We start from the raw sequence: 226,473 nt of genomic DNA on the forward strand, positions 1-226,473 counted from the left end.
GCGCGGTGACAAAAGCATCGGTGAGCGGCGCGTCCTCACCGAACATCTGGTAGTAGAGCCACACCGCGTAATCCTGTACGAGCTCCTCTGCCTTGGTCCCGTCGGGCCGCGTGATCTTGCGCGTATAGGACGTGGCAAAGACCGGCTCGATCCCCGAGGAGACGTTGCCGCCGTACATCGAGGTGGTGCCCGTCGGTGCGATGGTGGTCAGCACGCCATTGCGCAGCCCGTGCTTCCTGATTGCGGCCTGAACTTCGACGTCGAGCGATTGAATGCCCTTGCGTTGCAGGTGTTGATCTGCGTCATAGAGCGGGAAGGCGCCCCGCGCAGCGGCAAGCTCTGCCGAGGCCAGATACGCCGCATTCTGAATGGTCTGCAGCCAGGACCCCACCATTCGCACCGCCGCAGGTGTGCCATAGCGAATGCCCAGCATGATCAGCGCGTCGGCAACGCCGGTCACGCCGACGCCAATCCGCCGCTTGGCCTGTGCTTCACGCCGCTGCGCCTCCACCGCGAAGCGTGACACATCGATCGTGTTGTCGAGCATGCGCACCGCCACGCCGACGAGCCGCCGCAGTTGCGTGTCATCCAGGTGCGCGTTGCGGCTGAACGGATCCGTGACCAACCGTGCGAGGTTGATGGAGGCCAGCGGACAGGTGCCATTTGGCGGCAACGGCTGCTCGGCGCAGGAGTTCGTCGCCGCAAGCGTTTCGAGATACCCCAACGGGTTGGCCTGATTGATCCGGTCGATGAAAAGCACGCCGGGTTCGGCCGCGCTGTAGGTTCGCCACATGATCTTCTCCCAGATCTCGCGCGCCTTGACCGTGCGCACCTTCGTCCCTTCCCAGACCAAATCCCAGTCAGCATTGGCTTCAACCGCAGCCATGAAGGCGTCCGTGATCATGACCGACGTGTTGAAATTCCGCAGGCGGAGCGGGTTCGCCTTGGCCTCGATAAAGGCTTCAATGTCCGGGTGATCGACACGCATCGTTGCCATCATCGCACCGCGGCCCATACCGGTCACGAGCATCCCGCAGACCGTGTTGCAGATATCCATCGCCGCCAACGGCCCTGCCGCGGGACAGTCGAGACCTCGAACAACCGTGCCCTTAGGTCGCAAGGTTGAGAAATCGAAGCCGATGCCGCCGCCCATCTGCATTGTCAGCGCTGCATCTTTCACTGTGTCCATGATGCCTTCCACCGAGTCCGGGATGGATTGCATCACGAAGGTATTGGCGAGGGTCACGTTTCGATGCGTACCGCTGCCGGCTAGAATGCGGCCGGCGGGCAGCAGCTTGAACCCTTCCATGGCTTCATAAAATGCCATCGACACGTTCTGACGATCCGTCGCTTTCTCGGGCTGCGCCAAACTCGAGGCCACCCGCGACCATGTATCGTTCACCGTGACATCGCGCGCGCGACCTTCGGCGACATATTGGTACTTTGAGCGCCAGATTTGTTCCGAGATAGGCTGGTCAAAAGATGCCGGTAACAGAATAGATTCAGAGTAACTTAACATCTCGTCTCGCTTTTGTTTCGTCGAATGAACTAGCTATCTGGCGATCATGTAGATCATTAACTATTTGTTAACCAAATGAAAATTATGTTTTAGGCCTTAAAATTCCGTTAATGGTTAGCGGCAATTTTTACTCAATTTCATTAACCTATTTATGAAGATTTTCGAAAACCTTGATTTTCAATGACTTCGATTGATCGACTGCGACCGGACACCGCACACAAGACGACATAAATCTCGAAGGAGCGCCTATTTTTGCATCGCCTTCGTCACCGAAGCCGTCGGCGCAAAAGAAGCTCGTAATTTGAAACACATTCGAAATTCGTTGGCGTTGGAAATTCAGACGCCATTAACGGCAATTCCCTACCGACGGGGGAAACAACGTCGGAAGGGAACGCTCATGACAAAACTTTACGCATGTCTGGGGTCGGGGAACTGTTTCAAGCCGTGGCTGGCTATGCATCAGCTTGGCCTTCCGTTCGAGTTGGTCTTGATCGACGTGCTGAAGGGTGAGCAGAAATCGCCGGAGTACCTTGCCATCAGCCCACTCGGCGTCGTTCCGCATCTTCTGACAGATACCGGCCATGGCATCGGAGAGAGCAATGCAATGCTGTGGTATCTCGCCGAAGGCAGTCACCTTATGCCATCGACCCGCGAAGGACGGGCAGAGGCACTGCAATGGATGTATTTCGAGCAGTCCAAACTGGAGCCGTTCATTTCGCCCGCGCGCTTTTTCACCACGATCCTGCCGGAGCAGCGCGAGGCCCGGGCAGACGACATCAAGGCGTGGCAGGCCAGCGCAGACACGGGGCTGTCCCGCCTCGATGCACATCTGGAGACCCGCGAGTTCATGTTGACGTCGGGCTATTCGGTCGCTGACATCGCAACCTTTGGATATGTACATGTGCTCGACGAGGCAGGCCTCAGCATGGCGGATTACCCGGCTGTCAGTCGCTGGGTCGATGCGGTGGCACAGACCGAAGGTTTCCGCCCCTTGAGCGAACTCGGACAGTCGCAGAGCAAAGCGGCCTAGGCGCGAAAATTGGGGCGATCAGTCCATGCGCAATGAAAAGATAGCAGACGGCTCCGCGGTGCCTGCGCACCCCGGCGTACCACAGCAGATCGCGCCGGAAGCGGAGGTCACGCTCCCGATCGCCCGGATGAAGACGGCCGTCTGGATCTACGACGTCGACAACTCCTGCATTGTGCATGCCAACGCCTCGGCTTGCGAACTGTGGCAAGCCGAAAACGAAGACGACCTTCGCAATCGAGATCTGGCGACAGACATGTCTCCGACCGTGGCCAAGCGTCTCAAGCAGTACCAAATCGATTTTATCGAGCGCGACGCAAGTTTCAGCGAAATGTGGACGCTCTACCCTAACGGTCGGCCCACAAGCGTGATGGTTGTCTATTGTGGCTATCGGTTGGCTGACGGGCGCATGGCCATGCAATGCGAGGTCGTCGGCGGCGCTGAGGATGAGCCCGACAACCTGCGCAGCGCAGAGGCGCTGCTGCATACCGACGTGATGATCGCCCTGCACGAAGCAAGCGGTCCGCCCGTCTATCTGAACCCCGCGGCGCGCAACACCGCCACACATGCGATGCAGACGATTGCGGAGAAATTTGTCGACCCGACCGACTATGACCGTCTTATTCACGAGTTGGAGACGTCAGGCGAGCATCGCATGGTGTCCAAGGTGAATACGGGCGCCGGCCCCCGCTGGCATGACCTTACCGTCAAGCAGTGCTCAGACGCGGTTACTGGCAACCCCGCGGTCCTTGTCACTGCAATCGACGTGAGCGAGTTGAAGATCGCGCGCGATAAAGCCCGGTATCTGGCTGATCGTGATCAACTGACCGGGTGCTACAACCGGTCCTACCTGCAACAGCATATGTCAACGCTGGGGCGCTACCAGACACAGCCCTGCGCCTTGCTCTGCTTTGACGTCGACCGGTTCAAACAGATCAATGACCGTCTGGGTCATGAGATGGGCGATGTCGTCCTGAAAGAAATCGCGGCGCGGGTCAGCATGTCGATCCGGCGCAGCGACACCTTCGTGCGTCTTGGCGGCGATGAATTTGTTGTCATCTTCGAGGACGTCCCGTCAGAGGCTGAACTCGAAGAAAAGCTGCAAAAGCTGCTCAAGGTCATCGCAGAGCCGATCACCCATGATGCCACACGCATCAGCACAACCGTGAGCATGGGCGTCGTGACCTTTGTGCCAGATGCGGCGCATTTCACCGCAATCATGCGCGAAGCTGACATAGCTCTCTATACATCCAAGCAGGCAGGTCGAAATCGCGTCACCTTCTTCAGCGCCGAAATGGGCGCGCTTGCCAAAGCCCGGGATCTTGTCGAGATCGAGTTGAAACGGGCCATTGAGAACCGCGAATTCACTCTGCATTTCCAGCCGCGGTTTTGTTTTCAGACCGGTTGCGTCGTCTCTGCAGAGGCGCTGGTTCGGTGGCAGCACCCCAAACGTGGGTTGATCATGCCCGCCGAGTTCATCCCGATCTGCGAAGAAACCGGCATGATCGAGGATTTGGGTCAGCTGATCCTCGAAATGGCCTGCATGAAGGCGATTTCCTGGCATCAAACGGGCGATAACATACAGATTTCGCTCAATATCTCGCCCCGGCAATTCGAAGACAATCGTCTGCTGAAGTCGCTTGAGCGTTTTTCACAGCACCCCGATTTCCCACGTGGAAAGATCGAGCTGGAGATTACCGAGAATGTCTTGATCGGCGATCATGACCTGATTGCCGAGCGGCTCCAAGCAATCTGCAGATTGGGCTATCGGATCGCCATTGACGATTTCGGGACGGGCTATTCCAACCTGTCCTACATCTCACGGTTTCCTCTCAACTGCCTCAAAATCGATCAGTCGTTCATCTCGCAACTGCCAAAGTCCGGGCCGATCATCAGCCTGATCCTGACCCTGGCAGAGCAGATCGATGCGACCATCGTGGCCGAGGGGGTCGAGACGAAAGAGCAGTTCGAGTGGTTGCGCAACCACCGCTGCGACCAAGCGCAAGGCTACTACTTGTCACATCCGGTGGACTCCGAGGCCATCGAGGATGTCATCGAAACCGTGAACGCCAAAGCCCAGACTGGCTCGTGCTGACGTCGGATGCGTCAATATCTGGCGGCTAAGGCGGTCATGTCCAGATGCAGATATCTCAGAGCGCCAGATCCGCAAGGAGCTGATCTTTGCTGTACGCCGCCTTATCTTCACGACGTTTAACCGCGCCGCGTTCGACCACCACGAAGCGGTCCGCCAGCCCATAAGCAAAGTCCGCGTTCTGCTCAACGAGGACGATCGCCATGTCCCCCCCGTCACGCAGTTGCCGGAGAGCATCGCCGATTTGCTGGATGACATTCGGCTGAATACCCTCTGTCGGCTCGTCCAGCAGCAACACCTTCGGACGTGTGATCAAGGCGCGCGCGATGGCCAACTGCTGTTGTTGGCCACCAGACAAATCCCCGCCACGGCGGCCCTGCATCTCGCGCAGCACCGGAAAGAGTGCAAAGAGGTGCTCGGGAATGTGATGCTCCGCTTTCGGCAGGCAGGCAAATCCCGTCTCGAGATTTTCCAGAACGCTCATCATGGGAAAGATTTCACGCCCTTGAGGCACGTATGAAATGCCTTGGCGCGCGGCGCGGACGGCCGACGACGGCGGCACCTCAACACCAGCAATGCGAACCGCGCCGCCGCTCGCGGGATGCCGTCCGGCTATCGCCTTGAGAAGGCTGGTCTTGCCCGCACCGTTGTTCCCCATAACCGCAGTGATCTGGCCGACCTCGGCGCTCAGCGAGATATCGAAAAGGATCTGGCTCTGTCCGTAGTGCAGATCGAGTTTTGAGACGTCAAGCATGGCCGCGCCCCAGATAGACGTCGACGACCGTCTGATTGGATGTCACGTGATCGAGGTTGCCCTCCGCGAGTACTGCCCCTTCATGCAGCACGGTTACCTTGCAATCGAGGCGCCGGACAAACTCCATATCGTGCTCGACCACGACCACAGCGCGGGTCTCGGCCGCCTTTCTGAGGATATCCGTCGTTTTCTCGCGCTCCTCGACCGTCATGCCAGCAGCAGGTTCATCAACGAGAAGCAAACGCGGCTCTTGAGCGAGCAACATACCGATCTCGAGCCACTGTTTTTGCCCGTGGCTCAGCTCTCCCGCGCGCCGGGTGAGGCTCTCGATCAGCCCAATCTCCTCCGCGATGGCCTCGATCCGCGCGGCATTTGCCGCCGTTTTCTTGTGCATCAGAACAGCAAACGGCCCACGCGGATTATGCAGTGCCATCGCGAGGTTCTGCCGCACCGTCTGGTCTTCGAAAACCGTGGGCTTCTGAAACTTCCGCCCGATGCCCTCCATCGCGATCTGGCTCTCGGACAGGCCTAACAGCGAGATGTTCTTCTCCCCCCAGATCACCTTGCCCTCATCCGGCTTGGTCTTGCCGGTTACGATGTCCATGAAGGTGGTTTTGCCAGCACCATTGGGCCCGATGATGGCTCGCAATTCCGCTTCGGCGAAATTGATCGACAGGTTGTTGATCGCCCGAAACCCATCGAAGGTGACTGAGACGCCCGAGACTTCCAACAGCATGCTCATGACGGCTTCCGCACAAGGTAGTCAAAAAGGCCGCCGATGCCCTTCGGAAAGAACAAGGTCACCGCTACGAAGGATACTCCGAGCAGTACCAGCCACCAGTCGGTCCATTGGATGGTGTAAAAGCCAAGGTTGATGTCCGGCGCACCACCGCCTGTGAACCAGCTTGACAGCAGCGATACGAAGGCCGCGCCGATCACGGCGCCATAGAGGCGCCCCCGGCCTCCTATAGCCACCCAGACTGCGAGGTAGATCGATGCAATCGGCGCGATCTCTCCAGGGTTGATAATGCCCGCCTGCGGATAATAGAGCGCGCCCGCGATGCCAGATATGATGGCGGTGATGGTAAAGACAAAAAGCTTGTAGGTTTCCACATGGTAGCCGAGGAACCGCACCCGCGCTTCGTTGTCGCGTATGCCGTTGATCACGCTGCCCATCTTGCCCGAGATGACCCAGGCAAAGAAGACGTAGCCTGCGCCAAGAGCAATCGCTGAAGCGAGGAAGAAGACGATGGAGATTGTCGCCTGCGATGTGCCCTCAAAGCCCGGTATGTTCTGCAGACCCGAGAGACCATTGTTCCCACGCAACCCGCTGTCGTTCTGAAAGAGGTAGAGCGACAGTGCCAGCGTCATCGCCTGCGTGAGGATCGACAGATAAACGCCCGTAACGCGCGACCGGAACGCCAGCCAGCCAAAGACCAGCGCCAGCAGACCGGGCACAAGGACCACCATCAGCAATTGCAGGAACAGACTGTCGGCAAAGGCCCAAATCAGCGGGAATTCGGACGAGCCGACGACGCCGAAGATCTGGTTGCCAATGGCATCCGAGACCTCCTGTGGTGTGGGCGGGATCACCTGGTTCTGCAAGCTCTCAAGGACAATCGTTTCGGTGCGTGCGTACATCAGCCACATGCCGATCGCATATCCGCCGATCCCGAAGAAGGCGAAATGCCCGAGTGAAAGAATGCCACAGTAGCCCCAGACCACGTCCATCGCAATCGCGATAAGGCAGAGGCATAGGGTCTTGCCCAGCGTCTTTACGAAGGAAGTAGAGATCATGGCGGTGCCAGTGGCCTCCGACAGCAGCACGACGGAAATCGTGAAGAGGCTGAGCGCCGCGAGGAACCACAGGACGGAGGGGTTCTGTGCGATGAAACTGTTCCGCATGATCTAGTCCGCCGCCGCCCGGCCCTTGAGCGCGACGATGCCCTTGGGTCGGAATTGAATAAAGAGGATGATGAAGAGGATCATATAGGTTTGTGCGGCCAGCGTGTTCGACGGGTTCAGCCACTCGATGCCCTTTTGCAGGATCCCGATGAGCGAGGCCCCTGCGAGCGTTCCCCAGACATTGCCGACCCCGCCGACGACGACGGTCATGAAGCTCTGCACAATGTAGTCCGCACCCATCTCCGACGTGACCTTGGCATAGAGCCCGATGGCCACGCCGGCGATGCCTGCGATGCCTGAGCCAAGCCCGAACGTCAGCATGTTGATGCGATCCGGGTTGATGCCCATGCTCGCCGCCATGCCGGGGTTCTGTGTCACCGCGCGCACCTCGAGCCCCAGACGCGTGCGCTTGAGCACGAACAGGATCAGGGCAAGAAACAACAAAGCGAGGACAAAAATCGCGATGCGGATGTAGCTGATCTGAACAACATCCGAGATCACCCAGGCCCCGTCGAGCCAGTCGGGCGAGGTTAGCGGGCGCGCCTGGGTGCCGAAGATGTTCTTGGCAAGCTGCTGGAGCGCGATGGAAATCCCGAAGGTGGCGAGCAGCGTCTCCAACGGCCGGTGATAGAGATGCCGGATCACCAACCGCTCCATCGTCACGCCCGCGCCAAAGGTCACCGCGAAGGCCAGCGGCAGGGCGATGATGATCGACAGCGTGTAGTCCGGCACGAAGAGCTGCACCACGTAACCGGTGTAGGCGCCCATCATGATGAACTCGCCGTGTGCCATGTTGATCACGCCCATCACGCCGAAGGTAATCGCGAGACCGATGGCTGCAAGGAAATAGATCGACGCCAGCGACAAACCGTCCAGGGCCAGATCGGCGGCCTGTGCAAAGGCGACCCGCTGCTCGACAGATGCGAGCGCCGCCTCCGCAGCCGCGGTGATCTCGGCGTCGGGCTCGTCATAAAGCTCGTAGAACACGTAGGTGTTCAGCGCATAATCGCGGGTTTCCTCGGTGACCAGCGGCGGAACCAGACCCTCCTTGGAGAGCGCCGCATAGGCCCGTTCACGCGCCGCGTCGCTGTCAAGCTGCGCAAGGGGGACACCACCGACGGTGCCCTCGTCAATGTGCGCCTCTAACGCGGCGCGGATCACGGCGGGCCCGGTTTGTGTTGGCGCGAACCCGGCTTCGACCAACTGGTCATAGTAAGCGTCGGGCGCCTCCATGGGGTCGAGAAGGCGCGCGATATTGCCCTCGGGCTCAGATGCTGCGACCCCGGATTCGGTCTGCAGGACTTGGTTCAAAACGCTGCGCGCCTCAACCGTGGTGTCCTGCGCAAGCGTGCTGATGGCTGCGATGCGTTCCTCGGCCGTCTCGGCAAACCGGGCCGACAGGAAATTCGCCAGTTGCATCTTGCGCGCGCGCAACGCTGCGTCGGGTTCACCCTCGATTGATGCGACAAGTGGGGCGAGTTGCGCCGCCTCAGGGCGCCGGGCAATGGCCGCAACAGCACTCTCACGACGGATGATATCCGGGTCCGCCAGTTGGAATTGCACAAGCGCCGTTCCGATGAGGCGCCGTACGCCTCCGTTTGGTTTGAGTTGAATGAAACCGTCGCGCGGTTCGGTCTTGACCTCGTCAGTGTCGAGGTCTGTCAATGAAATGTCATCGCCATCGGGCTGACCGAAAAAGAAGAGGCCGCCGGGGCTCTTCCAGACGTTTTTGTCCGCCCATTCTTCCAGGAAGCCGGGCACCTGCGGCAGGCCAGAGTCCACCAGATCATCAAGCAACACACCCACGCTGCGACGTGACGGTTTCGTCATCTCGTCCGCATGCACCTGGAGGATTTGCTGCAGGTCATCGGCTTGCGCCTGTGTCAGCGCGCCAAGACACAGCGCGATGGCAAGAAGAAAACGGCGCATGAACTCGTGCTTTCGGGGGATAGAAGGTCGCGCTGTGGAAAACGGGGCCATCGTAGGACGGCCCCGCTAGGCCGGATCAATAGTTTGATGTCAATTGAACACAGGTGTTTGTCTCGGTGTTGTACATCCCACAGCCAAGCTCTTTCCAATCGGAGGTCAAAACCTTGGAGGCTGGCAGGAAGTCCGTCCACGCATCCCCAGGCACTTCGTCCGTCTTGGAGATGATGTCGAACTGGCCATCCGCGGTGATCTCACCGATCAGCACCGGCTTGGCGAGGTGATGGTTCGGCAGCATCACAGCAGTCCCGCCCGTCAGGTTCGGGAACTCCTGCCCGTACATCGCCGAGCGAACGGCATCCACGTCCGTGCTGCCTGCTTCGGTGGCCGCGTTCACCCACATGTTGAAGCCTATGTAATGCGCCTCCATCGGGTCGTTGGTCACGCGCTCTTCGCCCGCGAAATCCTTCCAGGCAGAGATGAACTCGGCATTCGCATCGGTTTCAGCCGACTGGAAGTAGTTCCATGCCGCGAGGTGACCGACGAGGTTCGATGTGTCGAGACCGGACAGCTCCTCTTCACCCACCGAGAAGGCGACAACCGGAATGTCATCCGCCGACACGCCCGCAGCAGCCAGTTCTTTGTAGAAGCCGATGTTCGCATCACCATTGATCGTCGAGATCACGCCGACCTGCTTGCCATCCTCACCCAGGGCCACGACATCGGCCACGATTGTCGCCCAGTCAGAATGACCGAAGGGTGTGTAGTTCACGAAGATGTCGTCCGACGCGATGCCATTGTCTTGCAGGTATTGTTCAAGGATGTTGTTGGTCGTGCGCGGATAGACATAGTCGGTGCCGAGCAGCGCAAATTTTTCGACGCCAAGCTCCTCAAGAAAGTAATCCACCGCAGGGATCGCCTGCTGGTTGGGCGCGGCACCGGTGTAAAAAACGTTGCGCGAGCTTTCCTCGCCCTCGTACTGAACCGGATAGAAGAGCAAACCGTTCAGCTCCTCAATGACCGGCAGCACGGACTTGCGGCTCACGCTGGTCCAGTTGCCGAAGATTACATCAACCTCATGCACGGTGAGCAATTCGCGTGCTTTTTCAGCAAAGAGCGGCCAGTCGGAGGCCGGATCCACAACCACGGCTTCGATTTCGCAACCCAGCAGACCACCGGCGGCATTTTGCTGTTCGATCAGCATCAGCATGGTGTCTTTCAGCGTGGTCTCGGAAATCGCCATGGTGCCCGACAGCGAGTGAAGCACGCCCACTTTGATCGGGTCCGCGCATTCCGCGGCGGCCATTGCGGTCGATCCCAAAAGAGCGGCTGTCGCCATGGAATAGAGTTTCAGTTTCATATGTTAAACGTTCCCCGTTGTCGCTGCGGGTGGCCCTCCGACACGCAAAGCGTCTTCCGACGACGGCCCAACAGGTGTAGTCAGGTCCCGCAACAGTGATGTTGTCGTCGTGCAGGGGGAGCGATCTGCCAGGATGACCCTCTGCGCGGCGTTTCTTGCCTAGCAGGCACGCCGAGTTAGAGGCATGCAGCGGAAATTGGCCAACGAATGGTTCAGAGGCACCGCGCAGCGATGCTAAATGCTCAAAAAATTACCGGAAAATGCGATCAGTGCTCAAAATATGCTCATCCATAAGACGCCCAAGAATGAGGCGGGCCCGGGTGTAGTCAGCTATTCTGGGTCCGCAGCCACTCCATGACCGCCGGACGCACCGACATCTCACCACGGTGGCGTGCATCAGCGATGACTTTGCGGACCTCCTGGAGATTGGTGCGTCGCAGCAAGCTTTTCACCGGCCCGATGGATGCGGGGCGCATTGACAGGCTGCGTAACCCGATCGCCGCGAAGCACATCGCCTCGACCGGTCGACCGGCATCCTCACCACAGAATGACAGCGGCGTTCCGGTGACGCTGCAGCGCTCCACGATGCCTTCAATGAAGCTCAGGAACGACACGTTCAGCGTATCATAGCGGCGGCGCACGCGCTCGTTCTCGCGGTCAGCGGCGAAAAAGAACTGCTTGAGGTCATTGCCACCAATCGACAGGAAGTCGACCTCTTCAAAGAATTTCACAGGCGCGAAGGCGAGGCTCGGGGTTTCGAGCATCGCGCCCACCTTGACGCTCTCGGGCAAGGGATGGCCGAGCCGCTCCTCAGCGGCCAGTGTCTTGTCCATCAACCTGCGCGCGGTCCGGTACTCCTCGAACTGCGCCACGAAGGGGAACATTACGGTGAGCGGCCGCCCGTTGGCCGCCCGGATCAGTGCCTGGAGCTGCATCCGCATGATCCCGGGCTTGTCGAGCCCCACGCGGATTGCCCGCCAACCCAGCGCCGGGTTCGGCTCGTCGTTGGGCTTCATGTAAGGCAGCACCTTATCCGAGCCGATGTCGAGCGTGCGGAAGATCACCGGCTTGCCACCAGCCGCATCCAACACCCGGGCGTAAAGTGCCACAAGCTCCGAGCGGCGCGGCATCTGGTTGCGCACGAGGAACTGCAACTCGGTCCGAAAAAGGCCCACGCCCTCGGCGCCGGAGCTTGGCAGAGACGGCAGATCCGCCATGAGCCCTGCGTTCATATGCAGCGACAGCACCGCACCATCGGGCGTTTCCGCAGGCAAATCCCGGATCGAGGCATAGCGTTCCTGTGCGGCGGCCAGCATCGCGATCTTGTCTCGGAAGGCGGTGACCACGTTCTCGTCAGGCCGCAGGTGCACGATCCCTTGCTCGCCATCGACCATGATGTGATCGCCATTGAGCGCTTCGGTGGTGACCCGCTCCGCATGCACCACCAGCGGGATCGCAAGAGCGCGGGCGACAATCGCCGCGTGGCTGCCGACAGAGCCCTCTTCCAGCACGATCCCCTTGAGGCTGCGCCCGTACTCCAGCAACTCGGCCGGGCCAATATTTCGCGCGATGAGGATCGGGTCCGCTGGCATCTCCGCGCCAGTGTCCGCCCCCTGGCCAGTCAGAATACGTAGCAGCCGATTGCTCAGATCATCCAGGTCGCTGAGCCGCTCACGCAGGTAGTTGTCGGTAACCTGCCCCATGCGGGCGCGGGCCAGCGATTGTTCCTTCTCGACGGCGGCCTCGGCGGAAAGCCCGTTGGAAATGTCCTCCTCCATCCGCCGCATCCAGCCCTTGGAGTTGGCGAACATGCGGTAGGCTTCCAGTACCTGCTGCTGGTCCTTGTCCTGACTTCCTGCGATCTCGAGCATCTTGTCGACGCCCACGCGGAGCTGCTCCACCGCCTCTTGCAACCGCTCAAGCTCACGAACCGGATCATCGGCGATTGGGTTGGTGACCACGACGCGCGGCTCGTGCAGCCAGACGTGCCCCTCGGCGGCGCCTTCCTGCCCCACGGTGCCGCGAAACATCGCGGGCTGGGAATGGCGTGCCGACATCGCCGCGTTATCGCCCACGAATGCGCCCAACTCTGTCATCTCGGCCAGCACCATCGCGACGACCTCGAGCGCATAGACCTCATCGGCAGAGAACTTGCGGGCCGTTCGCGACTGAACCACCAGCACCCCGAGCGCCTCGCCCAGACGCTGCACAGGAACGCCGAGAAAACTGGAGAAAACCTCTTCGCCCGTCTCCGGCATATAGCGGAACCCTTTGGCCTGCGGCGCATCGGGCGTGTTCACCACCTGACGGCGACGCGCAACCATGCCGACGAGCCCCTCGCCCAGCTTCATCCGCGTCTTGTGCACCGCGTCCTGATTCAGACCTTCGGTCGCACAGAGTTCCAGCGTATCCGCATCGCGAAAGAGGTAGATTGAGCAGACCTCGCACCCCATGCTGTCAGCGATGAGATGGGTGATCCGGTTCAGCCGCGCCTGCCCTTCGACATCGCCGGCCATCGCATCCCGCAGCCGCCCCAGCAGCTTGCGCGATCCTGTCTCCAGACGGTCAGCCAAGCGCATGATCCTCCCACGTTCTGTGGTGACGACCCGCCATCACGTGAGATCAGGCGGCTTTCTCCAATTCGAACGCATCATGCAGCGCCTGCACGGCGAGTTCCATGTATTTCCTGTCGATGAGAACCGAAATCTTGATCTCTGATGTGGTGATGACCTTGATGTTGATCCCTTCGGCACTCATCACCTGGAACATCTTGGCGGCCACCCCCGTGTGAGACCGCATGCCGATCCCCACGACCGACACCTTGGCCACATCCGTGTCCGCGATCACCTCGTGAAAATTGATAACACCCTGTTCCTTGGCTTCGGCCACCGCCTTCTGTGCGCGAACAACTTGGTCAGTCGGGCAGGACCACGTCATATCGGTGCGGCCCTCTTCCGAGATGTTCTGAACGATCATATCGACATTCACGCCGCCCTCGCTGAGCGCGGTGAAGATGCTCGCCGCAATACCGGGCCGGTCGGCGACGCTTACAAGGGTCATCTTTGCTTCGTCGCGCGAAAAGGCCACGCCCGCCACCACATTGCTTTCCATGATATCCTCCTCGTCGCAGACCAGCGTGCCCGCGTTATCCGATTGTTCCTCAAAGCTGCTGAGCACCCGCAGCCGAACCTTGTAGCGCATGGCCAGTTCGACCGACCGGGTCTGCAGCACCTTTGCACCCAGAGACGCAAGCTCCAGCATTTCCTCAAAGGCGATCTTGTCGAGCTTGCGCGCCTTGGGGCTGACCCGCGGATCGGTGGTGTAAACACCATCCACATCCGTATAGATATCACAGCGCTCCGCGCCGAAAGCTGCAGCGAAAGCGACCGCCGTCGTGTCCGACCCGCCGCGACCCAGTGTGGTAATCCGCCCCTCGGGGCTCACGCCCTGAAACCCTGCGACAATCGCCACCCGCATACCCTCGCCGAACTTGGCCATGATGTTGTCGGTCGGGATCTCCTCGATCCGGGCCGCAGAATGGGCGGAAGTCGTCTTCACCGGTACCTGCCAGCCCTGCCAGCTGCGCGCGGGCACGTCCATCTCCTGCAGCGTCAGCGCCATCAAGCCCGCCGTCACGTTCTCACCAGAGGAGACCACCGCATCATATTCACGCGCATCATACAGCGGCGAGGTCTCGCCGACCCAGCCCACCAATTCATTGGTTTTTCCCGACATGGCCGAGACGATGACGATCACGTCGTAGCCTTTCGCCACCTCGACACCGACCCGTTTCGCGGCGCGTCGGATACGGTCGAGGGTGGCAACGGATGTGCCGCCGAATTTCATCACCAGAACTGGCATCATATGCCCCTTGCGTTGATCGCGGCGGGTTTACGCTGTGCCGCCGGGAACCACAAGCCACCCCGGCACGAGGTCTTGACATGTTGCGATGATCAGTAGGCGTGGGGTCTGCCATCCCATGTCTCGAACACGCCAGTGCGCGCCAACTCGAGCGCGTCGAACCGTTCGACCAACCCAGCCACCGACTCGGCGACCGTAATCTCGGCAGCTGCGCTGCCCATGTCGGTCTGCACCCAGCCGGGATGATAGATGCCAACGGCAATCCCCTCGGGCATCAAGTCGGTCGCCAAGTTCCGACCGAGGTTCAGCGCAGCGGCCTTCGATGCGCGATAGATATAGCTTCCGCCCGGTGCGCGTTCGGAAGACGCCATCTGCGACGAGATGATCGCAATCTTCGCGGCGCGCGCCGCTCGCAGATGCGGCAGCAGTGACTGCACGGTCAGGAACACGCCGGTCACATTGACCGCAAAGCTCTGTGCCCATTGCTCCGGCGGATAGCCGTCTTCGAGCAGTTGACCCTTGTCAAGATAGACCCCGGCGTTGCAAACCAGCAAGCCCACCGCTGTGCCGCTGAGATGCTCCGCAAAGGCGGCATGGCTGGCCGGATCGCTGACGTCAAGTTGGTGGGGGCCGTCGCGTGTCGTCCCAATCACCTGATCACCGCGTGCCGCATAGGCCGCCGCCAGACCGGCCCCAATGCCGCGGCTGGCGCCGGTGATCACGACTGTCATGAAATCAGTTCGCTTTTCGATTCGGCAGGAAGGGCAGCGGCGCCACTGGAATGCCGTCCTCGATCAGCTTCTTGGCTTCCGCGCCATTGGCTTCGCCGTAAATCGCCCGCTCGGGGATAGTCCCCAGATGCATGGATCGCGCCTCTTCGGCAAAGCGCGCGCCCACGTAATCGGAGTTTTCCTCGACATGGCGGCGCAGCTCGGCGATGGCCTTCTCGCTCTCTGTGTCCGCTTTCCGCAGCGAGGTCTTTGGCTCGGGTTTTGCAGGTACAGAAACCCGTGGCGACATGACCGCTTTTTCCACGGACCCGGATCCACAAATCGCGCAGGACATGTGACCCGCATCCTTCAGCGACTCGAACGCCGAGGCTGACTGAAACCAGCTGTCGAAATCATGGCCCTGATCACATCTGAGCGCATATTGAATCATAGCGCGCAAAATACTCCCGAAACGGTTACCGATTTCTTATGACATGGGGCAGTCGAGCAAGCACGTCAAGATTGGCCCCCAGGCGGTCGCGGGTCAAAATCGCGCAAGATTCGGGCTAATTCCGGCTCAGACACCAGCCGAGCGGCCTTTTTCCGCGACATCCATTTGCGTTTGCGCTGCCCGACTTCGGGATAGTCATCCGCAAGCTCGTCGACCTCGACCGCATAGACCATGGCCAGACACGGCAGGGCGCCAAGGTCATCCGCATCCTTGCTGAAGGAGAAAATACCCAGGCAGCGCCCGTCGGACTGCCCTCGGACGCCTGCTTCCTCCCACGCCTCCTGGACGGCGGATTCCGCAGGCGTGCGCTTGTCCATGGGCCAGCCCTTCGGCACGATCCACCTCTGCGTGCCGCGCGATGTGATCAGTAAGACCTGGATTTTCGTTTTCCGCACCCGATAACACAACGCCGCAAACTGGGTCCGCACATCGCGTTTGCCCGCGCCCGACAGAAAAATCGGCAGTTGCTTAATCATAGCCCGATCACAATGGCTTTTGAGGTCCCGACGCCGGGCCTCCTGTCCCTTTTGCCAACTATGCCTCAGTTGCGCCAGTTTGCCCAGAATTCAAAGGGGCTGAGCCCGGATTTCCTGAATTGCCGTCCTTGATCAGGCGACGGCGCGCGACGCAATCCGGCGTCGCAGCTGCGCAACCAGTTCTTCGACTGGCACATCAGCGTCGATGGCCAGTTTGCGAAGGCCGAAATGCACATGTGCCATTTCCTGGTAATAGTTCGTATAGGTATAGTTCGTCGCCGCGCCGGCCACCGCGCCGAGAACTGGCACCGTCTGTGCGGCAAGCTTCTGGCCCAGAACAGTTGCCAGCTTCGGGGCAACGCGCGCGATGATCGTCTGCAGTGCGGGCCCGGTGAGGGTCATCCGCGCGGATAGAAACCCGAGATCGGCACCATCATCATCGGCCAGCGGCCCGGCGGCCGCGAAGACCTCGATACAGTCGAATTGCACGCTCTCCGATGCCGGGTCGAACCCATAGTCTACCGCAACGCCCTGTATGATCCGAAGCAACAAAGTGGTTGTCACGGGCAGCTCCGCCAGAGCCGTTGGCAAACCGCCTGCGCCACCTGCAGCCCCCATCGCCGTCCCGATCGCCGTATTGAGCCAGCCTTTCTGGTCGGGCACGACGCCCCGGCTGCTATGTGCCACTTTCATCGCTTGTTCGAGCGCGCGCCGTGTAGCCTCCTGCAAGCCGGCCCGTGCCGGGGCGGGCAGACGTTCGAGCAGACCCTCCGCGCGTCCGCCGACCACATTCAGAAGATCGACCGCCCCGTTGCCCGCACGCCGATAACGCTGTGCCAGATGATCCAGCTCGGTCTCCACGTTCACTGTGGCAATCTGGGTGATGTCGTTCATCCGCGTCCTCCTTATGTCTAGATGGGGAGGGGTGGAACGATGTCAATTGGCGGGCAGAGCCTCGCCCTGCCATCGCATTACATCGCCCGACAGGCCGCTCCAGGCCTCTGGCTGAAGCGGCTGCCCCAAAACCCGGTCCGGATTGGTCGGGGGTGGCATGATGACATTGCTCAATTTCTGGAACCCGAACCGTTGATAGTATGGCGCGTCGCCCACCAGCAGAACACGCGCCCAACCATTGTGGGCAGCCTTCTCCAGTGACATCCGGATCAGATCAGCCGCCAGCCCCTCGCCCTGCCGCGTCGGATGCACCGCAATCGGCCCGAGCAGCAGTGCGACAGCACCGGCTACCGTGACGGGCCAGAACCGGATCGCACCGGAAAGAATGTCCTCACCGTCCCGCGCAACCAGACACAGCTCTCGCACAGGCGGCACATCATCCCGCAGCCGATAGGACGACAAGGCCTCACGTCCCGGCGCAAAACACAGATCAAACAGCGCCTCGACTTCGTAGAAATCCTCCGGAGTTTCTGCGGCAAACGTGTACATGAGACGGCAAATCGCCCCGCCTTGGGTTTCAGGTGGTTCGCCCGTAGCACATGCGCTACACCAGCTGCAAACACCGAGGAGTTTGCAATGTTCTACCGCCCCGCAGACGGTCACGGCCTGCCGCACAACCCGTTCAATGCCATCGTCAGCCCGCGCCCAATCGGGTGGATTTCCACCCGCGATGTTCAGGGCCGCAACAACCTCGCCCCCTACTCTTTTTTCAACGCGGTCGCTTACGTGCCGCCGCAAGTGATGTTTGCCTCAACGAGCAGCAAGCCCGACCAGACCGACACCAAGGATTCGGTTGCCAACATTCGCGAGACCGGAAGCTTCTGTGTGAACATCGTCGAATACGCCATGCGCGACGTGATGAACGCCTCCTCCGCACCGCTTGGCAAAGACGAAGACGAGTTCACAGTTGCCGGTGCGACGGCGGTCGAATGTGAGGAAATCGATTGCGCGCGCGTACAAGGCGCGCCCGCATCTCTGGAATGTCGCATGACCCAGATCGTGAAGCTCGAAGGCGAAACCAACTTCGTCGTTTTCGGTGAAGTGGTCGGCGTGCACATCCGCGACGATGCCATCATCGATGGCCGGTTTGACGTGCGGAGCTTCCAACCGCTCAGCCGTCTTGGATATCACGACTATGCCCGCGTGACCGAGCTCTTCGAACTGGTACGTCCGGGCTGAGCCGCCAGTCGCGCAACAGTTGTCTTTCCTGTGCTATGCTGCAGCCATTGGTGCAGCGCGCGCGATACCGTCGCCCTGTTGCAGGTTAAGGAAAGGCATTATGACCAATTTCAATCATTCGATTATTCGCGCAGCGGTCTGGAATCTCGCGGGCTTTACCCGACCAGGTCGCCCCATTGGCATTTCGGCCCGCTCTAAGAAGGCCGAAAAGCAAGCCGAGGGATTGGCGCTTCTCGATGCTGAATTTGTAACGCTGATCGAGGTGTCGCCCGTTACGTATATCGAAACCCTCGTCGAGAAGTTGAAGACTTTCGGGGTGGACTACAACCACACGATCCTGCCGCAGCGCCGCGGGAACATTCACATCGGATTTCTGCACAAGCCGGGGATTGACGTGACGAACCCACGATTCATCGAGGGATCGGAAGGCGATTATGGCAGCGGACGGCAGGCCTTCGCTGTTGATATCAAGATTGCGAAGCTCAAAGCCATCGTGATCGGCGTGCACCTTAAATCCGGGCGCGACAGGACCGAACAGAAGATGCGCGACAGCCAGTGCAAGGTGATCGGCGACTACATCACCAACATCCATCAGACACCCGGGCTCAAGCGGCGGGCGATTTTCCTCATGGGCGATTTCAACATGATCCCGGGGCAGGACGTGTCGAACTTCCACTATCTCGGCGGCGATGACGTTATGGACTTCGTTTCGTCCTGGGATCTGCAGGATCGTTTCTCGCATATCCTTGAAAAGGGCCGCGCCAACCTGCTTGATGGCTTCGCGGTGAGCCGGAACTTCTCGACAGATTACATCAAGGGCAGCCTGCGCCTTTTCCCAATGCATTGGACCATGGACATGGGGCGCGAGGCCTTTCGGCGCAGCGTCTCAGACCACCTGCCCTTCGTTGCCAGTTTCAAGATTTACTAAGTCGTTCGCTTGGCGGCAGCAATAATGCGGACACCTGCGTCTAAAAAAACAAACCAGCGGCCAGTGCCAAAGCAAATCCTAAATGGGACGGCGGGCGAGGCGACTTGGCCGCAGGCCAACAGCGCCGCCTGCCGTCAGTGCCCGCCCAAGCTCCCGGTCCGAACCGAGTAGTCAACCGCCAACTCATAGTCCGGGTCATCATCACTATCGACCATCAACTGCCCAGCCTTCTGCAACAACCGGTGACAATCGCGGCTCAGGTGGCGCAACATCAGCGTCTTGCCCGCCGCCTCATACTTCTCCGCCACCGCTTCGATGGCCTGCAACGCCGATTGATCCACAACCCGGCTCTCGGCGAAGTCCACGATCACCGTGTCTGGATCATCCGCCACATCAAAGAGCTCCATGAACCCGTCCGAAGAGCCGAAGAACAGCGGCCCATTGATCTCATAGACCTTGGCCCCTTTCTCGGTGTGCGACTCCCGTGTCGTCGCGTAAATGCGCCGCGCGTTGTTCCAAGCATAAGCCAGGGCGCTCACGATCACCCCCACAACCACGGCCACCGCCAAGTCTTCCATGACCGTCACCACCGTAACCAGCAGGATCACGAAAGCATCGGTAAAGGGCACCTTGCGCAGGATCCTCAGGCTGTTCCACGCGAAGGTTCCGATCACCACCATGAACATCACGCCCACCAGTGCCGCCAACGGAATGAGCTCGATGATCGGCGCGCCAACCAGAATGAACAACAGCAGGAAAACCGCCGCAGCAATGCCCGCCACGCGCGTCCGTCCACCCGACTTCACGTTGATCATGGACTGGCCGATCATCGCACAGCCGCCCATGCCCCCAAAGAATCCGGTCACCGTATTGGCCACACCCTGGGCGATGCATTCCTGCGAGGCACCACCGCGCTGATTGGTCATGTCGCCCACCAGGTTCAGCGTCAGTAGGCTCTCGATGAGGCCAATCGCGGCGAGGATCACCGCGTAGGGCAGGATGATCTCGAACGTCTCCCAGGTCAGCGGTACCATCGGAATATGCAGCGTCGGCAGTCCGCCCTGAATTGACGCCAGATCGCCCACCCGCGGCACATCCAGTCCAAAGGCGATCACGATCACCGCAACAATCCCGATGCCCGCCAGCGGCGCAGGGATCGCCCGGGTCATCCGCGGCATGACCCAGATGATTGCCATCGTGACCGCCACCAGCGCCAACATCATGTAGAGCGGCTGTCCCGAGAGCCACTCGCCGCCGCCCATGCCATGGCCGGTGTTTTCCATCGTGCCAGGCACTTTGAACTGGCCCAGTTGCGCGAGGAAAATCACGATCGCCAGCCCGTTCACAAACCCCAGCATCACAGGGTGCGGCACGAGGCGGATGAACTTGCCCCACTGCATCACACCCGCGAAGACCTGCAAAAGCCCCATCAGCACCACAGTTGCGAAGAGGTATTCCACCCCGTGCTCGGCCACTAGCGCCACCATGACGACCGCCAATGCCCCGGTCGCCCCGGAGATCATTCCAGGTCGCCCACCGATCAGTGCGGTGATCAGCCCCACGAGGAATGCCGCATAAAGCCCCACAAGCGGGTGCACGCCTGCCACAAAAGCAAAAGCGACAGCCTCCGGCACCAGCGCCAGCGCGACGGTCAGGCCGGAGAGCAACTCGATCCGCAGCCGCTGTGGCGAGAAACCGTCCTCCGGCATCCAGCGCAGATCAGTGATCGCAAGGTTCTTCTTAAAGGTGCTGAACGGTGTTCGCGCCATTCTCATATCCTAAAATCTATTCGAGGAAAAACGGGCCGGTACAGGCGATGTTTGGCGCTCCCTAGACGGTTTCGGTACAAATGGAAACCCAAGCGTGCTTTTCAGAACTTGGTAAAGAACTGCTGAAGGAAGATGAGCCGCCCGAACGTTGCGTCAATATCGTCTCAGCGATTGATCTTTAGGGCATCCGCATCCATGAGCTGGAAGATTGCCTGCAACGCCCGTGTAAGCAGTTGATTTCTCCCTCACATCCCGCCACGATCTCTCTCGGACAAGAACGGAGCCCCCAATGACCGCACCCAAGATCGCCGTGATTGGCGGCTCTGGCATCTATGACATCGACGGGCTGCAAAATGCCCAATGGACCACCGTCAAAAGCCCCTGGGGTGCGCCGTCGGACGATATCCTGACCGGCACGCTCGACGGGATCGAGATGGCTTTTCTGCCGCGTCACGGGCGCGGGCACATTCACAGCCCGACCACCGTGCCTTACCGCGCCAACATCGACGCACTGAAACGGCTCGGCTGCACCGATGTGATCTCGATCTCGGCCTGTGGATCTTTTCGCGAAGAGATGGCGCCGGGCGATTTTGTGCTTGTGGATCAGTTCATTGACCGCACCTTTGCACGAGAAAAAAGCTTCTTTGGCACCGGCTGTGTGGCCCATGTCTCGGTCGCGCATCCCACCTGCCCGCGACTCACCGACGCCTGTGAGACCGCCGCCAAGGACGCGGGCATCGCCGTGCACAAGGGCGGCACCTATCTCGCAATGGAAGGCCCGCAGTTCTCCACCCTCGCCGAATCGAAGATGTACCGCGAACACTGGGGCTGCGACGTGATCGGCATGACCAACATGCCCGAGGCCAAGCTCGCCCGCGAGGCCGAGCTCTGCTATGCCTCCGTCGCGATGATCACCGACTATGACAGCTGGCATCCCGATCATGGCGAGGTCGATGTTACGCAGATCATTGCCACGCTCATGGGCAACGCCGACAAGGGCCGCGACATAGTGCGCCGCTTGCCCGCCCTGCTGGGGCCGGAGCGCGCACCCTGCCCGCACGGCTGTGACCGTGCCCTGGAATACGCCATCCTGACGGCGCCCGAAGTGCGTGACCCTGCGCTGATGTCAAAACTCGATGCGGTCGCGGGCCGCGTCCTCGCCTAGGAGACCTCGTCATGTCCTTCGATCTCTGGCTCGCCTTCGTCGCAGCCTCCACCGCCCTGCTGCTGATCCCGGGGCCGACCGTTCTCCTGGTCCTCAGCTACGCGCTGAGCAAGGGCCGATCGGTGGCGGTGGCCTCCGCGGGCGGCGTCGCCTTGGGTGATTTCATTGCCATGAGCGCTTCGCTCGCGGGCCTCGGCGCGCTGGTTCTGGCCTCGGCCACGCTCTTCACCGTCCTGAAGTGGGTTGGCGCAGCCTACCTCGTCTGGCTCGGCCTCAAGCTGATCCGATCTGCCCCCTCCAAGGGGCTGGCCGTCCCCATGGCGGAGGTGAGTGCGCGCGGCGTCTTCGGCCACGCGGCGGCCGTGACAGCGCTCAACCCCAAATCCATCGCCTTCTTCATTGCCTTTGTTCCGCAGTTCATCCGCCCTGACGCTCCCCTGCTGCCGCAATTCGCGATCCTGATTGCGACCTTCTGCACGCTGGCGGCGGTCAATGCCCTCGCCTACGCACTGCTCGCCGACCGCATGCGCCGGGTCATCGACCGCCCAAGCGTGATCACATGGCTCACCCGTGCGGGCGGGGCAACACTCGTGGGTATGGGCGTGCTGACCGCCACGCTGCGGAGAGCAACATGAAAACCGTTCGGGACTACATCCGCACTATCGTCGATTTCCCACATGAAGGGATCATGTTCCGCGATGTGACCACGCTGTTTGCCGACCCACGCGGTTTTCGAATGGCGATTGATCAGATGCTGCACCCCTACGCTGGCCTGGAAATCGACAAGGTCGTCGGGCTGGAAGCCCGCGGGTTTATCCTCGGCGGCGCCATCGCGCACCAGCTTTCGGTGGGTTTCGTGCCGATCCGGAAGAAAGGCAAACTGCCCGGCACCACGATTAGCCAAGATTACAAGCTCGAATATGGCGAGGCCATCGTCGAAATCCACGATGACGCGATCAGTGCTGGCGAAAAAGTCCTCGTGGTGGATGACCTTCTCGCCACGGGCGGCACTGCGGAAGCGGGGATCAAGCTGCTTGAACGGTTGGGCGGAGAAATCGTCTCCTGCGCTTTCGTGATCGACCTGCCCGATCTCGGCGGTCGCCAGAAACTGGAGGCGATGGGCATGGACGTGCACGCGCTCTGCACCTTCGACGGCCTCTGAGCCCCCCGAAACCAAATCCCGAAGGGATTTGAAAAACATCGCGTGGCGCGCCAGCGCCTCAATTCCGGAGGACTGCGCCCGGGTTCATAATACCCAAAGGATCAAGCGCCGACTTGATCGCCCGCAACGCCGAGAGCTTTGCTGGTTCGCCATAGCGTTCCAGATCGTCAACCTTCAAGCGCCCCACCCCATGCTCCGCACTGACGGAGCCACCGAGCCGATGCGCGAGGTCATGCACCGCCCGCTGCAACGCCGCACGCTGGTTCGCGTGGTCCGATGCGCACGCGCCAAGCTGCGGAAAGACATTGTAGTGCAGATTGCCGTCCCCGACATGACCAAAGCAGTTGATCCGGAAAGCCCCGATCTTCGCTATCTCGTCCCGCCCCGCTGCAATGAACTCCGGTATCGCGCCCAGCGGCACCGAGACATCGCTGGAGATCACCGCGCCCACGCGCTTGTTAGCCTCCGGGATGTGCTCCCGTACTAACCAGAACTCATCCGATTGCTGCGTGCTCTGGGCAATGACCCCATCAAGCGCGAGCCCGGCCTCGGAAGCGGCCACAAAAACCTGCTCCAAAGCACCCTGCGGATCCAGCCCCGCCACCAGCCCGACCTCCATCAGCACCGACCACGCGGGCGGCTCTTCGAACGGCTGACGCACGTCCGGCACGGTCTCGGCCAGGAAACTCAACCCCTGGCCACTTATCAGCTCAAACCCGCTGACCAGCTCGCCCAACTGCGATTGCGCGAGGGCGAGAAGCTCGAGCGCGGCCTTTGGCGAGGGCACCACGAAAATCGCAGTGCCACGCGCGGCAGGTTTCGGACTCAGCTTCAGCGACGCCGCTGTGATGACGCCCAGCGTGCCCTCGGAGCCGATCAGCAGGTTGCGCAAATCATAGCCGGTGTTGTCCTTGCGCAGGCGTTTGAGCCCATGCCAGATCTGTCCGTCCGGCAGGACTGCCTCGAGCCCCAGACACAATTCGCGCGCATTGCCATAGCGCAGCACCGCCGTGCCCCCGGCATTTGTCGCCAGATTGCCGCCGATGCGCGCCGACCCTTCCGACGCCAGAGACAACGGGAATAGGCGATCCACAGCATCCGCTGCCGCCTGCACATCGGCCAGCACCGCGCCCGCCTCACAGATCAGCACATTCTCTTCGGGGTAAACCTCCCGGACGGCTGCCATCCGCTCAAGCGACAGGATGATCGGCAAGGGCTCTTCGGGCGAAACCTGGCCTCCCACAAGTCCAGTGCCACCACCGTACGCCACCACACCCACCCGTGACTGTCCCGCCAGACGCACGATAGCTGCAACCTCGTCCACCGACCGCGGCAGCGCCACCAGCGTTTCCCGGCCATGGTATCGCCCGCGCGGTTCCTCCAGATAGCGTGGTTCAGACGTCTTCAGCGCATCATCGGGCAAGACCGCGCGCAGCAGCGCTTCAAAGTCGGAATCGGCGGGGTTCAGGTTCATAACCGTTGATCCCCTGCCCTGCAGGTCGATGCAAGGGCCGGTGGACTACTCGCTGAGGAGCTGCGGTCGCAGCACCATCACTGTGGGCCGCCCGGGCAACCGGTCCATCGAGATATCGAGCGCAGGCCCTCCGACCTCGACCACCGCAAACTCATCCGCCATGCCCGTAAGAAATTCATCGAGTGCGTAGAGCGAGAACCAATGCATCGGGATCACCACCGAGGATCGCAGCCGCTTCAATACGCGGATCATCGTCGGCAGATCAAGCGTATACCCACCGTCGACGGGTGCCATGACGACATCAAGCCGTCCAAGGGCCGCGTATTGCTCGGGATCCGGCTCGTGATGCAGGTGTCCGAGGTGACCGACACAAAGCCCCGCCAACTCGAAGACGAAGATCGAATTGCCGTTCTCCTCGATCCCCGAAAACTGGGAACGGATATCGGTCGAGACATTGCGGACAAGCACTTCACCCAGATCGAGATGATGCTCAATTCCCTCACCAAACGGCCCCCACCCCGGCAACACATGCGGGATGGCGGGGTCCGGGTTCGCGGTCCAATGGGTGTCATGAGCGTGGTTCATCGTCACCACATCCGGGATCATCGGCGCCGAACCCGTGAACCCCGTATAGTCGGTCACCATGTTCAGCCCGCCGTGGCTGCGGATCAGAAAACTTGCGTGGGTGATATAGTGAATGCGTACCGTCTCTTCGGCCACCGGGCCGAGGCTTGCAGGCACCACATACTCCATTCCGGGTGCCTCGGCCAAGGCGATGCAATGGCTGGGCGTGCGATCCTGTGCGATCGCTGACTGTGTCATAAGAATGAGAATTGCGAAAAACCGAATGAGCATGCTCACCTCCCCAGACCTTCAGCCTATCGCGACGCCGCCGATTCCCAGAAGCATTTTCACTGTCGTGTGGAATGGTGTCGTCTGGTTGCCGGAAAAACGCACATCGGTTTTGCTTGATCGGTGATTGCGCCGCGTGATCGGGACCGCTTGCCGGAGATCAAAAACCGATCAGCCCGCGTCGGTCTTGCCGCGTCGGTCGCTGCGCAGTGCCGCATACAGGACATGGGTGCGCCAGCGCCCATCGATCTGCAGATAGCTCTGCGCCACACCCTCGTATTTGAACCCTGAGGTCTCCAGAAGCCCGCGAGACGCGGAGTTTTCCGGCAGACAAGCCGCCTCGATCCGGCTGAGATCGAGCTGTGTAAAGGCATGATGCACCAGCGCCGTGATCGCTTCGCGCATATAGCCTTGCCGCGCGAAGGGCTCGCCCGTCCAATAGCCCAGCGTGCCCGCCTGCGCCGGGCCCCGCCGGATGTTGTCCAATGTGATGGCACCAAGAAGCGCGTCATCCTGCCGCCGGATCAGGAAGAGTGGCAACGCAGTTCCGCCCGAAACGGAGCGCTGCGCCCAATAGACACGGTTGGTAAACGCCTTGCGCGTCAGATGATCCTTGGCCCAGCTCGGCTCCCAGGCGCTCAGATAGTCCTTGCTCTGCGCGCGCAGGGCCGTCCAGGCCCGGAAGTCCGAATGGATGGGCGGGCGCAGGGTCATCCGTTCGGTCTCGATGCGGAGTTTGCGAAACCCGCGCAGCATCACGCCGCCCGCCGCTCCTGCAGTTGCGCAAGGCTCGGAGCGGCATCGATGGGGCCGTAAAGCGCCAGAGCGGCTGGCGCGGCCGAGGCCATGCCTTCGGCGAACTCACGCACATCACCTGTCGTGACTGCATCGATCATTGCCACCGTTTCTTCCAAGGGCGGCACGCGGTCCCAGATCTGTACCAGCCGCGCCAGACGCTCGGCCCGGGTCGAGGGGCTCTCCAGCCCCATCAGCAGCCCCGCCTTCATCTGCGCCCGCGCCCGCGCCACCTCGGCCGGTGACATGTCACTGGCCGCCCGCTTCATCTCGTCGATGGTAATTTCGGCCAGTTGCGGCAGCTGATCAGCGCTGGTGCCCGCATAAATCGTCGTCATGCCCGTATCGGCATAGGCCCCCGCCTGCGCGAAGATCGAATAGCACAGCCCCCGGCTCTCACGAATCTCCTGAAAGAGGCGGCTCGACATGCCGCCGCCGAGCGCTGAGGCATAGATCTGCGCGGTATAGATCGTGTCATCGCGGTACCCCGGGCTCTCGAAGGCCAGCGCGAAATGCGCCTGCTCCAGCGCCTTCGGCTGCCGCCGCTCGCCCCCCAGAAACCGCGCCGCATCCGCATCGAACACGGGCCGCGCCTCCATGCCGCCAAAGAGCTCTTCGGCCAGTTTCACGATGGCCTCGTGGTCCACAGCGCCCGCTGCGGAGAGTATCATCTGCTCGGGCCCGTAGTGCTGCCCGATGAACCCTTGCAGATCGGCCCGGCTGAAGTTGGCCACCCGCTCTGCCGGGCCCAATATCGTGCGACCCATGGGATGATCCGGATAGGCCTCTTCCTGCAGCCAGTCGAAAATCACGTCATCCGGCGTGTCGAGCGCCTGCCCGATCTCCTGCAGGATCACGCCGCGCTCCACCTCGATCTCGGCCTCCTCCAGCGTCGGGTTCAGCAGAATGTCGGCAATCACATCCAGCGCCAGCGGCACGTCGTTCTGCAACACCCGCGCGTAATAAGCCGTGACCTCGCGGCTGGTGTAGGCGTTGATATAGCCACCCACATCTTCGATGCTTTCGGCGATCTGCAGCGCCGTGCGCCGCTTGGTGCCCTTGAACGCCATGTGTTCGAGGAAATGCGCAATGCCGTTCTGCGACGGCGTCTCGTGGCGCGCGCCGGCGGTGACCCAGACCCCGACCGAGGCCGAGGCCAGGCCGGGGATTTCTTCAGTGACGATGCGAAAGCCGTTTGACAGGCGGTGTTGGTTCAGTGTCACGCAGCTCTGTGCCCTTTGATATGCGCGGTGAGCGCCCCCAAATCATTTGGCACCCGGCTCACCCGTTCCGCGCGTTCATACAGGTCTGCCATACGCGGGGGCAAGGGGGGCCGTTGCGTCGCGGCCTGTTCCACCGCGTCCGGGAACTTTGCCGGATGCGCCGTGGCCAGCGTGATCATGGGCGTACCGGTTACGCGATGCTCCTCCGCGACCTTCACGCCCACCGCGCTGTGCGGACACAGCAACTCGCCGGTGGTCTTGAGCACGGACGCAATTGTCGCCAACGTCTCCGACTCCGACGCACGGCCCGAGGCATAGTGCGACTGCAACACCTGCATCGCGCCCTGGCTGACCTCAAAGCCCCCCGCCTTCAGCTCCTCCATCAGCTGGACAATGGCTGGCCCCTCACGATCGTAGGCATCAAAAAGCGCGCGTTCAAAGTTGGAGCTGACCTGAATGTCCATCGACGGGCTGATGGAGGGTGCGGTCTCACCTTTGTGATAGCCCTGCCCCTTCAGGCAGCGGTCGAGGATGTCGTTCTGGTTCGTCGCGACCACAAGTCTGTCGATGGGAAGCCCCATGCGCTTGGCGATATAGCCTGCAAAGATATCGCCGAAGTTGCCTGTGGGCACGGTGAAGCTGACAGCACGATGCGGCGCGCCAACCGACACGGCGGCGGAGAAGTAATAGACCACCTGCGCCAGCACCCGGCCCCAGTTGATCGAATTCACCCCCGCCAGCTTCACCTCATCCCGGAAGGCGAAGTCGTTGAACATATCTTTCAGCCGCGCCTGGCAGTCGTCGAAGTCCCCGTCAATCGCCAGGGCGTGCACATTGCTTTCGGTCGGCGTGGTCATCTGCCGCCGCTGCACCTCGGAGATGCGGCCATGCGGGTAGAGGATGAACACATCCACATTGTCCAAGCCCCGGAAGGCCTCAATGGCCGCCGAGCCTGTGTCTCCAGAGGTGGCGCCCACAATCGTGACCCGCTCGCCTTTGCGCCCAAGCGCTGTCTGGAACATCTGCCCAATCAGCTGCATGGCGAAGTCCTTGAAGGCCAGCGTCGGCCCGTGGAACAGCTCCAGCAGGAAATGCCCCTGATCCAGTTGCACCAGAGGCGCACGTGCCGCATGGCCAAAGCCTGCATAGGCGCGCGCGATGATCCCTTCGAATTCGTCGTCTGTGAAGACATCACCCACGAAAGGCCGCATCACGCGATAGGCAATCGCCTCATAGCTCAACCCCTCCAACCGTGCGATATCCGCGACAGTCATCTGTGGAATCGTCTCGGGCACGTAAAGCCCACCATCGCGGGCCAGCCCAGTCAGCATCGCCTCTTCGAAATTCAGCACGGGGGCCGTGCCACGGGTAGAGATATAGCGCATCGCTCGTCCCTCTCAGCGCGCGCTGCGTCGCGTGCGCAGCAGGAAATACACAGTCATGGCCCCCCAGATCACCGCGAGGGAAAACCACGTGATGGCGTATTGCAGGTGATCGTTCGGAATACCAGCCGTGTCTACGGGCCAGGGCGTCACGCCGAGGTCAGATTCCGGCGCGTCGCGCAGGACCACAAGCAGCGGCTCGGTGCTCAAGGCGCGCGCCATCTGCGGCACATCTCGGGCAAACCAGATGTTGTCGTCCAGATCGGGTGCGGGCGTGAAGCCATCGGCCTCGTTGGGTGTATCGAGGTTGCCGACAAGGGTGATCCGGTCTGCCGATGGCGCAGGCGGCGTGCCCGCGTCATCCACCACCCATCCGGTATCAACCAGAATGCGCCCATAGTCTTCGGCCTGAAACGGGCGGATGATGCGATATACGGCCCCAACGGTCTTGCGCGAGGCCAGAATTCGGATCGGTGGCGTTTCGGCGTCAAACGCTCCTGTAACCGTCACCGGACTGTAGCGCTGCACCTCCGGCTCCAGCGCCTGCCGAAGGGGCACGGGAGCCGCGACAATCTGGGTCTCGATCCTGGCGAGGAGATCTTCTTTCCAAGCCAGACGCTGCACCTGCCAGATGCCAAGACTGACAAGGATACCCACTCCAACCACGCCGACAATCAACCCGAACCACAGCCGCATCGTGCGCTTCAACTCCTCTCAAAATGAAAAGCGCGCGGAATCCGCGCGCTTTACTCTATTCTGATTGCGGGCGCCTAGTGCGCGCCGGGCATCTGTCCCACACCCCAGATGTAGACGGCGAAGAACAGGAACAGCCAGACCACATCGACGAAGTGCCAGTACCAGGCCGCGGCCTCGAAGCCGATGTGCTTTTCGGCTGTGAAGTGCCCCTTCATCGCGCGGAACCAGCAGACCGCGAGGAAGATGGTGCCGATGATCACATGCGCGCCGTGGAAGCCGGTGGCCATGAAGAAATTCGAGAAGAACTTGTCACCGCCGAACTCCCAGCCCTGATAGAGCAGATAGGAGTACTCATAGCCCTGTAGGACGGTGAAGGCGACGCCCAGAACCACCGCGATGCCAAGGCCATTGATCACATCCTTGCGCGGCCCGCCGTGGACCAGCGCGTGGTGCGCCCAGGTCACAGCGCAACCTGACAACAGCAGGACCAGCGTGTTGATCAGCGGCAGGTGAAAGGCATCGACGTGATAGATCTCGGGCTGCACATACTCGGTGCCCGCATACTCGCTCATCGGATAGATGGCGTGTTTGAAGAAGCTCCAGAACCACGCGGCAAAGAACATGACCTCGGACATGATGAAGAGGATGAAGCCATAGCGCAGGCCGATCCGCACCACGGGTGTATGATCGCCAATGCGGCTCTCGGCCACAACCTCGGCCCACCAGCCGAACATGACGTAGAGCACGCCGACGAACCCGATCCAGAACATCCACGGTGTGACGTTCTGCATCCAAAGGACGGCGCCGAAGAGCATGATGAACCCTGCGAGCGCCCCCAAGAGCGGCCAGATCGAGGGGTTCAGGATATGATAGTCGTGGTTCTTTTCTTGGGCCATGTCTGCGTCCCTTGCCTTATCTTGGTCAGTTCAGACTTGTGTCTGAGGTTTGGTCTGTCTGCTCCAGCGCCGCGTAGCCCTCGGGCAGATCGATTTCATAGAATGTGTAAGAAAGCGTGATGGTGTGGATGAACTTGCCATCCCGGTCGTCGACAATCTCGGGGTCGACGTAGAAGGTCACGGGCATCTGCACCCGCTCACCCGGCTGGAGCACCTGCTCTTCAAAGCAGAAGCACTGGATCTTGTTGAAGAAGCCGCCTGCCTGATAGGGCGTCACGTTGTAGCTCGCCGAGCCGGCGATGACCCGGTCGGTGGGGTTGTAGGCCTCGTAGAAGGCGAGACCCGTCTCGCCGATGCGAACCTCCATCTCGCGCTCGACTGGTGTGAACTCCCAGGCCATGTTGCTGTGCAGCGACCCATCGAAGCGCACGGTGATGGTCTGGTCGAGCACATCGTCCGGGGCCACCTCGGACACGCCGGTCACGCCGCCGAAGCCAGTCACCCGGCAGAACCAGTCGTAAAACGGCACCGACGCCCAGGCGAGAGCACCCATGACGACCACAACGCTCACGGTTTGTGCAACGGTCTTCGCGGGTCCGGTCAAGGCCATTACTGGGACAGCTCCTCTGCTTTTGGCAATTCGAAGTCACCGCTGGTCACCTTGGCGACGGTCAACGCCAGCACCAACACAACAAAGCCGCCCAGCAGCAAGCCAACACCGACGTTGCGGCCCTTGCGGCGCATGTGCAACTCATGCTCGGGACGAAATGCCACGGCTTACCAACCTCCCAGGCCAAACGGGCGCAACAGTGCTTCGATCAGGATCGCACCAAAATGCGCAAAAAGATACCACAACGAAAGGCGGAAGAATTTCTTCTCGACGGTGTAGTTGTCCGCTTTAGCCTCTGTCTCATCCCGACGCCAGATGTGAATGGAGCCCTTTAGGAACAGGAGGTTGAGAACCACCGCAAACGCAAGGTAGATCGGGCCGCCCACCGCGCTGAACCCGGTGCCCACGGCCAACACAGCGAGCAAGACGGTGTAAGCGATAATGTGAAGCCGCGTGCTCTTGCGTCCATGGGTGACGGTCAGCATCGGCACATCGGCGTCGTTGTAGTCCGACTTCATGAAGAGCGCCAAGGCCCAGAAGTGGGGCGGTGTCCACATGAAGATCAAGGCAAACATAAGCCACGCCTCGACGGAGAAGCTGCCCGTGGCGACAACCCAACCGATGACCGGTGGGAAGGCCCCCGCTGCGCCGCCGATCACGATGTTCTGCGGCGTCGAGCGCTTCAGCCACATGGAGTAGACAACCGCATAGAAGAAGATGGTGAAGGCCAGAAGTGCTGCGGCCAGTAGATTGGCGGCCAGCCCGAGCATCATCACCGACAGGCCGGACAGGGCCATGCCGAGGTAGAGCGCCTCGCCCGCAGGCACTCGACCCGAGGGGATCGGGCGTTTGGCGGTGCGCTGCATCACCCCGTCGATGTCCGCATCCCACCACATGTTGAGCGCGCCCGACGCGCCTGCCCCGATGGCAATGAAGAGGATCGAGCAGAAGGCCACGACAGGATTAACCGAAACGGGAGCGGCCAGCAAACCCACCACCGCCGTGAACACCACAAGCGACATCACACGGGGCTTGAGCAAGGCAAAATAGTCGCCCAGCTGCGTGTCGTACTCCTGTGGTGTGGTTGTATAGCTAGCGTCCGCCATTCCTGCGCCTTGCGTGCTGTGGGGGAGAGGGTGGCCTGAAAGCCCACCCCACCTGTCAGTTGGAAGCGATCACCCGGGTTTGCGGAACGCCGGCATATTCTTCCTTCGCGCCCGCCAGCCACTCTGCATAGGCCTCTTCCGACACCACTTTGACCGTGATCGGCATATAGGCGTGGTTCAAACCGCAGAGTTCGGAGCACTGGCCGAAATAGACGCCTTCCTGCTCCGCCTCAAACCACAGCTCGGCCAGACGGCCCGGTACGGCATCCTGCTTCACACCGAAGGCGGGGATGGTCCAGGCGTGGATCACGTCGCCGCCGGTCACCTGCATAACGATGGTCTTGCCCACGGGGATCACAACAGAGGTGTCAGTCGCCAGCAGGAATTCCTCTTCCGAGAACCCGGCGGCTTCCAGTTGCGCGATAACCTCAGGCGATTTCTGATTTGTGCCGCCAGTAGCAGGGGCGCCGATCATGTAGCTGGAGAACTCGAAGCCCTCGTCCACATACTCGTAGTCCCAATACCACTGATAGCCGGTCACCTTGATGGTGATATCCGCCTCCGGGATCTCCTGCTGCTTGAACAGCACCGGCAGCGAGAACGCCCCGATGAAGACCAGGATCACGATCGGCACAACCGTCCAAGCCACCTCAACCGGTGTGTGATGGGTGAAGGTGGCCGACTCAGGGTTACGCTTGGCGTTGTAGCGGATCGCAACCCAGGCAATCAGCCCGGTCACGAACAGCGTGATAATCGTGATGATCACAAGAATCATGCCATCGAGCCACTGCAGGTCGCGCGCCAGCTCTGTCGCAGCGGGCTGGAACCCCATCTTCCCGTCAACAGGAGCCCCGATAATTTCGAGGTTATCCTGGGCCTGGGCTGCTGTCGCGGCAAAGCCCGCCATCAAACCTGAGAGAGTGAAGAAACGTTTCATGTGTCGTCCTGATCTTGGGATCATCTATTGTCTTGCCCCGTGCGGGAAAGGTTGCGCACCGTCCACACATTGTAATCTGCGCTCTTACAATCATATTCTGACCACGAGATAAAGAGTTGAGCTTGCGTCATAGAGACGCTGTCGCCATTTTTTCACCGCCTCTGGAGGAATGACCCGATGTCCGATGCTGCCTTTCGGCCTTTCCACGACACGCTGGACCGGGAGGTGGCACTGCGCATTTTGCGCGCGGCGACCGACGGAGCCGACGACGGCGAGCTCTTTCTCGAACGCCGCCGGTCCGAAGCGCTGGTCTTCGATGACGGGCGATTGAAAACGGCCAGCTATGACGCGTCCGAAGGCTTCGGGCTGCGCGCGGTCTGCGGCGAGGTCGCAGGCTATGCGCATTCCACCGAGCTTTCCGAAGCGGCGCTGACCCGCGCCGCCGAAACCGCACGTCTCGCCGTGGGTGATGGCGGGGGGACACTGGCAGATGCACCGCAGCCGACCAACACGCGGCTCTATACCGATGACGACCCCATCGCGGGTGCCGCCTTCCCCGTGAAGGTCGAGACGCTGCGCGCCATGGATGCCTTCGCCCGCGATCTGGACAGCCGCGTGGTGCAGGTTTCGGCCACCATCGCCGCCAGCCTGCAGGAGGTCGAAATCCTGCGCCCGGACGGTCAATCGGTGCGCGATGTGCGTCCGATGACCCGCGTGAATGTCTCGGTGATCGTTGAACAGGAGGGGCGTCGCGAATCCGGTGGGGTCGGCGGCGGCGGGCGCGTGGGTCTCGACGGGCTGCTTGATCCGGCGGATTGGCAGTCGAAGATTCGCGAAGCTCTGCGCATCGCCACCGTGAACCTCGAAGCTGTCCCGGCGCCCGCGGGCGTGATGGACGTGGTGCTCGGCCCCGGCTGGCCCGGCATCCTGCTGCACGAAGCCATCGGTCACGGGCTGGAGGGCGATTTCAACCGCAAGGGCTCCTCCGCCTTTGCCGGGCTGATGGGGCAGCGGATCGCGAGCAAGGGCGTCACCGTATTGGATGACGGTACCATCCCCGACCGGCGTGGCTCGATCACCATCGACGATGAAGGCACGCCCTCGGGCAAGAACACCCTGATCGAGGACGGTATTCTCGTCGGCTACATGCAGGACCGCCAGAATGCCCGGCTGATGGGCGTGGCCGCCACCGGCAATGGGCGCCGCGAAAGCTATGCCCATGCACCGATGCCTCGGATGACCAACACCTATATGCTGAGCGGCGACAGCGACCCAAGCGATATCGTGGCCGATCTGAAGGACGGCATCTACGCCGTGGGCTTCGGCGGCGGGCAAGTCGATATCACCAATGGCAAGTTCGTCTTCAGCTGCACCGAGGCTTACCGGGTCGAGAACGGCAAGGTCGGCGCTCCTGTGAAAGGCGCCACACTGATCGGAGATGGCGCCACGGCGCTGAAACACATTAGGGCCATCGGTAACGATATGGCTTTGGATCCGGGCATGGGCAATTGCGGCAAGGCCGGGCAATGGGTCCCGGTGGGTGTGGGCCAGCCCACGTTGATGATTGGCGGGCTGACGGTGGGGGGGTCGGCCTCCTGATTTGGAGCGCCTCCCCAAAAATAGCGATACCACAACCATACATTGATTCATCGGTTGTTAACCATCTCGGCTTAATTCTGATTCCCGTAAAGGACGGAGACGAGGATGACTGAAAAGGACCACAATCCTTCTTCCACTCACCCCCCACTCCCACCCACCTCGGAAGACGAACAGTTCTCCCGTCTCCGTCTTTTGCGATCCCGCCGGGTTGGCTTAACGACGTATAAACGACTGCTGACTGAACACGGCACGGCGCAGAACGCGTTGGCCGCGCTGCCCGAGGTAGCGCGTGCCGCCGGCGTCGAGAACTATGAAGCCTGCCCCGAAGGTGTGATCACCGCAGAACTGAAAGCAGCCCGCGCCGCAGGTGCACGGCTGATCATGCACGGCACCCCAGCCTATCCTCCCCTCCTTGACGAGATTGAGGACGCCCCACCCTTTCTCTGGGTCATCGGTAATCCTGATTTGATCCAGCGCCCGATGATCTCGCTGGTCGGTGCACGCAACGCCTCCTCGCTTGGTACACGGATGGCCAAGGCCCTGGCGCGGGATCTTGGAAAGGAAGGCTATGTCGTCGTCTCCGGCCTGGCACGTGGCGTCGATACGGCGGCGCACACCGCCGCACTTCCGACCGGAACCGTCGCAGTGCAGGCCGGTGGCGTCGATGTGATCTATCCCGCCGAGAACACCGAGTTGGCGAAGGACATCGCCGAATCGGGTCTGAGGCTCTCTGAACAACCCATGGGTTTGAAACCGACTGCCCGCCATTTCCCGAGCCGCAACCGTATCATTTCTGGGCTGAGCCGGGCGACCGTTGTGGTCGAAGCCGCGTCCAAATCCGGCAGCCTGATCACCGCGCGGGACGCACTCGATCAGGGTCGCGAGGTGCTCGCGGTGCCCGGCAACCCTTTTGACGCGCGCGCCGCGGGCTGCAATCAGCTCATCCGCGACGGCGCGACGTTGATCCGATCAGCAGCCGACGTCCTCGAAGCCCTGACCCCGCTGAGCGGCGACGCACCGGAATTGCCGCTGGAGCCTGCGGTGACGCCTGCGCCGAAGAAGAACCGCGCGCTCCGCGACGTAGCGGCACTGCACAGCCAGATCCTGTCACGCCTCAGCCCTGCACCCGTCGCCGAAGATCAGCTCATCCGCGACCTCGCAGTCGCCCCCTCGGACGTCGCGCCTGCCCTTCTCGATCTCGAAATGGACGGTAAGATCACCCGCCGGTCGGGCGGGTTGCTCTCGCGCGCCTAAGCCCCGCTCCGCCGGTCCAAGATCTGGCCGAAGACAGCCATCACGCTGGTCAGAAGCGAGCGCAAAAACTTTCATCAAGGGTGATCGGCGAATGTAACGATTTTTTGCTGCGACACGGACGACCAGATTGACAAACCCGGCTGCACAGCACATCTGGCTTGATCATAGACATGCGGAATTTGACCCAGAGGTGCGCGAGTAAATGCCAGTAGTTGTTGTTGAGTCTCCAGCTAAAGCCAAGACAATTAACGCATATTTGGGTGACGATTACACGGTTCTCGCCTCATACGGTCATGTGCGGGACCTTCCACCGAAGGATGGCTCCGTCGATCCCGAAAATGAGTTCGATATGTTGTGGGAGGTGGCCTCCGACAGCAAGAAACACGTGAAAGCCATCGCCGATGCGCTGAAGGACGACAACGCGCTGATCCTCGCAACGGATCCCGACCGCGAGGGCGAGGCGATCAGCTGGCACCTGCAAGAAGCGCTGACCAAGCGCAAGTCGATCAAGAAGGATACCCCCGTCAGCCGCGTGGTCTTCAACCAGATCACGAAAAAGGCCGTGACCGAGGCGATGGAGAACCCGCGCGAGGTCGACATGCCGCTGGTCGAGGCCTACCTCGCCCGCCGCGCGCTGGATTATCTGGTGGGCTTCAACCTGTCACCGGTGCTCTGGCGCAAGCTGCCGGGTGCGAAATCCGCAGGCCGCGTGCAGTCGGTCACCTTGCGCCTCATCGTCGAACGCGAGATGGAGATCGAGGCCTTCCGCTCCCGCGAGTATTGGTCGGTGAAAGCGCTGCTCGCCACCCCGCGCGGACAGGAATTCGAAGCGCGGCTCACCGTGCTCGCGGGCAAGAAGCTCGACAAATTCGACATCGAGAACCAGACCCAGGCCGAGATGGCGGTGCAGGCGATCAGTTCGCGCGACCTGGAGGTGCAGTCGGTCGAAGCCAAGCCTGCCAACCGCAACCCGGCCGCCCCTTTCATGACCTCAACCCTGCAGCAAGAGGCCAGCCGCAAGTTCGGCATGGGTGCGCGGCAGACAATGTCCACGGCGCAGCGGCTCTATGAGGCGGGTTACATCACCTACATGCGGACCGACGGCATCGACATGGCGCCCGAAGCCGTGCAGGCCGCGCGGGATGCGATCGAGACGCTCTACGGCAAGGACTACGTGCCCGGCTCCCCGCGCATGTACAAGAACAAGGCCAAGAACGCGCAGGAGGCCCACGAATGCGTGCGGCCGACCGACATGATGACCAAGGCGGAGGATCTGAAGACCTCCGATGCCGACCAGCGCAAGCTCTATGATCTGATCTGGAAGCGCACGCTGGCTTGCCAGATGGAAGCCGCGCGGATGGAGCGCACCACCGTCGATGTGGGTAGCGCCGATGGTCAGGTCGTGCTGCGTGCCACCGGTCAGGTGGTGCTCTTCGATGGCTTCCTGCGGGTCTATGAGGAAGGCCGCGACGATGTGGTGGACGAGGATGACAAGCGCCTCCCGCAAATCGACCAGGGCGACAAGATGGACAAGCGCGCCGTCACGCCGGAGCAGCATTTCACGCAACCCCCGCCCCGCTACACCGAGGCGACGCTGGTCAAGAAGATGGAAGAGTTGGGCATCGGGAGGCCCTCGACCTATGCCTCGATTGTCACCACAATTCAGGACCGGGAATACGTCCGCAAGGACAAGAACCGGCTGATCCCGGAGGACAAGGGCCGCCTCGTTACCGCGTTCCTCGAAAACTACTTCCGCAAATACGTGGGCTACGGTTTCACCGCCGATCTGGAAAACGAGCTCGACGATGTGAGCGCTGGCGATGCCCAATATAAAGAGGTACTCCGCCGCTTCTGGCGCGATTTCTCCGCCGCCATTGCCGAAACGGCGGATCTGCGCATCACTGAGGTGCTGGAGAAGATCAACGAGGTGCTGGAGCCGCACCTCTTCCCGCCCAACGAAGAGGGCACCGACCCGCGCCTTTGCCCCAACTGCGGCGCCGGGCGCCTGTCGATGCGCACCGCACGTTCGGGCGGCGCTTTCATCGGCTGCTCCAACTACCCCGAGTGCCGCTACACCCGCGCCTTTGGCCCACCAGGTGAGGAAGACGACAGCGGCATCCCCCCCGAAGGCAAACTGCTGGGCGAGGATGCGGGTGACAAGATCTTTGCCTTCAAGGGCCGCTTCGGCCCCTATGTGCAACGCGGCGAGGTGACCGAAGACAACAAGAAACCCCCACGCCAGTCGATCCCGAAGGATTGGCCACCCGAGAACGTGGATCTGGAGCAGGCAGTGATGCTCCTCTCCCTGCCCCGCGAAGTCGGCCCCCACCCAGACGATGGCGTGATGGTCTGGTCCAACATCGGGCGCTATGGGCCCTATCTCAAACATGCCGCGTCCACTTCGGAACGCGGCGGGACAAATGCCAACCTCGAAAGCATCGATGAGGTCTGGACGGTGGGAATGAACCGCGCGGTGCAGCTTCTCGCTGAAAAGGTTGCCAGCCGTGGTGGCCGCGGCGCCCCTGCGAAAACCCTGCGGGAACTTGGCGAGCACCCCGACCAAGGCGGCCCCATCGCGATCATGGAGGGCAAGTATGGCCCTTACGTGAAGTGGGATAAGATCAATGCGACCCTGCCCAAGGGGACCGAGCCAGAGGATGTCACGCTGGAAGCCGCCACGCTCCTGATCGAGGAAAAAGCGGCGAAGAAAGGCAAAGGGCGGCGGAAGGCACCGGCCAAGAAGAAAGCACCTGCCAAGACAGCCGCGACCGCCAAGAAAGCCTGAAATCATGACCGGTTGCACCATAATGCAAACGCTTACGTTTTAGGCCAAAGCGGTTTGACCAATATCGAACTGGTATTATACTCGCGCCAAAATTGGGGAGAATCCACGGATTCACACCCCTTGCGTGCGCAAATGTCCGGTGCGCCAGCCGGTCAAAGGGAGCGAGATGACGAAAGTATTTGAGACGGCGTCTTCGGCGCTGGAGGGTGTTCTGCACGACGGGATGCTGATCGCGGCGGGGGGCTTTGGGCTTTGCGGCATCCCCGAGCTGCTGCTGGAGGCGATCAAGGAGGCGGGCACCAAGGACCTCACCTTCGCCTCCAACAACGCGGGCGTCGATGATTTCGGCATCGGTATCCTGCTGCAGACGCGCCAGGTCAAGAAGATGATCAGCTCCTACGTCGGCGAAAACGCCGAATTCATGCGCCAGTACCTGAGCGGTGAGCTCGAGCTCGAGTTCAACCCGCAAGGCACGCTTGCCGAGCGGATGCGCGCGGGTGGCTGCGGCATCCCGGGCTTTTACACCAAGACCGGCGTCGGCACGGTGATCGCCGAGGGCAAGGAGCACAAGGAGTTTCGTGGCGAGACCTACATCATGGAAGAGGGCATCTTTGCCGATCTGAGCATCGTGAAGGCGTGGAAGGCGGACCCCTCGGGCAACCTCGTGTTCCGCAAGACGGCGCGGAATTTCAACCCTCCGGCGGCGATGTGCGGGAAGGTCTGCGTGGCCGAGGTGGAGGAGATCGTGCCGCTGGGATCGCTCGATCCCGACACGATCCACCTGCCCGGCATCTACGTGCACCGCATCGTGCAGGGAGAGCACGAAAAACGGATCGAGCAGAGAACAACGCGACCGCGCCCGGACGGCGCGACCCAAGCGGCTTGAGAGTGCACCGATGGCAGACACAATAGATAAAGACCTCATCGAGGACACCTCATTCGAAGGCTTCAGCCGCACCCAAGTGTCCATGGTCGTGACCAACCCGCATATCGATGACAACCCGATTGTCTACGTCAACCACGCGTTTACACAACAGACCGGCTATGCCCGTAGCGCGGCCATCGGGCGGAATTGTCGCTTCCTGCAGGGCGAGGAGACCGATAAAGCCGCTGTCGACCTGATCCGCCGAGGTATCGAGTCGCGCGAGCCCGTGGCTGCAGACATTCTCAACTACCGCGCCAATGGTGAACCCTTTCTGAACCGTCTCGTGATTGCGCCAATCTGCGACGAAGACGGTGAGGTGCAGTATTTCGTCGGTATTCAGAAAGAGCTGCGCCAGGAAGAGCGCGGGGGTGCCCCCGAGAAGGTCAACGCTCAGTTGATGGAGATACAGGACCGTGTCGAAACCGACATGTCGATGATCATCGGCATGATCCGGCGGCAGTCGAACTCCACATCGGTGCCCGCCGAATATGCCGCACTCAGCCGCCGGATTGAAACGCTTCAACTACTTTATGAGGAAATGAAGCTGTCCGATCAGCATTCCAATCGCGATCATATCCAGATGGGCAGTTATCTGTCGCGACTGTGCTGTGCCATCGGCCATGTCTACGGACGCTCCGGCATTCGCCTGAATGTGCAGATCGACCCGCTTGAAGTCCCAATCGAGACCGCATCACGGGTGGGCCTCGTGGTCTCGGAAATCCTGACCAACGCGTTCATGCACGCCTTTGAGCGCATCGACACCGGCCTCGTGGAGGTGCGCATGTCGCAGCTCAGCGCCGGTGGTCTGCGCGTGACGGTTTCCGATGATGGTGTGGGCATTCCAAGCTCCATGTCTTGGCCAAGCCCTTCGACCGTGGGGGGGCGTATCGTGAACGGGCTGATCGAAGGGCTCGAGGGCACCTTGCAGCTCGGGCGTGGCGCGGCGGGCAGTTTTATCACCATCGACGTGCCCGCGGGCGCGGCTATCGCCGAATAGGATCGCACATGCCCTGGGACCGGAACGAGATGGCCGCGCGGGCGGCTGAGGAGTTGGAAGACGGCATGTACGTCAACCTCGGCATCGGCATCCCGACGCTGGTGGCGAATTACGTGGGCGACAAGGACATCACGCTGCAGTCCGAGAACGGCATGCTCGGCATGGGCCCCTTCCCCTTCGAGGGCGAGGAGGATGCCGACCTGATCAACGCCGGCAAGCAGACCATCACCGAGCTGCGCCGCACGTCCTACTTCGACAGCGCCACCAGCTTCGGCATGATCCGCGGCGGCAAGATCGCGGCGGCGATCCTGGGCGCGATGGAGGTGGCCGAGAACGGCGATCTGGCGAACTGGATGATCCCGGGCAAGCTGGTGAAGGGCATGGGCGGTGCGATGGACCTGGTCGCGGGCGTGGGCCGCGTGATCGTGGTGATGGACCACACGAACAAGCATGGCGACAGCAAGCTCCTGAAGACCTGCACGCTGCCGCTTACGGGTCAGGGGGTGGTCGACCGGATCATCACGAACCTGGGGGTGCTGGATGTGGTCGACGGCGGTCTGCGCATCGTCGAATGTGCCGAGGGCGTGAGCGAGGCCGAGCTGCGCGCCGCCACAGAGGCAACGATTGTTTGAGGGAAAGATCAGTCGGGAGGTTGACGGCAGCAAAGGCCGCTATGTTCTGACGCACGATGGCCACGAAGCCGATCTCACCTACTCGATTCTGTCCGCGCAGACCGTGATCGCGGATCACACCGCCATGCCGGATGCCCTGCGCGGCACCGGCGCAGGTCAAGCGCTCGTCGTCCGCCTCGTGGACGATGCGCGCGCGGAAGGGTTCAAGATCGTCCCGCTTTGCCCCTTCGTAAACGCGCAACGCCGCAAGCACCCCGAATGGGCAGATGTGTTCAACACCTAGTTCAAGGCTGCGAAAACGCAGCCGTCGGTGATCAGCTCCGGCGGTGTGAGGCAAAGCCCGCGCGCCACCTGAAAGGCGGCAAGCACCTTGGGAACGTAGTCCCGCGTCTCGGCGAAAGGCGGGACCCCCTCATGGGTGCGCACCGACCCTTCGCCCGCATTGTACCCCGCCAGCACCAGAACCGGGTCGCCTCCGAACTCACCCATCAACCAGTCGAGATACTTCACCCCGCCTGAAATGTTCTCGGCAGCGGCAAAGCTGTCCTTCACGCCAAAGCGTGCGGCCGTGTCTGGCATAAGCTGCATCAACCCCTGCGCACCGGCGCTGCTGACAGCCTCGGCTTTGCCTGCCGACTCCACCGAGATCACCGCCAGTACCAGCGCAGGCGAGACCCGCGTGCCCACGGTGGATTTCAGAATATGCCGTCCATTGGCCTGCGCGATGCTCTGCATATGCTGCAGCCGTGGTGCCGCGATCTCTCCCGAAGCAATGATGACATCCATGATCGTATCCAGGCGCCCGGGCTGCACGTCGAACATCGACGGGGAGATCTTGTCCCAGAACCAGCTATACTGGCCCACCGGTGGCTGCGGGCCGGGTGCTTCCGGGGCCAGCACAGGTGGTTGCGGTTCGGGCACCGCCAATGCTGCGCGCTGCGCTTCGGGGTCGATCTGGACCGTAATGCGCTTTTGCCCCGTCTTCGGCACCCCCACGCGTTTGGCCTCGAAAACAGGGAAAGGCTGGGGTGTATCGGCGGCCACGCACAGCGCTGAGAGCGCCGTGGCCAGGACCACGTTCAGGAAAAGCCTGCACATCTGAACTGCTCGCACGTTTGTTTTGCGCTTTATGAGCACAACATCGCAGAGAAACTCCGACCAGACCAGTGAATCCGGGCCAAGACCGCGGCGATTTCGCCACATTCAGAGTTCGATTTAATGAAATGTAAACGCGAGCTGGTTTTTTTATCCAATAAAATCAGCAGGTTGAAATTTTACTGGCGCTTTTCCGCGTCGAATCTCGAAAAGCCACATTTTCCGCCAAAATCATGCCCGAATCCCTTGGCTATATATGCCCATACCAAGTCGGACGGGCCTTTTGAGAGAGACGGTCACTGAGGACGGCAAGGTTAGCAAGTGAAATCGAATGATCCTTTGGAGGGACATACCATGATGAAATTTATCAAGAACTTCCGTAAAGATGAAGACGGTGCCGTGACGGTTGACTGGGTTGTGCTGACAGCTGCGGTTGTCGGTCTGGCCGTTGCTGCTTACAGCTCCATCCAGTCGGGCGCGACAACGCTGACAAGCGACACATCGAGCTACCTCGGCACCCTGAACCCCGGCTCGTTCGGCGGCTCCGGCGGCACAGGCGGCACAGGCGGCACAGGCGGCGGCACCTAATAGCAGTGCTGCCTATGCTGCAAAGCGTCTAATGAACAATGGGGGCCGCTTCATTCGCTGAACGCGGCCCTTTTTTAACCCGGACCCGATCAAGGTTCCTCAATTGAAAGCAGACTATGTTCAACGCTTTTAAATCATTCAAAGAAGATGAGGCCGGGGCTGTTACTGTTGACTGGGTGGTCTTGACCGCCGCAGTGGTTGGTTTGGCAACTGTGCTCGTGATCGAATTGCGTGCAGGCTCCGCTGGCTTGACCGCACAGACCGAGACGTATCTCGAAACTCGAGAAGTCGGCAATATGGCCAACACAGGAAGCTGACCCTACACGGCGTAAGATACCAGAGCCGCCCCTTCAACGGGGCGGTTCTTTTTTGCCGATCAGGCCGAGCCACCACCCTCGGTTTCGATGACCAGATGGCGACATAATGAGACAAATTGGCGGTATTGTTGCTCGATCCGGTCGAAAACCCTCGCCCGAACACGGCTTGACCCAGAAATTGCCACAATTGACCGAAATAAATGCAGGCAAACGATCCGTTTGTTGACGGTGCGTTCGAGAAACGAGGTTTAAGATTATGCGAATGATATTCGGATTGGTCCTGTTGGCCGGTGTCGCCCTCGCTGGCGGCGCGGTCTATATGGCGAAGAATTACATTGGCGCGTATCAGGACGAATTGGCGCGTGCCAAGCAGAACCAACAGCAGGTGGTGCCCACCCAGACGGTATATGTAGCCACACGCACCCTTGCATACGGCGAGCCACTGACCCAGGAAGACGTGCGCGCAGTCGCTTGGCCGAAGACATCACTGCCGGAAGGCACCTTCAGCGAGCTTGAGGTTCTGTTCCCGGAAGGGGAAGACGAGCTGCGCCGGATCGTGCGCCCGATGGAGGTCGACGAGCCTGTGATGGCAGTCAAGGTGACCAAGCCCGGTGAGGACATTGGTCTGACCACGCGGCTTGAGAAAGGTATGCGCGCCTTTGCAATCCGTGTTGACGTTGCCAGCGGCGTGTCGGGGTTTCTGCGCCCGGGTGACCGCGTCGACGTCTATTGGACCGGCCAGATCGACACCGGCAACGGCGGCGAGGATGTCACGCAGCTGATTGACACCTCGATCCAGTTGATCGCAGTCGACCAGAATGACGAGTCTCTGACCGGGGCACGGATCGCCCGGACCGTCACTGTGGCAGTCCGCCCCCAACAGGTCGCTGCCCTTGCGCAGGCTCAATCCACGGGCACATTATCGCTCGCCTTGGTAGGCATCGGCGATGATACCGAATTGGCCGAGATCCAGGTCGACCAGGTGTCACTGCTGGGCCTCAAGCAGGCTGCGCCGAAGCCGCAAGTGCAGAAACAGCGGGAATGCAGCATTCGCACACGCCGTGGTGCCGAGGTGGTCTCGATCCCAATTCCTTGCACAAACTAGAACAAAACCAACGTATTACGACAGGCGCCGCGCATCCCCGCGGCGCCTTTCTTTTTCGTGCCTGTTGCCATTTATCCACATAAAGGCAAGAGCAGAACCCATTGATTCTTGCAAAAAAATCAAAACCAACGCAGAGTGCAAGCTATGCGGGCATCAAGACCCGGAACCGAGGCGTGATCAAAAAGGGCAGGTCACATGAACATGAATGGATTTTTGAAGGCGGCCCTTTTGGGGCTGGCAGTCAGCGCGTCACCGCTGGCGCTCATGGCGCCCGTGACCGCGCAGGCGGATACGCTGCGTGTGGTCACCAAGGGCACCAACAGAACGCTCGCGGTTCCGATGAACCGCGCTGTTGTCGTTGAAAGCGAAATCCCGTTTGCCGAGCTGAGCATCGCCAATCCGGGGATCGCGGATATCTCCTCCTTGTCGGATCGTAGCATCTATGTGCTGGGCAAGACCCCCGGGATGACCACGCTGACATTGCTTGATGCAACAGGACAGCTCATCACGAATGTTGAGGTGCGTGTCGCCCCTGATGTGACGGAGTTCAAAGAGCGTCTGGGCCAGATCCTGCCCGGTGAAAAGGTCGAGGTCCGCACCGCCAATGATGGCATCGTGCTCTCCGGTACCGTTTCCAGCAGTCAGAAGCTGCAAAAGGCACTTGATCTTGCGCAGCGTTACGCGCCTGACCGCGTCTCCAACCTGATGAGCGTCGGCGGCATCCAGCAGGTGATGTTGAAGGTACGCTTCGCTGAAATGAGCCGCTCAGTCTCCAAGTCGCTGAGCAGTTCGCTCGCCATCGGCTCCGGCGGCGGTGCCATCGGCTCCGGCAATGCTGCGGCGGCTGGCTTTGCAAACTCGCTGTTGAACGACCCGACCTTCCCCACATCAACCGATGCGGCCGGTTCGGCCTCGGTGAGCTTCGGCCTCGGCTCGGTCCGGGTTGGCCTTCTGTTGGAAGCGCTTGAAAGCAAAGGCGCCGTCCGCACACTGGCTGAACCAAATCTTGTCGCTCTCTCGGGTCAGGAAGCCAAGTTTCTCGCAGGCGGTGAGTTTCCGGTGCCGATCGCGCAGGACGATGACACCATTACCGTCGAATTCAAGCCCTTCGGCGTCGAGTTGAATTTTGTGCCGCGAGTCATCGACGGCGAGTTGATCAATCTGCAGCTGTCCGCGGCTGTGTCGGAACTCGATCCGGCAAACGGGATCAGCATCGACGGTGGCTTTGTCATCGCCGGTTTCTCCCGGCGCGAAACCTCCACGACGGTTGAAATGCGCGACGGAGAGAGCTTTGCGATTGCCGGTCTTCTCGAAGACAACTTCAATGATCAGGCCTCGCAACTGCCATGGATCGGCGATGTGCCTGTCCTTGGCGCACTCTTCCGCAGTGCCGAGTATCAACGCGACCAGACAGAACTGGTGATCATCATCACCGCACATCTTGTGTCGCCGACCCGTGGCGAGGCGCTCGCGCTGCCGACGGATCGTGTCAAACCGCCAACCGAACAGGATCTGTTTCTCTTTGGCCGGACCGCCCGGACCAGCGGCTCCTCCGACAAGGGTCCTCTGGGTGAGGTCGCCAAACAGGACTTCTCCGGTTCCTACGGCTATGTGATGGAGTGATAAGATGGCACAGCGGATCAAAGGCAAGCTCTACACGACAGCACTTCTCGCCAGTGTCATGACCCTTACGGCGTGCGGCGAACAGGGTACCGGCGGCGGAAAGTGGTTCCGCGAAGCAGGCGCCCAGCTCGACAATGGCGAGTTTGGCAACGCGACGATGCAAAACTTCGCAGCGCAGGTCTGCTTCCCGAACGGACGCGGCGGCGCCGGAAAAGGAACCAAGATCGGCGGCACACCCGGTGATCCCGTGGTTGTGGTCGATCCTGCCAGCACACCGCGGCAGCCGATTTACAGGGTGCATTGTGATGGCCGCCTCGATGGCCGCTATGCCCGGATCATCTATCGCGACTACGTGAACAGCGCCGGTCAAGCGATCACGGTCACGGAAGCCAACGCAGAGTAGAGCCTTCGGGCTCTGCTTCCACAAATCCGCCCTCCAGCACGGTTATTGTGTCGAGATACCCAACAATTGGGCGGATTAAGCCCTAATCTCGCCCAAGTTCACTGCGACTTTTCCTCCAATGGGACACGTATGTCCGGCCACAGCGCCGGGCATGGGCTGTCGCAGGGGACTATGGGGTGACATAAAAAACAATCCTCCGGTGCTCTGCGTCGCCCTTGAAAAAAGGAAGACGAGGCAATGAGCACACTGCCGCAACCGGATACATCACTCATCGTCGCCTGCACGGTCAGTCGCGATGTCCAGAACTTCGATCTGCTGATCGAAGACATGGAGCTTGCCCTCGGCGAGAGCTGGGGGGACCTGGGATTTGCCGAGGCGCTCGCCTTTTTCGAACAACCCGAAGCGCAGGCGCTGGAGTTCATCGCGCTGGCCCTTGACGAGACCGACGAGGACAACCTGCCCCTGATGGGCGAGATCATCTCGCAGGCCAAGGCCCGTGGGATCAAAGTAATCCTGATAGCCGAAGATGTGACGCCAGCAGCGCTGCACTCGCTGTTGCGTCAGGGCGCGGATGAGTTTGTCCCCTACCCGCTGCCTGAAAACGAACTCGGTGAAGCCATCGAGCGCGTCCGGATGCAGGAACAGATGCTCGCGGCAGGCGCCCCGACACTGCACTCCGAAAGCCAGAAGGAAGGCGCGGTGATCGTGGTGCACGGCCTTGCGGGCGGCACCGGTGCCACAACTCTCGCAGTGAACCTCGCCTGGGAACTGGCGACAGCGGACAAGGACAATGCGCCAAGCGTCTGCATTCTCGACCTCGACTTGCAATATGGGGCGGTGGCCACCTTCCTCGACCTGCCACGGCGCGAGGTCGTCTATGACATGCTGTCGGACACCGAAGGCATGGATGACGAGATTTTCGGCCAGTCGCTTCTGACCTTCCAGGACCAGATGCAGGTGCTGACCGCCCCGATGGAGATGCTGCCGCTCGACATCATCACCGCAGAAGACGTGAACCGCGTGCTCGATATGGCGCGTCGGCACTTCGACTATGTGGTAATCGACATGCCCTCGACACTGGTCAGCTGGTCCGAAGCGGTGCTGAGCGCCGCACATGTCTATTTCGCGACCGTGGAGCTCGACATGCGCTCGGCTCAGAACACCCTGCGCTTCAAACGTGCGCTGCAAGCCGAGGAACTCCCGGTCGAAAAGCTCCGCTACGTGATGAACCGCGCCCCGAAATTCACCGATCTGAGCGGCAAAAGCCGCGTGAAACGCATGGCAGAAAGCCTTGGGATCTCCATCGATGTGCATATGCCGGACGGTGGCAAACCGATCACGCAGGGGGCGGACCACGGTCTGCCACTGTCGCAATCGGCGCCCAAGAACCCCCTGCGGCGCGAAATCGCCAAATTGGCAGCATCGATCCACGAACTCAACACGAACGACGTCAAGGCGGCCTGAGCGCTCAAAGGATAAACGATGTTCTCGAAGTATAAAAAACCATCGGCACAGCCTCCCGCAGAGGCCAAGGAGGCGGCCCCCGTCACAGAGATCGCCTCGGCGAAACCTGCGGCGACGCCCTCCGTCACGCGCAAGGCGGCCCCCAACGCGCCCGCTCAGGCCACCCCGATGGACAAGGAGCGCAAGCGCAAGGAACGGATGGGTGAGATCAAGCTCGATCTGCATCGGGTCCTTCTGGACAACCTGAACCTCTCTGCGCTGGAACACGCGACCGAACAGGATTTGCGCCAGGAAATCAGCGCTATCTCGAGCGAGTTTCTCGAAGAACGCTCGATCGTGCTGAACCGAGAAGACCGCCAGACCCTGACCTCCGAGCTCTACGACGAAGTCACCGGCCTCGGACCGCTTGAGACGCTGCTCAAAGACGAAACCGTGAACGACATCCTCGTGAACGGCCCGCAGCAGATCTTCGTCGAACGCGCCGGTAAGCTCGAGCTGACCGACGTCACCTTCAAGGACGAACGCCACCTGCTGCGGATCATCGACAAGATCGTCTCCGCCGTGGGCCGCCGTGTCGACGAGAGCAACCCTTACGTGGACGCCCGCTTGCAGGACGGCTCGCGCTTCAACGCGATGGTGCCGCCCGTGGCGGTGGATGGCAGCCTCGTCTCGATCCGGAAGTTCAAAAAAGACAAGTTGGGCATCGATGATCTGGTGCAATTCGGCGCGTTCACCGAGGAAATGGCTGCATATCTGCAAGCGGCCGTCGCCACCCGCCTCAACGTGATCGTCTCTGGCGGGACCGGGTCCGGTAAAACCACCACGCTCAACGCGCTCTCCAGCTTCATCGACAACGCGGAACGCATCCTCACCATCGAGGACACCGCGGAACTCCAGCTGCAACAGACCCACGTGGGCCGCATGGAAAGCCGCCCTCCAAATGTGGAAGGCAAGGGCGAGGTCTCCCCGCGCGACTGTCTGAAAAACGCGCTGCGGATGCGTCCTGACCGCATTATCGTCGGTGAGACCCGCGGCGAGGAAGTGATCGACATGCTGCAGGCCATGAACACAGGCCACGACGGCTCGATGACCACGATCCACGCCAACTCCGCCCGCGACGGTATCTCGCGTCTGGAAAACATGATCGCCATGGCCGGTATCGAGATGCCGATCAAGGCGGTACGCAGCCAGATTTCCTCGGCTGTGAACCTCATCGTGCAGGCCTCCCGCCTGCAGGACGGCTCGCGCCGCATGACCTCGATCACCGAGATCACCGGCATGGAGGGCGAGGTGATCTCCATGCAGGAGATCTTCCGCTACCAGCGCGTGGGCCTCACACCCGACAATAAGATCATCGGTCATTTCACCGCAACAGGCGTGCGCTCGGCCTATGCCGAACGCTTCCGTCTTTGGGGCTATGACCTTCCGCCTTCCATCTACGAACCCATCGCCGCCGAGTAAGGCCTAGTTCCGAGGACCACTCCCATGAATACAGAATTCATCGTCTACGGCCTGATCTTCATCGGCGTGCTGGTGCTCGTCGAGGGGCTCTACCTCGTCACCTTCGGCAAATCCATCAGCCTCAACAGCCGCGTGAACCGCCGGTTGGAGATGCTCGACAAGGGCAACGGCCGCGAAGAGGTGCTGGAAAAGCTGCGCAAGGAAATGCAGCAGCATATGAAATCCCGCAGCATTCCGCTTTATTCGCTCCTCGGCGAGAAGGCACAGAAAGCCGCGATTGCCTTCACCCCGCGCCAGCTGATCATGATCATGATCCTGCTCGCCGGTGTGGCCTTCATGGGGCTGACGGTGGGCACGGCCACCGAAGTAGGTGTGCGCGCGCTGCTCTCCGTCGGGATCGGCGTGGGTGCCGTCTACTTCTGGGTCTCGTCAAAGGCCAATAAGCGCCTGTCGATGATCGAAGAACAGCTGCCCGATGCAGTAGAACTGATGGTGCGCAGCCTGCGCGTCGGCCACCCTTTTTCCTCCGCAATCCAGATCGTGGCGAAGGAGGTGCAGGACCCGCTCGCCTCCGAATTCGGCATGATCGCTGACGAGTCCGCCTATGGCCGTGATGTGGGTGACGCGCTCAAGGAAATGGCCGAACGTCTGGAGATGCAAGACCTGCGCTTCCTTGCCGTTGCCGTGACGATCCAGCAGACCTCGGGCGGTAACCTCGCTGAAATTCTCGCGGGTCTCGCCAAGGTGATCCGGGCGCGCTTCCGCCTCTTCCGCCGCGTCAAGGCGATTACGGCCGAGGCGAAATGGTCGGGCAAGTTCCTCTCGGGCTTCCCCATCGTGGCGCTGCTCGTGATCAACATCTCTGATCCGAATTACTACGACGAGGTGCGTGACCATGCGCTCTTCATCCCGGCCTGTTTCGCCGTGGGCATCATGCTGGCGCTGAACCTGATCGTGATGCGCATTCTGACCGACATCAAGGTGTAAGGATCTGAAACAATGGAATTTCTGAGCTCTCTGAACACCATGATCACAGATATCCTCGGCCCGCTGGGTCCGATCATCATCCTCGGTTCCATCGGCGTTATCATGATCGCGATCACGATCATTCTGATCCTGCAGCAGCCCGAAGACCCGATGGCCAAGCTGAAGAAATCGGTGCAATCGCCGAATGCGTCCAAGGAACCGGCCCAACGCCTGCGCCAGGGCGAGCGCAACGAACAACTCCAGCGCTTCGCCAGCTTCCTAGAGCCACAGGACACAGCCGCCCTCAGCAAGAAACAGCTGCAGCTGCGCCAGGCCGGGTATCAAAGCAAGGATGCGGTGCGCATCTTCCACTTCGCACAGTTTGCGCTGGCCATCCTGGGCCTTCTCGGGGCCTTCATCTACCTGATCGTTCTGGGCGGTGGCGAAGGCTTCTCCGGCAACAAGATGATGATCTATTTCCTGGTGCCCGGGGTAATCGGCTACTACCTGCCCTCCTACTGGGTGACCCGTCGGGTCGAGACCCGCAAGGAAGAGATCACCAGCGGTTTCCCCGACAGTCTCGACATGATGCTCGTTTGTGTCGAGGCTGGTCAGTCCCTCGACCAGTCCATTGTCCGTGTGGCGCGTGAGCTGCACGCCTCCTACCCCGCGCTGGCGCAGGAATTCGACATCGTCGCCTATGAGATGAAAGCCGGTAAGGACAAGACCCAAGTGCTCAACGATATGGGCGAGCGATGCGGCGTGCAGGATGTATCGTCTTTCGTCACCGTGATGATCCAGTCCGCCACCTTCGGGACGTCGATTGCCGAGGCGCTGCGGGTCTACGCCGCCGAGATGCGCGACAAACGCGTGATGCGCGCCGAGGAGGCGGCAAACAAGTTGCCAACCAAGATGACGCTTGCCACTATGATGCTGACCGTTCCGCCCTTGCTGATCATCCTGGTCGGCCCGTCGGTACACGGCATCACGCAACTTGGGAACATGACCGGAAACTGATGAAACATCGGCTTGGGCGGGCTACCGCCCTCCTTCTTGCCTTGGGCCTTGCGGGCTGCGCAACGGGGACCGACCCGATTGCCCTGCCCGAAGGCCAGCTTGACGCCCCGGGTGTCGATTTCGAGGCCGAAGGGGTCGATGGGGTTCAGGTCGGGCATCGTCTGCTCGCGGCGGGCGAATATGAGCTTGCCATCAAATCCTTCGACCGGGCCGCACTCGCGCGCGGCGCCATAGACGCCGAAATCCTCGCCGGTCTCGGCAGCGCAAACCTTGGTCTGGGCCGCCTGGGCCAAGCGGAGAGCCTGCTGCGTCGCGCCATCGCGATGGAAGATGCGCAACCCGAGGATTGGAACAACCTCGGCGTCGTGCTCATGGAAGCGGGCAAAACCGTCGAAGCGGAACAGGTTTTCAAACGCGCTTTTGCGCTGGACAATGGCGAAAGTGTCGCAATCCGCGACAACTTGCGCTTAGCGCTCGCAAAATCTGAAAATTCTGCTACAACTGCCTCACAAACCGACGACTACAAGTTGGTACGGCGTGGCAGCAGTGATTTCCTGATCAGTCAGACGCCGTAATCGAGGCAAGAGCAGTAAAAGGACGCACAACATGCGCCACCCCATCCTTCTGTCCGCCTGTCTGGCGGGTGCAGTTCTCGTCGCAGGCTGCGCCAAAAAAGACTCTGACGACACGGTTGAACGGGCCTTCCAAGACGTCAATGTCATCGACGAGAGCAACCTCAATGACGTGATGCTGACGGTGGCCGACCCCAACGAGGCGGTGACCTACTTCATCCGCAGCACCAAGGAAAAACCTGATCGCATCGATCTGCAGCGCGGGCTGGCCTATTCGCTGGTGCGCGCAAAACGCTTTGCCGAAGCCGCGCCTGCCTGGGAAAAGGTGACCAAGATGGAGGGCGCCTCCGCCGAGGACAGCGTCGCTTATGCCGACACGCTGATCCGCACCGGCGATTGGGAGAAGGCCGAGGCCACGCTCGATGCCCTGCCCCCCACCCATGAGACGTTCAACCGCTACCGGCTGGAAGCGATGCTGGCGGACAGCAACGAAGAGTGGACGAAGTCCGACAGTTTCTATGAAATCGCCACGGGGCTGACCACCAAACCCTCGGGTGTGCTGAACAACTGGGGCTATTCCAAGCTGACTCGTGGGGACTACAAGGAGGCCGAGCGGCTCTTTGGCGAAGCAATCCGGCAGGATCCGACGCTCTTCACCGCCAAGAACAACCTCGTTCTGGCCCGCGGTGCGCAGGGCGATTACAGCCTGCCGGTGATCCCGATGGACCAGACCGAACGCGCGCAGCTTCTGCACACCATGGCCCTCTCGGCGATCAAGCAGGGTGACGTGACCGTTGGCAAATCTTTGCTGCGCGATGCCATCGAGACGCATCCACAGCACTTTGAACCGGCGGTGCGTGCCCTGGGCGCGCTCGAGACCTAAAGGCCTGCACTCATGGCGATAACCGCCTCTTCCGCCTGGTGGTTTTTGCCCTTCGTGCTGCCGCTGTGCTTCTACGTGGCCTTCACGGACCTGTCGCGCATGAAGATCACCAATCAAACGGTGGTGGTTCTGGCGCTGGTCTTCGTCGTGGTCGGCCCCTTTGCGATGCCCGATCTTGAGAGCTATCTCTGGCGGCTGGCACAGCTGGCGATCATGCTGGTCTTCGGGATCGTGCTGAATGCCATCGGCGCCATGGGGGCGGGTGATGCCAAGTTCATCGCCGCTGCCGCTCCGTTCGTTGCCGTGGGCGATCTGCGGCTGATCATGGCGCTGCTCGCGGCCTCATTGCTCGCCGCCTTCGTCACACACCGCATCGCCCGCGCGACCCCCTTGCGCAAGCTTGCCCCCCATTGGGCCAGCTGGGATCAGGGCAAGAAGTTCCCAATGGGCCTCGCCCTTGGCATGGCGCTTTCGCTCTACCTGATCCTTGCTGTCCTTTATGGTGCCTGATTTACGCCACTTTCACTTGATAACCTGCAGAGAAACCGGAGGCTGCGCGCCGCCGCCATAACTGCTGTTATTGAGGACGACCCCATGAATATGCACACCGCCGATGTGATGGCGCCACCACAGCCAAACACGCTGGACGATATGCAGCTCTCTCCCGTGATGATGCGCGACATCGTGCTGAAAACCATGTTCCGCAAGAACGTGGATATGGTGAGCGACCTCTCCAAGGCGATCTGCCTGCCCATCCGTGTCACGCAAGAGCTCGTGGACATGGCCCGCGAACAGCGCCTGCTGGAGGCCACAGGCACGCTCAATGCCAACAATGGCAATGAAATGGGCTACCAGCTCACCGAGCAAGGCAAGTCCCGTGCGCTCGATGCGCTGGCGCAATCCGAATACTTTGGCGCGATGCCCGTGCCGCTCGACGTCTACCGCGAACAGGTCAAGCGCCAGTCCGTGCGCAACATGCAGGTGACCCGCAACCAGCTGACCGGTGCCATGGGCCACCTCGTCCTGCCCGACATGCTGCTTGACCAGCTCGGACCGGCCGTCTCCGCCGGGCGTTCGATCCTGATGTACGGCCCGCCCGGCAACGGGAAATCCTCGATCTCCAACGGCATCCGCGACGCGCTCGGCGACAACGTCTTCGTGCCTCGCGCCATCGAATACGCGGGTCAGGTGATCACCGTCTATGACCCGATCGTGCATGCCGCCGTGCCCGTCGAAGAAGACGACCCCACCTCGCTGCGGCGCGCACCGAAATTCGACCAACGCTATGTGAAATGCGAACGCCCCACGGTGATCACCGGCGGTGAGCTGTCGCTCGACATGCTCGATCTGGTCTACAACCCGACCGCGCGCACCTATCAGGCGCCGCTGCAGCTGAAATCGACGGGGGGCATTTTCATCGTCGACGACCTCGGCCGCCAGGCCGAGCCGCCGCAGTCGCTCGTCAACCGCTGGATCGTCCCACTGGAGGAAAGCAAGGACATCCTCGCCCTGCAATCGGGCGAGAAATTCGAAGTCCCCTTCGACACGCTGGTCATCTTCTCCACCAACTTCCACCCGAACGAGATCTTCGACCAGGCCGCCCTGCGCCGGATCTTCTTCAAGATCAAGATCGACGGCCCCAACCAGGAGAACTTCCTGAAAATCTTCGCCATGGTCGCCAAGAAGCGCAAGATGCCGCTCGACGAGGCCACGCTGGTCCACCTGCTGAAGGTGAAATACCCCGAGATCGACAATATCTACGCCAACTACCAGCCGATCTTCCTGATCGACCAGATGATCTCGATCTGCGATTTCGAGGGCATTCCGTACCAGATGAGTCCGGAACTGATCGACCGCGCCTGGGCCAACATGTTCGTGAAAGACGAGCACATCGTGAAGTAGATGCGCGGCCTTTATGGCGCGCGCAACCATCTTCTGGCGTGCGCGCCAATGGTCGGCAAACAGACTGGCACGCTCTGAATGCAGCACGCTCGGTGCAGGCCCCGCACCCACGATGGCGGGAAGACGTCCTCTTTGCACCAATCCGTCTGATGCAAACAGCCCGCAACACGTAAGCGCGTCCGCGACGCCCAAAAACTGTGCTATGGACGCAATGCGACTGCGTGGATAGAACTCTACCGAAACGGGAGAGGCGGTTATGAGCACGGAAGACTGGGATGCGGCGTCATTCCTGGAGAAGGTTCTCGGCGTCGTCCCCGGAGTGATCTACGTCTTCAACCAAAAGACGCAGTCAAGTGAGTACACCAACCGCTCTTTAGGTGACATGCTCGGCTACACCGGCGCCGAAGCGCAGGCCATGGGGGAGGCGCTGATCCCCACGCTGACCCATCCCGACGACCTACCAAGGGTCTCCGCTCATTTTTCTGCGCTCCAGCAGCTGCAAGATGGCGAAATTCGGATGGTCGAATATCGCATGCAGCACAAGGACGGGCGGTGGGTCTGGCTCGTCTCCCATGATGCGGTCTTCGACCGAGCCGACGACGGCACCGTGCTCCGCCACATCGGCATCGCGACCGACATCACGGAACAGAAAGCACAAGAAGCGCGCGCCGCCGCGATCAGAGACGAGCTTGAAACTATCTTCAATGCCGCCACCAGCGGCATCGTCGCCCTCGACAGCGCGGGGCAGGTCGTGCGGGTCAATAACCGCGCGCGCCATATGCTCGGCGGGATTTCTGATCCGACACCATTTGCGTGGCCCAAGGCGATCCAGTTTCTCGATGCCGAGACGATGAAGCCGCTCGAGGCCAGCGCCGACCCCCTCCGGCGCGCCATGTCGGGCAACCGTCTGCGCAGTGAGACACATCTGATGCGGCGCGTACAATCCGGTCAGGATCAGAGGTATGTGCGCGTGGACAATGCGCTGGTCGACAACCCGGCGAGCGGCATCCACGTCGTTCTGGTCATCGATGACGTGTCGAACGAGGAACGCAACCGCCAGGTCGTCGAACGCAAGAGCCGCCTGGATGCTCTCGGGCAGCTCACCGGCGGAATCGCACATGATTTCAATAACCTCCTGGCCTCCCAGCTCTACGCGGTCGATCTGGCACGCAATGCAAGGGACGATGCAAAACGCGATATGTACCTGGAGACGGCGGCCAACTCGGTACAGCGTGGCCGCGCTCTGACCTCTCGATTGCTGTCCTTCGCAAGGCGCCAACCGGGGCTTTCGAGCGTCAAACTGACGTCGGATGTGCTCGGTGACTTTCAGCAATTGGTGCGCCCGATGCTCGAAGCGCAGATCGACATCGAGGTCTCCATCGAAGACCGGGACCTGCGTCACTATTGTGACCAGGTGCAGCTCGAAACCGCGCTGATGAATCTGGTTCTGAACAGCCGGGACGCGATGCTCCGGGCTGGAAAAGGTAACCGTATCGATATCAAGGCGCGGCCCGTCCGCTCGCCAACCGCGGTTTTGGACGGCAAGCAATCCGGGTCGGACAGCTCCGCTGGAAGCGGTCACGGGGATGGTCCCACCTTCCGATACATCGAGGTGAGCGTGGCCGACAACGGGCCTGGCATGGATGACGAAACGCTCGCCAGATGCACCGATCCCTTCTTTACGACGAAGGATACCAATTCGGGCACCGGGCTCGGGTTGGCGATGGTCTACGGCTTTGTTCGCCAGTCTGACGGCGATCTGCGCATCTACTCCGAGCTTGGGGTTGGCACGACGATCCAGATGACCCTGCCGCGCGGCAGCGAGTTAGGTGGCAGAGAGGATCCCATGCCGGAAGACGCCATCAAACGCGGAAACGGGCAGACCATCCTGCTCGTCGAAGACGAGTTGCAGCTTCTGCTGATGATCACGGATGTCGTTGAAGATTTGGGCTACACCGCTTTGACCGCCAAATCGGGCGAGCAGGCGCTGGCGCTGGTGGAAGATGGCGAACCCTTTGATCTGCTCCTGACCGACGTGGTGATGCCTGGCAAGATCGGCGGCTTTGAACTGGCCCGACGGGTGCGGGACATCCGGCCGGACATTCCGGTTATCTATACGTCCGGATACACCGGTTTTACGGCATCCGAGATGGGTAAAGTCCAGGCGCCGCTCCTGCAAAAACCCTCCCCGCCCGCCGAACTCGCTGAGGTCATTGCACAGGCGCTGTCCAAAAACGCATCGTAACGCACAGACCTACTGCGCCCCCTCCGGTGCGCCTGGGCTATGCGGATAGTCTTTCTACAGTGGCCAAGCCCTGCTTTCTCAGAGCAATAGACCGCTGGTACCCTTCTGTCCGCGCAAAACGCTATTCGAACACGTATTGCACGCAACCGCCGATGACGGTTCCGCTGGTTCAGGCCCGACACGACGGGGCTGGCCCCCGAGACTGCATCCGCTATCTTCCACCGCATGACTGCCCTGCCCCAGACCTTCCACACCTGGTTCGCCACCAAAGGCTGGTCCATCCACCCCCATCAGCAACAGATGCTCGATCGCGCGGACGCGCCTGCCCTGCTGCTGATCGCGCCCACTGGCGGAGGCAAGACGCTTGCGGGGTTTCTGCCGACACTGGTCGATCTGGCGGAGGCGCCAGAGTACGGGTTGCATACGCTCTACATCTCGCCGCTGAAGGCCCTGGCCGCTGACATCAAGCGGAACCTCACGACACCGGTCACCGAGATGGGCCTGCCCATCCGCATCGAAGATCGCACGGGCGACACTCCTGCAAGCCGCAAGAAGCGCCAACGCGCCGACCCGCCGCATATTCTGCTCACCACCCCGGAAAGCCTGGCTCTGCTGACGTCCTACGAGGATGCGCCGCGCATGTTCAAAAGTCTGAAACGGGTTGTGGTCGATGAAATCCACGCGCTGGCAGAGAGCAAGCGCGGCGACCAGCTGATGCTGGCGCTCGGGCGGCTGCAACGGCTCTGCCCCGATCTGCGGCGCGTTGGCCTATCGGCCACGGTCGAAGACCCGCAAGCCATCGCCCGGCAACTGGCGCGTCACCCTGATCCTTGCGAAATCCTGATCGCCGATCCGGGCCCCGCCCCTGACATCTCGATGCTGACGACGGACGAAGCCCCCCCGTGGTCAGGCGGTGGTGCCGCCTATGCGATCCCCGCGGTGCTCGAGCAAATTCGCCAACACAAAACCACGCTGATCTTCCATAACACCCGCGCGCAGGCGGAGATTTTCTTTCACAATCTCTGGCTCGCCAATGACGACAGCCTGCCCGTCGGCATCCATCACGGATCACTGGATCGCCAGCAACGTGAACGCGTCGAAGGCGCCATGGTGCGCGGTGAGCTGCGCGCGATCGTCTGCACCGGCAGCCTCGATCTCGGCATCGACTGGGGCGATGTGGATCTGGTGATCCAGATCGGCGCCCCGAAAAACGTCAAGCGCCTGGTGCAGCGGATTGGGCGCGCCAACCACCGCTACAACGCCCCCTCCAAGGCGCTGCTGGTCCCGGCAAACCGCTTCGAGGTTGTGGAATGCGTGGCCGCTCTGGAGGCTGTCCGCGAAGGTGCGCTCGATGGCGATCCGCGCGGACGCGGCCCGCGCGATGTGCTCTGCCAGCACATCCTGATCACTGCCGCGGCGGGTCCCTTCGACGCCGCCGCGCTGTACGATGAAGTCACCACCGTGGGCGCCTACGCCGGCCTTACTCGCGCTGAATTCGACGCCTGTCTCGATTTCTGCGCCACCGGCGGTTACGCCCTGCGCGCCTATGATCAATGGCAGCGCCTGTTGCAGCGCGCAGATGGCCAGTGGCAGCTGCGCGATCCCCGAGCCGCTCAACAAATTCGAATGAACATCGGTACGATCCAGGACACCGACACGCTCAAGGTGCGGCTCAAACGCAACCGGGGCGGCAAGCCGCTGGGCGAGGTCGAAGAAGGCTTCGCCGCCTCCCTGACCCCTGGCGATACCTTCCTGATCGGAGGTCAGATCGTGCGCTATGAAGGCCTGCGCGAGATGACCGTCGAGGTCAGCCGAAATGCCGCCAAGAAACCAAAGGTCGCCACCTTCCTCGGCACGAAATTCGCCACCTCCACCCAGCTCAGCGCCCGCGTGATCGAGATGTTCCAGCAAGAGACTTGGCCCGAGCTGCCCGCCCATACCGCCGACTGGCTGGCGCTTCAGCGTGAGGTCAGCCAGCTGCCCGAACCCGGGCGCCTGCTGATCGAGAGCTTCCCGCACGACGGGCGCGAGCAGACGGTGATCTACGGCTTTGCCGGACGCAACGGCCAGCAGACGCTTGGCCTTCTGCTCACCAAACGCATGGAGGAGATGGGGCTGAACCCGATGGGATTCGTCGCCACCGACTATGCCACCCTCATCTGGGGCCTGAACCAGATCGATGACCCCGCGCCGCTCTTCGATCTCGACGCACTGCAGGATGGGTTGGAGACCTGGCTCGCCGGCAATGCCGTTATGAAGCGGACGTTCAGGGCAAGCGCCACCATCGCCGGGTTGATCCAGCGCAACACACCCTCGGCGCGCAAGACCGGCCGGCAGGCCACCTTCAGCTCCGACATCCTCTACGACACGCTTCAAAAATACGACCCCGGCCACCTGCTGCTCGACATCACCCGCGAGGAAGCCTTGCGCGGGCTGGTCGATTTTGGGCGGATCGAGGAAATGGCGCAGCGGGTCGGCGACCGGATCGACCATGTCGTGCTCGACCGTGTGACCCCGCTCGCCGCTCCCCTGTTTCTCGAAATGGGACGCGTACCGGTCAAGGGCGCCGCGGAAGAACAGTTGCTCGCCGAAGAGGCCGCCCGGCTGATGGAAACCTCTGGCCTGGCCCAGATCACGCCGCAACCGGCGAACACGCCGCGCTGGCGGGTTGGCTATTGAGCGCTTGCACGGCGACGCGGGATCGGCGATGAACAAACCATGAACTGTCACGATTTTACATTCGCGGGTGTAGAGCTCAAAGCGCTCGGCTCTGGCGCGCTCTGGTGGCCTGACGAGGCGCTGCTCTGCATCTCCGACCTGCACCTGGGCAAATCCGAGCGCGTCGCCCGGCGGAGCGGCCAGTCGCTGCCGCCCTACGAGACGCGCGATACGCTGACACGGCTGGCGGCTGATCTGGCGCGGACACAGGCGCGTACGGTCATCTGCCTCGGGGACAGCTTCGATGATCTCGCCGCCGCCGCTGCGCTGCCCGAACAGGAGCGGCTCTGGATCACGCAATTGCAGGCTGGGCGGCGCTGGATCTGGATAGAGGGCAACCACGATCCGGGCCCGTTGGAGTTTGGCGGCGCGCATCTGCAGGAGATGACGCTCGGGCCGCTCACCTTCCGGCACATCGCCAGCGACGGTGTAACAGGTGAAGTTTCGGGCCATTACCACCCAAAGGCCGGGCTTCATGCGCGAGGACGAACCATCACGCGCCCGGCATTCCTGTTTGATTCCAAACGCTTGATCCTACCCGCCTATGGCACCTACACCGGTGGACTGCGCAGTCACAGCGACGTGCTGGGCCGCCTTATGGAGCCGAATGCGCTTGCCATCCTCACCGGCCCTGTGCCCACATGCGTGCCAATGCCGAGGTGAGGACAGCAGATGGACGAAAGCAACCGACAGCGGGTTGAGCGAAGCTTCGCGGCGCAAGCGATGATGCGCACACTGGGTGCAGAGATCACCGATATCGCCGAAGGTGCGGTCGAGATCACCGCACCCATCCTGCCCGGTGCGACGCAACAGCAGGGCTTCGGTCACGCAGGTCTGACCTTCTCCATCGGCGACAGCGCTGCGGGCTATGCCGCGCTCAGCCTGATGCCGCTCGACAGCGAGGTCGTGACGGCCGAGCTCAAGATCAACCTGCTCGCACCCGCGGTCGGGGATCAGCTGCGGGCACGCGGAAAGGTGATCAAACCCGGCAAACGGCTCATGGTGGTGAGCAGTGAGGTCCACGCCCTGAAAGGCGGCACCGAAACCCTCATCGCCATCCTGCAGGGCACGATGGTGCCGGTCTCCGCCTAAGCGGTCAGCCCTTCCGGTTCCGGCAAGCCATTGGCGCGGCAGCAGGCCGTCACGGTGTTGGCCAGCAAGCAGGCGATGGTCATCGGCCCGACACCACCCGGCACCGGCGTGATTGCACCCGCCACAGCGGCACAGCTCTCATAATCCACATCACCGACAAGGCGCGTCTTGCCCTCACCGCGCTCCGGCGCGTCCAGTCGGTTGATACCCACGTCGATCACCGTGGCCCCCGGCTTGATCCAGTCGCCCGGCACCATCTCGGGCCGTCCAACCGCCGCCACGACAATATCAGCGCGGCGCACCACCTCGGGCAGGTCCTTCGTGCGGCTGTGCGCGATGGTCACCGTACAGCTGTCACCCAGCAGCAACTGCGCCATCGGCTTTCCCACGATATTCGACCGGCCAATCACCACCGCATCCATGCCGGACAGCGACCCATGATAATCGCGCAGCATCATCAGGCAGCCGAGCGGCGTGCAGGGCACCATGGACTTCTGCCCCGTGCCCAACAGGCCCACGTTGGAGATATGAAACCCATCCACGTCCTTTTCAGGCGCGATGGAATTGATCACCAGATCCTCATCCAGATGCCCCGGCAAAGGCAGCTGGACCAGAATACCGTGGATCTCCGGATCCTTGTTCAGATCGTCGATCACCTTCAGCAGATCAGCTTCGGAGGTGTCGGCCTCCAGCTTGTGCTCAACCGATGTCATGCCCACTTCGACCGTCTGCTTGCCCTTGGAGCGCACGTAAACCTGGCTCGCGGGGTCTTCGCCCACCAGCACCACCGCCAGGCCCGGTGTGATCCCGTGATCGGCCTTGAGCCGCGTGACGTGCTCGGCCACCTGCGCCCGCACCTTACCGGCAAATGCTTTTCCATCGATGATCGTAGCTGGCATCTCTGTCTTCCTGTTATCTTTGAAACATGACCCTGTGGGTCCACGAGCGACCATCGCTGATCACCAATTCGTTGAACTGCATGAGCTGCAGCAAATCATAGAAGGTCGCCACATATTGCAGCTCTTCCTGTTGAAAAAACCCACCCTGCCGGACAGCAACCGTCATCTGCGCCATGATCGCCCGGGCGCGGTAGAGCGTGGCAAAGACCTCGTCATCCAGCGCGGTGAGGATCAGCGTGTCCGCATCCTCGCCCTTGGCAAAGAAGACAAACCGCGGGCTCTCGGGCGCCTCGAGCTGCGCGCTTGTCAGCACGTTCACGAAGTCGATCCGCACCGCCTTGCCCGCCCCTGAACTGGCGCGCACCACCCGGTCGAAGGTCTCTTCCGAGGTCACTTCCGGGTAGTAGTAGCCCACATATCGATCCTGCGCCGCAGAAGCGCCTGCGATCAGTATCGCGAAGATGAAGGTAATTGCTCTGACCATGACATCCGTCTCCCTTGGCTCCGGTCGATGCCTGCGAGCCCCGCAGGGGCAAGGCTCAGTCGCGGGGTCGATCCCCGCGCCTGAGCCCATCTGATCAGAACAATCCTTCGACGTCACCATCTGCATTAAGCTTGATCGCTTCCGCGGAGGGCACACGCGGCAAGCCCGGCATCGTCATGATCTCACCGCAAATCGCGACGACAAAGCCCGCGCCCGCGCTCAGGCGCACCTCACGAACCGGGATATTGAACCCTGTCGGTGCGCCGCGCTCGTTCGGGTCGGTGGTGAAGCTGTATTGCGTCTTCGCCATGCAGACCGGCAGGTTGCCGTAGCCCTGCGCTTCCCAGTCCTTCAACTGGTTGAGGATCTTCTGATCCATCAGCGCCGCGTCCGCGCGGTAGATCTTGGTCGCAATCGTGTTGATCTTATCTGCCAGCCCCATCTCGTCGGGGTAGATCGGCGCAAAATCGGCCTCGCCCTTCTCGATGGTTTCCACCACCTTTGTGGCCAGATCGGCAGAGCCTTCGGAGCCCAGCTCCCAGTGGCGCGACAGAACCGCCTCGGCGCCTTGACCAGCGACGTAGTCCTTAACGGCCTGCACTTCAGCATCGGTGTCGGTCACAAAGTGGTTGATCGCGACAACCACCGGCACGCCGAAGCTCTTCACGTTCTCGATGTGACGCCCAAGGTTGGCGCAACCGCTCTTGACCGCGTCCACATTCTCCGCACCCAGATCGGCCTTGGCCACGCCGCCGTTCATCTTCATCGCGCGCACAGTGGCCACAACCACCACGCAAGACGGCGCGAGGCCCGCCTTGCGGCACTTGATGTTAAGGAACTTCTCGGCCCCAAGGTCCGCCCCAAAGCCCGCTTCGGTGACTACGTAGTCCGCCAGTTTCAGTGCCGTGGTGGTCGCGATGACGGAGTTACAGCCATGCGCGATATTCGCAAATGGCCCGCCGTGCACGAACGCCGGGTTGTTCTCCAGCGTCTGCACGAGGTTCGGCTGCATCGCGTCTTTCAGCAGCACCGTCATGGCGCCATCGGCCTTGATGTCACGGGCATAAACGGGTGAGCGGTCGCGGCGGTAGGCCACGATCATATCGCCGAGGCGCTTCTGCAAATCGCTGAGATCTTTCGACAGGCACAGGATCGCCATGACTTCCGAGGCCACGGTGATGTCAAAGCCCGCCTCGCGCGGGAAGCCGTTGGCCACACCACCCAAGCTCGTGGTGATCTGACGCAGCGCGCGGTCGTTCATATCGACCACGCGACGCCAGACGACGCGGCGGGTGTCGATTTCCAGCTCGTTGCCCCAGTAAATGTGGTTGTCGATCATCGCCGAGAGCAGCGAATGAGCCGATGTGATCGCGTGGAAATCGCCCGTGAAGTGCAGGTTCATCTCTTCCATCGGCACAACCTGCGCATAGCCGCCACCCGCAGCGCCGCCCTTCATGCCGAAGTTCGGACCAAGCGAGGCTTCGCGGATACAAACGGCAGCCTTCTTTCCAATGCGATTCAGCCCGTCGCCCAGACCGACGGTTGTGGTGGTCTTGCCCTCACCGGCCGGCGTCGGGTTGATCGCCGTGACCAGGATCAGCTTGCCGTTCTCGTTGCCTTGCACCGAGTTGATGAAGCTCTGCGAGACCTTCGCCTTGTCGTGACCGTAGGGCAGCAGATCGTCGCTGGCGATGCCCAGCTTAGCCCCGATCTCCTGGATCGGCTTTTTCGATGCGGCGCGCGCAATTTCAATGTCAGATTTATAGGCCATGGAACACTCCCCGATGAAACGCCGCGCGCGGCTGTGATGCTGCGTCCTGCATACGAGCGCGCCGCAATGGGCAGAAGGGCGATTCCGACATTTCCACCGCTGTCAGCGGCGGGAAGCGCAGCAATCGTTTCGTTTCGGAAACGATTGTTACGTTCGCGCGTCGGCGAGATGCGGCCAGACGGGCTGGTCCGGGATGTGCAAGGTGACCGTGTCGCCGACGGCCACTGCCCCCTCGCGCTCGACCCAGGCCGTCACCCCGCGCCGGTTCTTCGCCGCCGGTTTGAACGCCGCACCAAAGCCCGCGTGATCCTTCTCGATCTCGCGGCCCGGCAGCACGCAGGGCCGGTTCTCCATATCCACGGTAATGCTCGCACCGCTGGGCATCTGCAGCCGCGAGGATGGCGGCACATGGGTGAAATCGGGGATACCCTCTATCACCATCGAGGCACCGACCCAGACGGGATCAATCGTCTCCAGCCCCATGTCCGAGGCGATGGCGGCAAGATCCTCCGCCGAAAGCACGGAGAGCTGCCGCACATTGCGGATTTCCGTCCCCTTCGGATATTGCGCCTTGGTGCGCACGCAGGACGGGCGGGTCAGACCGCCGTGGCACTCCCCTTCGATGCCGGTGAAGGTGAGCGCGGCAGATGGCAAAGGTTCAGCGCGCAAACTGGCCTCGCTGTCGATCACCCGGCCCAGCCAGGTGATGGTTCCAGTGAAGCGTGTGGGCAAAAGCGCGGGCATGACCGGTCCTCCGGGAGTTGACCTGCGCATTTGGACCAGAGGTGCTGCGAAAAGAAAAGGCCCCGCGCGTGGCGGGGCCTATGGTTTTTCGTGATACTTCCATCGCGATCCGTGATCAGGTCGGCTCCGGCTCCAGCCCGCCATCCGAAGGCGGCGTTTTCTTCGCCTTGGCCTTGGCTTTCGGGATGCCGATGACGCTGGGGGCCGAGCCGCTGTCCGGCTTGTCGTCCTCATCCGCGGGCGGCACAGGAGGCTCACCATTCATGACCCGCTTGATCTCGTCACCAGTCAGGGTTTCGTATTCCAGAAGACCTTGTGCAAGACGTTCGAATTCGGTCTCGTTCTCGGTGATGATCTTCAGCGCCCAGTCATAGCCGTCCTGAATGAAGCGCTGCACCTCCTCCTCGATCAACTCCTTGGTGTTGGCCGAGACGGAGAAGCCCGCGGTGTTCCCCTGATAGCCTTCGGCGGCCTCGGAGTAGTCAATATTACCAACCTTGTCCGACATGCCCCAGCGCAGCACCATGGCGCGTGCAAGACCCGACGCCTGCATGATGTCACCAGCAGGGCCGTTCGAGACCGCTTCCGGCCCGTACTTATGAATTTCCGCCGCCTTACCCGCCATGGTCATGGCGAGACGCTGGTGGCATTCGTCCTTGAACATGTTCAGGCGGTCCATTTCCGGCAGGCTCATCACCATGCCGAGCGCACCGCCGCGCGGGATGATCGTCGCCTTGTAGACCGGGTCGCATTTCGGCAGTTTGATGCCCACCAGTGCGTGTCCCGCCTCGTGATAGGCGGTCATCTCCTTTTGTTCCGGCGTCATGACCATTGAGCGACGCTCGGCGCCCATCATGATCTTGTCCTTCGCGTTCTCGAAGTCGATCATCGTCACGAAGCGACGCCCCACGCGGGCCGCGCCAAGTGCTGCTTCGTTCACAAGGTTCGCCAGATCGGCGCCAGAAAACCCAGGCGTTCCGCGTGCGATGATGCGCAGGTCGACGTCGGGACCGAGCGGAGTCTTCCGAGCGTGTACGCCGAGGATTTTCTCGCGGCCCTTGATGTCCGGATTGCCCACGGTCACCTGACGGTCGAACCGGCCCGGGCGCAGCAGTGCGGGGTCCAACACATCCTTGCGGTTTGTCGCCGCGATGATGATCACGCCCTCATTTGCTTCGAACCCGTCCATCTCGACCAGCAGTTGGTTGAGGGTCTGTTCACGCTCGTCATTACCGCCGCCATAGCCTGCACCCCGGTGCCGACCCACGGCGTCAATCTCGTCGATGAAGACGATGCAGGGCGCGTTCTTCTTGGCTTGCTCGAACATGTCGCGCACGCGAGAGGCACCGACACCAACGAACATTTCCACGAAGTCCGATCCCGAGATTGTGAAGAAAGGCACGCCCGCCTCACCGGCGATGGCGCGAGCCAAGAGCGTCTTACCAGTCCCGGGAGGGCCCTCAAGCAATGCACCTTTCGGGATTTTGCCGCCCAAACGGCTGAATTTCTGGGGATTGCGCAGGAATTCGACGATTTCTTCCAGCTCTTCCTTCGCCTCGTCGATTCCCGCGACATCGTCAAAGGTCACGCGGCCATGCTTTTCGGTGAGCATCTTGGCCTTGGACTTGCCAAAGCCCATGGCGCCGCCTTTGCCACCACCCTGCATCCGATTCATGAAGTAGACCCAGACACCGATCAGCAGCAGGAAGGGCAGAAGCGACATCAGGAAGGTCTGGAACCCGGACTGCTGTTGCTGTTCGGCACGCACCGCAATGTCGTTCTCAATCAAAAGCTGTGTGATTTCAGCATCTTCCGGCTTGATCGCCACATAATCCACGCCGTCTGCCTGACGGAAGCGCACTTGCTCGCCATCGAGCGTCACGTTGCTGACCTCGCCGGATTCGACCGCGTTGACGAACTCCGAATAGCTTATCTCGCGGCTTTGCAGCGTGCTGCCGGGCCCACTGAACAGGTTGAACAGGGCCAGGATCAGTAGAAACAGGACGACCCAGAAGGCGATGTTGCGTGCATTACCCAACGATTTTCTCCTAAAATGTGCGCGCGGGACGAAAGCCTATCGTACCACTACTTGGCTAAGATAGACACTGCGCGCACATGTTCAATGCGATAAAAGTGCGGCAAAGAAGGCCTCTTCGCCTCCCTCGATGCTCGCGTGCCATCCATTTCGGTGGCCCGCCATGGGTGCTGCGACCAGATCCGGACCGCGCCAGACCGCGGGTGTGACCCGCAGAACATCCCGTGGCAGCCCCGCCGTGCGCCAGTCGGCGAGCTGTTTCAGACCCTCTTCGCCAAGCGCGCCGAGATGCAAACCCTCGCCTTGCGGACCGCCGTGCAGGTGCCAGCGGCCATCCCAGAGCTCGTCCACGCGGCATTTCATATCGCGGATCGGTTGGTGCTCGCGGAAAATCCACAGCGCGTCCCGGTCGCGCCAGGCCTGACAGCCGTCCACCGTGCCGCCAGTGCCCTGTTTCAGCGCCTCGATCAGGCCGAGAACAGGGCGGCGACGCGGGGCGTAGCCTGAGCCGCTGATCCAAGCGATGGCGCTCAGCAGGATGCGGCGCGCGGCCTCGTCGGGCAGCGTGCGATAGGTGCGCCAATCGATCCGCACCGCACCCGCCTCCACCCGCGCGATCCGGCGCGCTTCGAGAAAGGCCTGCCAGTTCAGCGCATCCCGCGCGCGCGCCATGTTGAACGCAACCTGTCCCAGTGCCTGCGCGTCGATGCCCAACGGCGCCAGAACGTCCAGCGCCTGTCGCACCCGGACGCGGTCAAATCGGGTGTCATCATTGCTGGGGTCCTCGGCCCAGCTTGCCCCGCGCGCCCGCAAGTCCTCCCTCAGCTCTGCGCGAGTGAAACCCAAAAGCGGCCTGATCCACGTGATCCCGTTCCACAGCCGCCGCGGCGCCATCGCCGACAACCCATCGACCCCGGCACCCCGCGCCAGCCGCATCAGCACCGTTTCCGCCTGATCATCCAGCGTGTGGCCCAAGGCGATGGTGGTGATGTCGTGGTCCTTCGCCCAATCGGTAATTAGCCGATACCGCGCGTCTCGGGCCTCTTTTTGCAGATTGCCCTGACGATCCCAGCCAGTCCATCGCACAATCGTATGCGGTACGTCCAAGCGCTCACAAAGTGCGGTGACGTCCGCCGCCTCAAGCGCGGCCTCGGACCGCAGACCGTGATCAACAGTAATCGCATGCAGCAGGATGGGGTGCGTCTGAGCGATGTCGTGCAACAGATGCAACAGCGCAACAGAGTCGCCTCCGCCGGAGACCGCGACACCCAAGGCGCCCGGCGGGTGCGGCAAGAGGTGCTGCGCCACCTCGCCGCTCAACGCGCCGGGCATTACATCACGCACAGCCCAGGCGTTGCATCTCTCTCCGCGCCTGCTCGGCCGCCGGGTTCTCCGGGAAGCGCAGCCCAACCTCGCCCAGGGTCACGCAGGCTTCTTGCATCTGGCCAAGACCACCAAGAGACCGCCCGAGACGGTAGAGCGATTCAGGCGCGACCGGCCCGGTGGGATCGACACTGAAACTGTTGAGATAGGCGCGGGCCGCCTCGCGGGTGTCGCCAAGGCCTTCCAGTGCTTCACCACGTCCCAGATCGGCACCCGCGGCAAGCGGGCCACCGGGGTAGGTCAAAGTGAAGCTCGCAAAGAGGTCAGCCGCGCGCTGATAGTCACCATCGCTCAATGCGGTTTGCGCCTTCTTGAAATCCTCTTCCTCGCCAACCGCAAGCTGGATGCCACCCTGCGGCGCTGCCGGGTCCGGTGTGGCAATGCCGCCCGGCGCCGGCGTCACCGCCGCAGGCAGATCGCCCCCGAGCGTCGTGGTCTCCCCGAGCGCTGCAATATCGCCGCCCTCCAGTTCGACCAGCCGAAACTCGAGATCACCCAGCCGGTTCGTGCCATCCTGCACGATCCGATTGATGCGGAACTCGAGTTCCTCGGTCTTCGACGTCAGTCGCTGCATCTCTGCCTCGATGGCGCTCATCCGGTCGAGCACCGTCTCGCCGCCCGTGTTCACATTGGCCCCACCGGTTGTCGACAGCTCGCGCCGCAGCTTCTGAATCTCGACGTAAAGCACTGTCATCTCCTGCCGGATATCCGCCAGGGTCTGATCGTCCTGCGCCTGCGCGCCGAGGGGGAGCAGGACAAGTGCGGTGACAAAAGCGACAAAGATGCGCATCACACTACCCTGTCAGTCCAGCAGCCAGGACCGTCACGGCACGGCGGTTCTTGGCATAGCAAGCTTCGTTGGAACATATCTCGATCGGACGCTCCTTGCCATAGCTCACGGTGCGCAGCCGATTGCCCGCGACACCTTTCGAGACGAGATATTCGCGCACCGCATTCGCACGGCGGGCACCAAGAGCCACGTTGTATTCGCGCGTGCCCTGCTCATCCGCATGGCCTTCGATGATCGCGGTGAAATCGGTGTTGGTCAGCAGCCAGGTCGCCTGCCCGTCCAGCACGGTGCGGCCCTCATCCGAGATCGTCGATTGATCCACGGCGAACAGCACCCGATCCCCGATGGTCTGGTTGAAATAGGCGGGCGATGTGGGGTCATTCGGGCTGCCTGGGACAACCGCGCCACCGGCGCCGCCAAGCCCGCCTGCGGTGCCATCCGCGCCGAAGCGATCCGGGTTCGTACAAGCCGCGAGCGCAAGCCCCGCAACGAGAAGAAGAATTTTAGCCTTGAGTGTCATGCTCTCTGCCTCATGTGATCGATGTTGTTGTTATTTTATTGGGGTTTTAGCACATGCGCCCGCCCCTTGGAAACGGTTTCGACAGCCTCATTTCAAAAGCGGCGACCACGATGGGTCGGACCCACCATCGGGTGTGCGCACGGGCCGCAGGTTACGCCCTGAAATGTCCACGGAATAGAGCGAGGACCGCCCGCCTTCTCCTTGAGTTTCGCGGGTGAACATGATCACCCGACCATTCGGCGCCCAGGTGGGGCCTTCATCGAGGAAAGAGGCGGTCAACAGCCGCTCTTCCGAACCATCGGTGCGCATCACGCCGATATGAAATCGCCCCGCGTTCTGCTTGGTAAAGGCGATGAGGTCGCCCCGTGGCGACCAGACCGGCGTGCCATAGCGCCCGGGCCCAAAGGAGATGCGCTGCGCTTCGCCACCGCCCGCGGGCATGATGTAGAGCTGCTGCGAGCCCGAGCGGTCGCTTTCAAAGACGATTTGGCTACCATCGGGCGAGAAGCTGGGCGCCGTCTCGATGGAGGGCGCCGAGGTGAGCCGTGCCGCCCCACCGCCTGCGATATTCATCGCCCAGATGTCGGTGTTGCCGCCCTGGCTGAGCGAAAAGACGATGGTCTGCCCATCCGGCGCGAAGCGCGGTGCAAAGCTCATTGTGCCCTCTTGGCTCTCCAGTGCGCGCCGCTGCACCGAGCCGACGTCGAGCACATAGATGCGCGGGAACCCTGTCTCATAGCTGGTATAGAGCACCCGCCCGCCATCCGGTGAAAACCGGGGCGCCAGCACAATTGCGCTGCTGTCGGTGAGGTACTGCACATTCGCGCCATCGTAATCCATGATCGCCAACCGCTTCTGCCGCGCGTCTTTGCCACCGGTTTCCGACACATAGACCACGCGGCTGTCGAAGTACCCGCCCTCACCGGTGATCCGGCTGTAGACGGCGTCTGCAACCTTATGCGCCATGCGCCGCCAGCCTTCGGTGGTGCCGGTGAACTGCAGCCCATCGCCCATCTCGGCGCCCGAGAACACGTCATAGAGCCGGAACTTCACCGCCAGCTGGTTGCCCTGCACCGAGACCGCGCCAGTGATCAGCGCCTGCGCATTGATCGCCTTCCAATCGGCGTATTGCACAGGGGCCGCAAAGCTGCTGACCTGGCTGATGAACGCACTCGATGGGATTTCCCGGAAGAGCCCGGTGCCCGACAGATCGGCGGAGACCACCTGGCTGATCTGCGCCGCGAGACCGCCCGCATCGCCCGTTTCCGCCTCGAAGACCGGCAGCGCGAAGGGCAAGGGCTCAATGACCCCTTCGGTGATTTCAATCCGCAGCGGGCCTTCGCTTTGCGCCTGTGCCGGAGCTGTCGCGAAAACGCCCAACCCCAAAGCCACACTCAATACCAGTCCGAAAATCTTCATTTGATACGCATCCTTTCGGGATTGAACGTCATCTCAATATCCTGCCACTGACTATATTTTTCCACGGGCAAATCGAAACCGCGCGCGCCACAGCGGATGATCGCGCGGCGCGCCGCCTCAAAGGCCTGCCGCGCCGCCTGCTCGGTGCCGCCCGAGCTCGAGGTCATCCGGATCGAGGAGGTCACGGGCTTGCCGTCCTGGCTCATCGCGACGCTCACTACTACGGTCGTGTTGAGCGCGTCCGTCGACAGCGAACCCACATTCCAACAGGACTGCACCGCCACCCGCAACGCGTCCTTCTCGCCTGCGGTCAGCGGCGGGCCTTGCGGTGTGCTCGGCGCGCTCGACGGCGTGTTCTCTCCGCTCAGCGCCTCTGCCAGTGCCGCGGCCACCGGGTCTTCGGCATCGGGCTCCGGCGTCTCGGCGGCGGGTGAGGCCGGCTCCTCCGTCTCTGCAGGCTGTGCCGTCTGCACAGGCGCGTCCGGACGGCGGGCGGGCGGGCGGATCGACGTCTCGGGCACGGCGCTGGGGCGCTCTGCCTCGGTCACGATCTCGGTGGCTGCGGCTTCAGGGGCCGTCGCCTCGGCGGGCTCCTGCGGGCTCTCTCCCGCCTCATCCGGCGCCACCGCCTCCTGCTCTACAGGGTCGGGGGTCGCCTCGGGGTCCGGCTGGGCGACGGCCTCGGGGGCCACGCGCTCAGCGGCCTCGGGCACGGGCGTGTCGCTCACCTCGGGCACCAGCACTGCGACATCCGCGGGTGGCTCCGGCAGAACCGGCGCCTCATCACTCACGTCCGCTTGCGGCAGCGGTTCGATCTGAGAGACATCCGGCGCGTCCTCGACGCTTGGTGTCTCGGCGGGCGCGGGCACCGATTGATCGTTTACGCTGTCTTCCGTCGCCGCAATCTCGGGCGCATCAGGCGTGACCTCGGGGCTCGAGGGCTGCGCCACCTCGGTGGTGGATTGCGGTGCCTGGCCTTGCGCCACAAGGGCCGCATATTCCGCGCCCGAAATCACCGACACCGGCGTCGCCTCAAACGGCAAAGGTTCCGCCGCAAAGACGTCTCCGAAAATCAGGAGCCCGATCAGAGCCGTGTGACCCGCCCCTGAGATATAGTGGCCGATGTGCACAGCCGGGCCCTACTGGTCCTGACCGTCCAGCGTCGGCCCGCCGATGTCCGTGACCAGCCCGATGTTGGCAAACCCCCCTGCATTCAGCGCCCCCATCACCTCCATCACCTGCGCATAGGGCACCGCGCCATCCGCCCGCAGGAAGATCTGATCGGTCGTCCGCTCGGCGGCGATGGCGCGCAGCTTCGGCACCAGCTCGTCCCGCGCTGTATCGGTGGTCTGAATCTGCACCGCACCCTCAGCGGTGATGGTGATGGTCAGCGGCTCTTCCTGATCGGTCGGCAGCGCGCCCGCCGCCGTCTTCGGCAGCTCCACCGGCACGCCCACGGTCAGTAACGGGGCCGCCACCATGAAGATGATCAGCAGCACCAGCATGACGTCCACAAAGGGCGTGACGTTGATCTCGGACATGGGCGCGGCCTTGGCCCGCCCGCGCCTGCGGCGCCGCGTGCCCTCACCCTTGTTCTGAATGACACCCGCACCCATGGCTCACCCGTCCAACTGGCGGCTGAGGATCGTCGCGAACTCATCCGCAAACGCCTCGTACCCCGAGAGGATCTTATCACAATCTGCACTGAGCTTGTTGTAAAAGATCACCGCCGGGATCGCGGCCAACAGCCCCAGCCCCGTGGCCAGCAACGCCTCGGCGATCCCTGGGGCGACGACGGCGAGATTTGTGTTCTGCTGCTCGGCAATCTCGATGAAGGCGTTCATGATCCCGATCACCGTGCCGAAAAGCCCGATGAACGGCGTCGACGATCCCACCGTGGCCAGCACCGTCAGCCCGCCCCGCAGATAGTCCGCCTCCTTGTTGATCGCCACATCCATCGACCGGTCGATGCGCGAGGTCGCCCCCGCGATCAGCCCGCCATCATCCCGGTGCGAGCGCCGCCATTCCGTCATGCCAGCGGCAAAAATCTTCTCCGAACTGCCCGACGGCGCGGGCCCGATGGTCTCGAACAGCCCATCCAGTGGCTCCCCCGACCAGAATTCGCGATCAAAGGCCTCCGCTTCCGCCCGCGCGCGCCGGTAGACCAACAGCTTCATCACGATGATCGACCACGACCAGAAAGAGGCCACGATCAACATGATCATAACGATTTTGACGATGAGGGTGGCGCGCATGAAGAGCCCCCAGAATGAGAAATCAATCTCATGCGCCAGTGCCAGCGTTTCTGCTTCCATGATGCCTGCTCTTTACTATTCACCGCTCGTGGGTCGTTTGGCCGACCTCAATTTCACGCGATTCTATCGAAGAACAATGCGGATTGCTATCACTATGCTGTCATGACGCCGGGGTTATTGGTAATGCGCGAAGTTCTGCTGGAAGCCGCGCGGGCTTTCCGCCCGGCCCGATACAGGCAATTGTGACCTCTGCAGTAAAGAGGACGTCGCCGCCGCGCCGCACGGTCTGAGACATGATCATGCGCGCTGGCGTCAGCTTGCGGAGCGTGGTCTCGACCTCCAACCGATCATCAAACCGCGCGGGCTGCATGTAATCCGCCTCGACCCGTCGCACGGCAAACACGACACCCTCCGCCTTCATGGCCAGTTGATCGATCCCGATCTCCCGCACCCAGTCGCTGCGCGCGCGCTCGATGTAGCGCAGATAATTGGCGTAATAGACGATGCCCGCCATATCGGTGTCTTCGTAATAGACCCGGATCGGAAAGCGGTGCATGGGCTACTCCCGATGACAGGCGGCGGCCTGCGTCACAAGGTCATCCGGCCCAAAGTACAACGTCTCCGCCGCCAGCACGCCACGATGGTTCTTATAGGTGATCACCATCATCTCATGCCCCTCAAACACATCCTCAACGGTGAAGAGCAAATCAGGCTGACCCTCCAGCGCCTTGGCCCAATAGGCCCGCAGCGCCGCCTTCCCACGGATCACCCCGCTGCCGGTCAGCGCCTGCGCCTTGCGGGAGTGAAACAGGATATCGTCGCTATAGTGCTCGAGAATACGGTCCAGGTCATGGCTGTTCCACCCCGCCTGCCACGCCTTGGCGAAGGCCTGCATATCCACGCTCATTGCATCTGACCCACACGGGCCGCCAGCCGCAGCGCATGGGACGCATCCTGCGCCGCATGGGGCATCACGGGATCATAGGCTGCGCGAATGAGCGCTGAGATCTCGGGCCGCAGAATGGTCTTGTCTCCCACGACCGCAAGCGGCGAGCGCTCCCGAAACGCCGTATCCGACCACAGCAGCACCGATTGCACGATCTGGCTCAGCGCCAGCGTCTCCGCGGGCACCGCGCTTAGATGATCGTCCATGCGCAGGAAGACGAAACAGGCCTTGATCGCGCCATCCGCATCGAAATGGAACACCCGATACTGATTGGCCTCCGCCGCCTTCAGCCGCGCAACCAGAGGCCGCAACTCCAGGATAAGCCGGTCCAAGCCAGGAACCTCCGGCAGCTCCTCCCAGTCGCGAAAGAAAAATACCATGAGGTTGCTGCCCAGCTCCGGGTCGGTCTCGGCCATCTTGTGCCCCGACAACACCATCACCGCCTCGAGCGCGCCCTTGATCACGCTCAGCGTCTCATCGCTGACCCCAAACACCACCGGCGCAATCGGGCGGCCCCAGCGCGCAAAAGCAAAATCGCCACTCTCCCGCGTGAACAGCGCCTCAATCTCGGATGCGTCCATCTTCACCCTTCCACAAATACTCAACTGTCCTGCCGCATCACTCAAACAAATCCGTCTGCCCCCGAGGTGCATCCAGCCCCAGATGCGCCCATCCCTTCTGTGCCAGCATCCGCCCGCGCGGGGTGCGCTGAATAAGCCCCTGTTGCAGCAGAAAGGGCTCGATCACCTCTTCCAACGCATCCCGGCTCTCCGACAGCGCCGCGCTCAAGGTCTCGATTCCCACGGGTCCGCCCCCATAGTTCTCCGCCATCAACAACAGATACCGCCGATCCGCCCCGTCGAGCCCCAGATGATCCACGCCAAGCCGGGTCAACGCCATATCCGCCAGATCGCGGGTCACGGTCCCGTCCCCCTCGACAACGGCAAAATCGACCACCCGCCGCAAAAGCCGCCCGGCGATCCGGGGCGTCCCCCGCGCCCGCCGCGCAATCTCTCGCGCGCCCCCTTCATCCGCGGGCGCCCCCAGCTTGCGTGCATTCCGCTCCACGATGATGAAGAGCTCGTCCTCGGTATAAAACTGCAACCGCGTCGGAATCCCAAACCGGTCCCGCAAAGGCGTCGTCAACAGCCCCATCCGCGTCGTGGCCCCCACCAGCGTGAAGGGCTGCAACTCAATCCGCACGGTCCGCGCCGCCGGCCCCTCGCCAATCACCAGATCAAGCTCAAAATCCTCCAGCGCGGGATAGAGCACCTCCTCCACCGTCGGGTTCAGCCGGTGAATCTCATCGATAAACAGCACGTCGCGCGGCTCCAGATTGGTCAGGATCGCCGCCAGATCCCCCGCCTTCGCGAGCACCGGCCCAGAAGTCATGCGAAAGCCCACGCCCAGCTCCCGCGCCATGATCTGCGCCAGAGTCGTCTTGCCCAAGCCGGGCGGGCCATGAAACAGCGTGTGATCCATCGCCTCACCGCGCTGCCGCGCCGATTGGATGAACACCCGCAGATTGGCCCGCGCCTCTGCCTGCCCCACGAATTCATCGAGCAGCTGCGGGCGCAGCGCCCGGTCCTGATCCTCGGGCAGCGGATCAGGCCGCACGGTGGGGTCGATATCGGTCATCACCTGTCCTGCAAAACCTGCCGCACCCTAGCCTTTGGGCGCCAGCAGTTTCAACGCCGCCCGGATCAGCGCCGGCGTATCCGCCTCAGGTGCCTCGCTTGCGGCCTGAGCCACAGCGCCCGCGGCATCTCCGGGCGCATAGCCGAGATTGCCCAGGGCCGACAACGCATCGGCCTGGGCCGAGGCGGGCGCCTGCGCAGCAGGGGCCGCTGGCGCGGGGGTCTCGATGACCTCCGCGACAGCTTCGCCCGTCGCCGCTGCAACGGTGCCGCCCATCGCCATCACCCCCGGCGCCTTGTCCTTCAGATCCAGCACGACACGCTGCGCGATCTTGGGTCCCACACCCTTCGCCGCCTTCACCGCATTCCAGTCCCCCAGCGCAATCGCCCGGCTCACTCCATCTGCCCCCAAGGCACCAAGAATGGCCAATGACGCCTTGGCGCCCACGCCCTGGACCGAGGTCAGCAGCCGATGCCACTCTTTCTCCACCAGCGTCGGAAAACCGAAAAGCTGCATCAGATCCTCGCGCACCACCAGATCGGTAAACAGCGCCACACTCTCGCCCACACCCGGCAACCCCGCCAGCGTGCGCTCAGAGCAATAGACCAGATAGCCCACCCCCCGCACATCGATCAGCACATGATCTGCAGCACGGTACTCAATCCGGCCGGTGATCTTGCCGATCATGCCCGCGCCCTCTCGATGGCCGCGCCCAGCAGCCCCGCACCGTGATGCGCATGACAGATCGCAATCGCCAGCGCATCCGCCGCATCCGGCCCCGCGATCTCGGTGCCCGGGAGCTGGAGCTGCACCATATGCAGAACCTGCCGCTTGTCCGCATGGCCCACACCCACAACCGTCTTCTTCACCGCATTCGGTGCATATTCACCTACGCTCAAGCCTGCCTGCGCGGGCACCAGCATCGCAATCCCGCGCGCCTGCCCCAGCTTCAGGGTCCCGGCCCCGTCCTTGTTCACAAAGGTCTGCTCAATCGCCGCCTGTTCGGGCGCGAACTGCGCCACCACGGCGCTCAACTGTTGATGCAGGGACAAAAGACGCGCGGCCAGATCAGCCCCGCTCGACTTGCACAGGCCATTCGCCACGTGTGTCAAGCGATTCCCCGACGCCTCGATCACACCCCATCCAAGGGTCCTCAACCCCGGATCGATGCCAATAATCCGCGTCATATGCCCTGCCCCGATCATTTTAGTCGTTTTTTATGCATTAGCACGAAAGGCGAACATCCGCAAAGTGCTTCCGTGCGAACCGGCCCAAGCGGCATCCGGGCTCAAACCAGCCGCATCAGAGGTCAAATACGTCATTTCACCGCCTGTTTTCGACCTTACTGTAAACTGATTTTCTTTTTGTTTACTGCGCGTTAACCACATATCGGACCCATGCGCGGAATGCATATCGACCTTGCGTTTTCACATCTTGCCCAAAAATCAGGCAAGTCATATCTGCGGCTCATAACACACCGGCATGACCGGTTCACCCTCAGATAAAGGACGGCTTCAATGGCTACTTTTGACACTTCCCGCACCACCTATGGCTCCGCAACCGTTGCAAGCCGTTTCTTCAGCATGATCAGCGCAACCATCGCCTCCGTCGTCGCCTGGAACGACGCGCGCGTGACCCGCAACGCACTGGCCGCACTGACCGACCGCGAACTTGAAGATATCGGTCTGAGCCGCGCGGACATCGACGGCGTCGCGGACAGCCAGATCATCCGCTAAACCAGCGCGCGATCTTCACGATCCCACACAGAAAAACCGCTTCTTCCGAAAGGGAGAAGCGGTTTTTTTACCAGTGAACACCTTAGGAGGGACGTTCGTTCACACACCCGAACGGGACCAAGCCCCGTTCGCACAGATCACGGCAGCGCTTTTATGATCATCTCGGCCAATCCACGCGAGATCAGATCAGGCTGCATGGCCCAGGCGGCGGCCTGTTCGAAGACGGTGCCAGCGCGCAAGGCCTCAATCCGGCCTTCGTATGTGCCGAGGCCAGTGGATACGATCATCAGGGATTTGAACAGGAACACGCCTGCGAGCACAAAGACCACCACGCGCGGTCTAAAGGGCAGACGCACGCGTCTGGGCTCGACGGTGATCAGCCCGTCCTTGCCGATCTTGGCCGTATAACCACGCGCCAGCTTCTTGTGCTTATCGCTGAGCGCCGCACGGCGTTTTTCAAATTGAGCGTAATCTGTCACCACACTCTCCTGACGATCAGGCCCCCACCAAAATCTCTTAGAATCTGCGGATAATCCGCCTAAAATTCAAGGCAAATGCCCCAAATGTGGCGGAAATGGGGCAATTAAGGCAGATCTCTACTCAGGGTAAGCGTTGTCCAGTCAACAATCTCTTCGCGGTGCTCCAGATTGATCCCGTGGCGGGCATAAATCGCAATCACCTCATCGGCCTGCTCGTTCAGAATACCGGAGAGAATCGCATGTCCGCCGGGGCGCAGATGGGCGGCCATATCGGGCGCCAGCGCCACCAGCGGACCCTTTAAGATATTGGCAAAGATCAGGTCAAAGGGGCTCGCGGCCCGCAGCTCAGGGTGGTCGAATCCGGCCGCCTCGACACAGCGTACCCGCCCGTCGAGACCGTTGGCCACCACGTTGCTGCGCGCCACCTCCACGGCCACTTCGTCGATATCGCTGGCCAGCACCGGGTTCGGCCAGACACGCGCTGCCGCCATCGCCAGCACGGCAGTGCCACAGCCGATGTCGACAACCGCCTGCCCCACCACGCCCTGCCCCATCAGCCGGTCCAGCGCGCGCAAACAGCCCAGCGTGGTGCCATGGTGCCCGGTGCCAAAGGCCATCGCCGCTTCGATCAGCAACGGTTCTGCTTCGGCGGGCACCTGATCCGCATCATGGCTGCCATAGACGAAGAAGCGCCCGGCCTGCACCGGGGCCAGCTCGCGCCGCACATGGGCGACCCAATCGGTCTCGGGCAATTCCGAGACGACGAAGGGCTTGGCGCCCGTGGCCGCAGCCAGAAGCGCCAGCGCGGTCTCGTCGGGCGGGTCGGTGAAATAGCCCCCCACTTCCCAGAGGCCCGAGCCATCCTCGACCTCGAAGACACCCACACCGGTGGGCTCGGGGTCGAGCTGCTCCATCGCGGCCCCGAGTTTCTCGGCGGCGGCTTTGCCGGGCAGGGTGGTCAGGGCGGTGAAGGTTGGCATCAGCGGCTCCGATAGCGGTCGGGGTTCGGGTAGGGCCGCGGTGGCGGAAGGTCAAGCGTCTCGGGCGGTACGGGGCGCAGCCCCTGCACGAAACGCCAGCCCCAGAGTGCCGACAGCCCGCCTACCAGCGCCCCAGCTGCCGCCTGGCCATAGATCACCCCCGGCGCACCATAAAGTGTGGCGAGCAGAGCCGCGGCAGGCCAGCTCAGTGCGCCATCTTTCACCCAGGTCACCACGGTCGAGCGCCCCGGTTTGCCCAGGTTGTTGAAGGCCGCATTCGAGACGAAGAGCGCGCCGACGAAGATGAACCCGCCGACACCCACGGTGGTGAAGGCCCGGAGCACCTCGGCCCCCTGCCCGCTCAACCCGAAGGCGGCGATGACCGCCGGTGTGGCCAGCACCAGCAGCGCCCAGGCGACGGCAGTATAGAGCGCGCAGAAAATCAGCGCGTCGCGATAGGTCGTGCGCAGCCGGTCGCAAAGGCCCGCACCATAGTTCTGGCCGAAAATCCCACCAATGGCGCCTGACAGCGCGAAAATGCCGCCAAAGGCCACCACCGTCAGCCGCCCGACCACCGCCCAGGCCGCCACCGCATCGTCGCCAAACGGCGCCATCACGATGGTCAGAAAGTAATTGCCCGCCGGTGTCGCCATCTGCGTCGCAATCGCAGGCAGAGCGACGGCCATATAGGGCCGCAGCACGCCGCGTGCCATCGCCAGATCGGGCATTGCGATCAGCCCGTGTTGGTAGGCCGCAAAGAAGAGCCCGAGCCCCATGAGTGCCAGCCGAAACGCAAAGAGGCCAATGGCGGCGCCATCAAGCCCCAGGCCCATCCAGATGATCAGCACCGGGTCAATCAGCATCAGAAGCGAGCCCGAGACCAGCGTCACATACATCGCCTTCGCACCCAGCCCTTCAGCACGCAGCGCGCCGGAGGCAACCATGCCAACCGCCATGAACGGCAGCGACGGGATCGTCATGCCAAGATAGCGCGCTGCCAGCGCCGCCGTCTCACCCGTCGCCCCGGCCAGCGCCACCAGATCATGGCGGAAGAGCACGATCAGCAGCGCAAGCGCGGACTGGATCACAACCGCAATGGCAATGGCCCCACCCGCCTGTCGCCGCGCCGCGGCCCGGTCCCCGGACCCTATGCTGCGCGAGATCAGCGCCGTCGCCGCGATCATCAGACCAACCCCGGAAGAAACGGAGAAGAACTGGATCGCGTAGGCGAAGCCGATGGCCGCGACAAGCGACGGATCACCCAGCTGCGAAATCCACAGTAGGTTCGCCGCATCGACCAGAAAAACAAAGGTGATCCCCATCGCGCCCGTGGCGGTCATCCGCACCACATGCCCCATGGTCGACCCGGTCAGAAACCGCGCATCGCTCATTCCGCGGGCGCAGCAACCGCGCGGGAGAAGATGGTCTCTTGACCGGGTTCGGGATGGCGCGGGATCATCAGCGCCAGCACCAGCGAGACCCCCGCCATACCCGCGGCAAGAAAGAACACCGCCGCAGGAGACGCCAGCCACAAAAGGCCCAGCAGCACCGGCAGGAAGACCGCCGCGATATGGTTGATCGTGAAGGCCACGGCCGCCGTGGGTGCAATGTCACCCGGATCGGCGATCTTCTGGAAATAGGTCTTCAGCGCCAGCGCCAGTCCAAAGAAGATGTGATCCAGCACGTAGAGCGTCGCCGCCACGGCCACGCCCCAGCCCAAGTAATAGACCCCGCCATAGCACAGGAAGACGATGATCAGCCCGATGTATTCGAACCCCAGCGTATTGCGCTCGCCAAAATGGCTCACGGCGCGGCCCAGCAGCGGTGCCACCAGCATGTTGACGATCAGGTTAATGAGGTACAGCAGCGTGATCTCATGCACGTCATAGCCGAACTTCTCGACCATCATGAATCCGGCGAAGACCACGAAGATCTGCCGCCGCGCGCCCGACATGAACTGCAGCGCATAATAGAGCCAGTACCGCCGCCGCAGGATCATCTTCTTGACCTGCGGATTGGGCGCCTCGAACTGCGGGTAGGCCAGCATCGCAAAGGCGGCAATCGCCACGGTGATCCCGCCGCCCACCACGTAAACGGTATTGTACGTGAGCTGCAGCGTGTCCCAGAGCGCCATGATCGCAAGATACGCGACCAGCGTCGCGGCTGACCCCGCAGCAAGCAGCCAGCCGAGCATCTGCGGCGCCTCTTTCTTGCTCAGCCATTGCAGCTGCAGCGACTGGTTGACCGTCTCGTAATAGTGAAATCCGATGGAGCTCAGCATCGTGATCGTCAGAATACCGCCCATCGACGGAAACCATGCCGTCACCGCCGTCGCCGCGCCCAAAAGGATCAGCGACACCAACGCCAGCACCTGCTCGCGCACGAAAATGATGATCGCGATGACCCCGACCGCCAGAAACCCCGGGATTTCGCGCACGGTATGCAGCAACCCGATGTCACCACCATCGAAATTCGCCGCCTCGATGACGAAGTTATTGAGCAGCGCCGACCAGGTGTTGAAGGCAATCGGCATCGCCAGCGCCATGAGAAACAACAGCGCAATAGGCCGCCGCCAAAACGGCAGCCGCTTTGCGTCTGAAAGTCTCACATACTGGGCCATAGCCGACCCATATGCCTTTTGATGCCCCTTGGCGAGATGCAAATAGGCACAGTTGCCCTGCGAAAAAGTTGGGTTTGGCCCGGGGCCGCGCCGCCAAACCGCCAGGGCTCAGTAAAAACTCTGTGGGTCGATATCGACCGCCAGCCGCAGATCGCCCTTCAGCCGCACCTGCTCCACCCAGGTGGCGAGCGCTTTCTGCAGCGGCGCCGATTTCTCCGCCTTCACGAGCAGCCGCACCCGATGCCGTCCCCGCACCCGGGCGATCGGTGCCGGTGCCGGGCCGAAGACCTGCGCGCCGATCGACCGCAAGGGCCGGTCCTGCCGCGCCAGCAGATTGCCCGCGTCAAAGACCTGCGCCACATCCGTCCCGCTCAGGATGATCCCGGCCATGCGCCCGTAGGGCGGCACCCCCGCCGCCTCACGTTCGCGCGCCTCCGCCGCCCAGAACCGCTCCTCATCGCCCGCCAGAATGGCGCGTATCACCGGGTGTTCGGGCTGGTACGTCTGCATCAGCGCCGCACCCGGCTTTTCGGCGCGGCCTGCACGCCCGGCCACCTGGCGCATCAGCTGGAACGTCCGCTCCGCCGCGCGCAGATCGGAGCCCTGCAACCCGAGGTCCGCATCAATCACACCCACCAGCGTCAGCTTCGGAAAGTTATGTCCCTTGGCCACCAGCTGCGTGCCGATGATCACATCCGCCGCCCCGTCGGCGATGCCTTCGATTTCGGCCTTCAGCGCGCGGGCCGAGCCGTACATGTCCGAACTCAAGGTCGCGATCCGCGCCTCCGGGAACAGCACCGCCGCCTCTTCGCCCAGCCGCTCGACCCCCGGGCCCACAGCGGCCAGCTTTCCCTCGACCTCACAGGCCGGGCAGACCTGCGGCATAGGTTTCGTCTCGCCGCATTGGTGACAGACCAGACGTTTCAGAAACCGATGCTCCACCATGCGCGCATCGCAGTGATCGCATCCGATCTGATGCCCGCAGGCGCGGCAGAGCGTGATCGGCGCATAGCCGCGCCGGTTGATAAAGAGCAGCGATTGCTCACCAGCCTCAAGGCGCGCCTCGACCTCGCGCTGCAAAACGCCCGAAATCCACCGATCAGATGGCAGCTGCTCGGCCCGCATATCAATGGCCCGCATCTCGGGCATCACCGCCGGGCCGAAGCGAGATGTCAGCTCCAGCCGCCTGTACTTACCCGCCTCCACATTGGCCCAGCTTTCCAGCGAGGGTGTGGCCGAGGCCAGCACCACCTGCGCCCCGCAGATCGACGCGCGCAGCACCGCCATGTCGCGCGCGTTGTAGAGCACACCCTCCTCCTGCTTGTAGGACGTGTCGTGCTCCTCATCGACGACGATCAGCCCGAGGTTCTGAAACGGCAGAAACAGCGCGGACCGCGCCCCGATCACCAGTTGCGCATCGCCTTGCCCGACCATGCGCCAGATCCGGCGCCGCTCTGTCATCGTGGCCCCCGAATGCCACTCGGCGGGCCTTGCGCCAAACCGCTCCTGCACGCGGGTCAGAAACTCCGCCGTCAGCGCGATCTCCGGCAAGAGCACCAGCGCCTGCCGTCCTGCCGACAGCGCAGCGGCCACCGCCTCCAGATACACTTCGGTCTTGCCCGACCCCGTCACCCCGCGCAGCAGGGTTGTGCCATAGCGCTCCGACCGCACCGCCTCGGCCAGCTGCGCGGCGCCTGCGGCCTGATCCTCCGTCAGCTCCTTGCCGGGCAGCGTCGGATCAAGCCGGGGATAAGGCAGATCGCGCGGGCTTTCCTCCTCGACCACGGCATTCTGCGCCACCAGGCCCTTTACTACAGACGTCCCAACGCCCGCCATCTCGGCCAGTTCCTTCAGCGTGAACGACAGCTCGCCATAATTCGCCAGCGCCTCCAGCACCTTGCGCCGCGCTGCGGTCATCTTGTCGGGCTCCGACGGCCCCCGGCGATAGATCTTGCGCATTGACGGCGGATCGCCCAGCCCCGGCGCCCGCGTGGCCAGCCGCAACATCGCAGGCATGGGCGTCAGCGTGTACTCCGCCGCACGCTCCAGAAAACTGCGCATCTCCGCCCGCATCGGCGCGGCCTCCAGCACCCGGTAGACCGCGCGGATCTTCGACAGGTCATAATCCCCGCGCCCCGGCCCCCAGACCACGCCGATCACCTTGCGCGGACCCAGCGGCACCTCAACGAAAGCACCGAGCGAACAGCCGCCCTCCGGCGCGCGATAGTCCAGCGCCCGCCCCAGCGGCTGCGTCGTCAGAACCCCGATCAGGCAGCCCTCGTCGTAGAATTGCGGCAGGCTCAACAGGCTCACTCTCGAAATATGGCGCTTGAGGGTTTAAGCATCGCAGATCATGCGGTAAAGCCAAGCGCAAGACCGATACCTGTTAGCGTTCACATGTCTGCCGAAAGGACCCGACCGATGAAATTCTTTGTCGACACCGCCGACACGCAAGCGATCTCCGAGCTGAATGATCTGGGCATGGTGGATGGGGTCACCACGAACCCCTCGCTCATCCTGAAATCAGGCCGTGACATCCTCGAGGTGACCAAGGAAATCTGTGACATCGTCGATGGCCCGGTCAGCGCCGAAGTGGTGGCTCTGGACGCCGAGGCGATGATCGCCGAAGGCCGCAAGCTGGCCGAGATCGCGCCGAACATCACCGTCAAGCTGCCGCTCACCTGGGACGGGCTGAAAGCCTGCAAGGTGCTCTCGAGCGAAGGCAAGATGGTCAACGTGACACTCTGCTTCTCGGCCAACCAGGCGCTGCTCGCCGCGAAAGCAGGCGCCAGTTTCATCAGCCCGTTCATCGGCCGGCTCGATGACATCAACCTCGACGGGATGGACCTCATTCAGGACATCCGCACGATCTACGACAACTACGGCTTCGAGACCGAAATCCTCGCCGCCTCGATCCGCTCGGTCAACCACGTGCAGGAGGCCGCGCTGATCGGTGCCGATGTGATGACCGCACCGCCCGAGGTGATAAAGAAGCTCGCCGCGCATCCGCTGACCGACAAGGGGCTTGAGGCCTTTATGGCGGATTGGGCCAAGACCGGTCAGAACATTCTCTGATCGCCGCCGATGAAGACCAGCGCCGTCCAGGCGCTGGCACCCATTGGCAACACCTCGCCGTTCTTGAGACCCGCCTCTGATTTTCCGGGCGATTTCGCGCCAGCCCCGTGCTAGGGTGCGGAAAAATAAACGAGAAAGTCATGAGCAGCAGCCCAAAAATAGAAGACGCCCTGCGCGAGGCGATCCTCTCGCAGCCCGATGTGATCCTCGACGACAAAGACGTCATGAAGGCGCTGATCGCCGCGAACGAGCGTGCGATGGGCGCCAATATCGTCGACCTGCGCGGCATCGCAATGGAGCGGATGGAGAGCCGGCTCGACCGGCTTGAAGACACCCACCGCTCGGTGATCGCCGCCGCCTACGAGAACCTCGCAGGCACCAACCAGATCCACCGCGCCATCCTGCGCATGCTCGAACCCCTGGACTTCGAAACCTTCCTGACCGATCTCGGTGGAGAGGTCGCGGAAATCCTGCGGGTGGATGCGGTCCGCCTGGTTCTGGAAAGCGCGCAGGAGGGGCTCGATCCGGCGCTCGGCGGGCTGGACGATGTGCTGGCCGTGGCCGCCCCCGGATTTGTCGCCGACTATCTCGATCACAGCCGCCCCGGCAGCGCGCGCCAGGTCACGTTGCGCCAGCTGCAGCAGGGCTCTGACCTGATCTTCGGCGACAAGGCCGCCTGGATGAAATCCGAGGCCTGCCTCGCGCTCGACTTCGGGCCCGGGCGTCTGCCCGGCCTGCTGATCCTCGGCTCTGAAGACCCACATATGTTCGGGCCACAACAGGGCACCGACCTTTTGCTCTTCTTCACTGGCGTCTTCGAACGGGTCATGCGCCGCTGGCTGTCGTGAGCCTGATCAGCCCCGCCGCACGGGATGCGCTCGAAGCGTGGCTGAGCCACCAGCGCGCGCTGAAAGGGGCCGCGCAGAACACGCTCACCGCCTATCAGGGCGATGTGGCGGAGTTTCTCGCCTTCATCACCGAGTACAAAGGCGAGCGGCAGGGGCTGGCCGCCCTCGCCCGCATCACTGTGACCGACATGCGGGCCTGGATGGCCCATGCGCGCAGCGGCGGGATCGCGGCCCGGTCGCTGGCCCGCAAGCTCTCGGCCGTGAAAGCCTTTTATCGCTGGCTGGCCGAACGCGAGGGGTTCGAGCCCACCGCCGTCCTGTCCGTCCGCGCGCCGAAGTTCCAGAAAAAGCTACCCCGCCCGCTGGCCGAAGACGCCGCACGCACCCTGATCGACGCGATCGAGCTGCAATCGGAGACACCCTGGGTCGGCGCCCGCGATGTGGCCGTGGTCACCCTGCTTTGGGGCTGCGGGTTGCGCATCTCCGAAGCCCTGGGCCTCACGGGCGCGGACGCGCCGCTGCCCGAGACCCTGCGGATCACCGGCAAGGGCAACAAGGAGCGGATCGTGCCGGTTGTGCCCGCGGCCCGCGCGGCGGTGGAGGCCTATCTGGCGGTCTGCCCCTTCCCGCTGGAGCCCGATCAGCCGCTCTTTCGTGCGGTCCGCGGCGGCGCGCTCGGGCCGGGCGCGATCCAGAAAGTCATGGCGCGCGCACGGATGCAACTGGGTCTGCCCGCCAGTGCGACGCCCCATGCGATGCGCCACAGCTTCGCAACCCATTTGCTCGACGCGGGCGGTGATCTGCGCGCGATCCAGGAGCTTCTGGGCCATGCGTCGCTCTCCACAACCCAGGCCTATACGGCAGTCGACACAGCCCGCCTGATGGAGGTCTACGACCGGGCCCACCCCAAGGCCTGACCACCCGCCTGTTGCAGCGCCACCGCGACGCCGCGACATAGTCCGCACAGCAGCTTTTCTTTTTGCATCCCCTAGCCCCATGCGGCATGAACGTTCCATGACATTGAGGTTACGCGCGCTCGGCGTGCATTTGTTTACGGCCACGGGCGCGGTGTTTGCTATGCTGTCGATGTTGGCAGCGGTCGACGAGAAATGGGATCTGATGTTCCTCTGGCTCGTCGTGGCGTTCTTTGTGGATGGCATCGACGGCCCACTCGCCCGCCACTATCACGTGAAGGTCAATGCGCCCGAATTCGACGGGGTGCTGCTCGATCTGATCATCGACTACCTGACCTATGTGTTCATCCCGGCCTTTGCGCTCTTCAAATCGGGGCTGATGGACGGCTGGACGGGATGGTTTGCGATCATCGTGATCACCTTCGCCTCGGCGCTCTACTTCGCCGACACACGGATGAAAACAAAGGACAATTCCTTCTCCGGCTTCCCCGGGTGCTGGAACATGCTGGTGCTGGTGATCTTCGCGCTGCAGCCGAATTTCTGGGTCTCGCTGGCGCTGGTGACGGCGCTGGCCATCGCCATGTTCCTGCCGCTGAAATTCGTGCACCCGGTCCGTACAGAGCGCTGGCGGGTCATCACCCTGCCGATGGCGCTCGCCTGGACGTTCTTTGCGGGCTGGGCTGCCTGGGTCGACTTCCACCCGCAAAGCTGGGCGCATTGGGGGCTGGTGGTGACCTCGGTCTATCTCGTTTTCGCGGGCATCGCACAGCAAATCTTTCCCACCCGCAACAACGGCGGTCTTTAGCCCGCGGCGGCCTGAAAGCCCACCGCACCTGCCAGCACCACGGTCAGGCCCGGCAGGTGCGGTGGGCTTTCAGGCCGCCGCGTCCGCCACTTGAGCAAAAACGGTGTCGCTTGTTCGTTTGCTCGGCCGTAAGTGGCGCGCGAAAACCGACGCCATGGTCAGATCAGCAATCCAGCGGCCCCTTCATGGCGCAGAAGGGCGACCTTGGTCTCGACGCCGCCCGCCCCCGAGAACCCGGTCAGCCCTTTCGCCCCCATGACACGGTGGCAGGGGATGATGATCGGGATCGGGTTGCCCCCGCAAGCCTGTCCAACTGCCTGCGGCATCGCGCCCAGATCACGGGCGATATCGCCGTAGGTCACCGTCTCGCCAAAGGGGATGGCCCGCATCGCTGCACAGACATCCTGCTGAAAGGCGGAGCCACGGACCGTCAAGGGCAGATCGAAGCTCTCGCGCCTGCCGGCGTCATATTCCGCCAATTGCTGCGCAGCCTCTTTCAGCAACTCAGTCGGCGCGCCCGCATCGGTGCCGTTCCAGCGCACAGCGGTGATCGCCCCCTCGTCTTCGAAAAGGGTCAGGCGACCAAACTGGGTATCGACGCTGAGACGTGGCATATGTCCAAGATGGCCCGACACGCCTCAACCGGCAACCCGGAACCTGCGTCTAAGGCCCGCTGAGCCCGATCCGGATCGGGCCCCGCGCCGTGCAGGCAGACACCACTTTGCCCTTCTCCGTCACCACGACTTCGCCCGCCGCGGCCAGCGCGTCCGCCGTGCGCCGCACCTTCGGCATCAGTGTCCGCCAGTCACCGGGCGCAAGCGCCCGCGCCACCTCCGACGGGCAGAGCGTTTTGCCCGGCCCACGGCGGTGCACCAGTGCGCGGATCGCGGCGGCGATGGCTTCGGGGTCAGGCGACGGCGCTGTCACAGCGCCCGCAGACGCCAGGCGCCGCATGGGTTCCGACATCGGGCAGGATCTTCCAGCAGCGCGCGCATTTCTCGCCTTCGGCCTTGTCAACTGACACCCAGAGCCCCGCCAGACCATCCTCAGCTGTCCAACTAGGAGGCAATCCAAGATTCACGCTTGCAGCTGAGGTGATAAAGATTTCGGCGAAGTCCACGCTCTGGAGATCTTGGGTTGCTTCTTCATCGCTATCCCAAAGATGAGCTTCGTTTCCAAGCCAAACCGTGGGTGCGGCCTCTAAACTAGATCCTATTTCCTTTTCTTGACGCTTCAACTCAATTGCCTCGGTCACTTTTTTTCGAATCGACCTGACTTTCGACCATTTCTCCGCCAGGTCCGGCGCCAGCCAATCCCCTGGCGTCTCCGGGAAGTCCTGCAAATGCACCGAGCTGCCCTCGTGCGGGAACCGCTCCAACCAGACCTCTTCCATGGTGAAGACCAGCACGGGCGCCAGCCATGTGGTCAATCGCTGGAAGAGCAGATCCAGCACCGTCCGCGCCGAGCGCCGCGCCACCGTGTCGCCATCACAATAGAGCGCATCCTTGCGGATATCGAAGTAAAAGGCCGACAGATCCAGCGTCGCGAAATTGAACACCGCCTGCCAAACGCCCTGGAAGTCGAACCGCGCATAGCGCGCCCGCACCTCCTGATCCAGCTCCGCCAAACGGTGCAGCACCCAACGCTCCAGCTCCGGCATCTCTGCCGGATCCATCCGGTCCGCTTCCGTGAAATCGTTCAGCGAGCCCAGCATGTAACGCATGGTGTTGCGCAACCGGCGATAGCTGTCGGCCACGCCTTTCAGGATCTCATCGCCGATCCGTTGATCCGCCGTATAATCCGTCTGCGCCACCCAGAGTCGCAGGATATCAGCCCCGTACTGCTGCACGATCTTCTCGGGCACAATCGTATTGCCGATGGATTTGGACATCTTCATGCCCTTCGCATCCAGCGTGAACCCATGCGTCACCACATTGCGGTAGGGCGCGCGCCCGGTGGTGCCCACCGATTGCAGCAGCGAGGAATGGAACCAGCCGCGGTGCTGGTCGGTGCCTTCCATGTAGACGTCGGCAATGCCGTCCTCGGTGCCATCCGCGCGGTCGCGCAGGGTGAAGGCGTGGGTCGAGCCAGAATCGAACCACACGTCGAGGATATCCATCACCTGATCGTAGTCATCCGGGTTCACCACATTGCCGAGGAAGCGCTCCTTCGCGCCCGCCTCATACCAGGCATCCGCCCCCTCGGCCTCGAAGGCCTCGGCGATCCGCGCGTTGACCTCAGCGTTGCGCAGCAGGAAGTCCTCATCCGTCGGCAGCGCGCCCTTCTTCGTAAAGCAGGTGAGCGGCACCCCCCAAGCGCGCTGGCGCGACAGCACCCAATCGGGCCGCGCCTGCATCATCGAATGCAGCCTGTTGCGCCCGGATTTGGGTGTCCAGTTCACATTGTCAATCTCCGTCAGCGCCCGTTCGCGGATCGTGGTCCCATGCGTGTCCTGCCCATCGCCCACCGGCTTGTCGATGGCCGCAAACCACTGCGGTGTGTTGCGATAGATCACCGGCGCCTTCGACCGCCAGGAATGCGGATAGCTGTGCTTGATCTTGCCACGCGCGAGCAGCCCGCCGACCTCGGCCAGCTTGTTGATCACAGCCGTGTTCGCATCGCCCTCCTTGCCCTTGCGGTTGAGGATGAACGTCCCGCCAAAGAACGGCAGGTCTTCGCGGAACATGCCCTCGTCGGTGACATTATAGGTGATCACCTCATGCAGCATGTTCAGATCGCGATAGAGTTCATATTCCTCCATCCCGTGGCTCGGCGCGCAATGCACAAACCCCGTGCCTTCGGTGTCGGTCACGAACTCCGCAGCCCGGAAATCGCGCAGGTCATCCCACTCGCCCTCGGCCCCCTCCTGACCGCTCAGCGGATGGCTCAGACGCAGTTCTTCGAACTCTGCCGTATCCACATCGCGCAGGCGGCGATACATGGTCTCATCGAGCCGCGCCCGACCGAGCACATCCGCAGCCATGCTGTCGGCCAGCAAATACCGATCACCAATCCGCGCCCAGCAATCCTCGGGCCGCCCGGTGATCTCGTAAAGCCCGTAGGAGATGTCCGACCCATAAACCACCGCCTTGTTCGACGGCATGGTCCAGGGCGTCGTCGTCCAGATCACCACATAGGCGTTCATCAACTCGCGCCGCCGCATCTCGGCTTCGGTCATGGTCGACAAATCGGGCACCACGGCAGGATCATCGCCCGTCTCAACCCGGAACTTCACCCAGATCGTGAAGCTCTCCTTGTCGTGGTACTCCACCTCCGCCTCAGCGAGCGCCGTCTGCTCCACAGGCGACCACATCACCGGCTTTGAGCCCTGATAAAGCGTGCCGTTCATCAGGAATTTCATGAATTCCTCGGCAATCACCCGCTCTGCATGGAAATCCATCGTCAGATACGGCTCCGCCCAATTGCCGGTCACACCCAGACGCTTGAATTCCTCCCGCTGCACGCCCACCCAATGGTCCGCAAACTGCCGGCACTCGGCGCGGAATTCGTTGATCGGCACCTCGTCCTTGTTCTTACCTTTCTGGCGGTACTGCTCCTCGATCTTCCACTCGATCGGCAGCCCGTGACAGTCCCACCCGGGCACATAGCGGCTGTCGAAGCCCATCATCTGATGCGACCGCACGATCATATCCTTGATCGTCTTGTTCAGCGCGTGCCCGATGTGCAAGTTGCCATTGGCATAAGGCGGGCCGTCGTGCAGGACGAAACTCTCCCGCCCCTCTTTCTCCCGTAGCCGGTCATAAACCCCGATCTCCTCCCACCGCTCAAGCCAAGCAGGCTCGCGCTTCGGCAGTCCCGCGCGCATCGGAAAGTCGGTCTTCGGCAGGCTCAGCGTGGATTTGTAATCGTGTTTCTCAGCGGTGTCGGTGGTCTCGGCGCACATTGCGGGCGTCCTTTGGATATCGTGTCACATGTCAGGAAAAGCGGTCGGTGCGCGCATCGCAAACACCTTGGCCCGGCGTCTCATGGTCTCAGAGCGCCGGGGATATAATTCGAATGAGGATCAGGCGTGGGTCGTCCATGACGCGCCTTATACGCAGCGGCTCACGCGCCGACAAGTCCCCGCAGCGCGCGCGCGTCTCACGTCGAGGACCGCGTAAACCACGCCCCTTCACCCTTCTGAAAATACTCCGGGGGGCGAGGCCCGGTCCGCGTCAGCGGCAAACTGTCCAGCGGACAGTTTGAGGGCCGAACGGGGCGGAGCCCCAAACGCCATCAGATACCAGGCCAACGCTCCCCATCACGCATTCACATGCGCCCAGACCTCCGACATCACCACCGACCCTTCACCGACAGCAGAGGCGACGCGCTTCACCGACCCTGCGCGCACATCCCCCACCGCAAAGACACCCGGACAGGAGGTCTCATATTGCGAGCGCCCGCCGGCCTCTGCGCCGGTGAGCACAAACCCTTTCTCGTCCAGCTTGATCAGACCCGACAGCCAGTCTGTATTCGGCGCGGCCCCCACCATGACAAAGAGCGCCGAGGTCTTCAGGTCCCAATCCTGCCCCGAGGTGCGATCGCGGATGGTGATGCGCTCCAGCACGTCCCGCCCGTGCAGCGCGGTCACTTCCGTGCAGACATGCACCGTGATGCGCGGATGAGAGGTCAGCCGCTGCAACAAATAGTCCGACATCGACGACGCCAGGCTCTCGCCGCGCACCAGCACATGCACATGCCGCGTCGTGCGCGCCAGATACATCGCCGCCTGTCCCGCCGAATTGCCGCCGCCAATGACGGCCACCTCCGCATCACGGCACCAGCGCGCCTCGACCTCGGTGGCCGCATAATAGACACCTGCGCCCTCCAGCCGTTCCAACCCCTCCAGCGGAAGGCGCCGGTACTGCACACCCGTCGCCACGATCAGCGCCTTGGCGCTCACCTCCTGGCCATCATCCAGCGTGGCATGAAACCACTTCTCATCACATTGCCGCAGGGTTGCGGCGCGCCGTGGCACGGAAAACTTGGTGCCGAACTTCATCGCCTGCACCTCGCCGCGCCCGATCAGATCACCGCCTGAGATGCCCGTGGGAAACCCCATGTAATTCTCGATCCGGCTCGAGGTGCCCGCCTGCCCGCCAACGGCCATATCTTCCAGCACCAAGGCACGCAGCCCCTCGGCGCCGGCATAGACCCCCGCCGCCACGCCCGCCGGGCCACCGCCCACGATCAGCACGTCAAAGCTGAGCGCCTCGTCGGTGTCCATGTAGAGCCCCAGCGCCTGCGCCACACCGCGCGGCGTCGGCGGGTCGATCTTGCGTTCGCGCCCGAAAATCACGCCCGGCTGCGCTTCGGCGATGCCGCATTGCTCGGCCAGCGCCATCGCATCGGGCGAGGTCACTTCGATCTCCCGGTAGGGAATGCGGTTGCGCGCAGCAAAGCTCGCCACATGACGAATGTCGCGGCTGATCTCCGAGCCGATGAGGGTGAGCGCCGAATCCGATTGCTCCACCGCCCGGCGGCGCCGCGCGGCCATGACCGTCACGATGATATCGCTCATCTCCGGCATGTCCGACATCATCTGCAGCATGTCGTCGCGCGGCACGCAGAGCATCGTGCTATCCACCACCGCCCGCGCGCCTGCGAGCGACACACCGCCCGACAGAAACTGCAAATCACCAAAGAACTGCCCCGGGCCCAGCGTCGCGGCCCCCAGCCGCTGCAGGTTCGACGGGTTCACCGCCTCAACCTCGCCCTCGATCACATAGTGGAATTCATCCGAGGCGCCGCCCGGCTCCTGCACGAACTCACCCGCCTTAAACTTCGAGACAACACCTTTGCGGCGCATCGCGGCCACATGCTCGGGCTCCAGCGGCCTGCGTACCATCGTCGCGAGATCGGCGGCAAAACTCTCCATCACCCCACTCCTGTCCGGATCGCCCGGCGCGCCAGTCTCAGGATGCGTTGGATCCGAAGAGGCCGCCCAGGCTCTGTTTGATGATATCGCGCACCTTCGGCTTTTTTCCAGATGCGAAGGGCAGCGGTCGGCAAACTTCCATCGCGGCCACCCCCACCCGCGCCGTCAGCGCCCCATTCACAAGCCCCTCGCCAAAGCGGCGCGAGAGCTTGCCGAGGATCGAGCCGCCCAGAACGGGTTCCAACAGGTCATCGCCCACGGCCACGGCGCCGGTTGCGACCAGATGCGCCATCACCGCGCGCGTCAGACGCCAACCGCCCAGAAACCCGGAGCGCCCGCCGTAGACCTCGGCAATCCGCCGGATCATCCGCAGATTCGCCGTCAGCGCCGCCGCCACGTCTGCCAGCGCCAACGGCACCAGCGCCGTGACCGTGGCCACCTGCCGCGCGGCCGCTTCCACCTCGCGTTGTGCGGCCTGGTCAAGAGGTCCCAGCATCTCGCGATCCACCAGCACCAAGAGGCTCGCCGCATCCATCTGATCGCCGCGCAGCTCTGCCATGCGGTCACGGCCCCAACGCGTGTCCTCGCGCCCTTTATAGAGCGCCAGCAACCGGTCCGTCACCGCCCGCGCCGCCTGCAGATCATCCTCCGCCAGCGCGGTATCCGCCGCCCGGCGCAGCCCATCGAGCCGTCCCAACCGCCCCAATGCGGCCACCTCGCGCAGCATCACCACCGCCAAAGCCAGCAGGAAGGCGCCCGTCAGCCCGGTGACAGCCCAGCCCAGGAGCGCGTTCTGCGCCACCAAGGCCGATAAAAACCCCCAGGCCTTGATCGAAACCACCGCGCCCACCAGCGCCACGCCCAGCGACCAGACCCAACGGACCAGCCGCGACGGTTTGCGCGCGGCAATCCCGGCAGCGACCTGCATCGCCTGGCCCTGCGGTGGCGCAGCCTCGTCCTCGGGCACCGGCGGCGCCTCGGCCACGGGCAGGTGCGGCTCCGCCGCCTCGTCGAGATCGATGAGAACCGGCCCCCGCGCCATCAAAAGGCGCCCTTGACCCACTCGAACCGGATGTCGGGCAGGCCCGCGTCATTGTTGCTGCCATCGGTGCGGGCGGTCTCAATGAACCCGCGCAGCCCGTAAAACCGCGTCGCCGAGGAATTCGCCTGATAGCTCCACAGCGTCAGCTTGTCGCTCTCGCCCTTCGCATCATCGAGCAGCGCCGTGCCCACGCCATTGTCCTGCGCGTCTGGCAACACGTAAAGCGCATGCACCTCTTCTTCCCAGCGCGCGATGAACCCCACGACCTTGCCATCCCGCTTGGCCACGCGCACCCAACCGGCCTCGATCATGTCGCCGGCATACATGATCTCTTCCGCTGCCGAATGCAGCCGCGGCAGCCACGGCATGGCATCGTTGGAAACAGACAGGATATGCCCCACGGCCCCTGCATCCAGCGTGCGCGCCGGGGCGATGATAATCTCATTCATAGCCTATCCCCTAAAAGGAATTGGGCAGCCTTATCAAGCCGGATATGCGGCGGCCCGTCGCCGGGGCGCAAAGTAAGCGGCGAAGGTGCGAAATTCATCACACGGTAGTCCTGATCAAGCCAGCTTTCGGCCCCCGCCTTCGCCGGTGCCAGCAGATGCGCGGGGTCCTTCGGCAGGGCGCCGGGATAAAACGCCGCCTGTTTGCCGCTCTCCAAGAGCGTGCCGCGCACCACGTCAAGCTCCTGACCCTCATGGGTCATGGTGTCTTCCGTGGTGGCCCGCAGCGATGCAATCGCCAGCGCCGCTGTCTCGGCTCCTGCAAAGCGCGCCCGGTCCACCGCCCCGCGCAACAACGCCTCCATGATCGCCGTCAGCCGGGCGTGCTGGCGGTGATGCAGATGGTCGGCCTTGGTGGCGGCAAAAAGGATCTTCTCCACCCGCTTGCCCTGAAAGAGCTGTGTGAGAAAGGCATTCTGACCAGGCCGGAAGGCGCCCAGGATATCCGCCATCGCGCCGCGCATGTCCTCCACCGCCCGCGGCCCCTTGTGGATCGCCCCCAGCGCATCGACCAGCACCACCTGCCGGTCGATCCGCGCAAAGTGATCGCGAAAGAAAGGCCGCACCACCTCGCGCTTGTAGGCCTCGAACCGACGCGCCATCTCGCGCATGAGCGATTTGCGCGGGCCCGGCGCCTCGCCCGGCAGCGGCGCGAAGGTCAGCACAGGCGAGCCCGCGAGATCACCGGGCAGCAGGAACCGCCCCGGCGTACAATCGTAGTACCCCGAGACCCGCGCCGCCTGCAGATAGCTGGTGAAATCCTCGGCCAGCGCCTTGGCGGTCGGCTCCTCCAGCCCCGCCTCAGGGTCCGTCTTCGCCACACGCGCGCGAAACGCCTCGGCCTCGGGCCGGTCCTGCAGCCGTGCGAGCACCTCCGCCGACCAACTCGCATAGTCCTTCTCCAGCAGCGCCAGATCGAGCAGCCACTCACCGGGATAATCCACGATATCGATGTGCACCGTGCGCGGCCCCTGCAGCCCAGCGAGCAAGCCCGCCCGGCGCACCCTGAGCGACAACCGCAGCTCCGAGACCGCGCGTGTGCTCTCGGGCCAGACCGGCGCGCGGGCAGTCAACTGGCCCAGATGGGTCTCGAAATCGAAGCGCGGCAGCGTGTCGTCAGGTTGCGGCTGCAGGAACGCCGCCTCGATGCGCCCCTCGGCGGCGGCCACCAGATGCGGCATCCGCCCTCGGTCGAGCAGATTGGCGATGAGCGAGGTGATGAAGACCGTCTTGCCAGAGCGCGCGAGCCCCGTGACGCCGACACGAATGACCGGCTCAAACAAGGTCTCGTTGACCGTGTCCTGCACGTTCTCGATCTGCCGCAGCACCGTGTCGGCGAGTGTTGTCAGTCCCAAACCTGCCTGTCCCTGCAGTTTTTGTGTCTCGCGCTACATAGGCGCTGGGGCGCGCGCGCACCAGAGGGGGCAAAGCCATTTGACGCGCGCGCGCAGCCGGGCTAGGGCCGACGCCATGCCGCGTTACGCCTTGAAAATCGAATACCACGGCGCGCCGTTCGCTGGCTGGCAACGCCAGGCCGACCAGCCCTCGGTGCAGGGCGCGGTGGAGGCCGCCCTGGCCAAGCTGGAGCCCCGCCCGCACACCATCGCCGCCGCCGGGCGCACCGATGCGGGCGTGCATGCGCTGGGGCAAGTGGCCCAGTGTGACATGGTCGCAGACTGGGCGCCGTTCCGTCTCTCGGAAGCGCTGAATCACCACCTGAAGCCCGATCCCGTCGCGATTGTCGCGTGCGCGCAGGTCGCCGAGGACTGGCACGCGCGCTTCTCGGCACTGGAGCGGCGGTATCTCTTCCGCATCCTGATGCGCCGCGCGCCGGCCACCCATCAGGCGGGGCTGGTCTGGCAGGTGAAACACGATCTCGATGTGGCCGCGATGCAGGCAGGCGCCGCGCATCTGATCGGACGGCACGATTTCACCACCTTCCGCTCGTCGATCTGCCAATCCGACAGCCCGGTCAAAACGCTCGACCGGCTGGATGTCACGTATGTCGACACCGCGCACGGACCCGAAGTGCACCTCGATGTGCGCGCAAGGTCCTTCCTGCACAACCAGGTGCGCAGCTTCGTGGGCACGCTGGAACGCGTCGGCGCCGGATCCTGGGCGCCTGAACAGGTGGCGGAGGCCCTCGCCGCCCGCGACCGCGCCGCCTGCGGCCCCGTCTGCCCGCCACACGGCCTCTACCTCGCCCATGTCCGCTACCCCGAGGATCCGTTTGCGTGACCAAAGGTGGCCTGAAAGCCCACCTGACCTGACTGTCCTGAGGCCTGTGCTGGCAGGTGGGGTGGGCTTTCAGGCCACCCCTTTGCGCCTCAGTCGTTGTCGCTCAGGCCCGCACCCGCACCGCTCAACCGCGATGCCGCACTCTCCGGCACAAAGGTCCGTGCAGCAAGCTCCGTCATCTTGGCAATCAGCTCGTCACAATCGGTGATGCGCTGCAGAGACAAGGGCCTCTCGCGCGTGGCGAAGGTCAATGTCAGACCAGTTGCCCCCTCTCTCTGCACGGTGCATTCCAAGGGCAAGGCATCAAAATAGCTTCGCGCCAAATCGGTGTCGCCCGGCCACTCGACCTTCGCCTCACCTCCCTCTTGCGCCATGGGCACCACCGTCTGCATCACCAGCGGCAACGTGCTGATCGGCCCGTCCGGCAGCGCGTCCAGCGCCGCCGACACGGCGTCAGGCCCGCGCCCCTGTCCAAGATGCAGCGCGACCGCTTCTCCGAAAAGGGCTGCCTGCCCGGCGGGCGCGCCCGCGCCGCGCGCCGCCTTGGTCGCCAGCGCCAAGATCTCCGCGCGCGACCAGCTCATGCCTCAAAGACCGGCAGCCACCAATCATCCGCCCGGGTGTCCAACTCATCCGCCAGCGGCGCGCCCTGGCAGAGCGTGATCCGCGTCCAGCGGTCGGATTTCGGATCAAACTTTGCAGCCCCGAAAAACGCGAGCTTGCAACGCAGCATATCGATGGGCAGGCAGCCCGCCCCGATCAGATTGTCGCGGATCTCCGCATAAGGATAGGTCGCCGCCAGCGCCACGCGCTGAACCGCCAGCAGATGCTCGGGGCGCCGGGCCAGAAACGAGGCGACCGCCTCAGACCGCTCCGGCAAGTCGAGAGACAGCGCCTTGACCCGGCGCCCGATGTCGAGCGGGCTCTCCAACGCCGCCCCCTCTTCCGCGAAGCGATCGCCGAGGCGCGGCTCCTGCTTGGCGGCACTCACATACCAGAACTGCTGGCACTGCGCCGCGTCGGCATAATCCGGCGCCAGCGCCCAGTCAAAACTCCGCTGGATCTCGGCCCGCAGCGCGCCCGTCTCGACCAGGGGCGCCGGAACGGACCCCACAGGGTCCGCCATGCACTCTGCCAGCCCATCCACCAGCTCTGGAAAGGGCTCGAGCAGCAGCGACACCAAAAGCTCCTGCAGATCGTCGCTCTGCGTGGCTGAGGCGCGGATCAGCCGCTCCAGCGCCCCCTCTTCAGCAAGCGCTTCCGGCGTGACAACACAGCAAAACGCCGCCCAGTCTGCGCGCAGCCGGTCGATCCGCGCCTGATGCGCCACATCCGGGACCTGCCACTCCGCCAAATGCCGCGCCGCCCGCGTCACCAGCGCCTCAAGCCGCGCAGCCCTCTCAGGCTCCAGACGCCGCACCGCCCGCACCCGCGCCAGCGCCGTCTCCCGCGCCAGCATCCAGTTGTTCAAGAGCACCGGGTGCGTCACCAGAAACGGCGCCATGCCCAGCCCCGTGGAGTTGCCAATGCCCAGATGTCGCTTCAGCCCACGGTCGAGCACACCCCGCCCCACGTGTTCGACCAGATCATGGGTGAATTGCCGGATCAGCCAGACCGTCAGCATCTCGGCCATGAACGGCCCCGACAGCCCCGGTCGCATGTCGATGCAGGCACGATCCGCAATCCCGAACTTGCCATTGCCATAGACGGCGGTGGTGCGCATCAGATACCCGATCTCGCGCACCATCTGCGCATCGGGTTGCTGCCCCGCCCGCAACCGGTCCACCACATGCTGGAAGAGCCGCACCGATTTATTCGCCCGGCTCAGCACCAGATCGCGTTCGGTGAACCGCGCAGCCTCCTGCCGCGGCGCCGCGGCACAGATGCGCGCAATCTCATCCGCATCCGGCACGCCGTCATAGAGCACATAGGAACTGTCCCAGGCCTCGGCGATCACCCGGTCCGTCCGGTCTTCCGGAGCCAGCGCCGTCGACACGGCCACAAGAGAATAGGTGTGCCCGCCGAAGGACAGCGCATAAACCGCATGGCCGTACCCTTCCGGGCACATCTGCCAGACGGGTCGCGACACCTGCGCCTTTTCAGCGGCCAGAAACCGCATCAGCGTGCGCAGAAACGACAGCCGCGTGGGGAACATGGCCCCCATCCGGCGCAGCCGCATGACCTCGCTCGGCGGGCGCAGCGGTGCCTGGGGAGGGGCGACAAAATCCTTCATGCGGGGCCGAAACTCTCGGCATAGAACCGATGCCAGTTGCCGCCCATGATCCCGTCGACCTCCTCCGCGCTGAGGCCTGTCGCCAGCAACCCGTCGCGGATGACCCCAAAATCGCCGTTGCCCGAGAACCACGTGGGCATCGGCGGAAAGCCCGGCGCCGCTGCCGAGCCCTCGCCATAATCGATCTGCTTGGTCCAACGGCCCACGCGCATCCACTCCACCACGCTGTCCGGCTGATCCTGACAGAGGTCCGTGCCCAGCCCGAGGTTCCGCGCGCCATAGCGCCGTGCCGCCTCGGCCATCATCGCACAGAAGTCTTCCAGCGTGCAGGCGCAGCCGCCCTTTAGATGATGCGGATAGATCGAGAACCCCAGCATCCCGCCCGCCTGCGTGAGCGCGCGCAGCACCGTATCGGATTTGTTGCGCAAGGCCGCATGCCACCACGCGGGGTTGGCATGGGTGATCGCGATGGGCCGCGTGGAATGCTCAATCGCCTCCAGCGTCGAACGCTCCGCAGAATGCGACATGTCCACCACCATGCCCACCCGGTTCATCTCGGCCACCACGGCGCGGCCCATGCGCGTCAGCCCGGTGTCGTCATCCTCGTAGCACCCGGTCGCAAGCAGCGACTGGTTGTTATACGTGAGCTGCATGAACCGCACGCCCAGCTGGTGGCAGATCTCCACCAGCCCGATGTCATCCTCAATGGGGCTCGGGTTCTGGAACCCGAAGAAAATCGCCGTGCGCCCGGTCTCCTGTGCGCGGGTCACATCCTCTGCGCCGGTGCCCTTGAAGATCAGGTCGGGATGATCTTCGAACCATCGGTTCCAGCGTTCGAGGTTCAGCACCATCTCACGGAAACTCTCGTGATAGGCCACGGTCACATGCACCGCATCCACGCCACCCTCCCGCATCTCCTCGAAGATCCGGGGCGAATACTTGGCGTATTGCAGGTTGTCGATGACAGGCGCGCGCATGGCGGCAGTCTGGGAGAGATCGCCGCACGGCTCAATTCAAAAAGCGACCTGCGGGCGGCTGAAACGACGCTCCGCTGCGTTGAGCGGTCCAGTTTGCCGAAGGCTGCGCGGTTGAGATCAGTTACGACCGGCCAGACACGCAAGATGATTTCTTTATAGAAAACAGATCTCTAAAATAGGAACCTAAAGCGCAATCACCACGGTGGGTCGGGCCAAAGACCCAACCCACCGGGCACTCGTTACCCTTGCTCCCCAGGTACTGGTTAAACCCACCCGACCTCGAGGACACGGTCGGTATTGCGAGGGTCTAACCCCGAGGGCCGCCCTAGGGTTCCCTGTGTTCTTCACGCAAACCTGCAAAGATGGGCGCGAAGCCGCCGATGGCGCTCTGCGGCCTGTGGCCTCAGATCTTCTCCTGCGTGTGCTTGCGCAGCTCCGCTCGCGCCACCTGGCGCCGGTGGACCGCATCCGGCCCGTCCGCAAAGCGCAGGGCGCGCTGCCAGGTCCAAGCCATAGCCAGCGGTGTGTCCTGGCTGATGCCCTGCCCGCCGTGCATCTGCATCGCCTCATCCAGCACTTTCAGCGCCATGCGCGGCGCCACCACCTTGATCTGGGAAATCCACGGCGCCGCCGCTCGGGCATCCCCCTGGTCCATCATCCAGGCGGCTTTCAAGCATAACAGCCGCGACATCTCGATCTCCATCCGGCATTCCGCGATGATGTCGAAATTCGCCCCCAGCTGCGCGAGCGGCTTGCCAAAGGCCTCCTTGCGCAGCGACCGCTGGCAGAGCAGCTCCAGCGCCGCCTCCGCCTGCCCGACCGAGCGCATGCAATGGTGAATCCGCCCCGGCCCAAGCCGCCCCTGCGCAATCTCGAACCCGCGTCCTTCGCCCAGCAGCATGTTCTCCGCCGGCACCCGCACGTCATTGAAGCGGATATGCATATGCCCATGCGGCGCATCGTCATGGCCAAAAACCATCATGGGCCGCAAAATCTCGATCCCCGGCGTCTTGGCATCCACCACGATCATCGAATGCCGCTTGTGCTTGGGCGCGTCCTCCCCGCCGGTCTTCACCATGACGATGTAGACCGCACAACGCGGGTCCCCCGCCCCGCTCGCCCAGTATTTTTCACCCTTCAATAAATACTCATCTCCGAGTTTTTCGCAGGACATGGCGATGTTGGTGGCGTCCGACGAGGCCACCTCCGGCTCCGTCATCAAATATGCCGAGCGGATCTCACCTTCGAGCAGCGGCGCCAGCCACCGCTCTTTCATGGCGGGCGTGCCATAGCGCTCGAACACCTCCATATTCCCGGTATCGGGCGCCGAGCAGTTGAACACCTCCGCCCCCAGCGGCGTGCGACCCATCTCTTCCGCGAAATAGGCGTATTCGACCGTCGACAGCCCAAAGCCCCGCTCGGAATCGGTCAGCCAGAAATTCCACAGCCCCGCCGCCTTCGCCTTGGCCTTCAGCCCTTCGAGGATCTCCGCCTGCCGGTCGGTATAGGCCCAGCGATCCCCCTTGCCGATCTCCGCGTGATACTCCGCCTCCAGCGGCATCACCTCCTCGCGGATCATCGTGGCCACCCGGTCCAGCAGCGCCCGGGTCTCGTCGCGCATCCCAAAGTTCATATCCATCGCCCGCACCTTCCTGACCGCATTCGGGACTTTCCCCGCCCGCGCAGAGTTGCTTAGATCGCGGGGCGATGTCCATGGCCCACAGAGGCGCACCACCCGTGCACAGCTACGACCCGAAAGAGCTGGAAGACTACCTCGCCGCGCATGTGCCCGGCTTCGGAGCGCTGGACGCCATCGAAAAATTCTCCGACGGCCAATCCAACCCAACCTACCGGCTCCGCAGTGGCAAGGCCGACTACGTCCTGCGCGCCAAGCCTCCCGGCAAACTGCTGAAATCCGCCCATGCCGTTGACCGCGAGTTCCGCGTGATGAAGGCCCTCGGCCCGACATCAGTACCCGTGCCCGAGGTCTACCACCTCTCGGGCGAGGACACGCCCATGGGCACCCAGTTCATGGTCATGCAGATGGTCAAGGGCCGCATCTTCTGGGACCCGGCGCTGCCCGATCTCGACACCACGGCCCGCAGCCGCATCTATGACGCGATGAACGCGACCCTCGCCGCTCTGCACGACGTTGACCCGGGCGCGGTAGGCCTCGCCGACTACGGCAAGCCCGGCAACTACTTCGCCCGCCAACTCACCCGCTGGTCCGGGCAATACACCCAAACCGCAACCGACCCGTTGGCGGATGCCGACTGGCTCATGCGCTGGCTCGAGGATCACATGGTCGCCGACGATGGCGCAGCCAGCATCGTGCATGGCGATTTCCGCATCGACAACATGATCTTCGCGCCGGACGCCGAAGAGGTCATCGCCCTGCTCGATTGGGAGCTCAGCACCCTTGGCCACCCGCTGGCCGATCTCGCCTATCAATGCATGCACTGGCGCCTCCCCCACGCGGGCCACTTCCGGGGCCTCGGCGGGGTCGATCGCACCGCCCTCGGCCTGCCGGATGAGCCGACCTATGTCGCCGCCTATTGCGCCCGCCGGGGCCTCCCCCCGCCCGACAACTGGACCTTCTACGTGGTCTTTTCCTACTTCCGCCTGCTCGCCATCCTGCAAGGCGTGCTGAAACGCGGCCTCGACGGCAACGCCTCCAACCCCAAGGACACCGACCGCCTGCGCGACGTCATCGCGCTCATGGCCCGCGACGCGCGCAGCCTTGCAGAGACAGGATAGCCCGATGAAACAGATCGAATACTTCTACGCCTGCCACTCCGTCTTCGCCTATCTCGGCGCCTGGCGGCTGGCCGAAATCGCCGCAGAGCATGACGCGGAGGTCATTCACCGCCCCTTTGATCTCAACCCGGTCGTCGCCGCCGCAGGCAGCGCACCGTTCAGTGCCCGCTCCAAGACCCACAGCTATTACTTCTTCGGGCGCGAGATCACCCGCTGGGCCGAATATCGCGAGCTGCCCTGGATCATGCGCCGCCCGACACACCACGACAATCCGCTCGCCCTTGGCAATGGCGCGATCATCGCCGCGCAAACCATGGGCCTTGATGTACACGCGCTCTCCCGCGCGCTGCTGCAGGCCCACTGGCGCGACGATGCCGACCCTGCGGATGCCGCCACCATCGCCACCATCGCCGACCGGCTCGGGATGGATGGCGCCGCCCTGATCGCCGCCGCGCAAAGCGACGCGACCCAAGCCCAGCACGCGGCCAACACTGAAGAAGCCATCGCCCGCCACGTCCTCGGCTCACCCACCTATTTCGTCGAGGGCGACATGTTCTACGGCCAGGACCGGCTCGAGATGGTCGCCCGCGCGCTGGTCAAACCCTTTGCCCAACTCCCGCGTCACAAAGCTTGACGCGGTGCCCCCGCGCATGATCCAGACTCCAGTAACAGGGAGACGGGCATGACGACTCGATACCAAAGCTATGACGTGATCCTCGTGGGCGGCGCCATCTACGGCTCCAGCGTCGCCTGGTGGCTCACCCAGATGCCCGGGTTCCAGGGCCGCGTCCTCGTCATCGAGAAAGACCCCACCTACGAATTCGCCGCCACCAGCCACACCAACAGCTGCATCCGCCAGCAGTTCTCGAACCAGACCAACATCGCCATCTCGCAATTCGGCGCGGAGTTCATCAAGAATTTCCGCCGCTTCATGGGCGATGACCCGGAGGTGCCGGACCTCACGCTGCAAAGCTATGGCTACATGTACCTCGCCGACACGCCCGCCTTCGCCGAGACCCTCAAGGACAGCCAGAAGGTGCAGGCGGCCCTGGGCGCGGGCACGACATACATGACCCGCGACGAGATCGCCGCCGCCTACCCGTTCTACCGACTCGACGACATCATCGGCGCCAATCACAACCTGATCGACGAGGGCTATTTTGACGGCGGCACCATGTTTGACTGGTTCAAGCGCATGGCCCGCAAGAACGGCGCCGAATATGCGCAGGACGAGGTGACCGGCCTCACCACCAGCGGCAACCGCGTCACCGGCGTGACTCTGAAATCCGGCGCCACGCTCACCTGCGGTACGCTGGTCAACGCCGCCGGAACCCGCGGCAAGCACATCGCGCAGATGGCCGGGCTCGATATCCCCGTGGAACCCCGCAAACGCTACACCTACATCTTCGACGCCGCGCACCCGCTCGACCGGGACCTGCCGCTCACCATCGACCCCACCGGCGTGCACATGCGCACCGACGGGCGCTACTACCTCGCGGGCGGCCCGCCCGACACAGACCCTGCCGTTGCGCATAACGATTTCATCGCCGATCACAACCTGTGGGAGGAGAAGTTCTGGCCCATCATCGCGACCCGCATCCCGCAGTTCGAAGAGATCAAGCTGATCAACATGTGGGTGGGGCATTACGACTATAATACGCTGGATCAGAACGCGATCATCGGCCCGCACCCCGATTTGCAGAACTTCCTCTTCTGCAACGGCTTTTCGGGCCACGGGCTGCAGCAATCGCCTGCCCTGGGGCGCGGGCTGGCCGAACACATCGCCTATGGCGCGTATCGCAGCCTCGACCTCGCGCCGTTTTCGGTAGAGCGTGTGCTCACGGGTGAGAAATTCTTGGAAAAGGCCGTGATCTGACGGCCAGGAAGGACAGAGATGAAGATCGTTTTGACAGGGGCCGCAGGCCGCTTGGGCTCCTACTTGCGCGAACCGCTGGCCCAGCTCTGTGACGAGCTGCTCAGCACCGACATCGCCGAGGACATCGGCACGCTCTACCCGGGCGAGACCTACGTGCAGGCCGACCTTGCGCAGATGGACCAGATCGCGCCGCTGCTGAAGGGCGCGGATATGGTGGTGCACTTCGGCGCCATCGTTGATGAAAAGCCCTTTGAAGAGCTGCTGGGGCCAAATTTCGTCGGCTCCTACAATATTTGGGAGGCAGGCTATCAGGCCGGTGTGAAACGTGTGGTCTACGCCTCCTCGATCCACGCGGTCGGCATGTACCCGAAATCCGAATGCATCGGCATCGACGTCCCGCACCGGCCCGACACCTTCTATGGGCTCGCCAAATGCTTCACCGAGGATTTGGGGCGCATGTATTGGGAAAAGCGCCAGATGGAATCGGTCCACCTGCGCATCCTCTCCTGCGCCCAGGTCACCAATACCCGGGCGCTCGGGTCCTGGCTCAGCTACGATGACATGATCCAACTGGTGACCCGCGCCATCGACACGCCCTCGGTGGGCTTTGCGATCATCTACGGCGTGTCGAACAACGACCGCGCCCCGGTCGACAATGCCAAGGCGTCCTTCCTCGGCTACCGCCCCAAGGACAACGCCGAGCAGTTCGCGGAAAAACTGCTCGCCGAGGCCACTCCGGTGGACGTGACCGACCCGGGCCAGATGTGCCACGGCGGCCCCTTCGCCTCGGTCGATCTGGGGCAAAGCGGCATGGCGCATCTGAACATCGTGGACGACAAGAAGACCACCTGAGCCCCCTTCGGACACGTACGGCGCCGACACCGATCTTTCATGAACTGAAGAGTATCCTTGGCAAAACCACTGAAATTTGATCCGATGTGACACCAGAGGTGCGTTGCCGGGTCCAGATCGTCCGGCTGCGCCGCCTCTCGAGGATACAACCGATGCCAGTCGACGTCATTCCGGGCGACAGCCCGCTGATCATCACACTGCCGCACGCGGCGACCGACATTCCGAACGGCGTGATGCAACGGCTGAATGAGACTGGACGGGCGCTGACCGACACGCATTGGCACATTGACCGGCTCTTTGCCGGTTTGGTGGATGGGGTGACGGTCATCCGCGCCAACTTCCACCGCTACATGTGCAACGCCAACGGCAACCCGGCGCATGTGGGCGCGCAGTTCGGCTGGACCACCGATGCGATTGTGCCGATGTGCAACCTCGATGGCGAGAGCATCTGGGACGCGCCACCGGACCAGGCCGAGATGGGGCGCTGGCGCGCGGCCTTTCACGCGCCCTACCAGGCCACCATCGCCGCGCAGGTGGCCCAAACCCGCGCCCAACACGGCCATGCGTTGCTGATCGACTGTCACGCGGTGCGTCCCGGCCCGCTGACTGCGCCGCGCCACGCCTTGCCCGACATCGGGATCCGGACCGAGAAAGGCTCGGCCTGTGATCCCCGGCTCGCGGCGCATCTGTCGGGGATCTGCATGTCCTCGCGCAGCTACACCACCGCGATTGACGATGGCCCGAAAGGCGGCTGGACGGTGCGCCGATACGGGCGCCCCAAACAGAATGTGCACGCCCTGCAACTCGACATCGCGCTTTCGACGTACCTCAGCGAAGAGGCCGAACCCTGGCTCTATGACCACCAGAGCGCCGAGCGGTTGCGGGCAATCCTAGGCGAGGTGCTCGCCGCCGCCCAACGCTGGCAACCGCGCCGCATGTACTATACACTTGCGAAATAAAATCAGTGCTTTGCAGCGCAATCCTCATGCAAAACATCAACTGAGATCGCGCGGCGCTGACTAGGCCGCGACCTGCTCCGCCGCTGTGAGCCTGCGCAAGGCGACCCCCCAGAACCGCACCGACAGCAGCAGCCCCGCGAGGCCCAGGCCGACGACCAGCCCCAGCCACACGCCGATCCCCTCCAACCCGAAGACAAACCCGAAGAGGTAGGAACACGGCAGGCCGACCCCCCAGTAGCTCACCGCCGCGAAGATCATCGGCACCCGTGTGTCCTGCACCCCGCGCAGCAGCCCCAGCGCGATGACCTGCGCGCCGTCGACCAGCTGAAACAGCGCCGCCATGGCCAGCAGCCCGGTGCCAATCGCGAGGATCTGCACCCGCTGCGGCTCGTCCTTCTCCATGAAGAGCGAGAGCAGCGGCTCGGGCAGCAGCAGGAAGAGCGCAATCGTCGCCGCAGCCATCGCCAGCGACATCCCCGTGACCACCAGCGCGCCCTTCTTCATATGCGGCGGATCGTGGCGCCCATAGGCGTTGCCCGCGCGGATCGTGGCGGCGTTGCTCAGCCCCACATGCACCATGAAGGTGACCGAGGCGAGCTGGATCGCAATGCCATGGGCGGCCAGCGGCACAGTACCCAGCCAGCCCATCATCAGCGCCGAGGCCGCAAAGAGCCCCACCTCGCTCAGGCTTGTCAGCCCGATGGGCCAGCCCAGCCGGAAGACCCGCGCCAGCATCTGCCAATCCGGGCGCCAGAGCCGTTGAAAGAGCGCATGCTCGGGCAGCACGCGCCGCGCGTAAATCACGATGCCCACCAGCGCCACCACGTGAGTCGCGACCGAGGCCAGCGCCGCCCCGGTGATGCCCAGTTCGGGCGCGCCCCAATTGCCGAAGATGAACGCGTAATTCGCTAGCGCATTGACCAAAGCGCTCAGCACGGTGATCCACAGCACCACCTGCGTGCGCTCAAGCGCCGCCAGATAGGACTTCAGCACCATCACCAAAAGTGCGGGGACAATGCCAAAGCCCGCCACGCGCAGATAGGCCCCGGCCCGCGCCGCCAGCACCTCCTTCTGTCCCAGCGCCAGCAGGATCGGCTCGGACCAGATCAGCGCGGGCAGCGCCAGCACCGCAAACCCCGCGCTCAGCCACAACCCCATGCGCGTGGTCCGCCGCAGCCCCACCTCATCGCCCTCCGCATGCAGCGAGGCGACCATCGGCATCACCGCCCAGGCAAAGCCCGAGCCAAAGATGAACAGCACGAAAAACACCGTCGTGCCCAGCGTCACCGCCGCCAGCGCCTCGACCCCGTACCAGCCCAGCATCACCGTATCGGTGACACCGATCGCCGTCTGGGCCAGGTGGCCTCCGATCAGCGGCAGGCCGAGCGTCAGAATCGCCCGCCCGTGCTCGGGGTATGTCATCACTTTGCGCATGCCCCTGCCTTACGCCGACCGCGCGGCAGGGAAAAGAGATTCTCGTTATACGGGAAACCGAAAAACAGGCACCACCGCACGATTTTGACCATCCTCCCCGCCTCCTGCACCGGAAAAAGCACGTCCCAGACACAAAAAATAGCGTTCAAGTTCTTGAATTGCCCCGAAAACCTGTCAATCTGTGCGCGCGGGCGGGACGAGGCCCGCCGGAGTATATGATGACCTTCAAACGACCGCTTGCTGCGGTGGCGGCAATTTTGGCTGCGCCCGCGCTTGCGAACCCGATAGATATGATCCGGCCTGATGCGCCCGAGCTTGCGCCCTATGGCGCCCGGCCCATCGGCGTCCAGACGCTTGAGTGGGTGCATCCCGATCAGATCGATATCGTCAACATCGAGGGCGGCAAGGAGCCCGTCTATGACCGCCCGCTCACCGCCGAGGTCTGGTACCCCGCCGCCGATGGCACCGAGCCGGGTGGCAGCTATCGTGCGATCCTGCGCGACGGAAAGACCGAGGTCACGCTCACCGGTCGCGCGGCCCGCGATGCGCCCCCCGCTACGGGCGAGACCTACCCGCTGATCGTGATCAGCCACGGCTATCCGGGCAACCGGTTCCTGATGTCGCACCTGGGCGAAAACCTTGCCTCCAAGGGCTTTGTCACCGTCTCCATCGACCACACCGACAGCACCTATTCCGACCAGGCCGCCTTTGGCTCCACGCTCTATCACCGCCCGATCGACCAGCGCTTCGTGGTCGATCAGATGGCCGCGCTCGAGGGCCCGCTCGGTGCCATCGTCGACACCAGCGCCGTGGGCGTCATCGGCTATTCCATGGGCGGCTATGGCGCGCTGATCTTCGGCGGCGCCGGGGTCACGCAGGCGGCCACCGAATACAGCTGGGGCACGCCCAACGGGCTGCTCGAACGCCATCTGGCCGGGTCCGAAAGCCACGAGGCGCTGCTCGATGCGCGTGTGAAAGCCATCATCGCCATTGGCCCCTGGGGCCGGAATGCGGGCTTCTGGGATGCCAATGGGCTCGCCGGGCTACGGGTGCCCACGCTCCTGATGGCCGGGGGCTCCGATGACGTCTCGGTCTATGCCACCATCCGGACGATCTTCGAAGAGGCCGGCGGCGCGGACCGCCATCTGCTCACCTTCGATCACGCCAATCACAACGCGGCCGCACCGATTCCCGCGCCCAAGGAGTCCTGGATCCCCGTCGAAGAGCTCGATTTCGTGCCCTTCGAGCATTATTCCGACCCGGTCTGGGACACCACGCGGATGAACAACATCGCCCAGCATTTCGCGACGGCGTTTTTCGCGCTGCACCTCAAGGATGATCTGAGCAAGCGGCCCTATCTCGAGCTGGTCCCCGACGCCGAAGCCGGCATCATCGCGCTCGACGAAGAGGCCAACCCGACCGAAGACCACAGCTATTGGGCCGGCTTCCCCGCGCGCACCGCCAAGGGCCTGCGCTTCGAGACCTTGCTCAAGGGCGAGTGAGCCGCACCTGCCGCCAGCTGGAACAGCGCCGCGCGGCGATCACCGGTGGCTCCAGTCCTCGGGGTCGTCTGAATTGCCCGGCGACAGCCCGATGATGTCCCCCTCCGTCGAACAACCGAGCCCCAGCACCGTCCGATTGGCATAGGCGAAATAGCTCACCACCTGGTTGATCTCGAGGATCTCACCGTCGTCGAACCCCGCCGTGCGCAGCGCCTGCACATCGCCCTCGACCATCTCCGCAGGCGCGCGCGTCAGCTTTTCCGCATAGCCCAGCGCCGCCTTTTGCGCCGGGTCCAGCGGCGCGGCGTCGATATCGTGCGCGGCAAAGGCCCGGCGCAGCGCCTCGGCCTTCGGTGCGTCCCCCAAGAGCCGCGCCATCCCGGCAAAGTGATGCGCCTCGCAATAGTCACAGCCGTTCAGGCCCGAGACCCAGACGCCCAGCGCTTCCAGAAACCACTTCGGCACCGTGTTGCCCGAGTGGTGCAGCACGTACTTATAGAGGGCCATATGCCCTTCCATCGTGTGGGGCCGCAGCGAATGCGCCATCATGATATTGTCGACATTATCCCCCGGCCCCGCGATCCGCTCGTAAAGGTGGCGCAGCTTGCCAGTCGCGGCGTCGAAAGGCACGGTGGTGATCCAGGTCATGAGGGCGGCTCCGCTCCGGTGTTACGCCCCAGCCTGCCCCTCTTTGCGGCTGCGGGTAAAGACCATCTTTTGGTCCTGCAGATCCGTGGGCGCGCCCATCCAGGCATAGGCCAGAAGCGCGGGCTCGTTGATGCCCACGGTGATCCGGTGCAGATGCTCGGGCGGGTTGAAGATCAGTGAGCCCGGCACATAGACGCCCTGGTGGTTCTCAGACACAGCACCCGACAGGCACACATAGCTCTCCGTGATCCCCTTATGCGCATGGGCAGGATAGGTGCAGCCCGGCGCAAAGAGCACGATCCCGAGGATGATCTCTGCGCTCACCACCGGCCCGTTCGGCCCGGTCACCTCCGCATAGGCATAGCTGCCCTGCAAAGCCTTCGGCACCTTTTCATAGCCATACTGCCAGGACAGATCGCCCTGCACCGATTCCAGCGCCCGGACCATCGCCCCCATCCGGTCCCCGCGCCCCTCGTCCAGCGCCCGCTTGAGGTGCGCGGTCACCGGCTTGTGCCCGGGCGGCTGCAGCCGGATCGCCGGATTGGCCTTCAGCACCCGGCTGATCGCCTCGCGCACGTTGCGCTGGTGGCTGCGGATGCGCGCGCTGCCGCCCGAGGGCAGAAACCGGTAGAGCTCGTAATACTCCTGCAGCAGGTACCGCCAGTCCGGCAGGTCGCGCAGCTGGGCCTCGGTGGTGTGCGGCATGTCGTTCATCGGCGGGCGCTCCCTCGTGTCGGCCCCTCTTGGCACAGCCGTCCCGCCGCGCCAAGCGCGCAAATGCAGATCACGCCGCACCGCAGAAAATCTGCCCGGACAAGAGGCACCATCGCCCCGAATTGACCGCTGGCGCGGCGGCTTTGGACCGCAATGCGCCCTTCCCCGCCGCCGTCCCCTCTGCCATACTCACCGCCAATCAATAAACGAGGTTCGAGCCCGATGCCCAATGATCTTCTGTCCAGCGCAGCCACGCCCGACTATGACGCCTCCTCCATCGAGGTGCTGGAGGGTCTGGAGCCTGTGCGCAAACGCCCCGGCATGTACATCGGCGGCACGGATGAACGCGCGCTGCACCACCTTGTCGCCGAGGTACTCGACAACTCCATGGACGAGGCCGTCGCAGGTCACGCCAACCGCATCGAAGTCGAGCTGCACGACGACTACGCCGTGACCATCCGCGACAACGGGCGTGGAATCCCGATCGACCCGCACCCCAAGTTCCCCGACAAATCCGCGCTCGAAGTGATCCTCTGCACCCTGCACGCCGGCGGCAAATTCTCCGGCAAGGCCTATGAGACCTCCGGCGGTCTGCACGGCGTCGGCGCCTCGGTGGTGAACGCGCTCAGCGACTCCATGGTCGTGCAGGTCGCCCGCGACCGCCAGCTCTACGAGCAACGCTTCTCCCGCGGCCTGCCCCTCGGCCCGGTCGAACAGGTGGGCGCCGCCCCCAACCGCCGCGGCACCACCGTCACCTTCCACGCCGACGCCGAGATCTTCGGCTCCCACCGCTTCAAACCCGCGCGCCTCTTCAAGTCCATCCGCTCCAAAGCCTACCTCTTCTCCGGCGTCGAAATCCGCTGGAAATCCGCCATCGACGACGGCGAAACCCCCACCGAGGCCACCTTCCACTTCCCCGGCGGCCTCTCCGATTACCTCGGCGAAACCCTCGGGACATCAACCACCTACGCCGACAAACCCTTCGCAGGCTCCGTCGATTTCAAGGAGAAATTCGGCCAGGCGGGTAAGGTCGAATGGGCCATCAACTGGACGCCCTCCCGCGACGGCTTCATCCAGTCCTACTGCAACACCGTGCCCACCCCCGAAGGCGGCACCCATGTCGCAGGCTTCTGGGCCGCGATCCTCAAGGGCATCAAGGCCTACGGCGAACTCGCAAACAACCGCAAGGCCGCCCAGATCACCCGCGAAGACCTCATCTCCGGCGGCTGTGCGCTGGTCTCCTGCTTCATCGCCGACCCCGCCTTCGTCGGCCAAACCAAGGACCGCCTCTCCACCGAAGCCGCCCAGAAAATGACCGAAGGCGCCGTGCGCGACCACTTCGACAACTGGCTCGCCGCCGACACGAAATCCGCAGGCGCCATCCTCGATTTCCTCGTCCTGCGCGCCGAAGAGCGCCTGCGCCGCCGGCAGGAAAAGGAAACGGCGAGAAAGTCCGCGACCAAGAAACTCCGCCTGCCCGGCAAGCTCACCGATTGCACCTCGAAAGACCGCGCAGGCACCGAGCTTTTCATCGTCGAGGGCGACAGCGCGGGCGGCTCCGGCAAGGGCGCGCGCAACCGCGAAACCCAGGCCCTGCTGCCGCTCAAGGGCAAGATTCTCAACGTATTGGGCGCGGCCTCCAGCAAGCTCGGCTCAAACGCCGAGATCAACGACCTCTGCGAAGCCTTGGGCGTCGGCATGGGCACCAAGTTCAACCTCGACGACCTGCGCTATGACAAGATCATCATCATGACCGACGCCGACGTTGACGGCGCCCATATCGCCGCCCTGCTGATGACCTTCTTCTTCACCCAGATGCGCCCGCTGATCGACGCCGGGCATCTCTACCTCGCCTGCCCGCCCCTCTTCCGCCTGACCCAAGGCGCCAAGCGCGTCTACTGCCTCGACGAGGGCGAAAAAGACATGTGGCTCGAAAAGGGCTTGGGCGGCAAAGGCAAGATCGATGTGTCCCGCTTCAAGGGCCTGGGCGAGATGGACGCCAAGGACCTCAAAGAGACCACCATGGACCCCAAGACCCGCAAGCTCATCCGGGTGAGCATCGACGAAGACATGCCTGGAGAGACAGGAGACCTCGTCGAGCGGTTAATGGGCAAAAAACCCGAGCTGCGGTTTCAGTACATTCAGGAGAACGCGAAGTTCGTGGAGGAGTTGGATGTTTGAACCTCCGCCGCAACAAACAAATGTCGACCTAGACTACTTCTCCGCAGTACCGGTTCCAATCCGCATGATGCAGGACGATATGTTTCTTGGTCCAGCAACGGGCTTTGTTATTGAGAAAGATGGTTCCAACTACCTTATCTCAAACTGGCATGTTTTTTCCGGAAGGAATGCGTATTCTGGCCAGCCTTTGCTACCGACCGGCGCAATTCCAAACCGTTTTGAGCTAATGCTGCACTTAGAGAAAGTTGGCGACTATCGAAAGGATATCCAACTGAGTATTGTTTCTCCGAATGGAACCCCAAATTGGTTTCAACATCAATCAGGACAAACTTACGACATAGCTGCTATTCGGCTGCCCTCTGTGCCAGACGAAATCAAGATTTATCCGGCAAACAAGTCAGAAAGAAACCGCGGCGATCTGTTACTTCAGGTGACTTCCGAAGTCTTCATTCTTGGTTACCCGAGAGGATTGCAAAAGCAGGGAATTTTACCAGTATGGAAGCGCGGAACCATTGCCGCTGAACCTGATGTACCCGTTGATGGGCAGGAGCCAGCGTATCTGGTAGACACCGCGACCCGCGAAGGTATGTCAGGTTCTCCAGTAATTTTGCGATACGACTGGTTGGTTCCTCTCAAGGAAGGTGGTTTTGAGATGAGAACTGGGTCATCAATTCAACTGATTGGCGTATATTCAGGAAGATTTGGAGCAGAAGACGAATTTGCAGCACAGCTTGGAAGAGTCTGGAAAATTTCTGCCGTCGAAGAAATGATCACAGATCCGGCAGCCGCATCGTACAAGATAATTAAGCAAACTAAGAACTAAAAAATATTTCTTGAGTATGTAAGCTCGGTGTACTTTTGGCCCGAGGCCCCGCCTCGGGCCGCGCCCGACCTCCCCCACGGGGAGGGCGCACATACGTGCACCCCGGGGCTCACGCCCCCCTCCGGCTTCAAAAGGTCCCCCGGACCTTTTGCAAGACAGCCTCCGGCCCGAGGTCGGGCACGGCCCGTTCCAACTGTTGCAATGAGTCCTTATTGCGCCTGTACAGGACTCCGCCCGTTCAGCCCTGAAACGCTCCCCCGGAAGGTTTCCAAGACGAGCTTCACCCATCCAAAGGAGACGGCGGGCACGGCCTTTACGTACCTTTTCACAGAGGCTCACTTGCGCCTGCATGGGGCATCACACGATCACCCGGCGCTCGCAAAAACTCTACCGAATGACAATGATCCGGCGCCCGCCCACGCCTTTCACCACGAACATCGGCTGACCATCCTTGCTCACCGCTCGTTTCCGCTCGGTCTTGGGGCTCTTGCCCAGCAGTGCAAGCTCGTTGCTGACCCCGCAGCCCGCCACAACCGCCTTGACCTTCTGCGCCGTCATTCGCCCGCTTGCCAATTCATCAACCGTGAAATTCGCCGCAACCTCACGCAGTGCGTTCACCGTCGGGCAGAACAAAAGCCGTTCCCCCTTGATGCCGATGGCCTCATCCTGTGCCACCGCCAGTGTCCCGGCCAGCACAATCGCTGCGCCAAGGCACAAACCACGAAATATCATCAATCTCTCCCCGCAAACCAATGCGGCTATCATCGAGGAAAATCATGTCCCGTCAACACGCCGATGCACCGTGCGGTCGACCATCAACCCGGTTAAACTCTCTTGCCAGCCGGTTAAAACAGGGCCATCTACGCCCCAAAACCGACCCGCGCACCGACAAAATACCGACGTGATACCGACGCAATACCGACGTCGGAGTTTTCATAAAAACAAGGAAACAGCTCCCGATCTCGGGGCGGGGCCCTTGGGATGCCCCCGCCCGTTGCGCGCGCGCTGTGTTCAGATTTTGCAAGGGCTCACATCACGACCGTATGCACGGACTGAAAGACAACCCAGACCCCCATCATGGAGACATATCCGAGGACGGTTGGAACGATAACTCTGGCCATTCTGGCACTCCTTTCCAGGCACCCCGGGCGGGGTGCGGTGCGTGCCGCAGAGGCCCATCGCCCCTGCGATCTGCATCTCAGATGGGTGCGACATCTTGACACAAAAAGCCCTTCAACCGTCACGTCTGTTCACGCCGTCCGGACGGGACTGTAACAATCCCAGGGTAGTCCTCGCCACTCACTTTCCCGCACAGCGCTCACGCAGGGGCTTGATCTGAAAGCCTTTTTCTGGCCCACTCGGACCATGCGATTTGCCCTCATCCTGTTGCTGATACTTTCCGCCTGCGGTCGTCCGCTGACGCCAAACGAGGCGGCCTTCGCCAGGACGATCCATGGCGAAACCGTAGACATATCAAAGGTTCGGCTGGTCGATGGCGCCCCCACCCGCGCCGTCACCTTCCGGCGCGAGCCGCGCCCGCGCACCACCTGCCGCGAGCGCATCCTGCCGCCGCCCACCGACGAGATCATCACCTCGAAACCCGCCGCCGTCGCCCTCTGGAACCGCATCCTGTTCGACAAGGACTGGTACCTCGACGACTATCTGCCTGAATATCCCGATCAAATCAGCCTCGTCGCCGCCATGCTCTTTGCCCATGAGATGGTGCATGTCTGGCAATGGCAGAACCGCGCCACCACCGGCTATACCCCCCTGCGCGCGGCCTTCGAACATGGCGGCGCTGGCGACCCCTATCTCTTTGATCTCAATAAAAATCCCCAGTTCAGCGACTTCGGCTTCGAGCAGCAGGGCGCGATCATGGAGGAGTTCGTCTGTTGCCGCGCGCTTGATCCCACGGCCCCCCGCACGGAACGCCTGCACGCGCTCATCTCGCAGGCAATGCCTGTCGCTCCCCTGCCCGAGGCCCGCGAATACGCAGTCGGGCTGCCATGGGACGGTGTTGAGATTGACGGCATCTGCGGCTGATCAGGGCATCTGGATACGCTCCAGATAAAGAAGCAAGGACGCAATCGGCTCGGTCGTCCTAACCCGCGTTCCCGCAATGCGCACGCGCTCGCGGCTATCGCTCTGAAGTGCGGTGATCCCGGCCATCTGGGGCCAGTGCTGACCATCCGCCCCGTAACCCTGCAACGCCAGCAGAACCCGATCTGTTGGGAACACGCCGCCATTGCGCGCGGCCAAGCGCGTGAGGTCCGGCGGTGTCTTGCTCAGCCCCTCGACGCCACCGCCACCACCGCCGCGCCCGTCTAAACCATGACAGATCGCACAGTTCGCCGCGTAGAGGGCCGCACCGCTCTCGCCGGTCTCGCGCCCACAGGCCACCAGACCAAACGACATCACCATGACCAAGACGAACCGCATCGACCCTTTCCTTTTGCCGCAAGCAGACCGGACGCCCCGCGCAATCGGGCTTGCCGACGTCGCGGAGCGCGGCCATGCTCGGCCTCAGAAGTCGCAGTCTAAAGGAGATGTATGAATGGCCCCTTACGCCCTGATCATGTTGGTGGCAGGGATCGGCATCCCCATGCTGGCCGCGCTGAATGCCGCGCTGGGTGTCCGGATCGGTTCTCCCGCGGCGGCCGCGACCGTCCTCTTCGCCGTGGCCTTCGTCAGCTCCGCCGCGGTCATGGTCCTCACGGGTCCGCAGGCCCTCTCGGAGGTGGCCCTCGCCCCCCGGCATCTCTTCCTCGCCGGTGTGCTGATTGCGTTCTACGTGCTGTCCATCACCTATGTCGCCCCCACCTTTGGCGTTGGAAACGCTGTATTTTTCGTCCTGCTCGGCCAGTTGATCAGCACCGCGTTGATCGACCACTTCGGCCTCTTCGGCGCGCGGGTATCGCCCATTGATGCCAAGCGCGCGCTTGGCATCAGCCTCATGGCCGCCGGTGTTTTCGTGACCCAGAAGGTCTAGGTTTCGCCCGCAAGCGCGCGCAATCTGTCCCAGACGGCTTCGCCCACCTGCACATGACCTTGCGTCTCGAGCGCTTGGCCCGGCATGCGCGCCCCGTCATCGACCGCGACGGCATGGGCAAGCGCCTCGACCCGTGCCGCGAACTCGGGCGACGTCGCGGGATCGATCAGCATATAGAACTGGCCCAAGTCGTGATGCGGGCCCTCGGGCGCTTTCAGAGGTTTGACGTTCCGCGACAGCACAGAGCCCGTCATACCCGCGGCAAGGATTTCGGCCATCAAGCCAAAACCCCACCCTTTGTACCCTCCCGTGGACACCAGCGAGCCCCTGAGCGCCGCCTCCGGGTCGGTGGTCGGCTCGCCGTTCTCGTCCAGCGCCCACCCCAGGGGGATCGTCTCGCCGACGGCTTTGGCCATGGTGATCTTGCCCAAGGCGACCGTCGTCGTCGATTGGTCGAACTGCATGGCGATGCCGCCCTGCCCGTCCGGAACCGAAAAGGCAATCGGGTTGGTCCCGATCACGCGGCTCTTGCCGCCCGGTGGCGCCACGATGGGCGAGGCATTGGTAAACCCGATCCCGATCAGGCCCGCGCGCGCGATCTGTTCGGTGAAATACCCCAGCGAGGTGCAGGTATGCGCGTGCCCCACGGCCAGGGTGGCGGTGCCATACTGCCTGGCCGCGTCCAACGCTGGCACCACGCCCAGTGCAAACGCGGGTTGCGCAAACCCATAAGCGGCGTCCACATAAACCGCAGCCGGGCGCGGTGTGGTGATCACCGGGGTCACATCGCCCAACACCCGCCCGCTTTTCAGTTGCAGACAGTAGCTTTCGACATAGTAGAGGCCGCAAATCTTGTTCCCACGGCCTTCCGCCTGGCGCACGGCACGCGCAACTTCGGTCGCGGCAAACTCCGCCGCACCGTGGGCGCGCAGCGCCTTCTTGGTCAGCGTTTCGATCTCATCCAAAGCGTAATAGTTCATCGTATCCCCGCCACCATCGCTGCAGGTTGGTCAAAAGACGCCCGGGGCGTCAAGCGGGCTTGCGCGCGTCATCCGCTGACCAACTGTCCGCCGTCGAGGCGAATCTGCCGGTCCATGCGTGCCGCGAGCTCCATGTTATGCGTTGCGATCACAGCGGACAGGCCGGTGCCCTGTACAAGTTCCATCAGCGCGTCGAAGACCTGATCCGAGGTTGCCGGATCGAGGTTGCCCGTGGGCTCATCGGCCAGCAGAAGCTGCGGCTCGTTGGCCAAAGCGCGACAGAAGGCGACCCGCTGTTGCTCACCGCCCGACAACGCCGCAGGCCGGTGGTGCGCGCGGGGGCCGATGCCGACCCGCTCGAGCAAATCCCGCGCACGATCGTCTGCTTTGGTCCGCGCCATGCCATTGGCCAGTTGCGGCAAGACGATGTTCTCCAAGGCGGAAAACTCCGGCAACAGATGGTGAAACTGATAGACAAAACCCACGTCCGCGCGGCGCACAGCCGTGCGCCTGTTGTCAGAGAGGCCCGTCATGTCCTGCCCGGAGATGGCGACATGGCCCGCATCGGCGGTGTCGAGCAGCCCCGCAATATGCAACAGCGTCGACTTGCCTGCACCTGAGGGAGCGACAAGAGCCACGACCTCTCCACGAGCCACCGACAGGTCAATGCCCCGCAACACGGTCACTTCGCCCGGCAAGCCGCGATTGTAGGATTTCTCGATCCCGCTCAGGGCCAGAACGGTCTCACTCATACCGCAGCGCCTCGACCGGGTTCATGCGGGCCGCCCGGCGGGCCGGAAACAGCGTCACCACGAAAGACAGGCCCAGCGAGAGGGCCACGGCCGAGAGCACATCCCGCAGATGCAACTCGGCGGGCAATGCATAAATGCCGCGGATTGAGGGATCCCAGACGCCACCGCCCATCATGACGTTCACGAACGAAAAAATCGGGTCGATGTAGAGCGCGAAGAGCGAGCCGAGGATCACCCCAAAGAGTGTTCCCAAGAGGCCCGTGAATGCGCCGCAGATGAAAAACACCCGCATGACGGAGCCCTGGCTGAGCCCCATAGTCCGCAGAATTCCAATGTCGCGCCCCTTGTTCTTCACGAGCATGATGAGCCCTGACACGATGTTCATCGCGGCGATCAGAACGAGGATCGACAGGATGACGAACATCACGTTGTCCTCGACTTCGAGCGCGCGGAGAAAGCCGCCGGACGCATCTTGCCAAGTCCAGACCTGCGCACGGTCCCCGGCGGCGGCCAGCAGGGTTGGCGTGAGGCCATCGACTTGCTCTGGCTGCTTAACCATCACTTCAACTTCATCGGCCAAACCCTCTCTGTTAAAGAAGGATTGTGCTTCAGAAAAAGGCAGGTAGGCCCGTGTTCGATCAATGTCGTAGCGACCGGCGCTGAAGATGTAGGTGACCTCATATCCGTTGACCCGGGGTGATGTGCCGAAGGCGGTTTTGACCCCATCTGGCGAGATCAGGCGGATCGTATCGCCAACGCCCACACCCAACTCCCGCGCGACGCCGGTGCCAAGCGCGATGCCGTCTCCGAATGCCGCAATGTCACCCCGGCCGGTATCGGGATCAGCAATCCGCGGCAGCGTCTGCAGGTCCTCAGGTGCGATACCGAAAATCTCGACACCGGCGTTACGTCCCTGGCTCGCGGCCATCACCTGCCCTCGGATCAGAGGTGCCGCGCGAACCACCCCGGGCACTTCCGCGAGCCGCGATGCCAGCGCTTCGTAATCGGTAATGGAGCGATCGATCTGTCCGGCTTCGGTCACCTGACCCAGCGAATAGATGGTGACATGTGCATTCGCGCCGAGGATCGTGTCAACGAATTCCGCTCGAAACCCTGAGCGCACGGCAAGCGTGGCGATCAGCGCAAAGACGGCCAGAGTAATACCAATGAGGCTGATCCAGGTCATCACGCTGACACCGCCCTCGGCCCGCCGGGCCCGCAGGTAGCGCCAGGCGATCATCCATTCGAAAGGCGCGAAGGGCGCGGTTGACGTGGCCATGGCTGTCCTTGATCTAGCTTGCGCGCAACCTGATGCTTTGACCGCAGAGGGTCAAGCCGCCATCGGCCGCCTGCGCAATGGCCAGCGCAGAGCAGCCATAGCGAGCATGCAGGCGAGGCTGGTGACGACAAACCCGACGGCCGCAAACACCGCCGCGGCAAAGCTGAACGGAAAGGCGGGCTGAAAGGCCTGCCAGGCCCGCTGGGCCACCTCTGTATCCGTTAGGCGGGCCGCATGGTAGGCGCGCATGAACGGTCCCTGCCCTTGCAAGACCGCCAGATCAGACCGTAGCTGAGCATGCCGGTCGAAGGTACGGACCATATCGGCCCGCCGCCGTTCCACGAAGGCTGTCCCGCGCAGCTCTGCCAGCGCTTCGGTCCGTGTCAGGCCTTCTGCGGCAGCGGATGCATCAAAGTCGGCGACTACTTGGCTTAGTGCGTCCACGGCCCCACCGAGCCGCTGCAGATACTGTTGGGAATAGGCCGGGAACTGGGCCGCACCAAAGGCACCAGCCAACCCGGCGGCAAAGGTCACTGCGCGAAGGATCATATCCGTGCTCCTGCTCACCCCCCGGCAGCGTGGCGATCATATTAGCAGAGCGCGGCCAGCGCGCAAAGCGTCAGATGTAGGTGTGGAAGGACCGGTTCCCCATCATCTGCACATGCTCGCTGGGGTGATGACCGCTGTAAATCTCGACGATCCGCTGCACTGCCCGCTCGGGCGGCAGTTCCTCGCTCTCGCCTGTCCGGCGGCTCGTGACCTCGACCACCCCGTTCTTCAGCCCGCGCGGACCCACCGTGATCCGCCAGGGCAGCCCGATCAGATCCATCGTCGTGAACTTACCACCCGCGCGTTCGTCACGGTCATCATAGAGCGGCTCAAGGCCTGCGGCCCGCAAGCGGGCATAGAGGCTTTCGCACGCGGCATCCGCAGCGGCATCGCCCTGTTTCAGGTTCACGATGCCGCAATGGAACGGGGTAACGCCCTCGGGCCAGATGATGCCGTTGTCATCGTGGTTGGCCTCGATAATCGCGCCCACCAGACGGCTCACCCCGATGCCGTGGCTGCCCATATGCACCGGCGTTGGCTTGCCGTCGGGGCCTTGCACCGTCGCGCCCATGGCGTCGGAATACTTGGTGCCGAAGTAGAAGATTTGCCCCACCTCAATGCCCCGCGCTGTCCGGCGACGCTCTTCGGGGATCTGGTTGAAGAGCGCCTCGTCGTGGGTCTCGTCAGTGCGCGCATACTTCGTGGTGAACTCCTCCATGATCGACGCGCATTGTGCCACGTCATCATAGTCGATCTCGCGATCGCCGAAGGTCAGGTCAGTGACCGAGCTGTCATAGAAGACCTCGGACTCGCCTGTCTCGGCCAGCACGAGGAATTCATGGGTGTCGTCGCCCCCGATGGGCCCGCTGTCCGCCCGCATCGGGATCGCCTGCAGCCCCATCCGCTCATATGTGCGCAGGTAGCTCACCAGATGGCGATTGTAAGCGTGCAGGGCGTCTTCCTTGGTGAGGTCGAAGTTGTAGCCGTCCTTCATGAAGAACTCACGCCCCCGCATGACGCCGAAGCGCGGGCGCATTTCGTCGCGGAACTTCCACTGAATGTGGTAGAGCGTCAGCGGCAGGTCCTTGTAGCTGCCCACGTGGCTGCGGAAGATGTCGGTGATCATCTCCTCATTGGTGGGCCCGTAGAGCATCTCCCGGTCATGGCGGTCGCGAATGCGGAGCAACTCTTCGCCATAGGCGTCATAGCGCCCGCTCTCGCGCCAGAGATCCGCTGATTGTACCGTCGGCATCAGCATCGGGATGTGGCCCGCGCGGACCTGCTCCTCATGCACGATGTTCTCGAGTTTGCGCAGCACTTTGAACCCCATCGGCAACCACGAATAGATCCCGGCGGCATTCTGCTTGATCATACCCGCGCGCAGCATCAGCCGGTGCGAAACGATCTGCGCTTCCGCGGGGTTTTCGCGCAAAACAGGCAGGAAATAGCGGCTAAGGCGCATGGGTTGTCCTCTCAATACTCGGCCTTGCCCTGATTAGGCCAATCCGCGGGGGCTCGCAATCGTGAAACCGGCGACCGGTAGTGGCGCGCGGAAAGCACCGCTTAGAGGCATGAGAACCGGTCGGCTAGATGGCGTGTGCAAATGTTACACGTTTCTCACAAGACTGCGAGGGTGCTGATCTGGCGCGCACCAGGGGCCGTAAGCCTTGCATGTCACAGAGACATGAATGGTCTACAAAGAGGTATAAACCATGACACATTTCCGCAAAATCGCAGCCGCGGCTGCGACGGCTCTGACACTGGGCTCCACGGCACAAGCCGCCAACATCGTCGAGATCGCATCGGGCGATGATCGCTTCTCCACCCTCGTCGCTGCCGTCTCTGCGGCTGGTCTGGTTGAAACGCTGCAGGGCCCCGGCCCCTTCACCGTCTACGCGCCCGTCAACGATGCGTTCGCGGCCCTGCCGGACGGCACCGTCGAAACCCTGCTGCAGCCTGAAAACAAGGATCAGCTGACCAACGTGCTGCTCTACCATGTCGATGACCGCAAACTGACGGCTGAGATGATCCCGGCTGGTGCCAACTACTTCAAGCCGGTGCTGGCGTCTGAGCGTCTGTGCATCAGCAAGGGCGCTGATGGTGTTTCGATCGCGGATGGCACCGGCGAGAGCGCCAATGTCATTATCGCGAACATCGAGGCGGACAACGGCGTTATCCACGTGGTCGACAAAGTCCTGCTGCCCGGCACGCGCCCTGCCTGCCACTAGGCATCGCTCATACCCTGACGTGGAAGGCCCCGTAACCTGCGGGGCCTTTTTCGTCGGATCGGTGCGGCACCAATTCGCGCACGCCCTCTTGAATGACCCGCCTGCATGGGCGATGTCACCTTGGAGACAGACACCGGAGCGCCCATGGCCCTGCCCGTTCAGAAACAACTGCTCTATTGGGGGATCGCCGCGGCGGTCTTCCTAGGCATTCTTTGGGCAATGGGCCACGTCCTGCTGCCCTTCGTGCTCGGCGGAGCCATCGCCTATTTCCTCGACCCCGTCGCGGATCGTCTGGAACGAATGGGACTGAGCCGCGTGGCCGCGACCGGACTCATCACCATCGTGGGTATTCTGATCTTCGTGCTGATGGCTTTGCTGGTCATTCCGACACTGACCAATCAGGCGTTGCAGCTTTTCAACGTCGCGCCCGAGTACGCCCGCAGTATCACCGCGTTTCTGACCGAACGGTTCCCGTCGCTGCTCGACGCCAGCTCGACCCTGCGGCAATCGATCAGCACGCTGGGCGAGACGATCCAGAGCCGCGGGGCCGAGCTTCTGAATACCGCGCTCAGCTCGGTTGCCTCGATCCTCAACGTGGTCGTGCTGCTGGTGATTGTGCCCGTGGTGTCGGTTTATTTGCTGCTCGACTGGGACCGGATGGTCGCCCGCGTCGATGAGCTTTTGCCGCGTGATCACGCCGAGACCATTCGGCAACTGGCCCGCGACATCGATGCCACGCTCGCGTCGTTTATCCGCGGCATGGGCACGGTCTGCCTCATCCTCGGCACCTACTACGCGATTGCTCTTATGCTGGTCGGTCTGCAGTTCGGCCTTGTGGTTGGCTTCATCGCGGGCCTTGTGACCTTCATCCCCTATCTCGGCGCGCTGATCGGCGGTGCGCTGGCCATTGGCCTGGCGCTCTTCCAATTCTGGGGGGACTGGGTGTCGATTGGCCTCGTCGCGGGTATCTTCGTGATCGGTCAGGTCGTGGAGGGGAACATCCTGACACCCAAGCTGGTGGGTAGCTCGGTCGGCCTGCATCCGGTCTGGCTGATCCTCGCGCTCTCCGTCTTCGGAGCGGCGTTCGGCTTTGTCGGTATGCTGGTGGCGGTGCCTGTTGCTGCGGCCATTGGTGTTATCGCGCGTTTCGCGGTGAGCCAGTACAAGAGCTCCCTGCTCTATCGCGGGCAATCGGGACAAAACGAGGACTGAGATGTCTGAGCAACTGGGCTTTGAGCTGCCAAGCGTTCCGGCGCTGGGGCGCGCCGACTTTCTCGTCGCACCGTCAAATGCCGTCGCGGTGGCCATGATCGAAAGCAACACGGAAAAGCTTGTCCTGACCGGCCCGGATGGGTCCGGCAAGACCCACCTTGCGCATGTCTGGGCCAGCCAACGGGCGGGCCAGATCGTTGCGGCGCGGCATTTAGCGGCCTCGGACGTGCCGGGCTTGGCGCAAAGCGCTGTGGCCGTCGAGGATGTGCCCGACATCGCCCAGGACCCCGACGCCCAGAACGCGCTCTTTCATCTGCACAATCTGGTGCTGGCTGAAGGCCATGCGTTGCTTCTCACCGGGCGGGGAGCAGTGCGGGACTGGGGCCTCACCCTGCCCGATCTTGCAAGCCGGGTTGCCGGCGCACCTGCCGCCGCGCTCGAATTGCCGGATGACACCCTTCTGGCGGCCGTGCTCGCCAAGCTCTTTGCTGATCGTCAGCTGACGCCCAAGGCCGATCTCATCCCTTATCTCATCCGGCGCATGGACCGCTCCTTTGCCGCGGCTCGCGACTTGGTGGCGCAACTGGACGCTGCCTCCTTGGCGCAAAAACGCCCAATATCCCGGGCACTTGCAGGTCGCCTGCTGGACAAGGATGACACTGGCGCGCGATAACTGTCACAGACAGGTTACACGGGACGCGCACAAGGCCTTCATGACACAAGCCGACTTTCTGACCGCCGATTTTCCCGCCGCCACCGAGATGCCAGATTTCGATGCCGACGGTCCCGAACGTTTCTTCAACCGCGAGCTCAGCTGGCTGGGGTTCAACTGGCGCGTGGTGCAGGAGGCCGAAAACCCGCGCGTGCCGCTGCTCGAACGGCTGCGGTTCCTGTCAATCTCGGCAGCCAATCTCGATGAATTCTACACCGTGCGCGTGGCGGGCCTGCGCGAACTGGCCCATGCCGGAAACACAACGCCCGCTGCCGACGGCCTGAGCCCGGCGGAACAACTGCGCCTGATCGACGAAAATGCGCGGCGCCTGATGGAGACACAGCAGCGCGTGCTTGTGGACCTTCTGAAGGAAATGGAAGCCGAGAACATCTCGGTTCTGCGCCCCGCCGATCTGACGAAGGCGGATCGTACCTATTTGGAAGAAGTTTTTCTGACCCAGGTCTTTGCGGTTCTCTCGCCGCTGGCGATTGATCCCGCGCACCCGTTCCCCTTCATCCCGAACACCGGATATGCGCTGGCGCTGCAACTTGAGCGCATCTCGGACAAGCGACCGTTGCAGGCTTTGTTGCCCATCCCGGCGCAAATCGACCGATTTGTCGCCCTGCCTGCCGAAGACGGACATCACCGGTTTCTGCCCTTGGAAGAGCTGCTCGTGCTCAACGTCAGCGGCCTTTTTCCCGGCTACAAGCTGAAGGCGCATTTCGAATTCCGCGTCCTTCGCGACAGCGATCTGGAGGTTGAGGAAGAGGCCGAAGACCTCGTGCGCGAATTCGAGGTCGCCCTGAAGCGGCGGCGGCGTGGCGAAGTGGTGCGGCTGACCCATTCGTCCGGCGCGCCCAACGCGCTGAAGTCCGTGATCATGGAAGAACTCGGCGTCGATCAGGAAGAGGTGATCGAGATCAACGGGATGATCGGCTCGGCTGATCTGAAGGAACTCGTCCTCGACGCGCGCCCTGACCTGCTGTGGCCGATGTTCACGCCACGTGTGCCGGAACGCGTGATGGACCACGATGGCGATATGCTGGCGGCGATCCGGTCCAAGGATATGCTGCTGCACCACCCCTATGAGACCTTCGATATGGTCGTGCGCTTTCTGCAGCAAGCTGCGCGGGACCCGAAGGTGGTGGCGATCAAGCAGACGCTCTATCGCACCTCCCGCGACAGCCCCATCGTCGAAGCGCTCTGCGAAGCGGCGGAAGATGGCAAATCTGTCACCGCGTTGGTGGAACTCAAGGCGCGCTTCGACGAGGCCGCGAATATCCGACAGTCGCGCCGCTTGGAACGCGCCGGCGCACATGTTGTCTATGGCTTTCTCGACCTGAAAACCCACGCGAAAATTTCGACCGTGGTGCGGCGCGAGGGTAATCAGCTTGTCACCTATACGCATTATGGCACCGGCAATTACCACCCGATCACCGCGCGCATCTATACCGACCTGTCGCTTTTCACTTGCGACGCGCGGCTGGGGCGCGATGCCACCAAGGTGTTCAATTTCCTTTCCGGCTATGCGCAGCCAGAGAGCCTCGACAATCTGGCCATTTCGCCAACAAGCCTGAAACCACGCCTGCTGGAGCTGATTGCCGCGGAGGCAGAGCATGCCCGCAAGGGCAAACCCGCGGTCATCTGGGCCAAGATGAACTCGCTCATCGACAGCGAGGTAATCGATGCGCTTTATGCCGCCTCGCAAGCGGGCGTGAAGATCAGCCTTGTGATCCGGGGGATCTGCGGCCTGCGCCCGGGCATCAAGGGCCTGAGCGACAACATACGGGTGAAATCAATCGTCGGGCGTTTCCTCGAGCATTCCCGCATCGTCTGTTTTGGCAATGGCGAAGGTTTGCCGCACAAGAAGGCGCGGGTGTTTATCTCCTCGGCCGACTGGATGGGGCGCAACCTCAACCGGCGGGTGGAGACGCTTGTGGAAATCGAGAACCACACCGTCAAAGCGCAGATCGTCAGTCAGATCATGGCGGCCAACCTCGCCGATGTGGCACAGAGCTGGATCATGGGGCCGGATGGCAGCTTTGATCGCCCACCCATTCCAGAGGGCGCCTTTGCCTTCAACTGCCACCGGTTTTTCATGGAGAATCCGTCGCTTTCCGGGCGCGGTTCAGCCGGTGCGTCAGACGTGCCAAAGCTCACCCATACGGAAGACTGAGCACAGAACCTGCAGTGCAAACAGCCTGCGCCGCGGAACCTGCCGCGCACAGCGCTTGTTGACCGAATAGATATTTTTGCACAGGGTAGCGGTACCAAGGACCGGATGTCTTCATGAACCACGCCACCGAACTGCCCGAACTCGCAGGGGAGCAGGTTAACCACCCGGACGTCGGCCTTTTTGGGCGGCCGCTCTTTCAGGACCCGAGCGCGCGTGCATTGTCGCGGGTGGGCGTGGTCGATGTGGGCTCGAACTCTGTCCGACTGGTGGTCTTTGATGGGGCTGCTCGCTCGCCTGCCTATTTCTACAACGAAAAGATCATGTGTGCGCTTGGTGCAGGATTGTCGGAGAGCGGACAGCTGAATCCCGAGGGTCGGGTCCGCGCGCTGAGCGCCCTGCGCCGGTTTCAGCATCTCGCCCAAGGTATGGGCCTGCCGGAGCTGACCGTTGTGGCCACCGCCGCCGTCCGCGATGCAAGCGACGGGCCCGCATTTCGCGAAGAGGTGCTACGGGAAACAGACCTGCGCATCTGGGTGATCGACGGCGAGGAAGAGGCGCGGCTCTCGGCGCAAGGCGTGTTGCTGGGCTGGCCGGGCTCTTACGGGCTGGTCTGTGACATCGGCGGGTCGTCGATGGAACTCGCCGAGATTTCCGGGGGCCGGGTCGGACGGCGCGTGACCTCGTCGCTGGGCCCGCTCAAGCTGCAAGAGATCAAGGGCGGCAAGCGCGCGCGCAAGGTGCACATCAAGGAGACGATGTTGCGCCTGCAAGAGACCATGGGCCCGCAGCGGGACCGTCTGTTCCTGGTTGGTGGCTCTTGGCGCGCCATCGCCCGAATCGACATGTATCGGCGCAACTACCCGCTGCATGTGCTGCACGAATACCGCATGACTGCGCGCAGTGTCAGCGCCACGGTCAAGTTCATCGAGCAGAGTGACTTGGAGGAACTGCGCAGCGCCTGCGGGATTTCCTCGGCACGGATGAGCCTTGTGCCATTGGCGACCGAAGTGCTGAGCCGCCTGGTCAAGACCTTCCGACCCAAGGACATCGCCATTTCCAGCTATGGCATCCGCGAGGGCATGCTTTATGAGCAGATGCCGCAACGCCTGCGAGACCGCGACCCGCTGATTGAGGCCTGCCGCTTTGCTGAAGCCAAGGACGCCCGCATGCCGGGGTTTGGCAAACTGCTCTATGCGTTCATCCACCCGATTTTCCGGTCCATGCCCGAGCCCCGGAGGCGGCTGGTGAAAGCGGCCTGTCTGTTGCACGACGTGAGCTGGCGCGCGCATCCCGACTACCGTGCCGAGACCTGTTTCGACAATGCCACGCGGGCCAATCTCGGGGGCTTGAAGCACTCCGAACGGGTGTTCCTCGGGCTCGCGCTGCTGCACCGGTATTCCAACAAGCGGGAAGGCACGCGCTTTGAGAACCTTTACGAGTTGATCGACGAGAAATCGCAGCTCGAGGCGGAAATCCTCGGCAAGGCCATGCGGTTCGGCGCCATGCTCTGGATGACGCAGGACGCCGAGCGCGGGACGCTGCGGTGGTTTCCCAAGAAGAAGGAGCTGCATCTGCGGCTCACCCGGGACATGGTACCGCTCTTTGGGGAGGTCGCCGAGTCGCGCTTTATGTCACTGGCGAACTCGCTCGGCGCCGAGGTACAGATCAAGAAGATCCGCGGATCTGCTCAAAGATCGATCTGAGGCTGCAACTCAGGGGCGTCCGGCTCATCGGGCTTGCGCCGAATGATGATATCGCCATTGGGCAGCATTTCGGGCGCCTCATAGGCCGACCAATCCTCGATCTGGCCCATCAGATCGGCAAGTGCTGGCCCCATATGATCCATGAAGCCGCGCATGCTCTCAAATGCGGGCTCCATTTCAAGGAGCAAACCTTCCAGGAATTGCTGCGCCCCGCGTTCCATCATCGACGGCGGGTCTGCTTCCTCCGCCGCCAAGCCGGGCGCAAGGCAGCCGCATATGCCTAGAGCGATCAAAAACTGCTTCATGGATGCAAATATAGGCAATCTGGGGCGATTCTTCGAGATCAGATGTCCACATCGAGCGTGACGGGGAAGTGATCGGATGCTGTCACCAGCGCATCTCGCAGGGTCGTGTCGGCCCAGCACTCCGGATCATCCAGCGGATGCCAAATGCGCCAGTCAGGTCCCTGCGACTGCAGCTCCGACGAGATCATGATGTAGTCGAGCAGCGCCTGAAGATAGCGCTTCTCCGGCTTGATCCAGAACCGCGCGGAGGTCGGCGCCGCCCCCAAACGGGACGACAGCGCCTGCCGGGCGTGCGGGTCAAAAAGCGCACCACCGGGGCCGTCCATGACGATCTCGACCGACGAGCGACCGAAGAGACCTTCGAACTCATCGAGCCCCGGGCCATCGTTAAGGTCTCCCATGACCATCACGGGCCGCGCTTCCGCCAGAAGCTGGTCGATCCGGGCGCGGAGCCAGATCGCCTGCGCCAACTGTTTGCGCCGGTTGGCAATGGCCAGCTTCATCGCATGTGCGGCACTGCGCGCACCATGGGGCGCCTTTGATTTCAGATGGGCACCGATCAGGCTGAACGCGGTACCGGATGCGGTTTCGATGTCCAGCTCCAAGGGTGGTTTGGAGAACTGGACCTTGTCCCGCGTGGCATCAATGTCGAGGTCGATCTCGAAGGTGCCATCGAACCGTGGGACCTGCGCGTTTCCGGGGCGCGGTGCATGGCGCGCCGTCAGCCGCGCGGGGTCGTAGAGCAACGCGATCTCTTGCTGGGTGTCGTTCATGAAGCCCATGACCCCGACACGCGCCCGCAGATCGAAGTGGGTCGCAAACTCTTCCAACGCCGCAACCGTCTGGCGTTTGCTGTTGGCATCGGGTGCCTCGACCACCAGGACCGCATCCGCGTCCAACCTCTGAAACACGACCCCCAACGCCGCCGCTTGCTGGGCACGTGTCACATCGTGACGGGCTGACCAGCCGTCATCCATCAACAGCTTGTTGTCATCATCAAAAAGCGCGGTGAACCATTCGACATTGTAGGTGGCAAGCCGCATCAGGCCTCGGCACCGGCAATCTCATCCCAGGCGCGGTTGATGTCCGCCATACGCTTTTGTGCAAGCTGCATCGCCTCCTCGGGCACCCCCCGCGCGATCATCGCATCGGGGTGGTTTTCACGCACAAGGCGCCGCCATGCGCGCCGGATGTCCTGCATCGAAGCATCGGGAGTGACGCCCAACACTGCATAAGGATCCTGCCGCGCGTCCGGCGCAAAGCGGATCCGGAGACTGTTGAACTCCGCTTGCGGCAGGCCGAATATCTCGGTCACGCGTTCTAGAAACGCGTCCTCGTTCGGATGATAGAACCCATCCGCCATGGCAATGTGGAACAATCCTTCAAGCAGGTCGCGCAGGGTTTCCGGCTGCGCCGAGAACATGTCGCGAATGCGGATGGCGTATTCTTCATACCCTGCAACGTCTTGCCGCGCGAGGTTGAAGACCTTGGCCGCGCCCTGTTCGTCCTGCGCCGCGATGTGGAAGACCTCCTTGAAAGCCGTGACCTCGTCGCGTGTTACCTGGCCATCGGCCTTGGCCATCTTGGCGCCAAGGGCAATCACCGCGATGGTGAACGCCACCGATCGCTCTGGCGGGCTGCGCAAGCGATCAAAGACCTTCGACAACCCCTCACCGGCGGCGAGCGCCGAAAGCGCGTCAGATATGCGAGACCAGATGGACATGCGCGGCAGCTTAGCCGCTGCCCATGGGGAAGTCAGGTGGCGAAGCGCCGCGTCAGAGGATTTTCTGCATCAGCACAAGATCGAGCCAGCGATCAGTCTTGCGGCCCACCTCCGGCATCCGGGCGACCTCGCGGTACCCTAGCTTCGTGTGAAAGGCCTGAGCCGCGGTGTTGGTGTGGCTGATGCCCGCCACCATCACGTGCATCCCTAGTGCCCGCGCCGCCGCTTCCGCCGCAAGCATGAGGTCGCGCCCCACCCCGCGGCCTTGACCATCTGCGGCAACGATCACCGTGTGCTCCGCCGTGGCGGCATAGCCTGGCCCGCCACGGAACGGGCCGAAGGTGACAAACCCGCCGCAGGTTCCGTCGATGTCAGCAACAAAAACTGCGCCCTGCCGCTCCCTGATCAGGCTCTCCAACTCGCCAACCGTCTTCTCAACCGTCGTGAAGGTCGACAGCGTGTCGCGGATCATCGGGTTCCACAGCGCCGCGATTGCGCGGGCGTCCGCTGGTTCTGCCGATCGGATCATGACATCAGATCGCGCGGGCCATGCGGTGTGTCGAATTCCGCCCACAGCCCGCGTGGCCCTTTTTCAAAGCACAGGCGGTCATCGCGGAGACACGTATCGAAGAGACCACTCAGCGCAGCAGCCTCAGGATGCCGCACCGTCAAGCGACGCAGGCGAACACCCGATGGCGCCAGCATCTGTGCTGGATGCGTGGGTGTGTCCCATTGGATCAGCGCGGGCGCGCAATTCTCAAAGGGTAATACACCACTTTCGGGCACAGCCATGCGCCAGCGCAGCCCACCGCGTTGCAACGCCACCGGCTGGCCCATGTCAGCAGGAAGATCGGCCAGCGCCGCAACGATGTCAGAGGTGTGACAAATCCAGTTCGTCAGCCGCGCCGGGCCAGAAAAGCGATCAAGATCGAACCATCGCTTGCGGTCCGGTTGGGGCGCCTCTGGGTTGATTGCGATCGCCTCAAGGTAGAGACCGTCTTCAAGACCCAGCAACGCATTGTGGGTATGGAAGACCGCATGTTCACCGCCCGGCTGCATCGCGACGCCGAGCGTATCCTCCACGTAAGCTCTGGCCTCCTGCAAACTCTCCCCTGCGACGGCGAGGTGATCTAGCAGCACAGTTGCCTCCATCTGACCGCCATAGGACCGTCACAGATCAGCACGATCTACCCACGTGTCTCGCGGATCAAGGTCAGAATGTCTTGCGCAGCCTTTGGAATATTCGTGCCAGGTCCGAAGATCGCCTTGACCCCAGCGTCATACAGAAACTGATAGTCCTGCTGTGGGATCACACCGCCGCAGATCACGAGAATGTCGTCGGCACCCGCCTCTTTCAGCGCCGTCACAAGCTGCGGCGCCAGCGTTTTGTGACCTGCTGCCTGACTGCTGATCCCGATCACATGCACGTCATTGTCAACCGCGTCCTGTGCCGCCTCGGCAGGCGTCTGGAACAGCGGACCCACATCCACATCAAAACCGATGTCTGCAAAGGCTGTCGCAATCACCTTGGCGCCCCGATCATGGCCGTCCTGACCCATCTTGACGACGAGCATCCGAGGGCGACGGCCTTCGGCTTCCGCGAAGTCCTCCACCGATTTCTGGATCGCAGCAAACCCTTCGTCCCCCTCATAGGCGGCGCCGTAGACCCCTGCGAGGGTTTTCACTTCCGCGCGATGGCGGCCAAAACTCTTTTCCATTGCCATGCTGATCTCTCCTACTGAGGCGCGCGCGCGCGCGGCTTCGACTGCCGCATCGAGCAGGTTGCCGCCCTCGGCAGCACGTCGGCTCAAAGCATCGAGTGCGGCCGTGCAGGCTTCCTCATCACGCTCGGCACGGATTTTCTCGAGCCGGGCAATCTGGCTGTTGCGCACCGCCGCGTTGTCGATATCGAGAATGTCGATCGGGTCTTCGCTGTCGCGACGGTACTTATTGACCCCGACAATCACCTCTGTCCCCCGGTCGATGCCGGCCTGCCGTTGTGCCGCAGCTTCTTCAATGCGCAGCTTCGGCATACCCGACGCCACCGCCTTGGTCATACCGCCCATCTCTTCGACCTCTTCGATAAGTTTCCAGGCGGCCTCGGCCAGATCCGCCGTCAGCTTCTCAACGTAGTAGGATCCGGCCAGCGGATCGACCACATTGGTGACACCCGTTTCCTCCTGCAAAATCAATTGCGTATTGCGCGCAATTCGACTGGAATTCTCGGTGGGCAGGGCAATCGCTTCGTCCAAAGCGTTGGTGTGCAATGATTGTGTCCCACCCAATACCGCGCTCATCGCTTCATAGGCCGTGCGGATCACGTTGTTGTAGGGGTCCTGCTCTTGCAGGCTCACACCCGAGGTCTGACAATGCGTTCGAAGCATCGAGGATTTCGGGTTCTTGGGCTCGAACTCCTCCATGATCCGCGCCCAGAGGAGACGGGCAGCACGCAGCTTGGCAGCTTCCATGAAAAAGTTCATGCCGATGGCGAAGAAGAATGACAGGCGGCCGGCGAATTTGTCCACATCCATCCCGCGCGCGATGGCGGCGCGCACGTATTCGCGCCCGTCCGCCAGCGTAAAGGCAAGCTCCTGCACGAGGTTCGCACCCGCCTCCTGCATATGGTAGCCGGAGATCGATATGGAGTTGAACTTCGGCATGTAGTCGCTTGTATATTCTATAATATCTGCGATAATCCGCATTGAAGGTTCCGGCGGGTACACATAGGTGTTGCGGACCATAAACTCCTTGAGAATGTCGTTTTGGATCGTGCCAGACAGCAGGGACTTGTCATGTCCCTGCTCTTCCCCCGCGACGATGAAATTCGCGAGGATCGGGATCACCGCGCCGTTCATCGTCATGGAAACGGACACCTTGTCGAGCGGGATGCCGTCGAAGAGGATCTTCATGTCCTCCACGCTGTCGATGGCCACACCTGCCTTGCCGACATCGCCTTCGACGCGGGGATGATCGCTGTCATAGCCCCGGTGCGTGGCCAGATCAAAAGCCACCGATACACCCTGTTGCCCGGCAGCCAGAGCGCGGCGATAAAAGGCATTGCTTTCTTCGGCGGTGGAAAAGCCCGCATACTGGCGAATGGTCCAAGGACGCCCTGCGTACATGGTCGCCTTGACGCCACGTGTATAAGGCGCCTCACCCGGGATCGTGCCGAGATGATCAAGATCCGCGATATCATCCGCCGTGTAGAGCGGCTGGACAGGGATGCCCTCCAGCGTCTGCCACGTCAGATCATCGAGCGGTTTGCCGCGCAGCTCGGCTTTAGCCAGGTCGCGCCATCTGTCTTTCTTTGTGCTCATTCCCATGTCCTTTTGTCTGAGCACCGGCTGGCAGCGTTGTCGCTGCTCTTGTCCGGGCCTTGTCCTCTGTCAGGGTGGCCAGTCCGTCTGCACCGGCAACAAGCCACATCATGTCGTCCGCATAAGCCTCTCTGAGCGCTGCGGTTTCTTCTGGTGTGAATGGGTTCCAACGCCCCATCCCGAACGGCAATGCGGATCCATCGGCGCCGCGATCGGCAAGCACCCGGCGCAGCTCCGGCAGGCTGGGCGCACGGTTCAGCCACCCGCGTTCCATATCGCGTGGCGCGGCAACACCTGCGCCCTGCTCCAGCAGTCCTTCGGGACGTCCTGCAAAACTCTCGAACGGCATGACGCGGATCTCCGCGTCCGGCAGCGCACAGGCCAGATCGGTGATCACGTCACGCCAGCTGCGGGCGGCCTGCGCAATGCCGCGCAGTTTGTCGCGCTCGGGCACCGCGTGGCCGCGCGCGACGCCACAGGCAATCGCCGAGCCCCAATAGTACTCGAGGCTGCGGGTGCAGAGGATCACGGTCGACAACTGCCCTTCGAAGGCGCGCGCAAAACGCGCCATCCGCTCACCAATTGCGGGATAGAGGCTGCCGCTGCGCATGTTGTCACGCACCGAACCAATCATGTTCTCGTCGCTGATCAGCAGGGTTTGCAGCCCGCGCGCCCGCGCCGACGTGAGCTGAAGCTGGATGCGCCCTTCGGCCCGGCGACGCAGGTCTCGACCCTTGACGACCTCTGGCTTGGGAACCAATCCCGAAAACAACCCGCGCCGCGTTCGGCCTGGCCCCCAATAGCCCACATTCGCCTCCGCCAGCGGCTCGGCCTGCCGGCGCATATAGTCCTGAAATGTCTTCGTTCCGGTGCGATGCGCACCCACGTGAAGGATAACGTCCATGGCGTGTTTGGCCCGATATGAAACAGCCGCCCCGTCCGGCCGGGTTGATGGGGTTATCCACAGCATTACACCCAATCTCTTGCTGCGAATTTAATGGTAAGTATGCGCGCATTACCCATCGCATATCTGATCAAGGGGCCTATATTGGTGCACACAGGAGGCGCGATGAAACCCATACTACCCCTTGTTCTGGCTTGCTTTTTCGCCAATGGCACGGCAGCGCAAACCGCTGAGGCCCAACCGGAACCGGAGCTGTTCGTGACCATGAACGAAGTCGATTTGAACCAATTTAAGTGGAAAAACCGGCCCATCGTCGTGTTCTCTGACAGCGCGGACAATCCCGCGTTTGCCGAGCAGATGCGGCTCTTGGAGGAACGGCCCGATGAATTGGTGGAACGTGACGTGGTCGTGATCACGGACACCGACCCGACCGCAGCATCAGAATTGCGCACCAGACTGCGCCCGCGCGGGTTCATGCTGGTGCTGATGGGCAAGGACGGCGCGGTCAAGCTGCGCAAACCTTTCCCATGGGACGTGCGCGAGATCAGCCGCAGCATCGACAAGATGCCGATGCGCCAACGCGAAATCCGCGAGCGCAAGGAACGCGCCATCTCGCAGTAGCTGAGCAACTTGTGAGCTTTGCCTGGCATAGGCGTTATTCGAACTCCATGATGACGTCGTCGACGGCGAGGCTGTCGCCCGCCCCTGCGTTGATCTTGGACACCACACCGCGGCGCTCGGCGCGCAGGATGTTCTCCATCTTCATCGCCTCGATGGTGCAGAGCGCCTGACCGTCCTGCACCTCGTCGCCGACGGCCACATCCATCTTCACCACCAGCCCAGGCATCGGGCAGAGCAGCATCTTGGAGGTGTCGGGCGGCAGCTTCTCGGGCATCTTGCGGGCCAGTTCCGCCTGGCGCGGGGTGCGCACATGCACCTTGAGATCCGCGCCCCGGGTGCGAATCCGAAACCCACCGCTCACCTTGCCGACCTTCAGCACCAGAGGCATGTCGGCAACCGTCATCTCGGCCAGTTGATCACCCGGCGTCCAGGACCCGCTGACCCGCAACTCGGTGCCGTCTTCGAAACTGACGGTCGAGCCGTCCTGATCCGCCGCGATCACCACGTCATAGGATTGGCCCTGCAGGCGCACGTTCCAATGGGCGCCCACCTTGCGTTCGTGATTGTCCATCCGGCCCGAGACACGTGCCCGCCTGATCTCGGCAACCCGGTGCATCGCCGAACAGGCGGCTGCAATCCGTTGCAACTCGGTTTCAGGCAAATCAACGCCGTCAAAGCCATCGGGGTACTCTTCGGCAATGAATGCCGTGGTCATGTCCCCCGAAACGAATTTCGGGTGATCCATCACGGCAGAGAGGAACGGCAGGTTGTGCCCGATGCCTTCCACCTCGAAGCTGTCGAGTGCCACGCGCATCGCCTCAATCGCCTCACCCCGTGTCGGCGCCCAAGTGCAGAGCTTGGCGATCATCGGGTCGTAATACATGCTGATCTCGCCACCTTCATAAACACCGGTGTCATTGCGCACCGCCACCGGGCCAGACGGCGCCTCGCCCTGCCATTTGTCGTTGTCCAGAAGCGGGCCTGCGGCCACTTCCATGGGCGGGCGGTAGCGGGTCAGGCGGCCAATCGAGGGCAGAAAGCCGCGATACGGGTCCTCGGCATAGAGCCGGTTCTCGATGGCCCAGCCGGTCAGCGTGACATCCTCCTGCGTGATCGTCAGCTTTTCGCCATTGGCCACGCGGATCATCTGTTCCACCAGATCGACGCCGGTGATCAGCTCGGTCACCGGATGCTCAACCTGCAGGCGGGTGTTCATCTCGAGGAAATAAAAGTTCTTATCGCCATCGACGATGAACTCGACGGTGCCGGCGCTTGCATAGTCCACCGCCTGGGCCAGCGCCACCGCCTGTTCGCCCATGGCCTTCCGGGTCGCCTCATCGAGGAAGGGGCTCGGCGCCTCCTCAACCACTTTCTGGTTGCGGCGCTGGATCGAGCATTCGCGCTCACCCAGATAGATGCCGTTGCCATGGCTGTCACACAGCACCTGGATTTCAATGTGCCGGGGTTGTGTCACGAACTTTTCGATGAAAATACGGTCATCCCCAAAGGAATTCGCTGCCTCGTTCTTTGACGACTGGAACCCTTCCCGCGCCTCCTCGTCGGTCCAGGCGATGCGCATTCCCTTGCCACCGCCACCGGCGGAGGCCTTGATCATGACCGGATAGCCGATCTCATTCGAGATTTTCACTGCCTCGTCCGCGTCTTCGATCAGCCCCATGTAGCCCGGAACTGTGCTGACACCCGCCTCTTGGGCGATTTTCTTCGACGTAATCTTGTCGCCCATCGCCTCGATTGCGCCTTTGGGTGGGCCGATGAAAGCCACGCCTGCGGCCTCCAGCGCTTCGGCAAACTTGGCGTTCTCCGACAGGAAGCCATAGCCCGGATGCACCGCCTGGGCGCCTGACGACTTGATCGCCTCCATCACCTTGTCGATCACGATGTAGGATTGGTTGGCGGGCGGCGGGCCGATGTGCACCGCCTCGTCGGCCATTTGCACGTGCAGGGCTTGCTTATCGGCGTCGGAATAGATCGCGACCGTCTGGATTCCCATCTTGCGGGCAGTCTTGATAACGCGGCAAGCAATCTCGCCGCGGTTGGCGATCAGGATCTTATCGAACATTGGGTGTCCTTTTGGCAGTGCGATGGGAAATCAGGTGCGAAAACGCGAAACGCCGCACGTGACAGGCACGCGCGGCGTTGAAATCAGGTTGGAGCGTGTCTGACGCGGGATCAGTTACACTGGCTTGGGTAAAGCTGGCAGTAGGCCACATTGGCGCCTGCGCCGATGGCCGCGCCTTGCAGCGCGCTGTTGCCGGTGATGACGGCTGTGCCGGCCCCGATGGCTGCGCCACCGGCCGCCTGTTCACCCAGGGTGTCGCCACATGCGGCAAGGCCTGCACAGGCTGCAAGGGTGAGGATGATCTTTCTGACTGGCATGGTCTATGTCCTTTTTCTGACACTGCGAACACCCTGCTAACGTCGGGTGCGCCTCTCTTATTCCGTGTCGACGACCTATTCGAGAAAAAGGCGGGCAGTGACGACGTGAAAGCGCCGCACTGCCCGCCAGGGGAAGGGGTACGAATAGTGTACACAGACACGGTGCGGGGATATTCGCGCGTGGCTGCAGGATCGACAATACTCGCATTGGTTGAATTTTCCACCACTTTTGGCCCGGATGCGCGGAAATGGGCCGGACCTCGCCACTTTGATCCCGAGACTGGCAAAATCACGCCGATCCCCCCTCGAACGCCTCGGGAAAAGACTGTTGAGCAACCGCAACATCGATCTGTAGTTCGGCCTCATAGTCCGCTGGATCAAAGGGGTCTGTGGCTGGAATCACCTCGCGACCGAAAAGCCAGGACAATCGGCCCGCATCGAGATTGCCGCGGACAAACGGCTCCGGCCCAAAATGCTCCCAGAGTGCCTGGAAAAAGGCAGCATCGGCCCGCCGATCAGCAGGTTTGCGATCCTTGAAGCGCTCGCGCCGGGTGATCGGGGTGACACCGCGCGGATTGGCGCGACGGAGTGTGAATTGGAAATCTGTGCCCGGCAGGCGGCCCGGGAAGCCGCGGTGTTTCATCATATGCGCCCCCACCGCACAGGGGCTGCGCCCGTTGGGGCGGACCGCAGAGCCCGCCCCCCGGAACCGGTCTCAGAATTTGCCGGTCTGTACGGGCTCGGTCGAGATCGGCTCGGGGTCGACCACGACGAATTCTTCCTGCTCGCGTGCGCAAGCGGCCACGAGGGCAATAAAGCCCAGGGTCGCCAGCAGTTTGATGCTCTTGGACATCTGTATCTCCTGTCACAATAAGTTCCGGATGGCCGCCAAATATCCAAGCCATCCGTGGTTGGGTCGGGGCGGTCTGTTGCACCGCCCCGCGTCACCATAGGCAAAGCACCGGTCAAATGAAACGCACGCAGCGCCGATCCGCCATACGGCGCCGTCAAAGCTGCAGGTTTTTGCCGAGACCGCTGGAGGACCTCGATGTCGTGCGGCCTCATCAGAGCCCCTCCCAGACGCAGGTGCCCGAGCTGACCCGGAAGATATCAATGAACTGCGTCGCCTCCGGATCGGATACGCCAAAGGCGAGGGGACGGTCGAGCAAGGTCACCGCGACAACATCCGCAGTCAGATCGTATTCGGCGAGATAGGGCAGCGCGACCTCGACGCAGAGGTATTCCAGGTCCTGCTCGGCCTCGGCGAAGCTGATGCTGCCACCGGAGCGCGAAATCTCGGGCGCCAAGAACCGAAACCGCACCCAGCTCTCGGCGCCGACGGTGTCGGTCAACACCTCGTAGACCTCGACAGGCTGGCCCGAGGGCACCGCCTGCCCGGCCAATGGGCCGCTATATGCCACGGCCAGGAGGGCTGCCAACCGCAAGATCATCCGGAGACCACCTCCGGCCAATTGTTCATCCAGGCCGCGACGATCAGGATGGCCTGCCAAAACGCAAGCGCGGAACAGGTGATGGAGATCAAGGCGCAAGCCCTTAGAGAGCCCTCGCTTACCGGCTTGCCGTCGCTGAAGAACCAGAAAGAGGACAGGATCAGACCGATCCCACCAACAAAGGCCGCGCCCCAGATGGTCACCGCGAACGCTGCAAGGCGGCCCTTTGACAGCTCCAGCGCCGCCTCCGGTATCTGGACCAACAAGCCCAGAAGGCCTGCACCGATCAGAACCGGCGCGAGAAGCAATGCACGAAACGCGTCGTTCCGCCGCTCCATCACCGTCTGGGTCGCCCCGGTCATGATGGCCGTCCCCACCCTGGTTCCGCTTTTTCCGGAATGGAATTCCATACAACGATATTGACCCCGGCACTCATTCCGGCGCCCGCCGCCGCGCCAAGCAATCGATTTCCACGAGGGCCCCGACCGCAAGTGCCGTCACGCCGATGGTCGTTCGCGCAGGCAAACGGTCTGCCGGAAAGAAGCTTTTGTACGTCGCGTTGAACGCCGCATAGTCCCGCTCGAACTGCGTCAAGTAACAGCGGCACTGCACAACGTCACTCAGGTCCATATCAACACCCCGCAACACGATCTTGAGGTTCTTCATCACTTGCCGCGTCTGCGCAGCGATGCCCTCCGCCAAAAGCGCGTCGGGTGCACCGGGCACCGTCGGCATCTGACCGGTCAGCATGACCCAGCCACCCGCCTCGACCGCGTGCGAAAACGGGGCGACATGGGCCGGTGCATCGGCGACGTTGTGGAAGACAGGCATCACGGGCAGGTCTCTACAGCGGGATGTTGTCGTGCTTTTTCCACGGCATCTGCGCTTGCTTGTTGCGCAGAGAGGCAAAGGCACGGGCAATCCGCTTGCGGGTCGTGCGCGGCATGATCACTTCGTCGACAAAACCGCGCTCTGCCGCCACGAAGGGGTTGGCAAAGCGGTCTTCGTAGTCCGCCGTGTGCTGGGCGATCTTCTCAGCGTCGCCCAGATCACCGCGGTGGATGATCTCCGTCGCGCCCTTCGCACCCATCACCGCGATCTCGGCCTTGGGCCAGGCGTAGTTGAAATCAGCCCGCAAGTGTTTGGACGACATCACCACATACGCCCCACCATAGGCCTTGCGCGTGATCACTGTCACCATGGGCACCGTCGCCTCACCATAAGCATAGAGCAGCTTGGCGCCGTGCTTGATCACCCCGCCATACTCCTGACTGGTGCCCGGCAGAAAGCCCGGCACATCGACAAGCGTCAGCAGGGGGATTTCGAACGCATCACAGAAGCGGACAAAGCGCGCGGCCTTTCGCGCGCTGTCGATGTCGAGACACCCGGCGAGCACCATGGGCTGGTTGGCGACAACCCCGACCGTCCGCCCTTCGAGGCGGATAAACCCAGTGATGATGTTGCGCGCGAACTCTTCCTGGATTTCGTAGAAATCGCCTTCATCCGCCAGCTTCAGGATCAGCTCCTTCATATCATAGGGCGTGTTCGGATTTTCCGGCACCAATGTGTCGAGCGACGGCTCGATCCGCTCCGGGTCGTCAAAGAAAGGCCGTACCGGCGGGTGCTCACGGTTGTTTGACGGCAGGAAATCAACCAGACGCCGCACCTCCGCCAAGGCCTCGACATCGTTTTCAAAGGCAGCATCCGCGACGGAAGACTTCTTGGTGTGGGTGCCCGCGCCGCCCAATTCCTCTGCGGTCACATGCTCGTTGGTGACGGTTTTCACCACGTCGGGGCCCGTCACGAACATATAGGAACTGTCTTTCACCATGAAGATGAAATCGGTCATGGCGGGCGAGTAGACCGCGCCACCCGCGCAGGGGCCCATGATCACGCTGATCTGCGGCACTACACCCGACGCCATGATGTTGCGCTGGAAGACTTCGCCATAGCCCGCCAGCGAATCCACACCTTCCTGGATGCGCGCGCCGCCGGAGTCGTTGATACCAATCACCGGCGCACCGTTTTGCACCGCCATGTCCATGATCTTGCAGATTTTCTTCGCGTGTGTTTCCGAGACGGAGCCACCTAGAACTGTGAAATCCTGGCTGAAGACATAAACAAGACGCCCGTTGATGGTGCCCCATCCGGTGACCACCCCGTCGCCTGCAGGCTTCTCCTGCTCCATGCCGAAGTCCGCACAGCGATGGGTGACGAACATGTCGAACTCTTCGAAGCTGCCCTCGTCCAACAGCAACTCCACGCGCTCGCGCGCCGTCAGCTTGCCGCGCCCATGCTGGGCGTCGATCCGCCGCTGCCCACCGCCTAGACGGGCCGTCTCGCGGCGCCCTTCAAGTTCAAGCAAGATATCTTTCATGACGACCCCGTTGGATTGTTTGGCGCACCATACCGAAGAGAATAGCGGGATCGAAGGGCTTTTTGGCTAATTTGCAAACTGTATGCAATCCATGTTTTGCAAATTGCAAAACAGTAAATCAGCCCACGCTGCATAGCTGCTATGCGTGGACAACAAATCAGCGAGCGCCTAGGTTTTCAGCATGGAAAATTCCCCGGTTGCCCGCTTTCTGGATCGGTCGACACCGCCCCATATCGCAACGCTCATACTGCTCGCAGGCATGTCTGCGACCGCTATGAACATGTTCCTGCCCAGTCTGCCGAACATGACCGCATATTTCCAGACCGATTATGGCCTCATGCAACTATCAGTTGGGCTGTATCTTGGGATCAGCGCAGTGCTGCAGATCCTGATCGGGCCGATTTCAGACAAGGTTGGTCGCAGACCGGTGATCCTTTGGGGACTTGGGCTATTCCTGATCGCCACGCTGGGCTGCATCTATGCACCCACAGCTGAAATCTTCCTCGTTTTCCGCATGTGCCAGGCCATCGTTGCCGTTGCGATGGTGCTTAGCCGTGCCGCCGTGCGCGACATGTACGAACAGGACAAAGCCGCATCAATGATTGGGTATGTCACCATGGGCATGGCGATCGTGCCGATGATCAGCCCCATGCTGGGCGGCTTTCTTGATGAGGTCTTCGGCTGGCGCGCCAATTTCTGGGCGCTTTTCATCATGGGCGCACTCACCTTGTGGCTGGCCTGGAGTGACCAGGGCGAAACAGCGAGAAAGAGTGGCAAAACGCTGACCCAGCAATTCGGTGAGTACCCCGAACTGCTCACCTCGCCGCGCTTCTGGGGCTACTCGCTGGCTGCAGGCTTCTGCTCCGGCGCGTTCTTCGCGTATCTCGGGGGCGGCCCGTTCGTTGGCTCCGTGGTCTTTGGCCTGTCACCATTCTGGGTGGGCATCTACTTCGGCGCGCCAGCCCTGGGCTACTTCTTCGGTAACATGTTCACTGGGATGCTGGCCCAAAGAGTCGGCATCAACCGGCTCGTGCTGATCGGTAGCCTGATCAACGCGTTTGGGGTGCTGCTCTCGCTCGTGATTTTCCTGCTCGGCCACGGCAGCGCACTAAGCTTTTTCGGGCTCATGACGTTCGTTGGCCTCGGGAACGGTCTCGTGATCCCCAACGCGACGGCGGGGATGCTCTCGGTCAGACCACAGCTCGCGGGTTCTGCCTCGGGCCTGGGCGGCGCCATCATGATCGGCGGCGGAGCGGCGCTCAGCATGCTGGCTGGCGCCTCGCTTGGAGAGGAGACGGGCGCCTTCCCCCTGCTCTTCATCATGCTTGCAACATCCCTTGCGGCCGTGATCTCGATCCTGATGGTCTATCGCCGCGAACGGCGGATCGCCTTGCAAAACCCGTCGATCTAAAGCCACGTTAGCCCAACGTTAACCACGTCTGCGGCACCTTGCTCGGCAGGGTTTGCAAAGATAGACTCACGCAGTCTGCAAAGTTGCAAAGCAGGATGGAAAAGGCGGGGGCATGGCCACACAAAAACTCTATGCGGGCGCAAAACTCCGAGAGCTGCGTACACGCTTGGGCCATACGCAAAAGGACTTCGCCGCCAAGCTCGGCGTCTCGCTGCCCTACCTGAACCAGATGGAGAACAACAACCGCCCGGTCTCGACAACCGTGGTGCTCGCACTCGCGCAGGAGTTCGGGCTGGATGTCACCGAACTCAGCACCGGTGATAGCGAGCGGCTGGTCAGTGATATGCGTGAAGCGCTGGCCGATCCGTTGTTCGCCGATGCGCTGCCACCTCTGGCCGACCTGCGCCTTGCCGCATCCAATGCGCCGACCTTTGCACACGCCTTCCTGGAGCTGCATCGCAGCTATCGCCAAATGCAGGAACGGCTCGCGTCGCTCGACGAGGCGCTGGGGCGGGAGGACGCGCGGGCCACCCCCAGCCCTTGGGAAGAAGTGCGCGACTTCTTCCACTATTGCGACAACTATATCGACGCCGTCGACCGGGCTGCCGAGCATTTCGCGACCAAGGAGGGCGGGCATCGCAACATTCGGGTCGCGGCCGTCTCAGCCCTCGGGAATGCGAATGTCACAGTCGGTTTTGCCGACACGGACAGGCTGCGCAGCTTTGATGCAGACACGCGGACCCTGACGCTCTCCCGTCGAGCGCCGCCCGAAAGCCAGACGTTCCAACTCCTGCTGCAAGTCGCGCTCATCAAGCAGGAGGCCCTGTTGGAAGCGACGCTGGACCTAGCACGGTTCCACAGCGCCGAGGCACGTGCAATTGCCAAGATCGGGCTCGCCAACTACTTCGCGGGCGCGGCGCTCATGCCCTATGATGCGTTTCAGGCCGAAGCACGCGCGTGCCGACATGACGTGGAAGCCTTAGCGGGACATTTCGGCGCCTCCATCGAGCAGGTCGCCCATCGTCTGTCGACGCTGCAGCGCCCCGGGGCCAAGGGAATTCCGTTTTTCTTTGTCCGCGTCGATCAGGCTGGGACCATCACGAAGCGCCACTCGGCCACCCGGCTGCAGTTCGCCCGTTTCGGCGGCGCTTGCCCGCTCTGGAACGTGCATCGCGCGTTTGAACTGCCCAGCCAGTTTCTCAGGCAGCTTGCCGAAACTCCGGATGGGGTGCGCTACATCAACCTGGCCCGCGATGTCTCCAAACCTGCCGGACGCTTCGGCGCGCCCGTCCGCCGATATGCCATCGCCCTCGGCTGCGAAGTGCGGCATGCCAAGGAGTTGGTCTATGCCGACGGGCTCGACCTCAGCAGGGATGGCGCCTTCGAGCCCATCGGGATCTCCTGCCGGATCTGCGAACGGGCCCATTGCCACCAGCGTGCGGTGCCCCCTTTGGAGCGCACCTTGCAGGTCGATCCGAACCAGCGGGATGTGTTGCCGTATCAGATCGGCTAGCGTTTGGCCGCCCGCCACCCCGCTGCACGCGCATCAGCAGCAGAACAGAACCAGCGCTCTCCCCTCTCCTCCCGGATACCCGTGCGCTCGTAATCGCGCTGGCCCGGCAGGTGGTAGATCTTCACGCCCTTGCTCGAGATGTTGCCTTTGATCGGACAGCTGCGGTCCTCGGGGATGCGCCCCACGGCGCGGGTCTGCCGGAACTGCGATGGGTTCTGAACACGGCTGGCATGCAGGCCCACGTCGCGCACCGCCGCCCCTTTTTCAGCCAGAACATAGTCTTGGGAATACTTGCGATATGCGAAGGCCAACCCCTCACTCACCAGGGCTTCACCGACGTCTTCGCCTTGCACAGAGCAGCGCGCCACAATCCGATCGTAGCGGTCGGTCTCGAGAGGCGCGCACACGGCCTGGCGGCCACCATAGCGCATCGTGACCTGATCGGTCACCCAAGCGCCACAGGCCCAGACCTGTCCCTGTTCGGTCGTACAGGTTTGATCAGCTTCCGGCGCATCTATACCGAAGAGTCGCACGCGGGTCCCGCCGACGTCAATCGTATCACCATCTATCACACGAACCGGTCCTGACAGCGCAGTGGTTGCCACAGCAGAACCGGCGGCTGGCCCAAACACGGCCAGCAAACACATCATTAACACACGCATGCGCGCGGTATGGCGCCGGCGGGCCAGCCGTGCAAGGGGTTTTGTTAACCAAGGTTATCAGAAGGTTAACGCTGGGCGGTCTGCCATGCGGGATGGACCCAGGGCACATCGTTCGCGGGCGCAAGCGCCGCGCGCCCCAGCAGATGATCGGACACCTTCTCGCCCACCATGATGGACGGTGCGTTCAGGTTGCCGTTGGTGATCCGGGGAAAAACGCTGCTGTCCGCCACCCGCAGCCGCTCAACACCAATCACCCGCGCCTCCGGATCAACCACCGCCTGTACATCGTCAGCACGGCCCATGCGGCAGGTGCCGCAGGGGTGATAGGCGCTCTCCGCGTGCTCGGCGATGAACCCGTCGAGGTCGGCATCCGACTGCAACGCATCCCCCGGCTGGATTTCGTGTTTCACGAAAGGCTTGAAGGCATCCTGCGCAAAGAGCTCCCGGGTCAGGCGGATGCAGCGGCGGAAGTCGACCCAGTCTTCCTCCTTCGACATGTAGTTGAAGAAGATGCGGGGCGCCGCCGCAGGATCGGCCGAGGCCAGCGTCACCGCACCACGTGACGGAGAGCGCATCGGCCCAACATGCGCCTGGAATCCATGTCCTTCTGCCGCCACCTTACCGTCGTAACGCACCGCAATCGGCAGGAAGTGGAACTGGATGTCCGGGTACGGCACACCGGCTTGCGAGCGGATGAACCCGGTGCTTTCGAACTGATTGGAGGCGCCGAAGCCCTTCTTAAAGAACAACCACTGCGCGCCGATGGCCGCCTTGGACACAAGGTTCCAGTGCTTGTAGAGGGTGATGGGCTGGCTCGCCGCCATTTGCAGGTAGAGCTCGAGGTGGTCCTGCAGGTTCTGACCGACGCCAGGCCGGTCCGCCACCACGTCGATTCCATGCTCGGCCAGATGCGCTGCCGGGCCGATGCCGGAAAGCATCAGCAGCTTGGGCGAATTGATGGAAGACGCCGCCAGGACCACCTCGCGATTGGCCTTGATCGCCGTGACCGACGCGCCGCGCCGAATCTCCACCCCCGTCGCACGGCCCTCTTCGATCACCACACGCTGGGCCAACCCGTTTATGACGGTGCATTTGCCCGTCTTCATCGCGGGCCGCAGATAGGCGTTGGCGGCGGACCAGCGGCGGCCTTGCCAGACGGTCTGCTCCATCGGGCCAAAGCCTTCCTGCTTCTCGCCATTGTAGTCATCGGTGGTCTGATAGCCCGCCTGCCGCCCCGCCTCGACAAAGGCATGGTAGAGCGGGTTTTGCCGCGGCCCCCGGCTCACGTGTAACGGGCCGTCGGCCCCCCGCCACGCGGGATCACCGCCATGGCCGTTGGCGTGCCAGCTCTCCATGCGCTTGTAGTAGGGCAGCACATCTGCATAGGCCCAGCCATCCGCCCCCTGCTCCGCCCAATGGTCGAAGTCCATCGCGTGGCCGCGCACATAGACCATGCCGTTGATGCTGGACGAGCCACCGATCACCTTACCGCGCGGACAAGCCAAACGCCGGTTGTTCAGATGCGGCTCGGGCTCGGAGGTATAGCCCCAATCGTACCGCTTCATGTTCATCGGGTAGGACAGGGCCGCAGGCATCTGAATAAACGGCCCCGCATCGGTCCCTCCGTGCTCAATGACGATCACCGAGGCGCCCGCTGCGCTGAGCCGATACGCCATCGCACAGCCTGCGCTGCCCGCGCCCACAATCACGAAATCCGCTTGCATCTTCACACTCACTTACTGGATCAGCGCCGCGCGGCACGCGCCCGAAAAATGGCGTGCGCACCAGCGCCCATTTGGATCAATTCCTGCTGGTCAGAACGGGGCTTCAAGATCGCCCATACGCACATAGACCGACTTCAACTGGCTATAGTGCTCAATGGCCGCCTTCGAATTCTCGCGCCCGACACCCGACGACTTGGACCCTCCAAAGGGGGCCTCGACTGGGGCATCGTTATAAGTGTTGATATAGCAGGTCCCGGCTTCGAACCCGGCCGCCACACGGTGCGCACGGGCGAGGTCCCGGGTGAACACACCTGCGGCGAGACCGAACTCGGTGGCATTTGCGCGGGCCATGACATCGTCTTCATCCTCAAAGTCGAGCACCGCCATGACCGGGCCAAAGATCTCTTCACGCGCGATGGTCATATCATCGCTCACGTCAGCGAAGACTGTCGGTTGCAGATAGAAACCGGCGCGGTCGAGACGGTCACCGCCGCAGACCAACCGCGCGCCCTCCGCTTTGCCTGTCTTGATGTAATCCAGAACGATGTTCATCTGCCGCTCGGAAACCATGGGCCCAAAACTCGTCTCGGGCTGCATCGGATCGCCGATCACAGCACCCTCGAGCCGTGCGCTCAGCCGGTTGAGAAACGCCTCCTTGATCGCCTTGTGCACAAAGACCCGAGTGCCGTTCGAACACACCTGGCCCGATGAGTAGAAATTGCCGAGGATGGCACCGCTCACTGCATTTTCGATATCCGCGTCATCGAACACGATCATCGGAGATTTGCCGCCGAGTTCCATCGTCACATGCTTGATACCCTGAGCCGCAGCGGCGTAGACCTTGCGACCCGTGGGCACCGAGCCGGTGAGCGAGACTTTGTCGACCCTTGGGTCTGTGACCAGCGCGGAGCCGACCTCGCCCAGACCCTGCAGCACGTTGTAGACACCAGCGGGCAGACCCGCCTCATGCAGGATCTCGGCCACTTTCAGCGCGCAGAGCGGCGTGGTCTCGGAGGGTTTGAAGATCATTGCGTTGCCGCAGACCAGCGCGGGCGCGCCTTTCCAGCAGGCGATCTGGGTGGGGTAGTTCCAGGCGCCAATGCCGACGCACAGGCCGAGGGGCTCGCGGCGAGTATAGACCCAATCCTCGCCCAACTGGATGTGCTCGCCCGTGAGAGTCGCGGCCATCCCGCCGAAGTACTCCAGCGCATCGGCCCCGCTGGTCGCGTCCGCGACACTGGTCTCCTGATAGGGCTTGCCGGTGTCATAAGTCTCGAGCACGGACAGATTATGGTTGCGATCCCGCATGATATCTGCGGCGCGGCGCAGGATGCGCCCGCGTTCCGTGCCAGTCATAGCGGCCCATCCGGCTTGGGCGGCGCGTGCGCTCTCGATGGTGTGTTCGATCAGAGCTGGCGTCGCCGCATAGATCGTTGCGATCTTTTCGCCGGTGGCGGGGTAGATCACCTCGATGGGCGTGCCTGCGGTATCTTCAACGTATGCGCCGTTGATGAAATGGCTGGCTGTAGGTTGGGTTGGATAGGTCATGTTCAGAACTTTCATGCCTCCGGCGGGAGTATTTGGAGAAGGGTGAAGATCACTCACCTCGGGGGAAGCGCTTGCTGTCTTCGAGGATGTTCAGGTCCATGTGGTTGCGCATGTATTGCTCGGAAGCGGCGCGCAGGGGCTGGTAGTCCCACGGGTAGTAGCCACCTTGCCGCAGGGCGTCGTAGACAACCCAGCGGCGCGCCTGGCTTTGACGCACATCGGCGTCGAAAGCGGCGAGATCCCAGCGATCCTCGGATTTGGCCTTGAGCTGGGTCAGCGTACTTTGGTGCGCGGGGTGGTCTGCCAGATTGGTCAGCTCATGGGGGTCAGCTTCCAGATCGAAGAGCTGGTCCGGATCCAAAGCGCAGCGGTTGTATTTCCACTTGCCGTAGCGCAGCGAGACCATCGGCGCGTAAGAGGCCTCGGCGGCGTATTCAATCGCCACCGGTTCGGTCCGCTCCGCGCCTTGCCCCATGGGCACCAGAGATTGGCCGGTGGTCCACGGCATCACGTCGTCCATCGAGACACCGGCGAGGTCACAGAGCGTCGGGCAGACGTCGATGTTGGACACGGGCGTGACTTGCAAACCCGGTTCCATCTGCGGGGCAGAGATCATCAGCGGCACGCGAGAGGACCCCTCGAAGAAGGACATCTTGAACCACAGCCCACGCTCGCCCAGCATGTCGCCGTGATCAGAGACGAAGAGGATGATCGCCTCCTGTCGGGTGTCCTCAAGGGTTTGCAAAATCTCCCCGATCTTGTCGTCGAGATAGCTGATATTTGCAAAGTAAGCCCGGCGCGACCGGCGAATGTCCTCTTCGGTGATGTCAAAGCTGCGCCAATTGTTGGCGTCGAAAATGCGTTTGCTGTGCGGGTCCTGATCCTCGTAGGCGAAAGCCGGGACCTCGGGCAGCAGGTGCTCGCAGTCTTCGTAGAGATCCCAGTACTTTTTGCGCGCCACGTATGGGTCATGTGGGTGGGTGAAGCTGACGGTCAGACACCAAGGGCGCTCGTCCGCACCGCGGGACAGATCATAGAGCTTGCGCGTCGCGTTGAACGCGACTTCGTCGTCATACTCCATCTGGTTGGAGATTTCGGCCACACCCGCGCCGGTAACCGACCCCATGTTGTGATACCACCAGTCGATACGCTCGCCGGGTTTTCGATAGTCGGGCGTCCAGCCGAAGTCGGCCGGATAGATGTCAGTGGTTAGGCGCTCCTCGAACCCGTGCAACTGGTCGGGGCCGACGAAATGCATCTTGCCCGACAGGCAGGTCTGATAGCCCGCCCGGCGCAGGTGATGGGCATAGGTAGGGACCGACGACGGGAATTCTGCCGCGTTGTCGTAGACACCCGTAGCCGAGGGGAGCTGACCCGACATAAACGCTGCTCGACCGGGCGCGCAGAGGGGCGAGGCCGTATAGGCGTTGCGGAACCGGGTCGAGCGGACGGCGAGCGCCTTGAGGTTGGGTGCGTGCAGCCACTCCGCCGGTCCGTCCGGAAACAGCGTGCCGTTGAGTTGATCCACCATGAGGATCAGGATGTTCGGGCTGCTCATGCGTTTTGCTCCAGCACCATATCGAGCATGTCGAGCGTTTTTGTCCGCGCCGCATCCGGACTCTGGGATCGCGAGAGGGCGGCGCGCAGGTACAAGCCATCGATGAGCGCGGCGATCAGTTCTGCCTGCGCTTCGGGTTCCGCGGTCAGGGGTCGTAACGCGTGGCTGAGGTTGGACTTCAGACGACACTGGTACAGCGTGAGCAGTCGCAGCATCTCCGCGTTGGTCTGTGCCTGCGCATAAAGGGTCATCCAGGCGCTGACAGTCTTGGGCGAGAAACAGGTAGGCGAAAAGCTGGCCTCGATCAGCGCCACGGCCCGCGCCTTTGGGGTGCGCGCCGTAGCCAGACCGCGGCGGACCTCTGTGCCGAAATCGCGCAGGATCTGCCGCATGGCCGCGAGGAAAATCTGGTCCTTCCCGCCGAAATAGTGGTGCGCGAGCGCGGTGGACATGCCCGCCCGCTTGGCGATCTGTCCGACGGTCACGTCGAGCGAGCCTTTTGACGCAAGCTCGGCAATCGTCGCCTCGACCAAGGCGCTGCGACGGATCGGCTCCATTCCAAGTTTCGGCATGCGACTCTCCCGAGATTGTGGCGTCGCATCAGATATTGGGTTTTTTTATTGATCAGTCAATCAAGAAAAATGCCTATCCTTTTGTGGCATGCACCGGGGGCGTCGTTTCCCCACGTTTCAAGGCCGCCTCGCGCAGGGTGATAAAGACCACCGAGCCCATGATCACCAGCCCGCCCAGCACCACCCAGATGTCGATGGCCTCGTCAAAGACCAGATAGCCGAGCAGCACGGCCCAGATGAGCTGGGCGAAGGTTACAGGCTGCGTGACGGTCAGCGGGGCCGCGGCGAAGGCCAGCGTCATGGTGTAATGCCCGGCAGTCGCAAAACAGGCGACGAGGAACAGCACGCCCAGATCCGCAAGGGTGGGCGTGACCCAATTGGCCAGCGCGAAGGGCGCAAGCGTGATCGTCACAAAGATCGATAGCATCGCAACCACAACGGCAGGTTTGACCTCATCCGCCATCACCTTCGCCGTCAGATAGGAGCCGCCAAAGGCGATGGCCGTAGCCAGCATGGCGAAATGGCCGGTGCTGATCTCGCGAAACCCGGGGCGCAGGATCAGGAAGGCACCAAAGAGTGCCGCCAGAATGGCCGCGATCCGACGAAAGGCGAGCCGCTCACCGAGGAAGAGCGCCGCACCGATCGTCACGTAGATCGGCGCCATGTAGTTCATCGCCGTGACGTCGGCGATGGGAATACGCGCCATGGCGTAGAACCACAGGATAACCCCAATTCCGTGCATCACGCCGCGCAGACCAAAGAGCTTCCACTGGCGCGGGGTCAGATGCGCCTCGCGCAGGGCACCAATGGCCGGGACCAGAAAAATCAGCCCCATCAGATACCGCAGGAAGGCCGATTCCGCCGGAGGCACCCGTGTGCCCATGACTTTCACCAGCGCCGTCACCGCGATGAAACACAATCCGGTCACCAGCATCCAGAAGATGCCGGCAACGGGGCGTTGGGGGCTGCGGGTGACCATGCGCCATAGACACCGCGTTTTCCGCGGGTCTGCAAGAGGCTAGGTCAACAATAGTCCCGCCGCGATGGCCCACATGGTCAGCGCGATCAGCGCATCGAGGATGCGCCAACTGGTGGGTCGGGCGAAGAGCGGCGCGAGCAATCGCGCCCCATAGCCGAGAGCGAAGAAAAAGCTCAGGCTGGCAAGCACCGCCCCTGCCCCGAAGATCAACCGATTGTCGTATTGCGCCGATATCGAGCCGATCAGCACAACCGTATCGAGGTAGACATGCGGGTTCAGCCAGGTGAGGGCCAGCAAGGTTAGCAGGGTCGGGAGCAACGCCCTTTGTGCGCCGCCATCGGCCTGCAACACCTGCCCTCCGATCCAGGCAGATCTGGCGCTGCGCCAGCCATACCACAGCAGAAAAGCGGCGCCGCCATAGCGCATGGCCGTCTCAAACCATGGCACATGTTGAGCCAAAGCGCCAAACCCGGCCACGCCCGCCGCGATCAGGATCGCATCCGAAACACCGCAGGTCAGGCACACCCAGAATACATGCTCGCGCCGCAAGCCCTGGCGCAGCACAAAGGCGTTCTGCGCACCAATCGCCACGATCAGGGACAGGCTCAGCAGATAGCCGGGCAAAAAGGTGTCGATCATCGCGGTGCTCCTTCAGCGTCTCGCGATTGACTAAAGTGAGCTCGCGGATTACTCAAATTAAAATCACTATCAAGACTTAAGCACAGCTAATGCTATTCGACCCCAGCCACCTTGCCGCCTTGTCCGCCATTGTGCGACACGGCAGCTTTGATGCAGCGGCAGCGCATCTCGGCGTGACGCCGTCGGCGATCTCGCAACGGATCAAGGCGCTGGAAGAACGCATGGGCACAGCGCTCGTCTATCGCGGACAGCCCTGCACTCCGACCGATGCGGGAACACGGCTTGCGCGCCACGCCAACGATGTCGCGCTGCTGGAAGCGCATGTTCTGAAAAACCTGCGCCCGGATGCGGAGACATCTGCGCCACGGGTCCGCATCGCGGTCAATGCCGACAGCCTCGCCACCTGGTTCGTGGACGGATTGGCCGAGGTGGAGGGGTTACTCTTTGATCTGGTGATCGACGATCAGGACACCTCCACCGATTGGCTCCTGCGCGGGGCGGTCAGTGCCGCCGTCACGGGGCAGAGCCAGGCGGTGTCCGGCTGTACCTGCCAACCGCTCGGAGCGCTGCGCTATGTGGCAACCGCGAGCCCGGCGTTCATGCGGACATGGTTTCAGGAAGGCGTGACAGCGGCCACCCTGGCCCGCGCGCCGATGATGACCTTCAACGCCAAGGACAAGTTGCAGCACCGCTGGATCACGCAAGTGACAGGAGAAAGGCTAACGCCACCCGCGCACCAGCTGCCCTCGACCCATGCTTTTGTCGACGCGGCAATTGTCGGCCTGGGGTGGGGCATGAATCCGCTGCCGCTCGTGGCACATCATCTCGAGCGTGGCACGCTCTGCGCACTTGCGCCAGAAAATCCTTTAGACATAGCACTTTACTGGCAGACCAGCCGTCTCATGACCCCTGCCCTCGAACCACTCAGCCGCGCGATCAAACGGCAGGCCCGGCGACATCTTGTTAAGCCTTCTCACGCAAGCGTGACTTAGAAACAGAAAATCACAGAAATCTTATTCGGGATGATTGGCGTATATCTCTTTGTTCCCCATATGATGGGGATGTAACAAGGATACGTTTCAGATGCTGGACAATTTACACAACCTCGATCTTACTGCGAAAGACATCGAACTCATCGAGTCTGCCCTGCATACCCAAAAGAAGATCCTGACCGTGCAGAGCCAAGCGGGCGGCAGCGGCGCCAACAAGCGACTGACCGACCTGAAGCACCTGATGAAACGCATCAATCGGAGCACAGCGCGCCCGGCGTCCGACAGCACGCAAAGCTGGGGCCAATTCGCCCGGATGCTGTTTTGCACCCAATGTGATCAGATCCGCTAGGACCTGGGCCGCAGACATGTAAAAAGCCGCCCGGTCAGCGGGGCGGCTTTTTATGTGGCTAGAGAGATGGTCGCTCAGAGCTGGGCCATCACGTCATCCGTGGCCTCGAAGTTGGTGGTCACCCGCTGCACATCGTCATCATCTTCCAACGCATCGATGAGCTTCATCAGCTTCTGCATGCCGTCGAGGTCCATCTCGGTCGTGGTTGTCGGTTTCCAGACGAGCTTGGTGCTCTCGGACTCGCCCAAGTCAGCTTCCAGGGCGGTCGCCACCTCGTTCAGATCGGTGTCGGCGCACCAGATCACGTGGCCGTCGTCTGAGCTTTCCACATCCTCTGCACCCGCTTCGATAGCGGCCATCATGACCGTATCCGCGTCGCCCGCCTCGGCGGGGTATGTCACCTCGCCCTTGCGGTCGAACATGAAGCCGACCGAACCCGTCTCACCCAGGTTGCCGCCGTTCTTGGTGAAGGTCGAGCGCACCGTCGAGGCCGTGCGGTTGCGATTGTCCGTCATCGCCTCGACAATCACAGCCACGCCATTGGGTCCGTACCCCTCATAGCGGATTTCTTCGTAATCATCGCCGTCGCCGGCTTGCGACTTCTTGATCGCGCGGTCGATGTTGTCCTTGGGCATGGACTGCGACTTGGCTTCTTTCACCGCAAGGCGCAGGCGCGGGTTCTTGTCAGGATCGGGGTCGCCCATCTTGGCGGCCACGGTGATCTCCTTGCTGAGCTTGGAAAACAGCTTGGCGCGCACCGCATCCTGACGACCCTTGCGGTGCTGGATGTTTGCCCATTTTGAGTGTCCGGCCATTGGCACCCTCCATTCGTCTTTGAGTTTGGCGATATGTATCCGCGCGCGTAGAAACGCTCAACCCCCGAGCCTAGCGTGCGATGAACGCCGCGAGGATGAGATAGGCCCGGATCGCCAGACCAAGCGTCAAGGCGCCCAACATGTAGTTGGGCATGACACGCGCAAAATCCTGATAGTACCGCGCCTCTTCGCGCTTGAGCTGTACGGTGGCCTCGTCCGCGCCCTCATCGATCAACCGCGCCACGGCCCGTTCGTGCCAACGGGATCTCAACAGGAAAGAGCATGCCCAGATCGCCGGCGCGAGGATCAGCGCATCAGAAACGAGACCGGCTTTGCTCACTTCTTGACGGCGTTCAGCTCGATCCGGTAGCCGAGCGCCTCGGCGAGAGCAAAGACCTTCCACAAGGTCGGTCCGGTCTTCGAGTCGCCCCGCGCAATCCGCGACAGCGCCGTGTGGTCAAACCCCGATTGCGCCCCGATTTCACGCAGGCTCAGGTCGGACCCGTTCAGCATCTGCGCAATCACCTGCGCGCCGAGGGTGCGGGCCAGTTCCTCGCCCGCATCACGGAAGACAGCATGCCGCTCTGCCGGGTCCAGCGCATCGAAGGCGGCCTCAAAGGCAGCATTGTCGAGTTCCTTGACCGGTTTGACCGGCGTGGTCGAGGTCCGTGCGGCGCGGCGGGCGGCTGTGGGCTTGGAGGCTTTTGCCCCGCTGCCCGCATTGATCTGTACATCAGTCATACTTCACCTTCTGTCTGGCGGTCGCGAACTGTTGTCTTGCAAAGCAACACTTAAGACACAAACCTCCTCTTGTCAAGATTTCGGCGCCCGGCCCGGTCAGACCGCTTTAACCTTGCGCAGCTCTGCAATGACCTTCCGCGCCGCAGCGGCATTCCGTAAATCAGCAAGGGTCCGATTGCAGTCTGCCAAGGTTCCGACGCTGAGAAAGGCCAACCGTCGATCCGGGTGCTCTGTATAAAGCACAACGCAGGCCAGTTCGAACCGCGGCGCACGGAACCGCGCAAAATATCCTTCCGGATCCAGATCCTTCAGCCCATCAATCTCTTGAAACAAAACGGGTTTCTCGAGATTGGCTAGAAAGTCGCCAAACTCGGGTGGAGGATAGGCGCTTTTGATGTGACGCGCCTCAGCCACGTGGCTCCAGCGCAGATGATCCGGGTTACGCCAGCTGTGCTCGACCCCGTCAAGGTATCGCTTCAGCTTGAAAATGCGCACCTTGGCCTTGGCGGCAGCACGCGGTGCCAGCTTGCCCGCCCGCTCCAGCGCCTCCAGAAATCCATTGGTGATTAAAAACTTCAAATCGGACATAACCGCAGTTGAGGTAAAACAACTCGCGAAATCAAGAGCGTGGAGCAGCCCCTTTGACACAAGACCAGATCATCCTCTTTGCGCTCTTTGGCGCCGTCTTTGGGCTGCTGCTCTGGGGGCGCTTTCGCTATGATATCGTTGCCTTTTCCGCGCTGATGCTGGGCGTTGTTCTGGGCGTGGTCCCGACCGAGGATGCCTTTTCCGGCTTCGGCCATCCGGCGACTTTGGTGGTCGCTCTGGTGCTGGTGGTCTCGGCCGGGTTGGTCAGATCGGGAGCCGTATTTCTGATCACCCGCACGCTGGTCGACGCCTCCCGCGCCCTTGGGGCTCATATCGCGCTGATGGGGGCCATCGGCGGCGTGCTCTCGGCGTTTATGAACAATGTGGCGGCACTGGCCTTGCTAATGCCCGTCGATATCCAGACCGCCCGGAAGGCGGGCCGGCCCCCGGGCCTCAGCCTCATGCCGCTCAGCTTCGCGACGATCCTCGGGGGAATGGCCACGCTGATCGGCACACCACCAAACATCATTATAGCCTCGATCCGCGAAGACGCTCTTGGTGCGCCCTTCGCAATGTTCGATTTTGCGCCTGTGGGCGGGGCTGCGGCCCTCGCAGGGCTCGCCTTCGTAGCACTGATTGGGTGGCGCCTGATCCCGCAGGGTGATGCCAGCTCCACAAATGACGCCGACCTGTCGCAGTACATCGCCGAACTCACGGTGCCCGAAGGCAACAAGCAGATCGGCAAACGTGTCGCTGAACTTTCGGACGCCGCGGACAAATCCGATGTCGCCATCCTCGGGTTGATCCGCGATGGCAAGCGCCGCTATGGCCAGGCCCGCAACGCAGTGCTGCAGGCGGGCGACGCACTGGTGCTGGAGGCCACGCCTGACGCGCTCGATGAATTCCGCAGCAGCCTTGATCTTGCCGTCGCTGACGCCAAGCGGGAAGAGGCACTTCGGGCGGATGGCGATGGCGTGGAGATCATCGAGGTCGTCGTACCCGAAGGCGCGCGCATCAACGGCAAGACCGCGCAGTCCATCGGCCTCGCCTGGCGCCAGCGGACTGTGCTGCTCGGCATCTCGCGGCAGGGCAAACGGATCACCAAGCATCTGCGCAAGACCGTGGTGAAGACTGGCGACATCCTGCTGCTGCTCGTGCCGCGCGACACCGGACCGGATGTGACCGATTGGCTGGGCTGTCTGCCGCTCGCCGACCGCGGCCTCGCGGTGACAGAAAACCGCAAGGTCTGGCTGGCGATCGGGCTTTTCGCCGGCGCGGTAGCCGCCGCCAGCGTCGGGCTGCTCTACCTGCCCATCGCGCTGGGGATCGTGGTCGTGGCCTATGTGCTGACCCGGATCGTGCCCCTCAACGAGCTTTACGATCACATCAACTGGCCCGTGGTTGTCCTGCTGGGCTCGATGATCCCCCTTGGCGCAGCGCTGGAAAGCTCGGGAGGCACGGAACTCATCGCAGGCGCATTGGTCTCCTGGACAGGCGGGCTGCCTGCCTGGGCGGTCCTGACCGTGCTGATGGTGGTGACGATGACGCTGTCGGATGTCTTGAACAACACCGCAACCACCATCGTCGCAGCACCCGTCGGCATCCAGATGGCGCAAAGCCTCGATGTCTCACCCGACCCGTTCCTCATGGCCGTTGCGGTTGCCGCGTCGTCCGCCTTCCTCACACCGATTGGGCATAAGAACAACACGCTGATCCTCGGCCCGGGCGGCTACAAATTCGGCGACTATTGGCGCATGGGGCTGCCGTTGGAGGTGATCGTCGTGGCGGTCTCGATCCCCGTCATCCTGATCGTCTGGCCTCTCTGACCCGCGGCCACAAAAAGACCCGCATCCGGCAAAGCGAATGCGGGTCGGGAAACTCGTGGGCGCCCTTCTGACGCCCTATGGCTCAGCGTCCGTAGACGTGCGCGTAGGCCACGTCATAAGCGTCTTCCGGGAACATCCCCAGATCGATCGCTGTCTCGCGTGGCATGAACCGCAACTCGTGATAGGTGCGGTTGAATTCGGCCCGTTTGTTGGCCGCGTTTTTCAGTCGTGCAATGATGGTGTTCATGTTGCGTCCTTTCATCAAAACCGGATGTTCTGATAGCGCCAACATGATATCGAAACCCTTAACAAACAACGTTCAAAACCGAAAAGCTGATCTGCAATTGCTGCATAGCAGCATGAGGGGTCAGAGCGGCCAGATCAGCGGAATGACCATCGACACGATCAGTGCCATACTCAGGTTCAGCGGCACGCCCACCCGCATGAAATCGGTGAAGCGATAGCCGCCCGGGCCGTAGACCAGCGTGTTGGTCTGATAGCCGATGGGCGTGGCGAACGCGCAGGACGCTGCGATCATCACGGCCACCACCAGCGGGCGCGGATCGAGCCCGAGTGCCGTTCCAAGCCCGATGGCCAGCGGCGTCATGATCACCGCGACCGCGTTGTTCGAGACGATCTCGGTCAGGGTCGAGGTCATGACGAAGACGACGAGCACCACCACCGTGGGCGGCATCGCCATGAGGGTCGGTGACACCGCATCGACGATCAGCGCAACGGCGCCTGAATGCTGCAGCGCCGCGCCGACCGACAGCATTGCAAAGATTAACGCCAGCAGACGGCCATCGACGAAGGAAAACGCCTCATCGGCGTCGATGCAGCCAGTCACTAGCACCAGCGCAACAGCGAGGATTGCGAGCAGCAAAATCGGGGCGACGTTGAAGGCCGCGAGGGCGACGATGCCGATCAAGGCCAGAATGGCAATCGGCGCGTGGCTGCGACGGAAGGCCCGTGCCGAGGGCTGCGAGACATCGACCATATCCATATCCGCCGCGAGGCGCTGGATATCTTCCGGCGCACCTTCCAGCAGCAGCGTATCGCCGACCTTCACCACCAGATCATCGAGCTGCCGCCCGATGTTCTGATTGCGGCGATGCACGGCCAAGGGATAAACGCCATAGCGCCGCCGCAGACGCATGTTGCCAAGCGACCGCCCGACCATGCGACAGCCCGGCGTGATCAGTACCTCAACCGTGGTGGTCTCCACGGCCGAAACCTGATCCACCCGTTTCAGCTCCTTGGTCGCTTGCAGGCTCAGGAGTTCCGTCATCTGCGTGCGCAGGACCACGCGGTCGCCCAGTTGCAGTGTGACGTCCTTGAGATTGCGCCGCAAGGACGCGTCACCCCGGATCACGTCGATCAGCCGCACGCCTTCACGCTTGAAAAGCTGCACGCCGAGCACGTCGCGTCCGATCAGGTTCGATTCCGGCGGAATCACGGCCTCGGTGAAGAATTTCATCTTCGACCGGTCCGACAGCATATTGGCCATGCTATCCCGGTCGGGCAGGAGATGCCGCGCGAAGAGCGACAAGTAAGTCAGACCCCAGACGCAGACCACGAGGCCAATCGGCAGGATCTCGAAGATCGTGAAGGGATCAAGCCCCTGGGTCCGCGCGACACCGTCGACCAAAAGGTTCGTCGAGGTGCCGATCAAGGTCAGTGAGCCCCCCATGATCGCCGCATAGCTGAGGGGGATCAGCAGCTTCGATGCCTTCGCCCCCAGGGTTTGGCTGAGCTGCACGACAACGGGGATCATGACCACGACCACAGGCGTGTTGTTCATGATCGCCGAGGCGCCCATGACCGACAAGAGCACCCCCACAACCGCACCACGTGGATGGGTCTTGGCATAACGCTCGGCCATCTGGGTCAGCACCTCAAGTGCGCCGGTCCGCACCAGAGCGCCCATGACGATGAACATCGCGGCGATGGTCCAGGGCGCGGGGTTGCTCAGAACCGCCAGCGCATTCTCGTAGGGAAGCACACCCAGGAGCAGCATCAGCGCGGAGCCCGCAATCGCCACAACCTCGGTCGGAAAGGTCTCGCGCACGAATAGCGCAAACATCACCGCAACCACCCCAAGGGTCAGAAACGCAGCCGTGTTGGAGGACAATTCAACCAAAGGGGTCAAGGGGATAGCGCCTCTGACAACATTCAACCTCCGGTGAGTGTGGCGGATTGATCAGGCGGGGGCAAGCGCTGCCTTCGGGCGCGGCTGGACCAGGTACATCCCCGCGAACATCAGGAGCAGCCCGGCCCAAATCCCGGTCGAATAGGCCTCGTCCAGGATCAGCTTGGCCCAGAGCACGCCGAAGCCCGTGACCAGATAACTGACCTGCACGGCAAAGACCGAGCCTGCCTGCCCGACCATCCAGACGTAGCCTGCATAGACCACAACATGGATGACGGAAGCCAGAACGAGCGCCTGTCCTTCGCGGGTGAGCAGCTCGGCAGCGGGGATCCATTGGGTCGAGAGAAGTGCGACAGGCAGCATGATCACCGCCCCCATCAGCGACGCACCATAAAGCACCTGGAACGGGTCCATCCCTGCGGTGCCGAACTTGGCGACGAGGTTGCCCTCAAGCCCATAACAGATCCCGCTGATCAGCCCGATCAGCACCCAGAACACCGCAAGATCGAGCGCCGATGCGCCGGGCGCGGCGATCAGAAGCACACCACAAAGGCCAAGCGCCAGGCCGAAGAAGCGCCGCCACGAGAACTGGTCGAGCCCCATCATCAAGGCGATGGGAAACGCCCACATCGGCACCATCGACAACAGGATCGACAAGATGCCGGCCGGAAGATGCACCGCCGCCTGATAGGAGGTCGAGTTCGGGATCATCGTGCCGACCAGCGCCACCATCAGGCAAATGCTGACCTGCGCGCGACCACGCGGCAGCTTTGTCCCACGCACAGCGCAGATCGCTGCCATCAGCGCCGCACCGATGAAAAGCTGCCAGAAAATCAGCCCGAAATGCTTGTATCCGGTGGACACCGCAATCTTGGTCAGCGGTTGGGTCATGCCCCAACCCGCACCCAGCACGATCAGGACACCTGTGAAAACAGCGACATCTTTGCGCGACAGGCTCACGGCGCGGCGGCCTCCAGCAGCCCGCCATTGCGCACCATCGCGATGCGCGTCGCCTTGCCGGTACGGTCATCCGTCTCGACATAGACGCCCGAGAGCGTGGCTTCACCCGCCGCGGGCGTAAAACGTTCACGCGGCATGCCGGTGATGAACCGCCGCAGCGGTTCGGCCTTCTCCATCCCGATGACAGAATTGTAGTCGCCGCACATGCCCGCATCGGTGAGATAGGCAGCACCGCCGGGCAGGATCATCGCGTCTGCCGTCGGCACATGTGTATGGGTGCCCACAACAAGGCTCGCGCGCCCGTCACAGAAGTGGCCCATTGCCATCTTCTCCGACGTCGCTTCGCAGTGCATATCGACGATCACCGCCGCGGCTTGCCCACCCAGCGGATGGGTCTTCAACACTGGCTCCAGGGCCGAGAAGGGATCGTCGAAGGGGCGCTTCATGAAGACCTGCCCCAGCGCTTGCGCCACCAGCACCTTGCGCCCGTTCTGCGCCGTGAAGAGCCGCGACCCCTTGCCCGGTGCAGCCTTGGAGAAGTTCAGCGGGCGGATCACGCGCGGCTCCTGTTCGATGAACTGGAGCATGTCTCTTTGGTCAAACGCGTGATCGCCCAGCGTGATGCAGTCGGCCCCCGCCTCCAGCAGTGTCTTCGCGTGTGCGCCGGACAAGCCGATGCCAGATGTCGCGTTCTCGCCATTGATCACGATGAAGTCGAGCTTCCACTCCTGCCGCAGGCGCGGCAGGTTTTCGGTGATCGCGCGGCGGCCCGCGCGCCCCATCACGTCTCCGAGGAACATCAGCTTCATGGAGGATGGGTAGGGCGCGGTGCGTGCAAGGGCAAGAGGCGGGCTGCAGAATTATCAGGATACGGGCCATAGGCAGCTGCCGGTCGCGCCCTAGATTTAAAGCAGGCAAGAGGGAGGACAAACTATGGCCTGGGACGACATCAAGGCAAGCGGCGGGCTCGCCGTGATCACCGGCGGCGCCAGCGGCGTGGGCCTGGCGGCGGCCGAGCTTCTGGCAAAGGACGGGTTCTCCCTGCTGCTCGCCGACCAGAACGCGGAAGCCTTGGCGAAAGCCGCCGAAGCGTTGACATCAGCGGGCGCCACGGTCGCGACACGCGTGACCGATGTCTCGGACCCGGACGCGGTGACCGCGCTTGCGGATCAAGCGTTCGAGACCGGGCCGGTCGCAGTGCTGATGAACAACGCCGGTATTGGGCTCGGCTCCTCCTGCTGGGAAAAGCCGGAGGTCTGGCGGCAAACCTTCGATGTGAATTTCTTCGGCATCGTCAATGGGGTGCAAGCGTTTGTCCCGCGCATGATCGCCGCGGACCGCCCCGCCGCCTTGATCAACACCGGCTCGAAACAGGGGATCACCACGCCCCCGGGGAACCCCGCCTACAACGCTTCGAAAGCGGCGGTGAAGGTGTTGACCGAACAACTGGCCCACGAGCTGCGCGAGGCCGACGCGCCCATTGACGTGCATCTCTTCGTGCCCGGCTTCACCTACACCGGGATGATCGCTGCCATCATGCCGGAAAAACCCGACGGCGCCTGGACCAGCGCGCAATGTGTCGACTATCTCTTTGATCGCGTCGGACAAGGGGATTTCTATGTGCTCTGCCCAGACAACATGGTGACGGAGGCAATTGACGCCCGCCGCGTCCTCTGGTCGGCGGGCGACATCACTGAAAACCGCCCTGCCCTGTCCCGATGGCATCCGGACTGGGCCGAGGCGTTCTCGGCCTTTGAAAAGGACCGCGGCTAGAACCGGCGGGTCAGACCGATGCGTAGAACGGAGGCATCGGTCTCGGTTTCGCGAAACTGGCCATTGAAGTTCTGCTCGGAGGCGTTCCACTCATAGTGCACCGCCTCCAGCCGCGTGGACCATTGCGCGTTGATCGCAAATTCCGCCCCGAGACCGATTCCGAACGAACCGATCAGGTCATCATCATCCGACCCAGCTGGTCGCAGACCCGCATCGGTGATGCCGAGACCCACAACACCGTAGTAGTACAAGCGGTCGGTCGCAAAGCCCACGCGCACGCGTGGCTCCAGCAGAAATGAGCCGTCGAACCCGGTGCCGCCGAAGGTCGCATCTGACGCGCCGCCCTGAGTTTCGAGGGTGGAGAGCACCACCTCGGGCGTCCAGATCAGGTTGCCACGCCCGCGCAGCCCATACCCGGCGTAGAGCCCGACATGCACACCCTTGTCTGACAGATCATGCACCCCACTCCTGTCAATCTCTGAACTCGTCTCGATCCTGTCGAGCGATAGCCCGACATAAGGCCCGGTCCAGCGCTCCTGTGCGTCGGCGGGCAAGGCCAGCGCCAAAAGAATGCCGCCAGACAAAAACAGCTCTCGATAGGTCATGTGTTTCCTCATATGATGTGATAGAAAGGCAAATAGTTAATCTTGTGCTTATATGAATTATTGTTTTACGATAATTTATGCAAGCAGTGTTTTTATGTGGGGTATCCATCCATGTCCGACCACCTCGATCGACAAGCAAAAATCGCGGCCACGGCGCGGGCGGGCGTCTGGTTCAGCACCCTCGCCCTCGGTCTGGCGGTGCTCTTCGCCGTCTATTTCATCGGTCTCTCTTTCGTCGATCCGCAGCACCTCGCTCGGGAGATGGCCACGCATCTGAAGATCGAGGTGGGCAGTCTCAGGCTGAGCACCGCTGGCGCCCTGCTGGCGAGCCTGATCTGGCTGACGACCGACGTCATGGCTGCAGCGATGATGCTCCTGATCCGACAGCTCTTTGCGGGTCTCCGCGACGGCACCGGCATCTTCACCCAACAAACGGCCGTGCGGCTACGCCGGGTCGGCTGGGTTCTGGTGTTGATCGTGCCAGTCAGCATGATTGTCGACGGCACAGCGCGTGCCATCCTGCTCTATTGGGCCAATCCGACCAGTCTTGCCTTCGGTATTGGCTTTGAGGATGGTGACATCTATGCCGTGATCCTGGGGCTGATGCTGGTCGCCCTTGGCCATATCATGGTCGATGCGGCCCGGCTTGCGGAGGAAAACAAGGCCTTTGTCTGAAGACGACCAGGAAATCGGCCAGCGGATTGTCGTCACCCTCGACGTGATGCTCGCGCGCCGCAAGATGCGGTCCAAAGAGCTCGCCGAGCGGGTAGGGATTACCGAGCAGAACGTTTCGCTGCTGAAATCCGGCAAGGTCAAGGGCGTGCGCTTTGAAACGCTGGCCCGCATCTGCGAAGCGCTCGACTGCCAGCCCGGCGATATCCTGACTTATGAAGCGACCGACGACTGACGCAGATCAGACATGCCCGCTTCCGTGACGATGAAGTCGAGCGTCTGGTCGGTGGGCTCCAGCGGCAGTTGTGTGGCCTCCTGCGCAGCATAGGCAAAGCCTATGGCCAGCGTCGGGCGCTTGGCACGTAACAGCGCCAGCGTCCGGTCGTAAAACCCGCCGCCATACCCCAGCCGCCCACCGCGCGCATCGAACGCCACGAGCGGCACGATCACGATCTCCGGCTCAAAGAACTGCGGCGTCTCTGGGATGAGCGCCCCGAAGGCCCCCGGCACGAGGGCCATATCCGGCTCCCATTGCGCGAACCTGAGCGGCTGCCCGTCTCCGGTGATCACCGGGATACCAACGGGCCCATAGGCTGCGGCCTCGGCCATCGCGGGCAGCGGGTCGATCTCCGTCCGGATCGGCATGTAGCCCGAGAGGGGCACGCCACGGTGACCAGCGAGAAAGCCGGACAGCACCCCTGCACCAGTGCCCGCATCCGCCGCATGCGCCACCTTGCGCCGGGCAAACCCATCGTGACGGGCCTGTGCTTTCTGCGCCGCCAGGTCGCTCACAGGAGCACCACAACCGCCAGCCCGAGGAAGGCGAAGAAGCCCACCACATCCGTCACCGTCGTCACGAACGCGCCCGAAGCCAATGCGGGATCGACACCGACACGTTCAAGGATGACGGGAATCACTGTGCCTGCAAGCCCCGCGACCACGAGGTTGATCACCATCGCCGCGGCAATCACATAGCCCAAGGCGGGCGAGCCGAACCACAGCACACCCACGACGCCCATGACCACGGCGAAGATCACCCCGTTGATCAGCCCCACAAGCACCTCGCGCCGGATCACCCGCCAGACGTTGGCGCCGGTCAGGTCCTTGGTGGCAATCGCGCGCACCGCGACCGTCAACGACTGCGTGCCCGCGTTGCCGCCCATCGAGGCCACGATGGGCATCAGGACCGCCAAGGCGACGATCTGCGCAATCGCCGCTTCAAATTGCGCGATCACGAGACTTGCGGCAATGGCGGTCACCAGATTCACGGCCAGCCACGGCAGGCGCTGCTTGGTGGTCTCCACAACCCGGTCCGACAAGGAGCCCTCACCCACGCCCGCAAGCCGCAGAATATCCTCTTCGTGCTCTTCATCGAGCACCGCCATCGCATCGTCGATGGTGATTACCCCGATCAACCGCTCCTCATCGTCCACCACAGGCGCCGAGATGAGGTGATACTGGTTGAAGGCATAGGCCACATCGGATTCGTCCTGCAGCACCGGGATGGTCTGGAAGGTCTCCTCCTTGATGTCCATCAGCCGCACCTCGCGCTTGGACCGCATGAGCTTGCCCAGTGTTACATTCCCGATAGGGTGCAGCCGGGGGTCGACGAGTACGATGTGATAGAATTGCGCAGGCAGTTCCTGCTCGGGTGTGCTGCGCAGGTGATCAATGGCCTCGCCCACGGTCCAGTGCTCGGGCGCCATGACGACCTCGCGCTGCATCAGACGGCCCGCAGAGTACTCCGGATAGCCAAGCGCCTGCTGCACCGCCATCCGGTCGGCATCTGGCAGCGCCTCGAGGATCGCTTCCTGTTGGTGATCCTCCAGATCCTCCACCAGATCGACCACATCGTCGCTGTCCATGTCGCGGACGGCCTGGCTCAGCACCTGCGGAGTCAGAACAGCGATGACCTCCTCGCGGATCGACTCGTCCAGCTCGGAGAGGATTTCGCCGTCGAACTCCCGCCCGTAGAGCCGCACAAGCCGCGAGCGGTCAAAGGCGTTGATCTGCTCCAGAAGGTCCGCGATATCCGCCGGGTGCAGCGGCTCCATCAGCTCCGTCAGCTTAGCCGAGTCGTCGATATCCACCGCATAGAGGATCGCCGCAACCGCTTTGGGACCCAGCACATAGGCGTCGTCCTCGCCTTCCGGCTCCAGCTCCGCGGACTGATCTGACATGCGCGTCTCCCCTGCTTTGCGCGGACCATACGGGGCCGCCTGATCGGATACAATGGCGCCCCCTTCGCCGTTGTGGCCGCCCCGCGAAGGCCCTAGAGAGGGGGCATGAGCCGTCCCATTCTTGTTCTTGGCCAGACCTTCGAGGCGCGTGGCAACCCGTTCCATCAGCCATGGCAGGAGGCCGTGCGGATCAACAGCGCTGGTGCCGTGCTGCTGCAAGATGGTGTGATCCAGGCGGTCGGCAACCGCGACGACCTGCGCCGCGATCATCCGCAGGCCGCGGTTCAGGACTACGGCGCGCATGTGATCTGCCCCGGCCTTGTTGATGCCCACGTGCACTACCCGCAAACCGCGATCATCGCGAGTTGGGGCAAGCAGCTCATCGACTGGCTGAACACCTATACCTTCCCCGAGGAAATGCGGTTGGCGGACCCGGCCTATGCCGCGCGCATCGCCGACCGTTACCTCGACCTGGCGCTGGATCACGGCACGACGACCATGTGCTCCTATGCCACCATTCACGCGGGCAGCGTGGATGCGTTCTTTGAAGCCGCCGCAGCCCGAGGACTACGAACCGTGGCGGGCAAAACCTGCATGGACCGCAACGCACCCGACGGTCTGCGCGACACCGCCCAATCCGCCTATGACCACAGCAAGGCACTGCTCGAACGCTGGCATCGGCGGGGCCGTGCCTCCTACGCGATCACCCCGAGGTTCTCGCCCACATCGACGCCCGAACAGCTCACCGCGCTCGGCGCGCTTTGGGCCGAGCACCCGGACTGCCTGATGCAGACGCACCTGAGCGAACAACCGGCCGAGATCGCCTGGGTCCGCGACCTCTTTCCGAATGCGCGCGATTATCTCGACACCTACGAGGCGCATGGGCTCCTCGGCGAACGTGCCGTCTTCGGCCACGCGATCCACCTCGCCCCGCGCGAGATCGACCGGATCGCAGAAACCGGGGCCGCGCTGGTGCATTGCCCCACGTCGAACACCTTCATCGGGTCCGGCCTGATGGATGTGGCGGGCCTCGCGGCGCGGCACATTCCGCTGGGGCTCGCCACCGACACCGGCGGCGGCTCGTCCTTCTCCATGCTGCGCACGATGGCCGCCGCCTATGAGGTCGCGCAGTTGCGCGGAACAGCGCTGCACCCGGCGCAGTTGATGTGGCTGGCGACCGCCGGATCGGCATGCAGCCTGCATCTGCAGAACACGATCGGCTCGCTGGCCCCCGGCTATGAGGCCGACCTGACGATCCTTGATCTCGCCTCTACCCCAGCGATTGCGCAGCGCTCGGCCGAGGCCGAAACGATTTGGGAGGCGCTGTTCCCAACGATCATGATGGGGGATGACCGTGCCATTGCCGATGTCTGGATCGCCGGGCAGAAACGGTCCCGAGCACAACCCGCTTAGCAGCCGGGGGCGGCCAGCACCATCACCCAGATATGACCCGGCGCTTCGACCAGTGCAAACTCCCGGGCCTCTCGCGACAGCATATTGCGCCGGTGCCCACGCGAATCCGCCCAGGCCTGCATCACGTCACCAAGCGAGCGCTGCCCCTGCGCGATGTTCTCGGCCACGAAGCACCAGCGATAGCCCTGCCGCGACACGCGAGTGCCGACCGTTGAGCCATCACTGCCGCCATGGTCAAAGAACCCACGCGCGGCCATATCCGCCGCATGGGCCTGCGCCGCCGCTTCGAGGGTCGCGGAGTACGTCAAAGCAGCCCTCCCCTTACTGGTCCGATAATCGTTGAGCGCTTGCGTCGCCCGAGGGTCAGCAGCCACCGCAGCGCTGAGCACGCAGAGAACACAGGCTATCAGGATCTGCTTCATAACGCCTCCATCAGGTCACGGGTCATCTTACTCTGGCGCGCGATTGCCGCAGGCAAATCGAACGTGACGATCTGCCCGTCCCGGACCACGTCGCGTCCCTCGACAATCAAGTCGCGCACGGTTGTCGGCCCGGCCAACAGCAGCGCTGCCGGGTCCCAGCTCCCCGCCGCCTCGACGCCCGACACATCCCAGACCGCAATATCGGCGCGCGCGCCCACGGCAATCCGCCCGCATTCGGGGCGTCCAAGTACGTCCGCGCCGCCCCGGGTGGCGATCTCCAGCGCGGTGCGCGGGCTCATCGCATCGGCCCCCTGCGCCACCCGCTGCAACAACATCGCCTGCCGCGCTTCTGCCACAAGGTTGCCCGCGTCATTGCTGGCCGAGCCGTCCACGCCAAGCCCCACCGGAACACCTGCATCGCGCATTGCCACAACCGGCGCGATGCCGCTCCCCAACCGGCAATTGGAGCAGGGACAATGCGCCACGCCGGTGCCGGTTTGTGCGAAGAGCGCAATTTCCGTGGCATCAAGCTTCACGCAATGCGCGTGCCAGACGTCCTGCCCGACCCAGCCCAGTTCTTCGGCGTATTGCCCCGGGCGGCACCCGAACTGCGCAAGCGAATAGGCGATATCCTCATCGTTCTCCGCCAGGTGAGTGTGCAGCATCACCCCCTTGTCGCGCGCCAGAAGTGCCGCATCCCGCATCAGCTCTCGGCTGACCGAGAAGGGCGAGCACGGCGCAAGGCCGACCCGGCACATGGACGCTGGCGACGGGTCGTGAAACGCGTCGATCACCCGGATGCAATCGTCCAGGATATCCGCCTCGCGCTCCACCAGGTCATCCGGCGGCAGCCCCCCCTGAGACTGGCCAATGCTCATCGCCCCGCGGGTCGGTTGAAAGCGCAGTCCGACCTCGGCAGCAGCGTGGATCGTGTCCTCCAGCCGCGCGCCATTCGGATAAAGATAGAGGTGATCGCTGCTTAGCGTGCAGCCCGACAAGGCAAGCTCTGCCAACCCGATCTGCGCGGAGGTAAAGATGTGTTCGGGCGTGAACTGCGCCCAGATCGGGTAAAGCGTCTCGAGCCAGCCGAAAAGCAGCGCGTCCTGTGCCGCAGGCACCGCGCGCGTCAGCGTCTGGTAGAGGTGGTGATGGGTATTGACGAGGCCGGGCGTCACCACACAACCGGAGACATCCAGAACAGACGCATCATGCTTCAGGTCAGGCCCGATCTCACAAATCGCGCCATCTTCGATCAGGATATCGACGCCCCGCAACTCCCGGCGCTCGTCATCCATTGTCACCAGATGATCCGCCCCGCGCAGCAGCAATCGGGTCATCCGAGGGCATCTCGCAGAACAGCGAGGGCCTTGGCGTGAATGTCCGGATTGGCAGCGGCAAGTGCGCGCCCGCCCTCATGCACCGAACCGCCCTCCCAGTTTGTCACGACACCGCCCGCTGCTTCGATCAGCGCAATCGGTGCTTGGATGTCATAGGCCTGAAGGCCCGCTTCGATCACAAGATCGATCTGGCCTGCGGCAAGCAACGCATAGGCGTAGCAGTCCATCCCGTATCGGGTGAGTTTGGTGCGGTCCGCCACCGCGTGGAAGGCTGCGCCTTCTTCGGCTGTACCGACCTCCGGAAAGGTCGTGAAGATGATCGCCTCGGCGAGATCGGTGGTGGAGCGGGTCTTGATCGCGCCAACGCCCGCCGGCCCCGACAACTCTGCGCGCCCTGCACAGCCGACAAAGCGCTCCCCTATATAGGGTTGATCAATCAGGCCATAGAACGGCCCCGTCGCATCCGATACGGCGATCAGCACACCCCATGTGGGCGTGCCACTGACAAAGCCGCGCGTGCCGTCAATCGGGTCCAGCACCCAGGTCAGGCCGCTGGTGCCGGGCGATCTGCCGAACTCTTCGCCCAGGATGGCGTCATTGGGCCTCTGGCGCGCCAGGATGGCCCGCATCGCCTGTTCCGCGGCGCGGTCGGCCTCGGTCACCGGGTCGAAGCCCTCGGCGAGTTTGTTGTCCGAAATCAAGTCCCGCGCCCGAAACAGCGGCAGGATCGCCGCGCGGGCGGCATCCGCCATCTGTCGGGCCGTTGCATCAAGCGCGGAAAGATCATGGGTCTGATGGTCGAGGATCATGTCGCACTGGTGCCAGCGGGGCAGATCATACGCAAGACCCCCGCCGAATTCTCATTCACACGGGGGCCGATGTCAGTAACGTTCAGTGCGACGCGTCCGCCAATCAGGCGACATCGCTCAGCACGCGCGCAAGCTCGAAGAGACGCCGCCGCTGGTTCTCCGGGATGGCGTAGTAGGAGCGCACCAAATCCATGGCCTCCTTGTCGCCCATCATATCCGCGGGGATTGCATCTTGATCGGCTGTTCCACTGTCTTCGGACTTCAGGCCTTCGAAGAAAAACGCAACATCAACTTCGAGCGCATCGGCGATGTCCCAGAGACGGGATGCGCTGACGCGATTGGCACCGGTTTCGTACTTCTGAATCTGCTGGAACTTGATCCCGACGCATTCCGCCAGTTTCTGCTGCGTCATACCGACCAGCCAGCGCCGTTGGCGAATGCGCTTTCCAACGTGAACATCTACGACATGTACCATTTGCTTATCCCTTGCGTTTACCTTGTTAAAAGGTGGCCCTCCGACCGGACTGCATGCTTGGCACAACCTAGCCGCGATCACCACAAACCGTTCTGCCGCCGAACAATAAAGAAAAACGACCTTCGATCAATGATTATCGCCTCCCAATAGCGTGAGCGAGGCGGCCTTCAAATCAATCATAGCGCGTCTTTTCCTGTTAAATCAGGCGTTTTTGAGACCAAACCCAGCGTCCCATTATTCGATTAAAATTTTGTGCATTTGGTCAAATTTATCTGGATTAATTCAATCTTAAGTTGATTTTAGGCAGTGCAGACAGGGGATTTTCCACGCAGGCTAGAAATCCTGATCCGTCCTGTTGCCCATTGGGCGCAGCACGAAATCAGATCGGCGGAAAATGTCTCGTTGGCGAAATATTGGCAAAATCTCGCCGGACCAAGAGGAAATATTCTATCTCCGCGTGTTGGGTCGCGCGCGAAAACCACCCGAATCTTTCACGATCAACAGCGCTCGCCCGGATCAGGCGATCTTCAGACGCGCCGCATCCGACTTCGAAAATGCCCGTCGCAGGAAATCCGCCAGCGTGTCGTGCATCACGTTCTTGCTCGACTGCGCGCCATACAAGTTGATGAGCTGGCTCGGCAGCTCTGGTAGGGCGCCGTTGTGTTCCACACGCTCCAGATGCGGCGGTTCGGTGCCTTCGATCATCGTGTGGACGGCCAGATCCGCGCTCACGGTTGCCTCGATGGTACGGTCACTTTCGGTCTCGACCATGATCTCCCAGGGAATCTCCGCCAAATCCAGCGCTTCGACCACATGCGGTCGGAAGGTGCACTGCCTGCCAAATGCCAGCTTGAGCGGGGCGCAACGCCAGGCGCTACCACCGGGCGCCCCGATCCAGCGCAGCGGCTTTTCATCGAGAATCTCCCCCCCGCCGTCCAGCGCCTTCTCCGTTGTCAGGATGAGATCGCATTCGCCCTTGTCGAACATCTCTTTCAGCGCGCGCGTGTAGGACGACACCAGGCGCACCCGAACCCGAGGAAAGGCGGCATGAAATTGTTTGAGCACCTGCGGGATGACCGGATAGACGATGTCATGCGGCACTCCCAGCACGATCTCGCCTTCATAGGCCTGATCGGTCAGGCGCCCGATCACCTCGTCGTTCAGCGCCACCATCCGGCGCGCATAAATCAGCAGTTGCTCCCCAGAGGCTGTCAGCGCGATCGTGCGACCGGACCGGTCGAGAAGCTCCACATCGAGCAGTTCTTCCAGCCGCTTGAGCTGCATCGACACGGCTGATTGTGTCAGATGCAGGAAGCCAGCAGCACGCGTGACGCCCCCCGCGTCGGCAACCGCCACGAAAGACCGCAGCGTGGTGATGTCCAGATTTCTCATATCAGCACCTCTGATGAAAGAGTTCACAAACATTCGTTTCTCAAATGAAACACAGTTTGCCATATGTATCAAGCATACTGATGCAACAACAAGAACCCATCACGAAAGGAACTGATCGATGTCTCTGATCGACACTGTTTCATCCCGCCGCACTGCACCGTTGTCACGTCGCCGCTTGGGTCTTGGCACCTACCTCGCCCTCTGGCGCTCGCGTCGCGATCTCGCCAAGCTCGATGCACGCAGCCTGCAAGACATCGGCATTGACAGCGAAGCAGCCCAGCATGAAGCGCGGCGTGGCTTCTGGGACGTCCCGAGCACCTGGAAAAATGGCTGATTCCGGTGCCCGAAGGGCCGGTTTGGTCACAGGTTAACGATTTGGTATCCAAATCTTACCAAACCGGCACATTCCCGACCGAAAAACCTTGAAATGCAGCGAAACGCCACCGATATTTGGCGCAGAGCGCGCGGAAGGTCTGCGCGCGCATAGTTTCAAGTGGAGGTCTTAATGGCTGACGTGAATACAATCCGGTCAACAGCCGGATCCCGCGCCGCCCAGATTGATGAGGGGCTGCGCGCCCATATGAACAAAGTCTACGGCACAATGTCCGTAGGCATGTTGATCACATTTGCAGTGGCATGGGCCGTTGGCACAGCACCCGGCCTGCTTGCGGTGTTCCGTGATCCGATCACGCTGCAACCCAATATTCTGGGCTGGATCATCATGTTCGCGCCTCTCGCGATGGTCTTCGGCTTCGGCGCCATGATCAATCGCCTGTCGGCGGCGGCCGCACAGCTGTTCTTCTATGCCTTCGCTGCGGTCATGGGTCTGTCCATCTCGTGGATCTTCGTGGCCTTCACCGGCTTCTCGATCGCGCAGGTGTTCCTCATCACCTCGATCGCCTTCGCCGGTCTGTCCCTCTGGGGCTACACCACGAAGAAAGACATCTCGGGCTGGGGTAGCTTCCTGATCATGGGCGTGATCGGTCTCATCGTCGCGTCGATTGTGAATATCTTCCTCGGAAGCCCGGCGATCATGTTCGCAATCTCGGTGATCGGTGTGCTGATCTTCGCGGGTCTCACCGCCTACGATACGCAGAACATCAAGAACACCTACCTGGCCCACGCCCATCACGGCGACCAGGAGTGGCTGCAGAAGTCGGGGATCATGGGCGCGCTGAGTCTGTACCTGAACTTCATCAACATGTTCATGCTGCTGCTGCAACTGTTCGGCAATCGCGAATAAGGCGGAAACTTCGCCGCTATCAGGGCCGGTTCCTCGCGGGACCGGCCTTTTTTATATCTTGCCTTGGACTACGCAGTCCCGGGGAGAACCGCAAAAAAAAGGACGGACGCATGACCATCGTCAGGGCAGGCGAGGCCAGAATCGACCAAAGCAAGCCGGGCGATCCGCTGGGCGATTACCGGGCCGAGCAGATCAGCGACACCGCCGGTCTGACCCAGTTTGGTGCCTTCATCGAAGAACTGGCGCCATGCGCCTGGACGTCATACCTGCACTGGCACGCCGAGGAGGACGAGATGGTGTTGCTCCTCTCCGGCGCGCTGACCCTTTACGAAGGCGCCGCCACATCCATTCTGGAGCCGGGCGATGCGGCCTGCTGGAAAGCGGGCGTGGCCATCGCGCACAGGATGCACAATCACACCAACGCCCCGGCCCGCTATCTCGTCATTGGCACACGAGCGCCAAGAGACAAGGTGACATATCCTGAAAATGACCGGGTGCTGCTTCGGGACCGGCTGTCCGGCACCCGGCGCTTTACCACGCTCTCCGGCGATCCGGCGGATGCACTGTAACAAGCGCCAGCGCTCAGACACAAAAAAGCCGCGCCAAGGCGCGGCCTTCTTCCTGCGGACTGGCTGATCTTACTTGATCTTGCCTTCCTTGTATTCGACGTGCTTGCGCGCGACCGGGTCGTACTTCCGAACTACCATCTTCTCGGTCATGGTGCGGGCGTTCTTCTTGGTCACATAGAAATGGCCTGTCCCCGCCGAGGAGTTCAGACGAATCTTGATCGTGGTTGGCTTGGCCATGGTGTGTCTCCTGCTGCGGCCCTGCACGGGCGGAGGGCTGCGAAAAATCCTGAAGCCCGGCTTTTACCCGGATGCGCGCGCGAGTCAACTGCAAAAGCCGGGTTTTCACGGCGGATCATGCGGGCTGATCCTTGGCGTTCGACAGCACCTCCGAGAGCGCCTTCACCTTCGGAGACGCGGGCCCTTTTGGCCAGATCATCAGCGTGCGAATGCGCCCCTGCGCCTGCGGCAGCGCCGTGATGCGCAGGCGCTTTTTCTCTGGAAATGTCGAGATCACGCTGCGCGGCACCAGTGCTGCCCCCATACCCGCCAGAACACAGCCTAGCATGGCGTGATACGAGCCCATCTCGACCGTCCGATCAGGGATTTCGCGGCGCAGCGCATACCAGTCTTCGAACCGCTTACGATGCGGGCAGCCATTCTCGAACACCAGCATCGTGTGTGGCACCGTATCGGTCTGATCAAAATGGGGATGGTCCTGGGCCGTCACGATCACCGCCTCCTCGGTGAAGGCCACCACGCTGTCGAACCGCGCCTCGGCAACGGGCTCAGCCACAAAGGCCGCCTCGATCTCACCTGCGAGCAAGGCGCGTGACAGCTGTGTGGGATTGCCCGTGCGCATCTCCAGCACCACATCCGGGTATTGGGCGCTGAAAGCCGCCAGCGGCGCAGGCAGGCGCACCGCCGCCGTGCTTTCCATGGAGCCAAGGCGGAACACGCCCTGCAGCCGGTCGCCCTGCAACGCCGCTTCTGCCTCCGCCGCCAAGGCCAGCAACCGATCCGCGTAGTCCAGCAGCACATGCCCCGCGCCCGTCAGCACCAACCGCTTGCCACGGCGGTCAAAGAGCGGGGTCGCAAGCTGGTCCTCCAGTTGTTGGATGCGCTTGGTCACATTCGATTGGACCCGGCCCAGCCGGTCCGCCGCTCGGGTGATCCCGCCTTCCTGCACCACAGCCCGAAAGATCGTGAGGTCCGACAGCTCCATACATTCCTCTCAGAGAATATTTCGTTCAGAATAATTCATTTTTCTGGATTTGTTAATCCGCGTATCTGTTCGCCCCGTGGCGAGGGCCACGGCGATTTCAGAACGAAAGACATATGATGACAGATGACGACAGATGGCGCGTCCAGACCTCCTGGGCATGCATCGCACCGATCGCCCCGCAGGCGGCAGAGATGTTCTATGACCGGCTCTTCGCGCTCGATCCGGGGCTTAAACTGCTCTTTGCCACGCTGGACATGCGGGCGCAAAAATTGGCGCTGGTACAAGCCCTCTCGGTCGCGGTGGCGGGGCTTGATGACATCGACAGCCTCATGCCTGTTTTGCGAGACCTCGGCGCCCGACATGCGAGCTATGGGGTGCGCGACCGGCACTACGCAGTGATGGGCCAGGCGCTGATCTGGACCCTCGAACGCGGGCTTGGACCCCGAGCTATGGGGTGCGCGACCGGCACTACGCAGTGATGGGCCAGGCGCTGATCTGGACCCTCGAACGCGGGCTTGGACCCGATGCAGCGCCGGAGGTGCTTGAGGCCTGGGCGGCGGCCTACGCCTTCATTTCAGACCAGATGATCACCGGCGCCACGAAGGCGGCGTGACGGACACATAGAAAGGAACCAACAGATGTCTAAAGGATATTGGGTGGTGCGTGTCACCGTGAAGAACGAAGCGAATTACCCTGACTATCTCGCCGCGGCAAAACCGGCTTTCGAGAAGTTCGGGGCTCAGTTTCTGGTCCGGGGCGGACGCTTCGAGGCACCGGAAGGCGCCGCGCGGGGCCGAAACGTTGTCGTGCAATTCGCCGACTATGAGACCGCGCGGGCGTGCTATGCGTCCCCCGAATACGCTGCCGCGCGCCAGATCCGCATGGCCAATGCCCAGGCGGATTTCCTCATCGTCGAAGGCACCTGAGCGCGCTCAGAGTTCGATCCGCACCTCGTGCATCCAGAGCTTTGGCGGGCGGGACAGCATGAAGACCACCACATCGGCCAGATCATCCGGTTCGGTGAAGATGTGGTTCGGCACCTCCTCGCCCGCCTTGGCGAACATCTCGGTATTGGTGCCGGACTGGTAGAGACCCGCGACCCGCACGCCGGTGTCGGCCTCATCGATCTTCAACACCTCGGTGAAGCCGCGCATGCCGTATTTGCTCGCGGTATAGACGGACTGACCGGCCTGGGCGACCACGCCGGATTTGGAGATCACGTTCAGGATTGCCGCCTCATCGCGCGACCGCAACGCGGGCAGCAGCGCGCGGGTCAGTTGGATCGTGCCGGTGAGATTGGTCTGCAGCGTTGCGTCCAACATCTCGTCCGAGATCTCGTCCAGCGGCCCGGTCTTGTGCCAGACGCCCGCGTTGTTGATGAGCACATCGACCGCACCAAAGTCTGCGAGGATCTGCCGGGTGGTGTTGGCGATTTCGTCGCCCTGCTGCATGTCACAGCTGTAGGCCCGTGCCTCGGGCGCACCAGCGGCATGCACCTCGCCGGTGACCTTCGCCAGCCGCTCGGCGTCGCGCCCCAGAATGGCAAGTCTGCACCCGGCGGCAGCCAGCTTGAGGCAGATGTGCCGCCCGATACCGTCGCTGCCACCGGTCACGATCACGACTTTGTCCTTGAGGTCCACAACTCGCCCCTTTCAGATGACTATGCGCGGAAGGCCTGTAAGCCGGATTCTGTTCCCCGGGGCAAGCCCGGTTCGATGACCATTCCTCTTGCCCCTGCGTTACCGCAGAGGCTCTAGCTGCCAACCCGGATCTGCTGGGGCAAAAGCGGCCCTGTCTTGCGACGCGCGATCCCTATTTGGCATTGCTCCCGGTGGGGCTTGCCGTGCCGCCCCTGTTGCCAGCGGCGCGGTGGGCTCTTACCCCACCGTTTCACCCTTACCGAGCCTGAACCCGGCGGTCTGATCTCTGTGGCGCTCTCCGTCAGGTTGCCCCGCCCGGGTGTTACCCGGCACCGTTGCTTTTGGGAGTCCGGACTTTCCTCGACGCGGGTCACCCCGCGCCGCGGCCATCCGGCCTTCCGCGCGTGGCGGTGATGCGCGTTATTTGATCGCGCGTCAATGGGTGGAGGGGCCGGATGCCTCCGGCGGGAGTATTTTTGGAAGGGTGAAGGGGCAGGTCAGCGTGTTGGCAGCGCGGTCAGGTCGTCGATGGACAACGGGCCTGTGGCATGCGGGCGAAATCGCAGCCGAACGGCCGCAAGCAACGTCGCGTCATCCGCCTTGACGGTGAAGCCCGCCGCCTGCGCGCGGGCGCGAAACGCCTCTGGCGTGACGGGAGCCGCTGCGCGACCCGGCCCGCTTTGCGCGGCAAGGCCTTGCCGCGCAAAGCGGGCCCAGTCGAACCTCGATCCGGGGTCTGATTTTCGCCCGGGCGCCATATCGGAGTGACCGATGATGTTCTCTGGCGCAATGGTCCAGCGGGCGCGGATGTCGCGCATCAGCGTTTCCAAAGCCGCTATTTGCGGCTCCGGGAAGGGATGGTCACCGGCGTTGTCGAGCTCGATCCCGATGGAACGGGAGTTGATGTCCGTCTCGCCGCGCCATTCGCCGACGCCAGCATGCCAGGCACGCTGGTCCTCCGCCACCAGACGGGTCACCTCGCCCCTTCGACAGATGAGATAATGCGCAGAGACCTCGGTGTCAGGATCGCAAAGCCGCTTTATCGCCGCCTCGGCTGAGGCCATCGCCGTATAGTGCAGCACGATGATAGAGGGCGTCAGCCCGTTGCGGCGTGGCCCGAAGTTCGGCGAGGGCCTCTCAATCACGGTCAGCCTTCGGAGCCCTTGCGGAAAGGAGCGGGATCCCAGTCGCAGGCATAGCCGTCACCATCGGGATCGAGGCCGCGGCGATCCCGCGTCGGTCCACCTCGCGCAAGGAAGTCAATCTGAGCCAGATCAGGCGAGGCGTATTCCGCGCAGTTTCGGGCGGCACGACCCTCTCCGCCAAAGCCCGCACGGGCGTAAACGCTTTGTCCCTTGGGGTGATTGGTCGAGAGGGCAAAGGCCACGATGTTCGGCTGCTCGCTGCCGGGTCGCGTCGGCAATGCCTCAGGCTGCACCACCTCGTATTGGGCACGATTGCGTTCGATCCGGGCTGCGTCACTTTCGATGGTCTGGCGCTCGGAGACCGCATCGAAATCGTTCTCATCCGAGATGCCCGGGTTGTTCAGAGACACAGGCGGCGGGTTGCTTGGGCTCGCCACGACCGGGGCAACACCAGAGTTCAACTCCGCACTGTCCGGTGCGCCAGGCCGCGTCTCGGCCAGGATCCGTGTGGTCGCAGCCGCTGTTTCCTCAGCCGATCCGGGCGCGGGTGGACGCACCGTATCCGGGACGCGGATTTGACTGCCTGAGAGCGCCGCGTCGCGTTGGCGCTGCGCCTCGAAAGAATTGTCGAACCCGACGCCCTGCCCGCTGTCCGGCACCTGTGGCCCACAGGCGCTCAGCGCCGCGAGCGTAAGCGCTGCAAAAGCACCACGTGGTGTCATGGAATATCTGCCTGTCTTGCTCATCTGGCCGATGAGATTACCACCATTTCGCAGGCTTGGCCACAAAGCCCGCCGCCTGCTCAAGAACATGTGCAGCGCAGAGCAAGTCGGCTTCGGCCCAAGGCTGCCCGATCAGCTGCAGCCCAAGGGGCAAGCCTTGCTTGTCGAGGCCAGCGGGCACTGCAATTCCTGGCAGTCCGGCCAGGTTTACCGTCACGGTGAAGACATCGTTGAGATACATCGCCACCGGGTCCGCATCGGTCATCTCGCCGAGGCCAAAAGCCGCCGACGGGGTGGCGGGTGTGAGGATCGCATCGATGCCTTGGGCAAAAACCTGCTCGAAGTCGCGCTTGATCAGCGTCCGCACCCGGCGCGCGCGGTTGTAATACGCGTCGTAGAACCCGGCCGAAAGCACATAGGTCCCGATCATCACCCGGCGTTTGACCTCATCGCCGAAGCCTTCAGCGCGGGTTTTCTCGTACATCTCGGTGATGCCGTCGCCCTGGTCGAGCTTAGCGCGGTGGCCATAACGCACGCCGTCATAGCGCGCGAGGTTCGAGGACGCTTCGGCGGGCGCGATCACGTAGTAAGCGGGCAGCGCGTATTTCGTATGCGGCAGCGAAATGTCAACGATCTCGGCGCCCGCGTCCTTCATCATCGCGATGCCGTCCTGCCAGAGCGTCTCGATCTCCTCAGGCATCCCGTCCATACGGTATTCCTTGGGGATGCCGATTTTCTTGCCCTTGATGTCACCGCTCAGCGCCGCTTCGAAATCCGGCACGGCCAGATCGGCAGAGGTGCTGTCCTTCGGGTCGTGGCCGCACATGGCCTCCAGCATGATTGCCGCATCGCGCACGGATTTGGTCATCGGCCCGGCCTGATCGAGCGAGGAGGCAAAGGCCACGATGCCCCAGCGCGAACAGCGCCCGTAGGTGGGCTTGATGCCCACGGTCCCGGTGAAGGCGGCGGGCTGGCGGATGGAGCCACCGGTATCGGTGCCGGTTGCCGCGAGGCAGAGGTCCGCGGCCACAGCGGCTGCGGAGCCACCAGACGAGCCGCCTGGTGTCAGCTGCGCGTCGTCATTACCACGCCGCCAGGGGTTCACGGCGTTGCCGTAGGTCGAGGTCTCATTCGACGAGCCCATGGCGAACTCATCCATGTTGAGCTTGCCCAACATGACTGCGCCTGCGTCCGCGAGGTTCTGACTGACGGTGGATTCGTACTCCGGCAGGAAGCCTTCGAGAATACGCGACCCGGCCTGGGAAGCGACGCCTTTGGTGCAGAAGAGATCCTTGATGCCGATGGGCAACCCGCACATGGCAGGTGCGTCGCCTTTGGCGAGCCGCGCGTCAGCGGCCGCAGCGCGCTCCATAGCGATCTCAGGCGTATGATGCACAAAGGCATTCAGGGCACCCGCGCTCTCGATGGCGCCAAGACAGGCTTCGGTCAGCTCTTTCGAGGTGGTCTCCCCCGCACGCAGGGCATCGCGCGCCGCACTCAGGGTCAGTTCGTTCAGCTTGTTCATCACTCAACCACCTTCGGCACCGCAAAGAAGCCCTCACGCGCATCGGGTGCGTTCGACAGAACCTTGGCCTGCTGGTCGCCATCGGTCACCGCGTCCGCGCGGCGCTTGAGCACCTGCGGCGTGACGGACGTCATGGGCTCGATGCCGTCGATATCCACTTCATTCAACTGCTCGATGAAGCCCAGAATTGTATTGAACTCCCCCGCCAGCGCCGGAAGCGCCTCAGGTTCCACCTTGATCCGCGCCAGTTTGGCCACGCGGGCGGCTGTGCTCTCGTCAATGGACATCGCAATTCCTCGTCTGCCTACCGGTGGGCGTTTATCCCTCCACGCGCGCCTTGCCAAGAGCCGCGCGCAGGTAAACCTCGATCATCCAGCCGAGCATCAGCCCGTTGAGCAGATGCCACAGGAAATGCGTACCCAGCGGGATCTGGCCGCAAAGCGGCAGATCGAGCGAGCGGAAGGTGATCGAGAGGATCAAAATGGCGCCTCCAATCGCCAGCCCGCGCGCCAACTCCGGCGCGCGGGAGCGCAGCAGCACTGCGTAGATGAGAATGAGCAGCGCCACCGGTGCATAGCCCGCCGAGGAACCAATCCCCGGCACCAGCTGGAACAGCGGCACAGTGAGCCAGGCATAGGGAAAGAAGAGCGCGGTCAGCCCGAGCGCAGGCCAGAGGCTGAGTCTCCAGCCGACGCGGTTGATCGCGTAGATATAGATGAGGATGTAGAGCAAGATCGGTGTCACATCGGCGATGGCTGCCCAGGTCTGCGCGTGGGTGTGGAAGAGATAGCTGCCCACCCCGATGGCGAAGAGCACCACGCAAAGCAGCTGCGCCAGCCGGTCGCCACCACTGCGCCGCCACATGATCAGAGCAGCGACGATGAACGCGAGGTTGGTGACCGCATTGACCGGCTCCGCCCAATAGGAAGCGTCGAGCCGCTCGCAATAGCTGTCGATCTGTCGCGTCCAGTCCATGCGTCACTCCCTGTTGCAGCCAAGGGCGGCCTGAAAGCCCGCCCTACCGGCGCGCGGTGAAGAAGGCGCGCAGATAAGCCTCTGATTCTGCAGCGGCAATGCCGTCGAAGACTTCGGGCACATGGTGGCACTGCGGGTGCGCAAAGACACGTGCCCCCTGCGCGACACCTCCCGATTTGGGATCGCTCGCGCCATAGTACAACCGTGCGATCCGTGCCGACGCGATGGCCGCCGCGCACATGGCACAGGGCTCCAGTGTGACGTAGAGCGCGTGGTCGACCAAACGCTCAGAGCCTGCCGCCGCACAGGCTGCCCGGATGGCGAGGATTTCCGCATGGGCCGTCGGATCATTCAGCTCCCGCGTCCGGTTGCCCTCTGCCGCCGCCACCATACCTGACGGGTCTACAATCACAGCACCCACGGGCACCTCACCGCGCTTGGCGGCGGCGCGCGCTTCGCTAAGCGCCTGCTGCATATGGGTGTTGAATTCCATGGGCCCAATTGCCCGCAAAGCGCCCCCTTTCGCAAGCCCTGCAAAGCCGCTATGGCACGCCCATGTCCAAGCCAGCGACCCCAAAGGGCGACCGCATCGCCAAGATCCTCAGCCGCGCCGGTGTCGCCAGCCGCCGCGAGGCCGAGCGCATGATCGCGGCGGGCCGCGTCGCCGTGAACGGCAAGCTGATCGACAGCCCGGCGCTGAACGTGACCGAGCAAGACAAGATCGCCGTCGATGGCACGCCCGTGACCGAACCGGAACCACCCCGCCTCTGGCTCTTCCACAAGCCCACCGGCTTGGTCAGCACCGACAGCGACGAGAAGGGGCGCGAGACGATCTACTCCGCCCTGCCCGAGGACATGCCGCGGGTGATGAGCATCGGGCGGCTCGATCTCAACTCCGAAGGGCTCCTGCTTCTCACCAACGACGGCGGCATCAAGCGCGAGCTCGAGCTGCCCTCGACCGGCTGGCTGCGCCGTTACCGCGTGCGGGTGAACGGGCGGCCCACTGACGAGATGCTCGCGCCGCTGCGCAAGGGCCTATCGGTCGAAGGGGAGCAGTTTCAGCCAATGACCGTCACGCTCGACCGCCAGCAGGGCGCCAACGCCTGGCTCACCATCGGGCTGCGTGAAGGCAAGAACCGCGAAATCCGCCGCGCCTTGAGCGACATTGGCCTGACCGTGAACCGTCTGATCCGGATCAGCTATGGCCCCTTCCAGCTGGGCGAGCTGAAGCTCGGCGCCGTCGAAGAGGTGCGCCGCCGCATCCTGCGCGACCAGCTCGGTCTGGAAAAAAACGCACCGGAGCACGCAAAACCCACCCGCGCCACGCGGGCCCGCCGCGCGCGGCCACCACAGCGAAATCCCAAACACCGCGCGGGCAAACGCCGCTCTGACACCTGAGCGCGAAAATTCCCCGTAGCAAGCCAGCGCCCCCGCCCTCACATATGGAAAAACAGCGGTTTATCTGCGCACGCGGGCAAAAAGACCGTGGTACACCGCGCATTCCGCGGGCAGGATCACGGCAGGCTGGCGTGCCGGAGCGCATCCGCCTATATTCGCGGTAACGTCAGTCTGGGGAGACATCATGACGCCGAACACGATGCAGAAATTCGCCTTTGTGGCGCTGCTTGTCCTGATGACGGGCGTCGCCGCCGGCCTGCTGGGCGGTCTCTGACGGTATGGCCAAGCGGTTCGGCGGAAAATACAGCCCACAAGGCGCCCAGACGGAGGGCAACACACCCCGGCGCAGCGGTTTTGCGGGTGCCAAGGTCGATCCGGTGGGTGCGCGGGCGAACCTGATGTTCCTGCCTGCCGTCGTACTCCTGTTCATGTCGCTGACGCAAGGCGCGCTGGGGCTCAGCCTCGGCCTTGCAGGCACAGCTGCGCTGGCCCTCGGGGCCTGGCTCTTGCGCGGCGGGCTGGTGGCCGAAGCCGCCTATCTCGAACGCAAAGTGGCGCGCCGTCCCGCGATGCCGCGCAAGCTGGCCGCCGCCCTGATGGCCGGTGTGGGCACCGTACTCGCCGCCCTCAGCCACGATGGCAATCTCATCGCCGCCGTGCTCTTCGGCGTAGCAGCAAGTGGCCTGCATGTGGCCGCCTTCGGCATCGATCCGCTGAGCGACAAGGGAATGGAGGGCATCGACACTTTCCAGCAGGACCGCGTCGCCAAGGTGGTCGATGAGGCCGAAGCCCATATGGCCGCCATGACCGATGCACTAAAGCGCGCGGGCGACCGCCGGGTCACCGCCCGGATGCAGCAGTTTCAGGACGTGGTGCGCGACCTCATCCGCACGGTCGAGGATGACCCGCGCGATCTGACCGCGGCACGCAGATACCTGGGCGTTTACCTCCTGGGCGCCCGCGATGCCTCAGTGAAATTCGCCGACATCTATGCCCGCACCCAGGACACGCAGGCCCGCGACGACTACCTCGCCCTGCTGGATGACCTGGAAAAGAACTTCACCGACCGCACCACCAAGCTGATGCTGGACGATCACAGCGATCTGACGGTCGAAATCGAGGTCCTGCGGGACCGTCTGCAACGCGAAGGGGTGCGTCTGGACTGACGCGACCCGCAACAAAGGACTGAAATCTATGAGTGAATCGACACGCGAGAAAGCCGCACAGGACCTGAAGATGGTCGAAGAGGTCACCGCCGTTGTGCTGCCCGAACCGGCGGATGCCAATGCCATCGTGCCTATGGCCGAGGCCGATGCGCCGGTGAGTGCCGAGATCACCAAGCGCATGGCCGAGATCGACATGGGCGACACCAACTCCATCGTCGCCTTCGGCTCCCGCGCGCAAGTCGAGTTGCAGGAGATCAGCCAGGCCATGCTCGGCGGCGTGCGCAACAAGGACGTGGGCCCTGCCGGCGACAGCCTGCGCAATATCGTCACCACGATCCGTGGCTTTTCCATCGACGAGCTCGACGTGCGCCGCAAGCGCAGCTTCTGGGAGAAGCTGATGGGCAAGGCCGCGCCCTTCGCCAAGTTCACCGCGAAGTTCGAAGAGGTGCAGGACCAGATCGACCGCATCACCGACGAGCTCTTGAAGCACGAGCACACGCTGCTGAAAGACATCAAATCGCTCGACATGCTCTATGAAAAGACCCTGCAGTTCTATGACGAGCTCGCGCTCTACATCGCGGCGGGCGAAGAGAAACTCGCTGAACTCGATGAAAAAACCATCCCCGCCAAAGCCGCCGAGGTCGAGAAGGCGCCCGAGGATGATCAGGTGATGGTCGCACAAGAGCTGCGCGACCTGCGCGCCGCGCGTGACGATCTCGAGCGCCGGGTGCATGACCTGAAACTCACCCGCCAGGTCACCATGCAGTCCCTGCCCTCGATCCGTCTGGTGCAGGAAAACGACAAATCCCTGGTCACCAAGATCAACTCGACGCTGGTCAACACCGTGCCCCTCTGGGAGACGCAGTTGGCCCAGGCCGTCACGATCCAGCGCTCCTCCGAGGCCGCGCAGGCTGTGCGGCAAGCCAATGATCTGACCAACGAGCTGCTCACCGCCAATGCGAAAAACCTGCGCGAAAGCAACAAGGTGATCCGCGAGGAGATGGAGCGCGGTGTCTTCGACATTGAGGCGGTGAAACAGGCCAACGCCGATCTCATTGGCACCATCGAGGAATCACTGCAGATCGCGGATGAAGGCAAGGCCCGCCGCGCCGCCGCCGAGACCGAGCTTCAGGAGATGGAATCGAAGCTGCGCGACACGCTCGCCAGCGCAAAGGCCAAGGCCACCGGGCTCGGCGACACGGCCGCGACCTCCGTTCCGACCTGAGCACGGCATGGCGCCGCGGGGCACTCTCTTGCGCTGGGGCGCACTTGGATTTGCCGGCGCGGCGCTGGTGGCCTGTGACATTCCGCAGGCCCCGCTCGCCGTGAAAACACCACGCGCGCGGCCCAATATCCTCGCCGAAACCCAGCTCCAGCCCACGTCGGAAGAAAGCGCCGCCCTGCGCAGCTATCTCGTGCAGGTGCAGGCCGCCCAGCTCAGCCAGGGGCTCTTGCGCGAGGATGGCGGCGGAGCAGACACGCCCTTCACCGCCGCGATGCTGGCGCGCAATTTTGAGCGCATCGTGTTCTTCAACGAATACGAAAAGGCGCTGCAGGGCCGGGGCGGCGAGAGCCCGCTGCGCCGCTGGTCCGGGCCGGTGCGCGTCGGCACCATCTTCGGCAACTCGGTACCGCCCTCGCAGCGCAACGCCGATGGCACCGCCATCCGCAACTATGCCCGCCGCCTCGGCCAGATCACCGGCCACCCGATCATGAGTTTCGGCACGCCGAACTTCATCGTGATCGTGGCCAGCGAAGATGACCGCAGCGCAGCCCTCGACGCCGCCGCCGCCCGCGTACCCGGCATCACGCCCGAGAGCCTCAATGCCCTGCGCAGCCTTTCGCGCGACACCTACTGCGCCGTCGCCGCCTATGCCGCCGGATCCGATGCCAACACCTACACCGCCGCCGTCGCGGTGATCCGGGCCGAAAACCCCGGGCTTTTGCGCCTCAGCTGCATTCACGAAGAGATGGCGCAGGGCCTTGGCCTCGCCAACGACAGCAACGCCCGCCCGTCGATCTTCAACGATGACGACGAATTCGCGCTGCTGACCGAGCATGACGAGATGCTGCTCAAGATGCTTTATGATCCGCGCCTCAGCCCCGGCATGACTGCCGCCGAGGCCGCCCCCATCACCCGCACCATCGCGGGCGAACTCACGAACGGCCCCAGCTGAGGCCAAGTTGCAAAGGACTGACCGATATGGGTATTTTCGATTTTCTTTCCGGTGAATTCATCGACGTCATCCATTGGACGGACAACACCCGCGACACGATGGTCTGGCGGTTCGAGCGCGAGGGGCACGAGATCAAATACGGCGCCAAGCTCACCGTGCGCGAAGGCCAGGCTGCAGTTTTCGTGCATGAAGGCCAACTCGCGGATGTATTCACCCCCGGTCTCTACATGCTCGAGACCAACAACATGCCGATCATGACGACCCTGCAGCACTGGGACCATGGCTTTCGCAGCCCCTTCAAGTCCGAGATTTACTTCGTCAACACCACGCGGTTCAATGATCTCAAATGGGGCACGAAGAACCCGATCATCTGCCGTGATCCGGAGTTTGGTCCTGTGCGCCTGCGCGCCTTCGGCACCTATTCGATCAAAGTGTCCGATCCTGCGAAATTCCTTGTCGAGATCGTTGGCACCGACGGCGAATTCACCATGGATGAGATCAGTTTCCAGATCCGCAACATCCTCGTGCAGGAGTTCTCGCGCACCCTCGCGCGGGCGGGCATTCCGGTGATGGATATGGCCGCGAACACCCGCGAATTGGGCCAGCTTGTGGGCAAGGAAATCTCCGCCCAGCTTGGCGAATACGGGCTCGCCATGCCCGAGCTCTACATCGAAAACATCTCGCTGCCGCCCGCCGTCGAAGAGGTAATGGACAAACGCTCGTCCATGGGTGTGATCGGAAACCTCAACGAATACATGCAGTTCCAGGCCGCTGAGGCGCTCGGGCGCGAAGGGGCTGGCGCCGCCGCGATCCAGGCGGGCTTGGGCGCGGGCCTCGGCATGCAAATCGGCAACGCCGCCGCGCAACAGGCCGGGCCTTGGGGCGCGCGCACGGCCAGCCCCGCCGCCGTGCCGCCACCCCCACCCGTCGAACATGTCTGGCACGTTGCCGAGAATGGCCAGACCAAGGGCCCCTACTCCAAGGCGGCTCTTGGCCGCATGGCCTCCGATGGCGCGCTCACCCGCGAAAGCATGGTCTGGACCCCCGGCCAGGACGGCTGGATGCGCGCCGAAGACGTGGCCGAGCTGGCGCAGCTCTTCACTGTGCTGCCGCCCCCACCCCCGCCCCCGGCACCGTAAGATGCGGCAGGCGATCATCCCCGAGGCTCTGAAAGAGGCAGCGGCGGCGACCGGCTTCTCCCCCGCCATCCGCGCGGGGGACTTCCTCTTCCTGACCGGCGCCACCGGCGGTCGGCCAGACGGCACCATGCCCGAGAGCCCCGCCGATCAGACCCGCATCGCCCTCGACAAGGCCCAGACGGTGCTCGCTGCCGCGGGCGCGAATGAGGGCCACGTTGTGGAGATGACCAGCTATCACGTGGACATCGCCACCACCTTCGCTCCGGTGCAGACCACGCTCGAAGAGATCTTCACCCCGCCCCTGCCCGCCTGGACCGCCGTCGAGGTTGCGGGCCTGCGCCGCCCCGGCGCGCTGGTGGAATTCCGCCTCGTCGCCCACAGCCCGCAAGGGCGCCCCACATGACCCGCCGCCGTGCCACGATCCTGCTGCACTGGCTGGTGCTGACGCTGCTGATCCTGGCCCTGGCGGGTGGGTTGGAGAGCGCGGCGCTGAATGCCGCCTTCGGCATCGCCGGGTTGGCGATGTTCGCCCTCGCGGTTGCTTTCGGCCTTATGAACGGCCCCGGCCCCAAGCTGGAGGGCGCGTTGCGCGCCGCCCACCCCTGGCTCAGCCGTGGCATGTATGCGCTGCTCGCCTGGGCCTCCGTCGCCACATTGGCCGCCGCCTTCGGGACCACGCTGCCAGGCCCCAGCCCCCGCGACCTGATGGTGACGCTCGTGGCCGCCTCCGCCCTGCACGCCATTTTCCACCTCTGGCGCCATACGGCGCTCGGCGACGGCGCGCTGCGCCGCATGACCCCGAAATCTCTGCACGGCATGTTATGAGCACCGAGACCCGAGCGCCCCTGGTCGAACACCACTTCCCCTGTGACGCCTGCGGTGGCGATTTGCGCTTCGATCCGGGCACACGACAGCTGGTCTGCGACCACTGCGGCAACACCCAGAGCCTCGATGCAGGCCCCTGGGGTCAGACCCAGATCAAGGAGCTCGACTTCGAGGCCGCGCTGAACAAGGCCCTGCCCGCGATGGAGATGGAGGAGACCCGCGTCTCCAAATGCCCAAATTGCGCGGCGGAGGTCGAATTCGACCCGGATGTGCACGCCACCGAATGCCCCTTCTGTGCGACGCCCGTGGTCACCGACACCGGCACCCACCGACACATCAAGCCGCGCGGCGTGCTCCCCTTCGCCTTCGACGAGGCGACCGCGCGTGATGCGATGACCGAGTGGCTGGGCCGCCTCTGGTTCGCCCCGAATGGGCTGCAGGAGTACGCCCGCAAGGGCCGCAAAATGCAGGGCATCTACGTGCCCTATTGGACCTTCGATGCCGACACGACCAGCCAATACACCGGCGAGCGCGGCACCGTCTATTACGAGACCCACACGGTCATGCGCGACGGCAAACGCCAGCAGATCCGCGTGCCCAAGGTGCGCTGGCGCGGCGTGCGGGGCCGGGTCGCGCGGTTCTTCGACGATGTGCTTGTGCTGGCCTCCAAGTCACTGCCCAAGCGTTTCACCGACGCACTGGAACCCTGGGATCTCGGCGATATGCAACCCTACACGCCCGAGTACCTCGCAGGCTTCCGAGCCGAAGGCTATGCGGTGCCGCTGAAGGACGGCTTTGTCGAAGCCCGCCAGCGCATGGATCAGGTCATCGCCCGCGACATCCGCTTTGATATCGGGGGCGACCGCCAGCGCATCCACCGCGTCGACACTGACCTGCGCAATGTGACCTTCAAACACGTGCTGCTGCCCGTCTGGCTGGCCGCCTACAAGTACCGCGGCGAGACCTACCGCTTTGTGGTGAACGGCCGCACCGGCAAGGTCCAGGGCGAGCGCCCGTGGTCCACCGTCAAGATCGCCATCGCCGTGATCCTGGGGCTGATCGTGGCCGCCGCCGTCGGCTACGGCGCCGCTCTCAGCCAATAGGACCCCCATGCGCGCAGTTCTCCAACGGGTCTCCAAAGCCTCGGTCACGGTCGATGGCACAGTCATCGGCGACATCGGTCCGGGCCTTCTGATCCTGGTCTGCGCGATGCCCGGCGATGACGTGCAGACCGCCGAGAAGCTGGCTGCAAAGGTCAGCAAGCTGCGGCTCTTCAAGGACGACGCGGGCAAGATGAACCTGAGCCTTGCGCAGACCGGCGGCGGCGCGCTCGTGGTCAGCCAGTTCACGCTCGCTGCCGACACCTCGCGCGGCAACCGCCCGGGCTTTTCAGGCGCGGCCAAACCGGATCAGGCCCAAGCCCTCTACGAGCACTTCGCGAAGGCGCTGCAAGCCTTGGACATCCCGGTCGAGACTGGACGCTTCGGCGCGGATATGGCAGTGGCTCTGGTCAATGACGGCCCAGTCACCCTGTGGCTCGACACCGACCAGCCTTAGGGGGCACCCATGCACACCGCGGATTTGAAAGAACTGTTCTGGGCGGGCGTGAACGCCGTGCGCGGTGACAACGCGGTGCAAGCAGCCCTGGCCGCGCGCGCCTGCCCCCGACCCGACCAGATCGTGGCCGTCGGCAAGGCGGCCAGCGCCATGGCCCGTGCCGCCCATGCGGCCTTCCCGGACGCGCCGGTGCTTGTGGTGACCAAGTATCACCACGCCGAGGGCGCGCCGGAAAACGCCGAGATCATTGAAGCCGCACACCCGGTATTGGATGAGAACAGCCTCGCAGCAGGCGCGCGGCTTCTTGAGTTGATCTCCGGCATGGCACCAGGCAGCCATCTCCTGATGCTGGTCTCCGGCGGGGCGTCCGCGCTGGCGGAGGCGCCGGCGGAAGGTCTCGATCTGACCGCTTTGAAGGCACGCGCGCAAGAGATGCTGGCCTCGGGCGCAGATATCCACGCGATGAATGCGGCGCGCCGAGACATGAGCCGGATCAAGGGCGGCAAGCTGCTCGCGAGCTTCAAAGGGGACACCGTGACAACTCTGGCGATCTCGGATGTCGAAGGCGATGGTCTTGCCGTCATCGGGTCTGGCATCGGCGATGCCCCCGCAACGCCCAATTTTGCCTTCGATCCCCGGATCGTCGCAAGCAACGCCATCGCGCGACAGGCCGTTGCCGAGGCAGCCACCGGCGCGGGGCTGCATGTCGGCACAAATGACGAGACACTCTACGAGGACATCGCCGCGCTTGCGCCCCGCATCGGCACCAGACTGCGCACAGCAGAATCCGGCCTGCACATCTTCGGCGGCGAGCCCACTGTGGTGCTGCCGCCCGAACCGGGGCGCGGGGGGCGCAATCAGGCGCTGGCCCTGATGCTCGCGCGCGAGATCTCCGGACAGGCCGGTCTGCGCCTTCTCGTCGCTGGGACCGATGGAACGGACGGCCCAACAGATGCCGCGGGTGCGATTATAGACGGCGCCACGTGGGATGAAACGGCCCAGGACGCGCTCGACCGTGCAGATGCAGGCACGTGGCTCGATGCGCGCGGCGCCCTGCTGAAGACGGGACCCACCGGCACCAACGTGATGGATCTGGTGATCGCACTCAAAGACTGATGCGACCAGGGGTGGCCTGAAAGCCCACCCAACCTGCCAGTACAACCGTCAGCCACCGGCAGGTGACGGTGGGCTTTCAGGCCACCGCTCCCCACGCTTGACAACCGCGCGCGCGGCGGCAACCGTCCGCGCATGAGCACCACCCTCCGCGAGATCAAAGAGCTGACCGACCACGGGCTCACACTCTCCGACGGCACCCGTCTCTCTGCGCGCGTCTGGCGCCCGATGGATGCCGCCGAGCACCCCGTTCCGGTCATCCTGGAATACCTGCCCTACCGCAAGCGCGACGGCACCGTCGCCCGCGACGCGCTGACACATCCGTGGTTTGCTGCCCGCGGCTACGCCTGCGTGCGGGTCGACATGCGTGGCAATGGCGACAGCGAGGGGCTGATGCAGGATGAGTACACCCCGCAAGAGCTCTCTGATGCCGTCGAGGTGATCACCCTGCTGGCGGCAGAACCCTGGTGCTCGGGCACGGTTGGCATGATGGGCATCAGCTGGGGCGGCTTCAACGGGCTGCAGGTCGCAGCCCTGGCACCCGAGGCCTTGAAGGCGGTGATCACCCTCTGCTCCACCGTTGATCGTTTCGCGGACGATATCCACTACAAAGGCGGCTGCTTGCTGAACGAAAACCTCGGCTGGGGCGCCACGATGTGGTCCTACTCTTCGCGCGCGCCCGACCCGGCGCTGCGCGACGATTGGCGCGAAATCTGGCTGCAACGCCTTGAAAACGAACCCTTCCTGCCCAGCACCTGGTTGCGCCACCAGCGCCGCGACGCCTATTGGCAACACGGTTCGGTCTGCGAAGACTATAGCGCGATCAAGGCCAAGGTGCTGGCCATCGGCGGCTGGGGCGACGCCTACAAGAACGCCGTCCCGCAGCTCGTTCAGGCGCTGCCCGGCTGCAAAGGAATCGTGGGCCCCTGGGTGCACAAATACCCGCATTTCGCAGTGCCGGAGCCGCGCATCGGCTTTCTGCAAGAGGCGCTGCGCTGGTGGGACCGCTGGCTCAAGGACATCGACACCGGCGTCGAGGATGACCCGGACTACCGCGCTTACCTCATGGACAGCGCCCGCCCCGCCCGCTGGTACACGGACCGCCCCGGGCGCTGGGTGGCCGAGGCCGACGGCGCCACGGCGCATATCCCGCACCGCACGCTCTATCTGTCAAAACACGGGCTGTCCGACGGCCGGGGCCCAATCTCGGTTCCCGTCTGCTCGCCGCAGGATACGGGCGCCGAGGCCGGCGAATACTGCGCCATCTGGCTCGGTCCGGAAATGCCTGGCGATCAGCGTGAGGATGACGCGCGATCCGCCACCTTCAACACCGCCGCCTCCGATCAGGACACCGACATTTTCGGCGCGCCGAAGGTCCGCCTGCAGCTGACCAGCGATATGCCACAGGCACAGATCGCCGTGCGGCTTTGCGATGTGCATCCGGATGGCGCCTCGACCCGCATCACCTACGGCGTTCTGAACCTCAGCCATCGCGAAGACCCTGCTGACCCGCGCCCCATGCCTGTTGGCGCGCCCATGCCTGTGGAGCTCTGGCTCGACACCATCGCCTACCGTCTGCCGAAGGGGCACAGACTGCGGCTGTCGATCTCCAGCACGTACTGGCCGCTCATCTGGCCTGCCCCGCAGGCCGCCACGATCACACTGCAAGGCGGCAGCCTGCATCTGCCGGTACGTCGCACCGCGCGCCGCGATGAGGTCAGCTTTCCGCCGCCCGAAACCGCACCGCCCCAAAGCGTCGAAACGCTGCGGGACGCCACAAACAGCCGCACACGCGACGTCGATCTCAAGACCGGCACGGTCACGCTCCGGATCGAAGATGACTTCGGCAAACGCCGCGACCTCGATCACGGGCTCATCTCCGGCTCGACCGCCCGCGAGACGTGGTCGATCCACCCCGATGATCCGCTCTCGGCCCGCGGCACCTGCCACTGGACACAGGAGTTGGAGCGCGACGACATCCGCCTGCGCACCGAGACCAGCTGCGAGATGTGGTCAGACCCCACGCACTTCCATCTGACCGCCCGGCTCGAGGCCTATGAAAACGATACGCTGATCTACGACCGCGATCTCAGCGACAGCATCCCCCGCGACCATCTCTGAGACCACCGTGCTCGAATTCGGCCAAACCCCCTTGCGACCGGGTCAGAAATGCGCAAGCCTTGGCGCCAAATGAACAAAGCACGAAAACGTGCATCACCAACCGGGAGACACCAATGAACGACGAACTCAGATACCTCAGCACCCGTGTGACCAAGGGCCTGATGAGCCGCCGCGACTTCATCGGTCGCGCCGCCGCATTGGGTGTCACTGCCGCGATGGCCAACGCGATGATCGCAAGCCAGGTCCGGGCCGACGGGCCCAAGAAGGGCGGCACCCTGCGCATGGCAGCCCAGGGCGGGTCCACCACCGACAGCCTCGATCCGGCCCTTGCAACAAACACCGTGGCCCTGCAGGCCGCGCGCTTCTGGGGCGAACCGCTGGTCGAGCTTGATGACGACGGTGGCATCACCGGTAAGGTCGCGGAAAGCTTCGAAGGCTCGGATGACGCGAAAGTCTGGCGCTTCAAGCTGCGCCAAGGGATCACCTTCTCGAACGGCCAGGACGTGGCCGCGCAGGACGTGGTCGAAACGCTCGACCGGCACGCTGGCGAGGACACGAAATCAGGTGCGCTTGGCCTCCTGCGCGACATCGACGACGTGCGCGCTGACGGCGATACCGTTGAAATCACACTGAAAAGCCCCAATGCCGACCTGCCCTATCTGATGACGGATTATCACCTGATGATCCAGCCGGGCGGCGGCAAGGAGGACCCGACCGCCGCCATCGGCACCGGCCCCTACATCATGAAGGAAGTGGACATGGGCGTCCGCTTCGTGGCCGAGAAGAACCCCAACTACTGGGGTGATCTGGGCAACGCCGAAACCATCGAGATGCTGGTGCTGAACGACAACACCGCCCGCGTCGCCGCCCTGCAATCGGGCCAGGTGGACCTGATCGACCGCGTGCCGCCGCGCACCGCCGGCCTCGTGGCCCGCGCGCCCAACATCACCGTGCACCAGACCTCCGGGCCCGGGCACTACGTCTTCATCATGCACTGCAACACCGCGCCCTTCGACAACAACGACCTGCGGCTGGCGCTGAAGCACGCGATTAACCGGCAGGAGATGGTCGACAAGATCCTCTTCGGCTATGGCTCGGTGGGCAACGACACGCCCATCAACGCCTCCTACCCCTTCTACACCGAATTCGAACAGCGCGAGTTCGACCCCGAGAAGGCAAAGTTCCACTTCGACAAGGCGGGCGTCGATGGCCCGATCCTGCTGCGCACCTCCGAGAACTCCTTCCCGGGCGCCGTCGATGCCTCCGCGCTCTTCCAGCAGTCCTGCCAGGCCGCAGGCATCCCGCTGGAGATCAAGCGCGAGCCCAATGACGGCTACTGGTCCGAGGTCTGGAACGTGCAGCCCTTCTGCACCTCCTACTGGGGCGGCCGGCCGACGCAGGACCAGATGTTCTCCACCGCCTACCAGTCCTCGGCCGACTGGAACGACACGCGCTTCTTCAACGAACAGTTCGACCAGCTGCTCGTCGCCGCGCGCGCCGAGCTCGACCAGGCCAAACGCACGCAGATGTATGCCGACATGGGCACGCTCCTGCGCGACGAAGGCGGGCTCATCTGCCCGATGTTCAACGACTTCATCGAAGCCAGCAGCGACCGTGTCGCGGGCTTCATCGAAGGCGTGAAGGGCTTCAGCCTGATGCACAACTACGCGCCCATGAGGATGTGGGTCGTATAAGCAGATGTCCCCTATGATGCAGCTTTTGATCCAGCGCCTGGCGCTGGGTCTGCTGCTCCTCATCCTGGTCTCGATCCTGATCTTCGCAGGCACGATGATCCTGCCCGGCGATGTGGCCCAGCAAATCCTCGGCCAGTCCGCCACCCCCGAAGCCCTCGCCAACCTTCGCGCCGAACTGGGGCTCAACGAGCCAGCCCTTACCCGCTATTTCGACTGGCTGGGCGGTATCCTGACCGGCGATCTCGGCACCGCCCTCACCTCCGGGCGCAGCATCTCCGAAGACATCGGCAGACGCCTCTCTAACACCCTCTTTCTCGCCTTCTGGGCCGCGGTGATAGCCGTGCCGCTGGCGATCTTCCTCGGCCTCCTCGCCGTCCGCTACAAGGACCGTTGGCCCGACAAGCTGATCTCCGCCGTCACCCTCACCACCATCTCGATCCCGGAGTTCATGATCGGCTACGTGCTGATCTACTGGATCTCGATCCAGCTCGGATGGTTCCCGTCCGTGGCGATCATCAACGACAGCATGAGCGTGTGGCAAAAGCTCAACGCCATCGCCGTGCCCGTGATGGTGCTCACCCTCGTGGTGCTCGCCCACATGATGCGCATGACCCGCGCCGCGATCCTCAACGTCATGCAATCCGCCTACATCGAAACCGCCGAGCTCAAGGGCCTCGGCATGCTCAAGATCATCCGCAAGCACGCCTTCCCCAACGCCATCGCGCCCATCGTGAACGTGGTGATGCTGAACCTCGCCTATCTGGTGGTGGGCGTCGTGGTGGTCGAGGTGGTCTTCGCCTACCCCGGCATGGGGCAGTACCTGGTGGACCATGTGAGCAAACGCGACGTGCCGGTGGTGCAGGCCTGCGGGCTGATCTTCGCCGCGGTCTACATCGGGTTGAACCTCATCGCGGATCTAGTGTCGATCCTCACCAATCCCAGATTGAGACACCCAAAATGACCACACAAATCAGAGATTTGACGCGGTCATTTCGTGCGGACCCCGGCGTCCCGCAGGGGCGCCGCGTGCGGACAGAGCGGGTTTGCAACGCAAACCTGCGGAGTCCGCCTCCCCCTCTCCATTTCAAGCCCCAAACAAGGGACGGCGGGCGGGGCGCCTTGCGCGCCAGCGCAACAGCGCCGTCCCGCCGCCACCCCCGAAAGCTGCAAACATGAGAGTCCCCCTCGCCGCCCTCATCGGCCTCTTTTTCACCAGCCTCTTCTTCCTTGTGGCCATCTTCGCCCCGCTCATCGCCCCCTACGGCATGGCCGAAGTCGTCGGTGACGTGTGGGAGCCTCCCTCGGATCAGTTCCTCCTCGGCACCGACAGCATCGGGCGCGACCTGCTCTCGCGCATGATCTACGGCGGCCAGACCACGATCTTCATCGCCACCGCCGCCACCGCCCTCAGCTTCGTCCTCGGTTCCGTCCTCGGTTTCTTCGCAGCCGTCTCCGGCGGCTGGATCGACCAGACTCTCAGCCGCTTCGTCGACCTCATCATGTCGATCCCCACGCTGATATTCGCCCTCGTCGTGCTCTCGGTCATGCCCACCACCATCACCATCCTGATCGTGCTCATGGGCCTTTTGGACAGCACCCGCGTCTACCGCCTCGCCCGCGCCGTCGCCGTCGACATCACGGTCATGGACTACGTCGAAGCCGCCCGGCTCAGGGGCGAGAAAATCGGCTGGATCATCTTCCGCGAAACCCTGCCCAACGCGCTCTCGCCCCTCGTCGCTGAAATGGGCCTGCGCTTTATCTTCGCCGTGCTCTTCGTCTCCACGCTCAGCTTCCTGGGCTTGGGCGTGCAACCCCCACAAGCCGACTGGGGCGGGATCGTGAAGGAAAACAAGGAAGGCATCAACTACGGCATCGCCGCAGCGCTCTACCCCGCCTTCGCCATCGCCGTCCTCTGCATCTCCATCAACCTCGTGGCCGACTGGGTGCTCAACCGCACCACCTCGCTGAAGGGAGGAAGAGGATGAGCATCAGCCTCTCAAGGGTCGGCGGGTGGGCGCCTTTGGCGCAGCCAAACAGACCAGCCGACGCCCCGATCAAGGACACCCCATGACCGACCCGCTCCTGAAAGTCCGTGGCCTCAAGATCGGCGCCACCATCTACCCGCCCGGTGAGAAATCCCGCGACATCGAGATCGTGCACGGCGTCGACTTCGACCTTGCCCCCGGCAAGGTCCTCGGCCTCATCGGCGAATCCGGGGCCGGCAAATCCACCATCGGCCTCGCCTCCATGGCCTATGGGCGCGGCGGTGTCGAAATCACGGGCGGCAGCGTCGAAGTGAACGGGCGCGACATCCTGCAAGCCCCCTTCAGCGACGTGCGCAAACTCCGCGGCGGCGAGGTGACCTACGTCAGCCAATCCGCCGCCGCCTCCTTCAACCCCGCCAAGCAGATCATGGAGCAGGTCACCGAAGCGGCGATCTTCCAGAACAAGTTCACGAAGACCCAAGCCGAGGCCCGCGCCGTGGAGCTTTTCCGCAAGCTCGGCCTGCCCGATCCCGAAAACATCGGCTCCCGCTACCCGCACCAGGTCTCCGGCGGCCAGCTCCAGCGCTGCATGACCGCGCTGGCCCTCTGCCCCGAGCCCGATCTGGTGGTCTTTGACGAGCCCACCACCGCCCTCGATGTCACCACCCAGATCGACGTGCTCGCCGCCATCAAGGAAGCGATCCGCGACACCGGGGTCGCCGCCCTCTACATCACCCATGATCTCGCCGTGGTGGCCCAGGTCTCCGACCACATCATGGTGCTCCAGCAGGGCGCCATGGTCGAATACGGCACCACCGGCCAGATCATCAACAACCCGCAAGAAGACTACACCAAGGCGCTCGTCTCCGTGCGCTCGATCCGCCACGAGGAAAAGCAACCGACGAACACCCCCGTCCTGCGCGTCGAGAACATCACCGCCCGCTACAAGGGCACCGATTTCGACGTGCTGAAAAACATCACCGTCGATCTGCACCCCGGCCAGACCCTCGCGGTGGTGGGCGAGTCGGGCTCCGGCAAATCCACCCTCGCCCGCGTCATCACCGGCCTGCTGCCGCCCAGCGCCGGGCAGATCACCTTCGACGGGCGCACGCTCACACCCGACCTGGCCACCCGGCCCCTCGACGACCTGCGCGAACTGCAGATGATCTACCAGATGGCCGACACCGCGATGAACCCGCGCCAGACCGTGGGCACGATCATCGGCCGCCCGCTCGAGTTCTACTTCGGCCTCAAGGGCGCCGAGAAACAAAAACGCATCCAGGAGTTGCTCGACCAGATCGAACTGGGCTCGGGCTTCCAGGACCGCTACCCGGCGGAACTCTCCGGCGGCCAGAAACAGCGCGTCTGCATCGCCCGCGCGCTCGCCGCCAAGCCCAAGCTGATCATCTGCGACGAAGTCACCTCCGCGCTCGACCCGCTGGTGGCCGACGGCATCCTCAAGCTGCTGCTGGACCTGCAAGACCGCGAAGACGTGGCCTATCTCTTCATCACCCACGATCTCGCGACCGTGCGCGCCATCGCCGACAGCATCGCGGTGATGTATCAGGGCAGCGTCGTGCGCTACGGACCCAAGTCCGAAGTCCTCAGCCCGCCCTTTGACGATTACACCGACCTTTTGTTGAGTTCTGTGCCGGAAATGAAGCTCGGCTGGCTCGAAGAGGTGCTGAAACATCGCAAAATGGAAAGTGCTGGCAACTAAGGGCACGCGCTTTAGCCTGCCATCAGAGCGGTCCGAGAGACTTCCGCTCGGTCCACTTACACCAGCTCACTCTATCGCAGGACCAACACCTAGATGACCGCTGTGCTGCAGCGGATCAGTCAAACACCGGCTCCCGACACAGCTCAGCCTGGATGATCCTGCCATCATTCGTCACCGTCTTGGTGACAAACTCATAGCAATCCTCTCTGCCCGAAGGCGCATAGCGAATGTAGTACGCCACGCCTTGATATTCGTAATCCATGCTGCGGTGTCCATCATCGCCCTGCGTAAAGACGAGAGTATCGACCCCTCCGCGCGGCGGACGCCCGGGCGCGACGTCGTCACCTCTCATCGACACAAGCGGTCGCACGCGCGGGAGGCTCTCGAAGTCCGGGACTTCGCCCATCAAGCACTGCACAATATAGGGCGCCTCATCCGAGGTGTGATACCGATACCCGAAGGTCTCGTCCGGCTGGCCGTTGCAGACATCCAGCGCCCCCTCGGCGATCATGCTGCCGTCCGGATTGTTGTCTCCGTAGATCGGGAAGCCGTCGAAACCCCATCCGATGATCGCGTCGTCGCCCGCATTCGCCATGGCCTCGATCATGCAGGTTGGTTTGACATGATAGTGATAGTCATCGCCGCGCCCCGCATGCCCGCCGCAGGCGTCGAGCTGATGCGTCTGCAGCGTGTCATGCCGGGCCTGATGATGCGCCAGATCAGCTTCACTCATCTCGCCGCCTGCCGTGTAGTCGTAGATCGGCACGCCATTCACGGCGACCCCCAGAGCCGCATCGCGGGTCAGCGGGCGTCTTCCCAGGACCGGCGACAGGATGATGGGCGCGGCATACTCGGCGGGAACCGGCACCTGCTCATTGGTGCCGATGATCCCTGTCATCATGTCGTGATCGGGATAGGTGTCTGAGGTGATCGTTGCATGGCTGTCCGAACAAGACACGGTCACGCTGTCACTGAACCCGGCCTCTGCGACCGATGCGGCGATGGCCGCACAGTGGTCATCATGGGCGCGCGCCGGCCCGATCATCGTGATCATCACCAGGGAAAAGCAGGACCAAAAGATACGGAACATGCGGCAATCTCCCTCTTGGGGCGGTCAGTTGACGGTCAGGCGGCAGAGAATGGTGTTGCTTTGCTCAAGGTCCGGGCCCCAGATCAACTCTGCGTCCTGAACCCAGTCGATCCGGTCATAGCCGCCCTTGGGATCGACATCGCGCTCGGAGTAGACCACGGCCTTCGGCCAGTCTGATGCATCAAAGCCGGGCAAGTCCCAGCCATCGGGCGCGTCGGCGCTGTCAAAGCTACAGGGGGCGACCCCGGCGACCGGATCGGACGCACCTTCGCAGGATGTGTCGAGGGGCGCGCTGTGCACCACAAGACACTGCCAATCGGCATTGCTGACCGCGACGGTCTCGCCCGCGGCATCCCTGATCTGCAGGATCAACCCGCCGTCGCCCATCTGTTGTCGCCGCGTGCCGATGTATTCAAGGCCGGTGTCGTTCTCTATGAAATCCTTGGCGATCAGACCGATCACCATGGGCCGATCCGCCTCAAACTGAAAGCTTTCGGCGTTGAAGGAGCGCTCGGTCGTGATCGGCACACTGTCTTCCGCGACCGGCGTGCCATTGACGGACATGGCGAACCAATTGTCAGCCCAGACATCCGCTGAGAAGGTCTCGGCGGTCAGCGGCGAGACCGACAGACCGCTCATCAGAGCCGCTAGTGACAAGCACTTCATAACAACACTCCCGAACAGGTGTTCACAGGTTGAACGACACCCCCTCTGGTTTCCGTCGCGCGCGGGAAGCCGCAGCCCCAAAATGCGCCCCATAAAGGCGGCGATCCGCCCATTGGGCGCTCCGGCATCGCGACAGAAGCGCAGATCACGTCAGGGCCATGCCGCCCGCTATGACGTCTGCCCTTGCCTGTTGCGCGCCCGCGCCTTGACGGCCCGCCTACCGGGGATCTCACCCCCAAGAGCGACGCGAAGCCGTGTCGCCTTATCCGCAAGTGCATTCGCCTCCTCTTCGCCAATCGCCTCGATGATGATCCGGTCGATCTCGCCCCAGGCGGCTCTGATCTCGTCGAGCAGTGTCGCGCCCTTCTTGGTCAGGCCGAGAATATGGGTGCGTCGTTCCGCCGGATCGATCCGCCGGTAGATCAGGCCCGCGGCCAACAGCCGGTCCGTCATCGTGCTCATGCTCGCCGCGGTGATGTCGAAGGCCCGTGTCAGCTCAACCTGGCTCGCCTCCCCCATCCGGTCCAGCGCGTTCAACACCCGCGCCTGCCGTGGCCGCACACCCAGTGGCGACAATTGTCGCCGCAGCCGATCCTCGATCAGATCGGCGGAATGGAGCATCGGATGCAGCAGGTACTTGCGCTTTTTCATATCACACTTAGTATCCAAACTATTAATGGTTTGCAATCCAAGATGAGGACCACCCATGGCATCTCCTTCCACATATGGCGTGATCTCGCGCATCAATCACTGGCTGATTGCGATTGCGATGATCGGGATGTTGGCATTCGGGCTCTATCTCGAGTACGGCGGGCTGGAGCGCAGCGCCCGTGGACCGCTCATTGGCATTCACCGCTCCATTGGCGTGCTTGTTCTGGTTTACGGCATCTGGCGTGTGGCCTGGCGCCTCCTCGAGGGCTTCCCGCCGCCTGCCTCGGCAACCGGGCCCTCCTGGCAAGAAAGCGCTGCGAAATTCGCCCATTGGACCCTGCTTGCAGGGATCCTGATCATGCCGCTGTCCGGGATCGCCTTCACCGTCTTCCGGGGCCGCTCAATTGACGTTTTTGGCTGGTTTACACTGCCTGCGCAGGTCGAGATCCCCTGGATCGTCTCTGTCGCATCCGAGATGCACAGCGTTGCGGGCAAAGCGATCACGCTCATCGTCATCATTCATATCGGCGCAGCTTTGAAACATCATTTCATCGACAAGGACCCAACGCTCGACCGTATGCTGAAGGGATAGACGCGAGGGTTGGGACGTCGCCCGCCCGCGCGTCGTCTGGGGATCTGGCCTCGGTGTTTGCCCCTGGGATGCTCGCCTCGCGCAGGGACCTAATCCGCCCGCCAATCTTCAACGCGCTTCGGTCCGCCTTCGCCTCAGCCTCATCGCCCACCAGCGGGTGACCGCCAGCATCCAAACCTCTTCCGACGGAAACCGACCCGATGCCCGTAGAACAGAGCAGAGACACCTGACGACATAACTTAGCAGGCTAACCTTAAGGAGTCGCGACATGAACAGGGAAAATCTGATTGGGCGCTTCAAGACCTACGCGACCGTCCTCGCCACCGGGCTCGGCTTGGCCTTCGTGACGCTGCCTTTCGCCGGGCTTGCAGAGCCGGAGCCAGGCGCCCCGGTCATCTATCTCGCCGACAATCTGGATGAGGCGGACGGGCTCGGATGGTGCATCGATACGCTGGGGCGCGGCTTCGCCGAAAGCCTGCAAGCGCATTCCTGCAAACCGCAGGGCGGCGATACACAGTTTGACTACGACCGGGCCACCTTACAGATCCGCTCGGTCCCCTTCGCCGACAAATGCATGACCTATGCCGCGCCTGACAACGGGGCTGTCCCCTTCGCCTTGCTCGATTGCGACCCGGCAAACGGGGATCAGCAGTTCCTGTTCAATCCCGAAACCGGCCGCATCACCCTGAACTCCGCTCCGGATCAATGCGTGGTGGTCGGTGCGCAGAGCCGAACCGCCGGCCCGTTCATGTCGCGCGATCTTACCCTGACCCCCTGCGCCGAGGCCGAGGCCGCTTTGGCGACATGGATCTACAAACCCTCCTGACGGGCCGGGACCCGACCCGGAGATCACAATGCGCCAAGGCGGATCGTGACAGCGTATTGGCGGGCCACCCCACCCATGCAGGTGAGCACCTATACCACCGCCCGAAAACCGCAGCGGACTGCTGGCCAACCGCCGGGAAAACAGCGGCGCGCTGATCAACTGGGGACTGCCGATGGCACCGGGGCGCCACCGCCCCTGGCCTAGCCAGACGTCACCGCATGCGTTTCATGGTGCCCACGCAGGATCGGCATCAGCTGGTCTTTCGACTGCATCCCCTGCACCGTTTGCTGCAAACCGCCCTGCCCATCGAACAAGAGCAATGTGACATTGCCCACGCCGTGTCGCACGGCAAAGGCCTGCCCCTCGGGCGTGTTGATATCCGCGATCAGATAGACCAGGTCGCACTCGCCGAACTCCTTCAACGCCTTCCGGGTCTGCTTCTGAAGTGCGGTGCAGGTCGGGCATTGCGGGTCATGTACTTGGACAACCGTAGGCTTGCCCTGCCCCAGACGGCTCAGGTCATGCTCGGCGGCATAGGCCCGGAACGAGCCCATGGCGAAATAGCCACCACCCCCGACGACAGCCGCAGCAATCGCACCATTGCGCATCAGCTTGAGCGCGTCACGGCGGGACGGCTCCGCGATCTGAGATGACGAGGCGGCTTTCGACTTCGATCTGCGCTTTTGCGATTTGCGGGATTTGCTCATGTGTCGGGGCTCCATCTAAAGCTGGCCGGAGCCTAGGGCCACGACACGCAGCACGCAAAAGCTTTCCGCGCGGCGTTTGTCACAATCGCGTGCACAAGTCGTCATCCTCCGCCCCCGACATGGGCCACCAGATCGCGGATAAGACCCTGTGACTCGCAATAATCCTTAAAAAAGTGTAAATATCGAACGACAGCGCCAAAGACGGGGACCTTTCCAAGATGCTGGACGACGCACACCTGCCAGCCGAGCTTCCGCCGGGGCTTCAAGTGGTGTGCGACGCGTTGACCATCCCGATCAGCATTGCCGATCCCGATCACCATGATACGCCGCTGATCTACGTGAACCCCGCTTTCGAAACCTTGACGCAATACTCCGCGACCGAGGCAATCGGGCAGAATTGCCGCTTACTACAGGGCCAACTGACCGACCGCACCGCCACCGACGAGATTGCGGATGTCTGCCGCCGTCGCAGTTCCGACGCCTTTTGTGTCATCAACTACCGCAAGGATGGCAGCATTTTTTTCAATCTCCTGTCCATCCAGCCCCTGCACGTGGATCGCCACCGCACCCTTCTCATGGGGTGCCAGCACGATTTCCGGCCCACCCAGACGGGCGGCACGCTGGCGCAGACCAGTGCCCTGATCGACCGTGCCCAGAGGAGCTTGCGGCACGGCACGCGCGCTGGTCCACACCACGTCAACATTCACGACACCTACCGTCTCGACATGATCGCCATGCGCTATGGCGCCGCCTTCACCCGCGTCAAGAACATGCTGGTGAAGAACAGCAGCATACGCATGACCGACGGCACTGCCGCCGAACGCGAAGAGGCCTTCAGTGCGAGTGGTTTTGCCGGGCGCGACCCGGAGCACTTGGCAAGGTTGTTGAATTAACACTTAGCGCCAGACACCGCGCATCCGCCCGCAAAACCGACGGCGCACCGACAAAATACCGACGTTATACCGACGCGATACCGACGTCGGATTTTCCTTGAAATGCTGGCATATCTGATCGAACCGCCGCGTGGCGCAAAAGCACGCCACATCCGTTGCGCGCGCGGTGGTGTTACCCACCGATAACCAGGATCGGAAACGCGGCGTCGCCCGCGCACCCTCGGGACCACATGCCGAAGCTCAATGATCGAATGGTGCAGCCCGTTGGCAGGCTGAACCGCGCCTGGCCTATTCGGCGGCGACGGCGGTACTGGCCAGTTCCCAGGGACGGACAAACGCGCTCAGAGCATGGGCAATCGCATCCTCGCCCGCGCCATTGGGTTCGATCTGTGCCACCAGCCCGCGCTTCTTGTCATCGACCACGCTGACAACCCGTGCCGCAACACCGGCATGTTCCAGCGCCTGGTTGTAGATGCGGGTGATCGCCATCTTGCGCAGGTCGGGTTTGAAGATCTTGCCGACCGCCGTCTTGGGCAATTCATCCATGATCGTCATATGCTTGGGATGGGCCGCGCGCTCATGCACATGCTCCTTGCACAAGGCCAGCAGCTCCTCCTCGGTAACGCTGGCACCATCCACCAGTTCGACAAAGGCGCAGGGCACCTCGCCCGCGTGCGCGTCGGGCTGACCGATGGCACCGGCAAAGGCCACCGCATCATGGTGCAGCAGCGCCTCCTCGATCTCCGCAGGGTCAATGTTGTGTCCGCCCCGAATGATCAGGTCCTTGGCGCGCCCGGTGATCCAGAGATAACCATCCGGATCAACCCGGCCCAGATCGCCCGTGCGCAGATAATCCCCGAAATAGAGGTCCTTGTTCTTCTCCTCTTCGGTGTAGGTGCACCCAACGTAAACACCCGGATTTGCTACGCAAATCTCACCGATCTCATCCACGTCCGCCTCGATGGGGCCGTTCTCGGTGGCCTTGTAAATCTTCACTTTGCAATAGGGGAACGGGATGCCGATGCTGCCCACCTTCTTCTCGCCATCCACCGGGTTGCAGGACACAAGACAGGTCGCCTCGGTCAGACCATAGCCTTCCACGAGCGTCACGCCGGTGGCTTTCTCAAAGCGCCGGAAGAGCTCCAGCGGCAGAGGCGCCGAGCCCGAGAAAGCGGTCTTCACCGTGCTCACATCGGCATCAATCGGGCGCTGCATCTTCGCCGAAATCGCTGTGGGTACAGTGATGACAAAAGTGATCTTCCAGCGCTCCACCAGCTTCCAAAAGTTGTCCATCACCCCCTCGCCGCGATAGCCCTGCGGCGTGGGGAAGATCACATGCGCCCCCGATGTCACCGCGGCCATCAGGATCACGTGACAGGCAAAGACGTGAAAGAGCGGCAGCGGGCAAATGATGTTGTCTTCTTCGCTGAAGAGCAGTTCCGTGCCGATCCATCCGTTATAGAGCAGCCCTGAATAGAGGTGCTGCGCCACCTTGGGCATGCCGGTCGTGCCGCCCGTATGGAAGTAACAGGCGACGCGGTCGCCCTCGCTGTCGGCAAAGCTCAAGGCTTTGGGCTGCTTGGCCACTTCAGCCATGAAATTCATATACGTGGCATGGTTTTGCACGCTGCGTTTGGGCCGGATCAGCGGCACGATCCAGGACTTCGGCGGCGTGAGATAGCGCAGCAAATCCACCTCGAGCACCGTCTTGACATTCGGCGCCAGCGCCACGGCTTCGGCGGTCTTGTCGGCCACATCAGTCTTGGGGAAAGGCCGCAAGGTGACAACGACTTTCGCATTGGTCTCGCGCAGGATCGAGCCGATCTGCTCGGCGTCCAGAAGCGGGTTGATGGGGTTCACGATGCCAGCAACCGCGCCGCCCAACAACGCGAGCACGGTTTCATTCGCGTTCGGCAGCACATAAGCGACCACGTCGCTCTCGCCCACGCCAAGGGATCGGAAAAGGTTGGCGGTCTGGGTGACCTGATCCTTCAAGGCCGACCACGTGAGCGTTTCGGCCTTGTCCTTTGGACCGGAGAAAATCTGGTAGCTGACCGCATTGTGGTTGGGAAATTTCTCCGCCGTCTGGCTCAGCATCCCGTACAGCGTTTTTGGCAGCGGGCGGTCTTCCCACGGCATCGCTGCCTCGATTGCGTCGCGGTCCTCGATCCCGGCAAAACTCATCCAAATTCCTCCCAAACCGCCCGCTTTCGGGCTTTTTCTCCGTGGCAAAGAGGATGCGGCCTAACGCATCTTTGTGCAAGCGTTCTGCGCGCGCTCACACCGCCGGGACGCTGCGTAAAATCGGCCTGACGTAAGGACATCGGAGGGGTGTGATCCGGTGGGAAGGGCTACTCCGCCGCCATCCCATCGGTGAATTGCAGCCGGGCCAGACGCGCATAGAGGCCGTCTTCCGCCACCAGCGTGTCATGCGGCCCGCTGGCGACCACGCGGCCTTCGTCGAGCACGATGATTCGGTCGGCTTTCTTCACCGTTGCCAAGCGGTGTGCGACAATCAGCGTGGTGCGCCCGGCGCTCAGCGTATCAACCGCGGCCTGTACTGCCCGTTCGCTTTCCGCATCCAGCGCGCTGGTCGCTTCATCGAGTAACAGGACTGGCGCGTCCCGCAGGATGGCCCGGGCGATGGCGATGCGCTGCTTCTGTCCGCCAGACAGCATCACCCCCCGTTCGCCGAGGTATGAATCGTAACCGTCCGGCAAAGCCGAGATGAACTCATGCGCCGCAGCGGCCTTTGCGGCAGCCTCGATCTCGGCATCTTTCGCCTCGGGCCGGCCAAAGCGGATGTTATCGCGCGCGGAGGCTGCAAAGATCACCGGATCCTGTGGCACCAGCGCGACGGCCTTGCGGAAGGTGTCGCGTCGCAACTTCGCCAGATCGACCCCATCAAGCGTGATCCGACCGGATGCCGGATCGTAAAATCGGAGGATCATCTGGATGATCGTGGTTTTCCCCGCGCCTGACGGGCCAACAAAGGCGATGGTTTCACCCGGTTCGATAGTAAGGTTCACACCATCAAGAGCGTGAATGCCGGGACGGGACGGATAGTCGAATGTCACCCCCTCGAAGGCGATGCGCCCCTCAATTGGGTCGGGCAGCGACAAACCCTCCTCCGGGTCCTGCACCGTGTCGTCAGTCTGCAGCAATTCGACCAATCGCTCGGTGGCGCCCGCGGCGCGCTGCAACTCGCCCCAGATCTCGGAGAGCGCGGCGACACCGCCGGCCACCATCACCGCATAGATGACGAATTGCACCAGCGCGCCCTGGCTCATATCGCCCGCACGCACATCGCGCGCGCCGATCCAGAGCACTCCGACAATGCCTGCAAAAACCAGGAAAATCACGATCACGGTCATCAAGGCGCGGGTCGAAATGCGCCGTCGTGCGGCCTTGTAAGACAGCTCGGTCACATGCGAAAACTGTTCGCGGCTGGCGGCTTCATGGGTGAAGGCCTGCACGGTCTGAACCGCCGAGAGCGTCTCTGAGGCGTTGCCGGATGAGGCCGCGATCCAGTCCTGGTTTTCGCGGCTAAGCACACGCAGACGCCGCCCCAGCACCAGGATCGGTATAATCACGGCTGGGACGATCAGCAGTACCAAACCGGTCAGCTTCGGCGAGGTCAGCAGCATCAGGGCCAACCCGCCAACAAAGATCAGCAGGTTGCGCAAGGCAATGGAAACAGAAGAGCCGATGACGGAGAGGATCAGCGTCGTATCCGTGGTGATCCGGCTCAGCACTTCGCCGGTCATCACCTGCTCGAAAAACGACGGGCTCATGGAGATCACGCGGTCGAACACGGCCTTGCGAATGTCAGCCACCACCCTTTCACCAAGGCGAGTAACAAGCATATACCGCAGCCCGGTCCCAATCGCTAGAAGTGCTGCGATGCCAAGGGCCGCAGCGAAGTACTGGTCGAGAATATAGGCGTTTTCCGTGTCGAAATTGTCTACGACCCGGCGGACCGCCATGGGAAGCGTCAGTGACACCACGGCGGTGGTCACAAGGGCACCAAGGGCGGCGAAGAGCAACCGGCGATAAGGCCAGACAAAGGGCCACAGGGCCGCCAAAGCACCGATCTTCTTTGACTTTGCCCGCTCCTCAGTCTGCCCGGGCGCGGGTGGCGTTGCCTCTGCCATGTGATCCCCTTCCTCTTCCTTCATCTGTCATGGCTGCCCGCGCGAGAAGGGTCAAGGGACCGCCCCAGTTTGCACAGCCAAAGCGCGCATATGCCGCGATTTGGGCAATGTCGTTAGTTCAATCGCATGTACAGGAAAAAGCTCTGGAGCGGGCGGCGGGAATCGAACCCGCTTCATCAGCTTGGAAGGCTGAGGTAATAGCCAGTATACGACGCCCGCTCAGCGCGGTTGGTGATAGGCCAAGCGGCACAGAGGGTCAAGTCAGCAAATAGCCAGCGGCTCTAAAGCGTTTACCTGCATACAGTTTTCACAGGAACGGAGAGGTTTGATTGAAATTCGTTTGAGCAATTCGTGTGACGTGCCCGCCGCGAGCATCGCTCCCCCAAAGTAATGAGTGCAGTTTTTTTGGGGTGCCGCGCCAAGCCCGCCATCGAAACCAAGCCTACACGACCAGCCGATAGAAAATCGCCTCCGCAAGCCAGTTCGAAAAGTAGGATGAAAATAGACCGACCAACACCTTGCCGAGACGGCGGGCGCTTCGCAGTACCCCTCATCTGGTGGAGCGGAATCTGCCTTTCAGCCGCCGGTGACATCAGGCTTCTGATGTGGGAAAATCCACACCATGTCTCATCTAATCAGAGCGTTCGTCTTTGTCATGTTTTGTCTATTCGGCCATGGCACGCTTCCCGGCCTTGCATTGGCGCAACGGGCGCATAGCGTGCCAGAGCCGCCTCCCCTAGGTTTATTATGGAACCGGACGGGCCTGCCCGCTGTCTTTCCTTTGCAGGTCAAATCGCAGGCGGGCCGGGACTATGTCGTGACGCTGATCGACAGCGAGACCGATACGGCGGCCTTGGCGGCTTACATTCAGGGCGGCGACTTCTTCAGGGTTCTCGTGCCGCCGGGCACGTACCGAGTGCGCTTTGCCACAGGTCTCGTTTGGCAAGGCGAGCAGGCGCTCTTTGGCCCCGGCGCGCTGACCGAGCATTTTGAACTGAAGGCGCCGCTTACCTTCGAGATACGCAACCCGGGCATCAAGGGCGGGCACATCATTGACCTATCCACGGCGGCTCCCGGGCAGATGGCGCTGGCGGAAACGTCAGAGCTATTGATGTGCCAGACGGTCCGAACGGAATATCTCCGCCTGCCCGTCGGCAATGAGATCGGGCTTACGTTTCCGCAGTTGGAGACCCAGCGCTTGATCCTGTCCTGGCGCGGTCATCTGCGTTTTCCCGAGCGGCGAACAAAGGAGGTGTTCCGACCACCTATCCATTTCGAGTATCGCGATCTCAAGCGGCATCGCGCGGTCCGGCCGCGGGTGTGTGGGTGAGGGTTAGTTTTGGTAGATCGGACTTGGAGGGGGTGGTCGCACAAACGGCAATCGACTCGCAATTGTTGAATGCACTCTTTCGATGACGTTGCAAATACACACCGCATCAAAGCGCGTCTTGGTTTTGCAGCTAGAGCCAATCACCGGAGGGTTGGCTGCTACCACGAAAATGCCCGCAATGTGACTAACGTTACTTGGTGGAATTCGGCGCCCGACAGCCTCCGAGAAATGCAGACAAGTTTGGTATTGAACAGATCTGTGCCGGATGGCATCCGCTATCGGGCAACCAAGTTCGGTCAGGTGCGGATCAGCGACCATGGATGACATCGATCTGATCAAGCAAATTGGGGCTGGCGACAAGCGTGCCATGCATGCCTTTTACCTGCGCCACAATGAAGCTGTGTATGCTTTTGCAGTTTCGCGGTCTGGCAATGCGGAGCTTGCGTCGGACTGTGTCCACGACACCATGCTGGATGTGTGGCGGTCGGCGGGCAGCTTTGCCGAGAGGTCGAGCGTCAAGACGTGGCTCTTCTCAATTGCTCGCAACAAACTGGTTGATGCGCTGCGCAAGCAGGGGAAGCTCTCTTACGTCGAGGAGGTGCCCGAGCATGAGGATACGGCGCCAAATCCGGAGGCGGCAGCCATCGCCGCCGCCGAACGCGCGCGGTTGCATCGCTGCATTGAGGGGTTATCGGGGCCGCAGCGGGCTGCCATTCGCCTCGCATTCCTGGAAGACCTGACATATCCGGAAGTTGCTGAGGTCGAAGCGGTGCCCGTCGGCACCATCAAGACACGCATTTACAATGCGAAACAGGCGTTGATGCGGTGCCTTGAAAGATGCTTGCGCGGATAGCGCATTACTGCGCCACAAACTCCACCAAGTCTGTGCGCTCTTCCAGGACCACAATCGCCTCTTCACCTAAGCTGGCATTCGCAAAAGACAGGCGCAGAAGGCCAAGCGCGCTCGGACCGTCCGAAATCGTGCCGCCGAGCGGGACAAGCACAGCGGCGATCTCTCCGAGGGTCGCCGCGTCGACGAACTTCACCTGGAAACTGAAAGCTTCGGACTTTTCGCTTGCGGTGCGGAATCCGTCGGGTGCACCATTGATCCGGGGCCCGACAGTGACCTGCCAGGCAGCAACTGCGATCACGGCAACCGCTGCATACTTCAACATCTGTTGCCAGGGGCGCTTGTTGTCGTTTGCCGTCGTCGGCATGGCATCTATTTCGACCGACAACTGATCCCAAACAGCATCGGCGTTTTCATGGCGTGGTGCTGATGCAAGCTCTGCGCGAACGGCGCGCATCACATCCACTTCAGCTGCGAGAGAGGCATCGCGGGCCATGGCGCCTTCAAAAGCCTCTCGATCCGCCGCGGTGAGACGATCCTGCAGGTAGTTGAGTATATCCTGGTCGCGATCCACGCGTTCACGCTCATTTCTTAACACGGTTCGCTTCTTTGTCGCATGAATGCGCTGAATGGTTCAAAATTATTGTGATGCGTGCCAGCTTTTCAGCTCTTGATTGAATCGACACACCGCTCAACACTATCAACCTAGGCGAGAAGTCGCGTCCAGCGAATGGTCAGCCGAGAGGGAAAGAAGCACATGTCACAGGTTGCACGTATCCTTCGGGGCTGGATAGCTGTCGCCGCTGGTCTTGCACTGCTTGGCTGCGCCGCGCTGGAGGAAACCCCAACACCGGATGCCGACGTCGCTGATGTCGTGGGCCCGCGGAAGATCATCGCGCTGGTGCCGGATGTGGAAAGTGCCGCCCAGATGCGTGAAGTGGCTGAATCGACAGGATATCAAGAGCTTGAGGTCACCAGGCTCGGCGGACTTGACCTGACGATGATGACCTATCGGATGCCCGACGGAGTGACGGGTGCGGAGGCGATCGTGGCGCTCGAGGCGGCAGTTCCCGCGTCGACGGTTGGGGTCAACCACGCCTATCGCCTGCAGCAACAGGGTTCCGCGCAAGCGCTCGATTACGCTGGTGCTATGATGCGCTGGACGGACGGCGGATGCCCTGCGCGCGTGCCGATTGGTGTGATTGACACGGCAATCGATACGGCATCGCCTGCGCTGGCGGGCACCCAGGTCATCACCAGAACCTTTTTTGAAGGCCCTTCCGCCGATACCACCCATGGCACAGATGTGGCAGCGGTTTTGGCCGATCCCGGCCGTTTGCAGGGCGTAAAGCTCTATGGCGCCAACGTGTTTGGTCGGTCACAGACCGCGGATCTGGTCGCTGGGGCGGACGCTCTGGTGCGCGCGCTGGATTGGTTGGCGGATGAGGATGTGCGCCTCGTCAACCTTGCGCTGGCCGGCCCCTACAACAAGCTGCTCAACCTGGCCGTCGAGCGCGCGGCAGACCGCGGCCTCATTCTGGTCGCCGCTGTTGGCAATGACGGTCCAAGTGTCGATCCCCTCTATCCGGCGGGTTTTGAGGAGGTGATTGCGGTCACAGCTGTTGATGTCGACAGCCGGATCTATCGCAACGCGGTCCGTGGGCCGCATGTCGATGTCGCCGCACCCGGTGTTGATGTCCTGATCTCCTCTGACGGGCGGGCGCGCTTTGTCACGGGCACGTCGATTGCCACCCCCTTCGTCACAGCGCGTCTGGCAGCCGACCCGGCGGTTGTGGCCGCACGCGATGTCTCCGAGGTCCGCAATCGGCTTGCCCAAACAAGCGCAGAACTTGGCCCGGCCGGGCGCGACCAAGTGTTTGGATATGGGCTTGCCCTGGCAAACGGCGTTTGTGCCGAATGATTTGACGGGCAACCAAGTGTTACCCGTTGTGGGGGCCCGCGCATTGTGAGCGCCATGAATCCCGGTCGCAAATGCGGGCATACGCGCTTCGTCGACCCTCTGTGAGATATGGTCCATGGCTCGGGCGGCGGTCTAGTGTACGGACCAAGCCCATCCACATTGATCGCTGCCAAGTGGGCAGCGGTGTGATGCGTGGCATCTATAACCCAGACAAATTGGGGCCGGATCGGGTCTTCGGCGGACTGGCGGACAAACAAAAAACCCCGCCAACCGGAAGCTGGCGGGGCTGTGCGCTGCGACGTTACATTTACCTACGCAATCATGAAATCATCAGCGCCAAAGTCCGTGACCACGGCATCTTCGAATGTGATCACCTTGTTGTTGACAGCCAGCTCAACGTCGTCTCCGACCTGGCTCAAGTTCGCGAGCAGGTTTTCGGTCGTCACGTTGGGGTCTGTTGTGACGAACGCCAACTGATCGACGCCGACTTCGAAGTCGAGAATGACATCGACGCCGATATCTTCTTCGAAGAATACGAAGGTGTCGGCACCCTCGCCACCCGACATGATGTCATTTCCGGCACCGCCGCGAATGACGTTGTCCTGATCGTTGCCGACGATGACGTCGTTGCTGTCGGTCCCGGTGACATTCTCGAAGTTGACCGCAGAGGCGTCTTGGCCAGCGCCATTGTCAATCTCGATCGCGCCGGTCTCGAGGTTCACGCTGACGGGACCTGATGCTTGGTCGAAGTCCAGCGTATCCACACCGTCGCCACCGTCGAGGTCGAGCTTGATCTCGTTCAGCACGTCGCCGGTGATCACCGCTTTGTCGTCGCCGCCGCCGAAGTTCGTCTCCTGCACTTCGGTGTTGCGGATGTCGAGCTGGAAGAGCCCGCGTTCGGTCTGGCCGTTCACCTCGATGCGGGCGAACTGGATGCCCTCTTCGGTCACCGAGAACTCCGCCACATCGTCGTTCTGCAGGTCATCATTCACCAGATCGGTGTCGAAGTTCACCTGCTGGACGTCATAGCCCTTGCCGCCATCCATCAGGTCCGAGCCGTCGCCGTTGTTCCAGACCAGCAGGTCGTCGCCGCGGCCACCGAACATCTCGTCGTCGCCCTTGTTACCGGCGATGATGTCGTCGCCGTTCTTGCCAAAGAGCTTGTCCTCGCCGTCCTGGCCCGACAGAATGTTGTCCTGCTGGTCGCCCACGATCTTATCGTCGAACGCAGTGCCCACGACATTCTCGAAGTTCACAGCATGGGAGTCGTTCAGCGTTCCTTTCTTGAGGTCCACCTTGATGGCCTCAGCCGCCTCGCTCAGGTCCAGCGTATCCACACCGTCGCCACCGTCGAGGTCGAGCTTGATCTCGTTCAGCACGTCGCCGGTGATCACCGCTTTGTCGTCACCGCCGCCGAAGTTCGTCTCCTGCACTTCGGTGTTGCGGATGTCGAGCTGGAAGAGCCCGCGTTCGGTCTGGCCGTTCACTTCGATGCGGGCGAACTGGATGCCCTCGTCGGTCACCGAGAACTCCGCCACATCGTCGTTCTGCAGGTCATTATTCACCAGATCTGTGTCGAAGTTGACCTGCTGCACGTCATAGCCCTTGCCACCGTCCATCAGGTCCGAGCCGTCGCCGTTGTTCCAGACCAGCAGGTCGTCGCCGCGCCCACCGAACATCTCGTCGTCGCCCTTGTTACCGGCGATGATGTCGTCGCCGTTCTTGCCAAAGAGCTTGTCCTCGCCGTCCTGGCCCGACAGAATGTTGTCCTGCTGGTCGCCCACGATCTTATCGTCGAACGCAGTGCCCACGACATTCTCGAAGTTCACAGCATGGGAGTCGTTCAGCGTTCCTTTCTTGAGGTCCACCTTGATGGCCTCAGCCGCCTCGCTCAGGTCCAGCGTATCCACACCGTCGCCACCGTCGAGGTCGAGCTTGATCTCGTTCAGCACGTCGCCGGTGATCACCGCTTTGTCGTCACCGCCGCCGAAGTTCGTCTCCTGCACTTCGGTGTTGCGGATGTCGAGCTGGAAGAGCCCGCGTTCGGTCTGGCCGTTCACTTCGATGCGGGCGAACTGGATGCCCTCGTCGGTCACCGAGAACTCCGCCACATCGTCGTTCTGCAGGTCATTATTCACCAGATCTGTGTCGAAGTTGACCTGCTGCACGTCATAGCCCTTGCCACCGTCCATCAGGTCCGAGCCGTCGCCGTTGTTCCAGACCAGCAGGTCGTCGCCGCGCCCACCGAACATCTCGTCGTCGCCCTTGTTGCCAACCACGACATCATCGCCAAAGCCACCGGAGAGATAATCCTCTCCATCGCCGCCTTCGACCGTGTCATCCCCGACACCGCCGAACATCGTGTCATCGCCGAGGTCGCCTGCGAGTTCGTCATCGCCAAACAGGCCAAAGACGAGGTCGTCGCCATCTTTGGCCGTCACGTGATCATCGTCGAACGAGCCAACAATGAGGTCATTCTTGTCTGTGCCGTGAATGTTGCCGTTACCAAAAATCAGGTTGAAAAAGTCAAAACGTGGCATTGGATTCTCCATACATAAATGGCTTCAAAAAATCCTCGCCGGCTCCTCACGAACGAAACTGACTGCGCTTCAAGCCGCCGAGATATCCGTTGGTCGTCCCGCGGTGCAGAATGGTTCAAAGTATTTTTGAGTATTTGGAATGGGCTCTCTGATTGCTGTCGAGTATCGCAGCTTCGCCCGCTAGATGAAGCATTCGCCCCAGTCGCAAAATCTGCAGTTGGCCAAACGGCAGCACTGCACTGCAGAGCGCAATGGTCATGCCAAGGTCCCGTTAGGGCCGTTTTTGTAAGCGGCCTCGCAGCATTAGATTTCAATGGCTTCGGCGATATCTGGAGCGTCTTCGATCTCGACACCGAGATACCTAACCGTGGTGTCTATCTTGGTTTGACCAAGCTGCAGCTAAATGGTTCCGAAAGTCTCCGGCTTCTCGTAGGTCGGCGTGACTCCGGTACGGCCCATCGAATGGGTTACTTAAGCCGTCGCTTCAAGTCTGATCGAAGTGATGCAAAAGTCTAGATCCGTGCGCACTGGTGGGTCGAGATGTGCAGACGCGCAATACCGGGAAGACGACGGCGATGGCGGTGCCAAACTATATAGCAAGTATTGAATGTATCGCTGTGACATTAGTGCGGAGTCCGTCCTTCGCCTGTGAACAATAATCATCGTTCCAGCCGTTGGAGGAATCCAAAAAGGCCACCGCGTCTTGTCGTGACATCTCTGAACGCCTTTCTGGCGCTTTTGCCATGACTGCTGCGTACAGCAACTCTTCCATTCGTGTTTGCCCGCATTGCAGAACCTATCCGAAGATGGCAGCGCCGCCATTCGTTCAGCGCCTGTGGCAACCATCACCCTTCTGTCAGCGACCACCTGAAGCGGTTACGACAATTGGGGTGCAGGGATATCTTGCGCAGGGTGACCATTGCCATCGGCGGGGGGACAGCGTTCGTTTTCTTCATCATAGGATCCGAGGTGCCGCCTGTATGCCTGACCAAGTTCAAGACGACCTGCCGCTGTATGCATAACTGAAAACAGCAAAGAGCCGATGCGATTTTCTTGTCCGACTGGTCTGCCCGCAATGTCCTAGTCCTCCGCTAGATTTGCCGCCGCCTGCGGTCTTCGTCTGAAATTGCGAATGTCTTGATTGTCTTCAGGCCAAACTGGATGTGACCAACCGAGCATCCTAAATTGCTCCACGGTTGGCCCGGTCAGGCTCCGAGCGGATATCAGATTCGCAGTTCACTCAAGCACCATGCGGGGAAAATAGAACGAGACGACCCAATTCGGCATGTCCACGATTTCTGAGATTCTCAGGTCCCCACAGGTGGACATCAGCATATAGGCATCAACCGCAGGCATCCCATGACGCGCTGTGAGCAGATCGATCATGCCCGCCACCGCATCGCGGGCTCCCGTCATCAGGTCGGGCCCAACGCCTGTGGTGACATCATAGCCCTTCACATCGAGATGGTTTGTCACGGGGCCCGGTGTGGTAAAGCGAGGCATCGCAAGGTTGGCGTCTTTGACAAGATCGAGCGTCAGCGTCACATCCATCGGGCTTTCAATTGCGGTGCCGCAAACCTCACCATCCCCCTGCGCGGCGTGCGTATCGCCGACCGAGAAAAGGGCGCCTGCCACCTCAACAGGCAGATATATCTCCGTACCAACAGACAGGTCTCGGATATCCAGATTGCCGCCTGTGCGCCGGGGTGGAACGATGGAGTGCAGACCCGGTTCGGCGAGTGCGACACCGATTGTGCCGGTGAAGGGCTTGAGCGGTACGCGGCCCATATCACCCCAGAGTGCAGGCTCCATCGTCACTGCATCGTAGGTCCATATCGTCAGCGCCGGGTCCTCGAATTGGTCGGCCAGAAGACCGAAGCCGGGAATGTTGGCAGTCCAGCCCCAAGCGCTGCCATCCGTCTCGCGCGGTGCAAATTCTTCAAGTGTGATCTTCAGCGCATCGCCGGGTTCCGCCCCGTCCACGTAGACGGGCCCGGAAACAGGATTGATCTTGCCGAAATCAAGGGCGGTGACATCCGCAACAGTGCTCGAGGAGCCAAGCTGGCCCGCCGAGGAGTCCATGCAGTGGCAGAGCAATGTTGATCCGGGCGCGACCGTTTCCACCGGGGCGATGGAATTGTCCCAGCCGAAATGATGTTGCGCGCCGTGGATAGTGTAGTCGCATTTTTTGCACATGGGTTTGCTCCATCAGACAAGCGTTCAGCTCAGAGCCGGCTCTATGCCGGGTCGACTTCGAATGGGCCGCGGCACCTACGATCGCGCGCCACTGCGGGCCGGTAACAGGCCATCTGGCCGGACTAGCAGCACGGCGATCACCGCGCTTAGCACAATAGCATCCCGATAAGGCGCCAGTGAATCAGGGAGAAAGGCTTGTGTCAGCACTTCGAGTGAGCCCACGACAAACCCGCCCAGCACCGCGCCGCCGAGGCTGCCCAGCCCGCCAAGTACGGTTGCGATGAAGGCCTTGAGCACGGGAAAAAAGCCCATCATCGGATCGACAGACCCACGTTGGGCGGTCCAAATCACGGCAGCAACACCCGCCAAAAGGCCCGAAATGGCAAAGGCGGCGGCGACCACCCTGTTGGCCCGAACACCCAGCATGCGCAGCATGTCGAGATCCTCTGCCGCGGCGCGCATCGCCATCCCGATGGCGAGACGGCGCAGCACGAAGGTCAGGCATCCCAGCGAGAAGATCGTCACAAGGATCGACGCCGTCGGGGCCACACCGATGGTCATGCCTGCGATCTGGTACGAGCTGGACCAGGCGGGCGGGAAGGAGATTGGCACGGGTCGTGCTGAAATGCCGTTCTGGAACAGCACCTTCAAAATTTCGGAGACAGCAAAGCTGGTGATCAGAAGCGAAATAACATCCGCTCCGCGCATCACGCGGAACGCTGTGCGCTCCATCGCCAGCGCCATGACCACAGCCGCGCCCAGTCCGATGCACAATGCCGCCACCGGAGGAAAGCCCAAGACCATGGACAAAAAGATGCCGTAGCCCCCGAAGGTCATGATTTCGCCGTGGGCGAAGTTGATGAGCCGCACGATAGAAAAGACGATGGCCAGACCAAGGGCCAGCATAGCGTAGATGCCACCGAGGCTCAGCGCATTGATAAGCTGCTGTACGAGTTGATCCATCTCTCAGGCCGCCAGGTACGCTGATTTCAGAAGATCGTCATCGGCCAGATCCGCTGGCGCGCCTTGTGCCGCGATCTCACCATTGGCCAACACGACAGCATGGGTCGCGACGTCCAGCGCAAGGGCTGCGTTTTGCTCAACCAGCAGGATCGAAATGCCTTCACGCTGCAGCTCTTCGACGATGGAAAATATCGTGTCGACCATCTGCGGAGCCAAGCCCAGCGAAGGTTCATCCATCAGCAGCAGCCGGGGCGCGCCCATCAGGGCGCGGGCCACGGCCAGCATTTGCTGCTCCCCGCCCGACAGGAGACCCGCCAACTGTCGCCGGCGCTCTCCCAGGATGGGAAAACGCTCCATCAACTCGGCGCGGCGCGTTGCGGCGATTTGTGGGGTGGTCACGGCGGTGCCTGCGACGATCAGATTTTCCTCCACCGACAGGGAGGCAAAGATGCGCCGGCCTTCAGGACAGATGCCCACACCCGACCGCACAATAGCGTCGGGTGTGGCCTTGGCAGTGGGTTGGCCAAAGAGGGAAATGCGCCCGGACGTCACGGGAACGACACCGGCTATCGCCATCAGCGTGCTGGATTTGCCCGCCCCGTTGGCTCCCAACAGAGCGGTGACCCCGCCCTTGGCAACCTCGAAGCTGATGCCGCGGACGGCCCGGACCGGGCCGTAGCGGACGTCCAGTGAATCGACCTCAAGGACCGTATCCCTCATTTCTGCCATCGGTTTAGGGCTTCGGCAGGGTCTCGGGGTCAGCCATCTGGCGCAGGACAAACTCCTTTTCACCATCTCCTGTGATCCGCGCCACGACAACCTCGCGCAGAGGCATTCGGTCCGTGCCCCTGAAGGTGAAGTTCGACATAGTCGCCGTGCCATCCTCAAGCTCGGCCATCGCCGCGCTGACGGCAGCGGGATCGGTCGTGCCGGCTGCTGCCAGGGCCTGTTCGATCATGTCCACGATATCGCAGCCGTTCACGTAGTAGTTATTGTCGGGCACGGTCCCCGTGGAGGCTTTGAAGCGGTCGATGAAATCGGCATAGGCCGAACCTTCATCCGGAAAGCCGCCAGAGGTGTGCACCACACCATCGACCACATCGCCCAGCCCGCGGACGGTCGGGGTGTCGAGAACGTCACCGCCCATCACCTGGGTTTCGACCCCTGCCCCACGCAGCGCGCGTATGAAGGCGGGAAAGTCAGGCTCCCAGGCCCAGGTCACGATCACGTCCGGCGCGTCATCCGCGTTCTGGATGTTGGTGACGATGGCTGAGAAGTCCGGCTGGTTCAGGCTGTAAGTGCTCTCACCGACAACCGCCCCACCGAGCGATTCAAACGCCTCGCCGAAGTAGCGGGGGCCGCCAAGCGTATAGGCGCTGTCGGGCGAGGTCAGCAGCCAGGCCTTCTCGAACCCCTGATCCCGGGCATAGGCCGCAAGCACAGCCCCCTGCTGGTTATCAGCCGGATAGCTGCCAAAGACATGCGGGCCCACTTGGGTCAGCACCGGCGCGGTACCGGCGAAGGTCATCGTTGGCACCATGTCGGCCGCTGTGATTTGCGCCGCAGCGATGGTCGGGTCGGCATCGGCGGAGGAGACGATGAACTTGGCGCCCTCATCCAGCATTTCCTGCACCACTTGTACACCCACCGCGATGTCAGAGCGGGTGTCCTTGACGATCAGCTTGACCGGCGTCGTACCGTTCAGCCCGCCATTGGCCATCTTCTCGTCTATGCAGAATTTGAACCCTGCGTAAGCGGGGCCGTCGTAGGGCGCAAGATATCCTGACTGCGCTGACATCACGCCGATGATGTAGTCTTCTGCAAAGCTGGCAGTCCCCAATGCTGCAATGGCTGTTCCGAGCAAAATAGACTTCAATGTCATGTCTTTTCCTTTCTGGTTTTCAGGTGGCAATGGCTTTTTCTTCGACAGGTTCGGTATCGGCCGCCTGGGCGGACCGGCCGCGCCCGATATAGGCTTCGACCACATCTGGATTGGCGCGCACCTCTTCAGGGGACCCTTCCGCGATCTTCTGGCCGCGGTTCATCACCACAATGTGGCTGCACAGGCGGTTTACGAAGCGCAGGTCGTGATCAATCAGCAGGATGCCGATGTTGCGACTTTCGCGGATGCGGATCAGCCGTTCGGCCAGATCACTGGTCTCTGCCGGGTTCATGCCCGCCGCAGGTTCATCGAGCAAAAGGATCGCCGGGTCCTGCGCCAGCGCGCGGGCGATCTCCAGCCGTTTGCGCGCACCATATGACAGGTTTTCGGCACGCATGGCCGCGATATCGCCAAGGTCGAATGCTTCCAGTTCGCGCAGGGCGATGGCGTTGGCCTGATCCCGGCGGTATCCGGCTGCCAACGCGGCGACCAGAACGTTCTCAAATGCGGTCAGGCCCGAGAAAAGGCGCAGATTCTGAAAGCTTCGCGCAACCCGGTTTTCAATGATGCGATGACGTGCCAGTCCTGTGAGGCGCGTGCCCCCGATTTCGGCGCTCCCCGCATCCGCCGTGTATTGGCAGGTGATCAGGTTGACCAACGTCGACTTGCCCGCGCCGTTTGGGCCAATCAACCCAGTGATCCGGCCCGCGGGCACGTCAAAGCTGACGTCCGCCACCGCCTGAACCCCAGCAAAGGCCTTGGACAGTCCACGCACCTGCAGTGTTTCAGTGCTGACCGGGCGTGGCGCGGGAGCATCGCGGGCGGTGCTGCTTACCCTCTGCAGCAGAGGAGCGCCCGCGCTGGGGCCCAGTTCGAACCCACCCACGAGGCCTTGTGGGCGCAACCAGATGACCAAGAGGATAGCAACACCCAAAGCGACCGTCGTCAGACCGAAAACCTCGGGCAAGTTGATCCCGCCCAGAGTGATCCCACCTTCAAGGTTGCGCACCGCGTTCTGCAAGAGCGTCACGGCAACGACACCGACAACGGCGCCGCCCACCGACGACATACCGCCGACGATCATCATGACCACATGCGCAAAGACGAGGCTGAGGTAGAAAGAGGCCGGAGAGAAAGCACCGAGGATATGGCCATAGAGCGCGCCCGCAACGGTGGCCAAAGTGCCCGAAAGCGTCCAAGCCACCAGTCGTGCCCGACGGGGCGAGATGCCAAGGGCAGTTGCTGCGTCCTCGTCATCGCGTACGGCGCGGACAAAAAGGCCCCATCGGCTTTCTCGGTAGAGGCGCGCGATGAGTATGAAGATCATCGCGGCCAGCAGCACATAGGCCAAGTCGGTGACCCGGGGCACCCCGTAGAATGTCTGGCTACCACGGGTGAATTCTCGCGCGCTGACAGCGATGCTGTGTACGATGATCAGCAGACCAAGGGTGGCGATGGCCGCCGAAGGCCCCACGAGCCGTGAAATCGCGCTGCCGGTGAGCAGTGCAAATGCCAGTCCGGCCACAAGCAGGAAAGGCAAAGCGCCCCACAAGGTCAGCTCGTATCCAGCCAACCAAAGTGGTAACTCAGGCAGAGCGCTGCGTTGCAATGCAGCGGGCATCGTCAGAATGCCAGACAGGTAAGCCCCCAGCGCCATGAAGGCGCCATTGCCAAAGGAGACGATCCCGGTGTTACCGCAGAAGACCGCCAAAGCAACCACGGCGGCCGCGTTAACGCACATCAGCAGCGCGATCCGCTCACCCGTGCGCCCAAAGAGCAGGGTCAGAAACGCAACCGTACCGACCAGCACAGCCAGTGCTGTCAGAGTGCGCAGCCAGTTCGCCGCGCGCAGCCGGGCCGGGTGTGCGTGGAGCGTTGCGGCCTCCATCAGAGGGTGGCCTCCAATTCAGCCACAAGTTCGGCGCTTGTCACCTGACGGCAATAGCCTTTGATCGCACTCAGTGAATTGTCGTGGCGAACCTGTGAATAGGTCAGGCAGGCATCGGTCACCAGCGTCACCAGATACCCCAGATCACACGCATCGCGAATGGCGCTTTCCACGCATTGATCGGTGAGCAGCCCCGACAAGATCACCTGCCGGACACCAAGGTTTCGCAGGATGTAGTCGATATGGGTGGAGACAAAGACAGAGGAGGAGGACTTGGGCAGCACGATCTCGTCACCCTCTGGGGCGATCCGATCAATCACCTTGCCGTCCCAACTGCCCTTGGGCACGTTGAACCCAGTGATCTTGTAGTCCAGCGACCTGTCCCGACCGTCGAGGGTGAGGCTTTCGATGGTGGTGTACATAACCTCCACTCCCGCCTCCCGGGCGGTCTCCTGAATAGTTTGCATATTGGGTATGACGCGGCTGTCCAGTTCATCAAAAAACCAGCCGTACCTGTCCTCGAACTCACTGGGCGAAAGCCCTTTGAACTCTGACCCATCGCGTTCCGCCGAGAAGTTCTGCACGTCAATGAACAGAAGCGCGGCATGGGCGGGTTTGATCGGGACATCGCGGCTGAGGGTCATACTTCTGCCTCCGGGAGAACTTCGGATATGGCCGCCGCGATCAGATGCGCCCACTCTGCGGTACCTTCGGGATGGGCGATCAAATCGTTGCGGATTTCAATCAGGGCATGAGCCGCGCCACTGGGTTCAGCGTGACGGGGGATGAACCAGTCGGTTTCATCGTCGATCTGGTAGGGTTCATTGACCGCCAATTTCAGATCAGGACTTCGTGCGGCAATGCTCTCCATGAGAGCTTGAGCGGTATCGAGATCATGCCGACTGAGAAAACCCGCATGCCAAGGGCGCGCCGTGCCGCCCATGACGGGGGTGAAGGAGTGGATCGAAAAGCAGCCGCGCGGTTTCAATTCTGCCATCAGTTCGGTGATCGCCGCATCAAGCGGGTCAAAGATCTCCCGGGCGCGTTGGTGCTGCTCCGTCGGCGTGATCCCGAGATTTCCGGGGATCGTGACACCATCAACCTCGGGCGGCACCGCGCTAGCGCTGTCAGGGGGACGGTTGGCGTCAATCACAAGGCGGCTGTAGGTTTGAATCACCAGCGGCGCCCCGAGCCGCGCCGCCACATCGTTGGCTACCGCCAGCGCCCCGATATCCCAGCCACGATGGCTGTCGACCACGTGTTGCGGCAGCCCTAGTCTGCTCAGGGACTGCGGGATCGCTTGGCCCGCATGCTCACAGATCAGCAGTATGGGTACGCGGGACTCTGCATTGACGATCTTCACCGGTGCAGGGTCGGATTTTTGCAGAATCGATGAAATGTCCGCGAGCGTCATCTCTTCAGCCTTGGAAAAACAGCTTTCTATGTCAATGAATTTATATTGACTGAAAATCAGTTTTCATCATTCTGACAAAATGACAGTCAGAATGACCATTGGCGCCGTCTCCGACAGCCTGACCCAATCCGAGCGCAAGTTGGCAGCGACCCTTTTGTCGAATTACCCGTTCAAGGGGCTGCTCAACATTCAGGAACTCGCTGAAGAGGCGGGCGTTTCGGCGGCGTCCATTTCGCGATTTACGGCCAAGCTTGGGCTGGATGGTTACGCTGACATGCAGCGCAAACTGGTCGAGGAGTTGCGCCGTGGCGATGTATCACCGGTCGACCTGCACGAGAGAAGCACGCGGATCAGAGGTAGCTTTCTGGCAGGCTTTCTTGCGCGCGCCGCGGCCCAGATCGAATCTGCCGGAGATGCGATCACGGATGGCCAATTCGAACGTATCACGGCCCTTTTATCGGACCCGCGGCGACAGGTTTTTGCCATGGGGGGCCGGATCAGCGACACGATTGCGCGCCATCTTACCTTTCACCTCGCCCAGTCCCGCGAAGGGATCGCGCACATCGCGCGCGACCCCGAGGCCTGGCCCGCCTATCTTTTGCGTATGAAGCCGGGTGACGTGGTTTTTATGGTGGATTTTCGGCGGTACGAGCCCTCGCTTGAACGCCTCGCGGAGGCGATGGCCACCAAGCGCGTGAAGATCGTGCTTTTGACCGACAGCTGGATTTCCCCGATCAAAGGCAACGCCGCCGAAGTGCTTGCGGTGCCGATTGAGACGGGCACCGTTTGGGACAGCTATGCGGCTGCGCTTGCCATCGTCGAGGCGATCGTGGCTCGGATTGCAGAACTCACCTGGGATCAAACCCGCGACCGTATCGAAATGTGGGACGCGACCCGCGCGCTGACAACGGAGACCAACACATGACCGACCTGATCTTTGCCGCAACCTGCGATCTGGCTGGCAAGGTCCGGGGCAAGGCGTTTCCTGCAGACCAGCTGGACAAGCGGCTGAAGCGCGGAGTGGGCTGGACACCAACGAACGTGCAGATCACCTGTTTCGACAGCATTGCCGAGAGCCCCTTTGGCGCGTTGGGGGATCTGTTGTTGATCCCTGACGGCGACGCAGGCGTGACCGCAGACTTCGGAGGCAGCACCGAACGCTTCATGCTGGGCGATATCGTGACGCTGGACGGCGCGCCGTGGGAGTTGTGCACCCGGGCGCTGTTGCGCAGCGCCTTGGAGCGGCTGGAGCGCGTCGGCGGGGTGTCTCTGTTGGCGGCCTTCGAACATGAGTTTCAGCTGACGACAGGCGGCAACCTGTTGAATGAAGCCTATGGTCGTGCAGGGTTCGAGGCACGGCGCGGGCTATGCGAGGCGCTGATGTCACATCTGGCCCAAGCGGGGCTGAGCCCTGACAGCATCATGAAAGAGTATGGCCCCAATCAATATGAGGTCGTGATCGGTCCTGAAAAGGGCGTGCGCGCGGCGGATGCCGCCGTGATTGTCCGCGAGCTGACTCGAGCGACCGCGCGCCACGCCGGCGACAGCGCGACCTATGCGCCCATCCTCGATACGGCCAGCGTCGGCAATGGTGTGCATATCCACATGAGCTTTCTCGATGAGGCGGGCAAACCGGCCACCTACAGTCCGGACGGCCCCTGCGGCATGTCAGAGCTGACGGCAGCGTTTTCCGCCGGTGTGCTGAAATACCTCGACAGTATCCTTGCGCTGACCGCGCCCTCGGTTGTCTCCTATCTGCGGCTGACACCGCACCGCTGGTCGGCGGCCTACAACAACCTCGGTTTTCGAGACCGCGAGGCGTCCCTCCGAGTTTGCCCGGTGACCACCAAGGACCCCGAGAGTGTCGCGCGCCAGTTTAACATCGAATATCGCGCGGCCGATGCGGCGGCCTGTCCGCATTTGGCGCTTGCCGCCATCGTGCACGCCGGTTGCCAGGGGATCGAAGATGGGCTGCGCGCGCCTGAACCGACCGAGGAAGACCTGTCGCTGCTGTCTGCCGCCGACCTTGAGAGGCGGGGCTTCGTCCGTCTACCAGAGACGTTGGAGGCTGCGCTGGGGCGGTTCGAGGCCAATGATACCGTGCGCGGCTGGTTCCCGGACATCTTCGCGCCGGTCTATCTGGCCCACAAGCAGGCCGAGATTGCCCATGTGGCCGAGATGGATACGGCTGCGCGCTGCGCCGCTTACAGCCAAACCTACTGACGATGCAGCACTGGGCTGACATCCTGCGTGACCATTGGGGCATCACGGCGGAATTGACGCGGCTGGATGGCGAATATGATCTGAACTACTTGGCCGAGACAGATGCGGGCGCAGGCTATGTGCTCAAGGCGATGCGACCCGGCGGCCCGTCCTGGCTGGTGGATATGCAGGTTCAGGCAATGGCGCATATCGCGCGGCAAGATCCTGAGCTGCCGATCCCGCGGGTGGTAGTCTCCAAAACCGGGGCGGCGGTTCTGTCTCTTCCAGATGAGAGCGGGCAGGATCGCATGGTCTGGCTGATCGGGCGTTTGCCGGGCCGCTGCTATGCGGAAGTGCAGCCCAAAGCAGCGCCCCTTATCCGGCAGATCGGCGCCGTTTTGGGCCGCACCGCGCGTGCGTTGCAAGATTTTGCCCATCCGCGCGCCGAGCGCGACTTCAAATGGGATCTGATGAGCGCGGGCTGGATCGCGGACCAGGTGGACAAGATCCCGGACTCCAAGCGCAGAGCGCTTCTCAAGACTGATCTTTGCGCCTTCGAGGCGGTGGGCCCGGCGCTGCAGGCGCTGCCGCGTCAGGTCATCCACAATGATGCCAACGATTACAATATCCTCGTGGACGGCGGGCCGGGGGACTTGAGGGTGTCCGGCCTGATTGACTTCGGCGATATGTGCACCGGGCCGCGCATCTGCGATCTTGCCATTGCGGCGGCCTATGTGGTGTTGGACCATCCGCAACCCGACCGCGCATTGGAAGCGCTGGTCACAGGCTATCACGACGCCTATCCCCTCACGGGCGCAGAGCTCGATCTGCTATGGCCACTGATCCGGATGCGGTTGGCGGTCAGCGTGGTCAATTCCACGCTGATGGCGGCGGAGACCCCGGGCGACCCCTATGTCACCATTTCGCAAGCGCCCGCGTGGCGGTTCCTCGAGGGGGTCCCGACGCCGCCGGATTTGCTGGGCGCGCGCCTGCGCGCCGCCTCTGGCCTGCCGGTGAGCGATAGCGCAGGTCGGGTTTTGGCCGGGCTCGACACGGCGCGAGGGCAGTTTGCCCCGGTTCTGGGGACGGCGCTGGACGACGCACCGATGCAGGCGCTGTCGGTGGAGGCCAGCACATGCCCCCAAAACCCGTTCGACATGACCCAAACCGAAGCTGCGAAGCTCGGCGCCAACAATGCCCCAGCCGACGACATCTGGCTGGGGTACTATCTCGAGCCGCGCCTGATCTATACCGCGCCGGCGTTCCGTCTGGGCCCTTGGAAAGCGAGCAACCGGCGCACAGTTCATCTCGGGGTGGATGTCTTTGCGCCAGCGGGGACGCCCCTTCAAGCGCCGATGGACGGCGAGGTCGTGGCGATTGAGAACCGCACGGGCAACCTCGACTACGGAGGCGTCATCGTGCTGCGCCACGTCTCGCCCGAGGGTGATGCGTTCCATACGCTCTACGGCCACCTCGATCCCAGCTGTCTCGATACGCTCAAACCCGGCGACAGCGTGGCAAAGGGCGAGGTCTTCTGCCATCTGGGACACATTCATCAGAATGGCGGATGGGCGCCGCATCTGCACATGCAACTGGCCCTGACCATAGACGGCATCGGTGACGACTGGCCTGGGGTCTGCGACCCCGACGATGTCGACCTGTGGGAGGCGGTCTGCCCCAATCCGGCCGCACTGCTCAATCTGCCGGATGATAAGGTGCGCTACCGCCCCACCGACCGCGCCGCCGTTCTGGCGGACCGCAAGGCACATTTCGGGGGCAACCTCAGCCTGACCTATGCGGAGCCTGTGATGCTGGTGCGGGGCTGGAAACATCACCTCTTTGACGAGTGGGGGCGGCCCTATCTGGACGCCTATAACAACGTGCCGCACGTTGGCCACGCGCATCCGCGCATTCAGGCAGTGGCCGCCGATCAGCTGCGGCGGATGAACTCCAACACTCGCTACCTGCATCCGGCACAGACCAAATTCGCGCATGCGCTGCTCTCCAAGCTGCCAAACAATCTGCAGGTCTGTTTCTTCGTCAATTCCGGGTCCGAGGCGAACGAACTCGCCCTGCGGCTGGCCCGCGCGCATACCGGAGCCAAGGGTATGATCACGCCG

The 226,473-nt window shown here is 62.6% G+C and carries 222 protein-coding genes, 1 tRNA gene, 1 other RNA gene and 2 pseudogenes (2 of these 226 running past the window's edge); 92 read left to right on the forward strand and 134 right to left on the reverse strand.

Going from position 1 to position 226,473, the window contains the following annotated elements; all coding sequences use genetic code 11:
• Nucleotides 1-1,519 (reverse strand): annotated as a pseudogene (locus tag ACVC7O_RS14695) (adenosylcobalamin-dependent ribonucleoside-diphosphate reductase) (its annotated part extends 200 nt beyond the left edge of the window); the annotation flags it as partial.
• Between the two features lie 397 nt (nt 1,520-1,916).
• Here ACVC7O_RS14695 and ACVC7O_RS14700 point away from each other — a divergent pair.
• On the forward strand, nt 1,917-2,549 hold the full coding sequence (locus ACVC7O_RS14700; RefSeq protein WP_458322862.1) for a glutathione S-transferase family protein: 633 nt from the start codon (nt 1,917-1,919) through the stop codon (nt 2,547-2,549).
• Nucleotides 2,550-2,574: 25 nt separating this feature from the next.
• The gene (locus ACVC7O_RS14705) at nt 2,575-4,641 is read left to right on the forward strand and encodes a putative bifunctional diguanylate cyclase/phosphodiesterase (protein ID WP_458322863.1); all 2,067 of its coding nucleotides are present in this window, start codon (nt 2,575-2,577) and stop codon (nt 4,639-4,641) included.
• A 55-nt stretch (nt 4,642-4,696) separates the two neighbouring features.
• On the opposite strand, the gene urtE is transcribed toward ACVC7O_RS14705, so the two are convergent.
• The 12 genes from urtE to ACVC7O_RS14765 form a co-directional block, all read right to left on the reverse strand.
• Complete coding sequence (urtE, locus tag ACVC7O_RS14710; protein WP_458322864.1) at nt 4,697-5,392, reverse strand: urea ABC transporter ATP-binding subunit UrtE; 696 nt, start codon at nt 5,390-5,392, stop codon at nt 4,697-4,699.
• Nucleotides 5,385-6,134 carry an urea ABC transporter ATP-binding protein UrtD gene (gene urtD, locus ACVC7O_RS14715; RefSeq protein WP_458322865.1) on the reverse strand — a complete coding sequence of 250 codons (750 nt, stop codon included), beginning with the start codon at nt 6,132-6,134 and terminating at the stop codon, nt 5,385-5,387. The genes urtE and urtD overlap by 8 nt, the downstream gene beginning before the upstream one ends.
• Nucleotides 6,131-7,297 (reverse strand): urea ABC transporter permease subunit UrtC, encoded by a 1,167-nt coding sequence (gene urtC, locus ACVC7O_RS14720; RefSeq protein ID WP_458322866.1) that lies wholly within the window; start codon nt 7,295-7,297, stop codon nt 6,131-6,133. Before urtC ends, urtD begins: the two co-directional genes overlap by 4 nt.
• A 3-nt stretch (nt 7,298-7,300) precedes the next feature.
• Nucleotides 7,301-9,226 carry an urea ABC transporter permease subunit UrtB gene (gene urtB, locus ACVC7O_RS14725; protein ID WP_458322867.1) on the reverse strand — a complete coding sequence of 642 codons (1,926 nt, stop codon included), beginning with the start codon at nt 9,224-9,226 and terminating at the stop codon, nt 7,301-7,303.
• A gap of 76 nt (nt 9,227-9,302) precedes the next feature.
• Nucleotides 9,303-10,583 carry an urea ABC transporter substrate-binding protein gene (gene urtA, locus ACVC7O_RS14730; RefSeq protein ID WP_458322868.1) on the reverse strand — a complete coding sequence of 427 codons (1,281 nt, stop codon included), beginning with the start codon at nt 10,581-10,583 and terminating at the stop codon, nt 9,303-9,305.
• Between the two features lie 326 nt (nt 10,584-10,909).
• A complete protein-coding gene (gene ptsP, locus ACVC7O_RS14735; protein WP_458322869.1) occupies nt 10,910-13,156 on the reverse strand; it encodes a phosphoenolpyruvate--protein phosphotransferase in 2,247 nt (748 codons plus the stop codon).
• Between the two features lie 49 nt (nt 13,157-13,205).
• The gene (locus ACVC7O_RS14740) at nt 13,206-14,444 is read right to left on the reverse strand and encodes an aspartate kinase (RefSeq protein WP_458322870.1); all 1,239 of its coding nucleotides are present in this window, start codon (nt 14,442-14,444) and stop codon (nt 13,206-13,208) included.
• A gap of 92 nt (nt 14,445-14,536) precedes the next feature.
• Nucleotides 14,537-15,175, reverse strand: a complete 639-nt coding sequence (locus tag ACVC7O_RS14745) for an SDR family NAD(P)-dependent oxidoreductase (RefSeq protein WP_458322871.1) — start codon at nt 15,173-15,175, stop codon at nt 14,537-14,539.
• A gap of 4 nt (nt 15,176-15,179) precedes the next feature.
• Nucleotides 15,180-15,605 carry a DUF1178 family protein gene (locus tag ACVC7O_RS14750; RefSeq protein WP_458322872.1) on the reverse strand — a complete coding sequence of 142 codons (426 nt, stop codon included), beginning with the start codon at nt 15,603-15,605 and terminating at the stop codon, nt 15,180-15,182.
• 65 nt (nt 15,606-15,670) lie between these two features.
• Nucleotides 15,671-16,141, reverse strand: coding sequence for an NUDIX hydrolase (locus ACVC7O_RS14755; RefSeq protein WP_458322873.1), 471 nt, complete (start codon nt 16,139-16,141; stop codon nt 15,671-15,673).
• Nucleotides 16,142-16,273: 132 nt separating this feature from the next.
• A complete protein-coding gene (locus ACVC7O_RS14760) occupies nt 16,274-17,035 on the reverse strand; it encodes an EcsC family protein (RefSeq protein WP_458322874.1) in 762 nt (253 codons plus the stop codon).
• 42 nt (nt 17,036-17,077) lie between these two features.
• Complete coding sequence (locus ACVC7O_RS14765; RefSeq protein WP_458322875.1) at nt 17,078-17,584, reverse strand: GNAT family N-acetyltransferase; 507 nt, start codon at nt 17,582-17,584, stop codon at nt 17,078-17,080.
• Between the two features lie 87 nt (nt 17,585-17,671).
• Here ACVC7O_RS14765 and ACVC7O_RS14770 point away from each other — a divergent pair, with 87 nt between their 5' ends.
• The gene (locus ACVC7O_RS14770; RefSeq protein ID WP_458322876.1) at nt 17,672-18,274 is read left to right on the forward strand and encodes a flavin reductase family protein; all 603 of its coding nucleotides are present in this window, start codon (nt 17,672-17,674) and stop codon (nt 18,272-18,274) included.
• A gap of 100 nt (nt 18,275-18,374) precedes the next feature.
• A complete protein-coding gene (locus tag ACVC7O_RS14775; protein ID WP_458322877.1) occupies nt 18,375-19,202 on the forward strand; it encodes an endonuclease/exonuclease/phosphatase family protein in 828 nt (275 codons plus the stop codon).
• A 134-nt stretch (nt 19,203-19,336) separates the two neighbouring features.
• Here ACVC7O_RS14775 and ACVC7O_RS14780 read toward each other — a convergent pair whose 3' ends face one another.
• Nucleotides 19,337-20,971: a SulP family inorganic anion transporter gene (locus ACVC7O_RS14780; protein ID WP_458322878.1), complete on the reverse strand. Its 1,635-nt coding sequence runs from the start codon at nt 20,969-20,971 to the stop codon at nt 19,337-19,339.
• Nucleotides 20,972-21,260: 289 nt separating this feature from the next.
• Here ACVC7O_RS14780 and ACVC7O_RS14785 point away from each other — a divergent pair, with 289 nt between their 5' ends.
• Genes ACVC7O_RS14785 through ACVC7O_RS14795 form a run of 3 tightly spaced genes read left to right on the forward strand, consistent with a single transcriptional unit; the run spans nt 21,261 to nt 23,298 of the window.
• Nucleotides 21,261-22,136 (forward strand): S-methyl-5'-thioadenosine phosphorylase, encoded by an 876-nt coding sequence (locus ACVC7O_RS14785; protein ID WP_458322879.1) that lies wholly within the window; start codon nt 21,261-21,263, stop codon nt 22,134-22,136.
• A gap of 11 nt (nt 22,137-22,147) precedes the next feature.
• Nucleotides 22,148-22,771: a LysE family translocator gene (locus tag ACVC7O_RS14790; RefSeq protein ID WP_458322880.1), complete on the forward strand. Its 624-nt coding sequence runs from the start codon at nt 22,148-22,150 to the stop codon at nt 22,769-22,771.
• Nucleotides 22,768-23,298 (forward strand): adenine phosphoribosyltransferase, encoded by a 531-nt coding sequence (locus ACVC7O_RS14795; RefSeq protein WP_458322881.1) that lies wholly within the window; start codon nt 22,768-22,770, stop codon nt 23,296-23,298. Before ACVC7O_RS14790 ends, ACVC7O_RS14795 begins: the two co-directional genes overlap by 4 nt.
• A gap of 58 nt (nt 23,299-23,356) precedes the next feature.
• On the opposite strand, the gene ACVC7O_RS14800 is transcribed toward ACVC7O_RS14795, so the two are convergent.
• The 11 genes from ACVC7O_RS14800 to coxB form a co-directional block, all read right to left on the reverse strand.
• On the reverse strand, nt 23,357-24,772 hold the full coding sequence (locus ACVC7O_RS14800) for an FAD-binding oxidoreductase (protein ID WP_458322882.1): 1,416 nt from the start codon (nt 24,770-24,772) through the stop codon (nt 23,357-23,359).
• Between the two features lie 45 nt (nt 24,773-24,817).
• Nucleotides 24,818-25,627 carry an MBL fold metallo-hydrolase gene (locus ACVC7O_RS14805; protein ID WP_458322883.1) on the reverse strand — a complete coding sequence of 270 codons (810 nt, stop codon included), beginning with the start codon at nt 25,625-25,627 and terminating at the stop codon, nt 24,818-24,820.
• 168 nt (nt 25,628-25,795) lie between these two features.
• The gene (locus ACVC7O_RS14810) at nt 25,796-26,380 is read right to left on the reverse strand and encodes a GNAT family N-acetyltransferase (RefSeq protein ID WP_458322884.1); all 585 of its coding nucleotides are present in this window, start codon (nt 26,378-26,380) and stop codon (nt 25,796-25,798) included.
• Complete coding sequence (locus ACVC7O_RS14815) at nt 26,380-27,642, reverse strand: M16 family metallopeptidase (protein ID WP_458322885.1); 1,263 nt, start codon at nt 27,640-27,642, stop codon at nt 26,380-26,382. The genes ACVC7O_RS14810 and ACVC7O_RS14815 overlap by 1 nt, the downstream gene beginning before the upstream one ends.
• Nucleotides 27,639-29,027: a threonine synthase gene (gene thrC / locus ACVC7O_RS14820; RefSeq protein WP_458322886.1), complete on the reverse strand. Its 1,389-nt coding sequence runs from the start codon at nt 29,025-29,027 to the stop codon at nt 27,639-27,641. The genes ACVC7O_RS14815 and thrC overlap by 4 nt, the downstream gene beginning before the upstream one ends.
• A 12-nt stretch (nt 29,028-29,039) precedes the next feature.
• Nucleotides 29,040-29,720, reverse strand: a complete 681-nt coding sequence (locus tag ACVC7O_RS14825) for an SURF1 family protein (RefSeq protein WP_458322887.1) — start codon at nt 29,718-29,720, stop codon at nt 29,040-29,042.
• Nucleotides 29,721-29,794: 74 nt separating this feature from the next.
• Nucleotides 29,795-30,616, reverse strand: a complete 822-nt coding sequence (locus ACVC7O_RS14830) for a cytochrome c oxidase subunit 3 (RefSeq protein WP_458322888.1) — start codon at nt 30,614-30,616, stop codon at nt 29,795-29,797.
• Nucleotides 30,617-30,641: 25 nt separating this feature from the next.
• Nucleotides 30,642-31,226, reverse strand: coding sequence for a cytochrome c oxidase assembly protein (locus tag ACVC7O_RS14835; RefSeq protein ID WP_458322889.1), 585 nt, complete (start codon nt 31,224-31,226; stop codon nt 30,642-30,644).
• The gene (locus tag ACVC7O_RS14840) at nt 31,226-31,390 is read right to left on the reverse strand and encodes a cytochrome C oxidase assembly protein (protein WP_458322890.1); all 165 of its coding nucleotides are present in this window, start codon (nt 31,388-31,390) and stop codon (nt 31,226-31,228) included. Before ACVC7O_RS14840 ends, ACVC7O_RS14835 begins: the two co-directional genes overlap by 1 nt.
• A gap of 3 nt (nt 31,391-31,393) precedes the next feature.
• Complete coding sequence (cyoE, locus tag ACVC7O_RS14845) at nt 31,394-32,332, reverse strand: heme o synthase (RefSeq protein ID WP_458322891.1); 939 nt, start codon at nt 32,330-32,332, stop codon at nt 31,394-31,396.
• A gap of 55 nt (nt 32,333-32,387) precedes the next feature.
• Nucleotides 32,388-33,269, reverse strand: coding sequence for a cytochrome c oxidase subunit II (coxB, locus tag ACVC7O_RS14850; protein ID WP_458322892.1), 882 nt, complete (start codon nt 33,267-33,269; stop codon nt 32,388-32,390).
• A gap of 177 nt (nt 33,270-33,446) precedes the next feature.
• On the opposite strand from coxB, the gene tldD reads away from it, so the two are divergent.
• The 7 genes from tldD to ACVC7O_RS14885 all read left to right on the forward strand — a co-directional run bounded on the left by tldD (nt 33,447) and on the right by ACVC7O_RS14885 (nt 41,744).
• Entirely contained in the window at nt 33,447-34,868 is a 1,422-nt protein-coding gene (gene tldD, locus ACVC7O_RS14855) for a metalloprotease TldD (protein ID WP_458322893.1), read from the forward strand.
• Between the two features lie 105 nt (nt 34,869-34,973).
• On the forward strand, nt 34,974-36,122 hold the full coding sequence (dprA, locus tag ACVC7O_RS14860; protein ID WP_458322894.1) for a DNA-processing protein DprA: 1,149 nt from the start codon (nt 34,974-34,976) through the stop codon (nt 36,120-36,122).
• 202 nt (nt 36,123-36,324) lie between these two features.
• On the forward strand, nt 36,325-38,907 hold the full coding sequence (gene topA / locus ACVC7O_RS14865; RefSeq protein ID WP_458322895.1) for a type I DNA topoisomerase: 2,583 nt from the start codon (nt 36,325-36,327) through the stop codon (nt 38,905-38,907).
• A 166-nt stretch (nt 38,908-39,073) separates the two neighbouring features.
• A complete protein-coding gene (locus ACVC7O_RS14870) occupies nt 39,074-39,793 on the forward strand; it encodes a CoA transferase subunit A (protein WP_458322896.1) in 720 nt (239 codons plus the stop codon).
• Nucleotides 39,794-39,803: 10 nt separating this feature from the next.
• On the forward strand, nt 39,804-40,829 hold the full coding sequence (locus tag ACVC7O_RS14875; RefSeq protein WP_458322897.1) for a PAS domain-containing protein: 1,026 nt from the start codon (nt 39,804-39,806) through the stop codon (nt 40,827-40,829).
• An 8-nt stretch (nt 40,830-40,837) separates the two neighbouring features.
• Nucleotides 40,838-41,461, forward strand: a complete 624-nt coding sequence (locus ACVC7O_RS14880; RefSeq protein ID WP_458322898.1) for a 3-oxoacid CoA-transferase subunit B — start codon at nt 40,838-40,840, stop codon at nt 41,459-41,461.
• Nucleotides 41,454-41,744: a GNAT family N-acetyltransferase gene (locus ACVC7O_RS14885; protein ID WP_458322899.1), complete on the forward strand. Its 291-nt coding sequence runs from the start codon at nt 41,454-41,456 to the stop codon at nt 41,742-41,744. Before ACVC7O_RS14880 ends, ACVC7O_RS14885 begins: the two co-directional genes overlap by 8 nt.
• On the opposite strand, the gene ACVC7O_RS14890 is transcribed toward ACVC7O_RS14885, so the two are convergent.
• On the reverse strand, nt 41,741-42,559 hold the full coding sequence (locus ACVC7O_RS14890) for a lytic transglycosylase domain-containing protein (RefSeq protein WP_458322900.1): 819 nt from the start codon (nt 42,557-42,559) through the stop codon (nt 41,741-41,743). The two genes, ACVC7O_RS14885 and ACVC7O_RS14890, sit on opposite strands and share 4 nt — an antisense overlap.
• Nucleotides 42,560-42,910: 351 nt before the next feature.
• Between ACVC7O_RS14890 and ACVC7O_RS14895 the strand changes: the two genes are divergently transcribed.
• The 17 genes from ACVC7O_RS14895 (at nt 42,911) to ACVC7O_RS14975 (ending at nt 60,912) form a co-directional block, all read left to right on the forward strand.
• A complete protein-coding gene (locus ACVC7O_RS14895; RefSeq protein WP_458322901.1) occupies nt 42,911-43,144 on the forward strand; it encodes a Flp family type IVb pilin in 234 nt (77 codons plus the stop codon).
• Nucleotides 43,145-43,260: 116 nt separating this feature from the next.
• Nucleotides 43,261-43,461 carry a hypothetical protein gene (locus tag ACVC7O_RS14900; RefSeq protein ID WP_458322902.1) on the forward strand — a complete coding sequence of 67 codons (201 nt, stop codon included), beginning with the start codon at nt 43,261-43,263 and terminating at the stop codon, nt 43,459-43,461.
• 256 nt (nt 43,462-43,717) lie between these two features.
• The gene (cpaB, locus tag ACVC7O_RS14905) at nt 43,718-44,566 is read left to right on the forward strand and encodes a Flp pilus assembly protein CpaB (protein WP_458322903.1); all 849 of its coding nucleotides are present in this window, start codon (nt 43,718-43,720) and stop codon (nt 44,564-44,566) included.
• A 195-nt stretch (nt 44,567-44,761) separates the two neighbouring features.
• A complete protein-coding gene (locus ACVC7O_RS14910; protein ID WP_458322904.1) occupies nt 44,762-46,189 on the forward strand; it encodes a type II and III secretion system protein family protein in 1,428 nt (475 codons plus the stop codon).
• 4 nt (nt 46,190-46,193) lie between these two features.
• On the forward strand, nt 46,194-46,592 hold the full coding sequence (locus tag ACVC7O_RS14915; protein WP_458322905.1) for a hypothetical protein: 399 nt from the start codon (nt 46,194-46,196) through the stop codon (nt 46,590-46,592).
• Between the two features lie 237 nt (nt 46,593-46,829).
• On the forward strand, nt 46,830-48,056 hold the full coding sequence (locus ACVC7O_RS14920) for an AAA family ATPase (RefSeq protein WP_458322906.1): 1,227 nt from the start codon (nt 46,830-46,832) through the stop codon (nt 48,054-48,056).
• Nucleotides 48,057-48,074: 18 nt separating this feature from the next.
• Nucleotides 48,075-49,517 carry a CpaF family protein gene (locus ACVC7O_RS14925; protein ID WP_458322907.1) on the forward strand — a complete coding sequence of 481 codons (1,443 nt, stop codon included), beginning with the start codon at nt 48,075-48,077 and terminating at the stop codon, nt 49,515-49,517.
• 24 nt (nt 49,518-49,541) lie between these two features.
• Entirely contained in the window at nt 49,542-50,504 is a 963-nt protein-coding gene (locus tag ACVC7O_RS14930) for a type II secretion system F family protein (protein WP_458322908.1), read from the forward strand.
• 12 nt (nt 50,505-50,516) lie between these two features.
• Nucleotides 50,517-51,500, forward strand: coding sequence for a type II secretion system F family protein (locus ACVC7O_RS14935; protein ID WP_458322909.1), 984 nt, complete (start codon nt 50,517-50,519; stop codon nt 51,498-51,500).
• Complete coding sequence (locus ACVC7O_RS14940) at nt 51,500-52,075, forward strand: tetratricopeptide repeat protein (RefSeq protein ID WP_458322910.1); 576 nt, start codon at nt 51,500-51,502, stop codon at nt 52,073-52,075. Before ACVC7O_RS14935 ends, ACVC7O_RS14940 begins: the two co-directional genes overlap by 1 nt.
• Nucleotides 52,076-52,106: 31 nt before the next feature.
• Nucleotides 52,107-52,955 carry a tetratricopeptide repeat protein gene (locus tag ACVC7O_RS14945; protein ID WP_458322911.1) on the forward strand — a complete coding sequence of 283 codons (849 nt, stop codon included), beginning with the start codon at nt 52,107-52,109 and terminating at the stop codon, nt 52,953-52,955.
• 12 nt (nt 52,956-52,967) lie between these two features.
• Complete coding sequence (locus tag ACVC7O_RS14950) at nt 52,968-53,465, forward strand: prepilin peptidase (RefSeq protein WP_458322912.1); 498 nt, start codon at nt 52,968-52,970, stop codon at nt 53,463-53,465.
• 84 nt (nt 53,466-53,549) lie between these two features.
• On the forward strand, nt 53,550-54,857 hold the full coding sequence (locus ACVC7O_RS14955) for an ATPase (protein ID WP_458322913.1): 1,308 nt from the start codon (nt 53,550-53,552) through the stop codon (nt 54,855-54,857).
• A gap of 256 nt (nt 54,858-55,113) precedes the next feature.
• Nucleotides 55,114-57,102: an ATP-binding protein gene (locus ACVC7O_RS14960; RefSeq protein WP_458322914.1), complete on the forward strand. Its 1,989-nt coding sequence runs from the start codon at nt 55,114-55,116 to the stop codon at nt 57,100-57,102.
• Between the two features lie 225 nt (nt 57,103-57,327).
• Nucleotides 57,328-59,781 carry a ligase-associated DNA damage response DEXH box helicase gene (locus ACVC7O_RS14965; protein ID WP_458322915.1) on the forward strand — a complete coding sequence of 818 codons (2,454 nt, stop codon included), beginning with the start codon at nt 57,328-57,330 and terminating at the stop codon, nt 59,779-59,781.
• A 39-nt stretch (nt 59,782-59,820) separates the two neighbouring features.
• The gene (pdeM, locus tag ACVC7O_RS14970; RefSeq protein WP_458322916.1) at nt 59,821-60,483 is read left to right on the forward strand and encodes a ligase-associated DNA damage response endonuclease PdeM; all 663 of its coding nucleotides are present in this window, start codon (nt 59,821-59,823) and stop codon (nt 60,481-60,483) included.
• A gap of 9 nt (nt 60,484-60,492) precedes the next feature.
• A complete protein-coding gene (locus ACVC7O_RS14975; protein ID WP_458322917.1) occupies nt 60,493-60,912 on the forward strand; it encodes a PaaI family thioesterase in 420 nt (139 codons plus the stop codon).
• Here ACVC7O_RS14975 and folD read toward each other — a convergent pair.
• The 18 genes from folD to ruvC all read right to left on the reverse strand — a co-directional run bounded on the left by folD (nt 60,909) and on the right by ruvC (nt 76,983).
• Entirely contained in the window at nt 60,909-61,811 is a 903-nt protein-coding gene (gene folD / locus ACVC7O_RS14980; protein WP_458322918.1) for a bifunctional methylenetetrahydrofolate dehydrogenase/methenyltetrahydrofolate cyclohydrolase FolD, read from the reverse strand. The two genes, ACVC7O_RS14975 and folD, sit on opposite strands and share 4 nt — an antisense overlap.
• Before the next feature lie 13 nt (nt 61,812-61,824).
• Nucleotides 61,825-62,295, reverse strand: coding sequence for a hypothetical protein (locus tag ACVC7O_RS14985; RefSeq protein WP_458322919.1), 471 nt, complete (start codon nt 62,293-62,295; stop codon nt 61,825-61,827).
• 94 nt (nt 62,296-62,389) lie between these two features.
• Nucleotides 62,390-64,066, reverse strand: coding sequence for a formate--tetrahydrofolate ligase (locus ACVC7O_RS14990; protein WP_458322920.1), 1,677 nt, complete (start codon nt 64,064-64,066; stop codon nt 62,390-62,392).
• 147 nt (nt 64,067-64,213) lie between these two features.
• Nucleotides 64,214-64,810: an MOSC domain-containing protein gene (locus tag ACVC7O_RS14995; protein WP_458322921.1), complete on the reverse strand. Its 597-nt coding sequence runs from the start codon at nt 64,808-64,810 to the stop codon at nt 64,214-64,216.
• A gap of 115 nt (nt 64,811-64,925) precedes the next feature.
• Nucleotides 64,926-66,848 carry an ATP-dependent zinc metalloprotease FtsH gene (gene ftsH, locus ACVC7O_RS15000; protein WP_458322922.1) on the reverse strand — a complete coding sequence of 641 codons (1,923 nt, stop codon included), beginning with the start codon at nt 66,846-66,848 and terminating at the stop codon, nt 64,926-64,928.
• 81 nt (nt 66,849-66,929) lie between these two features.
• Complete coding sequence (gene tilS / locus ACVC7O_RS15005) at nt 66,930-68,189, reverse strand: tRNA lysidine(34) synthetase TilS (RefSeq protein ID WP_458322923.1); 1,260 nt, start codon at nt 68,187-68,189, stop codon at nt 66,930-66,932.
• Complete coding sequence (gene ybgF / locus ACVC7O_RS15010; RefSeq protein WP_458322924.1) at nt 68,182-69,018, reverse strand: tol-pal system protein YbgF; 837 nt, start codon at nt 69,016-69,018, stop codon at nt 68,182-68,184. The genes tilS and ybgF overlap by 8 nt, the downstream gene beginning before the upstream one ends.
• 4 nt (nt 69,019-69,022) lie before the next feature.
• Entirely contained in the window at nt 69,023-69,538 is a 516-nt protein-coding gene (pal, locus tag ACVC7O_RS15015) for a peptidoglycan-associated lipoprotein Pal (RefSeq protein WP_458322925.1), read from the reverse strand.
• 87 nt (nt 69,539-69,625) lie between these two features.
• Nucleotides 69,626-70,957, reverse strand: coding sequence for a Tol-Pal system beta propeller repeat protein TolB (gene tolB / locus ACVC7O_RS15020; RefSeq protein ID WP_458322926.1), 1,332 nt, complete (start codon nt 70,955-70,957; stop codon nt 69,626-69,628).
• Entirely contained in the window at nt 70,954-72,087 is a 1,134-nt protein-coding gene (locus ACVC7O_RS15025) for an energy transducer TonB (protein WP_458322927.1), read from the reverse strand. Before ACVC7O_RS15025 ends, tolB begins: the two co-directional genes overlap by 4 nt.
• A 9-nt stretch (nt 72,088-72,096) precedes the next feature.
• Nucleotides 72,097-72,573: a protein TolR gene (gene tolR, locus ACVC7O_RS15030; protein ID WP_458322928.1), complete on the reverse strand. Its 477-nt coding sequence runs from the start codon at nt 72,571-72,573 to the stop codon at nt 72,097-72,099.
• Between the two features lie 3 nt (nt 72,574-72,576).
• Nucleotides 72,577-73,272, reverse strand: coding sequence for a protein TolQ (gene tolQ / locus ACVC7O_RS15035; protein ID WP_458322929.1), 696 nt, complete (start codon nt 73,270-73,272; stop codon nt 72,577-72,579).
• 100 nt (nt 73,273-73,372) lie between these two features.
• Nucleotides 73,373-73,768, reverse strand: coding sequence for a tol-pal system-associated acyl-CoA thioesterase (gene ybgC / locus ACVC7O_RS15040; RefSeq protein ID WP_458322930.1), 396 nt, complete (start codon nt 73,766-73,768; stop codon nt 73,373-73,375).
• A 3-nt stretch (nt 73,769-73,771) separates the two neighbouring features.
• A complete protein-coding gene (locus ACVC7O_RS15045) occupies nt 73,772-74,119 on the reverse strand; it encodes a nuclear transport factor 2 family protein (RefSeq protein ID WP_458322931.1) in 348 nt (115 codons plus the stop codon).
• Nucleotides 74,116-74,739 (reverse strand): hypothetical protein, encoded by a 624-nt coding sequence (locus ACVC7O_RS15050; RefSeq protein ID WP_458322932.1) that lies wholly within the window; start codon nt 74,737-74,739, stop codon nt 74,116-74,118. The genes ACVC7O_RS15045 and ACVC7O_RS15050 overlap by 4 nt, the downstream gene beginning before the upstream one ends.
• A 37-nt stretch (nt 74,740-74,776) precedes the next feature.
• Nucleotides 74,777-75,796 carry a Holliday junction branch migration DNA helicase RuvB gene (gene ruvB, locus ACVC7O_RS15055; protein ID WP_458322933.1) on the reverse strand — a complete coding sequence of 340 codons (1,020 nt, stop codon included), beginning with the start codon at nt 75,794-75,796 and terminating at the stop codon, nt 74,777-74,779.
• 27 nt (nt 75,797-75,823) lie between these two features.
• Entirely contained in the window at nt 75,824-76,483 is a 660-nt protein-coding gene (gene ruvA, locus ACVC7O_RS15060) for a Holliday junction branch migration protein RuvA (protein WP_458322934.1), read from the reverse strand.
• Nucleotides 76,480-76,983: a crossover junction endodeoxyribonuclease RuvC gene (gene ruvC, locus ACVC7O_RS15065; RefSeq protein ID WP_458322935.1), complete on the reverse strand. Its 504-nt coding sequence runs from the start codon at nt 76,981-76,983 to the stop codon at nt 76,480-76,482. Before ruvC ends, ruvA begins: the two co-directional genes overlap by 4 nt.
• Nucleotides 76,984-77,313: 330 nt before the next feature.
• Between ruvC and ACVC7O_RS15070 the strand changes: the two genes are divergently transcribed.
• Nucleotides 77,314-77,532 (forward strand): DUF1127 domain-containing protein, encoded by a 219-nt coding sequence (locus ACVC7O_RS15070; RefSeq protein WP_458322936.1) that lies wholly within the window; start codon nt 77,314-77,316, stop codon nt 77,530-77,532.
• Nucleotides 77,533-77,669: 137 nt separating this feature from the next.
• Here ACVC7O_RS15070 and ACVC7O_RS15075 read toward each other — a convergent pair whose 3' ends face one another.
• The 5 genes from ACVC7O_RS15075 to ACVC7O_RS15095 form a co-directional block, all read right to left on the reverse strand.
• A complete protein-coding gene (locus ACVC7O_RS15075; protein WP_458322937.1) occupies nt 77,670-78,011 on the reverse strand; it encodes a hypothetical protein in 342 nt (113 codons plus the stop codon).
• 104 nt (nt 78,012-78,115) lie between these two features.
• Nucleotides 78,116-78,991: a 50S ribosomal protein L11 methyltransferase gene (locus ACVC7O_RS15080; RefSeq protein ID WP_458322938.1), complete on the reverse strand. Its 876-nt coding sequence runs from the start codon at nt 78,989-78,991 to the stop codon at nt 78,116-78,118.
• A complete protein-coding gene (locus ACVC7O_RS15085) occupies nt 78,991-80,382 on the reverse strand; it encodes an MATE family efflux transporter (protein WP_458322939.1) in 1,392 nt (463 codons plus the stop codon). Before ACVC7O_RS15085 ends, ACVC7O_RS15080 begins: the two co-directional genes overlap by 1 nt.
• On the reverse strand, nt 80,379-81,611 hold the full coding sequence (locus ACVC7O_RS15090) for an MFS transporter (RefSeq protein ID WP_458322940.1): 1,233 nt from the start codon (nt 81,609-81,611) through the stop codon (nt 80,379-80,381). Before ACVC7O_RS15090 ends, ACVC7O_RS15085 begins: the two co-directional genes overlap by 4 nt.
• Before the next feature lie 108 nt (nt 81,612-81,719).
• Nucleotides 81,720-83,915: a primosomal protein N' gene (locus ACVC7O_RS15095; protein WP_458322941.1), complete on the reverse strand. Its 2,196-nt coding sequence runs from the start codon at nt 83,913-83,915 to the stop codon at nt 81,720-81,722.
• Nucleotides 83,916-84,032: 117 nt separating this feature from the next.
• Between ACVC7O_RS15095 and fsa the strand changes: the two genes are divergently transcribed.
• The 4 genes from fsa (at nt 84,033) to ACVC7O_RS15115 (ending at nt 87,253) form a co-directional block, all read left to right on the forward strand.
• Complete coding sequence (gene fsa, locus ACVC7O_RS15100) at nt 84,033-84,686, forward strand: fructose-6-phosphate aldolase (RefSeq protein ID WP_458322942.1); 654 nt, start codon at nt 84,033-84,035, stop codon at nt 84,684-84,686.
• A gap of 140 nt (nt 84,687-84,826) precedes the next feature.
• Nucleotides 84,827-85,534: a DUF484 family protein gene (locus ACVC7O_RS15105; protein WP_458322943.1), complete on the forward strand. Its 708-nt coding sequence runs from the start codon at nt 84,827-84,829 to the stop codon at nt 85,532-85,534.
• Nucleotides 85,531-86,451: a tyrosine recombinase XerC gene (locus ACVC7O_RS15110; protein ID WP_458322944.1), complete on the forward strand. Its 921-nt coding sequence runs from the start codon at nt 85,531-85,533 to the stop codon at nt 86,449-86,451. Before ACVC7O_RS15105 ends, ACVC7O_RS15110 begins: the two co-directional genes overlap by 4 nt.
• Before the next feature lie 97 nt (nt 86,452-86,548).
• Nucleotides 86,549-87,253: a CDP-alcohol phosphatidyltransferase family protein gene (locus ACVC7O_RS15115; RefSeq protein WP_458322945.1), complete on the forward strand. Its 705-nt coding sequence runs from the start codon at nt 86,549-86,551 to the stop codon at nt 87,251-87,253.
• 158 nt (nt 87,254-87,411) lie between these two features.
• On the opposite strand, the gene ACVC7O_RS15120 is transcribed toward ACVC7O_RS15115, so the two are convergent.
• From ACVC7O_RS15120 to ACVC7O_RS15150, 7 genes are all read right to left on the reverse strand, one after another.
• Nucleotides 87,412-87,867, reverse strand: a complete 456-nt coding sequence (locus ACVC7O_RS15120) for a methylated-DNA--[protein]-cysteine S-methyltransferase (RefSeq protein WP_458322946.1) — start codon at nt 87,865-87,867, stop codon at nt 87,412-87,414.
• Between the two features lie 49 nt (nt 87,868-87,916).
• Nucleotides 87,917-88,180: a DUF3253 domain-containing protein gene (locus ACVC7O_RS15125; protein ID WP_458322947.1), complete on the reverse strand. Its 264-nt coding sequence runs from the start codon at nt 88,178-88,180 to the stop codon at nt 87,917-87,919.
• Nucleotides 88,161-91,157: an isoleucine--tRNA ligase gene (gene ileS / locus ACVC7O_RS15130; RefSeq protein ID WP_458322948.1), complete on the reverse strand. Its 2,997-nt coding sequence runs from the start codon at nt 91,155-91,157 to the stop codon at nt 88,161-88,163. Before ileS ends, ACVC7O_RS15125 begins: the two co-directional genes overlap by 20 nt.
• Before the next feature lie 357 nt (nt 91,158-91,514).
• Entirely contained in the window at nt 91,515-93,131 is a 1,617-nt protein-coding gene (locus ACVC7O_RS15135) for an FAD-dependent oxidoreductase (RefSeq protein WP_458322949.1), read from the reverse strand.
• Nucleotides 93,132-93,168: 37 nt separating this feature from the next.
• Nucleotides 93,169-94,173 carry a YcjF family protein gene (locus tag ACVC7O_RS15140; RefSeq protein WP_458322950.1) on the reverse strand — a complete coding sequence of 335 codons (1,005 nt, stop codon included), beginning with the start codon at nt 94,171-94,173 and terminating at the stop codon, nt 93,169-93,171.
• Nucleotides 94,173-94,622 (reverse strand): GNAT family N-acetyltransferase, encoded by a 450-nt coding sequence (locus ACVC7O_RS15145; RefSeq protein WP_458322951.1) that lies wholly within the window; start codon nt 94,620-94,622, stop codon nt 94,173-94,175. Before ACVC7O_RS15145 ends, ACVC7O_RS15140 begins: the two co-directional genes overlap by 1 nt.
• Nucleotides 94,619-96,034: a YcjX family protein gene (locus ACVC7O_RS15150; RefSeq protein ID WP_458322952.1), complete on the reverse strand. Its 1,416-nt coding sequence runs from the start codon at nt 96,032-96,034 to the stop codon at nt 94,619-94,621. Before ACVC7O_RS15150 ends, ACVC7O_RS15145 begins: the two co-directional genes overlap by 4 nt.
• 115 nt (nt 96,035-96,149) lie before the next feature.
• Between ACVC7O_RS15150 and truA the strand changes: the two genes are divergently transcribed.
• Complete coding sequence (gene truA, locus ACVC7O_RS15155; RefSeq protein WP_458322953.1) at nt 96,150-96,917, forward strand: tRNA pseudouridine(38-40) synthase TruA; 768 nt, start codon at nt 96,150-96,152, stop codon at nt 96,915-96,917.
• A gap of 89 nt (nt 96,918-97,006) precedes the next feature.
• Here truA and ACVC7O_RS15160 read toward each other — a convergent pair whose 3' ends face one another.
• From ACVC7O_RS15160 to ACVC7O_RS15175, 4 genes are all read right to left on the reverse strand, one after another.
• A complete protein-coding gene (locus ACVC7O_RS15160) occupies nt 97,007-97,501 on the reverse strand; it encodes a hypothetical protein (RefSeq protein WP_458322954.1) in 495 nt (164 codons plus the stop codon).
• Entirely contained in the window at nt 97,498-99,150 is a 1,653-nt protein-coding gene (locus ACVC7O_RS15165) for a hypothetical protein (protein WP_458322955.1), read from the reverse strand. Before ACVC7O_RS15165 ends, ACVC7O_RS15160 begins: the two co-directional genes overlap by 4 nt.
• Nucleotides 99,147-100,127 carry a membrane dipeptidase gene (locus ACVC7O_RS15170; protein ID WP_458322956.1) on the reverse strand — a complete coding sequence of 327 codons (981 nt, stop codon included), beginning with the start codon at nt 100,125-100,127 and terminating at the stop codon, nt 99,147-99,149. Before ACVC7O_RS15170 ends, ACVC7O_RS15165 begins: the two co-directional genes overlap by 4 nt.
• A gap of 403 nt (nt 100,128-100,530) precedes the next feature.
• On the reverse strand, nt 100,531-101,766 hold the full coding sequence (locus ACVC7O_RS15175) for an acyl-CoA dehydrogenase family protein (RefSeq protein ID WP_458322957.1): 1,236 nt from the start codon (nt 101,764-101,766) through the stop codon (nt 100,531-100,533).
• Nucleotides 101,767-101,840: 74 nt separating this feature from the next.
• Between ACVC7O_RS15175 and ACVC7O_RS15180 the strand changes: the two genes are divergently transcribed.
• The 5 genes from ACVC7O_RS15180 to ACVC7O_RS15200 all read left to right on the forward strand — a co-directional run bounded on the left by ACVC7O_RS15180 (nt 101,841) and on the right by ACVC7O_RS15200 (nt 106,571).
• Nucleotides 101,841-102,884 (forward strand): phosphotransferase, encoded by a 1,044-nt coding sequence (locus ACVC7O_RS15180; protein ID WP_458322958.1) that lies wholly within the window; start codon nt 101,841-101,843, stop codon nt 102,882-102,884.
• Between the two features lie 4 nt (nt 102,885-102,888).
• Nucleotides 102,889-103,518 carry a DsbA family protein gene (locus ACVC7O_RS15185; RefSeq protein WP_458322959.1) on the forward strand — a complete coding sequence of 210 codons (630 nt, stop codon included), beginning with the start codon at nt 102,889-102,891 and terminating at the stop codon, nt 103,516-103,518.
• 48 nt (nt 103,519-103,566) lie between these two features.
• Nucleotides 103,567-104,760 (forward strand): NAD(P)/FAD-dependent oxidoreductase, encoded by a 1,194-nt coding sequence (locus tag ACVC7O_RS15190; RefSeq protein ID WP_458322960.1) that lies wholly within the window; start codon nt 103,567-103,569, stop codon nt 104,758-104,760.
• A gap of 18 nt (nt 104,761-104,778) precedes the next feature.
• A complete protein-coding gene (locus ACVC7O_RS15195; protein ID WP_458322961.1) occupies nt 104,779-105,612 on the forward strand; it encodes an NAD-dependent epimerase/dehydratase family protein in 834 nt (277 codons plus the stop codon).
• 152 nt (nt 105,613-105,764) lie between these two features.
• Complete coding sequence (locus tag ACVC7O_RS15200) at nt 105,765-106,571, forward strand: N-formylglutamate amidohydrolase (protein ID WP_458322962.1); 807 nt, start codon at nt 105,765-105,767, stop codon at nt 106,569-106,571.
• Nucleotides 106,572-106,631: 60 nt separating this feature from the next.
• On the opposite strand, the gene ACVC7O_RS15205 is transcribed toward ACVC7O_RS15200, so the two are convergent.
• Nucleotides 106,632-108,005 (reverse strand): MATE family efflux transporter, encoded by a 1,374-nt coding sequence (locus ACVC7O_RS15205; protein ID WP_458322963.1) that lies wholly within the window; start codon nt 108,003-108,005, stop codon nt 106,632-106,634.
• A gap of 218 nt (nt 108,006-108,223) precedes the next feature.
• Between ACVC7O_RS15205 and ACVC7O_RS15210 the strand changes: the two genes are divergently transcribed.
• A complete protein-coding gene (locus ACVC7O_RS15210; RefSeq protein ID WP_458322964.1) occupies nt 108,224-109,507 on the forward strand; it encodes an alpha/beta hydrolase family protein in 1,284 nt (427 codons plus the stop codon).
• A gap of 39 nt (nt 109,508-109,546) precedes the next feature.
• Here ACVC7O_RS15210 and ACVC7O_RS15215 read toward each other — a convergent pair whose 3' ends face one another.
• Both ACVC7O_RS15215 and ACVC7O_RS15220 read right to left on the reverse strand, forming a co-directional pair.
• A complete protein-coding gene (locus ACVC7O_RS15215; protein WP_458322965.1) occupies nt 109,547-110,155 on the reverse strand; it encodes a carboxymuconolactone decarboxylase family protein in 609 nt (202 codons plus the stop codon).
• 21 nt (nt 110,156-110,176) lie between these two features.
• A complete protein-coding gene (locus ACVC7O_RS15220) occupies nt 110,177-110,869 on the reverse strand; it encodes a dimethylsulfonioproprionate lyase family protein (protein WP_458322966.1) in 693 nt (230 codons plus the stop codon).
• A 222-nt stretch (nt 110,870-111,091) separates the two neighbouring features.
• On the opposite strand from ACVC7O_RS15220, the gene parE reads away from it, so the two are divergent.
• Both parE and ACVC7O_RS15230 read left to right on the forward strand, forming a co-directional pair.
• The gene (parE, locus tag ACVC7O_RS15225) at nt 111,092-113,050 is read left to right on the forward strand and encodes a DNA topoisomerase IV subunit B (RefSeq protein ID WP_458322967.1); all 1,959 of its coding nucleotides are present in this window, start codon (nt 111,092-111,094) and stop codon (nt 113,048-113,050) included.
• Complete coding sequence (locus tag ACVC7O_RS15230) at nt 113,043-113,873, forward strand: S1 family peptidase (protein WP_458322968.1); 831 nt, start codon at nt 113,043-113,045, stop codon at nt 113,871-113,873. The genes parE and ACVC7O_RS15230 overlap by 8 nt, the downstream gene beginning before the upstream one ends.
• Before the next feature lie 387 nt (nt 113,874-114,260).
• Here the strand turns inward: ACVC7O_RS15230 and ACVC7O_RS15235 are convergent, their stop codons facing one another.
• On the reverse strand, nt 114,261-114,605 hold the full coding sequence (locus ACVC7O_RS15235; protein WP_458322969.1) for a hypothetical protein: 345 nt from the start codon (nt 114,603-114,605) through the stop codon (nt 114,261-114,263).
• 633 nt (nt 114,606-115,238) lie between these two features.
• Between ACVC7O_RS15235 and ACVC7O_RS15240 the strand changes: the two genes are divergently transcribed.
• Nucleotides 115,239-115,916 (forward strand): hypothetical protein, encoded by a 678-nt coding sequence (locus ACVC7O_RS15240; protein ID WP_458322970.1) that lies wholly within the window; start codon nt 115,239-115,241, stop codon nt 115,914-115,916.
• Here ACVC7O_RS15240 and ACVC7O_RS15245 read toward each other — a convergent pair whose 3' ends face one another.
• Nucleotides 115,917-116,312, reverse strand: a complete 396-nt coding sequence (locus ACVC7O_RS15245; protein WP_458322971.1) for a c-type cytochrome — start codon at nt 116,310-116,312, stop codon at nt 115,917-115,919.
• Between the two features lie 115 nt (nt 116,313-116,427).
• On the opposite strand from ACVC7O_RS15245, the gene ACVC7O_RS15250 reads away from it, so the two are divergent.
• Nucleotides 116,428-116,862: a DMT family transporter gene (locus ACVC7O_RS15250; protein WP_458322972.1), complete on the forward strand. Its 435-nt coding sequence runs from the start codon at nt 116,428-116,430 to the stop codon at nt 116,860-116,862.
• Here the strand turns inward: ACVC7O_RS15250 and ACVC7O_RS15255 are convergent.
• The 5 genes and pseudogenes from ACVC7O_RS15255 to proS all read right to left on the reverse strand — a co-directional run bounded on the left by ACVC7O_RS15255 (nt 116,859) and on the right by proS (nt 121,884).
• Complete coding sequence (locus tag ACVC7O_RS15255; protein ID WP_458322973.1) at nt 116,859-117,842, reverse strand: Ldh family oxidoreductase; 984 nt, start codon at nt 117,840-117,842, stop codon at nt 116,859-116,861. The genes ACVC7O_RS15250 and ACVC7O_RS15255 overlap by 4 nt on opposite strands.
• 218 nt (nt 117,843-118,060) lie before the next feature.
• Nucleotides 118,061-118,594, reverse strand: a pseudogene (locus tag ACVC7O_RS15260) (ABC transporter ATP-binding protein); the annotation flags it as partial.
• Nucleotides 118,587-119,873 (reverse strand): lipoprotein-releasing ABC transporter permease subunit, encoded by a 1,287-nt coding sequence (locus tag ACVC7O_RS15265; protein ID WP_458322974.1) that lies wholly within the window; start codon nt 119,871-119,873, stop codon nt 118,587-118,589. The pseudogene ACVC7O_RS15260 and the gene ACVC7O_RS15265, both read right to left, overlap by 8 nt.
• Nucleotides 119,874-119,924: 51 nt before the next feature.
• The gene (locus ACVC7O_RS15270; protein WP_458322975.1) at nt 119,925-120,422 is read right to left on the reverse strand and encodes a DUF2937 family protein; all 498 of its coding nucleotides are present in this window, start codon (nt 120,420-120,422) and stop codon (nt 119,925-119,927) included.
• Nucleotides 120,423-120,492: 70 nt separating this feature from the next.
• Nucleotides 120,493-121,884: a proline--tRNA ligase gene (gene proS / locus ACVC7O_RS15275; protein ID WP_458322976.1), complete on the reverse strand. Its 1,392-nt coding sequence runs from the start codon at nt 121,882-121,884 to the stop codon at nt 120,493-120,495.
• 250 nt (nt 121,885-122,134) lie between these two features.
• Between proS and ACVC7O_RS15280 the strand changes: the two genes are divergently transcribed.
• The 5 genes from ACVC7O_RS15280 (at nt 122,135) to ACVC7O_RS15300 (ending at nt 128,453) form a co-directional block, all read left to right on the forward strand.
• Nucleotides 122,135-122,650, forward strand: a complete 516-nt coding sequence (locus ACVC7O_RS15280; RefSeq protein WP_458322977.1) for a fasciclin domain-containing protein — start codon at nt 122,135-122,137, stop codon at nt 122,648-122,650.
• Between the two features lie 144 nt (nt 122,651-122,794).
• Entirely contained in the window at nt 122,795-123,862 is a 1,068-nt protein-coding gene (locus ACVC7O_RS15285) for an AI-2E family transporter (protein WP_458326102.1), read from the forward strand.
• A gap of 1 nt (nt 123,863) precedes the next feature.
• Nucleotides 123,864-124,535 (forward strand): chromosomal replication initiator DnaA, encoded by a 672-nt coding sequence (locus ACVC7O_RS15290; protein ID WP_458322978.1) that lies wholly within the window; start codon nt 123,864-123,866, stop codon nt 124,533-124,535.
• Nucleotides 124,536-124,575: 40 nt separating this feature from the next.
• Nucleotides 124,576-126,750: an RNA degradosome polyphosphate kinase gene (locus ACVC7O_RS15295; protein ID WP_458322979.1), complete on the forward strand. Its 2,175-nt coding sequence runs from the start codon at nt 124,576-124,578 to the stop codon at nt 126,748-126,750.
• Between the two features lie 113 nt (nt 126,751-126,863).
• A complete protein-coding gene (locus tag ACVC7O_RS15300) occupies nt 126,864-128,453 on the forward strand; it encodes a Ppx/GppA family phosphatase (RefSeq protein ID WP_458322980.1) in 1,590 nt (529 codons plus the stop codon).
• On the opposite strand, the gene ACVC7O_RS15305 is transcribed toward ACVC7O_RS15300, so the two are convergent.
• From ACVC7O_RS15305 to ACVC7O_RS15335, 7 genes are read right to left on the reverse strand one after another with little or no spacing between them, the layout of a single operon-like run.
• Nucleotides 128,438-128,758, reverse strand: coding sequence for a hypothetical protein (locus ACVC7O_RS15305; protein WP_458322981.1), 321 nt, complete (start codon nt 128,756-128,758; stop codon nt 128,438-128,440). The genes ACVC7O_RS15300 and ACVC7O_RS15305 overlap by 16 nt on opposite strands.
• A 38-nt stretch (nt 128,759-128,796) precedes the next feature.
• A complete protein-coding gene (locus ACVC7O_RS15310; protein WP_458322982.1) occupies nt 128,797-129,801 on the reverse strand; it encodes an endonuclease/exonuclease/phosphatase family protein in 1,005 nt (334 codons plus the stop codon).
• Nucleotides 129,801-130,481, reverse strand: a complete 681-nt coding sequence (locus ACVC7O_RS15315) for a TerB family tellurite resistance protein (RefSeq protein ID WP_458322983.1) — start codon at nt 130,479-130,481, stop codon at nt 129,801-129,803. The genes ACVC7O_RS15310 and ACVC7O_RS15315 overlap by 1 nt, the downstream gene beginning before the upstream one ends.
• 52 nt (nt 130,482-130,533) lie before the next feature.
• Nucleotides 130,534-131,010, reverse strand: coding sequence for an N-acetyltransferase family protein (locus ACVC7O_RS15320; RefSeq protein WP_458322984.1), 477 nt, complete (start codon nt 131,008-131,010; stop codon nt 130,534-130,536).
• Complete coding sequence (locus ACVC7O_RS15325; protein ID WP_458322985.1) at nt 131,007-131,621, reverse strand: VOC family protein; 615 nt, start codon at nt 131,619-131,621, stop codon at nt 131,007-131,009. The genes ACVC7O_RS15320 and ACVC7O_RS15325 overlap by 4 nt, the downstream gene beginning before the upstream one ends.
• Before the next feature lie 47 nt (nt 131,622-131,668).
• Nucleotides 131,669-133,798, reverse strand: a complete 2,130-nt coding sequence (scpA, locus tag ACVC7O_RS15330; protein ID WP_458322986.1) for a methylmalonyl-CoA mutase — start codon at nt 133,796-133,798, stop codon at nt 131,669-131,671.
• Nucleotides 133,761-134,702 (reverse strand): hypothetical protein, encoded by a 942-nt coding sequence (locus ACVC7O_RS15335; RefSeq protein ID WP_458322987.1) that lies wholly within the window; start codon nt 134,700-134,702, stop codon nt 133,761-133,763. The genes scpA and ACVC7O_RS15335 overlap by 38 nt, the downstream gene beginning before the upstream one ends.
• 165 nt (nt 134,703-134,867) lie before the next feature.
• Between ACVC7O_RS15335 and ACVC7O_RS15340 the strand changes: the two genes are divergently transcribed.
• Nucleotides 134,868-135,323, forward strand: coding sequence for a DUF4174 domain-containing protein (locus tag ACVC7O_RS15340; RefSeq protein WP_458322988.1), 456 nt, complete (start codon nt 134,868-134,870; stop codon nt 135,321-135,323).
• Nucleotides 135,324-135,357: 34 nt separating this feature from the next.
• On the opposite strand, the gene ACVC7O_RS15345 is transcribed toward ACVC7O_RS15340, so the two are convergent.
• The 8 genes from ACVC7O_RS15345 to ACVC7O_RS15380 all read right to left on the reverse strand — a co-directional run bounded on the left by ACVC7O_RS15345 (nt 135,358) and on the right by ACVC7O_RS15380 (nt 141,548).
• The gene (locus ACVC7O_RS15345; protein WP_458322989.1) at nt 135,358-137,403 is read right to left on the reverse strand and encodes an ATP-binding protein; all 2,046 of its coding nucleotides are present in this window, start codon (nt 137,401-137,403) and stop codon (nt 135,358-135,360) included.
• 110 nt (nt 137,404-137,513) lie between these two features.
• The gene (locus ACVC7O_RS15350) at nt 137,514-137,720 is read right to left on the reverse strand and encodes a hypothetical protein (RefSeq protein WP_458322990.1); all 207 of its coding nucleotides are present in this window, start codon (nt 137,718-137,720) and stop codon (nt 137,514-137,516) included.
• A 289-nt stretch (nt 137,721-138,009) separates the two neighbouring features.
• On the reverse strand, nt 138,010-138,366 hold the full coding sequence (locus ACVC7O_RS15355) for a hypothetical protein (protein ID WP_458322991.1): 357 nt from the start codon (nt 138,364-138,366) through the stop codon (nt 138,010-138,012).
• A gap of 69 nt (nt 138,367-138,435) precedes the next feature.
• The gene (locus tag ACVC7O_RS15360; protein WP_263845276.1) at nt 138,436-138,573 is read right to left on the reverse strand and encodes a hypothetical protein; all 138 of its coding nucleotides are present in this window, start codon (nt 138,571-138,573) and stop codon (nt 138,436-138,438) included.
• A 211-nt stretch (nt 138,574-138,784) separates the two neighbouring features.
• Nucleotides 138,785-139,171 (reverse strand): DUF6497 family protein, encoded by a 387-nt coding sequence (locus ACVC7O_RS15365; RefSeq protein WP_458322992.1) that lies wholly within the window; start codon nt 139,169-139,171, stop codon nt 138,785-138,787.
• Nucleotides 139,168-139,533 carry a hypothetical protein gene (locus ACVC7O_RS15370; RefSeq protein WP_458322993.1) on the reverse strand — a complete coding sequence of 122 codons (366 nt, stop codon included), beginning with the start codon at nt 139,531-139,533 and terminating at the stop codon, nt 139,168-139,170. The genes ACVC7O_RS15365 and ACVC7O_RS15370 overlap by 4 nt, the downstream gene beginning before the upstream one ends.
• A gap of 70 nt (nt 139,534-139,603) precedes the next feature.
• The gene (locus ACVC7O_RS15375; protein WP_458326103.1) at nt 139,604-140,002 is read right to left on the reverse strand and encodes a RidA family protein; all 399 of its coding nucleotides are present in this window, start codon (nt 140,000-140,002) and stop codon (nt 139,604-139,606) included.
• A gap of 13 nt (nt 140,003-140,015) precedes the next feature.
• Nucleotides 140,016-141,548 carry an acyl-CoA carboxylase subunit beta gene (locus ACVC7O_RS15380; protein WP_458322994.1) on the reverse strand — a complete coding sequence of 511 codons (1,533 nt, stop codon included), beginning with the start codon at nt 141,546-141,548 and terminating at the stop codon, nt 140,016-140,018.
• Between the two features lie 181 nt (nt 141,549-141,729).
• Between ACVC7O_RS15380 and ACVC7O_RS15385 the strand changes: the two genes are divergently transcribed.
• Both ACVC7O_RS15385 and ACVC7O_RS15390 read left to right on the forward strand, forming a co-directional pair.
• A complete protein-coding gene (locus ACVC7O_RS15385) occupies nt 141,730-142,959 on the forward strand; it encodes a multidrug effflux MFS transporter (RefSeq protein ID WP_458322995.1) in 1,230 nt (409 codons plus the stop codon).
• Between the two features lie 112 nt (nt 142,960-143,071).
• Nucleotides 143,072-144,472 (forward strand): helix-turn-helix domain-containing protein, encoded by a 1,401-nt coding sequence (locus tag ACVC7O_RS15390; protein WP_458322996.1) that lies wholly within the window; start codon nt 143,072-143,074, stop codon nt 144,470-144,472.
• Here ACVC7O_RS15390 and ACVC7O_RS15395 read toward each other — a convergent pair.
• The 7 genes from ACVC7O_RS15395 to ACVC7O_RS15425 form a co-directional block, all read right to left on the reverse strand.
• On the reverse strand, nt 144,469-145,134 hold the full coding sequence (locus ACVC7O_RS15395) for a thermonuclease family protein (protein WP_458322997.1): 666 nt from the start codon (nt 145,132-145,134) through the stop codon (nt 144,469-144,471). The genes ACVC7O_RS15390 and ACVC7O_RS15395 overlap by 4 nt on opposite strands.
• Before the next feature lie 65 nt (nt 145,135-145,199).
• A complete protein-coding gene (gene betA, locus ACVC7O_RS15400; RefSeq protein ID WP_458322998.1) occupies nt 145,200-146,858 on the reverse strand; it encodes a choline dehydrogenase in 1,659 nt (552 codons plus the stop codon).
• A gap of 90 nt (nt 146,859-146,948) precedes the next feature.
• Complete coding sequence (gene betB, locus ACVC7O_RS15405) at nt 146,949-148,406, reverse strand: betaine-aldehyde dehydrogenase (RefSeq protein ID WP_458322999.1); 1,458 nt, start codon at nt 148,404-148,406, stop codon at nt 146,949-146,951.
• 49 nt (nt 148,407-148,455) lie between these two features.
• Nucleotides 148,456-149,964: a choline-sulfatase gene (gene betC / locus ACVC7O_RS15410; RefSeq protein ID WP_458323000.1), complete on the reverse strand. Its 1,509-nt coding sequence runs from the start codon at nt 149,962-149,964 to the stop codon at nt 148,456-148,458.
• Nucleotides 149,961-150,536, reverse strand: coding sequence for a choline-binding transcriptional repressor BetI (gene betI, locus ACVC7O_RS15415; RefSeq protein ID WP_458323001.1), 576 nt, complete (start codon nt 150,534-150,536; stop codon nt 149,961-149,963). Before betI ends, betC begins: the two co-directional genes overlap by 4 nt.
• 73 nt (nt 150,537-150,609) lie before the next feature.
• Nucleotides 150,610-151,515 (reverse strand): DMT family transporter, encoded by a 906-nt coding sequence (locus ACVC7O_RS15420; RefSeq protein ID WP_458323002.1) that lies wholly within the window; start codon nt 151,513-151,515, stop codon nt 150,610-150,612.
• 39 nt (nt 151,516-151,554) lie between these two features.
• Nucleotides 151,555-152,154: a LysE/ArgO family amino acid transporter gene (locus tag ACVC7O_RS15425; RefSeq protein ID WP_458323003.1), complete on the reverse strand. Its 600-nt coding sequence runs from the start codon at nt 152,152-152,154 to the stop codon at nt 151,555-151,557.
• An 89-nt stretch (nt 152,155-152,243) separates the two neighbouring features.
• On the opposite strand from ACVC7O_RS15425, the gene ACVC7O_RS15430 reads away from it, so the two are divergent.
• A complete protein-coding gene (locus ACVC7O_RS15430) occupies nt 152,244-153,146 on the forward strand; it encodes a LysR family transcriptional regulator ArgP (protein WP_458323004.1) in 903 nt (300 codons plus the stop codon).
• Nucleotides 153,147-153,237: 91 nt separating this feature from the next.
• A complete protein-coding gene (locus tag ACVC7O_RS15435) occupies nt 153,238-153,495 on the forward strand; it encodes a hypothetical protein (protein ID WP_458323005.1) in 258 nt (85 codons plus the stop codon).
• Nucleotides 153,496-153,569: 74 nt separating this feature from the next.
• Here the strand turns inward: ACVC7O_RS15435 and ACVC7O_RS15440 are convergent, their stop codons facing one another.
• The 4 genes from ACVC7O_RS15440 to ACVC7O_RS15455 all read right to left on the reverse strand — a co-directional run bounded on the left by ACVC7O_RS15440 (nt 153,570) and on the right by ACVC7O_RS15455 (nt 155,699).
• Nucleotides 153,570-154,310, reverse strand: coding sequence for a YebC/PmpR family DNA-binding transcriptional regulator (locus ACVC7O_RS15440; RefSeq protein ID WP_458323006.1), 741 nt, complete (start codon nt 154,308-154,310; stop codon nt 153,570-153,572).
• Between the two features lie 70 nt (nt 154,311-154,380).
• Nucleotides 154,381-154,650 (reverse strand): hypothetical protein, encoded by a 270-nt coding sequence (locus ACVC7O_RS15445; protein WP_458323007.1) that lies wholly within the window; start codon nt 154,648-154,650, stop codon nt 154,381-154,383.
• Nucleotides 154,647-155,051, reverse strand: a complete 405-nt coding sequence (locus tag ACVC7O_RS15450; protein ID WP_458323008.1) for a helix-turn-helix domain-containing protein — start codon at nt 155,049-155,051, stop codon at nt 154,647-154,649. The genes ACVC7O_RS15445 and ACVC7O_RS15450 overlap by 4 nt, the downstream gene beginning before the upstream one ends.
• 96 nt (nt 155,052-155,147) lie before the next feature.
• The gene (locus tag ACVC7O_RS15455; protein ID WP_458323009.1) at nt 155,148-155,699 is read right to left on the reverse strand and encodes a hypothetical protein; all 552 of its coding nucleotides are present in this window, start codon (nt 155,697-155,699) and stop codon (nt 155,148-155,150) included.
• Here ACVC7O_RS15455 and ACVC7O_RS15460 point away from each other — a divergent pair.
• Nucleotides 155,693-157,465, forward strand: coding sequence for an SLC13 family permease (locus ACVC7O_RS15460; RefSeq protein ID WP_458323010.1), 1,773 nt, complete (start codon nt 155,693-155,695; stop codon nt 157,463-157,465). The two genes, ACVC7O_RS15455 and ACVC7O_RS15460, sit on opposite strands and share 7 nt — an antisense overlap.
• Nucleotides 157,466-157,547: 82 nt before the next feature.
• On the opposite strand, the gene ACVC7O_RS15465 is transcribed toward ACVC7O_RS15460, so the two are convergent.
• From ACVC7O_RS15465 to ACVC7O_RS15480, 4 genes are all read right to left on the reverse strand, one after another.
• The gene (locus ACVC7O_RS15465) at nt 157,548-157,712 is read right to left on the reverse strand and encodes a hypothetical protein (protein WP_458323011.1); all 165 of its coding nucleotides are present in this window, start codon (nt 157,710-157,712) and stop codon (nt 157,548-157,550) included.
• A gap of 120 nt (nt 157,713-157,832) precedes the next feature.
• The gene (locus ACVC7O_RS15470; RefSeq protein WP_458326104.1) at nt 157,833-159,548 is read right to left on the reverse strand and encodes an SLC13 family permease; all 1,716 of its coding nucleotides are present in this window, start codon (nt 159,546-159,548) and stop codon (nt 157,833-157,835) included.
• A 117-nt stretch (nt 159,549-159,665) separates the two neighbouring features.
• The gene (locus ACVC7O_RS15475; RefSeq protein WP_458323012.1) at nt 159,666-160,574 is read right to left on the reverse strand and encodes a DMT family transporter; all 909 of its coding nucleotides are present in this window, start codon (nt 160,572-160,574) and stop codon (nt 159,666-159,668) included.
• On the reverse strand, nt 160,571-161,383 hold the full coding sequence (locus ACVC7O_RS15480) for a TIGR00282 family metallophosphoesterase (protein ID WP_458323013.1): 813 nt from the start codon (nt 161,381-161,383) through the stop codon (nt 160,571-160,573). Before ACVC7O_RS15480 ends, ACVC7O_RS15475 begins: the two co-directional genes overlap by 4 nt.
• A gap of 124 nt (nt 161,384-161,507) precedes the next feature.
• Between ACVC7O_RS15480 and ACVC7O_RS15485 the strand changes: the two genes are divergently transcribed.
• Nucleotides 161,508-162,347: an SDR family NAD(P)-dependent oxidoreductase gene (locus ACVC7O_RS15485; RefSeq protein ID WP_458323014.1), complete on the forward strand. Its 840-nt coding sequence runs from the start codon at nt 161,508-161,510 to the stop codon at nt 162,345-162,347.
• Here ACVC7O_RS15485 and ACVC7O_RS15490 read toward each other — a convergent pair.
• Nucleotides 162,344-162,952, reverse strand: coding sequence for an outer membrane protein (locus ACVC7O_RS15490; RefSeq protein WP_458323015.1), 609 nt, complete (start codon nt 162,950-162,952; stop codon nt 162,344-162,346). The two genes, ACVC7O_RS15485 and ACVC7O_RS15490, sit on opposite strands and share 4 nt — an antisense overlap.
• Nucleotides 162,953-163,063: 111 nt before the next feature.
• On the opposite strand from ACVC7O_RS15490, the gene ACVC7O_RS15495 reads away from it, so the two are divergent.
• The gene (locus ACVC7O_RS15495; RefSeq protein ID WP_458323016.1) at nt 163,064-163,627 is read left to right on the forward strand and encodes a hypothetical protein; all 564 of its coding nucleotides are present in this window, start codon (nt 163,064-163,066) and stop codon (nt 163,625-163,627) included.
• Nucleotides 163,620-163,859, forward strand: coding sequence for a helix-turn-helix domain-containing protein (locus tag ACVC7O_RS15500; RefSeq protein ID WP_458323017.1), 240 nt, complete (start codon nt 163,620-163,622; stop codon nt 163,857-163,859). The genes ACVC7O_RS15495 and ACVC7O_RS15500 overlap by 8 nt, the downstream gene beginning before the upstream one ends.
• Here the strand turns inward: ACVC7O_RS15500 and ACVC7O_RS15505 are convergent.
• Complete coding sequence (locus tag ACVC7O_RS15505) at nt 163,838-164,416, reverse strand: 5-formyltetrahydrofolate cyclo-ligase (protein WP_458323018.1); 579 nt, start codon at nt 164,414-164,416, stop codon at nt 163,838-163,840. The genes ACVC7O_RS15500 and ACVC7O_RS15505 overlap by 22 nt on opposite strands.
• Nucleotides 164,413-165,804 carry a magnesium transporter gene (mgtE, locus tag ACVC7O_RS15510; protein WP_458323019.1) on the reverse strand — a complete coding sequence of 464 codons (1,392 nt, stop codon included), beginning with the start codon at nt 165,802-165,804 and terminating at the stop codon, nt 164,413-164,415. The genes ACVC7O_RS15505 and mgtE overlap by 4 nt, the downstream gene beginning before the upstream one ends.
• Before the next feature lie 105 nt (nt 165,805-165,909).
• On the opposite strand from mgtE, the gene guaD reads away from it, so the two are divergent.
• On the forward strand, nt 165,910-167,217 hold the full coding sequence (gene guaD / locus ACVC7O_RS15515) for a guanine deaminase (protein WP_458323020.1): 1,308 nt from the start codon (nt 165,910-165,912) through the stop codon (nt 167,215-167,217).
• On the opposite strand, the gene ACVC7O_RS15520 is transcribed toward guaD, so the two are convergent.
• The 5 genes from ACVC7O_RS15520 to ACVC7O_RS15540 all read right to left on the reverse strand — a co-directional run bounded on the left by ACVC7O_RS15520 (nt 167,214) and on the right by ACVC7O_RS15540 (nt 171,652).
• Nucleotides 167,214-167,639, reverse strand: a complete 426-nt coding sequence (locus ACVC7O_RS15520) for a CAP domain-containing protein (protein WP_458323021.1) — start codon at nt 167,637-167,639, stop codon at nt 167,214-167,216. The genes guaD and ACVC7O_RS15520 overlap by 4 nt on opposite strands.
• Nucleotides 167,636-168,976: an 8-oxoguanine deaminase gene (locus ACVC7O_RS15525; protein ID WP_458323022.1), complete on the reverse strand. Its 1,341-nt coding sequence runs from the start codon at nt 168,974-168,976 to the stop codon at nt 167,636-167,638. The genes ACVC7O_RS15520 and ACVC7O_RS15525 overlap by 4 nt, the downstream gene beginning before the upstream one ends.
• Nucleotides 168,973-169,785: a histidinol-phosphatase gene (gene hisN, locus ACVC7O_RS15530; protein WP_458323023.1), complete on the reverse strand. Its 813-nt coding sequence runs from the start codon at nt 169,783-169,785 to the stop codon at nt 168,973-168,975. The genes ACVC7O_RS15525 and hisN overlap by 4 nt, the downstream gene beginning before the upstream one ends.
• Nucleotides 169,786-169,888: 103 nt before the next feature.
• Nucleotides 169,889-170,260, reverse strand: coding sequence for a helix-turn-helix domain-containing protein (locus ACVC7O_RS15535; RefSeq protein ID WP_458323024.1), 372 nt, complete (start codon nt 170,258-170,260; stop codon nt 169,889-169,891).
• Nucleotides 170,261-170,776: 516 nt separating this feature from the next.
• Entirely contained in the window at nt 170,777-171,652 is an 876-nt protein-coding gene (locus tag ACVC7O_RS15540) for a LysR family transcriptional regulator (RefSeq protein ID WP_458323025.1), read from the reverse strand.
• 118 nt (nt 171,653-171,770) lie between these two features.
• On the opposite strand from ACVC7O_RS15540, the gene ACVC7O_RS15545 reads away from it, so the two are divergent.
• The 3 genes from ACVC7O_RS15545 (at nt 171,771) to ACVC7O_RS15555 (ending at nt 173,464) form a co-directional block, all read left to right on the forward strand.
• Nucleotides 171,771-171,986: a DUF1127 domain-containing protein gene (locus ACVC7O_RS15545; protein WP_458323026.1), complete on the forward strand. Its 216-nt coding sequence runs from the start codon at nt 171,771-171,773 to the stop codon at nt 171,984-171,986.
• 171 nt (nt 171,987-172,157) lie between these two features.
• A complete protein-coding gene (locus ACVC7O_RS15550; protein WP_458323027.1) occupies nt 172,158-172,895 on the forward strand; it encodes a Bax inhibitor-1/YccA family protein in 738 nt (245 codons plus the stop codon).
• A 110-nt stretch (nt 172,896-173,005) separates the two neighbouring features.
• On the forward strand, nt 173,006-173,464 hold the full coding sequence (locus ACVC7O_RS15555; RefSeq protein ID WP_458323028.1) for a cupin domain-containing protein: 459 nt from the start codon (nt 173,006-173,008) through the stop codon (nt 173,462-173,464).
• Between the two features lie 69 nt (nt 173,465-173,533).
• Here the strand turns inward: ACVC7O_RS15555 and rpmG are convergent, their stop codons facing one another.
• Nucleotides 173,534-173,701 carry a 50S ribosomal protein L33 gene (rpmG, locus tag ACVC7O_RS15560; protein WP_011454349.1) on the reverse strand — a complete coding sequence of 56 codons (168 nt, stop codon included), beginning with the start codon at nt 173,699-173,701 and terminating at the stop codon, nt 173,534-173,536.
• Between the two features lie 115 nt (nt 173,702-173,816).
• Nucleotides 173,817-174,686 (reverse strand): LysR substrate-binding domain-containing protein, encoded by an 870-nt coding sequence (locus ACVC7O_RS15565; protein ID WP_458323029.1) that lies wholly within the window; start codon nt 174,684-174,686, stop codon nt 173,817-173,819.
• A gap of 116 nt (nt 174,687-174,802) precedes the next feature.
• On the opposite strand from ACVC7O_RS15565, the gene ACVC7O_RS15570 reads away from it, so the two are divergent.
• The 3 genes from ACVC7O_RS15570 to ACVC7O_RS15580 are packed head-to-tail and all read left to right on the forward strand — an operon-like array spanning nt 174,803 to nt 175,612.
• The gene (locus ACVC7O_RS15570) at nt 174,803-175,165 is read left to right on the forward strand and encodes a globin domain-containing protein (RefSeq protein ID WP_458323030.1); all 363 of its coding nucleotides are present in this window, start codon (nt 174,803-174,805) and stop codon (nt 175,163-175,165) included.
• Entirely contained in the window at nt 175,141-175,299 is a 159-nt protein-coding gene (locus ACVC7O_RS15575; protein ID WP_458323031.1) for a hypothetical protein, read from the forward strand. Before ACVC7O_RS15570 ends, ACVC7O_RS15575 begins: the two co-directional genes overlap by 25 nt.
• Nucleotides 175,300-175,324: 25 nt before the next feature.
• On the forward strand, nt 175,325-175,612 hold the full coding sequence (locus ACVC7O_RS15580; protein WP_458323032.1) for a DUF1330 domain-containing protein: 288 nt from the start codon (nt 175,325-175,327) through the stop codon (nt 175,610-175,612).
• 6 nt (nt 175,613-175,618) lie between these two features.
• Here ACVC7O_RS15580 and ACVC7O_RS15585 read toward each other — a convergent pair whose 3' ends face one another.
• The 8 genes from ACVC7O_RS15585 to ACVC7O_RS15620 form a co-directional block, all read right to left on the reverse strand.
• Nucleotides 175,619-176,326, reverse strand: coding sequence for an SDR family oxidoreductase (locus ACVC7O_RS15585; protein WP_458323033.1), 708 nt, complete (start codon nt 176,324-176,326; stop codon nt 175,619-175,621).
• Nucleotides 176,327-176,348: 22 nt separating this feature from the next.
• Nucleotides 176,349-176,728, reverse strand: an RNA gene (gene rnpB, locus ACVC7O_RS15590) — RNase P RNA component class A.
• Between the two features lie 95 nt (nt 176,729-176,823).
• Nucleotides 176,824-177,471 (reverse strand): N-acetylmuramoyl-L-alanine amidase, encoded by a 648-nt coding sequence (locus ACVC7O_RS15595; protein WP_458323034.1) that lies wholly within the window; start codon nt 177,469-177,471, stop codon nt 176,824-176,826.
• A 2-nt stretch (nt 177,472-177,473) separates the two neighbouring features.
• Nucleotides 177,474-178,193 (reverse strand): hypothetical protein, encoded by a 720-nt coding sequence (locus tag ACVC7O_RS15600; RefSeq protein ID WP_458323035.1) that lies wholly within the window; start codon nt 178,191-178,193, stop codon nt 177,474-177,476.
• A 37-nt stretch (nt 178,194-178,230) separates the two neighbouring features.
• On the reverse strand, nt 178,231-179,718 hold the full coding sequence (gatA, locus tag ACVC7O_RS15605; RefSeq protein ID WP_458323036.1) for an Asp-tRNA(Asn)/Glu-tRNA(Gln) amidotransferase subunit GatA: 1,488 nt from the start codon (nt 179,716-179,718) through the stop codon (nt 178,231-178,233).
• Entirely contained in the window at nt 179,718-180,005 is a 288-nt protein-coding gene (gene gatC, locus ACVC7O_RS15610) for an Asp-tRNA(Asn)/Glu-tRNA(Gln) amidotransferase subunit GatC (protein ID WP_458323037.1), read from the reverse strand. Before gatC ends, gatA begins: the two co-directional genes overlap by 1 nt.
• Before the next feature lie 31 nt (nt 180,006-180,036).
• The gene (locus ACVC7O_RS15615) at nt 180,037-180,693 is read right to left on the reverse strand and encodes a ceramidase domain-containing protein (RefSeq protein ID WP_458323038.1); all 657 of its coding nucleotides are present in this window, start codon (nt 180,691-180,693) and stop codon (nt 180,037-180,039) included.
• A 43-nt stretch (nt 180,694-180,736) separates the two neighbouring features.
• On the reverse strand, nt 180,737-181,186 hold the full coding sequence (locus tag ACVC7O_RS15620; protein ID WP_458323039.1) for a nucleoside deaminase: 450 nt from the start codon (nt 181,184-181,186) through the stop codon (nt 180,737-180,739).
• A 62-nt stretch (nt 181,187-181,248) separates the two neighbouring features.
• Between ACVC7O_RS15620 and ACVC7O_RS15625 the strand changes: the two genes are divergently transcribed.
• The 15 genes from ACVC7O_RS15625 to ACVC7O_RS15695 all read left to right on the forward strand — a co-directional run bounded on the left by ACVC7O_RS15625 (nt 181,249) and on the right by ACVC7O_RS15695 (nt 197,588).
• Nucleotides 181,249-182,091: a pseudouridine synthase gene (locus tag ACVC7O_RS15625; protein ID WP_458323040.1), complete on the forward strand. Its 843-nt coding sequence runs from the start codon at nt 181,249-181,251 to the stop codon at nt 182,089-182,091.
• A 278-nt stretch (nt 182,092-182,369) separates the two neighbouring features.
• Nucleotides 182,370-183,257, forward strand: a complete 888-nt coding sequence (locus ACVC7O_RS15630) for a 5-bromo-4-chloroindolyl phosphate hydrolysis family protein (RefSeq protein ID WP_458323041.1) — start codon at nt 182,370-182,372, stop codon at nt 183,255-183,257.
• A gap of 28 nt (nt 183,258-183,285) precedes the next feature.
• A complete protein-coding gene (locus ACVC7O_RS15635; protein ID WP_458323042.1) occupies nt 183,286-184,482 on the forward strand; it encodes a toxic anion resistance protein in 1,197 nt (398 codons plus the stop codon).
• 7 nt (nt 184,483-184,489) lie between these two features.
• Nucleotides 184,490-185,434 carry a DUF2927 domain-containing protein gene (locus tag ACVC7O_RS15640; protein WP_458323043.1) on the forward strand — a complete coding sequence of 315 codons (945 nt, stop codon included), beginning with the start codon at nt 184,490-184,492 and terminating at the stop codon, nt 185,432-185,434.
• A gap of 26 nt (nt 185,435-185,460) precedes the next feature.
• Nucleotides 185,461-186,573: an SPFH domain-containing protein gene (locus ACVC7O_RS15645; RefSeq protein ID WP_458323044.1), complete on the forward strand. Its 1,113-nt coding sequence runs from the start codon at nt 185,461-185,463 to the stop codon at nt 186,571-186,573.
• A 1-nt stretch (nt 186,574) separates the two neighbouring features.
• Nucleotides 186,575-186,976: a Rid family hydrolase gene (locus tag ACVC7O_RS15650; protein WP_458323045.1), complete on the forward strand. Its 402-nt coding sequence runs from the start codon at nt 186,575-186,577 to the stop codon at nt 186,974-186,976.
• A complete protein-coding gene (locus ACVC7O_RS15655) occupies nt 186,973-187,398 on the forward strand; it encodes a hypothetical protein (RefSeq protein ID WP_458323046.1) in 426 nt (141 codons plus the stop codon). Before ACVC7O_RS15650 ends, ACVC7O_RS15655 begins: the two co-directional genes overlap by 4 nt.
• A complete protein-coding gene (locus ACVC7O_RS15660; RefSeq protein ID WP_458323047.1) occupies nt 187,395-188,501 on the forward strand; it encodes a primosomal protein N' (replication factor Y) - superfamily II helicase in 1,107 nt (368 codons plus the stop codon). Before ACVC7O_RS15655 ends, ACVC7O_RS15660 begins: the two co-directional genes overlap by 4 nt.
• A gap of 7 nt (nt 188,502-188,508) precedes the next feature.
• A complete protein-coding gene (dtd, locus tag ACVC7O_RS15665; RefSeq protein WP_458323048.1) occupies nt 188,509-188,955 on the forward strand; it encodes a D-aminoacyl-tRNA deacylase in 447 nt (148 codons plus the stop codon).
• 9 nt (nt 188,956-188,964) lie between these two features.
• Entirely contained in the window at nt 188,965-190,071 is a 1,107-nt protein-coding gene (locus tag ACVC7O_RS15670) for a glycerate kinase type-2 family protein (RefSeq protein ID WP_458323049.1), read from the forward strand.
• Nucleotides 190,072-190,203: 132 nt separating this feature from the next.
• Nucleotides 190,204-192,189: a CocE/NonD family hydrolase gene (locus ACVC7O_RS15675; protein WP_458323050.1), complete on the forward strand. Its 1,986-nt coding sequence runs from the start codon at nt 190,204-190,206 to the stop codon at nt 192,187-192,189.
• A gap of 113 nt (nt 192,190-192,302) precedes the next feature.
• On the forward strand, nt 192,303-193,883 hold the full coding sequence (locus ACVC7O_RS15680) for an ABC transporter substrate-binding protein (protein ID WP_458323051.1): 1,581 nt from the start codon (nt 192,303-192,305) through the stop codon (nt 193,881-193,883).
• A gap of 4 nt (nt 193,884-193,887) precedes the next feature.
• Entirely contained in the window at nt 193,888-194,844 is a 957-nt protein-coding gene (locus tag ACVC7O_RS15685) for an ABC transporter permease (RefSeq protein ID WP_458323052.1), read from the forward strand.
• A 211-nt stretch (nt 194,845-195,055) separates the two neighbouring features.
• Nucleotides 195,056-195,868, forward strand: a complete 813-nt coding sequence (locus ACVC7O_RS15690) for an ABC transporter permease (protein WP_458323053.1) — start codon at nt 195,056-195,058, stop codon at nt 195,866-195,868.
• An 82-nt stretch (nt 195,869-195,950) separates the two neighbouring features.
• A complete protein-coding gene (locus ACVC7O_RS15695) occupies nt 195,951-197,588 on the forward strand; it encodes an ABC transporter ATP-binding protein (protein WP_458323054.1) in 1,638 nt (545 codons plus the stop codon).
• Between the two features lie 115 nt (nt 197,589-197,703).
• On the opposite strand, the gene ACVC7O_RS15700 is transcribed toward ACVC7O_RS15695, so the two are convergent.
• From ACVC7O_RS15700 to ACVC7O_RS15710, 3 genes are all read right to left on the reverse strand, one after another.
• A complete protein-coding gene (locus tag ACVC7O_RS15700) occupies nt 197,704-198,678 on the reverse strand; it encodes a YHYH protein (protein WP_458323055.1) in 975 nt (324 codons plus the stop codon).
• A 24-nt stretch (nt 198,679-198,702) separates the two neighbouring features.
• The gene (locus tag ACVC7O_RS15705) at nt 198,703-199,344 is read right to left on the reverse strand and encodes a PEBP family protein (RefSeq protein WP_458323056.1); all 642 of its coding nucleotides are present in this window, start codon (nt 199,342-199,344) and stop codon (nt 198,703-198,705) included.
• A gap of 168 nt (nt 199,345-199,512) precedes the next feature.
• Nucleotides 199,513-199,995: a MarR family winged helix-turn-helix transcriptional regulator gene (locus ACVC7O_RS15710; RefSeq protein WP_458323057.1), complete on the reverse strand. Its 483-nt coding sequence runs from the start codon at nt 199,993-199,995 to the stop codon at nt 199,513-199,515.
• Between the two features lie 55 nt (nt 199,996-200,050).
• On the opposite strand from ACVC7O_RS15710, the gene ACVC7O_RS15715 reads away from it, so the two are divergent.
• Nucleotides 200,051-200,587, forward strand: a complete 537-nt coding sequence (locus tag ACVC7O_RS15715; protein WP_458323058.1) for a cytochrome b — start codon at nt 200,051-200,053, stop codon at nt 200,585-200,587.
• A 268-nt stretch (nt 200,588-200,855) separates the two neighbouring features.
• Nucleotides 200,856-201,413, forward strand: a complete 558-nt coding sequence (locus ACVC7O_RS15720) for a hypothetical protein (protein ID WP_458323059.1) — start codon at nt 200,856-200,858, stop codon at nt 201,411-201,413.
• 200 nt (nt 201,414-201,613) lie between these two features.
• Here ACVC7O_RS15720 and ACVC7O_RS15725 read toward each other — a convergent pair whose 3' ends face one another.
• Nucleotides 201,614-202,120, reverse strand: coding sequence for a thioredoxin family protein (locus tag ACVC7O_RS15725; protein WP_458323060.1), 507 nt, complete (start codon nt 202,118-202,120; stop codon nt 201,614-201,616).
• 218 nt (nt 202,121-202,338) lie between these two features.
• On the opposite strand from ACVC7O_RS15725, the gene ACVC7O_RS15730 reads away from it, so the two are divergent.
• Nucleotides 202,339-203,013, forward strand: a complete 675-nt coding sequence (locus ACVC7O_RS15730; protein WP_458323061.1) for a PAS domain-containing protein — start codon at nt 202,339-202,341, stop codon at nt 203,011-203,013.
• Nucleotides 203,014-203,301: 288 nt separating this feature from the next.
• On the opposite strand, the gene ACVC7O_RS15735 is transcribed toward ACVC7O_RS15730, so the two are convergent.
• The 3 genes from ACVC7O_RS15735 to ACVC7O_RS15745 form a co-directional block, all read right to left on the reverse strand.
• The gene (locus tag ACVC7O_RS15735) at nt 203,302-205,197 is read right to left on the reverse strand and encodes an acyl-CoA synthetase (RefSeq protein WP_458323062.1); all 1,896 of its coding nucleotides are present in this window, start codon (nt 205,195-205,197) and stop codon (nt 203,302-203,304) included.
• 167 nt (nt 205,198-205,364) lie between these two features.
• Nucleotides 205,365-207,167, reverse strand: coding sequence for an ABC transporter transmembrane domain-containing protein (locus ACVC7O_RS15740; protein ID WP_458323063.1), 1,803 nt, complete (start codon nt 207,165-207,167; stop codon nt 205,365-205,367).
• 144 nt (nt 207,168-207,311) lie between these two features.
• A tRNA-Gly gene (locus ACVC7O_RS15745) sits at nt 207,312-207,386 on the reverse strand.
• Between the two features lie 598 nt (nt 207,387-207,984).
• On the opposite strand from ACVC7O_RS15745, the gene ACVC7O_RS15750 reads away from it, so the two are divergent.
• Together ACVC7O_RS15750 and ACVC7O_RS15755 are read left to right on the forward strand one after the other, a co-directional pair.
• Nucleotides 207,985-208,497 (forward strand): hypothetical protein, encoded by a 513-nt coding sequence (locus ACVC7O_RS15750; RefSeq protein ID WP_458323064.1) that lies wholly within the window; start codon nt 207,985-207,987, stop codon nt 208,495-208,497.
• A 316-nt stretch (nt 208,498-208,813) separates the two neighbouring features.
• Complete coding sequence (locus ACVC7O_RS15755) at nt 208,814-209,350, forward strand: RNA polymerase sigma factor (protein WP_458323065.1); 537 nt, start codon at nt 208,814-208,816, stop codon at nt 209,348-209,350.
• Between the two features lie 4 nt (nt 209,351-209,354).
• On the opposite strand, the gene ACVC7O_RS15760 is transcribed toward ACVC7O_RS15755, so the two are convergent.
• The gene (locus ACVC7O_RS15760) at nt 209,355-209,945 is read right to left on the reverse strand and encodes a hypothetical protein (RefSeq protein ID WP_458323066.1); all 591 of its coding nucleotides are present in this window, start codon (nt 209,943-209,945) and stop codon (nt 209,355-209,357) included.
• A gap of 159 nt (nt 209,946-210,104) precedes the next feature.
• On the opposite strand from ACVC7O_RS15760, the gene ACVC7O_RS15765 reads away from it, so the two are divergent.
• Nucleotides 210,105-211,268: a S8 family serine peptidase gene (locus ACVC7O_RS15765; RefSeq protein ID WP_458323067.1), complete on the forward strand. Its 1,164-nt coding sequence runs from the start codon at nt 210,105-210,107 to the stop codon at nt 211,266-211,268.
• Nucleotides 211,269-211,579: 311 nt separating this feature from the next.
• On the opposite strand, the gene ACVC7O_RS15770 is transcribed toward ACVC7O_RS15765, so the two are convergent.
• From ACVC7O_RS15770 to ACVC7O_RS15805, 8 genes are all read right to left on the reverse strand, one after another.
• Nucleotides 211,580-213,808: a calcium-binding protein gene (locus tag ACVC7O_RS15770; protein ID WP_458323068.1), complete on the reverse strand. Its 2,229-nt coding sequence runs from the start codon at nt 213,806-213,808 to the stop codon at nt 211,580-211,582.
• Nucleotides 213,809-215,044: 1,236 nt separating this feature from the next.
• Entirely contained in the window at nt 215,045-216,004 is a 960-nt protein-coding gene (locus ACVC7O_RS15775) for an acetamidase/formamidase family protein (RefSeq protein WP_458323069.1), read from the reverse strand.
• 75 nt (nt 216,005-216,079) lie between these two features.
• Entirely contained in the window at nt 216,080-216,967 is an 888-nt protein-coding gene (locus tag ACVC7O_RS15780) for a branched-chain amino acid ABC transporter permease (protein WP_458323070.1), read from the reverse strand.
• A 3-nt stretch (nt 216,968-216,970) separates the two neighbouring features.
• Entirely contained in the window at nt 216,971-217,687 is a 717-nt protein-coding gene (locus ACVC7O_RS15785; RefSeq protein ID WP_458323071.1) for an ABC transporter ATP-binding protein, read from the reverse strand.
• A 13-nt stretch (nt 217,688-217,700) separates the two neighbouring features.
• The gene (locus ACVC7O_RS15790; protein ID WP_458323072.1) at nt 217,701-218,849 is read right to left on the reverse strand and encodes an ABC transporter substrate-binding protein; all 1,149 of its coding nucleotides are present in this window, start codon (nt 218,847-218,849) and stop codon (nt 217,701-217,703) included.
• Between the two features lie 19 nt (nt 218,850-218,868).
• Nucleotides 218,869-220,737 carry a branched-chain amino acid ABC transporter ATP-binding protein/permease gene (locus tag ACVC7O_RS15795; RefSeq protein ID WP_458323073.1) on the reverse strand — a complete coding sequence of 623 codons (1,869 nt, stop codon included), beginning with the start codon at nt 220,735-220,737 and terminating at the stop codon, nt 218,869-218,871.
• On the reverse strand, nt 220,737-221,381 hold the full coding sequence (locus tag ACVC7O_RS15800) for an isochorismatase family cysteine hydrolase (RefSeq protein ID WP_458323074.1): 645 nt from the start codon (nt 221,379-221,381) through the stop codon (nt 220,737-220,739). The genes ACVC7O_RS15795 and ACVC7O_RS15800 overlap by 1 nt, the downstream gene beginning before the upstream one ends.
• Nucleotides 221,378-222,151: an N-formylglutamate amidohydrolase gene (locus tag ACVC7O_RS15805; RefSeq protein ID WP_458323075.1), complete on the reverse strand. Its 774-nt coding sequence runs from the start codon at nt 222,149-222,151 to the stop codon at nt 221,378-221,380. Before ACVC7O_RS15805 ends, ACVC7O_RS15800 begins: the two co-directional genes overlap by 4 nt.
• 91 nt (nt 222,152-222,242) lie before the next feature.
• Here ACVC7O_RS15805 and ACVC7O_RS15810 point away from each other — a divergent pair, with 91 nt between their 5' ends.
• The 3 genes in view from ACVC7O_RS15810 to ACVC7O_RS15820 are tightly spaced (at most 2 nt apart) and all read left to right on the forward strand, a layout consistent with a single transcriptional unit that may run on beyond the window.
• On the forward strand, nt 222,243-223,076 hold the full coding sequence (locus ACVC7O_RS15810) for a MurR/RpiR family transcriptional regulator (protein WP_458323076.1): 834 nt from the start codon (nt 222,243-222,245) through the stop codon (nt 223,074-223,076).
• Nucleotides 223,073-224,374, forward strand: a complete 1,302-nt coding sequence (locus tag ACVC7O_RS15815) for a glutamine synthetase (RefSeq protein WP_458323077.1) — start codon at nt 223,073-223,075, stop codon at nt 224,372-224,374. Before ACVC7O_RS15810 ends, ACVC7O_RS15815 begins: the two co-directional genes overlap by 4 nt.
• Before the next feature lie 2 nt (nt 224,375-224,376).
• Nucleotides 224,377-226,473: the 5' portion of an aminotransferase class III-fold pyridoxal phosphate-dependent enzyme gene (locus ACVC7O_RS15820; RefSeq protein ID WP_458323078.1), read on the forward strand. It continues 900 nt past the right edge of the window; 2,097 of the gene's 2,997 nt are visible here — the first part of the coding sequence; its start codon is at nt 224,377-224,379; its stop codon lies beyond the right edge, outside the window.

Source organism: Roseobacter cerffii, from assembly GCF_054226325.1.

Bases quoted from the DNA above. Each gene is read 5' to 3' on its own strand.
- ACVC7O_RS15420 (WP_458323002.1), bottom strand. From the start codon at position 151,515: ATGGTCACCCGCAGCCCCCAACGCCCCGTTGCCGGCATCTTCTGGATG.
- ACVC7O_RS14780 (WP_458322878.1), bottom strand. From the start codon at position 20,971: ATGGCGCGAACACCGTTCAGCACCTTTAAGAAGAACCTTGCGATCACT.
- ACVC7O_RS15635 (WP_458323042.1), top strand. From the start codon at position 183,286: ATGAGTGAATCGACACGCGAGAAAGCCGCACAGGACCTGAAGATGGTC.
- ACVC7O_RS15090 (WP_458322940.1), bottom strand. From the start codon at position 81,611: ATGGCCCAGTATGTGAGACTTTCAGACGCAAAGCGGCTGCCGTTTTGG.
- ACVC7O_RS15115 (WP_458322945.1), top strand. From the start codon at position 86,549: ATGACATTGAGGTTACGCGCGCTCGGCGTGCATTTGTTTACGGCCACG.
- ACVC7O_RS14830 (WP_458322888.1), bottom strand. From the start codon at position 30,616: ATGGCCCAAGAAAAGAACCACGACTATCATATCCTGAACCCCTCGATC.
- ACVC7O_RS15540 (WP_458323025.1), bottom strand. From the start codon at position 171,652: ATGAGAAATCTGGACATCACCACGCTGCGGTCTTTCGTGGCGGTTGCC.
- ACVC7O_RS15235 (WP_458322969.1), bottom strand. From the start codon at position 114,605: ATGATATTTCGTGGTTTGTGCCTTGGCGCAGCGATTGTGCTGGCCGGG.
- mgtE (WP_458323019.1), bottom strand. From the start codon at position 165,804: ATGTCAGATCAGTCCGCGGAGCTGGAGCCGGAAGGCGAGGACGACGCC.
- ACVC7O_RS14975 (WP_458322917.1), top strand. From the start codon at position 60,493: ATGGACGAAAGCAACCGACAGCGGGTTGAGCGAAGCTTCGCGGCGCAA.
- ACVC7O_RS15310 (WP_458322982.1), bottom strand. From the start codon at position 129,801: ATGCGGCTTGCCACCTACAATGTCGAATGGTTCACCGCGCTTTTTGAT.
- ACVC7O_RS15080 (WP_458322938.1), bottom strand. From the start codon at position 78,991: ATGCCAACCTTCACCGCCCTGACCACCCTGCCCGGCAAAGCCGCCGCC.
- ACVC7O_RS15280 (WP_458322977.1), top strand. From the start codon at position 122,135: ATGACACATTTCCGCAAAATCGCAGCCGCGGCTGCGACGGCTCTGACA.
- proS (WP_458322976.1), bottom strand. From the start codon at position 121,884: ATGCGCCTTAGCCGCTATTTCCTGCCTGTTTTGCGCGAAAACCCCGCG.
- ACVC7O_RS14770 (WP_458322876.1), top strand. From the start codon at position 17,672: ATGTTCTACCGCCCCGCAGACGGTCACGGCCTGCCGCACAACCCGTTC.
- ACVC7O_RS15695 (WP_458323054.1), top strand. From the start codon at position 195,951: ATGACCGACCCGCTCCTGAAAGTCCGTGGCCTCAAGATCGGCGCCACC.
- gatC (WP_458323037.1), bottom strand. From the start codon at position 180,005: ATGTCCATTGACGAGAGCACAGCCGCCCGCGTGGCCAAACTGGCGCGG.
- ACVC7O_RS15385 (WP_458322995.1), top strand. From the start codon at position 141,730: ATGGAAAATTCCCCGGTTGCCCGCTTTCTGGATCGGTCGACACCGCCC.
- ACVC7O_RS15670 (WP_458323049.1), top strand. From the start codon at position 188,965: ATGCACACCGCGGATTTGAAAGAACTGTTCTGGGCGGGCGTGAACGCC.
- ACVC7O_RS15355 (WP_458322991.1), bottom strand. From the start codon at position 138,366: ATGATGAAACACCGCGGCTTCCCGGGCCGCCTGCCGGGCACAGATTTC.
- ACVC7O_RS15165 (WP_458322955.1), bottom strand. From the start codon at position 99,150: ATGAAGGATTTTGTCGCCCCTCCCCAGGCACCGCTGCGCCCGCCGAGC.
- ACVC7O_RS15250 (WP_458322972.1), top strand. From the start codon at position 116,428: ATGGCCCCTTACGCCCTGATCATGTTGGTGGCAGGGATCGGCATCCCC.
- ACVC7O_RS14775 (WP_458322877.1), top strand. From the start codon at position 18,375: ATGACCAATTTCAATCATTCGATTATTCGCGCAGCGGTCTGGAATCTC.
- ACVC7O_RS15795 (WP_458323073.1), bottom strand. From the start codon at position 220,737: ATGGAGGCCGCAACGCTCCACGCACACCCGGCCCGGCTGCGCGCGGCG.
- ACVC7O_RS14875 (WP_458322897.1), top strand. From the start codon at position 39,804: ATGGCAGACACAATAGATAAAGACCTCATCGAGGACACCTCATTCGAA.
- ACVC7O_RS15570 (WP_458323030.1), top strand. From the start codon at position 174,803: ATGACAGATGACGACAGATGGCGCGTCCAGACCTCCTGGGCATGCATC.
- ACVC7O_RS15725 (WP_458323060.1), bottom strand. From the start codon at position 202,120: ATGAGCAAATCCCGCAAATCGCAAAAGCGCAGATCGAAGTCGAAAGCC.
- ACVC7O_RS15295 (WP_458322979.1), top strand. From the start codon at position 124,576: ATGACACAAGCCGACTTTCTGACCGCCGATTTTCCCGCCGCCACCGAG.
- ACVC7O_RS15800 (WP_458323074.1), bottom strand. From the start codon at position 221,381: ATGACCCTCAGCCGCGATGTCCCGATCAAACCCGCCCATGCCGCGCTT.
- ACVC7O_RS15770 (WP_458323068.1), bottom strand. From the start codon at position 213,808: ATGCCACGTTTTGACTTTTTCAACCTGATTTTTGGTAACGGCAACATT.
- ileS (WP_458322948.1), bottom strand. From the start codon at position 91,157: ATGTGCGCCGAGACCACCGACACCGCTGAGAAACACGATTACAAATCC.
- ACVC7O_RS15135 (WP_458322949.1), bottom strand. From the start codon at position 93,131: ATGGAGAGTTTTGCCGCCGATCTCGCGACGATGGTACGCAGGCCGCTG.
- ACVC7O_RS15245 (WP_458322971.1), bottom strand. From the start codon at position 116,312: ATGCGGTTCGTCTTGGTCATGGTGATGTCGTTTGGTCTGGTGGCCTGT.
- ACVC7O_RS14925 (WP_458322907.1), top strand. From the start codon at position 48,075: ATGTTCTCGAAGTATAAAAAACCATCGGCACAGCCTCCCGCAGAGGCC.
- ACVC7O_RS15230 (WP_458322968.1), top strand. From the start codon at position 113,043: ATGTTTGAACCTCCGCCGCAACAAACAAATGTCGACCTAGACTACTTC.
- ACVC7O_RS15425 (WP_458323003.1), bottom strand. From the start codon at position 152,154: ATGATCGACACCTTTTTGCCCGGCTATCTGCTGAGCCTGTCCCTGATC.
- ACVC7O_RS14785 (WP_458322879.1), top strand. From the start codon at position 21,261: ATGACCGCACCCAAGATCGCCGTGATTGGCGGCTCTGGCATCTATGAC.
- ACVC7O_RS15705 (WP_458323056.1), bottom strand. From the start codon at position 199,344: ATGAAGTGCTTGTCACTAGCGGCTCTGATGAGCGGTCTGTCGGTCTCG.
- ACVC7O_RS15195 (WP_458322961.1), top strand. From the start codon at position 104,779: ATGAAGATCGTTTTGACAGGGGCCGCAGGCCGCTTGGGCTCCTACTTG.
- ACVC7O_RS14950 (WP_458322912.1), top strand. From the start codon at position 52,968: ATGGCGATAACCGCCTCTTCCGCCTGGTGGTTTTTGCCCTTCGTGCTG.
- tolB (WP_458322926.1), bottom strand. From the start codon at position 70,957: ATGAAGATTTTCGGACTGGTATTGAGTGTGGCTTTGGGGTTGGGCGTT.
- ACVC7O_RS14705 (WP_458322863.1), top strand. From the start codon at position 2,575: ATGCGCAATGAAAAGATAGCAGACGGCTCCGCGGTGCCTGCGCACCCC.
- folD (WP_458322918.1), bottom strand. From the start codon at position 61,811: ATGCCAGCTACGATCATCGATGGAAAAGCATTTGCCGGTAAGGTGCGG.
- ACVC7O_RS15240 (WP_458322970.1), top strand. From the start codon at position 115,239: ATGCGATTTGCCCTCATCCTGTTGCTGATACTTTCCGCCTGCGGTCGT.
- ACVC7O_RS15085 (WP_458322939.1), bottom strand. From the start codon at position 80,382: ATGAGCGATGCGCGGTTTCTGACCGGGTCGACCATGGGGCATGTGGTG.
- ACVC7O_RS15815 (WP_458323077.1), top strand. From the start codon at position 223,073: ATGACCGACCTGATCTTTGCCGCAACCTGCGATCTGGCTGGCAAGGTC.
- ACVC7O_RS14985 (WP_458322919.1), bottom strand. From the start codon at position 62,295: ATGGTCAGAGCAATTACCTTCATCTTCGCGATACTGATCGCAGGCGCT.
- ACVC7O_RS15255 (WP_458322973.1), bottom strand. From the start codon at position 117,842: ATGAACTATTACGCTTTGGATGAGATCGAAACGCTGACCAAGAAGGCG.
- ACVC7O_RS15660 (WP_458323047.1), top strand. From the start codon at position 187,395: ATGAGCACCGAGACCCGAGCGCCCCTGGTCGAACACCACTTCCCCTGT.
- urtE (WP_458322864.1), bottom strand. From the start codon at position 5,392: ATGCTTGACGTCTCAAAACTCGATCTGCACTACGGACAGAGCCAGATC.
- ACVC7O_RS15315 (WP_458322983.1), bottom strand. From the start codon at position 130,481: ATGTCCATCTGGTCTCGCATATCTGACGCGCTTTCGGCGCTCGCCGCC.
- ruvB (WP_458322933.1), bottom strand. From the start codon at position 75,796: ATGACCGATATCGACCCCACCGTGCGGCCTGATCCGCTGCCCGAGGAT.
- ACVC7O_RS15780 (WP_458323070.1), bottom strand. From the start codon at position 216,967: ATGGATCAACTCGTACAGCAGCTTATCAATGCGCTGAGCCTCGGTGGC.
- dtd (WP_458323048.1), top strand. From the start codon at position 188,509: ATGCGCGCAGTTCTCCAACGGGTCTCCAAAGCCTCGGTCACGGTCGAT.
- ybgC (WP_458322930.1), bottom strand. From the start codon at position 73,768: ATGCACCGCTTTCCGATCCGGGTCTATTACGAAGACACCGATATGGCG.
- ACVC7O_RS15465 (WP_458323011.1), bottom strand. From the start codon at position 157,712: ATGAACACCATCATTGCACGACTGAAAAACGCGGCCAACAAACGGGCC.
- urtC (WP_458322866.1), bottom strand. From the start codon at position 7,297: ATGCGGAACAGTTTCATCGCACAGAACCCCTCCGTCCTGTGGTTCCTC.
- ACVC7O_RS15765 (WP_458323067.1), top strand. From the start codon at position 210,105: ATGTCACAGGTTGCACGTATCCTTCGGGGCTGGATAGCTGTCGCCGCT.
- ACVC7O_RS14750 (WP_458322872.1), bottom strand. From the start codon at position 15,605: ATGATTCAATATGCGCTCAGATGTGATCAGGGCCATGATTTCGACAGC.
- ACVC7O_RS15435 (WP_458323005.1), top strand. From the start codon at position 153,238: ATGCTGGACAATTTACACAACCTCGATCTTACTGCGAAAGACATCGAA.
- ACVC7O_RS15550 (WP_458323027.1), top strand. From the start codon at position 172,158: ATGGCTGACGTGAATACAATCCGGTCAACAGCCGGATCCCGCGCCGCC.
- ACVC7O_RS14930 (WP_458322908.1), top strand. From the start codon at position 49,542: ATGAATACAGAATTCATCGTCTACGGCCTGATCTTCATCGGCGTGCTG.
- ACVC7O_RS15140 (WP_458322950.1), bottom strand. From the start codon at position 94,173: ATGGCGCGGGGGCCGGTTCTCATCGATCTCGACGAGGCGGCGGAGCCG.
- ACVC7O_RS15655 (WP_458323046.1), top strand. From the start codon at position 186,973: ATGACCCGCCGCCGTGCCACGATCCTGCTGCACTGGCTGGTGCTGACG.
- ACVC7O_RS14900 (WP_458322902.1), top strand. From the start codon at position 43,261: ATGTTCAACGCTTTTAAATCATTCAAAGAAGATGAGGCCGGGGCTGTT.
- ACVC7O_RS14895 (WP_458322901.1), top strand. From the start codon at position 42,911: ATGATGAAATTTATCAAGAACTTCCGTAAAGATGAAGACGGTGCCGTG.
- ACVC7O_RS14835 (WP_458322889.1), bottom strand. From the start codon at position 31,226: ATGGCCTTGACCGGACCCGCGAAGACCGTTGCACAAACCGTGAGCGTT.
- ruvA (WP_458322934.1), bottom strand. From the start codon at position 76,483: ATGATCGGCAAGATCACCGGCCGGATTGAGTACCGTGCTGCAGATCAT.
- ACVC7O_RS15615 (WP_458323038.1), bottom strand. From the start codon at position 180,693: ATGGACTGGACGCGACAGATCGACAGCTATTGCGAGCGGCTCGACGCT.
- ACVC7O_RS15390 (WP_458322996.1), top strand. From the start codon at position 143,072: ATGGCCACACAAAAACTCTATGCGGGCGCAAAACTCCGAGAGCTGCGT.
- ACVC7O_RS15650 (WP_458323045.1), top strand. From the start codon at position 186,575: ATGCGGCAGGCGATCATCCCCGAGGCTCTGAAAGAGGCAGCGGCGGCG.
- tolR (WP_458322928.1), bottom strand. From the start codon at position 72,573: ATGGGTGCGGGTGTCATTCAGAACAAGGGTGAGGGCACGCGGCGCCGC.
- ACVC7O_RS15715 (WP_458323058.1), top strand. From the start codon at position 200,051: ATGGCATCTCCTTCCACATATGGCGTGATCTCGCGCATCAATCACTGG.
- coxB (WP_458322892.1), bottom strand. From the start codon at position 33,269: ATGAAACGTTTCTTCACTCTCTCAGGTTTGATGGCGGGCTTTGCCGCG.
- ACVC7O_RS14965 (WP_458322915.1), top strand. From the start codon at position 57,328: ATGACTGCCCTGCCCCAGACCTTCCACACCTGGTTCGCCACCAAAGGC.
- ACVC7O_RS15365 (WP_458322992.1), bottom strand. From the start codon at position 139,171: ATGATCTTGCGGTTGGCAGCCCTCCTGGCCGTGGCATATAGCGGCCCA.
- ACVC7O_RS15380 (WP_458322994.1), bottom strand. From the start codon at position 141,548: ATGAAAGATATCTTGCTTGAACTTGAAGGGCGCCGCGAGACGGCCCGT.
- ACVC7O_RS15470 (WP_458326104.1), bottom strand. From the start codon at position 159,548: ATGTTTGCGCTATTCGTGCGCGAGACCTTTCCGACCGAGGTTGTGGCG.
- fsa (WP_458322942.1), top strand. From the start codon at position 84,033: ATGAAATTCTTTGTCGACACCGCCGACACGCAAGCGATCTCCGAGCTG.
- ACVC7O_RS14740 (WP_458322870.1), bottom strand. From the start codon at position 14,444: ATGCCAGTTCTGGTGATGAAATTCGGCGGCACATCCGTTGCCACCCTC.
- ACVC7O_RS14870 (WP_458322896.1), top strand. From the start codon at position 39,074: ATGACGAAAGTATTTGAGACGGCGTCTTCGGCGCTGGAGGGTGTTCTG.
- ACVC7O_RS14935 (WP_458322909.1), top strand. From the start codon at position 50,517: ATGGAATTTCTGAGCTCTCTGAACACCATGATCACAGATATCCTCGGC.
- ACVC7O_RS15270 (WP_458322975.1), bottom strand. From the start codon at position 120,422: ATGATCCTTCGCGCAGTGACCTTTGCCGCCGGGTTGGCTGGTGCCTTT.
- ACVC7O_RS14890 (WP_458322900.1), bottom strand. From the start codon at position 42,559: ATGTGCAGGCTTTTCCTGAACGTGGTCCTGGCCACGGCGCTCTCAGCG.
- ACVC7O_RS15320 (WP_458322984.1), bottom strand. From the start codon at position 131,010: ATGATCCGATCGGCAGAACCAGCGGACGCCCGCGCAATCGCGGCGCTG.
- ACVC7O_RS14805 (WP_458322883.1), bottom strand. From the start codon at position 25,627: ATGCTCATTCGGTTTTTCGCAATTCTCATTCTTATGACACAGTCAGCG.
- ACVC7O_RS14990 (WP_458322920.1), bottom strand. From the start codon at position 64,066: ATGGCCTATAAATCTGACATTGAAATTGCGCGCGCCGCATCGAAAAAG.
- ACVC7O_RS15200 (WP_458322962.1), top strand. From the start codon at position 105,765: ATGCCAGTCGACGTCATTCCGGGCGACAGCCCGCTGATCATCACACTG.
- rpmG (WP_011454349.1), bottom strand. From the start codon at position 173,701: ATGGCCAAGCCAACCACGATCAAGATTCGTCTGAACTCCTCGGCGGGG.
- ACVC7O_RS14755 (WP_458322873.1), bottom strand. From the start codon at position 16,141: ATGATTAAGCAACTGCCGATTTTTCTGTCGGGCGCGGGCAAACGCGAT.
- thrC (WP_458322886.1), bottom strand. From the start codon at position 29,027: ATGCGCTATATCTCTACCCGTGGCACGGCCCCCGTGCTGAATTTCGAA.
- ACVC7O_RS15450 (WP_458323008.1), bottom strand. From the start codon at position 155,051: ATGACTGATGTACAGATCAATGCGGGCAGCGGGGCAAAAGCCTCCAAG.
- ACVC7O_RS15685 (WP_458323052.1), top strand. From the start codon at position 193,888: ATGTCCCCTATGATGCAGCTTTTGATCCAGCGCCTGGCGCTGGGTCTG.
- ACVC7O_RS15170 (WP_458322956.1), bottom strand. From the start codon at position 100,127: ATGCGCGCGCCTGTCATCGACAACCTGCAATACGCCAAGTATTCGCCC.
- topA (WP_458322895.1), top strand. From the start codon at position 36,325: ATGCCAGTAGTTGTTGTTGAGTCTCCAGCTAAAGCCAAGACAATTAAC.
- ACVC7O_RS15495 (WP_458323016.1), top strand. From the start codon at position 163,064: ATGTCCGACCACCTCGATCGACAAGCAAAAATCGCGGCCACGGCGCGG.
- betB (WP_458322999.1), bottom strand. From the start codon at position 148,406: ATGACCTATCCAACCCAACCTACAGCCAGCCATTTCATCAACGGCGCA.
- ACVC7O_RS15690 (WP_458323053.1), top strand. From the start codon at position 195,056: ATGAGAGTCCCCCTCGCCGCCCTCATCGGCCTCTTTTTCACCAGCCTC.
- guaD (WP_458323020.1), top strand. From the start codon at position 165,910: ATGAGCCGTCCCATTCTTGTTCTTGGCCAGACCTTCGAGGCGCGTGGC.
- ACVC7O_RS14915 (WP_458322905.1), top strand. From the start codon at position 46,194: ATGGCACAGCGGATCAAAGGCAAGCTCTACACGACAGCACTTCTCGCC.
- ACVC7O_RS14955 (WP_458322913.1), top strand. From the start codon at position 53,550: ATGAATATGCACACCGCCGATGTGATGGCGCCACCACAGCCAAACACG.
- ACVC7O_RS15375 (WP_458326103.1), bottom strand. From the start codon at position 140,002: ATGCCTGTCTTCCACAACGTCGCCGATGCACCGGCCCATGTCGCCCCG.
- ACVC7O_RS15485 (WP_458323014.1), top strand. From the start codon at position 161,508: ATGGCCTGGGACGACATCAAGGCAAGCGGCGGGCTCGCCGTGATCACC.
- ACVC7O_RS15370 (WP_458322993.1), bottom strand. From the start codon at position 139,533: ATGACCGGGGCGACCCAGACGGTGATGGAGCGGCGGAACGACGCGTTT.
- ACVC7O_RS15630 (WP_458323041.1), top strand. From the start codon at position 182,370: ATGGCCAAGCGGTTCGGCGGAAAATACAGCCCACAAGGCGCCCAGACG.
- ACVC7O_RS14960 (WP_458322914.1), top strand. From the start codon at position 55,114: ATGAGCACGGAAGACTGGGATGCGGCGTCATTCCTGGAGAAGGTTCTC.
- ACVC7O_RS15265 (WP_458322974.1), bottom strand. From the start codon at position 119,873: ATGGCCACGTCAACCGCGCCCTTCGCGCCTTTCGAATGGATGATCGCC.
- ACVC7O_RS15145 (WP_458322951.1), bottom strand. From the start codon at position 94,622: ATGAATGAGATTATCATCGCCCCGGCGCGCACGCTGGATGCAGGGGCC.
- ACVC7O_RS15395 (WP_458322997.1), bottom strand. From the start codon at position 145,134: ATGCGTGTGTTAATGATGTGTTTGCTGGCCGTGTTTGGGCCAGCCGCC.
- ACVC7O_RS15120 (WP_458322946.1), bottom strand. From the start codon at position 87,867: ATGCCACGTCTCAGCGTCGATACCCAGTTTGGTCGCCTGACCCTTTTC.
- ACVC7O_RS15755 (WP_458323065.1), top strand. From the start codon at position 208,814: ATGGATGACATCGATCTGATCAAGCAAATTGGGGCTGGCGACAAGCGT.
- ACVC7O_RS15045 (WP_458322931.1), bottom strand. From the start codon at position 74,119: ATGAGCGTGGATATGCAGGCCTTCGCCAAGGCGTGGCAGGCGGGGTGG.
- ACVC7O_RS15205 (WP_458322963.1), bottom strand. From the start codon at position 108,005: ATGCGCAAAGTGATGACATACCCCGAGCACGGGCGGGCGATTCTGACG.
- urtB (WP_458322867.1), bottom strand. From the start codon at position 9,226: ATGCGCCGTTTTCTTCTTGCCATCGCGCTGTGTCTTGGCGCGCTGACA.
- ACVC7O_RS15305 (WP_458322981.1), bottom strand. From the start codon at position 128,758: ATGAAGCAGTTTTTGATCGCTCTAGGCATATGCGGCTGCCTTGCGCCC.
- ACVC7O_RS15790 (WP_458323072.1), bottom strand. From the start codon at position 218,849: ATGACATTGAAGTCTATTTTGCTCGGAACAGCCATTGCAGCATTGGGG.
- ACVC7O_RS15730 (WP_458323061.1), top strand. From the start codon at position 202,339: ATGCTGGACGACGCACACCTGCCAGCCGAGCTTCCGCCGGGGCTTCAA.
- ACVC7O_RS14910 (WP_458322904.1), top strand. From the start codon at position 44,762: ATGAACATGAATGGATTTTTGAAGGCGGCCCTTTTGGGGCTGGCAGTC.
- ACVC7O_RS15555 (WP_458323028.1), top strand. From the start codon at position 173,006: ATGACCATCGTCAGGGCAGGCGAGGCCAGAATCGACCAAAGCAAGCCG.
- ACVC7O_RS15535 (WP_458323024.1), bottom strand. From the start codon at position 170,260: ATGGTACATGTCGTAGATGTTCACGTTGGAAAGCGCATTCGCCAACGG.
- cyoE (WP_458322891.1), bottom strand. From the start codon at position 32,332: ATGGCGGACGCTAGCTATACAACCACACCACAGGAGTACGACACGCAG.
- betC (WP_458323000.1), bottom strand. From the start codon at position 149,964: ATGAGCAGCCCGAACATCCTGATCCTCATGGTGGATCAACTCAACGGC.
- gatA (WP_458323036.1), bottom strand. From the start codon at position 179,718: ATGAACAAGCTGAACGAACTGACCCTGAGTGCGGCGCGCGATGCCCTG.
- ACVC7O_RS15735 (WP_458323062.1), bottom strand. From the start codon at position 205,197: ATGAGTTTTGCCGGGATCGAGGACCGCGACGCAATCGAGGCAGCGATG.
- ACVC7O_RS15625 (WP_458323040.1), top strand. From the start codon at position 181,249: ATGTCCAAGCCAGCGACCCCAAAGGGCGACCGCATCGCCAAGATCCTC.
- ACVC7O_RS14995 (WP_458322921.1), bottom strand. From the start codon at position 64,810: ATGCCCGCGCTTTTGCCCACACGCTTCACTGGAACCATCACCTGGCTG.
- scpA (WP_458322986.1), bottom strand. From the start codon at position 133,798: ATGAGCACAAAGAAAGACAGATGGCGCGACCTGGCTAAAGCCGAGCTG.
- ACVC7O_RS15565 (WP_458323029.1), bottom strand. From the start codon at position 174,686: ATGGAGCTGTCGGACCTCACGATCTTTCGGGCTGTGGTGCAGGAAGGC.
- ACVC7O_RS14825 (WP_458322887.1), bottom strand. From the start codon at position 29,720: ATGCGGCTGTGGTTCGGGTTGATTGTCGGCGTGGTTGGAGTGGGTATC.
- ACVC7O_RS15440 (WP_458323006.1), bottom strand. From the start codon at position 154,310: ATGGCCGGACACTCAAAATGGGCAAACATCCAGCACCGCAAGGGTCGT.
- ACVC7O_RS15300 (WP_458322980.1), top strand. From the start codon at position 126,864: ATGAACCACGCCACCGAACTGCCCGAACTCGCAGGGGAGCAGGTTAAC.
- ACVC7O_RS15490 (WP_458323015.1), bottom strand. From the start codon at position 162,952: ATGACCTATCGAGAGCTGTTTTTGTCTGGCGGCATTCTTTTGGCGCTG.
- ACVC7O_RS15345 (WP_458322989.1), bottom strand. From the start codon at position 137,403: ATGTTCGATAAGATCCTGATCGCCAACCGCGGCGAGATTGCTTGCCGC.
- ACVC7O_RS15220 (WP_458322966.1), bottom strand. From the start codon at position 110,869: ATGAACGACATGCCGCACACCACCGAGGCCCAGCTGCGCGACCTGCCG.
- parE (WP_458322967.1), top strand. From the start codon at position 111,092: ATGCCCAATGATCTTCTGTCCAGCGCAGCCACGCCCGACTATGACGCC.
- cpaB (WP_458322903.1), top strand. From the start codon at position 43,718: ATGCGAATGATATTCGGATTGGTCCTGTTGGCCGGTGTCGCCCTCGCT.
- ACVC7O_RS14790 (WP_458322880.1), top strand. From the start codon at position 22,148: ATGTCCTTCGATCTCTGGCTCGCCTTCGTCGCAGCCTCCACCGCCCTG.
- ACVC7O_RS15645 (WP_458323044.1), top strand. From the start codon at position 185,461: ATGGGTATTTTCGATTTTCTTTCCGGTGAATTCATCGACGTCATCCAT.
- ACVC7O_RS14700 (WP_458322862.1), top strand. From the start codon at position 1,917: ATGACAAAACTTTACGCATGTCTGGGGTCGGGGAACTGTTTCAAGCCG.
- ACVC7O_RS15180 (WP_458322958.1), top strand. From the start codon at position 101,841: ATGGCCCACAGAGGCGCACCACCCGTGCACAGCTACGACCCGAAAGAG.
- betA (WP_458322998.1), bottom strand. From the start codon at position 146,858: ATGCAAGCGGATTTCGTGATTGTGGGCGCGGGCAGCGCAGGCTGTGCG.
- ACVC7O_RS15335 (WP_458322987.1), bottom strand. From the start codon at position 134,702: ATGGACGTTATCCTTCACGTGGGTGCGCATCGCACCGGAACGAAGACA.
- ACVC7O_RS15680 (WP_458323051.1), top strand. From the start codon at position 192,303: ATGAACGACGAACTCAGATACCTCAGCACCCGTGTGACCAAGGGCCTG.
- ACVC7O_RS15350 (WP_458322990.1), bottom strand. From the start codon at position 137,720: ATGCCAGTCAGAAAGATCATCCTCACCCTTGCAGCCTGTGCAGGCCTT.
- ACVC7O_RS14920 (WP_458322906.1), top strand. From the start codon at position 46,830: ATGAGCACACTGCCGCAACCGGATACATCACTCATCGTCGCCTGCACG.
- ACVC7O_RS14765 (WP_458322875.1), bottom strand. From the start codon at position 17,584: ATGTACACGTTTGCCGCAGAAACTCCGGAGGATTTCTACGAAGTCGAG.
- ACVC7O_RS15700 (WP_458323055.1), bottom strand. From the start codon at position 198,678: ATGTTCCGTATCTTTTGGTCCTGCTTTTCCCTGGTGATGATCACGATG.
- ACVC7O_RS15285 (WP_458326102.1), top strand. From the start codon at position 122,795: ATGGCCCTGCCCGTTCAGAAACAACTGCTCTATTGGGGGATCGCCGCG.
- ACVC7O_RS15520 (WP_458323021.1), bottom strand. From the start codon at position 167,639: ATGAAGCAGATCCTGATAGCCTGTGTTCTCTGCGTGCTCAGCGCTGCG.
- urtA (WP_458322868.1), bottom strand. From the start codon at position 10,583: ATGAAACTGAAACTCTATTCCATGGCGACAGCCGCTCTTTTGGGATCG.
- ACVC7O_RS15580 (WP_458323032.1), top strand. From the start codon at position 175,325: ATGTCTAAAGGATATTGGGTGGTGCGTGTCACCGTGAAGAACGAAGCG.
- ACVC7O_RS15105 (WP_458322943.1), top strand. From the start codon at position 84,827: ATGAGCAGCAGCCCAAAAATAGAAGACGCCCTGCGCGAGGCGATCCTC.
- dprA (WP_458322894.1), top strand. From the start codon at position 34,974: ATGACTGAAAAGGACCACAATCCTTCTTCCACTCACCCCCCACTCCCA.
- ACVC7O_RS15340 (WP_458322988.1), top strand. From the start codon at position 134,868: ATGAAACCCATACTACCCCTTGTTCTGGCTTGCTTTTTCGCCAATGGC.
- ACVC7O_RS15710 (WP_458323057.1), bottom strand. From the start codon at position 199,995: ATGAAAAAGCGCAAGTACCTGCTGCATCCGATGCTCCATTCCGCCGAT.
- ACVC7O_RS15675 (WP_458323050.1), top strand. From the start codon at position 190,204: ATGAGCACCACCCTCCGCGAGATCAAAGAGCTGACCGACCACGGGCTC.
- ACVC7O_RS15215 (WP_458322965.1), bottom strand. From the start codon at position 110,155: ATGACCTGGATCACCACCGTGCCTTTCGACGCCGCGACTGGCAAGCTG.
- pal (WP_458322925.1), bottom strand. From the start codon at position 69,538: ATGACACTCAAGGCTAAAATTCTTCTTCTCGTTGCGGGGCTTGCGCTC.
- urtD (WP_458322865.1), bottom strand. From the start codon at position 6,134: ATGAGCATGCTGTTGGAAGTCTCGGGCGTCTCAGTCACCTTCGATGGG.
- ACVC7O_RS15185 (WP_458322959.1), top strand. From the start codon at position 102,889: ATGAAACAGATCGAATACTTCTACGCCTGCCACTCCGTCTTCGCCTAT.
- ACVC7O_RS15810 (WP_458323076.1), top strand. From the start codon at position 222,243: ATGACCATTGGCGCCGTCTCCGACAGCCTGACCCAATCCGAGCGCAAG.
- ACVC7O_RS15190 (WP_458322960.1), top strand. From the start codon at position 103,567: ATGACGACTCGATACCAAAGCTATGACGTGATCCTCGTGGGCGGCGCC.
- ACVC7O_RS15740 (WP_458323063.1), bottom strand. From the start codon at position 207,167: ATGGCAGAGGCAACGCCACCCGCGCCCGGGCAGACTGAGGAGCGGGCA.
- ACVC7O_RS15480 (WP_458323013.1), bottom strand. From the start codon at position 161,383: ATGAAGCTGATGTTCCTCGGAGACGTGATGGGGCGCGCGGGCCGCCGC.
- ACVC7O_RS15640 (WP_458323043.1), top strand. From the start codon at position 184,490: ATGGCGCCGCGGGGCACTCTCTTGCGCTGGGGCGCACTTGGATTTGCC.
- betI (WP_458323001.1), bottom strand. From the start codon at position 150,536: ATGCCGAAACTTGGAATGGAGCCGATCCGTCGCAGCGCCTTGGTCGAG.
- ACVC7O_RS15545 (WP_458323026.1), top strand. From the start codon at position 171,771: ATGTCTCTGATCGACACTGTTTCATCCCGCCGCACTGCACCGTTGTCA.
- ACVC7O_RS15175 (WP_458322957.1), bottom strand. From the start codon at position 101,766: ATGGATATGAACTTTGGGATGCGCGACGAGACCCGGGCGCTGCTGGAC.
- ACVC7O_RS15600 (WP_458323035.1), bottom strand. From the start codon at position 178,193: ATGACACCACGTGGTGCTTTTGCAGCGCTTACGCTCGCGGCGCTGAGC.
- ACVC7O_RS15360 (WP_263845276.1), bottom strand. From the start codon at position 138,573: ATGTCCAAGAGCATCAAACTGCTGGCGACCCTGGGCTTTATTGCCCTC.
- ACVC7O_RS14880 (WP_458322898.1), top strand. From the start codon at position 40,838: ATGCCCTGGGACCGGAACGAGATGGCCGCGCGGGCGGCTGAGGAGTTG.
- ACVC7O_RS14760 (WP_458322874.1), bottom strand. From the start codon at position 17,035: ATGAACGACATCACCCAGATTGCCACAGTGAACGTGGAGACCGAGCTG.
- ACVC7O_RS14945 (WP_458322911.1), top strand. From the start codon at position 52,107: ATGCGCCACCCCATCCTTCTGTCCGCCTGTCTGGCGGGTGCAGTTCTC.
- ACVC7O_RS15160 (WP_458322954.1), bottom strand. From the start codon at position 97,501: ATGAGCTGGTCGCGCGCGGAGATCTTGGCGCTGGCGACCAAGGCGGCG.
- ACVC7O_RS15775 (WP_458323069.1), bottom strand. From the start codon at position 216,004: ATGTGCAAAAAATGCGACTACACTATCCACGGCGCGCAACATCATTTC.
- ACVC7O_RS15785 (WP_458323071.1), bottom strand. From the start codon at position 217,687: ATGAGGGATACGGTCCTTGAGGTCGATTCACTGGACGTCCGCTACGGC.
- tolQ (WP_458322929.1), bottom strand. From the start codon at position 73,272: ATGGAAGCAGAAACGCTGGCACTGGCGCATGAGATTGATTTCTCATTC.
- ACVC7O_RS15620 (WP_458323039.1), bottom strand. From the start codon at position 181,186: ATGGAATTCAACACCCATATGCAGCAGGCGCTTAGCGAAGCGCGCGCC.
- ACVC7O_RS14795 (WP_458322881.1), top strand. From the start codon at position 22,768: ATGAAAACCGTTCGGGACTACATCCGCACTATCGTCGATTTCCCACAT.
- ACVC7O_RS15290 (WP_458322978.1), top strand. From the start codon at position 123,864: ATGTCTGAGCAACTGGGCTTTGAGCTGCCAAGCGTTCCGGCGCTGGGG.
- ACVC7O_RS15210 (WP_458322964.1), top strand. From the start codon at position 108,224: ATGACCTTCAAACGACCGCTTGCTGCGGTGGCGGCAATTTTGGCTGCG.
- ybgF (WP_458322924.1), bottom strand. From the start codon at position 69,018: ATGCGCATCTTTGTCGCTTTTGTCACCGCACTTGTCCTGCTCCCCCTC.
- ACVC7O_RS14810 (WP_458322884.1), bottom strand. From the start codon at position 26,380: ATGCTGCGCGGGTTTCGCAAACTCCGCATCGAGACCGAACGGATGACC.
- ACVC7O_RS15525 (WP_458323022.1), bottom strand. From the start codon at position 168,976: ATGACCCGATTGCTGCTGCGCGGGGCGGATCATCTGGTGACAATGGAT.
- tldD (WP_458322893.1), top strand. From the start codon at position 33,447: ATGTCCGATGCTGCCTTTCGGCCTTTCCACGACACGCTGGACCGGGAG.
- pdeM (WP_458322916.1), top strand. From the start codon at position 59,821: ATGAACTGTCACGATTTTACATTCGCGGGTGTAGAGCTCAAAGCGCTC.
- truA (WP_458322953.1), top strand. From the start codon at position 96,150: ATGCCGCGTTACGCCTTGAAAATCGAATACCACGGCGCGCCGTTCGCT.
- ACVC7O_RS15050 (WP_458322932.1), bottom strand. From the start codon at position 74,739: ATGGACGCATCCGAGATTGAGGCGCTGTTCACGCGGGAGAGTGGCGAT.
- ACVC7O_RS14940 (WP_458322910.1), top strand. From the start codon at position 51,500: ATGAAACATCGGCTTGGGCGGGCTACCGCCCTCCTTCTTGCCTTGGGC.
- ACVC7O_RS14800 (WP_458322882.1), bottom strand. From the start codon at position 24,772: ATGAACCTGAACCCCGCCGATTCCGACTTTGAAGCGCTGCTGCGCGCG.
- ACVC7O_RS14745 (WP_458322871.1), bottom strand. From the start codon at position 15,175: ATGACAGTCGTGATCACCGGCGCCAGCCGCGGCATTGGGGCCGGTCTG.
- hisN (WP_458323023.1), bottom strand. From the start codon at position 169,785: ATGATCCTCGACCATCAGACCCATGATCTTTCCGCGCTTGATGCAACG.
- ACVC7O_RS15430 (WP_458323004.1), top strand. From the start codon at position 152,244: ATGCTATTCGACCCCAGCCACCTTGCCGCCTTGTCCGCCATTGTGCGA.
- ruvC (WP_458322935.1), bottom strand. From the start codon at position 76,983: ATGACGCGGATTATTGGCATCGATCCGGGGTTGAGGACCCTTGGATGG.
- ACVC7O_RS15720 (WP_458323059.1), top strand. From the start codon at position 200,856: ATGAACAGGGAAAATCTGATTGGGCGCTTCAAGACCTACGCGACCGTC.
- ACVC7O_RS15805 (WP_458323075.1), bottom strand. From the start codon at position 222,151: ATGACGCTCGCGGACATTTCATCGATTCTGCAAAAATCCGACCCTGCA.
- ACVC7O_RS15070 (WP_458322936.1), top strand. From the start codon at position 77,314: ATGGCTACTTTTGACACTTCCCGCACCACCTATGGCTCCGCAACCGTT.